This is a genomic window from Paenibacillus fonticola DSM 21315 (assembly GCF_000381905.1).
GTDB lineage: Bacteria > Bacillota > Bacilli > Paenibacillales > Paenibacillaceae > Fontibacillus > Fontibacillus fonticola.
The window spans coordinates 24,638-194,611 of the sequence record NZ_KB907255.1 but is presented as its reverse complement, the minus strand read 5'-3'; the positions used below and the strand labels follow the sequence as shown (position 1 = coordinate 194,611).

Below are 169,974 nucleotides of genomic sequence, written 5' to 3'. Positions count from 1 at the left end.
TGTAAAAGATATTACACGTTTGGAACAGTTGAAAAAAATAGAGACTCTCAACCTGGGTGATAACCAAATAGAAGATATAAGTGTATTAGGGAAGCTTACGAATATAAGAACCCTCGACTTAGCAGATAATCAGATTAAGCATATCGATGTGCTAAGCCAACTCAGCGAATTGCGATATCTAATATTGAGTAATAATCAGATCGAAGATATTACACCGTTGGCGAATTTGACGATGCTGTGGACCGCAGAATTAAGTAAGAACCGAATTACGGGAATTGAAGCATTAAGTAATTTGAAAAATCTTTACACCCTGTACTTATCGGGCAACCTCATCACAGATTTCACACCAACGGCAGCCTATTACAACAACTTATCAAACAAGGATTTTTCACTTACAAAAATTGACTTCATACCGATTACCTCTATAATCGTTAATCCGGAAAGGCTCGTTCTTACCGTTGGCGATCAGCCCGCCAAACTGCGACCAACCCTTGTACCGACAAACGCTACCTTCAATACATTGCTCTGGTCGAGCACCAATGAAAAGGTAGCAGAGGTTAGCCGGGAAGGGGAAGTCACAGCAGTAGGGGGAGGTACGGCGATGATTACCGTCCACTCGCTAGACCAAATAGAGTGGGCACGAATACCCGTCACAGTACATGATAAAAAAGTAGAAATTAACAATCCCCACCAAACGATACCGGTTGGAAAAGATGGATTTACCGTAACGGTAACGAACCTAGCGGACAATAGCAAGTTGCAATATGATGCTCAACAAGTGAATGAGAGTTTGAAGGTGGCCACATCACCGCTAATTAAAGCGGAAATGCAAACGCCTGCCGGTCAAGTTGAGATGTTGGTTCCCAAAGGAACTCTAATCAGTGGGGCAGCTAATTGGGATGGAAGCATTATGCTGCCTGCAGTCAGACCGAACAACAGCGTATCGGTTGCCGGTGCAACATCTATACTTACTGTTATCGAAGTCGGACTTAGCGATCAGGAACTGCTTTTTGATCAGCCAGTAAGACTTGTCATTCCTGGGCAAGCAGGCCGAAAAACGGGCTACATTAAGCAAGGTAAATTCCACCCAATAGATCAGGAACTTTCTGCGGATACGTTGGAGACAGCTAGTCGAGAGATAAATGGTAATGGAGAGGCAAAAATCAATGTCGGCAAAGATCTCGTCATTTGGACGAAGCATTTTACCACTTTTGTAGCCTATGATGACCAGAAAGTAAATCCCCCAGGTTCAGGTTCGGGTTCGGGTGGTTCAGTTTTTGGTGGTGGCGGAGGAATTCCGACAACGACAGATAAAGCAACGGCTAAACAAAAGATTTCAAAAGCGAACGGTGGAGTCGTGACGTCTGGAGCGATAACGGTAAAAGTGCTGCCGGATTCAATCTCCGAAGATGTCACATTGACTGTTGAACAAATAACAGGTACAGATTTACCGACCTATCCTGCCAGTGTGCGATTTTTAGAAGAAGCGTATAAGCTGAGCACGGATAAATTCGTTTCTTGGAACAAAGCACAACAGATTACGCTGAAGGTTTCCTCCACGTTAACTGCCCAAGAATGGTCGCAACTTGTCCTTTATCAGTGGTCATCAAAAGAAGGCAAGTGGAAAGAACTAAGCAACCCGGTAGTCAACCAAACCGATAAGACAGTTTCCGGAGAGGTTGCTGAGCCGACGATTATCGGGATTTTCTTAGATACAAGCCGCGCCGCCTATGAGCAAGGAGAGGAAGCTTCGAAAGGTAAGCAACCGACTGACGTTAAAGGGCACTGGGCGGAGAGTGCTATAGTCCAGTTGGTGGAACAGGGGATCATCCATGGCTTGCCGGATGGAACGTTTGCTCCGAATCAAAAGGTGACCCGGGCAGAATTTACAACCTTACTTGTACGTGCACTCGGATTGGAGCCACTCGAAGGTAGTAAAAGATTTGATGATACAGCCAACCATTGGGCCCGTAATTATATTGCTGCGGCGCACGAAAAAGGGATCGTAAGTGGATACTCCGATAAGCAATTTGGAGCAAACGATCGCATTTCACGCGAGCAGATGGCCGTGATGCTTGTGAAGGCATTGGAATTAAAACCTGCTTCTGCAAAAATGACGTACAAAGATGCAGAGTCCGTTTCGAAATGGGCACAAGAAGATATAAACACGGCCATTGCTAACGGAATTTTGGTAGGAATCACGGCCGATAAGCTTCAGCCACAGGGAGAAGCAACACGGGCAGAAGCCGCCGCGATGATTGTAAGAGCATTTGCAACGCGATAACTGCAAAATTTCGTTTGATAAAACGGAGAGCCTAATCTGTGAGGTATACTTACACATTAATGAATGGAGAAATTCGGGTCCATGTTACCTTATGCTAAACGGCTATAATTTACACAAGAGTACTTGCACGGCATAACAAGGATTTTCGCAAGCCTCCCGATAACGGGGGGCTTTTCATATTATCAGGTCAGCCAGAGATTTCTGCTTGGCCTATTTTAATAGGCGTTTTGGGGTTGCGGCGGAAAAACCATGATTGTTTTATTTATTATCATATTTACAAAATAGTGGAATGTGTATTATTATAATTTTAGTACCTTACAATATTCAGTACTGTACAAAGTGATGGTGATTAAAATGAATATTCAATTTAAGAAAGGTGCCCTGGAGCTTTGTGTACTAAGTATGATTGCACGAAAAGACCGATATGGCTATGAACTGGTCGAGGAAATTTCTTTAAATTTTGAAGTCTCTGAAGGAACCATTTATCCATTACTACGACGGTTAACAAAGGAGGGGGTATTTTCGACCTATCTTATGGAATCTACAGAGGGCCCACCAAGGAAATATTACAAGCTGACACCTAAAGGAATGCAAATGAAAGAAGATCTAGTTAACGAATGGAACAGTTTCTCTAATCGTATGGAGATGATCATTGAAGGGAGGGGTACTACCAATGAGTAAGAAAGACTATCTAACCACTATTGCAGACAATATTAGAAAGCTGCCAAAAGATGAACAAAATGAAATCATGATGGAGTATGAAGAGCATTTTGAGAATGCAAAACTAAGAGGGCGTTCAGAGAATGAGATTGCGCAAAAGTTAGGGAATCCTAAGCTTATTGCACAGGAGATTATACTTCAGTACAAAATTACTAAGGCAGAGAATCAGCCTTCGTTTAACAACTTGTATAAGGCAGTACTAGCAACTCTTGGCTTAGGAATAGTAAATCTTCTAGGTGTGCTTGTACCTTTTATTGCAGGCATTGTAGTTATAGCAGCGTTGTTTATTGGCTCAGTTTATTTATTGCTATCCCCCTTGTTATTACTTATACAAGATGGTTTTACAGCAGATTTCGCAATTAAATTACCAACTGCTATAGGCCTTGTAGGTTTTGGGTTAATTATCCTATTGGGGGGCATCAAACTTACTACCTTGGGTTATAGAGGAATGATTGCATATTTGAATATAAATCGGGAATGGATTAGGGGGGAATCGAAATGAAACCTGGAGGAAAAAAAATTATGATATGGGCAGTGGCTTTGATTGGTATAGCATTGGTGGCAAATGTTATTCTATTTCTTTTTAAAGCTTCTCCTTTTAATTTAGTGGAAATTAATTTAGCAAAGGCAGTCGCTGCTGCAGATATTGCTTCGGTTGAGGTGAAATCTAATGTGGGCGATGTTAATATTATCCCTTTTGATGGATCGGAAATCCGAGTCACCATGAAAGGAAAAACAGAACGAAAATGGCTTGACGACTATTCCCTTGATGTGAGCCAAAATGGTGACATTGTAACAGTAAATGCAACACAGAAAGAACAAAAAAAATATTTATCTTTTACAGATGGCAGCTATAAACTTCAGATTCAATTACCCCGCAAACAGTATCATACCATTCAAGTGCAGACGATCACTGCTAACATCCATGTTGAAGATATTCAAACGCTGAACACTAAGCTGGGAGCGGTGAATGGCAATATTACAACAGCAAATCTGGAAGGGGAGCTGCTGGGCACTACCGAAATTGGTGATATTAAAGCACACTTCCGCACCATTACTAAAGGGATTGAAGCAAGAGCAAAGTATGGCAATGTAGCAGTGACAGTAAGTGAAGCCCCAGCAAAATTTCAAACTGATTTGAGAGCTACTCTGGGAAAGGAAATACTCGATTTGTCTAATGCTATGGAGTCTGGAAATGAGGGTCCATTAATTGCATTGTCATCAGAGCTTGGGGATGTAGCACTTGAGCAGAGGGAGATCAAAAATAGATAGGAGGGGTTTATCATGATGAACATATTAGCGCCTGAAGGGAAGCGCTCTAGCAAAAATATACTCTTGGCTGCACAAAAGTTATCAAAGGTGTATAACAGTGGAGGAGAGCTGTTTGAGGCAACTCAGAGCATAGATTTGGAAATTTATAGAGGTGACTTTACAGTAATTATGGGGAGCTCTGGGTCAGGAAAGTCTACGCTTTTATATTTGCTTAGTGGACTGGATCAAGCTTCTTCTGGATCGATTTTATTTAGAGGGCAGTTGATGGAGGGGGCCTCTGAAAAAATGCTTTCTGAGCTTCGTACTACACAGCTAGGGTTTGTTTATCAGTCCATCAACCTTATTCCTGATCTTACGATCTACGAAAACATCGCATTTCCTGGGCATATCGCTAAAACGCCTAAAGAGCAGCTAAGAGCAAAGGTAATTTCATTGATGGAAAGAATGGATATCATTCATCAAAAAAACCGAATGCCTTCCGAAGTTTCGGGAGGACAACAGCAACGAGCTGCTATAGCCAGGGCTTTGGTGAACTCTCCTGAAGTACTCTTTGCTGATGAGCCTACAGGGGCATTAAGTGTAAATCAGGGTAAAATAATATTGGATATTTTGACGGAGTTAAATCAAGAAGGGCAGTCTATTGTGATGGTGACGCATGATCTAAAGGCTGCCTGCCGAGCAAATCGTCTAATCTTCATAAAGGATGGGAGCATTGGCGGTATGCTGGAGCTTCCGAAATATACAACTGAAGTGACAGCAGAAAGAGAACGGCAAATCTACTCTTTTATTTCGAGGAGGGAGTAAGTCATTATGAAGGCCACCTTGCTACTTTGCTTTTCACAGCTTAGAAAAAAGAAAGTTCAAAATATAAGTATAGCGATCCTGATCTTTCTCTCTACACTTCTGATAACAACGTCAATTACAGTTCTGAATAACACAGGTAATGTATTTCAAAAAATTCATACACAGGTCAATGGCTCTCAAGAGCTATTAAACTTTGAAAATGGATTATACAATCCCGATGTTGTCCACGATTGGTGGGAGCAGCAGAATGGTGTGGAAACCTCACAGGTATTTCGATATCATAGTTTCTCCACCTTCACTCATAACGCTCAAGAAGTCTCCAATATAAGCCTTTATTTAACCAATGCAGGAAATTCACCCGGACAAAGCAAAGTAGATCAGCTTATATTCGCAACAGGAGAAGAAGCGGCATCACCAAAAAAAGGAGAAATATGGATACCCACTTCATTAGCTTATTCTAAAGGAATTACTGTAGGTGACCAGTTCGGGATTAAGACAGATGAAAAGGTGTTCAATTATAGAGTATCTGCCCTGGTAATCGACGTCCCTTATAGTCAACCGTTTACGGTCACTGCACGCATTTGGATGAATAGCGAAGATTACAAGACAAATATGGCGGGACAGGGAGCGTCAGAAAAAGCGATTATGGGGCTTCGGTTTGATAACCTTGAGACTTCTCAAAGCTATTGGCAGCAATTTGAGCAAGACTTCGGAGCCCCCTTTTTAGAAACAATAACGGATTACAATGGTATATCTGCCTTTTATCTGATTATAGGTAAGATTGTAAGCTCGATTATGATCTTCTTGGCAGCTGTAATGATCATGATCGCACTATATACCATTGCATTTATTATTTCGGATGCTGTGTTATCAAATTATAAAAATATAGGGGTTTTACGTTCACTGGGGTTTACAGGGAATCAAACGGTTGCTCTATATGTAATGCAGTACGGAATAATAGCAGTTCTGGCAATTCTTCCAAGTGTTGTCCTCAGTTATTTCTTCTCTAAGACAATTATTTCCCTTTCGCTTTCATATTTGAAAACCAATGATTTTGTAACAGGCATAGATTTTCCTCTATATGGTTTAATTGGAGGAGGAATTGTTCTGACATTGATCTTACTGGTGTCTTATTTATCTGCTAGAGGAGCCAGAAAAATAAAGCCAGCACAAGCTATACGATATGGCAGATCAGAAGAAAACCAGGCCAAGTCCACTTCTCATAAGCATACAAAACCCAATCAGCCAAGCTTGCTTGATAAACTGTCGCCAGTATTTGTTATCTCATTAAAAAGACTTCGAGAAAATAAAGGCAGCTCTCTATTATTATTATGTATGACGATTATTACGACTTCCGTATTAATCGGTGGAGTTCTCTTTATGACGAGTATTGCTTCCATGAATCCACCAGAATGGGGATACGATAACGCTGATATTAGCTTGGAAATTCTTAATAAGGATAAATTATCTAAAGAGCAATTAATTGCTGATTTAAAAGAAGACCCGAGAGTTGCGAGTATTCATAATATGAGTGGCGTATATGGAGTCATTCCAGGAGAGTCTGCCAGTGATTCAGAAACGCCTCAAACAGGTATTTATATTACTTCAGCTGGTGGGAATATGGATGCTTTAGGATTTGAAAATATCGCTGGTCGCAATCCTCAAAATGCTGGTGAAATATCAATCGGAGCTAAGGTTTCTCAGATAACTCATAAAGGTGTAGGAGATTCGATAGAAGTATTTATTCAGGGAAAAAAGAAAGCATATACTGTCGTTGGGGTCTATCAAGCCATTACTAATATGTCGGTATCGGCGAGAGTAAACTCAGGTACATTGGAAGGGATCAATGTTAACACGGAAGCTTCGGGCTCCCTCTACTTGATTAATATTACTCCAGGCACATCAGATGAACAGTTTGCTCAAGAAATGGGCAAAAAATATGGAGATGCAGTTTATGTAGCAGCACAAAAAACCTTAGTTCGCGAAACCTTCTCACAAGCACAAAATATTCTTTTGCTACCTATGCTTATTATGGGACTATTCTTGATCCTGGCGATTTTTGGAATTGCAAGTAGTGTAGGAAGAATCAATGTCAAGAAAGAGAGCCGAACACTTGCCATCTATAAATCTTTAGGAATGACTTCATCGAAATTAAGAGCCTCACTTGTAATCAGTACATTGATTATAGCATGGATAGGAGCAATAATAGGACTAGTATTAGGAACAGCCGGATTCCCTACTATGCTGAATAAAATTTTAGTCAATTTCGGTATCGTTAATTTTCCAATGTTCTTTGACTGGACACTCATTGTGTCTACCTTACCGTTATGTCTTCTTGTTATTGTTACTGGTATATGGTCTTCTTCACGGTTACTAAAGAATAAGTCCATTACGTATCTTCATGAAAATTAGGCAGCCATGATAGCATTGAACCATTTTTTTCGATGTATTTGCATCCTTTCCTTCACCCTTTTTATTCCTTTCCAGTTGTAATGAAACCTTATCTTCCAACCAACAACTACGGATTGCCCGCTGGTCTTGTAATTGAATTGTTTTCCGAAATAGTTTACTATAAGCGACGTAACAATTTGGTAACAGCTCATTATGAGGAGGGCAGGAACCATGCCTTTTTTGACAATGAACCAGCTTAAAACGTATTACGAAATTCATGCTGCGAGAAATAAAGACGCCGAAACAATCATCATGATCCATGGCTTTGCTATGGATTCTTCTCTATGGGAACCTATGCTTACCCATTTGCAACATCGCTACCAGATTGTAATCTATGATTTACGGGGGCATGGACAAAGTGCTCAAGAAAGCCCCGATCTTGGATGGGAGCTGATGGCAGAAGACCTGCATGAACTGATCCAGCATCTTGAAATTGAAAGGTTTCATCTCGTAGCTCATGGGTTAGGAGCCCATCTTGCTGTTCATTTTGCAAGTAAGTATGCTGCTTACGTGAATTCCCTTATCCTGCTTTCCTTACCCTTTATGCATATTAACAATTACCCATATCAGCTTCTGAGACAGGCATTCCCACATATTAAGCAAGCAGTCAAAACTGGCAATACCGATGATCTAGCTCCTTTTCGGGATTTACTTCGTTTATACACCTCTTTGGAGGAAGGAGATCATGGGTTAGTTCAGTATTTTCATGTACTAGCTCAGTTACCTGACCATGTGTTCGCCCAATTGTCGGTCATGACGATGCAATCGCCTTTGTTGAATGATCTGACTCAAATCTCTGTCCCTACACTTACCATTACGGGGGATCAAGATGCCATTACATCCTCAGAATTAGCCAATATGTTATCGTTTTCTCTGGAGCACTATACACAACTGATAATGCCCAATGCATCGTTCCTGTTCTTTTTAGAGCAACCTGATATGACAGCACAATGGATCGATTACTATATCCAATTTAAGCTTCACCCGAGGAAAGAAAATCAAAATGATGTTCACTCTAAATTTGAAATGGCCTATCGCAACTTTTTTGTACAACACCATAAATATGAAGCAGCTCCCATGCTAGAGGTTAACCTGATCAATCAGTTCGAGGTAAGTATTGGCGGCTATTCGATAAAAGAAGGGATGAATCAACGCCATGCAAAGCGTTTGCTTGTCTATTTAATCTTTCATCCCATCACGACAAGAGAGCAAATATGCGATGCTTTGTTCCCCGATGTTCCGATCGCTAAAGCATTAAATAACCTAAAGGTATATCTGAACCACCTTAACAACACGATACAAGTTCCATTCATTCCCACCCCCTGTTTGAAATTTCATCAGGGAAATGTGCAGCTTCAATATAAAGTAAAATGTGATTTTATAGACTTCATCCTTGCCCTTCGTTTGGCCTACAATGAGAAGAATGAGGAGATCCGCTTCGTATTGGGCGAAACTCTACTTAGCTCTGTTCATGCGCTGCTGCCAGGAATGTATGACGATTGGATCATTCAATTACGGGAGATAGCCGAGCAACAATTGGTAGAGCTTAATTACTGGATGGCAAATAAATGTATGGAACGTAGCGAAAATCTGCAAGCCATTCATTATTGGACAAATATTTTGAAGTATCAAGTAGACCATGAGGAGGCTTACGAGGAAATCATCCATCTATACAGTACTATGAATTTACCAGATGAACAAAAACGCTGGGAACAAAGGAAGCAGGCAATTCTTAGGAAGCATTGAACAGACGGGAGGAGGGGCAAGGTACTCGGGGCCAAGAAGCGCTTCAAGTCGGGGCGAATTTCAATTCTCCGAATTAAGAACCATTTTATGCACTTTCGGCCAAAGATACAGGTTGAAGGTGCTTTTTCACGACTATTTTCGTCATCTACAACTTGTCATCATGCTTATCATCGGCGGTATGCAAGTTGCAAAGCAGAAGAACAAATAGTTCGTTATACTTTATTGCAGAATGCAACGCTTTTCTATTCTCCATCTTCTTGATCGTATACATTAAGTAAAAGTATACTTACGATATACTGATTATCTTGAATCCATTGGTTATAGATTCCGCCATTCTCTTCTACAATTCTTTTCACATTTTTAATTCCAATTCCCTCGAATTGTCTATTCTTTCGAGTTTTAAGCTCGACAAGATCAAATACATTTGAAATTTCTATAAGCAGGTTATTATCAAATTGTTTGATAAGAAGTGAAATCTCTTTTTCTTTAGAATCAGATAAGCGTCCGACTGCATTTAAGGAATTATCGATTAAATTTCCTAGCACAACTGCCAAAATATCATGATCTAAATTAATTTTTTCAGGAAGTAGAGATTTAACGTTTAAAGTTATGCCGATGCTTTCAGCAATCGATTTTTTTTCATTCAGAAGATAATTTAGCACATAGTTATTTGTAAAAAAATAATCAATATGTTCGATTTTCTGTATCGAATTTTGAAGATATTTTTCAGCCCCAGCAGTATCTCCTTGACTTAACATCCCCATTAGAACGATGTATTGGTTTTTTAAGTCATGCTTCATGGAATATAGTTTAGATTGTGAATGCTTAAGTTGTTTAAAAAACTTCAATTCTGATTCAAACACCATTTTCTGAGTTGTAGTTTCTGCAAGCTTCTTGAAATATCCTCCAAGTATAAAATAAAGATGCAGTATGCAAATATTCATATAAATAATACATGCAGATATCAATACATAAATTAATTTAGGATGAGTTATGAAATCTATTTCGGATACTACAGTAGTACCTAACATAAATACCGATATTATGGGTATAGAAATGAGTGACATTAAAAGAAAGATGTTGACTGGTCGCTTTAGTTCACGCTTTTGAAGAACGACTATTTTTAGGATAGCTACCGTCATTAGTTTAAAAATTATTGCAATACCTACTCCACCAGCGATAAAGATTAAATTTAATACATCATCTTCTGATCGCGATATCACTTTAGGAAGAGATAACGCAACTGAATCACAAATTACAAATAATGATAATAGGAAAATGAACCAATTAGACTCTTTTCTCATATCGATCTGATTTCTTTTTGCAACAAGTAGAAACAATAAAGCAGTAAAGATGATATGGATAAAAGTGTTCAATTGTTGACTAGATAGCACAAATACGGGAAGCAAAAGTGCCAAGAGAGCAATAAGCATGTTTTCTAGAGAAAACAGTTTCCGTAAAGAATGATTTGAAAAAAAATGATTGACCAGCAACAAGTTAACAACAAAGTTGAATAATGCAATAAACATATCACTCATGATATGAAGTCCCTTAATCTCATCAAAATTTGCTTTCTAGCTTGATCTTTAAATTTGCGGCTCATTGGTATTTCAACCGTCCGCGTACCATTTAAATTAACAGTAATTGTATTAGTACTAATTTGTTTTACATGTCTAGCGTTAACAATAAACGAAGTGTGCACCTGTACAAAATCATCATTAACTTTGGATAATAGAGTCTTTGTGAGAAGAATCGTTTCATATATTTCAGAGGGCGTGTGAATAAGTACGCTCCTTTTATTTTTTTCAAAGTAAATAATTTCACTAAAAGAAAGACTGTAAAAAACTTTGTTAAAGGTAAACATAAATTTTGAATCATCTAAATCTAAATATTTAATAGCGCGATTCAAGACAGGGTATAGTTTGTCTTTTGTTACGGGTTTTAAAATGTAATCAAACGTGTTAACCTTAAAAACCTTCTCCATATATTCTTTAAAACTGGTAAGAAAAATAATCGGACAAGTATAATTGTTCTTTCTAATGGTCTCGGCAATCTCTATTCCCGATCGATTAGGAAACTCAATATCTAAAATAAACAAATCATATGTATTTTCTTCAAGTAATTTAATTAAACGAAATGGATCATAGAATATATCAATTTCAAATAACGAGGAGTCATATTCTAACATTAAATCTTCGATAGCTTTTGCAATTACAGGAACATCATCACAAATAGCAACTTTGATTACCATCGTTTCACTCCCTTACCACGTCCACCACTACAACCTCTTCCATAACCAGTTTAATTAGACATTATCATTATTAGTATAAAAGATCCTGTTCCCTATATCCAATTATTAGATCAGCATAGAAATTATGTCGATAATTACATATAACTTGCGGTTTGTTACACAAAAGATAAATAGTTTTAAAATAGGACTATTATTAAAACAAATATTCTTCGGAGGAGATATTATATTGACGAATACTACAAACAATATTGTTATATCACAGCTATGTAAGCGACACGGAGAAAAAGATATATTGAAGGATGTGTCATTTGAAGCCAAACAAGGGAGAATCACAGCTTTTCTTGGACCAAATGGTGCAGGAAAAAGCTCAACACTTCGTATTTTGTTAGGACTTGATCGTTCAACAGGAACGGCAACTTTTGGCGGAAAGAACTATGTAACATTGGATACGCCATTGAAAGTGGTAGGAGCCGCATTTGACGGTATTGGAGGTACACCTTCTAGAAGAGTAAAAACCCATCTGAACATCACAGCACAAAGCAATAGCATCCCTTTCCGTCGTGTGTCCGAAGTATTGGAAATCGTCGGTTTATCAGAAAAAAGCAAAGCGAGGCTGGGAACATTATCGCTGGGGGAAGGACAACGCCTTGGACTTGCCGCAGCTCTTCTGGGAGACCCGCAATATCTTGTTCTTGATGAACCGACCAATGGACTTGATCCCACAGGAATTCGCTGGTTTAGAACATTTATTCGTCAGCAATCAGACATGGGAAAGACTGTTTTGTTGTCATCCCATCTTCTTTCTGAAGTGGAAGCTGTGGCGGACGATGTAGTTATTATTCATCATGGGAGAATAATAGCAACGGGTGAGCTTCAAGATGTTATGAAGAATCTGGAGTCATTGGAGGATGTGTTCTTTTCTCTTACAGAAGGTGGGGCATAAGATGAACAATTTTTCTAGAACTATACGATTTGAACTGATAAAGATTTGTTCAAGTAGGGTTTGGTGGGTCATTTGTGCTTTAGTTGTCGTTATTCAACCCTTACTCGCACTTATCGCAGCAAAAAGCTATCTTCAGATTGGTTTAGACGCGACACCAGAAACTCACCCGCAATTAGCAGTAGCTTTACCTCCCGTGGACTATATAGGATTTTCTGTAGTGACATTTGGGTTATTATGGATGGTTATCTTTGGAGGAATGATAGGGGCAAGTGAATATAAACATCATCACTTACGTACAACTTTACTATGTCAAAGTAGTCGTATTAAGGTGTTTTGTGCGAAAGTACTCGCACTTTTAATATGCAGTGCATTCATATCATTTGTAGCGATTTATGCTACAACTTCTATCACACATCTTGGTTTGGGGGAACTAGGATTACATCCATTTTATTTAAGTACAATAGCTTGGCAGTTTATTGGCTATTCAGTGCTGGTTTGGATTATACTAACCCTACTTTCTTTTGGAATCGGAGTGCTCTTTAGAAATGCTATAATACCTACTGCTTTTTTTATTCCTCAGTTTTACATTATTGGGATTTATTTAGTTGAAAGATGGGAATGGGGGAAGTATTTTCCTGTGGCTGCAAGTCTTCTTCTAGTTGCTTCACCAACAGACCCTTATGAACATGATCCATTAAAGGGCGGTATCGTACTGCTGATATGGGTGACATTAGCTTTAATCACGTCTTATTACGCTTTTATTCGTAGTGATGTAGGAGGAAAATATTGATGTACGCTGCACTCTGTAGTGAGAAAACTAAATTTTTTTCTTATGGTTGGTGTGTTCTAGGTGCAGTTGGAGCTATTATCGTTCCCTTACTCTATTTATTAACATCCGATACACCAAAGGTAGGGCAAGAGCAGGAAATCCTTTCTCTTTGCTTGCAAGCCCTCTATTTAGGTCATCCAGCAATTATTGTTGCCAGTGCAGGTTATTTTGGACAAGAATATTCGCACGCTGCTCTAAGAACAACACTTCTCACACAACCATCAAGATTAAAATTACTATGTTCGAAATTTATCAACATGACGATCATTGTAGTGTTTACAGGAATAGTTTCAAGTGTACTTGGTTTAATCGTTCTTTATTTTCAACATGATATGGAATGGACAGGTACTTTCATAGTACGGGTATTTGGAAGTATTTCTCTTGTCCTACTTAGTTGGATTCAATTAGCTTGGATCACCTCTGCCTTATCTATTATTACAAAATCGCTTATAGCACCTGTCGCTATCATGCTCCCGCTTGCATTGGGACTTAGCCACATGTTGTTTTCTTTTTTTCAGTTGGCCAAATTTTTACCTACTCTGGCTACAATGAATCTTTTTTCAATATCTGCAATAAATATCTACTTAGACAAATGGTCGGGACTAGCGGTTCAATTTTCTTGGGTAGTATTACTATTAATGATTTCTGCTTGGTTGTTTTCATATCGTAATGTTCGTTAATAGAGTGGTTATTAGTGTTACTCTTCAACTAACGGGGGTGTTAGTTGAATAAGAAAAAAATAAAAAATAGAACTTCCGCTTTAATGGAAGTTCTATTTTTTATCATTAATATCAACATTGAAATGTTAAGCTGAGGAGAAGAATACAAATTGCCTCCGATACAAAAAGAAGTTGCATCGGTTTCGGATACAAGCAGAATTAATGCATCGCATCGTTCAGAGCGGTTAATCAACATTAAATGCAATATCATTAATAATCACTTGCTTTATTGTATTCAACGGAAGCGTCTTGGAGAAGTGTATAAACATATCTGTTTTATAACCATTAGTATAACCTCCCCTGCTACTGAGTAAATAGCCGCTTTCGAATAGATGGTTCTTTTGCTGCAGCAACAACTCCTTCGTTCCGTTATTGAACAGCAACTCGATTTTATAGTCATATTCCCGTACATTCGTATCTATATCTACGGCTTCGAAAGACAGCCCAAGTTCTGACAGAAAAAGCTTGTTGAATTGATACTGGTACCCATTCGTAGTATCTTCCGTAATGTCCATACCGATACGATCTACAGTAGGCGACAGTGAAACCTTAATGGGTGTTTCCATTCCATCAAGAGAAAATCGAAGATTACCGTCGTTGCTAATGCCTTGGAGTTTAGATGGGCCCGAGAGCTCTATTTTATAATATCTGATGAACGGCTCTCTATATTCATCTAGTTCTGATACACCATAGTCGATACCAATATAAGGGGTTTTATAGTTAGGAAATCGATAGTTGTCAAAATGTTCTTTGCTTGACTCGCCTAACGCCTCAATGGATACAACAACATAACCAATGCTTGAATCTGTCACAATCTCATGGACTTCCAACTTATAATCCTTGTTTGAAATAGCTTCTCCCAACGTAAGAACTTTGGACTGTTGAATACCTGTTATTTTGCTGATTATATTTTGTATACCTTCTGCATTAAACGCGTATGCTGCGCTCCCTGTTGTAATCACAAAAACAGCTACTATCACGCAGGCAACTTTGGTGAATCTGTTCTTGAACGCAAACACCTTACGCCTCTTCTTATCCCGTTGTATCTTACTCATTGTTAAACTCTTTATCCTATTCAGATTAATCTCAGGAATCCCTGCGTCATGACTATTATTGACCATACTCGATACCTCCCTCTTCAAAATATTGGACGATTGTTCTCCTACCTCTATAAATTTTCGACTTCACCGTAGACAAGGGAAGTTTGTACATCAGGGCAATATCCTCAAGTTTATAATTCCAGATATAGTAAGCGTGGAGGATATCGTTGTCTGGAGGCTTCAATGTAGCGATCAACTTCTTAATAGTTGCGATGCTCTCTTTCTGAATGAGTGCTTCGTCAGCTGTTGGGGAATTCACTATTGAGAGTTCATCATCCAACGGCTGGTCATTCTTCACAATCCTCCATTTATTTCTGGTCATGTTCCGCGCGATTTGTGCCAAGTATGGCTTTAATGACTCTATTTGCACAATCTTGTGCCTACTTTTCCAAATGGCATAAAAAACATCGGATACAACCTCTTCGACATCCTCAGCATTTAATGCTGAACCGCCAACTCCATAAACAATGGCCGCAGTGTATTGACCGTATTTAGTAATGAGTTCTTCTATTGCTTTGTCATCGTTTTTCTTAAGTCGTTGTATTAACAAACTATCGCTCAATTTCATCCCCCCTCACCTACCTATACAAGGGATGTCAGAAAAAAGTTTCCATGTGCTGCTAAATTCATTTTAAAACAACTAATTATTATGTAATATTGATCGCGAGATTTACAAGTTTTAATCATTACAATAAAGTTTTGTTCTATTGCTACAGGTTAGAATATGAAAAAGACTTGATAATATGGAGAGCTAGAGCAGCTTGAAATAAAAAAGGTTGAAGAGAAGGAGATCTCCTTGGAAGAGGCGCTTAACAGAATGGAGTCAGAGGGACAATTTATACTTGACCAGGAATTAAAAAAAGGAAAATCCCTAGTGACTGTAGGACAGAATAGGGGAGGCATCCCATATTCTTTAGCTCCTCTTAAAAAAGCTGCCGGATACTTAGTTGTCGTACACACTAAGCTGTTAAACATTATGCTGACGTACACTAAATGGATTTCATGTAACTAATTATGCTCAAAACGAATGCTTAAGGGGATTAGATGGATTTTCTGCATCTATAATCAAGAATCCATTACATGATTGACAATTTCCTTCTTCTAACGACATGAAATCCATTTAAATTTACACTTCTTTCTTGGCGGCAGAAACTAACTACTATAAATCCATTAGATAAGTGTTGAACTATTAAAAGGTTGTAGGGGAAGTAAAGATAACATTACCATCGTTGTAAGGATCCATGATCCGATCAGTATCTAAACTCATTTCCGGTGAAACATTCCCTGCTGCTTGAGAAGGTTCTCTTCGTTCCCGAAACAGCTGTCCGATTGCAGTTGCTTTGCCATCTTTAATTTGTACAAAAGTACAAAATCCATCTTTAAAATAGTAGGTGTCTGCTCTTCCAACGGGGAAGGAATATTGGTGTAAACGATAACCATCAAATGTGCCAAACGTTTTGAAATCTGCGTTGATCGGCAATGCGATCGCGGCTTTACGCCCTGCTTGAAGGTCATCTTGATACAGTATGCTCTACAGAATAGGAAATACCTAGGCGACTAGCGTATCTGTTTATTCTAGTCTAGCGGTTACCCTCTACCCATAAACCGCTTCACTTCAATGAGACGGATTTCAAATGGTTCCAAAACGGTGTGTAAGAGTAGAGTGCCAGAACAGCTTACTTGTTCTTTTTCTATTTTGGGGATGGAAAGACTCCTCAAATAATTGACCTCTTCATCCGAATAGTCCAGTGAGATCCCCATTCGCACCTCTTGATCGAAGGCGCTGCCATGTTCGGGATTGACGTAATGATGGGTAATGATGTAGTCCCCCTCCATATTAGACAGGCTGAATTGGAACTCCCGTTTTGATTTTCGCGGGAAATGGGAATACCGTTCGCTGTAGGAAATACTAAGTGAGATTCCTTTCGCGTACATCTCGTCATAATGATGATAATTATGAAGAATAATCTGATAGCCCTCCAGAGACCTTGTTATCATGAAACCATCCCCATTCGCAACCAACGAATTTCCGAGCTTATTCAACAAAGAAAAGGCATGGTAGGCCGGTTTTTTAATTTGATTGTAAGTAAACATGCCAAGGCCGCCGTGAAACAAAGAAGAAGGTAGTAGGTTCTCCTCATGCAGGTCGGTTAAGAGCCAATACCCAAAAGCATCCAGACGGTCGTAGTTCTCAATCACATGCTTGACGATATAGGCAGATTTAAAGCAGGTATCGTTCACTAAATCCTTGTGCGAAACCGTTGAATTCCATTCCGTCATAAAAACCGGAAGATGCCCAAGCTCTAAATGCTGTAATCCGTTCTGCAAGCGGTCAATAAATTGCTGGAATGAAGTTGTAACTGGGCTGAGGTACAACTGATTATCCATCATTGGATGGTGAAGACCTGCATTTGCTAAATCAATATCATAGTAATGAACCGTAATAAAATCAGGGATACAGTTCTGCTGTTTACTGAAAGATAAAAAATCAAACAGCCAATCCTCACTCTTGTTATAGGTTGAAAAGGCAGCGGGACCACCGAATTGTAAAGAAGCATCAACACTTTTAACCGCTGTGCGTGTATGCTCATACAGCTGATAAAAAGTCCAGTCATCGGAAAAGCCGAATAAATGGTTAGAGGAACTTGGTTCGTTCCATACACAGAACAGCCATGAGCGAATTTCTTCAATACCATAGCGCACCATAAAATGACGAGTCAGATCCGTAATGAGACGATCCCACTTCTCCATATCATTGGGGGGACTTGTATTAATTTGCTTATAAAATACGGCTTTGGATTTGTCGCTAGCGAGGAGTGACGGCATAAATGAAAATTGCACCAGCGGCTTGAGTCTAATGGATAACAAAAAGTCCATCACCTTATCAATGAGCCGGAAATTATAGATCGGCCTTCCTTGGCTGTCCTCACTGTATACCATCATATCGTCGTCCAGCAGACTATGCATTTTAATGTAGGTAAAGCCAATTTCCTGCTGCGCAGTCCGCAAAGCCTCCTGAACATCCGCCAAGAGCACCTCTTTAGCTCTGCTAACCCCGGTAAAAGTTTTAAACGTATGCTTAAGCTGCCGGCCAGGTACTTGTGTGTCTATGTAAATCGAAGCAGAATGAGTAGGGTAATTCGGTTTCGGGATGGATGCGGGTTTATAGTCAATATGCTTGTCTATGAATAATGAAATTTCTTCATGATAAGATTGTGGTTCATCCTGATAATAATTGACCGATTTTTCCTTGGTTGCTTCAATACTGCCCAATACCTGACTGGAATGCTTCTTGCGCCAAACACTTGGGAGTTCATTGAATTTCTTCTGGAATGCGGTTACAAAAGAACGTGTATTAGGAAATCCGTTATTAGAGGCAATCATGTCAATGGTTAAGGTATCGTTGAATAAGTCATTGACTGCATGATGCAGCCGAACCTGCTTCAGATAGTCTTTGAATGAAACGCCCATGCTCTTGGCAAAAAATTTAGATAAATAAGGTACGGATAAGTACTCTATATTGGCTACAGACTGCAGCGTAAGCGGTTCTCGATACTTACTGTTCAAGTAATCCAGAATTCTACTCAATCGATCCAAGCTTTCTTGGGAATGCTTCTTTGTACCGTTCTTGGAACTATTGAAGTTGGTACATAGCTCATGGATCAGCTCGTAAACCAGTGAGGCATTTTTCAGATCAATGTATTCATCCGCGCCGATATTGTGTTTTAATATTTCGGCGACAATCCTTTTAATATTTTGGAAACGACTAGAATCAGCTGAAACGGCGGAGTTACAGTCGAAATACAGCTTGTTCATGTCCTGTACGCTTTCATTCAGCAATTCCATTTTGATTTGCAGAGCAATCATGGTGGCATCATTCGAATGCAATTCATGGATTTCATTCGAGTTAATTAAGATGATGTCTCCAGAGGTCAATGTATATGGGGTTCCATCAACGGTTATTTCTACCGTTCCCTTAATATTTACGATCAATTCGAGAGATTGATGCCAATGACGATTCACATCGCCAATTCGATGTAAAAAGAACTTAATGGGAAGCTTTTTAGGGAAATTGATAATTTCATGGCGGTATTCCATCTTAGTCTCTCCTTGATATGCAATTATTTAATCTACAGCGTGTAAAAAAGACAGCACTTTTTTATTGTCTATCCGTTATTTTTGATTTTCTATCAACATTTCAATTATAAAGGTTAAATATACGCCCTCTAGTAGTTAATCTATACACTTATATTATACCAGACTTGATGATAACATATTGAAGTACAGGAAGCGATATTACAGGCTGAAAAGGATGTACATCAATATGGAGAAAAAGGTGTTTATAGAAACGGTAAATTTGACCAAGAAATTCGGTGACGTGAAAGCGGTTAATAAGGTCAGCATGAAGGTTTATTCCGGAGAAATCCGCGGGTTAATCGGGGAAAACGGATCTGGAAAGTCAACGGTTTCGTCTATGCTCAGCGGCTTGCTTCCAGTAACTCAGGGGGAAATGTTTATGTTTGGTTCCCCTTATCGTCCCCGTAATACACTGGATGCCAGGGACCAAAAGGTCTCGATGATAGTACAGGAAACGGGGACGATTCAGGGGCTATCTATAGCAGAAAATATATTTCTGGGTGATGAGGCTAGGTTCTCGAAAGGAGGCTTTGTGGATCGAGGTGCCATGCATCGCGAATCAAAAAAGGCGCTTGAGTTGATTGATATGGGGCATTTGGATCCAAGCAAACCTATACAGACCCTCAATTTTGAGGAGAGAAAGCTGATTGAAATTGCGAGAGCGCTTTATCATGACCCCAGTCTGTTTATCGTCGATGAAACGACCACGGCTTTATCGCATGAGGGCAGAGAAATGATCCATCGGATTATGCGGAGATTGAAACGGGAAAACAAAGCGGTACTATTTATCTCTCATGACCTTCCCGAATTGATGGATATCTGTGATTCACTAACAGTGATGCGAGATGGCCATTTAATTACGACCATTGATCGCCAGGACTTTGATGAAAGCATGATCAAAAAATCGTTGGTTGGAAGAGAGATAGAGGGGGATTATTACCGCAGCGACTGGGACAGCTCACATGAGAATCAGATTATGATTTCTGTGGAGAACGTGAATGCAGGTATTTTGCAGGATGTTAGTCTTCAGCTTCATAAAGGGGAAATATTGGGCGTAGGCGGTTTGTCCGGGAGCGGCATGCATGAATTAGGGAAGATCATGTATGGAGATCTGCAGCCAGCTAAAGGGAAAGTGACGGTATACGGTTCAAAGCCAAAGACATCCTGGTGGAAGAGACTCGGGAAAAGTGGAAATGATAGTACCGCTCCTCATGATCAGCTCTATCCCAGTCCAATGAAGAGTATTAAAACGGCCATTCAGAATAAGGTAGGATATGTTTCTAAGGATCGGGATCAGGAAACCTTGATCATGGACGCATCCATCAAATCAAATCTGACCCTATCAGCACTGGATCAACTTAGCCGCATGGGCATGATCTTGCCAGCGTCGGAAAGGAAATTTGCCAAGCAGCAAATCGAAGGGCTTAATATCAAATCTAGCAGTATGAATCAGCCTGTCGGTGAGCTTTCTGGAGGGAATAAACAAAAGGTATCCTTTGGGAAATGGATCGGAAACGATTCGCGGATCCTCATTTTGGATAGCCCGACTCGTGGAGTAGATGTGGGCGTGAAGGCCACGATGTATCAATTGCTTTATTCACTTAAGAGGCAAGGATATTCCATCTTGATAATTTCAGAAGAGCTACCCGAACTGATCGGTATGAGCGACCGGATACTAATAATGAAAGATGGACGGATCAAAAAGGAATTTATAAGAAGTCCGGAATTAGACGAGTCCTCACTTATCGAACACATGATTTAGAGCTATCAGGAAAGGTGGTGAATCTAGGTGGACACATTAGAAAGGACAGAGGACAGTGATTTGGGTGCTCGCACACTTGGGTTTAGATTGTTCTCTTCTTTTATGAAGAAACATAAAAACACAATAATTCAGTACGTGGGTCTATTGCTTGTACTTCTTCTTTTTACGATCTGGACTGAAGGCAAGCTGCTAACCCCTTTCAATATCAAGACGATTATTCGACAACTGGCTGTGTTGTATACCATTTCTATCGGACTGGTGTTTGTTTTTTCCCACGGAGGCATGGACATTTCGGTTGGTGCCGTGCTCGGGCTAAGCTCGATGTCCACAGCTCTCGCAATGAATGCAGGTGTTCCTTTCTTTGTTGCAGTTTTAATTGCACTAGGGGTTTCGGTAACATGTTATTTCATTAATATCATTATTGCTGTTCAGTTTGGTCTAATGTCAGTCATCTCTTCACTTGCCATAATGTTTATTTCTCGGGGGATTGTCACCTATAAAGTTTCAACATCCGTAGAAGCGATTAAACTTCAAAATTCATCAGCGATGGATATTTTTCGCAATCAAACGTTTATTTTGATATCTCTAGTCGTGATTGGAATTATCGGATTGATCTTGTTTAACTGGATGAAGATAGGCAAGCAAAGCCGTGCCATTGGTGATAACCCTTTAGCGTCGATGCAGAGCGGTGTGTCGATTAAGAAAACCAAAATCATAGGTTATCTCCTTGCAGGAGTCCTAGTAGGCTTTGCATCCTTGTTCTCATTAGCCAGATCATCAACCATAAGTGAGAATACAGGAGCCGGACTCGAGATGGATGTTATAGTGGCTCTTGTTCTTGGGGGGCTTGCTCTTAATGGCGGCAGCAAATCCAAAATGAGCTCGGCGATAGTCGGAACCATGACCTACGTGCTGCTGAATAACGGATTGGTCATGGTGGGTGTGGCTACAGAAATGGTGTCTTTAGTAAAAGGGGTGATCTTCCTGGCAGTTGTATTTCTCCTGCTTAGAAGGCCGCGTTCAGAAGTTGTGCCAAGATAATATTATTGTATTTCGAATGCAAAAGAGAGAAGGGGAAATCTATGAAAAAAAACAAATGGTTGCCAATGTTTGTTACTGTTGTCTTGTTGTTCACCTTTGTACTTGCCGGTTGTACAGGCAGTAACGAAAGCAGCGAAAATAACGTAAATAGTAGTTCTGCAAATAATGAAGGGAAAAACGCAACGATCGGGGTTATGCTGTATAACTATACCGACATCCAAGGTAAAGAGATTAAGTCGTATTGTAGCTACTTAGAGCAAAATTTCAATGTTACATTCAAGTATGCAACTATTGGCTCTAGTGAGGAGGAGCATATTACAGGTTTGGAAAACCTGTTGGCTTCCGGAGTAGACGCCGTTATCAGCGGCTATGACACGGCACTTGAAGAAAGCCTGAATCTTGCAGATGATGCAGGTGTCTATTATGCTGTTGTGCTTGGTGAAGCGGATGAGAATGTGAAGAGCGACTATTTTGTAGGGGGCATTAAGCAGTTTGGTGAGAATCCTGCCGTTCTGGGAGCTGTATATGCAGAACAGGCCAATCAAGCAGGAGTAAAAAATGTTGCGATTACTTCGTTCCCGGCGTTTGCATTTTTGGATGCACCTGTCATCATCCAAGGATTTAGCGACAAGATGGCGGAGTTAGACAGTGCTGCAAATGTGTATGAGCCTGAGTATCATTCATTTGCACCTCAAGATGCGATAGATGCAGTTACGAAAATCATATCTGATCATGGTGATGTTGATGCCATTTTTGCTCTAGGCTCCGGTATGGACTTTGTTTACCCAGCTGTACTGAACAGCACTAAATCAGATATTAAAGTACTGGCGCTCGGTTATAACGACTCTACAGAAGCAGCGCTAGAGAATGATTCAGTATTAATGGCGGGAACCAACAACTACAGTCAGATTATCGCCAATGCTTTTGCTCAGCTCTATGATCGCCTTAACGGGCACCAATATACAGATTGGAAGCCGAACGGAAGAGTCAACTATGCAACAATCAAATCGGTACAGGACGTCGCTGATTTTAAAGCTTACGTCATTCCAGAGGATAAATCCCAAGGCTCGGTGACCGTGGATGAGCTTAAGCAGGAAATGTTAACATACAACGATCAGGCAACCTGGGAAGGGCTCCAAAAGTTAACAAGCCGGACGATTTCCGAAATTAAGAAAGCGAGACAATAACGTATTTGGCTGGGGGACTCCCCAGCCAAATCTAATGGAGTGAGCAGCAATGACAGGCAGAGCAGCCACTAATATTTTCAATTTAATAAAGACATTTTCGTTCCCTATCCTTGTCTACGTAATCATTCTATTAACTACATGGATAACCGGTGATACGGGGTATGCATCGGCGGGCGCGTTCGACCGAATTATCAGAGGCAGTGTATTGTCCACGGTTATCGCGTTTGCGATTGCCCTCCCGCTCTCAGGAGGAAGATGGGACTTTGCACCAGGCATTATTATAATTTTAGCTGGAATCATTGGCGGAAATTTGGCGATCAATCTGGAGTTAGGGCCTGCTATGTTACTCTTCCTGACGATAGGAGTAGCCATCTTGCTGAGTACGATTGAAGGTTTTCTGTACTTGTTGTTAAGGGTTCCGACGATCATCGTTTCTCTAGGTGTTGTAATGGTATATGAGGCGCTTTCCGGAATTTTATATGACGGGTCAGGAACACAGCTATATATGTATCCCAACTTAACGATTTTTGCTAGAAGTCCTTGGTTATATATTCTACTGGCCGTAACGATGGCGATCTTTTACTATCTCTTGACCTATACCAAGTTTGGTTATGACATAAAGTCATTGTCTGCGAATCCGCGCCTTGCTGTCAATATGGGTGTTAATGAGAAGAAAAACATCATGTTCACCTATCTGGTTGTTGGGGCATTGCTCGGCTTGGCGGCTGTGATTAACACATCTACTGTACTTGTATCCCCAGCAAATAATCTGAGCTCAACATTTTTGATGTTCTCTTCCATGGGCCCCGTACTTGTGGGTCTGTACTTGGCCCGGTTCACTAACCTCGCGCTGGGGATATTTGCTGGTGCGATTGGCATGAATGCATTGTCTTACGGCATGGTTGTATTAGGAATAGATAGTGCAATCCAGACCGTTTATCTGGGGATGTTTATTGTCATTTTCATGGGACTTACTACCAATGAGCATATTATTCAAGGTTTATTTGGCAAGATGAAACGCCGTTTTTCATCAACAAGTGATGCGAAATAGCCAGCAGGAGGATAAGGTATGAGCATAGAAAAGCTGAGGGAGAAACCGTTTAATTTGCAGAATGAAGACCTCAACTGGGTAAAAGCAACCTTTGAGGGGATGACTACAGACGAAAAATTGGGCCAGTTGTTTTTTATGGTTGGATATAAACAGGATGAGGCATTCTTGAAGCACTTGACTCAGGATATTGGGATTGGCGGACTGATGTGCCGCTCCATGGATAAGCAAAGTGTTATAGGCACGGTATCTACTCTGCAGTCGTCCTCAAAAATTCCAATGTTAATTGCAGCAAACCTTGAAGCAGGAGGCCAAGGGATTACCACGGATGGTACCAAAATCGGCTCCAACATGGCGATCTCGGCTACCAATGATACCGAATATGCTTATCAGTTAGGCAAAATCTGTGCAAAAGAGGGGAAAGCGGTCGGTGCGAATTACGCCTTTGCCCCAGTGATTGATATTGATTATAACTTCCGAAATCCGATAACCAATACCCGTACCTTTGGAAGTCATCCTGAACATGTCAAAGCGATGGGGGCGGCTTATGTTAAGGGTTGTCAAGAAGAACAGATGGCGACCTCGATAAAGCATTTTCCAGGGGACGGCGTGGATGAGAGGGATCAGCATTTATTGACTTCAGTCAATACAATGAGCCCGGAGGAATGGGATAAGACCTTTGGCATGGTCTATCAGGAACTGATCGATCAAGGGGCCATGACGGTTATGATTGGGCATATCTGTATGCCGCATTACTCCAAAAGATTAGACCCATCGCTTCAAGATGGAGATATTCTTCCCGCATCTCTGGCAAGAGAGATTCTGAAAGATCTGCTTAGGGAGAAAATGAATTTTAATGGCTTGGTTATTACGGATGCTTCAACAATGGCCGGCATGAATATTCCAATGCCCAGAAACCGATTGGTGCCTCTGGCCATTGAGAATGGCTGCGATATGTTCTTATTTACAAAGAATCTTGAAGAAGATGTACGGTTTATGAAGGAAGGGTTGGAGAAAGGTTGGCTGTCTCAGGAACGATTGGATGAAGCTGTCATAAGAATATTGGGCTTAAAAGTATCCTTACAGCTGCACAAGAAAAATAATGTTCCATCACTGGAGCAGGCTGGAGAGATTCTTAGACATCCGGATCATCAGGCGATTGCCAAACAGGTCGCTGATCGATCTATCACGCTGGTGAAGGAAGAGCAGGGAGTGCTTCCCATATCTCCGTCCAAGTTTGGCCGCATATTACTGTATGATATTGAGAGTGATGCGAACGCGCTAGGATACAGCAAGACCAATGGGCTGGCCCCGGATTTCAAATTGCAGCTTGAAGCGCAGGGGTTTACAGTTACAAGATTTGAGGCCAGTGGAATTTACGAAGGGCTGCAAAGCTCATTTGATGAAATGATCAAGCAATACGATTTAATCATTTATCTTTGCAATTTGGCAACCAAATCGAATCAGACAACTGTACGAATTGAATGGATGAATCCAATGGGTGTCAATGTGCCGATTTATGTAAACTCGATCCCAACGATTTTTATATCGACCGAGAATCCATATCATCTGTTGGATGTGCCTCGAGTCAAAACATACATCAATACTTATGGAGTGAATGATTATACTCTTTCGATGCTCATTGACAAGCTGATGGGAAGATCGACGTTTAAAGGGATCAGTCCTATTGATCCATTTTGTGACCGTTGGGATACGAGATTATAGTGAGGTGTAGAAGTTGATACATGAAAAACTAAAGCTTTTTGAGCATTCACAGGCAACCTTGACGACCTATGTACTGGAAGATGGAGAATATGATCGGAAGAATCTGATTCGCCCAGCTGTAGTTGTCTGTCCTGGAGGAGGATATACGGTCATCTCGCAAAACGAAGGAGAGCCGGTCGCCCTAGCCTATGCAAGGGCGGGCTATCAAGCATTTGTGTTAAATTATTCTGTCAAGATCGACAACCCCTTTCCGACTGCTTTGCGGGAGTTGGCAAAGGCGATGTCAATCATCAGGGAGAATGCACAGAAATGGTTGATCGATCCCAATGATATATCGGTTGTGGGCTTTTCAGCTGGAGGTAATCTGGCACTCAGCTTAGGTGTAAATTTTCAAAAGTCAGTAGTCACTAGCGAAATTGGATTAACGTCCGATCAGATCAAGCCGAATCGCCTGATATTAGGGTATCCAGCCGTCACCCTTCAGGCACGGTCCACAGAAACGCCGGCTTTCATCATTGAAATGATGGAAAAAGGCCTGATGCCCGATATGAGAGGGCCTAGTATTCAAGAAATTCTGATAGGCAAGGAAAACTTAACCGATGAAGAAATTGAATCCTTGAATTTGCTCCAATATCTCCATAATGAGATGCCGCAAACATTCATATGGGGAACTTATGAAGACACGGTGATTCCGCCGACCGATTTGCTCGGGCTAGCTGAGCAGTTGTACAAGTGTAAGGTGCCTTGTGAGCTGCACCTATACGAAAAAGGTCCGCATGGAATGTCACTCGGCGACGAAACCGTAAAGGATGCGGATCAAATTGATCAGTTAAGCATCGGCACTTGGTTTGATCTAAGTTTAAAATGGCTGAAGCAGACCCGGAAGTAGCTTCATTCCGGACAGGCGATTCAACATATCAACTGAACATCTGGAGAGGAATCTGATCATGGGAAACTTGCCTAAAGCGGTCATATTTGATTTAGACGGTGTGATCACGGATACCGCTGAATATCATTTTTTCGCTTGGAAGCAGTTGGCTGAAGAGCTTGGTGTGACCATTGATAGAGCCTTTAATGAGAGGCTAAAAGGTGTAAGCCGGATTGAATCTTTAAACCGGATTCTCGCGCTTAACCCCGAATTTAAGGATATGTCTGAAGAAGAAAAAAGCAGGCTTGCTGCCAAGAAAAATGAATACTATAAGGGGTTTATTGCGCATCTCACCCCTAAAGATGTACTTCCAGGGGTAAAGCAGTTTATTGAGGAGCTAAGAGAGAAAGATCTAAGGCTTGCCATTGGCTCTGCCAGTAAAAATGCACCGGAGGTTCTAAAGAGACTCGAACTGGAACAGATATTTGATTATGTTGTGGATGCTGCCAAGATTTCAAAGGGAAAGCCGGATCCGGAGACATTCACGAATGCTGCCGATTACTTCGGTATCCCTTATGAACAATGTATTGGTATAGAAGATTCTGAAGCAGGTATCCAGGCGATCAATGCGGCGGGAATGTTCTCAGTGGGGATCGGTCAGGCATCTGATTTGGCCAAGGCGAACTATTTAATTAAAACAACTGCTGAGCTAAGCTACACGGCTATTATTAAATGTTATAATCACCGGAAATAAAAAAGAAAAAGCTGCAACCCGCAATAGGGGCTGCAGCTTCTGATGTTAATGGCCTGCTTTTTGAGCCAGGCTCATTTCCACGCACATGAGGATAAAGGCGCCTGCGCCGTGCAGATCATTCTCGCTGGTCGGGCGGGCAATATAGTGGGCGTAATCTCCGATTCCTGTGCCAATACAGATTTGGCCGATGATCACATTGCCGTTCTCGTCGAGCTTCAGTGTATCGATCACGCCCTGATAGCCTTTCCAAGCATACTGCAAATATTCGGCATCCAAATAGCCTAAGCGCACAGCTTTGGCAATGGCATGAGCGAATAATGCGGTACAGGAGTTTTCCAGCCAATTGTCCGGCCGATCTCCTTTGTCGACAACCTGATACCATAAGCCGGTTGCCTCATCCTGGTATTTCGTCAAGGCAATGAGCAGATCCTGGAGGATGGTGACCAGCTTCGCTTTATCCTTATGATCTTCAGGAAGATACTCGAACATTTCCAGAAGGGCAACTGGGTACCAGCCGATGGCGCGGCCCCAGAACTCCGGAGCCAAGCCGGTAACGGGATCAGCCCAGGCGGCTGCTTTGGTTTCATCCCACCCGTGGTACAGCAAGCCGGTTTTAGGGTCCTTGGTATGCTTCTCCATCAGGAGCGCCTGATACGTCATCATGTCAAAATATTCGCTTTCACCGAAGGTTTTACCAAACTGGACGGCGATCGGCCCAGCCATATACAGCCCGTCCAGCCACATTTGATTCGGGTAATGCCCCTTATGCCAAAATCCGCCCGAAGGATTGGTCCGCCATGACTTCAACAGGGGGACAAGCGTGTACAAGGCTTTCTTATACCGCTCGTCACCCGTTTGCTCCAAGAGGTTAAAGAGCAGCACGCCCGGTTGAATATCATCCAGTTCATCGGCGTTGTATTTCTTAATGCTGCCGTCCGCCAGAACCTGGCTATCCACCCACCGTTTGATATAATCATAATATTTTTGATTCCCGGTCTCCCGCCAGCATTTCTCCATCCCGGACAGAAAGACTCCCTGATGATAGTGGAACCTGTCCGGCGGAAGCAGTTCCGGCTCAAACTTGGACATTAATGCCTCGCAGGCCCGCTCAGCCCATTGAATAGGGGGATATTGTGAAGAATTCATTTTCATTTTATTCACTCCTCCTTGCTGCAGTTAAGCATTATATTAGCATAAGGATATGTACATTTTTTGCAGAAACAGCTCAATTCTTCTTATTTCTTGCGGTAATTGAGGTAAGGGGTATAATTAAAGACAAACCGGCCCCACGCTCCCGGAGCGAGATGTTGAGCTGCAGAATGACGGTTGGCCCATATAAGAGGAGGGAGGGCATAGGATGAGAAATATGTTATTCGACAACGGCAGAGGGACCTTCACCGTATCCCACCGGAAGGCGCTAAGTCATCATATGCCAACGAACCATTTTCACAGCACGTACGAAATTTATTACTTGATGTCCGGCAAACGAGAGTTTTTTATTAAAGACCGGACCATGGTCGTCAACGAGGAGGATATTATCATTATTTCCCCAAATGTTCTGCACCGGACGACGAATGCGGAAATGCCGGAGCATGAGCGGCTAATCGTTAACATTCATGAGAGCTGTATGGCTTTAGAAAACCGTGCTTATGCGGACATACTGCAGATCCTTTTCGAGCAGGAGTACATTATAATTAAAGTGCCCGAGCAGGAGCGGCTTGCCCTCGATGCGCTTGCAGGACGGATCATCCAAGAAATTACGGATAAAAAGCCCGGCTTTGAAATGTATGCGCAGACTTTGGTTCTCCAACTGCTCATCATTTGCTGCCGGCATGTCAAACAAAACAGCATAGAACCGCTGGAGTCGCCGAGTCCTATGCATGAAAGAATTTCCGAGATTGTCCGTTATATTAACAATCATTATATGGAGGAGCTGTCGCTTCATTTGCTGGCAGAGAAGTTTTACGTTAGCCCCTATTATTTAAGCCGCTTTTTTAAAGAAGCGACGGGCTTTACGTTCGTGGAATATGTGAATAGCGTCCGGATCAACGAAGCGACGAAGCTGCTCGAGCGGTCATCCCTGAAGGTCAATTTGATTGCCAAGAAGGTTGGCTTCGGCAGTGTTACCCATTTTGGCAGAGTGTTTAAGTCAGTAACAGGGCATGCCCCGTTATATTATAGAAAAGAAGCCAGCGAGCTAATAACTAACCCCATTCGGTAATTTCTCCAAGTCTATGCTCTGTAGCTGTGAATCCATCTGTCCGCTACCCTCATTTTTATCAGCTTTAACAATAATAGCTTTAATCTAGCAAAGCGGGGATAATCCTCTCTTTAATGAGTAGCCATCGGTCATGGGGGTTCATGATAAATTCCGATGTGATGGCTACGACTAAATCTTTAGCGGGAAACACCTTGCCCTAAGGGCAAAGACAAGGCGAATCTGCTAATTCGCTTTAAGTATTTTCTATTTGAACCTTCCTGGGTTAACTTATACAATTAAGAAGAACGTCTTCGATAATTTATGCAATTCCTATAAATGTATAAATTTAATACACAATAAAGAAAGCGCTTACTGGAATGGCGGCTTTGTTCTCTTCTGACAGAGTGTACAAATTAAAGGAGTGGTTGACCTTGAAAAACAATTGGTACCGCCGTATGCTGCTTTCCTATTTCCCTATTTTTTTGATTACGATTACGATCCTCGTCTTTTTGTCTTTCATCATAGTAAATGAAATCTCGCAAAAGGAGACAGTGAAGGCCGACCGGATTTCAACTGAATATATTATGAACACGGTAGAGCTGTCATTAAAAGAAATCGAGATGAACGTATTAGAAGAAGTGGAACACAATGAACGCTATGAATCGTTACTGCATTTGGGATTCGACAGGGGGAAACGAGAAACGGTATATGGGGTGGTCGGCAGTTTGAGGACACTGATCTCCAGGGATGAGCTGATCGATTCCATCTACGTCTATAGGAGTAACAGCAGGCAGGCGCTGACTACGAGCGGGGTAGTGGAATGGAGCGATTTCGCCGATCAGGCATTTATCGAGCAGGTGCTTGAACAGCCTGAATATCAGGGCTGGTCCGGGATCAGAACGTATCATGAAATGAAAACGGATAAGATAAGACGGGTTATGTCCATGTATAAAAGGGCGCCGCTTCCTTTTGGAACCCAGGGCTTTGTCGTCATCAACGTCAATATGTACGCTTTGGAGCAGAGGATCCGTAATATGATTGGCGATGACTTATCGTTTATGAATATACTCGACAAAAGCGGAAATATTGTATTTTCGTCCAGTGATTACGGCAGTGATGCGAAAGCGGATGAGGCGAGGGATAAAGTTCTGAACCGTATAACATCCACGCTAACCGGCTGGACATTTGAAAGCGGGATTTCGGCAGGTCAGCTGTTCGTCTGGGTATCCGTCGTTTCGTACATTTGGATTGTGCTCGGATTAGTCACGGTGCTGGGGGCAATTGCTTATATATTGTATATTACTAAACGAAACTATAAACCGATTCGGGTCATGATGAACCGGATCGAATCGATTCGCGACCGGATGGATAATCTCAGCGTCCCCAAAGCCGATGAACTGCTGCTGATTGACCGGGCTCTTGAGAACCTGATCCAGCAAACCTCGGACTATGAGAAACGGCAGCATGAGAATATGCTGATAGCAAGAAGGCAGCTGTTTATTGACATTATCCAGGGCGAACGGCTTGGGAAGGTGAATGAAAGGCTGCGGGAGCTTAAGCCGCTGCCCGATGAGGTGCTTGGCGGAAGGTATATCGTGATCGTGGTAGAAATTCTGGACTTCTCCGATTTTCAGAACCATTTCTCCGTGATGGATCAAAGTACACTGAAGTTTGCACTAACGAACGTGCTGCAGGAAATTGCCCGGGAGGAGGGCTTGCACGGATGGGGGGAGTGGACAGAGGTCAATCGGATGGGGATGATCTTTGCGTTACATTCGGAGAAGGGGAAGGAGAATGACATCATTCGCAAATTTGCGGACAGAGGCATTCTCTGGACACGTGAGCATTTAGGCATGTCCCTGATGGTTGGCGTAGGGCCCTGCTCTGCTTCCTGGGAGGAGTTGGCCGCTTCCTATCAGATGGCAGCCCGGGCGCTCCAGCATAAAATGTCACTCGGCAAGGAAGCCGTTATTATGAGTGAGGACATGCCGGACAATGGCAGCCGGCTAACGTACAGTCATTTGCAGGGCATCGCCCATTTCGTGAAGCAGTTCCGGCTTTCCAACGAGGAATGGCGCAGTCATTTGGAGCGGATATTCGAGGCGATGGAGGCTGACGGCCTGAAGGATGAGGATATTCGGCTCCTGCTGCAGACGATGATGGAGATGCTGGCGAGAGAGCTTGGAGAGCTGTCCGAGCGCCTGCTCGAGTCCTTCAGAGAGGAGCAGGCCGGACGGTGGCGGATGGAAGTAGAGAACACTGAATCGTTGGAGCAGCTTCGGTTACTGTTTATGGAGGAGCTCTCGGAAATTTACCGTACCTATGTGGCGATCAGTGAAACTAAAAACCATCGTGCGATGATATTAGAAATGAAGGCTTATATTGAGGAGAATTTCGCCGATCCGGATTTGTCATTAAAGCATTTAAGCGATCGTTTTGATATTTCGGGAAAGTATGCAAGTTATTTGTTCAAGGAAGAATTTAATATGAAATTTGTTGATTTTCTGGTGCAACTGCGAATGGCCAAAGCGGAGCAACTGCTCGTAGAAACCGGCGAAACCGTGCAAAATATTGCCCTGCAGGTTGGCTATGCGAACTCCATCACCTTCGGCCGGACGTTTAAACGGGAGGTTGGAGTCACTCCAGGAGATTACCGGAAATTAAAAATCAAGCCGCAGAGAGACATGACAATATCATAAAGAAGCCGGACAGTTAAAAATACTGTCCGGTTTTTTTAAAATTTGAAAAAGGTTTATTGCAAGAAAACGGTTGGTTAAAGGGAAGATCATAGGTTGTCCGGCGGTTCCCTCCAGCGGTTTATCCTTTTGAAACTGGTTTATTGCCTGGCTTTACGAGGTCGTGTCATACTTTGGGCATTCCGGCATGGACAGAGCTTCTTCAAATGTAAGCGCAAACATCAGGTGTGAAATGGTTTTGTTTATGCCGAAATCAATTTACGAAATTAGAAGGGGTTGAAACGAATGATAAGGAACAGGAAAAAAGAAACAAGAATGAAATCGGTCCGCCTCATGTTGGTAATGTTGTTGATCAGCAGCTTGCTATTGGCTGCTTGTTCTTCAAAGTCCGAACAGAAGAGTACCGGAGCATCTGGGAAGGCAGGAACAAGCAATCAGGTTGTTCTTTCCGTTGAAGTATTCGATCGGGGCAATTCACCTTCCGGCTACACGATATCGGATAATTACTGGACAAGGTGGGTTCAGGACAACTTCGGTACTCCCAACAATATAAAGATGAAATACGTGCCTGTACCGCGGTCCGAGGAAGTTGAGAAGCTGAATGTGCTGATGGCCAGCGGCGGCGACGTGCCGGATATCGTGTTCACTTATGACTCAAGCACATTTTACCGCTATGCCATGCAAGGGGGGCTGACCGATCTATCCGGTCTGGTCGACGAGCATGCTCCTAACTTGAAATCGTTTCTCGGTGAAGATGTACTGAACTATGGCAAATTGGAAGGAAAGCAGTATGCCATTCCGGCCAAACGGGCCAACATAGGGAAATACTCCTCCTTTATCCGTAAGGATTGGCTGGATAAGCTGAGCTTGCCCGTGCCAGAAACGACAGATGAGCTTTATACCGCCCTTAAAGCCTTTAAAGAGAAAGACCCAGGCGAAACCGGCGGCAAGGTGATTCCACTGGGCATGACGATTGCACCAGCTCAATACGAGCCGCTAATCTGGTCATTTATAAAAGAGACGACGGAGGAGGAGAAGTATACCCTCACCCAGCAGATCGGCTCCCGGGATTACCCCGTACTGCTTCCGGGCTTTAAGGATGCGCTGCAGTTCATGAACAAGCTGTATAACGAAAAACTGATGAGCATCGATTTTGGATTGGACAAAGATAAAAATAAGCTGGTAGAGGACATATCTACCGGTAAAATCGGATTTTTCAGTGAAGATGATATCAATATTTATTATCAGGACGGCTCTTATGAGACACTGCAGGCCAATGTGGATGGAGCTGAACTGATTGCCGTCGATGTATACACCAACGAAAAGGGCGAGCATCCGAAGCCGGAATATGCGCCGATCGGCCTGTACATTATGATTCCGAAATCGAGCGAACGCGCGGTGGAAGCCTTGAAGTACCTGGACTGGATGGCATCGGGAGATGTGCTCTTCAATATGCAGAACGGTATCGAGGGCGAGAACTATACGTTGAAGGACGGCATTCCACTGGCCCTGGAGAACCCAAGCGAAGAAGCTAAAAATCGCATGTACAACGCCGGAGATATGACCATCATTACCAACGGTCAGCAGCTTGGCAGCCCAGAGAAGAACAGGGAAGCCAGAGCGCTCCAATTTCCGCCTAAATACCAGGATGAAGTTCGTGCAGCAATGAAAGTTTCCAACACGGACACGATTCCGCCGGTGTTAATGGACAAGCCGATTGAAGCGCAGACCAAATACGGAACAACGCTGCTCGACAAGTTTCATGAGTTCATTGTGAAGACAACTACAGCTAAGCCAGAGCAATTCGACACGGTATTCGAGGGGGCGATGAACGACTATATGACAAGCGGCGGTCAAGCCATTCTGGATGAGCGAATTAAAGTGTACAACGAGATGAAAGCGAAGTGATTTAAGGCAAAGTAATTTGCCAGGGTCGCAGCGAAGGATTGAAGGGCTAGTAATAGTAGGGCAAAGCGGTGAATCTGCCCTTCGATCCTTTCTTCTGCGCCTGATGACAGAGGAGGCAGAGCCCGTGAAATTTACCCGATATCTTGGGAGGTATTGGCAGCTATATGCGCTATTGCTCCTGCCCATAACTTATTTTTTCATTTTCAGGTACGGACCGATGTACGGCATTCAGATTGCGTTTAAGGATTTCAACTTTTTTCAAGGCATTAACGGCAGTAAGTGGATTGGCCTCGAAGCTTTCCGTGAAGTATTCGGGATGAAAGATTTTTATAAAACCTTGCGTAACACACTGATGTTGAATTTTCTTGATCTGCTCGTTTCTTTCCCGGCACCGCTGATTTTAGCGATTATGTTATATGAGTTAAGAAGCGCCTGGTTCAGGAAGCTGTCGCAGACCATACTCTATATTCCTCATTTTATCTCTTGGGTTATCATTGGCGGTATTGTGTATCAGGTGTTCGGCACTCAGTCCGGAATGATCAATAACGTTATCACCGCCATGGGATTTCAGGAAATTCCGTTCCTCACTGACAAAAACACCTGGCTCATCACTTATTTGGCCGTCGGAGTCTGGCAAAGCGCTGGCTGGGGAACGATCATTTACTTGGCGGCGCTGACGGGCATAAACAAGGAACTGTTTGAAGCAGCCGAAGTGGATGGAGCTACCCGGATGAGACGAATATGGCACATCACACTCCCCGGCATCAAGCCTACGATCGTGACGCTGCTAATCATTAATCTGGGCCATATGATTTCGATCGGCTTTGAGCGCCCATACATTATCGGGAACACGATGGTAAGAGATTATTCCGACGTGCTGAGTACGTTTGTATACCGGATTGGCCTCGAATCGGGCCAATATACGCTGGCGACCGTTGTTGGTCTGTTTCAGGCGGTGGTAGGGCTCATATTTGTGCTCGGGGCCAACTACGCCTCGAAGAAGCTTGCCGGCGAAGGCATTTTATAGCTTGATACCTTTCCGAATAAGGAGTGAATCACGATGAGAGCGCAAATTTCCGGCAGGGTATTTGATATCCTAAACGCGACATTCCTCGGGGTCGTCGTCCTGATCTGTCTGGCCCCGTTTCTTCATATCCTAGCCATATCGCTCAGCTCCAGCCGTCCGATTATGTCCGGCGAGGTAAGCCTTATCCCGGTTGGACTGAACTTTGAAGCATATAAGCAGGTTTTTAGCGACTCGTCGATGATCCGGGCGCTAGGGTTCACGGTGCTGCTGACCGTTACTCATACTGTACTGTGCATGCTCATGACCGTTGCTGCAGCCTATCCGTTGACACAGAAAAAACTTAAGGGCCGTCAGGGCTTTATGTTTATCATTGTGATCACCATGTTTTTCAGCGGCGGTATTATTCCGGAGTATATTCTCGTGCGCAACCTGCATTTGCTGGATACGATGTGGGCCCTGATTTTGCCCGGGCTGATCAATCCGTTCTATTTGATCATCCTGAACTCGTTTTTCAACAACATACCGGATAGTCTTTCAGAGTCGGCTGAGCTGGATGGCAGCTCCCATTTCCGTACGCTGCTTAGTATTGTCCTGCCGCTGTCCCTCCCGGTTATTGCCACGCTTAGTCTATTTTATGCCGTGGGCCGGTGGAACGGCTTTACCGATACGCTTCTGTACATTACGAGTCCCGAATTGTACCCGATGCAGCTTAAGTTATACCAGATGATTCAGAATAACATGATTACCGAGCTTATGCAGATGGAAGGGGCAGTCATGAATGTCCTGCAGCCGGAGAGCCTGAAGGCGGCCAGCGTTATGTTTGCAACAGTGCCCATTTTACTTGTGTACCCATGGCTGCAGCGGTATTTTGTCAACGGCGTGATGATCGGTGCGGTTAAGGGATAGTTATTATCTATTTTGAATCGGGCAAGCGAGCTGAACCAATTATGGCCTGGGGGCAGCTTCAGGTTCAATTTTATCTGATCTGATGGAGGGACGTGATGGAGCATGGCGTTGTCAAAAGGGGAGTACTCTTTCTCGACCTGCTGGAACATAAAGCGGCATACAGTGGGCCGGGACATGATTGAAGAGATTCGATCCCTGGGCTTTCAATGGGTAGAGCTGAACTACAATGTAACACCGGAAATGCTGGCCACAATCGAGCCCATGATCGAGCATGGCGAGATCGGCGTCTCCAGTCTGCATAATACTTTTCCGTATATTGATGACCCTGATTATGGAACAGATTCACTGCTGCTAGGCTTTAATGATGAAGATAAGCGAAAACGGGCGGTCGACCTGCTCGTGCGAACGGCGGAATATGCCGATCGTTATGGCGCGAGGGCGGTTGTTGTACACCCGGGAGAGGTACCGTTCCAGCACAATATCGATGAGGAGTTGAAATCTCTTTACAAGCAGTACGGTCCCGATTCGTCAGCCTACCAGCAGCGTTGGGGAGAAATGCTGGAGCGGCGGGAGTCGCTGAGCAGGCATTATTTGGAGAGGATCGCCTGCAGCCTGGAAGAGGCCTGTGAACGAATTGCAGCGAAGGGCTGGAAGGTGGCGATCGGGATTGAAACGCGGTCCCGTTGCTACCAGATGCCGACGCTGCGGGAGGCTAGAGCGATCATCGACCGGCTGAAGGGTGCACCCGTCGGCCTATGGTACGATTTCGGCCACGGCATGATGATGGAGCGGATGGGCCTGTACGATAATGCGGCGGATATGGAGCTGGTCAAGGATCATATCGCCGGGGTTCATATTCACGAAACGATCGAATTGTCAGATCACTGGTGCCCGTATGTCCACAGCTGCGATATGGAATATTTCGACCGTTTTCTTCCGATGATTGAGGCTGCGCCAGTGAAGGTCTATGAGCTTAAAGCCGCCTGCCTGCCGGAGGAAATCGAGGAAAGCCATCAGCTGCTGCTGTCTAAACTGGAACAACGTTATAACACTTAAAATCCCTTGCGGGTTGTAAGGATGCGGAAAGCGAGATGATGAGTCATGTACGAAAAGCTGGTTGCCCTGAATGACCAGGCCGTATTGGAGAGTCTGGACCGTCAGGTGCTGGACGAAGGCAGCCGATATTACGGCGGCGTTGCTGATCCGGTCAACGGGATTGCCTGGGCCAGCCATGGCGGAACACCGATGGTCATGGCGCTGTGGGCGGCTGCGCTGATCAATGAGGATTCCCGTTATTATCAAGATCGAGAGCTTCTGAAGAGACTGGAGCTTGGAGCGGAATTTCTGCTGAAATTCCAGCATGCCGATGGGTCGATTTCACCCGGGTGGACCAATATGCACTCGCCGCCGGATACGGCATTTGTAGTCGGGGGGCTTGCGCAGGTGTATGAGCTCCTGGAGAGTCACACTTCAGGCTGGCAGCCGCTGCGCACTGCTACGGGGCGTATCCGGTTGTTTCTGGAACGGACGATTCCCGTCCTGTTAACGGGAGGATGCCATACTCCGAATCACCGCTGGGTGCTTACGGCCGCGCTTGGTTTTTTGTACAAGCTGACCGGACAGCCGGAATTGAAGGCTAGAGCCGAAGCTTGGCTGGCGGAAGGGATAGACTGCACAGAGGACGGGGAGTGGACGGAGCGCAGCAACGGAATCTATAACGGCGTCAGCGATATCGTCATGTTCTATACTGCGGAGCTGCTGGACCGTCCCGAGCTTCTGGAGCCGGTACGCCGCAATTTGCGGATGATGGCTTATTTGATTCATCCGGACGGCGAGGTCGTGACCGATTATTCCGGGCGGCAGGATTTTGGGGCGAAGCATGATATGGCGGGATATTTTCTGGTCAGCAGGCTGATGGAAAGCCGGGACAAGGACCCGTTGTTTGCCGCCATTACTGACGCCGCGGGTGAAGCGCTGACTCATCCGGGCTGGCTGCCGAACAATGCGATGATCGGTTACCTGCGTTATCCGGAGCTGCGTGAGCGGCAGGTGCAGCCGGTCCCTCTTCCTGAACAATATCGCGTTGTCCTTAACCGGTATTTTCCGAGAGAGCAATATCTTATGAACATGGAGGCTGCCGGCCATTTCGGGAGAATTTACCACAGCCGGCTCCACCTCGATTTCGGGGCGCCGGTCGCCCGGCAGCGGAGCGGGGACACCAGCATGACTGTGATGACGGAAACGAGTTCATTCCTGTCCCTGCGGCATGGAGCGGTCCGCTTGCTGGCGGTTCAGCTGGCCTCTTCGTTCGAGCCCGGCTATGTAAAGATGAATCGGCTAGAGGAGCTGCCGCGCGGATACAGGCTGAGCGGGGACGAATTCAAAGGCTATTACGGTCCGGTTCCCCAAGATGCATTGCCGCCGTCGGCCTCCGGTCCGGTCAGCCCGTGGTACTTGCTTCCCCATCAATTGCGGGAAGTGACCCACCAGCAGCAGCACCATGTCGAAGCCGAGCTGACGGAGGAGGACAACGGGCTGCGGCTGCGGGTCAAATGCCTGGAGCCGGAAGGGATGATGACTCAGGTATGTTTTATTTTCGGGTCCGAAGGGACATTGAGCGGAGAAGGGCTGGTTCGGCTCACCGAGACGGAAGAGTTCCAGTTCTGGAAGTCGGGCCGGATCCGCTGTTCAGTTGGCGCAGACTGGATTGAACTGGAGGGGGGTCAGCATGAGCACTGGGCAAAAGCTCTGAATAATACGAGCTATCCGTCCGGCTGCCGTTCGATAGTCGTCAATCTGATGACGCCTTACGATTGGACGTTCGACATCAGACTCTCGCCCTCCGGAAATGCCAGCGCAGGAGATGAGAACGGTCCGTCTTCAACGGGAGAGGGGGTTCGCGGCAGATGAGTTATTTCGAGCCGAGGGAGAGCATGCGCAGCGCTTTTGGAGATGATGATCACCGTATTTTGGAGGTACTGGCCGCCCGGTATGTGGGTGCCAATTCGCCAGTGCCATTTGCGATCCGCCCTTTTTCTGTCAATGGAATTATGCAGACCGGGGAAGGGCTCTATGACATGGATATGGCGGTTAGGCTTCCGCAAGCGAAAAGCGGAGACTATGCCTATATCTTCGGAAAAGTATGGAGCGATGATGAGCGTGAGATCGATGTGATCGTGGAGCCGCTGGGTCCTGTGCGGGTTTACGTCCGGGAAGAACTGCTGTACCAGTCTACCGCGGTGGACGAGATGAAGCCGGATGCCCGGGCTGTTATGCCGCTATGTCTGCATCGCGGCTGGAATCCGCTGCTGATTGAGGCGCGGAGGACGGAAGCCGGCTTCGGCTGCCGCTTTGGCGCCGAGGAGGCAAAGGTCCGTATTTTGCAGGTGCAGGCACCGTTTACCGGCCGGGAGGGACATGGCGGATGGGCTTATGCCGGCCCGGTGCAGGCGCCCCGCTTCGGCGGCCAGCATGCATTCCCTGACCCATTGGGCGGGGAAGAGGCGACAGGGCTTACCTGGCTGCCGCGGGTGGAGTGGACGGAAGAAGAGAAGCGCCTGGACAACTGTGAGCGCCTCTTCGGCATGAAGGCGCGGGAGGCCAGAATCGGGGCTGATGCCGGTGCTAGGGCAGAAGGCAGTGCTGGTGGTAGTGCTAGTGCTGCGGCCAGTTTCGGTGCGGCTGCCGGTGCCGGTGCTATAGCAGGAGGCGGTGCTGGTACTAATGTTGGGGCTGGTGGTAGTCCTGAAGCTGATGCCGGTGCCGGTAATGGGGGCGGTACTAGAGTTGGGTCTGGAACTGGATCCGAAGGCGGGATAGGAGCTTTAGGCTGGACCAGACTGGACCTGCCGCCCGCTTCGGATCATCCGCTTGTGCTTGAAGGCCGGGCTGCGGGCAAGTCGGTCGTCTGGCTGGACGGCAGGGTGGTTGCAAAGCTGCCGGCAGGCGGAGTGTTCCGCGTAAGCGTTCCCCGCCCGCCTGCGAATCCCCAGCTTCTCGTCTATAGCCTCATCAGCGAAAGCGAAAGCGGAGATGAAAGCGAAGGAGAGAGCGATGGCGAGGGCCGGGGCTGGGGGTTCGAATTGCAGGCGTACTCGGGAACGCAGCCGCTGAAGCTGCTGCTTCCCGTGCCGGTGCAAGGCTGCGCCAGCCCATGGCTGTATGCCGGTCCGCTGAGCCCTGGAATAAGCATCGTCCCGGAAATAGCTTGCCGCCCTTCAGCGCTGTTCCCCTGTGCGGGGGAGAACGAGGGCGGCTCTGCTCCGGCATTTACTGCTTGGCGTCCGGACCTGCCCGACACATACATTCGTTTCTTCTATGAAAATGCGATGCTAAGCAGCAAATGGACATCAGGCTCCGCGACGAATTTCGGCCGCTGGGACTATCCGCTTGGCGTGACGATGTATGGTCTGCTGCGTACCTCCCGGGAACTGGGACGGCCCGACCTGCTCCGATATGCACTGGAGCATATCCGCTCCTGCACGGATCTGTACGAGTATGCGCTATGGGACAAAGAACGGTATGGCTTTCCGGGCGTGAACCATCAGCTCGTACTTATTAGAATGCTGGACAATTGCGGTTCGTTCGGTTCCGCGATGTTGGAGGCTGCCCGCATGACGGAAGAGCAAGGAGGCGGGAAACAGCAATTTCTGCGCATCGCCGATATGATCGCTGAATTTATGCTGCAGCGGTTGGAACGCAGGCCGGACGGGGCTTTTTTCCGGGAATGTCCGGGTGAATATTCGGCAGATACCATGTGGGCGGATGATCTCTACATGAGCGTCCCATTCCTCATCCGGTATGCGGAAGCGGCCGGGAAGCCGGAGGCGCTGGATGAAGCCGCCAGGCAATGTCTGCTCTTTAATAGCTACTTGTTTATGGAGCAGGAAGGCGTCATGTCCCATGTATTCGACTTTAAATATGGCAAACCGACGCGGGTGCCGTGGGGCCGGGGGAACGGCTGGGTTCTGTTTACGCTGTCCGAGCTTCTGGAGAAGCTGCCGGAAGGGCATGCAGACCGCGGGGAGCTGGTACGAATGTATCGCCAGCTATGCAAGGGGATCACCGCGCTGCAAAGTGCCTCTGGATTATGGCATCAGGTATTGAATCGCCCGGATGCTTATGAAGAAGCCTCCTGTACGGCGATGTTTGTCTATGCGCTGGCCAGAGGCGTGCGTTTTGGCTGGATCGAGCCGGAGCTTCGACACAGCTATGCGGCCACAGCCATGAAGGGCTGGCGGGGACTGACGGAGCAGGCGATGGATCGGCGGGGGAATGTTCATGGCGTATGCAGCGGCTCTCGTTATTCATTTATACCCGATTATTATATGTACGACCTGCGGACCGTGGTCAACGATAACCATGGCATCGGCATCATGATGCTTGCCGGAGTGGAAATTTGCCGGCTGCAGGAACAAGTGAAGAGGGAAGGGGAGGCCAATGGAAAGGATCAGGTTAACGGCGTCATAGGCGCTGCTGAAGTTTCTGGATAACCAGTGCGTCTCGGTTGATGGGCAAGAAACAAAATTTGTTGCCGGTGTGATGGGTATTTTTGGTCATGGCAATGTGACTGGCATCGGTGAGGCTCTTGAACGGAGCGGTGGCGGGCTACTGGTAGGATTGAATGCTCGTAGAATTAAAATGCTAGTAGGAGGAATACTGGGAGGATTACGTAAGGAGAGGCAGATTTGCCGTTCGAGTCCTTCTAAATCTGACAAAATCTCGACCCTGTGGACGGTGGTGCGGTTATGCATCATCGTCCGCTGCTATGTTCGCCTGCAGCTTGTGGCAAGCAGCTTGGAACTATATATATATATTGTAAATTATAAATATTTCAAATTTAAATACTTGTTACCAAATTTGAGGAACTGCGTATACATTAGAAAGACATCATTTCATAAATATAGGTGGTGCCCTCTTGTGTATACTCAGTTGACTCCTCCGCGGGAGCGAATATCTAAAGATGCAGTGAAGGTATGGTTGATAGGTGAAACTATTTTGAACGCGATTGGTTTCCTGATTTTAGCTGTATTGTTCTACCTTGATTACCGGTATTCTTGGAAAGCGTGGGCCGGTTGGATTTTGAAGGGGAGTACGATAATTTTAATCCTCGGATCTCTATGGACGTTCATTCATCCGTTCTTTCTTTACAAAAGCTGGCGATACGACGTAAGTGAGGAGTTTCTGCAAATCAAATCAGGCGTATTGGTAGAGAGGCATGAGCTAGTGCCGATGACCAAAATTCAATCGGTAGCGACCAAGCAGGGGCCTCTACTAAGAAAATATGGTCTTTGCTCAGTGACGCTCACAACGATGGGGTCGTCCCATACGATTCCAGCCCTGCCGCAAGAGATTGCAGTCCAGTTGAGAAGCCAGATTGTCCAATATGCCAAAATTAAGGAAGCAGAGTCATGAGGAAAGCTGAACGATACAACCCGCTTGTGATACTGTTTCAATTGCTGAAATTAGTCAGAAACTCGGTATTCTTTGTCGTTTATTTATTTTTAATAAAGGCTGGATCCGAATCTTCTTTTATCGTCTATGGCAGATACCTATTCTTTGTTGCGCTTGGCATGTCGGTCAGCTCCATTATCGCGAAATGGCTTACCCAGAAGTATAGGCTGGACGATCGTTCCTTTCATCTGTACAAAGGGGTATTCAATAAGTCTGAATGGACGGTCCCTTTCTCCAAAATTCAGAATATCAATCGTCATACTTCATTGTTCCACCGGCTATTTGGAGTGACTTCGGTCAGATTCGAGACGGGCATGGAAGGGGAGGGGGCGGACGTATCCTTCGAAGTTATTTCCAGGCACGAAGCAGATCGAATAGAAGCGGCCATCGCAGTCAGCCAAAGTCAGGCGCTCAAGGAAGTGTCTTCTGCCGAACCCGTGGGCGTAGGGGCGGAGGAGATTCCTTCAGATGAGACGGAGAGTACGGCACAACAACGTACGGTTCACTTTACTCCAACGCAAAAAGATATATTGAAAGCTTCCTTTACATCGTTGAGTTTTCTGGTCCTTATTCCTGTGATCATTTCGGTTTATTCGAAAATAAATGATGTTTTCAATATTGAGGATAAAGCTGGCGGATTCGTGCAAAGCATATGGAGCTCCAAATGGCTCTTCGCCGTTATTGTCGCCGCCTTCATCCTGGCCTCTATGCTGCTTGGAATCGCGAGGACTTTTCTCAAGTATGGAAAGTATGAGATTTCTTCCGACGAGGATCACATTTATATCGCCAAGGGGGTAGTGGACAAAACGACCTTCTCTATCGCCAAAGAAAGAGTGCAGGCCGTGGAACTTCAGCAGTCCGTCCTAAAGAGATGGCTGGGGCTTGCCGAGGTGAAGCTGATCAGTGCAGGGGGCCTGAAATCCGACAAAAATGTAGGGGAAATAAATTCGCTGTATCCGTTTTTGCCCGTGACACGCGCATACGACATGATAGCCGAGATTTTACCGTCCTATGAACTGACGGCGGAGATGAAGCGTCTTCCGGTCAGCTCGCTGTGGATCCGACTGTTGCGCCCAAGCTGGCTCTGGGTGATTATAACGGCTGGCCTGTATGTATTTCAACCCAGGTTTTTGGCCTGGTGGATTTTGTCGGCGGTTCTGCTTGCAATCGTTCTGATTGCCAGATGGCTGGGTTACTTGAATACCCGGTACATATTGCACCGTAACTTTATTCAGATGAAAACAGGAAGCTTTGCTACTACTCTATTCGTGTCCAGAAGAGATAAAATTATTGAAGTCAAGGTAACCCAAAGTAAAATCCAACGGCTGTTTGGCCTAGCTACTATCGGTACAGTAAATCGGGCCAAGCCGGTTCATCGAACGGGAGTGAAGGACGTGCCCCTGAAAGAGGCACAAGCTTTTTACAACTGGTACGTCGGCCGCACACAGGAAATTGAAATCGAGTGAGGTCAATCGGAGATTCATTTTCATTAGCTCAAATAAAATAAAGAGGGGCTGTAATGCCCCTCTAACCATTTTCTATAGCAGCGTCCTATCTTAAATAGCTGAATAGGCTGATGCGCGGCTTCATATGTTTTATACGCATTATTACCGGTGGATTTTTCACTCTGCGGACCAAGACGATAAGACAGATCAGAAAAGCCAGGCCAAAAATAACGATGACGCCGATCGGGCCAATCGCCGAAAGTATAGCGTACAGAATTCGAGCCTGGGCTTTAACGATTCTGCCTTTTTCTATCGACTGCTGCTGCGCGATCGTGGCAAACGAGGTCAAAAAAATGCCAAGACCGGTGATGATCAGCATAATGAATAAAGGCTTGATTGCTGCCTGGCTGCTTGTGAGTTCCTCTTTCGTGTATTTGTACCCCTTACCCATATGTATGTGCAGATGCTGGATAAAATCTTCCTGAATATGCGGGTCAAGCATAACGATAAAGTCGGTAGAGGTTTTACGGAACTGAAGCCGGGTGACGACCGTAATTAACCGCCCTTTTTTATTACATGAAATTTTCAAAATATCAGGTATGGCAAATACCTCTCCATGCTTGGGCAATTCTGCTCCATATTGAATGGCTTCAATAAACAAGGATTCTTGTTCCTTCAATACCTCCGTATAAATAAAATCGGGAGTAAGAATGAGCACTTCATCAGGCTTCGTCTCAAATACTCTAATATCGCTGGCTGGATTTAACACAATAACCCTCCTTTCACCTAAATTTTCCCTTTATACTATGTATCGGCCAGGAAGACAGGTTTCGACAGTTTTTTGAATTTCAAGTCGTTAGCTTATAATAACTAAAGATATTGTAAAAACTATACGCTATGTACAATATCAAGCTTAACTTACGGAGGTATACGATGACACATAGTAAAGACAGCACTAGGCGTGGTCTCTATTCCACACTACTTCTTGTCATTTGTACATGTATTTTGTTAAGCGGCTGCACGAGCAAGCCGCAATCTGGTGCACAGGGGACAAAGGAGGCGCCGGCCGCGGATTCATCGGCATCGACAGGAGCGAACTCCAATAACTCGGTGAACAATCCGAAGCATCAGCAGGACGGAACGGCAGCCATTTCGGATACGGAAGGACTTCCATCCGGTGTGAAAGTCAAAAGGGTAATTAAAGATATCACTCTGAAAAATAATTATCATAAAAAGATTGAGCTGCTGACGGACGGAGGCAAGCGCGTCACGATTACGGATGCAAACGGCGGGCTGGTCCTGCTTAATCTGGAATATGAGGGGATCATCTCACAGGTTAGCGGTAAGGAAGTCACCGTTCAAGTGGATCATGGTACACAGCAAACAATTACCATTCCGGACAATGTAACGATTGAAGACGACGACAACCTTGGGTTGAATAAAGGGGTTGAAATTGAGTGGACGATCGATGGGGAGGGGAACATTCAAAACGTGGAGCTTGACGATTAGGAATCATATAAATTGAACTGAACAATTGGGATACAGGCAGGGGAAAAGGTTGATTCCGAAGAAACTGAAGGGGATGTCCAAAAAGTACCCAAAATAAAAGTTAAGCGGAAAACACCACGGTTTTCCGCTTAACTTCTTTACACATCTGCTTTTGCTTTGCTTTTGCTTTGCTTTTTCTCTGCTTTTTCTGGTGTGAGGCCGTGATTGTCGTCGGTTAGTTGCCGGCTGAGCGGCTAGGAGGGTTTGGGTGGGCGTGTGGCCGTGTGGCCGAGTGGCTGAGTGGCCGTGTGGCCGTGTGGCCGTGTGGGCTTAGTGTCTTAGTGGCTGAGTGTGGCCGTGTGAGCTTGCGGGCAAATGACTGGGCAACTGGTTTTAGCATATGCGAAACTAACGGTTAACGGACACAGGGGGCGCTATTTGCGAAATTAAGGGGATTTTGGAGCGCTAACGGACCTACGTTCCGCTATTGCTCCCAAAAACCTGTTTATTGCAGTCCATTTGGTCGAATAACGGAACCAGTGTCCGTACGCATAGCGAAACAGGCCTATTTCAACAAATAGCGGATCTCCTGTCCATTAGCGGATGACCAGTTCACGAATCCTGCCAATTCCGTCGGTCTCATTAGTCCCGCGAGTCCCACCGCCCCCACCGCCCCCATCAATCTCACCAGTCTCATCAATACTCCCCCCTCTCACCAACCCGACCAACGTCACCAACGTCACCAACGTCACCAACGTCACTAACCCGACCAACCCGATCAACCCCATCAACCCCATCAACCCCATCAACCTCACCAATCCCATCAACTCACACTCACCACTCTTACTCTCATCCCTCTCACCAAATCTACTAACTCCTAGACCACTAACCTTCTAAACCATTAACTCCCAAGTTTGCATGAGGCAATCAGGGGGATTAAAATAGGTAGCAATTACATATCATAGGAGGCGGTTCAAGTGATACCAGAAGGAAATTTGCTAAGCAATGTCGAGCGCTTTACCGGGTTTGCCAATGTGTATGATCAGAATCGGCCTGAGGCTCCTGAACTCGTCGTGAGGATTTTAACGAATTATTTGGAGAAAAAACCTGCGCTGATTATAGATGTAGGCTGCGGCACCGGATTGTCCACTTTGATCTGGAAAGACCATGCGGAACGAATCATTGGCGTAGAGCCGAATGACGACATGAGAAGTCAAGCGGAGGAGAAGCTTAGGGAAAATCAAGATGCGGAGCATATTTCTTTTGTCCCGGGCTATTCCAATCAACTGAATGCTGCCGACGAATCGGTTGACATTATTACTTGTTCGCAGTCGTTCCACTGGATGGAACCCGTCAGCACCCTGCAGGAAGTACATCGGGTTTTGAGACGGGGCGGGATTTTCGCAGCCTATGATTACGATTGGCCGCCTATCGCAAGCTGGCGCCTGGAACGTCAATACCTTCAGTTAATCGAAAAGGCCGACGCGTTGGTTGAACAACTGGTCGCGCACGAGGCGCAGGCAATGAAACGGGATAAAAGTGAACATTTGCGTGTGCTGCAGAACAGCGGCGTATTTCGTTATACAAGAGAGGTTGTGTTTCATAATACAGAACCATGCAATGCCGAGCGATTTGTAGGAATCGCCCTAAGCCAGGGGGGATTGCAAACCGTATTCAAAGCGGGATCGAAGGAATTGGATGCGGACATCGCTGCCTTCCGGGAAAGCGCCCATAATTATTTCGGGGATCAGACACTAGAAATTATGTTCAGCTGCAGAATGAGGCTGGGAATTAAGTGATGGCAAGGAGTAAAATACGGCTAGAACTTAAAATAACAGCTAGGAATTAAATGGAAGAGATGAAAAGATGACAAATGATGACAAGGAATGTCCATCCATTGGGGCTGTAGGTGTGACACCTAAAACGATTATCTGGTAAAATAAAAGTGATGTCTATCACATCTACTAGATATAAAAAGTGGAGGAATCTTACATGAACGTATTAGTAGTAAAAGCAAACAATCGGCCGGCTGCAGAAGGCGTGTCGAGTAAAATGTACGAAGCATTTATAGAGGCGGTCAAAGAGGCAAAGGAACTGAACGTGACTACGTATGATGTATTCGCTGAAGACATGCCTTACTTTGGTCAGGATCTGTTCGACGCCTTCGGTAAAGTTCAGAGTGGCGGGGAGTTAAGCGATGTGGAAGGACGCATCCTGGCAGCTAAGCAAAAAGCGATGGATGCACTTTCGGAAGCGGATGTAGTCGTTTTCGCGTTCCCGCTATGGAACCTGACTATCCCGGCTAAATTGCAAACTTTTATCGATTACGTCTATGCGGCAGGTTACGCATTTAAATATAGTGAAGAAGGCCAGCTCGTTCCGTTGATGACGGATAAAAAGGCAATCTTCCTAAGCGCGCGCGGGGGAATTTACTCCACGCCGGAAACGGCGCCAATGGAAATGGCTGTAAATTACATGCGCAACGTATTTGGTGGAGTGTTCGGCATGCAGATCATCGATGAAGTTGTGATCGAAGGGCATAACGCGATGCCGGCGAAAGCGGGCGAAATTGTTGAAGAGGGACTGCGCCGGGTAGCGGAAGCGGCTTCCAAACTGACGCATCAATACGTTTAAGCCGAACCGATAAGAGGAATAAACTACGTGTTTTGAAAATAAGGGGCTGTCTCTGCTGGTCGCAATCGACCGGGCCGGGGACGGCTCTTTTTTTAGGCCTCAAACACAAACAAATAAAATACCACAGCATATTGTGTGGCTTTCGTTCAATAAAAGACAAAACAAAATAAAAAAACAGTTAAAAACAGTATGTAATATGTTGACTACGAAGAAAATGCAAGGTACGATAAAGACGCGTAGTATGTGAAAAGTGTCACTTGAAAGTATAATTTACTATACGGATTGGGAGGCTGGTCGAAAATGAGTACTCGTGTGTATTATGTTCCGTCCATCAACATTATGGGCAAAGGTTGTCTCCAGGATATCGGACCTTACATTATGGAGCTTAACTTGAAGAAAGCGCTCGTCGTAACCGATAAATTTCTAATGAAGAGCGGCATTGCTGGTAAATTGTTGAAAGTGCTGGATCAAATCGGGCTTGATTATGCAGTCTACGACGAAGTGAAACCGAACCCGACGTGTAAAAATGTGCATGACGGAGTGGAGGCGCTTCGGGCAAACGGCTGTGACTTCCTCATATCGCTCGGTGGCGGCTCGCCGCAGGACACGGCAAAGGGTATAGGGATCATCGCTACAAATGGCGGTCATATTACGGAGTATGAGGGTATCCATAAATCGAAGCACAAGTCGCTGCCAATCGTGGCTGTGAACACTACAGCAGGAACGTCTGCCGAAGTGACGATTAATTATGTCATCACAGATGAGGAACGCAAAGTGAAAATGGTGATGGTCGATAAGAACAGCATCGCGACGATCTCCGTTAATGATCCGGAGCTGATGGTGGACAAGCCTGCCGATCTGACCGCGGCAACCGGTATGGACGCGCTGACGCACGCCATCGAAGCGCTGGTAACTCCGGGCGCTTATCCGGTAACAGACGCTACTGCGCTGGCAGCCGTGGAGCTGATTTATAACAACTTGGCGCGAACTGTGAAGAACGGACATGATATTGAAGCCCGAGAGCAGATGGTATACGCGATTTTTCTCGGCGGCCTCGCTTTCAATAACGCCGGTCTTGGTTATGTGCATGCGATGGCGCATCAACTGGGCGGTGTTTATGATTTGCCGCACGGTGTCTGTAATGCGATGCTGCTGCCGATCGTGGAAGAAGAGAACGCCAAGCATGTACCGGAGAAATTCAGACCGATTGCCAAGGCGATGGGAATGGATGTGAACGGGAAGAGTGACAAGGAATGCGCAGATTATGTCGTGAATGCGATCAAGGAGCTGTCCAAGGAAGTCGGCATTCCGGCCAAACTGTCCGAGTTGGGCGTAACTGAGGCAGATCTGGATCTTCTTGCAGAAAACGCCATGAAGGACCCCTGCGCCCCGGGCAATCCGTTTATCCCGACGAAAGATGAAGTGATCGCGATGTTCAAGAAGATCCTTTAGCTCCAGCTTGTAGTCGAATTTCCTTTGCATTACTTGTGATTAGTTATTAAATACTCCACTTTAGGTGCGACCAAGCGTAGGTTGTGAAGTTTAGCAGGTGGAAATCCTGCTTGGAAAGGCAAAGCCAAGCCACCAATAGCGAGTCTTGGACGGCTGGAAGTAATTCTAGACGTTAAGCGTAGACAGTCAGGTAGCAGGCCTGAAAGTGATTGAGCCACGAAAAGAGCAAAACGGAGAGGTCGACGTTTTCGAAAGTACGGAAGACAACACTCATTCATGCGTCAAGGGCGAGGATGAATGAGCTCTCCCGGGGTCGTAGAGCCAGGCATGCTATACAATGACTTTACAGCAACTTGGGAGGCCCTGCCTATTCTTCTGAAAGAAGTATGACAAACAACTGATCATAAGGGAGGATGTCAAATGATGAACAGGGAGTCGGAACACTGCGTAGTACCGATGAAACCGAGTAACGTCGGTAGAGGAAAGGCAGTGACATATCATCACTCTTGATAGAGACACATTTTCTACACACAGGGGTAGGGCGAAAATGCAAACAAAACTAGCAAGAATAGCAGAGATTGCAAGAGAAAAGCCAAAAGAGCAATTCACATCGCTGTATCACCTCATGAACGAGGAACTACTGACACAATGCCACCAGGAACTGGATGGCAGCAAAGCAACAGGTGACTATTGCAGCAAAAGCAGCAAGGGTAAATTTAGAATAAAGAGGAAAACAAGCGGAAAGAAGTCCAAGGCAAAAGTGAAAGCATTCAAAGAATGGCTGAAAGCAGAACGCCATCAAGATGTAAAGGAATTAATGAAAACTATACGGGCCAAGCTGATCGGACATTACCGCTATTATGGGATAACCGACAATAGCCGGGGGCTGTCCGTATACAAATTTCAGATTACCAAAGCATTATTTAAATGGTTGAATCGCAGAAGCCAGAAAAGAAGCTTTACGTATGACCAATTTAACCTCTTTCTGAAACGTAACCCTTTACCTGAGCCCAAAATCTATGTGAGTATCTATGGCTAATCATTGCAATTCTGTAAACGATGTTATGAGGAGCCGTATGCCTTAATTGGGCACGTACGGATCTATGAGGGGCATGAGCCGTGAGGCTCATGTCTACTCGACCGGAGGAAAAAGTAGCTTGAACCTAGGTGTATTGTTGGTTAGAAGCTGAGAAGATGAATGGCTTGACGAAGTTTCGCCGTGTAATAAAGCAGATGCCGATGCAGCAACTTTCGGGTTTGAGTAATTTGTTATGTAGACAGGTAATTTGTTACTTAGGTAGATAAGTAGTCACGCAGGTAGATAAGTTGCTACGTAGGTAGATAAGTAGTCACGCAGGTAGATAAGTTGCTACGTAGGTAGATAAGTTATCACGTAAGTAGATAAGTTGTTACGTAGGTAGATAAGTTATCACGTAGGTAGATAAGTTATCACGTAGGTAGATAAGTTGTTACGTAGGTAGATAAGTTATCACGTAAGTTATCACGAGTAGGTAATTTGCTGTGATGTTGGTAATATGCCACGAAAGTAGGTAAAGGTCTCGGTGTGAATTCAGCGTCGACTTTAGTTATCGGACCGGACTTGGGATCACGCCCCAGCGATACGGCTTTATAATAAAGCTGTACTCGTTAATGCGGAGTGAACGTGGAGCAGAGGATCTCAATTCCTTTCTGCTTGGAATAGGCAGCTATGGTAGGAATGTAGATGATATTTCATATACATTCTCTGCATTAGGCAGCTACACGGGAGATTATGTATGATATTTCATATACATTCCCTGCATTAGGCAGCTACACGGGAGATTATGTATGATAATTCATATACATTCCCTGCATTAGGCAGCTGCACGAGGATTATGTATGATAATTCATATACATTCCCTGCATTAGGCAGCTTCACGAGGATTATGTATGATAATTCATATACATTCCCTGCATTAGGCAGCTACACGAGGATTATGTATGATATTTCATACACAATCCTTGCATCTGGCTGCTAAGTGAGTGTTCGTTGTCAATTTGAGTAGCGGGCCCCAGTTCTGCCCATTTACATTGAGGCTTATTTGCTTATTTGCAAATTTCAAGCTACAAAGCTGCAAAGCTGCAAAGCTACAAAGCTACAAAGCTGCAAAACTGCAAAGCCTGTAAAGCCGCAAAAGCTGCAAAAGCTGCGAAAGCCACGAACGCTGCAAAAACTGCAAAGCTGCGAAAGCTGAGTTAAACACATGAAATCATAAACGTCTCTCCTTAGCCGGACATTCGCGGGAAACCACGGGGTTCGGCTTTCTGCATAAGTGGGTACTTTAAGGTACTTTACACTTAAGTGCAGCCATGATAACTTAACAGCAATTGTAATAAGGAATTGGGAAGGAGGGAGAGGACTTGTGGCGTGGCTGGAAATATGGGGGGCTGCTTGTGCTATTGTTCATCATAACGAGCTGTCTGAACAAGGATGAAGCTGCACGCTATGAGGTTATTTTCTCCAAAGATACGGAAATACAGGCATCGGCCCGGCCAACGAATGAGAAGTATACGATCGGAATGGTTCCAAAAGCGACTGAAAACCCTTATTTTAATCAGGTGGAGGATGGAGCGCGGGAAGCGGCGATGGATCTGGGCGTAGAGTTGATTTATGAAGGATCGCCAGTCGCGGATACGGAGCAGCAGATTCGGGTCATTCGCAATTTAATTGCCCGGAATGTCGATATGCTGGCCATTTCGGCGAATGATTCCACCCGGCTCTTGCCCGTTCTTATGGAGGCGAAGCGGCACGATATCCGGGTCATTACCTGGGATTCGGATACGGCAGAGTCTGGCCGGGAGCTGTTCATTGATATGGTCGATCCGGAAACGCTTGGGCGCCACTTAATGGATGCGCTTGCAGAGCAGATGGAGGAGGAGGGCACCTTTGTTATTTTGACCGCAACCTCTACAGCTTCTAATACGAATGAATGGGTGAAATGGATTACCGCGCAAAATCGCGAGTATTATCCACAGATGACGCTGCTGCAAACGGTAGCGACGGACGACGATCCGCAAAAAGCTTACAGCGCTGTCATGGAGCTGCTCGCACAGCACCCCGGGCTGGGCGGGATCATCGGCACCTCGGCTGTAGTGCCGCCGGCTGCGGCGAAAGCATTAATCGACAGCAATGTAACGGGACTGCATATTGCCGGCCTGTCTACGCCTAACCTGATGCGCTCTTATCTGGAAGCGGGAACGGTTCAGAACATTACTTTATGGAGTCCCAAAAAGCTGGGGTATCTGACGGTCGTTTTGGCCAAAAATTTGCTGGACGGGGCACCGCCTTATCACGGCCAGGATATTCGCAACGTGGGGGAAATCAGAGTGAAGGGCGATACCGTCATTATGGGCGAACCGCTTGATTTTACGAAGGAAAATGTGGATCAGTATGCTTTTTAGAAATCGAAAACGCCGCTTCCGGGATTTTCGGCTCAGTTCCAAGCTGATTATCGTTTATGTCACGCTGACAGTGCTGCCCATGTCGCTGCTGGGTGTCATTTCCTTTCGCGAATATACGAAATCCATCGTCGAGCAGATCGGTGAATATATGCCGAAATTTCTCGACCAGGCCAACAATACAATCGACCAGCATATCGAGAAATGGAGCGCGCTTCCTGAACAGCTGTTCAATTCTACCGATGTCGTGCGCATATTGCGGAAAGACTCCTATCAATCCAGGGCGAATCTGAACACGGACAGTTACGTCGTCAACAATTATTTGTCCCGCAACTATTTGGAGGGCAGCAACTCTGAAATTCTCGGCGTTTTTATTTTGTCTAAAAATCGCTTGTATGCCGCTTCGAGAATGGAATACACCGGAATGGATGACGAGGATTTGCGCGTGCCATACGGCCAGGATATTGATTTGCGGGGTAAAGCCAAGCTGCTCATTTCAAGTGATTTCGGACTGAAGTTCGACAATAACGAGCCTTATTTACTAATTATGAAGCAGATCGACGACGTGGAAAATCGCACGAGCCTGGGGACGATATTTATAGCGGTCAAAATGTCATTTATCGACGGGATCGTGCACAGCTTTGAGAATAACCCCAATGCGGAGTTCTGGCTCATTCATAGTGAAGGCGAAATGTTCTATCATTCCGACCGGGCTAAAATCGGAAGCTATGATCCGGAAATTCATCACTATCCTGTCAAGAATGGCAGCTTTCGCAAGGAACAGGGGGGGACGACCTGGATAATGAGCATATCCGAGTCGCAGGCCTATGACTGGATGCTCGTTCATAGCATCCCCTTGAAAGAACTGACGCAGCGTATGGAACTGGCGCAAAATGTGAACAATTTCATCTTTGTCGGCTTTGCTCTCGTGACGCTGATCATATCGATTGTGTTTGCGCTGCGGGTTACTAAGCCGCTAGAGCGGCTTAGCCGGCTGATGAAGGAAGTTGGAAAAGGCCGTTTTGATGTCAATCCGCAAATCCATACCCGGGATGAGGTAGGGATACTAGCAAAAAGCTTCACCTCCATGGTGTCCACCATTCAACATTTGATTGATAAAAATGTGCAGACCGAAATCAGTCAAAAAGAAGCGGAGCTATATGCGCTCCAGTCGCAAATTCATCCGCATTTTATATACAACACACTCGAAACGATCAGTATGGCGGTCGAAGAGGGAGAGAAGGAAACCGTTGTTTCCATGGTAGCGCTCATGGGACGCATGCTGCGTTTCTCGGTATCGAATAAATCCCGCTGGGTAACGCTGGCCGAGGAGATTGCTCATGCACATGATTATTTAACGATACAGATGTTCCGGTTTGAGGATCGGCTCGCTTTTGACATATCGGTAGAGGCAGATGAGATGTTATTTACACCGAAATTCATTTTACAGCCGGTCGTTGAAAATGCGGTGAAATACGGAATGGAGCAGCGGCAGCGCCTGAATTTAAACATAACGATCACAGAAGAACAGGGGAGTTCAGGACGGGAACGCCGCCGTATCGTATTTAAAATTAAAGACAACGGGCCGGGGATAGAAGCAGAGCGCCTGCAAGCATTGAACCACCGGCTTCTTTATGCCGTATCCGAACGCAAGGATTCAGGATTTGGCTTGGAAAATGTCAATGCCCGCATTCAATATATGCTGGGTCAAGGATACGGAGTTCGCCTGGAAAGCGAATATGGATCTGGTACAACGGTAATTATCGTAATTCCCGCATTGCCTGAAGCGGGTTCCCCGTAATCTGTCTTACGTAAAGGAGAACAGAAATGCAATCGATAAAAGTATTGATCGTGGATGATGAGCCGCGAATTTGCCGCGGCGTGGAACGGCTTGTGCGTGGATGCGGTGAAGAGTGGCAGGTGGTGGCGGCGCTGAGTGACGGCAGACAGGCTCTCGATTTTTTGGCAGGCTATGAGGGGGAGGTAGACTTGTTAATTACCGACATTCGCATGCCGGAAATGGACGGGTTAACTTTGATCGAGAAAGCGAGTGAGAGCTACACTTTTCAAACGATCGTATTAACGGGCTACGATGATTTTGAATATGTGCGCACTGCTTTGCGCGGCGGGGCAACGGACTATTTGCTAAAGCCTATGGATCGGGAGCAGTTTGCTATGAGACTGGCCGAGGTGAAACGCAAAGTGATGGAGCAGCGTCTGCAGCAGCAGCAATGGACAGCGATGCTTCTGAAGGAAGAAATGCTGAAGCATGCCCGGCAAACACAAACGCTAAGCTACATCACTTCTACAGAAACGGATTTGTCCCGCCTGGGATATTGGGTAGATGCTTTCCCGGAAGGAAATTACGGCTTGCTCTACATTAGCCTGGATAAGCTGCCCGTAAAGTCCCGCTCCTTTAAGGACAGAGACTGGAAAGCCTACTTCTACGCCTTGGACAACATGATCGGTGAAATTATTACCGCTCCGCACGATGGACGGCAATTGCAGGGGTGGAGCTGGCGGGGCAGTCAATCCGACTTCTGGACACTGCTCCATTTTCCGGCGAACGAGCCTGCAGCTGATTGCAACAGTACAGCCGCAAAGATGGCTTATGAAATATGCCGGGCTGTCCGTACCTATACTCCGTTTACCGTGTCCGTCTCCTGCGGACAATGGATCGACGACCTGTATATGCTTCCCCATGCCAAGCAGCAGGCGCTGGCGGCTATGCAATACCGGCTGGTGAGTGGCGGCAACCGGGTTTTTACTTATGAGAACGCAAACTTTAGAAATAGGGAAGGCGGGGAGGGTGCGGAAGGCGGTTTAGATACGTTTACGGATCACGCTCTTCCACCGCTGTTACAAAAATTAAAGAGGTGCATTGAACAAGGAAGGACAGAGGCTGCCGAAGACCAGTTCAAGGAAATATTCCGCCATATTGAAGCTTACGGATCACCGCCCCGGATTCTGGACGCGACGCTGCATCTGGTCATTCTGATCCATTCTGCGCAGTTTGAAGCCATGGGCGGCGAGCTGTCTGCAGAACGAGCGGAGGAGGCGCTGCTCAAGGTGCGTGAAGCAGTGGACCTGCAGGAGCTTAAAGTATCCATACTACAGATGCTTAGGCAGGTCGTACAGTCATTGGCCGATGAGCGGGCACAAATGACAGCAAAGCCGGTGGAAATCGCCAAAGAATGGATTGTATCGCATCTCAACAGCAATTTGACGATCAAAAAAATCGCCGATCATGTCCATATGAATCCGACGTATTTTTGCCAGCAATTCAAACTGCAGACAGGGGAGACGGTGCTGGATTTTGTTACGAAGGTCAGAATGGAGCGCGCAAAAGAGCTGCTGCACAATCCCGCAGCAAAACTGCAGGAGGTAAGCAGGCAGGTGGGATATCAGGATGCGAAATATTTCAGCAGGCTGTTTAAGCAGTATTTTGGTGAGCTTCCGTCCCGTTATAAAGAGCTGGCTGCCGGTTCAGGGAGGAAATATTGAGAGACAGATACGGTTCATAGGGAATTGAGAACAGTGAGTATTATAGACGCCGAAAGGCGTTTTTTTGTGCTGCAAATACATCTCTGAAATCTTTAAAACATCTCTTAAGTATCTCGAAACGTCTCTTAAGTTCTTTTAAGCCCTTTTAAGCCCTCTTAAGTTCTCTTAAGCTCTCTTGAGCATCTCTAAAAGCTCTCTAAGAGCTCTCGAAAGCATCTTTTAAGCCTCTCTTGAACATTTCGAAGCATTTTCGAGGCATTTCCTGAAGATCGTCTACCCATTCCGAACATTCTCTCCTACTGGCAACAACGGGGCAGTTCTATATTAGAGAAACAGGTTGACAAGGGCAGATGGCAATATCTATGACCCTTTGAGATTGGAAAGGAGCTTGTCCATGATAAGAAAAGCCTCGGTGATGAAAGTGTTTAAAGGATGCCATGAAGAGTATCGGAAACGGCATGATGAGCTGTGGCCGGAGATGGAACAAATGCTGCTGGAGCATGGTGTGGTGAGCTATTCCATTTTTCTGGATGAGGAGACCGATGTATTGTTCGCTTATTTGGAAATTGAAGACGAGGAGCTGTGGTCCAAGTCTGCGGATACGGCAATTTGCCGGAAATGGTGGGAGTATATGAAGGACATTATGGAAACTAACGCAGACCATAGTCCGGTGTCCAGAGAGCTGAAGGATGTATTTTATCTTCATAGTGCGGCAAGGGAGGAGAGAGCGGAATGAGCAGCAGCGCTGTGGCAGGCCGTCCCAAAAATAGTTTTAAGTCAACGTTGACGGTGGCGATGTCCAATTATCTCGAAGCAGGCTCGATCGTAGCTGGTGCCGGGGGGTTGTCCCTTTGGGTGGAATATCTGAAGCTGAGCGATGTGAAGCTGGGGCTGCTGGGTGCACTAAGTGCCAACGGCTTTGGGTCAGCGATCGGCGCGTTGATTGGCGGCTACCTGGTTGACAAGTATGGACGCAAGCTGATTTATAAATATGATTTGCTTGTATATATGCTCGGGGTGCTGCTGGTAACGATATCCTTCAACTTCCCGATGCTGCTGGCCGGTTATATTATTACCGGCATAGCTGTAGGTGCGGCGATTCCCGCGGCTTGGACGTATATTTTGGAGGAGGCCCCGGCCAAAGAGCGCGCAGCACGTGTCGGCTACGGCCAATTGGCCTGGTCTGTCGGGCCAGCGATTTCCCTGCTGCTGTCTGTGGCGCTGGCTCCGCTCGGGCTGCTCGGCAGCCGGATCATTTTTGCCCAGCTGTTTATTATTGCGCTGATCACCTGGATCATGCAGCAGCAGATCAATGAAAGCAAAATATGGGAGGAGGAGAAGGCAAGAGAGGCCCAGCTCCAGGCGAAGGGGAAAACGTTGAAGAGTCCGATTAAAGAGCTCTTTACGAACAAAGCGAATTTACGGGCAATGTTATTGCTGCTGGGGATTTACTGCTTCTGGAATCTGGTGGCTGGAGTGATGGGCTATTTCATGCCGTATATTTACCAAAAGGTAGGCGGCCTTACCGCTGCCCAAGCGAATCTTTTGCAGGCCTTCCTCTGGATTTTGACGGTAGCTTCGACTTACTTTGTGTTTATTAAGCTTGGCGATAAAATGAACCGGAAGCTGTTGTACGGCATCGGAGCGGCAATGGGAATTGTGGCCTGGGCGATTCTTGCCTTTGGAGGAATGGGCATCACCGAACTGCTGCTGTTCGTGGTACTATGGGGTGTCGCCGCCGGATTCGGAGCCCAGGCGTTCTACGGACTGTGGGCAGGTGAACTGTTTCATACGAAATACCGCGCCAAGGCACAGGGTTTCATGTTTAGTGTCGCTCGTATTGCAGTGGGCCTCATCTCCTTGGTCGTTCCGACCATGCTGACTACGCTGGGATTTATGGTGTCGGGCTTGATCATGATCGGCTTCCTCGTTATTGCAGCGGTCATTGGCGTCATTATGGCCCCGGAAACGCGGGGTAAAACATTGGAGGAAATTCAAATAGAGCGCTATGGTACAGAGCTGGCGGAAAATGCAGGAAGATTGGAAACGGGGATTGGAGCAGTAGCGAAAGGCAACGGATAAAATAAATAAAGAGGATAAAACGAAGAACGGATGCAGGATGAGGATGCAGGATGATAGGGAAAGTGCGAAAATCTTGGAATGCGAAGCAATCAGGAGGAGGAAGATAAAATGGATGCAAGCGTGATGAACAGCTATAACGAAGCCAAGCGGCTGTATGCCGCTCATGGGATTGACGTAGAGAAGGCGCTGGAGAAGCTGAAGGAGATCAAAATATCTCTGCACTGCTGGCAGGGTGACGATGTCCGCGGCTTCCTGTTCAAAGATAAAGAACTGAGCGGCGGCATAGCGGTAACCGGCAGCTATCCGGGACGGGCCGAAACGCCGCAGCAGCTTAGGGATGATCTGGAGAAGGCTCTCTCGCTGATCCCTGGCAAACATAAGGTGAATTTGCACGCGATTTATGCGGACACGGACGAGCAGGTCGATTTGGATGAGCTTGAGCCGCGCCATTTTCAGCGCTGGGTGGAGTGGGCCAGGGAACAGGGCCTCGGCCTGGATTTTAATCCGACCTATTTCTCGCATCCGAAAGCGGAGGACGGATTCACGCTAAGTCATGCGGACGATGAGATCCGCCAGTTCTGGATTCGCCACGGCAAGGCCTCCCGCAAAATCGCCGAGCACTTCGGCAGGGAGTTGGGACAGCCCTGCGTGACGAACGTCTGGATTCCCGATGGTTATAAAGACGTGCCGGTGGACCGCTTGTCGCCAAGGGAGCGCCTGAAGGCATCGCTGGACGAAATTTTCAGCGAAGCGATCGACTCTCGTTACAATATCGATGCGGTGGAAAGCAAGCTGTTCGGCCTCGGTTCGGAAAGTTACGTAGTAGGCTCGCATGAATTTTACATGGGCTACGGTCTTACCCGGGGCAAAGCGATTTGTCTCGATGCCGGGCATTTCCACCCGACAGAGGTGATCAGCAACAAGCTGTCCTCCATTCTGCTGTTCAGCGAGCAAGTGCTGCTCCACGTCAGCCGTCCGGTACGGTGGGACAGCGACCATGTCGTTACGATGGACGACGAGCTGCTGGAAATTGCGCGGGAGTTAGTACGCGGCAATTTGCTGGGAAGAACGCATATCGGCCTGGATTTCTTCGACGGCAGTATTAACCATATTGCAGCTTGGGTCATCGGCACGCGCAATACGATTAAGGCGCTGCTGCGGGCACTGCTGGAACCGGTCGAGGAGCTGAAGGCGATCGAGCTTGCGGGCGATTACACCTCTCGCCTGGCATTAGCCGAGGAATTCAAGTCATATCCGTTCGGGGCGGTATGGGATTATTACTGCGCCTCCCAAGGCGTGCCTGTGCGTGAGCAGTGGCTGGATGTAGTGAAGGCTTATGAGCAGGATGTATTGTGGCCTCGGGAGAAGCCTAACAAAATATAATTTCACATTTTCAACATAACTACTCAGTAATTACCTGTTAACCACAGAATTGTCGTTGGTACTCCAACCATTCTGTGGTTTTTCAGTGTGAAAATACGGTAAAGTATACAGACACACAATACGTATTCCCTGCCTAGATGATGTATTCCCCTGCCTAGATGACATATCCTCTGGCGGACAAGATATATTGTTGGGTATCCCGCGGCTTGTTAATTATGTAAAATGTGGATATACGCTTGAACTGTATCGACCTTGAAACGGGGTGGCCTTTTTGACGGGGAAAATTCGCGGATTGTTCAGGGAAGCTGGAATCTATCATAAAATGCTAGTGTTGATCATACTGCTGATGATGATCAGCTTTGCTCTGTATTTAATAGCGTTAAAGTACGTGACCAGTTTGTACGACCGGCAAATGTACGAGCGGACGTCCCAGGTGCTGAACAGCTCGGCGCTGGGGATTGAAAAGCAGCTGCGGGAGCAGGAGGAGCTGTCGTTCCGGGTGTTCTCGGATGAGCAGCTTCAGCAAAGCCTGGCTTATCTGAAGGTGGAGGATGCCACTGCCTATCAGAAAGCGATCCAGCGCAAAAAAATTATGGACCGGCTCACTTCGATCGCCGGCTCGGAGAAATTGGTCTATTCGATCATGGTCATCGACCGGGAGAAGCATGCCTTAATCGGAGGCAATCGGGGGGGCATGGCGCAGGAACTGCAAGATGAGCTCGTCACAATTGCTGAATCCGCAAATGGATCGAACATATGGTACGTCGGCAGCGACCGTTCGCTGTATGCCGTACGGCAAATCAGGTCGTACAGCGGTACAACCTTTCCGATGGACAACCTCGGGACGCTTATTGTCCGCTTCCGCAAGGACCGCATTATGGAGGACTTCGTGCAGAGCAGCGGAGATGACAATCACCTCATCATTACGGACGGAAGCAAAATTATATATCCGGACCAACCCCTTATTTTGGAGGGTGACCTTGCCGCTGAACTGCGCCGTCCAGAGTCTTACGGCCTCACGATGGTCGGCGGGAATCGCTACTTTTTTACCCGGGTACGGTCCTCTGATCTAGGCTGGACTTATTTGAATATGACTCCATATGACAGCATGTTCCGTACGATTTCGTTCGTTAAGGAACTGGTCACGGTCATCTTTATACTGATTTTGCTTATTGGAATTGCCCTTGGCGTCCGCTTGTCGCGCAGCATTACCCGGCCGATCGAGCAGTTGATTAAAAAGATGCGCAAGATCGAAAAGGGAGATCTCGACAACCTGGAAGAACAATCACTCGGAGAGGTGCCCAAAACTTCGCAGACCGAAGTCGAGCATCTGCAGCGCACGTTCAAGATGATGATCCAGCGCATCCGCGAGCTCATTAACCAAAATTACGCCAAACAGCTGGTCATTCGCGAAACAGAATTGAAAGCGCTTCAGGCGCAAATCAATCCGCATTTTTTGTATAACACGCTGGATTCTATTAACTGGCTGGCCAAGGTGAATCGTCAAACGAAAATATCGCAAATGGTGGAGGCGCTGGGCTTTTTGCTGCGCAGCTCGCTAGACGACGGCACAAGCTTGATTACGCTAAGGTCGGAGCTGGACATCGTGCGCAGCTATGTGACGATTCAGCGTATCCGCTTTGAAGAGCGGCTGGACTTCCAGCTGGAAGTTCCAGACGAATATTTGGACGCACTTATTCCGAAAATGACGCTGCAGCCGCTGCTCGAAAATGCCATCCATTACGCATTGGAGCCGAAAATCGACACTTGCCATATCCGCATCGTCGTAGCCGCGGCGGCAGAGCGGAATGGGGGGCTCGATATCCGGGTGGAGGATGATGGACCGGGCATGACGCCTGAATTTCTGACGAATCTTAGGCAGGGCAGGGTACAGACCAGAGGCAAAGGCATCGGGTTGTCCAATATTGAGGACCGGATCAAGCTGACTTTCGGCCATGAATGGGGAATCCGGATCGAGAGCGAGCCAGGCGCCCGCACGGCGATCCACGTACGCATTCCATACAGACAAGGGGAGGACAACGATGTATAAAGTACTATTGGTGGATGATGAGCGCATGATATTGGAGGGGATTCAGCAGATCGTAGACTGGAGCAGCGCAGGAACCGAGCTGACTGGAACAGCGCGCAACGGAATTGAAGCCTACGAGCTGATCGTTAAGGAGCGGCCAGACTTTGTCATTAGCGATATTTCAATGCCAGGGCTGAACGGGCTTGAACTGGTGGAGAAAACGCTCCAGTCTTTTCCGGATATTCGCTTTATTATGCTGACCGGGTACAAGGATTTTGAATATGCCCGCAGCGCGATGCAATATGGCGTGAAGCATTATTTGCTCAAGCCGTGCAACGAGGCGCAAATATATGAAGCGCTGGCGGAGCTCGTCGCTGAACGGGAGGAGCAGCTGGAGAAAGAGCGGTTTGTAGCCAGCATGAAGGAAGGGATGAACAAGGTGCTTCCTCATGTGAAGGAGCAGTTTTTGCGCGAGCTCGTCTCGAACAAAACCTATGGGCCCAGTGATTTAGACTATTACCAGGAATTGTTCGGGCTCAAGACGGGGGAGCAGCCGGTGCGCCTGATTTTATTTCAGCTGGAGCATTCCCATGAATATGAGCATTTATTTGCCCTGAAAAATATAGCGGAGGATTTGCTGACCAATGTGCTGCTGGGAGCGACGCTGAACGGAAGACTGCTGATTCTCGTTCAGGAAACGCTGGAACCAGCAATATTGCTGCAGAGTATCGAGGAAGTGAAACGGACGTTTATCGGCTTTTATAGCGTGGAATTAACGATCGCTCTTAGTGAAGCCGGGCCGATGGAAGCCGGGCGTAGGTTATATCGTGAGGCGCTTCAGTGCATGAATCATCGTTTCTACGTTGGAGAAGGCAGCTTGATTACGAAAAGCGATTTGCCCGCTGATGAGCGGGGGAGCGGTGATATAGAGCTGGATGAGGAGCGGATGGCCCTTTTGGTTAAATCAGGGCTTAGAGAAGAGGTGGAACATGAGCTTGACCGGTTATTTTGCCAGCTGGGTGAGCGCTGTCTGGAAATCGGCGTTACGCGCTCTTATGTGCTCGAGCTGTACGCAATGCTGATTCGTTTATGCTCGCCGGAAGACCGTCACCGCTTTACAGCGCAAATGGCCGAGCTTGTGAAGCTGGATACACTGCCGGGCTTGACATTATTCGTCAAAGAGGCCGCGCTGCACGTTACCGCCGGATATTACAAGAACAGCATTAGCCGGCGCTCCTCGATCGTTGAGCGGATGATTTCCATTGTTGAACAGCATTACATGAACGCGGAACTGACCTTGAATGCGGTAGCCCATGAAATGCTCTACATGAACCCGGATTATCTTGGTAAAGTGTTCAAGCAGGTCACCGGGGACAACTTCTCTCATTATTTAAGCCGCCTGCGGATTGAGCGGGCCGCAGAGCAAATTCGCCGCAGCGGCGATGTGAAGGTATTCGAGCTCGCTGATTCGTACGGCTTCGGAGGCAACTCCAAATATTTTAGCCAAGCATTCAAAAAGTGGATGGGGATGACCCCGACGGAATATCGTAAATCTTTTGAACAGCACCTCTGATTTTTATACCTTTAAGTCGGTTCAGTGAGTTTCCTTGCACCCCCCTTAGGGGCGACAATGATATTGATCAATTTGTAAGCGTTATCAAGCTAGCGATCGACGAAAGGGGAGAATGGTTGTGAGGAAGAAAACGGCTTTATGGTTGCTGGTGGCCTTGTTGTTCATTTTGCCTGCCTGCGGTGGAGGAGGCAGCACCGGAGGTAACGCCGGAGGAAGCAGTGGCGGAGAGGGCAATGGAAAGGCTGCTGAGCAGAGTACAGACAAGAAAGACAAGACTACCCTGAGAATCGCCTGGTGGGGAGGCGATAAGCGCCACGAGTATACCCAGCAAATTATTGATAAGTACCAGGAACAAAACCCGCACGTAAAGATCGATGTCGAATATGCAGCTTTTGATGATTATTGGAAGAAGCTTGCGCCGCAGGCGGCGGCGAACCAGCTGCCGGATATTGTGCAGATGGACATTTCTTATATTGTGCAATATGCCAAAAATGGCCAACTCGAAGACTTGACGTCTTACATGGGCAATCAAATCAAAGTGGATGACGTCAACGAAAATGTCATTTCAACAGGACAAATTAACGATGTGCAATATGGCGTGCCAACTGGCGTCAACGTGCTTGGTTTTCAATATGATCCCGAACTGCTGAAGAAGTCGGGTGTGGACAGCATTCCGGAAAATTGGACCTGGAATCAATATGAGGAAATTGCAATGAAAGCCCGGGATGCAGGTTATGTGATGGATGGCTCCATGGCACCGGATATTTTCTTCCACTATTTCCTGCGCACCCATGGACTTTCACTTTATAACCCAGAAGGAACGGCGCTGGGATATGAGGATGATGCTTTGTTTGCGGAATTTTTTGGACGGCTGGCCAGGCTGATTAAAGAGGGGGCTGTGCCGTCTCAAGAGAAGCTGACGCAGACCAAAGGGATTTTAGAAGAATCGGAAATTGTAAAAGGAATGGGCATCGGCGTATGGCAATGGTCGAATCAGTACGTCGGACTGCAGGCTGCGGTCAACCGGCCGATGGAACTGGCGCCAATGACAGGGCCGAATATGGAGAAGGGGCTGTATATGCAGCCGAGCATGTTCTGGTCCATCACTTCCCACTCCAAGAACAAGGAAGAGGCAGCCAAGTTCATCGACTTCTGGATTAACGATGTGGAAGCGAACAAAATGATCAAAGGAGAGCGCGGCGTGCCGATCTCGGCGTCCATCAAAGAGGCGATTGTCTCGGAATTGTCGGAGCCGGAGAAGCAGGTATTTGACTTCGTCGCAGCGATGGAAGAGAAAAGCTCGCCGATGAGCCCGGCGCCGCCGGTCGGTTCCCCGCAGGTGATCGCCTCACTTGCTGACCTGGTGGAGCAGATCAATTACGGTCAGATCACTCCGGAGAAGGCGGCTGAAAGGTTCCGGCAGGAGGCCAACGGCATTCTGGCCAACAACAAGTAGGCTGGGCAGCCTTTGACCACTAAATAATAGCGGTAAATAACGTTCCGATGAATGTTTATTTACCGCTGTTATTCTCATGCATGAATGCTCAAGAAACTGCCAGGAGGTGCAGATGCCTTGCGGAACAAGTCATTGAAAGCTGATTTGACCGGGTATGCTTTTATCAGTCCGTTTGTGATCGGGTTTTTGGCCTTTACGCTTATTCCAGTCGTGATTTCGTTATATTTATCGTTTACGAATTATAATTTGTTTAATGATCCTCAATGGATTGGGACCTTCAATTTTAAAAAAATGTTTACCCAGGATCAAAAATATTGGAACTCGGTCAGAGTTACTTTTATATACGTATTTGCAGGTGTGCCGCTGCGGCTGATGTTTGCCTTGTTCGTCGCTATGCTGCTGAATACGAAGTCAAGGGCGGTTGGCGTTTACCGCACCATTTATTATTTGCCGTCGATTATCGGCGGAAGCGTAGCCGTTTCGATTATGTGGCGCAACATTTTTAATGAACAAGGGATCGTGAACAGCCTGCTCATCTTCCTTGGCATTCCTCCCGTAGCCTGGTACGGCGACCCCAATGCCGCGCTTGGAACGTTAATCGCACTGTCGGTGTGGCAGTTCGGATCGTCGATGCTTATCTTTTTAGCCGGATTGAAAAATATTTCGCCAGACATGTATGAAGCAGCCAGCATCGATGGAGCAACCGCTCCCCGCAAATTTATGAAAATTACGCTGCCGCTGCTTAGCCCGATCATTTTGTTCAACCTGATCATGCAGACGATCAGCGCGTTCATGACCTTTGTGCCGGCGTATATTATTTCCAAAGGGGAAGGAACCCCGATGGACGGCACCCTACTCTATTCCCTGTATTTATTCCGGCAGGCCTTCATGTTCAACAACATGGGGTACGCGGCGGCGATGGCTTGGGTCATGCTCATCATGATCGGCATTATGACAGCGATCCTGTTCAAAACATCGAAATTTTGGGTGTTCTATGAGTCGAAAGGAGGCCGCTGATTATGGTATCAAGCAAATGGAAATGGCCGGCTTACCATCTTCTCGTTGGCGCTATTGCCATACTTATGCTGTACCCGATCATCTGGTTGTTTATGAGCTCCTTCAAGGAAAGCCGCACGATATTTGCCACGGCCTCGCAGCTGATCCCGCAGTCTTGGGATTTTGGAAACTACGCGGCCGGCTGGTCAGGCGTCGGCGGGCAGCCTTTTGCTCAATTTATCGTCAATTCCCTCGTTATCGTCATACTCGCCACGATTGGCGTCGTAATTACTTCGGCGCTCGTCGCTTTCGGCTTCGGCCGGCTTGATTTTAGAGGTCGCAATCTTTGGTTCGCTCTAATGATGGTGACGCTGATGCTGCCGCATGACGTGGTGCTCGTTCCGCAGTACATTATTTTTTCCAAGCTCGGATGGTTAAACAGCATTAAGCCGATCGTCATACCGAACTACTTCGGGGCACCGTTTTTTATTTTCCTGATGATTCAATTTATCCGCTCGATTCCGATGGAGCTGGATGAGGCGGCGACGATCGACGGATGCGACAAGTTCCGGCTTTTTTATCGCATTATTTTGCCGCTCATAAAACCGGCGCTGGCGACCGCAGCCATATTTTCCTTCTATTGGCGGTGGGAAGATCTGATCGGTCCGGTACTGTACTTAAACTCCCCCCAGAAATATACCGTATCGATGGGGCTCAAAATGTTTCTGGATAGTGAATCCGGCTCGAACTGGGGGGCGATGTTCGCCATGTCGATCGTCAGCCTTATTCCGGTCGTTGTTGTATTTTTTATATTCCAGAAACAAATCGTGGAAGGAATTAGCAGCAGCGGGTTGAAAGGATAGTAGATGAAGGAAAATATATTTAAGCCTAAGAGCGGTGGAGGGGGCCAGGGAATGGAGAGTGCAAATGCCGAACCAAAGGCCGGGCAGCGCAGCTTGGAATGTACGTCTCCAGACAGTACTTCGTGGAAATTTGACTTTGGTCCGGGGCAAGCCGCAAGCGGTTACATTGGTGTAGCTGCAGATTGCTTATACAGCGATGAAGCAGGATATGGATTCGAGGATGTCAGCCGGGTGTATGGCCGGGCGCGGACACCTGCGGGACAAGGACGGGAAGCTGCTGTCAGTGATTGTAATTCTGAACCTCATTGTAACCCTGGTTCCGATTATAGTTCTTACTCTGATCGTAGCTATAAATCTGATGACAATTCTGATCCTAATTGCGACTCTGAGCCTGATCGAAGCCTTGTTCCCAACCCTGCTGTCAAGTCCAAATCTGTCGTCAAGTCCACATCAGCCCTGTCCGCCAAGGTGGACACAAGGACACGATTGCATCATAGCTTCTGTATTCCTATGGGAGCTACATTTGCGGTACGGGTTCCGGACGGGACATATCAGGTTCAAATATTGGTAGGAGACAGTTTAGCAGAAACGCATACAACGCTGAAGGCCGGTGGAAATAAGATGGTACTGCCCCCGATTCGTTTAGCGCCGGGCCAGTTCCTCGAAGAGAGGTTCACCATCCCCGTGCGCGGCGGCCGTTTTCGGCTTAATGTTTCAGGACAGGCGCCGAGGCTGAATATGCTGGAAATTCATCCGGCCCCTGGTACCATGACCTTGTTCCTGGCGGGTGACTCCACGGTGACCGACCAGCCGGAGGATGGCTATCCTTATGCCGGGTGGGGCCAACTGCTGCCCGCTCTGTTCAAGCACGATGTATGCGTCGATAATCATGCGCAGTCCGGGTGCAGTTCAAGAAGCTTCATCGAAGAAGGGCGCCTGAAGGCGATCCTGCAGTTGGCCAAGCCTGGAGATTTCCTGATGATCCAGTTTGGGCACAACGATGAGAAGCCTGATCCACGTGGTACAGATGCTTTTACAACCTACAAGCAGCATTTGCTGCATTATATCGAAGCCGCTCGGGAGAAGCGGGTCCATCCGGTACTGGTGACCCCGGTGCATCGCCGGTATTTCAACCCTGACGGGACGCTCTCCGATACGCACGGGGATTATATTCAGGCGATGCCAGAGCTGGCGAGCGAGACGGACACGCCGCTTATCGACCTTGCCGCCAGAAGCAAGGAGCTGTTCGAGGCGGCCGGGCCGGAGGGCAGCAAGGATTTGTTCATGTGGGTGTATCCGGGCGAATACATGAACTTCCCTGCGGGAGTGCAGGATAACACGCATTTCCAGGAGCAGGGGGGAGAAGCGGTTGCCCGGTTAATAGCGGACGGAATCCGCGATTTGCAATTACAGCCTTTGTTAATGTATCTGAGGTAGCGTTTGGGAGGAACAAATGACAACTGAAACTGAGCCATTATGGGGAGGAGAGACAGATATGCCAGCATTGGTTTATGACGAGGAAAAGGTGAAGCAGACGATCGACCGGGTCGTCGAACGTACGTTTAATATGGATTTTAACTGGGATTGGCCGGGGGGCGTTGCTTATTACGGCGTATGCGAAGCGTACGAGGCGACGGGAAATGAGGAGTATTTGACCAAACTGAAAGCATGGGTTGACGAGCATATGGAGGACGGTCTGCCGAAGCTGTCCGTGAACGGGGTATCGATCGGCCACTGCCTGCTGACGCTGTATCAGGTATACCAGGACGAAAAATATTTGAATACGGCTGTCGAAATGGCGGAGTTTTTGAAAAATAAAGCGGAACGGTTCGCGGATGGTATTTTTCAGCATACGGTGAATTCGGTGAATGACGTATTCCCCCAGCAGGCATGGGTGGACACGATGTTTATGGCTGGCTATTACTTGCTGCGCATCGGCCATCTGCTTGGGAACAAGGAATATTTCGAGGATGGTTTGAAGCAGTATCACGGCCATGAGGAGTTTTTGCAGGATTCGGATACGAATCTCTATTATCACGGCTGGGATCATTTGAATCAGAACCATATGTCCGGCATATACTGGGCACGCGGCAACAGCTGGGCGGCGCTGACGATGTCCAAGGCGCTGCAGTACGTCGAGGTTCAGCACCCGTCCTACATGATTATCGACGGCTCTTTGCGGGATCAGCTAAGCACGCTCGTCAGGCTGCAATCGCCGGAAGGGCTATGGCATACGGTGCTGAATGACGATTCCTCGTATCTGGAAACGTCCGGTTCGGCAGGCATCGCTACAGCGCTGCTAATGCGGGGCAGGTTATACAATAAGTATACGCAAAAATCGATCGACGGCATTCTGTCCCGGATCAAGGACGACGGTACTGTTACGGACGTTTCGGCTGGTACGGCGGTCATGAATGACGCGGACGGTTACAAAGGCGTACCGTATAAGCGCATTCAAGGCTGGGGACAAGGGCTTGCCTTGGCTTTTCTGGCTCAGCTGCTGCGCTCCAAAGAGAATCCGCACAGCTGAATGGCTCGGGCTGAACGATTTTGAACTGATAGATTGGACCTGAATAGTTAGAAACTGAACAAGTGACTGAACAATAGGGCTGAACAGTAGGACCTGAAATTAGGACCTAAACAATAGGATCGAACACTAGGACTGAACAATAGAATCAAATACTGGAACTGAACATAGGAACAATCGAACTTTTGAAGCTGACACTTTGCGCGGAAGAAAGTTATTTATCGCCGGAAGAGCACCGCATTTGATCAATTAAAAAAGGAGAGTTGCATATGGGAGTTCAAGCGAAGGGACACCGTTTCTGGGTTATTCCTGACGGGTATATTCCGCCGGACAGCCGGGGAGAGCTGGTCAGCCACGAAAGCATTTGCGTGCTGAACTGCGGCGAGGCGCCGGCGAAGCTCGACATAACTATCTATTATGAAGACAGGGAGCCGCTGGAGGGGATTGCGGCCATCGTCGAAGGACGGCGCACGAAGCATATCCGCACCTCTTCGCTGGAGAGCGGAGGAGAGCGTATACCAGCTGGCGTGCCTTATGCGTTGACCGTAGAAAGCGATGTCCCCGTCATCATTCAATACAGCAGGCTCGATACGACGCAGCCGGAGCTGGCCTTGATGAGCGTTATGGCATATCCGGTAGAAGGCTAGCTGTAATAATCGCTCCATCAAATTGCCGATGATACGTATCACGCGCAGCTCTCAGCACGCAGTGTTTCACTGTTCGGTGATCGGTCAACCATGACGCGTGGGCGATACTGAAACGGCCGTGACAGACGGGAGGAGAATGATCGAGAAATGTTGGAAAATGATAGGCAGACATCGACCTAATCTCCGCTGCGGCAGAAAAAACCTTCATGGCCTATATCAACTATAGGCTATGAAGGTTTTATTATAAGCTGATCATATACTAGGTATCCATTTACTTTATTTATAGATGATCAGAATATTATCGGTAACAAATGAATTATTGCAAGACCAAAGAACATGCAAGAAAACGTCCAATAAATCATCCTTAAATGGTATGCTATGTAGTAGACAAAGACTGAGTAGCCGGCTGCATGGCTATAGAACAGATGAGTGGAAGGGACGTAGAGAGATGAATTATAGAATGATAGTATTGGATTTGGACGATACGCTGCTCCGGGATGACCATACGATTTCCCCGCGTACGAAGAAGGCTTTGATGGATGCGCAGCAGGCAGGCCATAAAGTGGTGCTTGCCTCGGGCCGCCCGACATTTGCGATGACGCACATAGCGAAGGAACTGGAGCTTGAGAAATACGGTAGCTTTATTCTATCTTTTAACGGGGCTAAAATTACGAACTGTGCTACTCAAGAGGTTTTGTTTAGCAGCACATTGTCGCCAGCGACGGTGCATGAATTATTTGAAATCAGCAAGCAAGAGGGCGTATGGATTCATACTTATGTCGGCGATGAAATCGTAACGCCAGCGCACAATAAGTATACCGATATCGAAGGTGAAATTACAGGAATGCCGATTGTGGAGGCTAAGAATTTTGTCGAAGCAATTCAGGAGCCAGTGGTGAAGGTGCTCATGGTAGACGATCCCGAGAAATTGATCGCTTTGGAGGACAAGCTGCAGCCGCAGCTCGCAGGGGAGTTGAACGTCGTCCGGTCGAAGCCGTTTTTCCTGGAATTTACGGAAGCCGGGGTCGATAAAGGAACAAGCTTGCATCATCTTATCCAGCAGCTGGGGATCAAGCGAGAGGAAGTTATCGCGATAGGCGACAGCTACAATGATTTGGCGATGATTCAATTTGCCGGACTTGGTGTAGCTATGGGAAATGCCCCGGACGATATTAAGGCGATTGCGGATCTCGTAACCGATACGAATATGGAAGATGGCGTGGCTAAAATAGTTGAGACTCATATGCTTAATCAAGCGGCACCGATTCTGTAAACGCAAGCGAAAATATGATTTGTTGGAGCGCTGACTGTACTGTCAGCGCTTATTTACATTAAATATCAATTTGTGCTTCAAGTAGTCAGTTGTTTGAGTAGAATAAAATAGGCAGGAATTAGGCTTGAGGGAAGTGTTGTTTGGCAATTTGCTCAAAAAAGTTCACATGTTCGATGGACATCCCTTGATAATCATAATCTTGTCCTAAGTGATCCGTTAAAAAAAGATGACATAAAGTATACTTTTCTTGCTGGTTATATTCTACGAGGTATACGATCAAATTCGGTTGATCTTCAACGATATGGGCATAAAAGCGGGCCGTCGGAGCAGATTCGATGATGTTTGAAAAATGTTGACACAGCATAACTGGAAATATTTGATGAAATAAAGAGATTGTATCATTCATTAATTCACCTTTATAAATCACCATATACTGAATCACTCCTCTGCGTTTATTAAGAGAGACAACGACGACAAAATACCTAAAATATCCATTAGGGATAATATATTACATTATATTATATTACGTATTATAGCGCAATGTATTGATACTATCATATGTTGCCATTCCTCCTTAACTTGAATTGTTTGGAAAACTAGTTAATATTATTATAATTGTACCGAATGTTTCTTTAGCGGCCAAAATAGGGACAGTATCTATAACTGCGCAAAAATTACGTAATTTCTTCGCAGAATTCGCAGAAAGGGGAAATAAGAAAGTTATGCAAATTTTTATCATGATTTTAACTTTTATTATAGGTGCCGCTGCCGTGCTCTTTTACAGTAATTACATAAATAAGAGGAAATAAAATGACGAATAACGTTGTATACCGTATCGATACACTATATAATACAAGAGATGAACAAAAATAGGAGGATGGTTATGAAATATTCCCTAAAGCTGTTTGGTTACCAGATTGATTGTGATTTAATGGTTGAAAATGATTCGCTTCGCCTTGCATTCAAAGAGGAGGATCAACGGAAGCTTAAAGATTATTTAATCAGAGTCCTTCCTAGATACGGTAGAGAAACGACCTCGGCTTCCTCAATGCAGGAACTGGTGCAAAGTGCCATTGAGACTGAAAAATCATTAAACGGAAGCATGAGCGAGCCCAAAATTAAACTCCCATACGAATTCCAGCCAGACATTAAAGAGAAGCTTATTGAAGCGGCGGATCTTCAGGATATGTCCGCCACTCAATTGTTGATACGTTTGATCGAACAAAAATATCAAAGTGTGATGGAATAAGGAGGATGCTTCATGGCTTACGGTAACAAAGTAAAATTTCATTATGATGTTCCTGTCTATGTCAAGACACAGCTGGCTGCTGCTGCTAAAAAGTTAAATATGACCGCTACGGAGCTTTTGTCCAGAACGATTGAGGAAGAGTATGAAAGAGTAAAGAGCGAGCAGCAGAGTAAAGAATAGAGAATTAGTGAGATCTGTAGCGATATATAGAGGACTATAGAGAATTATAGAAATCTATAGTGATATATAATGATTTATAGTGATCTATAACGATATATAGTGATCTATAGCGATCTATAGTCAGCCATACTAAGAAAATAGCAGCTCTGGGGCATTAGGGAAGGCACTGGAGCTGCTATTGTTTTGCCTGCATTTTGACCGGGCATTTACTTGTCTCCTTCGGTGGACGATTTAGCAGCTTCCTTTTGGTGAAATGTTCGGATTAAAGTATTTATCGTTTTATCAAGCTGGGCTAAACGTTTGTCTAAACCATCCAATTGCTTGTTGAATTGAATTAAAATGGATTGCAGAAGAATTAAACATAAGGCAATTGGGAATCCGACATTGCCGATTACCTGAATTGTAGTTTGTAAGTCCATAATAGACGCCTCCTTTCTTTTTTAGAATACTTACATTATAATATATATCGTAACGTCACGCTACATGATTTTTTTGCTGTTTTTAGAGTTTTTATTTTGAATAAACATCATAGTTGTGGGATTGGATCAGCTTCGCTGCAGAGGGCTTCGAGCTGATCTTTTTTATTTTTCAGAAACTTTAACGTTGGAATGTAGGGGGGGGCGGGTTAGATTGCGAGGACGAATGGAGTTAGAATGCGAGGAGTTGAGTTAAAGTTGTGGCGCATGAAAATGGATTGCGAGACGTATGAAGTTAAAGTCGAGGCGCATGAAGATGGATTGACAGACGTATGAAGTTAAAGTCGAGGCGCATGAAGATGGATTGACAGACGTATGAAGGTAAAGTCGAGACGTATGAAGATGGATTGACAGACGTATGAAGGTAAAGTCGAGGCGCATGAAGATGGATTGACAGACGTATGAAGGTAAAGTCGAGACGTATGAAGTTTGGAGTCAAGGCGTATGTTGAATTGCAGATGAACAATTGAACTGTTGGGTGACTGAGTGACTAAGTGACTGAACGGTTGAACGATTGAAATACTGAATAACTGGATGAATGAGTAACTGAGTAACTAGATGAATGAGTAACTGAGCGATTGAGTGACCGAGTGACTGAATATAAGTATGGGGAATGAGCAATGGAATGGCGAAGTGACTGAGGTGTATGCAGACTGAACAATTGAATTGGCTGAGTGGCTGAATGTTTGGAGTCTGAACGGTACTACGGTTGAACGATGATTAAATATATTAACTGGATTTGTTGTAATTAAAAGCAGCAATTTTCAGTTGCATATACGATTAGTTGGAATTCATGTACTTAGAGCGGGAATTGAGTTGGAATTGGGTAAAAAGTTTACTTTTTAATACATGAAATACAGCTATTTATCGAAAGCGCCCCTTTAGAATAAAAATAGAAACATGAAATCCATTTAAATTTAACTGACAAGGTACAACCAAACAATAGGGCGCTGCTACAAATGAGATACAGTTACATAATAAGCCACAGTTACAAAAAGAAATCAAACTCAACGCGTACCGTTCCTAACGCTGGCTCCCTTCCTAACGCTGGCTCCCTTCCTAACGTTGGCTCCTTCTTAACACTGGCTCCGCTCCCAACGCCAGCTCCGGTTTTGTGCTGCATGCGGAGCTTGGACGACAATAAGGACCGCGACAGGGGACTATCCCCAAACTATTTATTGACAATGATAATCATTATCAATAAAATGGAGTTGATCATTAATTGAGAATGGTTATCAATACTTGAGTGGAGGAATTGAAGTGAATCAAAATTCATTGGTATATATATCATGGCTCCTAATAATTAGTGCGGCAGTGTGCAGGAGAGAAGCTGGGCGGCAGAACGAGAGAGATGGGCAGGAACGACAAGAACGACAAGAACGACAAGAACAACAAGAACAACAAGAACAACAAGAACAACAAGAACAACAAGAACAACAAGAACGGTGGAAACGAGAGGAGCGGCAAGAACGACAAGAGCGGCATGAACAGAGAACGAGAAATTTGGACAGAATCGGCAAGGAGGGATACGCATGCCACGAGGGCCTTTAAGCTATGAACTGGTACGGGAATTTATCGTTGCTGCTCATGGCGATTATGATGAGGTTAAAAGGCTATTGTTCAAGGAGCCTGCGCTTATTCATGCGGTCATCGATTGGGGGAGCGGTGATTGGGAGAGCGCACTCGGTGCAGCATCGCATACGGGGAATTACAATATTGCAAAATTGCTGTTGGAGCACGGAGCACGAATGGATATTTTCGCCGCAGCTATGCTAGGAGAGCTGAACATAGTTAAGGCGATTGTTGAAAATCATCCCCAGGCCGTTTATGCCAAAGGGCCCCACGGAATATCGCTGATCCGCCACGCCGAGGCCGGCGGGAATGCCGCCATTTTCGTTTATGAGTATTTAAGTTCGCTTTTATCGAAAGAGGTGATCTGGAAATGATGGTGATGATGAAGGCTGTCAATACTATTCGTATAAAAAAAGGCAGAGCTAACGAAATATTGGCTCGCTTCAGGACGCCGAAATCGGTGCATACGTTTGAAGGATTCGTTCTCATGGAAGTACTGATCAAGGAAAACTCCCCGGATTACGATGAATTGCAGGTTTGTACTACGTGGAAGGATCGTAAGTATTTTGAAAAGTGGTTAACGAGCAGAGCGGCTCAAAAGGTTCATCACAAGGACTGGGAACCTACCCCGGATGAAAAGCTGGCAGGAAGGCTTGTGGGAAAGCTAGCAAATCCAGAAGTAGAGCTCGGTGAACAATTCGAAGAAAAGTCCGTAGGAAAACTCGAAGGAAAAAAGGTTGAACAACCCGAAGACAGTCCGATTCTTAGCTCAGAACTGACGACCTTTGAAATAGCCGTGCAGCATAAGCCAGAACAGCAAGGGGCTTGAGAGGCTAGAAATTGCAGAGCCTGGGGCGTTGAGCTGCTGGCCATGTCATCTATTGTTACGGCAAAGAAGGTGACCGTGAGAGCTGTAGAAAACATTTTTATACATTTAAAGATATATAAAGTCAATTTATATAAAATTTAAAGTTATACAACTCTCTAGTAATTGACCCAAGGTTGACAAATTCGGGGATACACCGTATCATTAACACACGCTTAGTTTCTTGGTAGGAGCCAAGAAAGCGGGGGAACCAGTTTCATTTTGGGGCGAATCACTCATTCCTATGAGGTGTAGGGTACCATCTTACCCGAGTCCGTCAGCTAACCTCGTCAGCAGTGGATGGGTCTGTTATAAGATCATTTATTACGTCTCTTTAGACCCTGTTTTGGGGTCTATTTTTGTCTTCTGACCCTTGCTGGCGAAGCTGTGTTTAGGACCCCCGATCCGGGGTCTTTTTTTGTTGATTACTAGGAAGGAGATTGTTCAATGACAAAGACGAAAACGAGGTATATTACAAATCTGGATAGACTGACGATGATTCCGGAAGAGGAGCGGGCGCGTTTGAAACCGATTACGGAGAAATTCGTATTTCGGGTTAACGATTATTACTTAAATTTGATCGACTGGAATGATCCCCAGGATCCGATTCGCAAACTGGTCATTCCGAATGAGGGGGAGCTTGAGGAGTACGGCCGCTGGGATGCTTCTGACGAGGATACCAACTACGTCGTGCCCGGATGTCAGCACAAATATACGACGACCGCCCTGCTGATCGTCTCGGAGGTATGCGGGGCTTACTGCCGCTATTGCTTCCGCAAACGCCTGTTCCGCAATGACGTGAAGGAGGCTATGTCCGACGTGCAGCCAGGGATCGACTATATCGCCAAGCATCCCGAAATCAACAACGTTCTGTTGACTGGCGGGGACAGTCTCATACTGGCTACAGAGAAGCTGCGGGGAATTCTTGCCCAACTGCGTGAAATCGAGCACGTAAAAATCATCCGTCTCGGCTCGAAAATCCCCGTTTTCAACCCGATGCGTATTTATGAGGACGAGGAACTGCTCGATGTGATCCGTACTTACTCTACACCGGAGCAGCGCATTTACGTTATGGCCCATATTAACCATCCGCGCGAGATTACGCCGGAAGCGAGACGCGGCTTCCAGGCGCTGCATGAGGCCGGCGCGATCGTAGTCAATCAGACCCCGGTGCTGAAAGGCATTAACGATGACCCGGCGGTGCTTGGGGAACTTCTGGATAAGCTGTCCTGGGCAGGGGTTACGCCGTACTACTTCTTTGTGAACAGACCGGTAGCCGGAAACCGGGATTTCGTGCTTTCCCTGCAGGAGGTGTACCGGATCGTCGAGGAGGCGAAGGCGCGGACATCCGGCCTGGGTAAACGAGTCAGGCTGTCGATGAGCCATACGTCCGGCAAAATTGAAATTCTCGCGATTGAAAACGGCAAGGCCTATTTGAAATACCACCAGTCCCGCGATGGAGATTACGGGAAACTAATGATCCTCGACTGCCCTGAGGACGCGGCTTGGTTCGACGACCTTCCCGGAAATGAGCAGTATTGGAAACAGCCGGAGAAGAAGTCCGATGAGATCGTCTCCGTGAATGAAATGCCCGATTTTCCGCAAAAAAGAAAACGTACACCAGCAATGCAATAATCCATAGATCGTAGTAAACATCGCTATCAATTGTTGCAAACGATAATCACAAACGATGATCGCAATCAATTATCGTAAATAACTATCGCAAATAACTATCGGTAAACAATCCCCTGAGGAGCGGCCTGAAGCAATTTTTGGCTGCATGCTTCGGGGGATTTTGTTTTGGCAGCGTATTTTTACTGCTTTTTATTTCTCAGGGAGGGGGTGGATAGATTATGATAAGTCTAATACGACATAGGAGAAGGAGTAGTTATGGAGCGACTGATATTCGATCCTTCCGGCTACAAGGTAAAATGGGGCGCCGAGAGCATCGGGCTGCTGGCGAAGGAGTTCGCGCTGCTGCAATTTCTGTATCGTCACCGTGACCGGGCATTTACGCGCGATCAGCTCCTGGATCAGGTATGGACGATGGAATTCCCGGTCGAGCGGACGGTCGATGATCATATTTACCGCCTTAGGAAGAAGCTGTCCCCATGGACGCATGTCCGCATCAATACGGTGCGGGGCTACGGATACAGCTTGACCGTCGGAGAGCCGAAATCCGTGATGAATCCGTCGGTAAGCGATCGTGAGGTTAACTCCTCGGTGCGGGACATTTTCAAGAAATACCATTTGTTCGGGCAAGGCAAGTCGATGCTGGCGCTGGCCACACAGCAGGACGTGCTTGGGTACGAACTGGACCCGTTTTATGCCGTCTATTTGAAATTCATTCAGGGCGATATCGCCTGGTTCCTGCAAGCGGACGACCTGCCGCTTCAGACCCGGCTGTACTGGCTGCTGATTCTTTATCGCGGGACGAATCCGGAACCAAAGCAGTTGCTGAGCTATTGCGAGCAGGCCATTTCCCGGCGCGCCCTCTCCCCGGAGGAGCATCGCGAAATGCGCATCCTTAACATTCTTGAGGTGTATGCGGATGCAGGGCTTGCGGTGGAGGCGATGAAGCGGTTCGAAGAGACGAGAAAGACGGTGGAGGCGGATAGACTCAGCGGCTTTGTTATGCCGGTAGCAATTATGGAAATGTACGTTTACGTGCTGGCCGGAAAACTGGAGCAAGCGGACACGGTATCTGAACGATTGGCCGGCTTACTCCGGGATACGCCGTATTTGCGGGAGATCGGCCGTTTTCGCATCGTTCAGGGGCTGCTGGGAATGGCACGCGGCCGGGAGAAGGAGGCGGAGCAGCTATTTGATGAAGGGCTGGATGTGTTGGAGATGTCACTGAATGTCCCGCTTCGGACCATTTCCCTTTGCCAAATTACGGGGTATATCACGCGGAATAATGCTGGCCTGAAAATGGAGCGCAAATATGCGTCGCTCTATGAATCCCTCGATCAAGAGCTAGGACTGTCCAAGCATAAAGAGGAGATGGAAAACGTCATCAGGGGGGCGTTATGTTTGTCCTAGCTTGCGGCGGCAGGCTTACCTGGCATTTCGGGCCGTCTGATATTCCTCTGACAATCGCGGGATAGGATAGGAGGACTAGAGACGCGAAAGGATAGATTCCCCTATGACTCGAAAAGACCGCTCCTCCCTATTATCGATACGAAGCTTCAGGCATATGTTTGCGGCTTATGCGCTCGCCTCTTTTGGCGACTGGTTCGACGCGTTGGCCATTCAAGTACTCGTCGCATACCGCTGGGGCGCCGATCCGATGCTGCTGGCTCTTATCCCGGTGACGATGGCGCTGCCGGCGGTGCTGCTCGGCTCCTTCGCCGGAACGGCCGCAGACCGGGTGCGTAAAGCGCGGCTTATGATGGTCTGCGACCTGGTCACCGCGGCGCTGACGCTATGCATTTTGGCTGCGCCTAACATGACCTGGCTGCTCCCGCTTCTGGCGCTGCGGGCGGCTTGCGGCGTGTTCCACGTGCCTGCCCAGCAGGCGCTGACGCGGCAAGTCGTGCCGCCGGCTTTGCTGTTTCAGGCGACCTCCTTCAACGGCCTGGTAAACCAGTCCTCGAAGGTGGCCGGCCCGTTGCTTGGCGCGATGACGCTAACAGCGCTGTCGCCCCAGGCGTGCATTATGCTCAATGCCGGAGTAAGGCTGTTGTCGGCCGTACTGCTCCTCCCGCTGCGAGGGCTTCCGGCTTTCCATCATACGGAGGAATCATTGAAGAGGGGCAATTCCAGCCGGGATCGGGCCTGGGATGCCTTTTTGCACAATTGGCGCGAAGGCTGGCTGTATCTTTTTCAGGCGAAAAAAGTGCTGTATACGATGACGTTCGGCTTTATTGGCTTGACCGCGCTGCTGATGATCGATTATCAGTTCCCGACGCTGCTGCGTACGATCGATTCCGCGAATGAATCGCTGATCGGCTGGCTGGTGTCCGCTATCGGAGCAGGGGCGGTGGCCATGCTTGTCGTCCTTAATCGATTGAACCGGATCGGTTACGGCTGGGGCCTTGGCGGGGGCTATGTACTGATCGGAACCGGGATCGCCCTTCTGGGGCTTTGTCCGCCGGGAACCGGCGTGCTGCTGCTTCTCGGACTCGGCGCGCTAATCGGCATCGGCAATGGCATGTATATGGTCACACAAAATTATATTTTGCAAAAAGAGACCTCCGAGCAGATGATCGGCCGGGTATTCGGCATTCAGAACACGGTCTCCAGTCTGGTGCTGCTCACCGCGCCTCTGATTGGGGGCCTTTTGATCAAGGCGGCTGGGGCAGGCGGAGCTTTTATGCTAATAGGCGCAGTCACTGCGCTGATTGGTCTGGCGGGCATTGCGTTTCGCTCCGCGATATGGGGCGCTTCGGCGCCGGCGCCAAGCCGCAATCCAGTTTCGGCGGCTGGCGAGGGAACCGGTAAGGCATTATAATGTTGGAAAGTAGTTGTATTGCCAATAATTAACGTAAAAGTAGGATGCATATATGGAAAAAGACAAGCGGAGCCTTAGTATCAAGGCGGCCAGACTGTACTATATTTCAGATTACAGCCAGCAGGAAATCGCAGCTCGGCTCGGCATATCTCGCCCCACGGTATCCCGCCTGCTCCAGCATGCGAAGGAACAGGGATACGTCCGCATCAGCATCGTCGATCCTATGGAGGATTTGAATGCGCTGGCTGACCGCGTCAAGGTGAAATACGACATCGACAAGGTGCTGGTTTGCCATTCTCCTCAGAACGAGTATCAGGAAATACAGGAGCATATCAGCAGGAAGGCAGCAGACTATTTGTACGAAACGGTCAAGGACGCGGACATTATCGGCGTGACCTGGGGAACGACCATGCACAAAGTGGCGCTTCATTTGCGGCATAAACAGCTCCGGGGCGTCGAGGTCGTACAGCTTAAGGGAGGCGTCAGCTACTCCCGGGCGAATACATTTGCAGCGGAGACGGTACATTTATTCGCGGAAGCTTATGATACCGTAGCGCGTTATTTGCCGCTGCCCGTTATTTTCGACAGCATCTCCCTTAAGCAAATGGTCGAGGAGGATCGGCATATTCAGCGAATCATCCAGCTTGGTAAACAGGCGAATGTTGCTGTTTTTACGGTCGGCACCGTTCAGGAGGATGCTCTGCTATTCCGGCTCGGCTATTTCAGCGAGGAGGAACAGAGGCTGCTGCAGTGTCGGGGAGCTGGAGATATATGCTCCCGTTTCTTCGACGCGGATGGGAACGTTGTCAGTGAGGAGATCAACGACCGTACAGTAGGTATTGATCTGCCCGATCTGCGCCGGAAGGAAAAGTCGGTCCTCGTGGCAGGCGGGCAGCGCAAACTGGCGGCCATCCGGGCTGCATTGAACGGCAAATACCCGAATGTTTTGGTAACCGATCAGTTTACAGCACAAGCATTATTAGATGAGGTTTAGGCAGCCTGTAGAGGCCACGTTAGCCAGAGTGAAATGCTCGAACCACGTTAGCCAGAGTGAAATGCTCGAACTGAGTTGAACTATCTCGAACTGAGTTGAACTATTTAGTTAAATTGATTTACTCTGGTTTGCGTTAGTCGAATCAGGCTATCAGTAAAGCTGGATCGCCCTTGTTTGCTGAGTCGAAATCAGATTGTCAGTGAAATTGGCTTGCTCGGATTGCTCTGGACTATACTCAATCGAATCAGTGCTCATTTGAATTAGACAGCTTAGCCGCTCGGAGAGCTCACCTGAATATTGTATGCATAGCGGGAATAATAAGCAGAGAAGCGTAATGAACATAATTTCAGACGCCAATATACATCTGTTCATCTTTTCGTCAAGGTGTTAAGATGGTGTTAATTGGTCAAGATAGTTCCAACGTGCATCATTTATTTACTGAATACAAACGATAGAGGAGAGCGTAATTATGAATATAGCTGGCATGATTGATCATACGCTGCTGCGGTCTGACGCGACGACAGAAGATATCAAGAAGCTGACGGACGATGCAAAGGAGTATGGATTCGCATCGGTGTGTGTAAACCCGGCGTGGGTAGCCTATTCCGCGGAACAGCTTGCGGGTACGAAGGTGAAGGTGTGCACCGTCATCGGCTTCCCGCTTGGCGCCTCGACTTCCAAGACGAAGGCTTATGAGACGGCTGATGCAATTGGCAGCGGCGCGACTGAGGTCGATATGGTCATCAATATCGGAGCGTTGAAGTCCGGCAGCGACGATATCGTTCTTCGCGATATTCAAGCCGTAGCCGATGCGGCAGCGGGCAGGGCTTTGGTTAAAGTCATTATAGAGACATCTCTCCTGACGGACGAGGAAAAGGTAAGAGCCTGCAAGCTGGCTGTACAGGCTGGTGCCGATTTCGTGAAGACGTCCACCGGTTTCCAAGGCGGAGGAGCGACGGCCGAGGATGTGGCTTTGATGCGCCGAACCGTAGGTCCGGACGTTGGCGTAAAGGCCTCGGGCGGCGTCCGCAGCCTGGAAGACGTCAATCGGATGATTGAGGCCGGCGCGACCCGTATCGGCGCAAGCTCCGGGGTGCAGATCGTGAAGGGAGAGCAGGGCTCCAGCTCTTATTAAGCAGTTGTATCAAAACCGATAACAGATGATCAATGCTCGTAAGCAGAAAGGAAGCAGTGAAAGAGCATGGCAAAATTCAAAAGAATTCACCTGATCGTACTGGACTCTGTCGGCATCGGTGAGGCTCCGGATGCGGACGAATTCGACGATGTGGGCGCGGATACGTTCGGGCATATCGCGGAGGCCTGCGGCGGGCTTAACATGCCGAACATGGCCCAGCTCGGCTTGTCCAATATCGTGCCAATTAAAGGCGTACCCCAGGCGGAGAAACCGCTGGCCTACTATACCAAAATGCAGGAGGCCTCGCGGGGCAAAGATACGATGACTGGGCACTGGGAAATTATGGGTCTCTACATCGATACGCCGTTCCGCGTCTTCCCGGACGGCTTTCCGGAGGAACTCATTCGCCGTATCGAAGAGAAGACGGGCCGCAAGGTTATCGGTAACAAACCGGCCAGCGGGACGGAGATCATCGATGAACTGGGCGAAGAGCATATGAAGACGGGCGCGCTGATCGTCTATACCTCAGCCGATTCTGTGCTGCAAATCGCCGCCCATGAAGAGGTGGTGCCGCTGAAGGAGCTGTACGAAATTTGCGAATTCTGCCGCGAGATCACTTTGGACGATCCTTACATGCTTGGCCGGATTATCGCCCGTCCGTTTATCGGCGAGCCGGGAAATTTTACGCGAACATCGAACCGGCACGACTATGCGCTCAAGCCTTTTGGCCGTACGACGATGAACGAACTAAAGGATGCTGGCTTCGACGTGATAGCCCTCGGCAAAATCTCCGACATTTACGACGGAGAAGGGGTGACCAAGGCAGTGCGCACCGTATCCAATATGGATGGCATGGAGAAGTTGGCCGAGACGATCAAGACGCCGTTTAGCGGGCTATCCTTTGTAAATCTGGTGGACTTCGATGCTGTCTATGGTCATCGGCGCAATCCGAAAGGCTACGGTCAGGCGCTTGAGGAATACGATGCCCGCCTGCCGGAGGTGCTTGAGCTGATGCAGGATGACGATCTGCTGATCATTACGGCGGATCACGGCAACGACCCGACGTACAAGGGAACGGATCATACGCGAGAATACGTGCCGCTGCTGGTGTATTCGAAGTCTTTTGCCGGAGGAGGACAAGAGCTGCCGCTGCGTAAGACCTTTGCGGACATCGGGGCAACCGTCGCGGATAACTTTGGAGTAAAAATGCCAGAACACGGAGTAAGCTTCTTGGCTGATTTAAAATAACAATAGAGGAGGAAGCCGTGATGAGTGTACACATCGCAGCTAAGCAAGGAGACGTTGCGGATACGATTTTGCTGCCAGGCGATCCGCTGCGGGCAAAGTATATTGCAGAAACCTATTTAAGCGACGTAACTTGTTATAACGAAGTGCGCGGGATGCTTGGTTTTACAGGAACCTACCAAGGCAAGCGGGTGTCCGTGCAGGGGACGGGAATGGGCATTCCGTCCATTGGAATTTACGTTCATGAGCTGATTCAGGAGTACGGTGTCAAAAACCTGATGCGCGTGGGCACATGCGGGGCAATGCAGGAGTATGTCCGTGTGCGGGAAGTTATTCTCGCCCAAGCGGCGTGCACGGATTCCAGCATAAACCGCCATACTTTCGGCGGTTACGATTACTCTCCGATCGCCAGCTTTCAGCTGCTTAAGGCCGCGTATGAGCGGGGAGCAGCCAAAGGGCTGAACATGCATGTCGGCAACGTCTTCACCTCTGACGTGTTCTACCGTGACGACAAAACCGTGGTCCAGAAGCTGATGGATTACGGTGTGCTTGGTGTGGAAATGGAGACGACCGCGCTTTATACGATCGCAGCCAAGTTCGGCGTGAACGCGCTCACCATTCTTACCGTGAGCGATCATTTGATCACCGGTGAAGAGACTACGGCCGAGGAGCGCCAGACGACGTTCCATGACATGATGGAGGTAGCGCTGGAGACGGCTGCTACTTTGTAATTTCCTGTTCTTTGTAGTTTCCTGTAGTTTTTTGTAGTTATCGGCGATTAGGAAGCTAAGATTGATGCAAGTCAGGTTATGCAACACGATGACGCTATGCAAGAGCAGCTAATCAGATCAGAGTAAGGAGAATCTGCGATGAGAATGGTGGATTTGATTGAGAAAAAGCGTGACGGACAGGAACTTACGACCGAGGAAATTAATTTCATCATCGAAGGCTATACGCGGGACGAAATTCCTGATTATCAGGTGAGTGCGCTGGCCATGGCGATCTATTTCAAGGATATGAGCGAGCGCGAACGGGCCGACTTGACGCTGGCGATGGCCCGATCCGGCGATATGATCGACCTGTCGGCGATCGAAGGAGTGAAGGTAGATAAGCACTCCACCGGAGGAGTCGGCGATACGACGACACTTATCCTCGCTCCGCTGGTCGCTGCGCTGGACATTCCCGTAGCCAAAATGTCGGGACGGGGGCTAGGCCATACGGGCGGCACGACAGATAAGCTGGAGGCGATTCCCGGCTTCCATGTCGAACTGGCCAAAGAGGAGTTCGTGAAGCTCGTTAACGAGCATAAAATCGCGGTCGTTGGCCAGAGCGGCAATTTGACGCCAGCGGACAAGAAGCTTTACGCGCTGCGCGATGTGACGGCCACGGTCAATTCGATTCCGCTGATTGCCAGCTCCATTATGAGCAAGAAAATCGCCTCCGGCTCGGATGCGATCGTCCTGGACGTGAAGACGGGCGCCGGCGCCTTTATGAAGACCGTAGAGGACGCCAAGGAGCTTGCGCATGCCATGGTCAGCATCGGCAACAATGTTGGCCGCAGAACGATGGCGGTCATCTCCGACATGAGCCAGCCGCTCGGTGCGGCGGTTGGCAACGCCTTGGAAGTCCGCGAAGCGATCGACACCTTGCGCGGCACCGGGCCGAAAGACTTGGAGGAGCTGTGCCTAGCCCTTGGCCGTCAGATGGTCTTCCTTGCAGGCAAAGCCGCTTCGCTGGAAGAAGCGGAGGAGAAGCTGCGGGAGGTTATCCGCAACGGGAAAGCGCTGGAGAAATTCAAGGAATTCATTGCGAATCAGGGCGGGGACGCCTCGATCGTCGATGATCCCGGCAAGCTGCCGACAGCTGCGTACCGGATTGAAGTACCGGCCAAGAAAGACGGCGTGGTCGCATCCATCGTCGCCGACGAGATCGGCACCGCGGCCATGCTCCTCGGAGCGGGCCGGGCGACAAAGGAATCGGAAATCGATCTGGCGGTCGGCCTGATGCTCAACAAAAAAATCGGCGACAAGGTGGCTGTAGGAGAATCTTTGGTGACGATTCATGCCAACCGGGAAAACGTCGATGAAGTCATCGAGAAAATCTATGCAAATATTACAATCGCCGAGCAGGCGACAGCTCCAGCGCTCATACACGGCTTTGTGACCGAGTAGACTGCAGCTGCAGAGCAGCTAAAATCTGCTTCCCAAACGGGAGGCAGATTTTTTTGAACTTAGACACCTGAACTCCTGAACTTAGACACCTGAACTCCTGAACTTAGACACCTGAACTCCTGAACTTAGACACCTGAACTCCTGAACTTAGACACCTGAACTCCTGAACATAGACTCCTGAACTTAGACTTTTTAAAATTTGACATAGTTCCGAAGAAATCAAACCTCTTTTCTAAAAAACACACCTCCCCAAATGGCCTCATCCCGCTCATAATTAGGGCTATAAATGATTAGGGGGGAACGAAGTGGTGAAAAAGTCCAAAATGTTAGGTCTCGCTCTGTCGGCGGCGCTCGTATTTGGCTTGGCGGCTTGCGGAGGCGGGGCGAAAGAAACCCAGGGAAGCTCTAGCAACGCAGGGAATAGCGGTACAGCTGCAGAGGTAAAAGCTCCAGATAAGAAAATAACGATTACATTCCAGAATATATTCCCGGATCCGACCGATCCCAAGCATCAAATTATGAATAAGCTCGTCGATAAGTATGAAAGCGAAAATCCTAACATCAAGATCGAACTGGATTCTCTCAATACGGATCAGCAGAAATTGAAACTGAAAACGCAGGCCGCATCGAAGGAGGTTCCGGATATTACCGTAGTGAACCCTGCGGCGCAGATGAAGCCTTTTGTCGAAGCTAATCTGTTTGCACCACTTAACGACATGCTCGACCAAAATGGCCTAAAGGACACATTCCAGGAAGGGCTTCTGGACTGGTACAGCTTTGATGGCAATATTTATGCGCTTCCCGATGGGAACAACATCGCGGTTGTATATTACAATAAAGAGCTGTTCGAGCAAGGGGGAGTTGAAGTTCCGACAACCTTCGAAGAAATGCTTGATGTAGTGAAAAAGCTTAAAGAAAAAGGAATTACGCCGATTGCGATCGGTGAGAAGGATTCGTGGACGGGTTCCTTCTTATTTATGAATATGCTGCTCCGTACAAACGGCCCTGGATTTCTAAACGATGTGCTGGATAACAAGAAAACCTTTGAAGATCCGGCGTTCCTTCAGGCGGTTGATGCTTTCCAGAGCCTGGTGGAAGCGGGGGCCTTCCAAGAGGGAGCCACCTCTTTTGATTATAATGCCGGGGAGAATTTATTTAAGACAGGTCAATCTGCAATGTATTTTATGGGGTCATGGGCAACGGGCGGAATTGAAACATCGTCTGTGAACGGAAAAGTAGGCGTATTTAAATTCCCGACGATCGGAGGCAAAGGAGATCCGAACGAATTCATGCTAGCGCCGGGCAGTGCCTTTGCGATTTCAGCGGACAGCAAACACCTGCAGGAAACGAAGGATTTCTTGAACTACTTTATGCTGAATTTCCCGAAAGAAGCTTTTGATGCGAAAGGCGCAGTCGGGATTGGTCAGATTGTGGAAGGCGACTTTAAGGCTGCGGGATACTCCGATATGGCGATGGAAGTGCTTGATCTGTTTAAAGAAGTGAAGGGCGGCGACCTGGCGTTCGACAACACAATGAATCCGGGCACTGCTCAAGCCCACCTAAGCAGCATTCAGAACTTATTCGTACAGAAGAAAGAGTCCTCCGAGGTGGCCAAAGAACATCAGACAGCCTATGAAGCAAACAATAAATAGATTGCAATAACTATTGCTGCAACGCCGTATGAAGGGGACACTAGCTGTTCCCTTCATGCTCTATCATGCTAGCCTGAAGGAGGAGATGCGGTATGAACGTGCTTAAGGTCTCCCGCCTTACGATCACCCTGTTTGTGCTGCCTTGTTTGCTCATCTACTCAGGGATGGTATTCATCCCGATTCTCGTATCGCTTTACAGCGGATTGCTCGATTGGAATGGAATTGGCGAGTCGACGTTCGTCGGGCTGGAAAATTTCAAAAATTTATTTTTTCATGATCCCGTGTTTTGGCCTTCCGTACGAAGAACGCTAATGTTCGCCGTATTTTCCATGTCCGAAATTCCGATTGCTTTGCTGGTGGCCATTTTACTGCGCCGTTTTATCAAGAGACCGAACTTCCTGGTGTCCAGCTACTTTTTGCCTGTTATTTTGTCTGTCGTTATTGTCGGTCAGCTATGGAAGACGATTTATAACCCGGCCTCGATGGGCGGTATGCTGAATCAGGTGTTAATTATGGCTGGCCTGGATTCCTGGGCGAGACCGTGGTTAACCGATCCTGCGGTGGCGATGTACGCCCTGTACTTTGTCGCATTATGGCAGTATTTGGGGTATCACACGTTAATTCAATTTACCGGGGTTTCCAACATTCCAAACGAGCTGTATGAGGCAGCGCGCATTGATGGCGCAGAAGGCTTCAAGGCGGATAGGCACATTACATTCCCGCTCATTGTTCCCATTTTCAAAATATCGATCGTGCTCGCATTCATCGGTTCGCTCCAAGCATTCGATATGGTGATGGTCATGACGGCCGGAGGGCCTGCCCATGCTACAGATGTCATTTCTACTCATATGTACAACATGTCGTTCTTATCGATGAAGTACGGCTACGGCAGCTCGATCGCCGCATTTCTTGTCGTCGTATGCCTGATCGCCACACTGATTATTAATTTGATCTTCAATTCATTAGAAAAACGGTTCTCGTAAAGGAGGAAAATCGAGATGAACCCATCAGGTGCCATGGCCGTTCGGAATGAGACCGCCGTACCGAAGCGCAGACGATTTTCTGTTACGAAAGGAATCGTTCTTCTACTGCTGTCCCTGCTCGTTGTGACCCAGGTATACCCGCTGCTTTGGCTGCTCCTGTATTCTTTTAAGACAAATGAGGAAATATTGTCCGGGAGCTTCTTCGCCCTTCCGCAGTCACCGCAATGGATAAATTATACTTCCGCTCTGGCAGGAGGAAGATACCTTCGTTATCTATGGAACAGCTTTTCTGTTACCTCGATAACGATGATCAGCGTCATTGTTTTAAGCTCGCTAGCGGCCTTTGCGATCAGCCGTTTTCGCTGGAAGTACGGGCAGGCGGTTATGCTGGTCTTTCTGATTGGCATGATGATTCCACTGCAAGCGACACTGCTGCCGCTAATGATCATTTTTAAAAATATGCAAATTCTGAACACGCATTTATCGATTATTTTTCCATATATCGCGTTTTCTACGCCGATTTCCGTATTTATTCTCAACGGCTTTATGAAGTCGATCCCCCATGAGATCGAGGAGTCAGCCATTATGGACGGGGCGAGCGTCTTTCGGGTGTACAGAAACATCATGCTGCCCATTTCGGTCCCGCCGATTATGACCGTATGTATTCTGACCTTCATTAACATCTGGAATGAATATATATTGGCGGCAACCTTCATTTCCTCCGAATCGCTGAAAACATTGCCCTTTGGTGTAAACAGCTTTGTCAGCCAATATTCGGTGAACTACGGAGCCATTGGCGCGTTTCTGGTGCTGGGTGCGCTTCCCGTTATCGTCATCTATTTTCTGTTAGCGGATAAAATTACGCAAGGCATGGTAGCAGGTGCTGTAAAAGGATAAAAGATTGAACGGTTATTGTGATAAACTGGGATTGAAGCCGCATGCAAAGCCGTTTCGCATTGAACAGCTTCAGAAGCGAATGAAGGGAGACTACGTCATTGGCTCGAGGATTCCGCTCAATCCATAGCCGTCTTTTTCTGCTTTTTTTAACGTGTATGACCGCCATACTTATTTTAGTCAGCTTCCTGTATTATTCGCGTGCTTTAGCTATTATTCATTCTAAAATCAGCGACATTGCCCAGAAAAATATTTCGCAAACCGCCGGTCTGTTCGATCTGATGCTAGAAGGGTATAACAGTGTCACTAAATCGCTGAACAGCAACTATGAGCTGACCCGCCTGCTTAAAGAAACATCGAGCAACCCGGCGGTTTCCGTCATTAATGAGCGGTCGATTACGAATATTATCGGAGCAACCTTCTATTCCCGCAAAGAGATCGTAGGAATCCATATCATTACAAACGGCGGCAAAGTATACAGCTATGAGAAACAATTTGCCGGGGTTATCGATATTAACTATGCACAGACAGATTGGTACAGCAAATTGAAGGCGTCCTCCGGTGACATGGTCTGGCTGGGCCTGTATTCCGGATCTCCGATTAATACGATGCAGCAGGATACAGTATTCGTCTTTGGACGGCAGCTTTACGATTTAACGGATTATAAATCTATCGGCGTTATGGTCATTGAGACGGATCCTATTCCGATTACAGAAGCATTGTCCAATGTAAGTATAAGTCCTGGCACCCACGTATATATTACAGGGACGAATAATCAGCTCATTGCCAGCAAGGGACAGCAGGGGGCCGGGTGGCCCGATTTTTCCCAGCTCCCCAAGCCTTCGCCGGATCAGGGGATTATCGTTGATGATACATCTGATCATTTAATTGTTGCCGCCAATACCTCGCTTGCCGATTGGACGATATATGGACTCACCCCAAAAAGCGACTTTAGCGCGGAAATCAACCAGACCCGGATGTATTTGTTTATCGTCGTACTTGCGCTTATCATCGTATCAACGGTGCTTGCCTCCATCGTATCGAGGACGATAGCCTCTCCGCTAAAACTATTGATCCGGGAAATGAAAAAGGTTGAGCTGGGTAATTTCAGCGGCTCGGTAAACGTAAACTCCTTTGAGGAAATCAACAGCCTGGTCTCTTCCTTTAACCGGATGGTTCATCGGATGGATGAATTGATTCAGAGGATCAAGCTGTCCTCCGTTAGTGAAAAGAACGCACAGCTGCAGGCGCTTCAATCGCAGGTGAATCCGCATTTTTTGTACAATACGCTGGATATGATTTACTGGATGCTCGATGAGAAGGGCAATGAGAGGTTAAGCCGCGTTATTTTGTCCCTGTCGCAAATGTTTCGTTACAGCAGCGATTGGGAGGAAGCGTCGCAGACGACACTTCGGCATGAACTGGAGCAAATCCGTCATTACTTAACGATTATTGAAAGCCGTTTGAACGATCGGGTGCAGACGGAAATTAAGGTGGATGAGCGCTGGCTGGATGTCGTTTTGCCTAAAATGACGATTCAGCCCATTATTGAAAACGCGGTAAAATACGGCCTGGAGCCGCTGGGAAGTCCATGCAGGCTGCAGGTTCATACGGTACAGCACAACCATCAGCTGCATATTAAAATTACCGATCATGGTATGGGAATGGATGAAGATACGCTGGAGCAGATTCAATCTACCCTGCGCATGAAGCCAAGCTTTGCCCTTGAACCGGTAAATCGGCCGAGAAGAGGGATCGGGCTGCAAAATGTTCATGCCAGAATCAGCATGATGTTTGGTGAAGGCTATGGAGTGCGCGTGGAGAGCCAGCAGGGAAAAGGAACGACGGTAACCGTCGTAGTACCGATACCATTACCGATGCAAGGAGGGCTCCGAGATGAAAATTCTTATTGTGGATGATGAGTCTGTCATCCGTGAAGGTATTATGCGAACGATTCAGAGAGCGTATCCGCAATATGATATTTATCTGGCTGCCAGTCCGGAGGAAGCAGTGCAACTGCTGCGCAGCTGTCCGATTGAGGTCGTATTGACCGATATTTTGATGCCAGGCATGACGGGGCTGGAATTGATGCAGCTATCCAAAGCGAGCTATCCGCATATTAAATGGGTGATCATTTCCGCCTATTCCGAATTTGCCTATGCGAAGGAAGCTATGACGCTTGGAGCGATAGATTATTTGCTGAAGCCGATCGGCAAGCAATTGCTGCTGGAGATGATCGATAAGCTAAAACCACTTATTGATCGTGAAGCGGAAAAAATCCAGGAGTCGAAAATGCTAAGTGCAAACTTGAAATTTTTGCGTGAAGCCGTATTCCAGCGTTGGGCATCCGGACTTGATATCGGGGGCATGGATATGACTTCAATGATCAATAATCACCCTCGGTTTCAATTGGTTATGGTCAAAATGGAAAGCGACCGGACCTTGCATTTGGAGCATTTTATTATTGACAATGTACTGACTGAACTAACGGCCCTTTACGGTACAGGTTTCGTCACCACTTTTGATGCTAAGAGCTTACTGGGCCTTATAACGACCAATGAAGAGAACGCCTTGGACAGCATGCTGGAAGAGCTCCGGAATTGCCTGAAAAAATACATAAGGGTGCCCTTTCAGATTATGCACAGCGAAGTGCTGCATGATTTCGATGGTATACCGGCGGAAGTACAGCGGATGCACCAGGACTCAGTCAGCCATGAATTTGAATATTATGCGACCAGCGGGAATGAAATTATTGAGGTGGCAATTCAGTATATCCGGGCCTATTACAATACCGACTTATCCTTGGATAAGGTAGCCTCGATCGTGTACTTAAACCCCGTCTATTTCAGTCAGGTGTTCAAGCAGAAGACGGGCTATGGCTTCAAGGAATATGTCATTCATTTACGCATGGAAATGGCGAAGCAATTGCTGCTGAATCCACAGCTGAAGCTGGCCGACATTTCCGAACGGATCGGTTATCAGGACGTAAAGCATTTTACCCAGGTTTTCCGCCGGAAATACAATGTTACGCCTACCGAATACCGGCAGGAGTGCCGGGTCGACGCGCGCAAAGCGTGTCCATGAACAAGAGAAATGATGATGTGGTTTAAAATGGTTTACAACCTGAGGCGCCGTGAGGCGTCTTTGTTTATGGTTAGCCATTAATCGGGAACCCATTGCAGCTGGTTTCCGTTAAATGCCCAGCGGGATAAATGCTTTTCAGAAATTTCCGCCTGAAAAGTGTTCGTCTCGATTTCATATATCACCACAGCTGCGTCCATCAGCTCGTTTAACTGGGCTATGGAAATCCGGCCGCCAGAACTTTTGTAAATCGATGTTTCAGCGGCTGTACCGACGGTCGCCACGATTTCCACGATGCCATCATTGTCGACATCGGCTTCGACGGTATGCGCTTCAATGGGCAAGAGCAGAGGAGCCTTGCCGCTCAGCTCATCCAACTGGACATAGTACGCGATAGGACAGTTGGCTCCGCAAGAACCGGTAATCTTAATCCATGTTCCTCCCAGCGCACTTACCTCGCTAATGGTGAAGTCTTCAGCGCCTTGGCTGCCGGAATATCCGATTCGGCCGACCTCATATCGGATATCGCCGCTATTGACCGCGGCGTAAACAGTCTCAGCGTCATCTTGCTTTCGATAAACCTCCACCTCATAATTGCCGATGGGCTTGCTATAGAGCACGTTGAACGTGAACGGCTCGGCACCCTCCTCAGCCTCCGCTTTCCGGAGCGGCTGGAGTACTTCCGTATCAAAAAATTCCGGCAAAAAAATCTGCGTCGCCGGAGGACTCGCCGTTTCCTTCGTAATGACGGCTGTTTCCGTGCCATCATTCGCTTCTTGGGTAAGCGGAACCTCCGTAATCCTTTCTTCTGCCGCCGTATTGCAGCCTGTCAAGGCCAGCATTGCCGCTGTAACCAGGACAATAAAGTTTAACTTCTTCATACCGGGATGACCAACTCCTTATCATATAACTATATTAACGCCTTTTGAGGAGGTTAGTTCCAGCCAGAGGTTAGCCTTTAGGGATGCTCCGATATTCCGTCGGAGAGCAGCCGTTGAACTTCTTGAACAGGCGGGAAAAATAATACGGATCAGGAAAGCCGACAGAAGCGGCGATTTCCTTAATGCTGAAATCGGTTAAATCAAGCAGACTGCTGGCCCGCTGCATTTTCATCCGAATAAAGTATTCAATTGGGGGACAGCCAGTTTCCTGGTTAAATAAATAAATTAAATGCTGCTTGGATAAACCGGTGTGCCGGGCTAAGTCGGGAAGCGTGATGGACTCAGCCAATCTGTCGGTCATGTAGCGGAGGGCTTGCTCTAAATAACGCTCTCTTTTTTTGTCCTGCAGGGAGCCTCCGGCACTAATTCCGATGCTGCTTAGCAGATGCCTCATCGTATTGGCCGCATGGATTTGAACGGGCAGCGAATACGCTTTATTGACAAGCAGACTGTAGCACTGTTCGAAATCCTCCAGCATTTTCGCATGTGCGCTTAAAGGAAGCGTGACGAGCCCGCGATCCAGGCCGTAGAAGCGAATAAGCTGGCTAGCGTGATCTCCTTGCAGGTGGAACCAGTAAATACTCCAGGGATTGTCCGCAGAGGCACCATAGCGATGGGGCGTGCCCGCAGGAATAACGGCGAGCTGCCGCTGCTCCACGACAGTATGCTGTCCCCCGTCGTACTCAACCCATCCGCTGCCCTGGGCACAGTATATAAAGATGTGGGCAGGGCAGCCTTCTTTTCGCTCACGAAAGTGAAACTGGGCATGCGGAAAACTGCCGATATCGCTAATAAAAAGCGAGCGGGTCAGCTCTGATTCACCCAGCTCCTTCAGCATGTACTCTGGCTGGACGAATAGCTTCTGTGATGCAAAGCCGTCCGGTTTTTGGATGTTCGTCATCTGGGAGGCTCCTTTAAAAATCATTTTCAGATAATAATTCATTATGATTGAAATAAACGATACAAATTAAAGTGATCTTTAAGAGATATATACGAATATAATCCATCATATCCCGTATTTCGTCAATTGGAGTTTGCCTGCTTTCGCAGTAAAGTGAGAGTAACCACAACGGAGGAGGTAGTCTAAATGAGCGAGAAGCAGCCGGCAGGGCACGTGAGCGGCACCGCAGTACGGGTATGGGAAGAGGACGTCTCGATTCCAACCTATGGGGTCGGAGAGCCGGATAAGAATCCGATGTTTTTGGAGAAAAGAGTGTATCAAGGCAGTACAGGGCGAGTATACCCGCATCCGGTCATTGATAAAATCAAAGACGATAAAGCGCCTGTGACCTATCGGATGGCGATTTTGGAAAACGAATACATGCGCATTGAAATTATGCCGGAGATTGGCGGACGCATATATCGCGCCGTCGACAAAACGAACAACTATGATTTCGTCTATTACAACCGGGTAATTAAGCCGGCGCTCGTCGGTTTGACTGGACCGTGGATATCCGGAGGGATTGAGTTCAACTGGCCGCAGCATCACCGGCCGACAACGTTCAACCCGGTGGAGCATTCGCTCTCCGAGAACGAGGATGGCAGCGCTACGGTATGGGTCAGTGAAATCGACCGGATGTACGGCACGAAAGTGACAGCCGGATTTACTTTGCATCCCGGCAAAGCGTACATTGAAATATCTGGACAATTCTACAACCGTACCCCCGAGCCGCAAACGTTCCTTTGGTGGGCCAATCCGGCCGTTGCCGTAAATGATCATACCCAGTCGGTGTTCCCGCCGGACGTAACCGCTGTGTTTGACCATGGAAAACGGGACGTATCCCGGTTTCCGATTGCGACGGGAACTTACTATAAGATGGATTACTCGGAAGGCGTAGATATTTCCCGCTACAAAAATGTTCCTGTCCCGACATCTTATATGGCTTACAAGTCGGACTTCAACTTTATCGGCGGCTACGACCATGGGGTACAGGCCGGACTTCTGCATGTGGCAAACCATCATATTTCCCCGGGCAAAAAACAATGGACATGGGGGAATGGTGATTTCGGACAAACGTGGGATCGCAGCCTGACGGATGAAGACGGCCCGTACATCGAGCTAATGACGGGAGTATATACGGATAATCAGCCTGACTTCACCTGGCTTCAGCCCTACGAGTCCAAATCGTTCAAGCAATATTTCATGCCCTATAAAAATATCGGTGTCGTCAAAAATGCATCCATCGACGCCGCCGTCAATCTGGAGGTGGATGAGCAGACAAAAACGGCGACCGTGCTTGCCTATGCCACATCCGAGTTTGAGGGAGCAGTAATAGAGCTTAAGGGCAAGACGCGCACTTACGGACATGATTCCGTATTGCTCTCCCCGACATCGACTTATAAAACCGTAGTAACCTTGGACGAAGGCGAGTCCGCCCACGATTTAATCGTATCGGTCCGCGATGCAAACGGGCGGCTTCTGATTTCGTATCAGCCTGCCAAGCCGTCGATCGAGGAAGTACCGGATGCGGCTAGCGCGCTTCCTGAACCGCAGGAGATCAAGACGATAGAGCAGTTGTATTTGGCGGGGCTGCATCTGGAGCAATACCGTCACGCTACGTTCGAGCCCGAAGCGTACTACCTGGAAGGACTGAAGCGCGACGCGGGCGATATCCGAATTAATGTAGCTTACGGTACGCTGCTGCTGCGCAGGGGGCAGTTTGCGGAGGCGGAGCGCCACTTCCGCGCGGCCGTCAAATCATTGACCTGGCGGAATCCGAACCCTTACGACAGTGAAGCATACTACCAGCTGGGGCTGGCATTAAAGCTGCAGGGCCGGCTGGAGGAGGCGTTCACCGCTTTCTACAAAGCTGTTTGGTCGGCTGCATGGCAGGACAGCGGATTTTTAGCGCTGGCCCAAATCTCCAGCCGGAAACACGATTATGACGAGGCGCTTGAGCTCATTGAAAATTCGCTTATTCGCAACAGCCGCAACTATAAGGCCCGTTTGTTGAAGACCGCTGTACTTCGCAAGCTGGGGCGCCATGCGGAAGCACTGGCGTACGCCGAGGAGACGCTGGGCCTGGATGTAGCTGACTTCGGGGCCGCCAACGAGAAATGGATTCTGCTGCGCAGCCTCGGGGAGGGCGCGGGAGCGGAGGCGACGCTTGCCTCGCTGCGGCGGCTCATGCGGGACAATGTCCACAATTATTTAAGCTTGGCATCGGATTACGTAGACTGCGGACTGCTGGAGGAGGCGGCGGATGTCCTTGGGCGGGTAGTCCCGGGCGCTGCTGCGGATGTCTACCCGATGCTACATTACGCCCTCGCTTATATACATGAGCAAACGGGCGCCCCGGAAGTGGCGGAAGCGCACCGGAAAGCCGGAAACGAGGCGTCACCGGATTACTGCTTCCCGAACAGCCTGTTTGACCTGCTCGTGCTGCAAAGCGCCAAGCGGGCCAATCCGCACGACGATAAGGCAAATTATTATTTGGGCAACTGGTATTACGACAAGAAGCGGCCGGATGACGCTATCGCCCACTGGGAAGCTTCCCGTCAGGCAAATGACCGGTTTGCTACGGTGCACCGTAACTTGGCACTGGCCTATTACAACAAACGGAATGATGGCCAAGCCGCATTGGAGTCGCTGGAAAAAGCCTTTGCTTTAAATGAACGGGACGCCCGTGTATTTTATGAGCTGGATCAGTTGTACAAGAAGGCAGGTTATTCCGTCGAGAAAAGATTCGCTAATTTAGAGCGGCATAAAGAGCTTGTTGATGAGCGGGATGATGTGTATGTGGAGTACGTGACGCTGCTGAACTCTCAGCGCCGTCATAAGGAAGCGCTTGAGGCGCTGGCGGCGCGCCGCTTTCATCCTTGGGAGGGCGGCGAAGGCAAGGTGACGGGGCAATATGTGCTTGCCCATGTGGAACTCGCCAAGCAGGCGCTGGAAGGGCAGCGCTATGATGAGGCCGTTCATCTGCTGAATGAGGCGCTGGTCTATCCCGCTAATCTGGGAGAGGGCAAATTAGCCGGGGCGCAAGAGAACAACATTTATTATTATCTTGGCAATGCCTATGAGGGCCTGGGCCGTCATGAGAAGGCAGTCGAGTGCTGGAATAAGGCATCTGTCGGCCTGGAAGAGCCGGCCAGCGCGATGTATTATAATGACCAGCCGCCGGAGTTGATATTTTATCAGGGGATGGCGTGGCACAAGCTCGGCAACGAGAAGGAGGCCAAACGCCGCTTCAACAAACTGGTTGACTATGCCGAAAAGCATCTGTTTGAGGATGTAAAATTTGATTACTTCGCGGTATCGCTGCCGGATTTCCTGGTCTTTGAGGACGATCTGAATAAGCGCAATGAAATTCACTGCCGATATATGAGAGCGCTTGGCTTGCTGGGCCTCGGGCAGTTGGAAGAAGCGAAAAGCCAGCTTGATGAGGTGCTTCGTCTCGACCTCAACCAGCAAGGGGCGATGATTCACCGGGCCATGTGTTTATAACTGTTTAAGTAAGGATCAGAAATGGACTGGGACAGTTCAGGAACAAGCTAAGAACGGACCGGGAGCGACCAATAGTTGGCCGAGAGCAATCAAGAGCGGACCGGGATCAGACCAATAGCTTGCAAAAGATCAGATCAAGAGCAGACTAGAATCATGCTAAGAGCGCGGGCTAAGCTCCAGACTAATAACAAACTGATAGAAAACAGCAAGACCGGTCTTTTGAGAGGCCGGTCTTGCTGTTCTCTTTTTACGCGTGTTAAGCAAGGTATAATATTTGTATTAATTGCATTAATAGGAGCCTGCATAACTTCTTTCCCGGCTTCGCTCAAATGCAACAATCCACTCCCCCTGCACGAGAGCGTATCCTGTATCGCCTTCAACGACGAGTCCGTATAGGCTCTTGACGTCAAGATACTCCTTGCGTTGTCCATTATCGAATTGCAGTGTGATGTAATAGTGGGTCCGCGATGTGGAGGAATGCATATGATCGTCCGCATGATGGCTGGAATGATGCTCTACATACGTCCTCTTGGACACGACGGTGGCAAATACTGATTCCTGGGGCGAGCGTTTGTTTTGGGCGTATTTTACTCCGTTTGAGATGAACATGGCGATAATGATTCCAAATCCGATGATGAAAATGATAGGGAAAAGAGTGGAAACTAAGCTGAAAAGCCCTCCACCTCCCATAGGTGAAAAACCGAAGTCAATCATGTGGCAAGCCTCCTTCATAATATAAACGGAATACAAATGCAATTGGTTTCGGATAATGTTTTCTATATTCATATGTAACCAAACTGGACATAAGCACGCTTGACTACAGAGATCCTTTAAACAGCTTGGTGGCGGTAATTTGTGCCGTATTGTAAATTATGTTAAAATGGAGTCAATTTAGAGAAGAACGGAGGGTTCCCTATGATTTACATTAGATCCCGTTTCACCACTTTGCGCGGCTAATTGAATAGTGCTCAAAGGCTCTGCCTGTGCAGGGCAAACGGGATAGGTGTGCTATCATAAAGGGAATCTTTATAATAGAATATACCGATCGTACCTGACGTCGCTTACGGTAAGCGCTATTTGCCGTAGGCTCGATGTCTTGGTGGTCTTGTTTGCATGACACAGGGGATGCCTGTGTTTTTATTTTTCATTTTTAACTTTTTGATCATACAGATGATCACAGAGTAAGCTAAGCCAGAAACTCGGCATCGATGCCGAAGGAGGTTATACGTATATGGAACAACTACAGCAGAAGGCGATACTCGTAGGCGTCAACCTGAATCATCAGGAGGATTTCGATTACTCGATGGAAGAGCTGACGAACTTGACGGAGGCTTGCCAGATTGAAGTTGCCGGCATGCTAACGCAAAATTTGCCCAAGGCGAATAAATCCCATTATATCGGAACAGGCAAAATCGGGGAAGTCCGCGGGCTGATTGAAGGACAGGAGGCGAACCTCGTTATTTTCAACGATGAGCTGTCTCCGTCGCAAATCCGCAATTTGGAGGCGGACCTGGAGTGCAAGGTCATCGACCGGACGGTGCTCATTCTCGACATTTTTGCCCAGCGGGCCAAGACGAGAGAGGCTCAGCTTCAGGTGGAGGTTGCTCACATGAAGTATATGCTGCCGCGCCTCGTCGGGATGAGGGAGTCCCTCGGCCGGCAGAGCGGCGGCGTTGGTACGAAGAACCGCGGGGCAGGGGAGACGCGGCTCGAGCTGGATCGCCGGCGGATCGAAGAGAAGATCACGGTGCTGAGCAAAGAGCTCGAGAATCTTGTAGCCCATCGCCAAACCCAGCGTAAGCAGCGCAAGAAGAAGGAACTGCCTGTCGTGTCTTTGGTCGGATACACCAACGCGGGAAAATCAACGATTATGAATGCGCTGATGGAGCAGTACAACCAAGCGCCGGAGAAGCTGGTTTTTGAGAAGGATATGCTGTTTGCCACGCTGGAGACCTCGGTGCGGAACATTCCGCTGCCGGACAACAAAGCTTTTTTGCTCACGGATACGGTCGGCTTTGTCAGCAAGCTCCCGCATCATCTGGTCAAAGCGTTCCGCTCCACGCTGGAGGAAGTGGCCGAGGCCGATCTGCTAATCCATGTCGTCGATTACAGCAACCCGGAATATGAGCGCCTCATTCAGATTACTAACGAGACGCTGAAGGAAATCGGCATAACCGATATTCCGACGATATATGCGTACAACAAGAGCGATCTGACCAATCAGCCTGTGCCTGAAGTACAGGAGGATCGGATTTATATGGCTGCGAAGCCGCGAATCGGTATCGAGGAATTGGTGCAGTGCATCAGGAAGTCGATCTTTAAGGACTACATCCGCTGTGAGATGCTGATTCCGTATGATCAAGGGGCGCTCGTTTCCCATTTCAACGAGAATGCGAATATCGAGGCGACCAGCTACGAGGCTGAAGGCACCAAGCTTGTAATGGAGTGCAGGCTGAGCGATTACAGCAAATTTCAACAGTATGTTATTGAAAGTGATAGCTAGGAAATAAACGAAACAAAGGCTCGGGACAGGACGCTTTATGAAGCGCGGCTGCCCGGGCCTTTTGCTGTTTCTGTTTATTTACTTTGTTTGCCGTACGTGTTCAGCGGTAATTGCACCTCAAAAGTGGCGCCATCGTCTGGCGAACTGGATACTTGAATAACGCCGCCATGCGCTTCAACGATGGACCGGGTGATGGAGAGGCCGAGCCCTGCGCCTCCATGGCTTCGCGTCCGCGAGGAGTCGCTGCGGTAGAAGCGATCGAATACGTGGGGCAAGTGCTCCGGCGGGATGCCGCAGCCGTTGTCGCGAATCAACAGCATGGCCTTCGTACGCGATGCAGTTAGCGTTACAGTAATAAGGCCTTGCTCGGGATCGGTATGCTGCACCGCGTTGCTGAACAGGTTGAGGATGACCTGTTTGATCGCATTGTCATCATACATACCCGTAACCCCTCCCGTCAGGGCGAAACGGACCGCCCGCTGCTTGGCGAGCATCCGCAAATGAGGCTCCATCTCGGAAATAAGGGCATCCAGCCGCGTTTCCCGCAGCTCCAGCACGGGTTGGCGGTCCAGCTTGGCGAGCAGCAGCAAATCCTCGACGAGCTTCTTCATGCGCGTGGATTCGCCCAGCATGCTGTTTAAGGAGGCCTGCAATTGCTCCGGATTCGCTGCGGCACCGCGCAGCAGCACCTCCAGAAATCCGTGGATGGAGGTGAGCGGCGTCCGCAGCTCATGCGAGGCATCCGCGATGAAACGGCGCATTTGCTCTTTCGCTTCCCGCTCGCCTTCGAAGGACACCTCGAGCCGTTCGAGCATTCCGTTGAACGACTCGGCGAGGGCGTCGATCTCCATCTGTCCCTGCCTGGAAGGGAAGCGGATGCTCAGGTTGCCGGCATTGATGTCCTCGACGGTGCGAACCATGCGATTCAGCGGATGCAGCGTACGCCGCAGCAGGGGAAGGTAGAGCATCAGGCCGCAGGCCAGGGCCAGCGCAGACAGACCAGCGAATGTCAGCAGCTGGCGCAGAATGATGCTCCGCAGCGGGGCAGTGTCCTTGCCGATCTGGATCAGCCCGTGTTGGGCTTCGGGCCCTCTGGCCGGGCGGAAGACGACGAGCTGCTCCCGGCCGGTCTTATCCTGCACCACCTCATAGCCGTCATGCACTCTATGCTCGAATTGCTTCTGAATAGCGGCATATTTCTCGGCGGACAATTGCGGCGATACCATTCCCTCAGCTCCGGTGAAGTCGGTGAACTCGCCGCTTGCCGATATATAGGCGATCGACATGTCAGGGAGAAATAGCACCGGCCGATTGCTCGGATTATTTGGATTGTCTCTTGCCGTAGCGGGACCAGCAGAGCTAGCAGGATCGGCAGAGCTAGCTGAACTTGCAGAACCAGCAGGACCGGTAGAGCTAGCAGGATCAGCAGAGCTAGCAGGACCGGAAAAGTTAGCAGAACCTGCAGAGCTAGCAGGACCGGAAAAGTTAGCAGAACCTGCAGAGCTAGCAGGATCGGCAGGGGGGGACTCCCCGCTTAGCGCTGGCGCGCGAATGTTCCAGTGCTCGGGAACGAAGCCAGGGATGCCGAAGAGATCCTTCGGAAGCCCCAGCAATTGGGAAGTCATCGTTTTCGCCTGGTTCCGGTATAGAAAATCATTCATGATGACGTATTGCAGCACACCGATCAGCAGCAACAGCACTGCCAGCACGAGCAAGGAACGGGACAGCAGCTGGATTCGGAGAGAACGAGGGGCTGCCGTGTTCCGAATGCGGCTGCGAAGGCTTTGAAGCAGCTTCAGCCTGCTCATAAGCCTGCCCATAAGTCTACTCATATATCGACCCTGTACCCGGCTCCGCGCAGCGTCCGGATGAGGCGATGCTCTTTGTCGTTCAATTTATCCCGCAGAGACCGGATATACACCTCGACGATGTTCTCTTCGCCTCCGAAGTCGTAGCCCCATACTTTATCCAGAATTGTCGTCTTGCTAAGCACGATGCCATGATTAAGTACGAGATATTTAAGCAATTCGTACTCTGTAGGCGATAGCTCCAGCACTTGTCCCTGGAAGATGATTTCCTTCTTCTTGTCATTGACTCGAAATGGGCCGAGCGCCACTTCACCGATCAGCGCCGGGAACTGGTTGCGCAGGCGTGCGCCGATGCGGGCAAGCAGTTCTTCGAAGCTGAACGGCTTTACGATGTAGTCGTCAGCCCCGATCGTCAGCCCCTTGACCCGGTCCTCCACTTCATCTTTCGCAGTCAGCATGATGATGGAGGCAGACAAGCCGTTTTTTTTCAGCATTCGGCACACCTCCCATCCGTTCATACCGGGCATCATCACGTCCAGTACGACGATATGCGGCTGGAATTCCGCGGCCAGATTAACGGCGCTAAGACCATCGTGCGTGCTCTGCACTTCGTATCCTTCATTGATCAGCCCGAGCTCCAGAAATTGAACGATATGGGGCTCATCGTCGACGAGCAAAATTTTTATGCCTTTTATGTGACTCATTGGTTGAAGCCTCCTCTAGTAGCGACTGGCGGTTTAATTTTCTATTTCCGAATGATATGTCTTTATGGTTGTCTCTGTTAATTGCCTTTATTTAATTGCCTCTATTATAGAGAACATTACTGAAAACAAGCTGAAAAAAATCTGAGTTCTTTCTTAATTCCGTTCCGCCATATTTACAGATATGATCCTAATCTATGTAAAATATTTGAATCTGGGACTCTATCATCTTGATTGTCCGAGGCCTTGTAGGATATACTTTTCTAAGTTAATGAGTAAAAGGAGAGTATTGAGATGGACAAAGTATTGATTTTCGGCCACAAAAATCCGGATACGGATACAATTTGCTCTGCCATTGCTTATGCAGATTTGAAATCCAAGCTAGGCTGGAATGTCGAAGCCGTCGCTCTTGGCAGCGTGAACGGGGAGACGGGATTCGCTTTAGAGCGTTTCGGGTTCAAGGCACCTCGCATAGTGGAAAGCGTAGCGGGCGAAGTGAAGGATGTTATTCTCGTTGACCACAACGAACGCCAGCAGAGCGTTTCGGATATCGAGCAAGTACGGGTGGCAGAGGTTATCGACCACCACAGAATTGCCAATTTTGAGACAAGCGGGCCGCTGTATTACCGTGCGGAGCCTGTCGGCTGTACAGCAACGATTTTGAACAAAATGTATAAGGAGAACGGCATCGAGGTTCCGGCGAACATCGCAGGCTTGATGCTGTCGGCGATTATTTCCGATTCTTTGCTGTTCAAATCCCCAACCTGCACCGAACAGGACGTCGCAGCCGCTCGCGAGCTGGCTGGGATTGCCGGGGTGAATGCGGAAGAGTACGGCCTGGACATGCTTAAAGCGGGAGCGGACCTAAGCGACAAAACGATTGAGGATCTGGTTTCCCTCGATGCAAAGGAATTTGATATGGGCGGCTCCAAGGTAGAAATCGCTCAGGTCAACGCGGTTGACGTGAATGACGTACTGTCCCGCCAATCGGAGCTGGAAGCGGCGCTGGCAGGCATCGTGGAGAAGAAGGGACTCGATCTGTTCCTGTTCGTCGTAACGGATATTCTGAACAACGACTCCGTCGGTCTGGCAGTAGGCAAAGACACAGCAGCGGTCGAAGAAGCTTACGGCGTTAAGCTTGTCGATAACAAAGCGGTACTGAAGGGCGTAGTATCCCGCAAATCGCAAATCGTACCGGTATTGACGGATATTTTCAATAAGCGTTAATTCAACAACGTCTTTAATGTTAAACAACGATCATAAAGAGCCCGGAGCAGATAATCTGCTGCCGGACTCTTTTTTATTTTCTCGTATCGTATAAAGTTCCGGACTTTTAGGGTAATAAGGTTTATGCGCAGATGAGCGCGACTCAATTCGTCGTCGTACATATGAAAAAGTGTATGGCTCAATTCAGCGTCGTACATATGAAAAAGTGTATTTGGTGTATTTAAATCCTGCAGTGCTCGCCAGAGGTACAATTTAACTGGATTCCTTGTAATTAGAATGAAGTTTTTAGGTTAGCAAAGCGAAGAAGCGCGTATTAGATACACGATTAGCAGTTAATCTGCGATTTCGCCTTTACGGACTAGAATTAAATCCATGAAATCCATCTAATTTATCTAACCGCTGAAAACCGCTGAAATTCGTCGCTCTATGCACCTATTCTATGCACCTATATCTATGCATCTATCATGTGTGCTCCTATATTGGTTGATTTATTGGTTGATAAAAATAACCGGATGCAGAAAGCGTAGAACTAGTGTATCAAGGAAGATGGAAGCGAAACTCGACGACGTAAATCAAGGAGAGCGCCAGCGGATCCTTATATGGTTTCTCTGTATCAGGGCGCAAAAAGCACCCTAGCAACAATAATTCATTCTTTCTTGAAAAGAGAAAATTTAACTATAATTATTTTTTTGTATAAAACGATCCTAATTGACTTTTAATACATGGTTTGTTATTTAGTTATGAAACAAGTCTATTGCAACTGATCTGTATTCAGTATTCATAATCAATCATGAATTCATTTGATGTTATAACATCCTACTTGATGGAGGCAGAAATATGGGCATCAAAGAAGAGGGACAGCAATCCATTCGCGAGAGCCGGCAGGAGATTTCAAACAGAGATGAATGCGATTGCAATAGGGAAGTGGAGCTAAGCCAAGCTGGCTTAAGGCCGGAATTCAACACGGGCCAGTTTTATAGACAGATCGTTCATCGTGCGGGGGACATCGTATTTTGCTGCAATGAAGAAGGGATCTGCGAGTATGTATCACCGTCAGTCGAGCCGTCTCTCGGATATGCTCCTGGGGAATTGTTAGGCGAAAACTACCGCGGCCTTTGCCATCCGGCTGACCGGGCTCTGCCGACTAGACGGGATATTATTCGCGGCGGGGGAATGATCGAACTGCGGCTTAGACATAAGGACGGCAAGTACATCTGGTTCGAATTTAACATTACCCAGATCGATGAAGGACTGGATAAACCACCACTTATTTTGGCTATAGGCCGTGACATTTCGAAATGGAAATATGAACGGATGGTTTTAACGGAGACGATGCGAACTGCGCTCATTGGCAGTTGGGAATGGGTTGTTGAGCAGGATCAAATCGTTCTGTTCGATTGCGTATACGAAATGTTTAACATCAAGAAGGGTTCCATCATCACCTCCTCCGAACTAGTCGGCTTTATGCCGAACAACGAGCGGGAGCGATTTATAGAGGCGGTCGGCCAAGCGCTTGAAAAAGGCAAGCTCGATTTTGAATTTCAATATAAGTACGAGGATGGCACTGTAGGCTATTATTGCTTAAAAGGGATCGTCTCCTATGACGACCATGGCAGAGCTATCAAAATGAACGGAACCGTACAGGACATTACGGAACGCAAAAACATTGAACGCAAAATCCAGGAAACCGTTGAACGCTATACTTCATTGAAAAAATACAATCATGACGCCGTGTTCTCCCTTGATTTGGAGGGGAACATTATTAATGCCAACGACATGGCGGTGAAGATGACAGGCTATGCGATCGAAGAAATGGCCGGCAAGAGCTTTTCGCGCTTTATCGGCGAGAAATACGTAAAGCGTATTCTGAAGGAGTCCATTAATGATCCGAGCATCGAGAAACTGATCGATAAGCTCCATAATAAGCACGGCGAGACGGTAGAGGTGCTTACGACGATTGCGCCGATCATTGTCAATAGCGAGAACGTAGGCTTCTATATTATTGCTAAGGATATTACCGAGCAAAAAAGGCTGCTCATAGCCAAGGAAGCGGCGGAAAGCACGAACAAGGCCAAAAGCGAGTTTCTGGCTATGATGAGCCATGAAATCCGCACGCCGATGAACGGGGTCATTGGCATGACCGATCTGCTGCTTGAAGCAACGGAACTGGACGATACCCAGAGGGAGTACTTGGATATTATTCGTAAAAGCGGCGATACGCTGTTAAGCATCATTAACGATATTCTTGATTTTGCCAAGATCGAATCCGGGAAGAGCGTATTGCATAAGGAAACGTTCGATATTCGCAAATGCATCTCCGAGACGCTGGACGTGCTTACGCCAAAGGCCAGGGAGAAGGGGCTGACGATGGAATACAACGTCCATCCCGAAATTCCAGAAGCGTTGATCGGGGACCCGGATCGCCTGAAGCAGATTTTTCTCAATTTGGTCGGCAATGCAGTGAAATTTACTTTTAACGGCGGGGTGTCGATAACGGTTGATCTGGCGGAGAGGAAGGAAGGCTGTGTCAGATTGAAGATTGTCGTCAAAGATACCGGAATCGGCATTCCCAAGGATAAAATATCGCATCTGTTCGAACCGTTCTCCCAGCTCGACCATTTCATGACGCGCAATTATGAAGGCACGGGATTGGGGCTGGCGATTACAAAGCGGCTGATCGGGCTGATGGATGGGGACATTTGGATCCAGCCTGCGGAAGGGCAGGGGGCTGTCTTTGCCTTCCATATCGCTCTGCGGGAGCCGGCGAAAAATTTTGCTGCCGGTCAAGGTGCTGAATTGAGTTTCCTGGACAGAATGCATGGCCCAGCGCTCAATATTCTCGTAGCCGAAGATAATGAAATTAACCAGATCGTGTTGAAAAAAATGCTGGAGCGGCTCGGCCATCAGATTACAATCGTTTCGAACGGTATAGAGGTCATTCAGAAAATCGCTTATGAACCGTTTGACCTCATTTTCATGGATGTTCATATGCCTGAGCTTAACGGGCTTGACGCCACGCGGGTCATTAAGGAGACAGTACCGGCGGATAAATGGCCGATTATTATCGCCGTCACCGCTAACGCATTGAAGGGCGACAGAGAAAACTGTCTGAATGCAGGGATGGATGATTATATAAGCAAGCCGATCAAGAGCACGGCCATCGCGGAAATGATTGCAAAGTATTTCGGATAACCGTGTGCAAAATACAGCTATACCCGTATGAATGGAATGCGCCTTGCATGTACGATGCAGGGTGCTTTTTTTTAAGGAGGGCCAAAAAAGAGAGCAAATCGCTGTATGATGCAGAAATAACAAGATTTCATCACTTGTTAGCGTTTAAGGCAAACCTTGTCCAGTTGAGAAAGAATGCTTAAATTTAATATAATCGAGTTCGTGAGCATTGCACCGGACCCAAATTTAAAGTATACAGGAGGATTACATCATTTGTTTAAAACATCAAATATTCGTGCGGCTTGGTTCTCGAACATACGTGCTGACCTGCTGTCCGGCCTGACGGTTGCTTTTGCCTTAATACCTGAGGCAATCGCCTTCTCGTTATTGGCTGGGGTGAGCCCGATGGTGGGGCTTTATGCTTCTTTTTTCATCGCTGTAGTGATCGCTTTTACGGGAGGAAGGCCGGGAATGATCTCGGCAGCTACGGGGGCAATGGCGCTGCTGATGGGTGGCCTCGTCCGCGACTATGGCATCGAATATCTCTTTGCAGCGACGATTCTCGCTGGCGTCATTCAAATGATTCTCGGCGTGCTGCGGCTCGGGAAATTAATTACCTTTTTGCCGCATTCCGTCATGGTAGGATTCGTAAATGCGCTGGCGATCCTGATCTTCATGGCCCAGCTTCATTATTTTGCGGGTGAAGGCTGGGTGATGTATGCCCTGGTTGTACTGACTTTAGTAATTATTTACGTCTTTCCCAGGATGACAAAGGCGTTTCCTTCGGCCTTGGCAGCTATTATTATCGTATCCATCATTACTATGCTTCTCGGCCTGAACGTTAAGACGGTGGGAGACATGGGCACGATCACGAGCGCTTTGCCGGTATTCCATCTTCCAGAGGTAGGCTTGTCGTGGGACATGTTTAAGGTTATATTTCCGGTATCTTTATCGTTGGCCATAGTTGGGCTGCTCGAGTCACTGATGACGGCGACTTTAATCGATGAGATCACCGATACACCAAGCGATAAAAACCGCGAGATGAAAGGGCAGGGACTGGCCAACATCGTTACGGGCTTTTTCGGCGGGATGGCAGGCTGTGCTATGATTGGCCAGTCGATGATCAACGTTAAATCCGGCGGACGAACCCGTTTGTCTACACTGGTGTCGGGTGTTGGCCTGTTGTTCCTCATCATCGTGCTTGGCGATGTCGTCAAAGCGATCCCTATGGCGGCCCTGGTCGGCGTAATGTTCATGGTGTGCTTAGGCACGTTCGATTGGGGTTATTTAAGGTCAATGCGTCGGAAAATCCCATACTCGGAAGGCTTCGTGATGGTGGTTACCGTCGCGGCCGTCGTAGCTACGAACAATCTTTCCATTGGCGTCGGCATCGGCGTTTTGCTCAGTGCACTTATGTTTGCCTGGAGGATGGCCAAGATTCGGATTACTTCGGAAGAGCAGGCTGATTACAAGCAATATACGGTAAAAGGCCAAATGTTCTTCGGTACGGTATCAGGCTTCCTGAATGAATTTGTCGTATCGGATGATCCGAAGCAAATCGTTATTGATTTCACGGGATCTCACGTGTGGGATCATTCAGCCGTTCAGGCCATTTCCAAAGTCATTGCGAAATACAACGAGCAAGGTAAGAAAGTACAGCTTGTGGGATTAAACAGGGAAAGTTCGGAGCTCGTTGACCGGGTTGGATTATTCGTACCCGGAGAACAAGGCTAATGTTCAGAAAAAAGGCAGTCTGCATAACATGAATGCGGCCTGCCTTTAGTATTTTTATAGGAGACGGAATCTTTCAAGCTGATCATACAGCCCTTCCCTGGTCAGAATTTCCACCTGCTTCGGCCCGATCAGATCGAAATGGGGATAAGCGTCCCGGCGATGAATATATTTCGGGTTCAGCCCGTTATCCTCGCACCATGCCGCCAATCGCTCCAAATCATTGCATCCGACTTTGGTGACGGTCGTGATGCCCGGAAAGCGCGGATCCAGCCAGTAATGCGTCAAGTATGCAATTTCTCCTTGCGAGGCTCGCTGCTTCCAGACGTTCAGCTCCTCCCGGTTAATCCCGAAGGCCATGACTTTCATTCCTTTGCATGTAATTATTTATGAATGCCTCTCCATAGAAAGGCTACGATTTTAGCTGCAGCTTGTTCATTCGATTCGAATAACGTCTCATTATTTGAATACCGCCGCTCGCCGACCCTTAGCATCGATACGTACAGGTGCGCCGTTAGAAAAGGCTCCTCGCAATGAATCTCGCCCCGGCTGGCGGCAGCGGCGAAGCCTTTTTCCAGCGTCTCGTATAACGCGTTCTCGTGCTGATTCAACTGCTCATGCTGCTCCTCGCTTAAATGCTGCTTTACCTTCTCCACCATGCCGTCCATGTGAACCTGAGGTACCTGCAAATAATTTTGGGCAATGAGCACTAGCCGCTCTTGAAAAGAGCCTGGCTGGGCCAGCGCAGTTTCGATGCGCTGTTTTACATTGTCGAGGACGGCGGCCATACAGGCGACGAACAGTTCGTTCTTGGTCGGAAAGTAATAATAAACAGAAGCTTTCGTTACGCCTGAATGCTGCGCTACCATATTCATGGAGACAGATTCGAAGCCATTTTCCATAAATAGCCTGGAGGCAGTCGTGAGTATGTGCTGGGAAGTGGGCGGTCCATCCTGTTGACCGGGAGGCCTCCCCAAGGGCTTCTTGTTCGGAGCTTTCATCAAGGTCACCTCAAATTACTTTACTGACGAAATATTATACCATAACAGACTGACGAATCATTATATCATAAAAGACCACTCCAATAATCATCTTTGCCTCGGCGTACAGCAAACATAAATAGGCGATTGATAATTAACCATCCGGTATATATAATTACTCATATGATTTGTATCACGCAGACTCAAATTTGAGAATATGAAGAGGAGAGAAGCGATGGAACATTTACTGGAGCAGCTTGGCCGCTGGTTTGCGGGAAGCAAAACGAAATGGTTTACTTTGGTGGCCTGGATCGTCCTCGTAGGGGCCTTGAATGTGATTTGGCCGGGCGTTAACGAGAAGGTAGACAATACTGCGGCTAATCTGGGGGCGTCGATGCCCTCGGTCCAAGCGCAGCAGCTGGCCGAGCAGGAATTCCCGAGCGATTCCGGGATACCGGCATTGCTCGTTTGGCAGAGGAACAGCGGGTTGACCGAGCAGGATTTCGGCAGCTTGCAGCAGCTTGCGGCTTGGCTGTCGGACAATCCGCTTGCAGGGCAGGAGGCGGTGCCGCCTTTCCACCAAATGCCGCCGCCCGTGCTGCAGAAGCTGGCCTCCGAGGATGGAACGGCATTCGTGCTGCCGCTGTTCTTCAGTAAAGAAACGGATGCGGGCATTCTTGAAGCAGGCATGGAGAAAATCCGGGAGCGGTCGAAGGAGATATTTGGCGCCGATCCGTTCGCGGTAAGCATTGGCGATGGAGAAGGTCTAGCTGCGCGGGTGTCCGGTCCGGCGGGCATTTCCATTGATGCGGTCGGACTGTTCTCCAGCGCGGACGTATCGCTGCTTATTGCCACGGTGCTGCTTGTCCTCGTGCTGCTGCTGCTCATTTACAGATCGCCGATCCTGGCGATGATCCCTTTGATCGGGGTAGGCTTTGCCTATGGTGCGGCCAGTCCAATTCTCGGCAAAATGGCCGACATGGGCTGGATCACCGTCGATTCGCAGGGCATTTCCATCATGACCGTGCTGTTGTTCGGCGCCGGAACGGATTATTGCTTGTTCCTCATTTCGCGATTCCGGCAAATTCTCGGGGAAGAAAGCAATAAGACAAAGGCGCTTGTCCGTGCATTCAAGGACTCCGCCGGAGCGGTCGCGATGAGCGGCTTCACCGTTGTCATTGCCTTGCTCGTGCTTTTGTTTGCCCAATACGGCGCGGTTCACCGGTTTGCAGTGCCGTTTAGCTTATCGATCCTGATTATGGGCGCGGCCAGTCTGACGCTCGTTCCTGCGCTGCTGGCCATTCTCGGACGCGGCTCTTTCTATCCGTTCGTGCCGCGCACGCCGGAAATGATTGCCGAAAGAGCGCGGAAGAAGGGCAAACCTGTTCCGGACTCTGTTTCGGGAGGAGCCAAGCCGCAGGGAGGCTGGATCGGCCGGGCCGTAACGCGGCGTCCATGGCTGATCATAGCGATTACGGTCATTTTTCTGGGAGCATGCGCACTGAATTCCACCCGGATCGAATATACCGTGGACTTATTGTCGACGTTTCCCGAGAGCAGCCCTTCACGGGAAGGCTTTGCCGTTATTGGCGACAAGTTTACCCCAGGCGAACTGGCCCCGATTAAGCTTATGGTTGATACGGAAGGGAAGGAGGTGCCTCTCAAGGAGACCTTCTCCGCTCTTTCTTATGTGAGCAAGGTGTCTGATATGGTGCAGGGGAGCGGCAATCCAGCTATTCGGGCGGTAGATATCGAGCTGAATCTCAACCCGTATTCGAACGAAGCGATGGCGCTCCTTCCGGAGTTGCGGGAGACGGCGGAACTGATGCTTAAGACAGTCGGCATTCCGGCGCCCGGCGAGCATGTGTGGATCTCGGGGCAGACGGCGACCCAGTACGACACGGAGCTGACGAACGAGCGGGATACGGCCGTCATTATCCCGATCGTTATCGGACTCATTGCCTTGCTGCTGCTGCTCTATTTGCGATCCGTAGTAGCGATGCTGTATCTCGTTCTGACTGTCGTGCTGTCTTATTTCTCGGCGCTGGGCCTCGGCTGGCTCGTAATTCATAATCTGATGGGCACCGTGGCGATTCAAGGGCTTATTCCGCTCTATGCGTTCGCATTTCTCGTTGCGCTGGGCGAGGATTACAACATATTCCTGATCTCCAGCATCTGGAGGAAGAGTAGAACGATGCCCCTGAGGCTGGCGATTCGCGACGGAGTTACCGAAACGGGCGGCGTCATCACCTCTGCCGGGCTAATTTTGGCCGGAACGTTTGCCGTGCTGGCCACGCTGCCGATTCAGGCGCTCGTTCAATTCGGCATCATTTCGGCGATCGGCATCCTGCTCGATACGTTCATCGTCCGGCCTTTCCTCGTACCGTCCATCACGATGGTGTTGGGCCGCATTTCTTTCTGGCCGGGCAGGGGATTAACTCAAGCGGAGACCAGGCAGGAAAACCCAGTTTCCGCTAACTATAAAAAATAACTCTTGCAAAACTAATGGCATTAGTTAAAATAAAACTAATGACATTAGTTTATGAAGAGGAGCGTGCGCAGATGAGAATCATAAAGCACGATGAATATTTGTCGCAACTGACGTTTATGCCTAGACTATTTCCGGTAAATTGCTACTTGGTCGAGGAGGAGGAGGAGGGCCTCACTTTAGTCGATGCTGCTCTTCCCTACAGTGCGGCTGGAATTATGCAGGCGGTCAAGGATAGCGGCAAACCGCTGGCCCGGATCGTATTGACCCATGCCCATGATGACCATGTAGGGGCTTTGGATAAATTGAAGGCGAGCTTTCCAGAAGCAGAGGTTTATATATCCGAGCGTGATGCGCTGCTGCTTGCCGGCGACCGGAGCCTCCAACCTGGCGAGCCGCAGATGCCGATCCGTGGCGGGGTACCCAAATCCGTCAAGTCCCGGGCGGATCATCTCGTCCGCGAAGGAGACAGCATCGGCTCCCTGCTTGTCATCGCCGCACCTGGGCACACGCCGGGCTCTATCTCGCTGCTCGACAAGCGAACGGGATCGCTTCTCGTCGGTGATGCCTTCCATACGCGCGGGGGGCTTACCGTGACGGGGCATCTTCGCCTCCGCTTCCCTTTCCCGGCGCTGGCAACATGGAATAAAGAGGCGGCGCTCGCAAGCGCGGTCAGGCTGGCCGAGCATCGGCCGACCCTGCTTGCCGCAGGGCACGGAGAGATGCTGAAAGATCCAGCTGGGAAGATGCAAGCAGCGATAGCGGCAGCCAGACGCTGGCTGGAACGTGAATAACATATTTTATGAGGAGGGATCGCCATGCCCCCAAGGCCAGGTCTTGATGCAAATGTCGTATTGATGGCCGCAGTGGACATCGCCGACCAGCAGGGAGTTCAGGCCGTAACGTTAGCTTCGGTTGCTGCCTCCCTTGGCGTGCGTTCTCCATCGTTGTACAACCATATCCGCGGGCTGGAGGAGCTAAAAGCGCTGCTAGCCCTGTATGCGCTGGAGCAGCTTTACAACAAAATCAGCGAAGCTGTGGAAGGGCTCGATGGGAGGGAAGGAATCGAACAATTTGCACATGCCTATATCCGTTTTGCCCGCGAGCGTCCAGGGCTGTATGAGAGCGCCCAGCTTGTGCCCCAAGAGATGAGCGGGGAGGAGATTGGAAAGGCTAAGGAACGTGTTGTCGATCTGGTTCTGCAGCTTCTAAAGCCTTACGGACTTCCACAGCAGGAAGCCCTGCATGCGGTTCGCGGGCTGCGGAGCCTAATCCATGGCTTCGCCGCACTGAAGAAACTCGGAGGCTTCGGCCTGCCGCTGTCCGTAGAGGAAAGCCTGGATTTCAATTTGCGGATCTTTCTGGCCGGCCTGGAGCAATCGTTTGGTTAAAATGCCGCCCAACTGGTTAAATAATACACATAAGAACAAGATAAACCCCGCAAGGAGCCTCCGTGCGGGGTGAATTTGCCCACGACCGGGTGGGCGACATATGCTATTATGTGCAGATCACAGGGATAACATGACACAACCTGACGCAATATATTTCACAGTACTTGTATTTGTCACATGATACAACAAACTGATAGTAAATCCTTAGGAATACGAAAGAGGAGCCGAGGCTCCTCTTCTGACTCAATACACGTAGAACGTGTGAGATTATCCACGACGAGGTGGATGACATAATAAGACTAAACGGACAAATCACTTGTTTCAATAGTATCGTTTTCCCTGCCGCATGTCAATCCCTCTCTGCAATTTTTCATCCTATATCAGTTCAGAGTTTTATATTCGTACAGCATTTTTCTATAATATCGGTCTATAACGTTTCTTAATACAAGTGGATTTAATACAAGGAATATAAATAAGGAATTTAAAACTCACGCAATTGTACCACGTAATCGTAGTGGAGTAATGCCCCGCAATTTGCCTCGCAATCGTATCTCGCAATCGTACCTTTGAATCTTAGCTCAAAATCTTTCAGCGTACCTGGTAATCTTGCCTCGCAATCGTACCCGGTAATTGCCTTCCAGTTACCCAGTAAATATCAGCTAAAATCCCAGCGTCCATTTCAGCCTGTTTTCCAGGCGGTTCATATCTTCTTCTTCCAAATTTCCAAGGTGCTCCTTCAAGCGGATTTTACTGACAGAAGTAGCTTCTTCCGTTTTTGCGGCGGAATCGAAAGCAAGGAAGTCGTATTTGCTCCTAAACAGAAAATAGTGGCTTTGGAACCGCGGAATCGGTTTGCCCTCCTTTGTCAAAATCGGCTGTCCGGTTTTCGGGCTGGTGCGCGTTTTCAGGTTTTTGGTCAATGGGACGACGATGACGTTGCCGGAGGTGGAGTTCACCGTGTTGTTCGATACGACGATGACAGGCCGTTCTTCGTTTTGCTCGCAGCCGATATTTTCCCCGAAATTACAAAAATGAATAGCTCCCCGTGTCATTCTCCGCTGCGTTTGTACCTTCTCATGCTCGATCCAGTATTGCGCCATTTCGATTTTAAGCGGCTTCCAGATATTGATTTGTTCTTCCTTTAATCTCTGCAGTGCTTTGATCCGGGGGCTGGCTGGTTTTTCGGCTCTATTATTAGGATGGTCGTTGTTTTCCTGTTCATTTCTCATGATTTTCTCCTCCAAGCTTATGAATGGGCATATTGTACAATTACACTCGTTTACTCTCACCTTAAACAAATTTGGTAAAATTATTTAAGCGGATGAGCCGATTTTATTCCGAGGCTCGGCCAGACGATTCACGAAATTGGAAAATGATCACTCCCGGCTAAAGTTTAGGATTGTTGACAAAATATTTTGACCGTATGATACTTTAGGCAGGCATAAACACGTACTATGAGGAAGTCAGAAATTGAGGTGAACCGAGAATGGCCAAGAGAAGAAATACGCAGCCTTCAGCGGCTTCGGCCAGCGACAAGCCCGCGACACTTAAAGACCTGCTCGGGGCGGATACGGTCAGCAAGCTGAAACAACAGGCAGAGAGCCTAAAGCGGGAAGAAGAGGAGCGTAAGGCTGCAGTCAGGAAGCAGGCTGAAGAGGCTCGCAAGGCGGAGAAGAAACGATTGGAGAACGATTTCGAGTATTTGTTGAATAACAGCGATATGGATTGGAATAAATACAAATAAGCTCAGATAGGCACAAATCGGGCAATGAAGGTGGATGAGTTGTTGATTTATGAGTAAATTCAATAAAGACTATTTGATTACTATGGACGATATTGTGAGAGAGGGCAATGATATTCTTCGGGTGGTGACCGAGCCTGTAAGTATACCGCCGACGGAAGAAGATAAGGATGAGATGGCAGCGATGCTGCAATTTTTGAAAAACAGTCAAGATCCCGAGCTGTCCCAAAAATATAAGCTTCGAGCCGGCGTCGGACTATCGGCCAACCAGATTGGCCTGAATAAACGGATGTTTGCGGTATATATCACCGATGAACAGGGTGAATCCCGGGAATATGCCCTCTTTAATCCGAAAATCATTAGCCATTCGGAAGCGATGATCTATTTGCCGGAAAGCGAGGGCTGTCTGTCCGTCGACCGCAGCGTGCAAGGATTTGTTCCCCGTTACGAGAAGGTGCAGGTCAAGGCCTTCGACGGGGACGGGAATGAGCTGAAGCTGCGCTTTAAAGGCTTTGACGCGATCGTCATGCAGCATGAGATCGATCATTTGAACGGTATTATGTTCTATGACCATATCAATAAAGAGAATCCCTATATGCTGCCGGCCGGCGTGCCTGTTGCAAGCTTGTATTAACAGCATCAACAAGTTGAATATGCTGGCGCCATATGCAGAAAATTCCTTCAGCATTAACAAAGGCCAGCCCGCAGTTTGGTATGCTCCCCTATAGGGGCATATCACCTCGGGTTGGCCTTTTTAAAATATCTGGAAGTATAAAGTTCAGCTCGCAACTAGAGCTGCCTGATACCGCAAGAAGAACTACTGGTCGAACGCAGCCTGTCTTTTGGAGAAGCTACTTATAGAAGTGTTCAGATGGCATTCTTATACCTTCCCAAGAAACTCATCCCAACGTATTTATGTTTTATTGCAGTAGTACGATCAGGAGAGGCAAAGTAACGAAGGAGGCGAGCGTCGTCCACAGAATGCATTTGGATACGGTCTGCGGCGAGGCTCCGAATTTCTCGGCCAGCGCGGCAGCGTTCACCGCCGCAGGCATGCAGGCGAGGATGAACAACACGGCGAAGAGTATCCCGTCGATTTGCAGCAGCCACAGGGCGAGCAGCGCCACTGCAGGCGACAGCAGCATCCGGATAGCGATGCCGGACCGGAAGGCCAGCTTGGAGCCGGAATTCATTGGAACACCGGCTACGCCAACCATTTGCGCGCCGAGAATGGCGAGCACGACGGGCGAATAGGCCGCCGCTGCCATCGTAACGCCTTGGGCGATGCCAAAGGGCAGGGAACCCCCGGTAGCCCTGAGCAAAATAGCTGCCGCGGCAGCATATATGGACGGCAAGGTGAATACCGATTTCACTGCTTGCTTCATGGAAAAGTTAGAGCGTGCCGCCAAATAGACGCCTACCGTATTGACGATGATCATTTGGCCAATGACGTAAACGGAGGCTTTATCCAGGCCGAGCTGGCCGAAGGCGAGCAGAACGAGCGGCAGGCCGTAGTTTACGCTGTTCGTAAAGGTCGCAACCAAGGTAAGGCCCGCTTGTTCGTCGGCAGGAAGCTTAAGAAGCCGGCCTGCCGCGGCGGCGACGAGCCAAAGCAGAATGAGATTCAATAGCGAGAAGCCAAGTGTTTGATATATGTCCTGATATGAAATATCCGCATTGGCCAGCGTTTCAAGGATCAGGGCTGGGTTCAGGAAGTACAGGTAGAGCGTGACCAGCGGTCTGGTATCGAGCTTCTGAAATCTTTTGAGCAGTGCCCCGGAAATGACGGGAATCGAGATCGGCACGATGACTTTCAGCATAGTAGATAAGACAGAATACAGCATCTATAATCTCCCTTCAGCCAACTTGCACGGCTATATAAACTCTAGCAAAAAATCCGCTATCGGTCTAAGAGAAAATAAAACCGTCCGAAAGCGCGAACTTTTTGAACTCCTATCCCGTTACACTAACAGATGCCAACCGCGCGGGGCTATCCATCACATTATTGTTATGAAATGAGGAATTTCACGCATGATCGAGATCAATCATTTATATAAAATGTACCGGAAAGGCCATTTGGCGCTCGATGACGTCAATTTGACGCTCAGAGAAGGGATGGTCGGCCTTCTCGGACCAAACGGCGCCGGCAAAACCTCACTGATGCGCATTCTGGCGACATTGATCCGGCCCAGCTCAGGGGATGCGCTAATTAATGGGATTTCGCTAAAAAAGGCCGAGGATATTCGGGCGATGATCGGATATTTGCCGCAGCAGTTCCAAGTATATCCTCAACTGACCGGTGCCGAGTTTTTGGACTATGTTGCCGTAATGAAGGGGATGAGTGACTCTCGCAAGCGGAGGGCGGAGATTTCGCGGCTTCTCGAGAAGGTCAATCTTACCGAAAAGGGGAACAAGCGCATCCGCACGTATTCCGGCGGCATGAGAAGGCGCCTTGGCATCGCCCAGGCGCTGCTCGGCTCGCCTCAGGTGCTGATCGTGGATGAGCCTACCGCCGGGTTGGATCCGGAGGAGCGCGTGCGCTTCCGCAATCTGCTCACGCGGTTTAGCCTGGGCCGCATCGTACTTCTGTCCACGCATATCGTCGCAGACATTGAGAGCAACTGCCGTCAAGTCGCCGTACTTGATCAGGGCGGCGTGCGCTTTTCCGGTGATTTGGCGGTTTTGCAAGCCTTCGGCGAGGGCAAGGTATGGGAAGGGATTGTAGCGGACCGCTTGTTCGCCGAGCTTGACCCTATGTCCATTGTCTCTACGCGCCGGACGGATGAAGGACTGCTCTGCCGGATCATTGCCGAGGATCCGCCGTCAGGGATGGCGGCGGCAACGGTCCGGCCGACTTTAGAGGACGGTTACTTGGCGCTGTTAAGGTCCAGGCAGGAGGAAGGGGCGTTGCGCTCATGGTGAAATGGAGGCGGCAGTTTGTTCTGGAATGGAATCATATTTTTCGCAATGCATGGCTGATGGGGCTGCCCGTTCTCTATGGAGTACTGTACGCATGGTCCTTGTCAGCCGTCTCACCGCTGAACAATCTGTTTAACGAAGCTTACGGCTTTCATTCCCTCGTTCATACGCTTACGCTTGGCATAACTATGCTGCTGGGCATTCTCGCCATTCGCCGCGACATTCGCCGCCCTGCCTATGAGTGGAGTAACGGCCTGCCCCTGTCGTATGGTACGCGGATCATGACGAAATATGCGGCTGCCATGGCGTATTTCACCTTATTTTCTTTGCTGGCTGCTGTGTTGTTTAGCATTTTCTCCTACGGGGAGATAATCGAACCCGGGCTTACTTTTTCGTACAGCGTTTATTTTTTCTTATCTTATGAGATTTCGTATATGGTGACGCTGGCGCTGGCTATGCTTCTGGCGGTATGTTTGCCGAACCGCGTCGTCTATTTGATCGGCTTTTGCGCCTGGATGTTTGGGACGTTTTTTATGCAGCTGTTTATTATGGAAAGATACAACTTATACGTTCTGGGCATTTTTCATTTAAGCCAGCTGTTCGTTGAAGCGAGCCGGGGATACGAGCTATGGGGCTACGGGGTAAGTATCGATGACCTGAAGTGGTCTGGATTGTTCGTTTCGGTATTCGCGGGATTACTGCTGACAACGGCAGTGACGATTCTTAACCTGCTGCGGCCGACCAAGCGCCGAGTGCGGCTATGGGCCACCGCTGGGCTGGCCGTGCTCCTGGCTTGCACCGCTTTTGTGCCTTACGGTTTATTATGGCAGGAAAGGCATAGCAGCCTTTACGATAAAATAAATGACGATACAATTTTAGACATCAACCTAATAGAAAGAAAGCGAAGCGAGGTTTTTGAGGTTGCGAAATACGACCTCGTGCTGGAGAGAACAAGCCACGATGGCCTTACCGTCGTGGCCCGGCTGGACATTCCTGCACTCGCACTGCAAGGGAAGGAAGCCATCACGCTGACGCTTAACCGGGCCTTTACCGTTTCGGATATCGAGAGCGAGGGACGTTCCTTATCCTTCAACCAGCAGGGAGATCTGCTGACCGTGCTGTGGACCGGGACGCCGGAACAGCAGGCGGACAGTGTAACGCTGAACATCCATTATTCGGGAACAGTTATGGAATATGACGGAAGAGGCGGTTTTTACGCATTCGTCCACCGGGGGCTGGTTATGCTGCCGAGTGAGTTCGCCTGGTATCCGCTTCCCGGCAAACAGCATGTTTATGTCAAAGATGTCAGGTCGAATAGGCTGTATTTGGGGTCAATGATTAAGAGCATATCCTTCTCCGATGCTGAATACCGGCTGACGGTGAAAGGCTTCGATTCAATACTGTTTACGAGCTTGCCAGAACTGGAAGGACAGGGAAATGACGATTTGCCTTATGCGGCGGCTGGCGAGAAGCTGCAGATATTTCATGGGTCTGGGAAGGATGGTATCAGTTTATATGGCGGACCTTTCGTCGAGGTAAACGATTCATCTTTGCCGGGCCGGATCGTTACGACTCCGAACAGCAGGAAGTTAGCGGAGCACATATTGAAGGAATGGAGCGGATATTATCATTATTTCGATTCCTGGGTAACGGATTTTCAACCGAAGATTCATCAGGCAGGCTTTTTCGAGACAGGGCAAGCTTTGTACGATACGGTTGAGAACGGCACGTATATGCTCGTTTCGGTCAACGGCGGAGACAGGGGGTATGCGGGGTTGTTGATGAATGAGATGCTGCTCGGCACGAGGGAAGGCGCTTATCAGATCGAAAATACAAGGGAGGACGTCCGGCTGCTCCTGCGCAGCTTGATATGGTACGTTTATTATAGAGAAGCAGAAGGCTTAAGCCATACGTTCATAGAGAATGGGATGGCCGATATTCGTATGCTTAGCTCGCTGGTCCATTCGGATTCTAATAAGGACCCCGAAAATTTGGGCGGCCGCATGGCCGCGCAGGTAGGCGGGGCGCTGGATGCGGGGAAGATCCGCGAAGTGAAGGAGATTTTGAATTACTTCTATAGCCAGGGGCTGGAAATACCGCTGGGGGATTCGGACGAATCGGCTAAGGCGGGCAAAGAGGCTAAAGACGTCAAAGATGCCGAAGACGCCGAAGACGCTAAAGACGCTAAAGATACCAAAGATGCCAAAGATGCCAAAGATGCCAAAGACGACAAAGATGCAAAAGGGACAAAAGCGCTCCCCATTTCTTACGAAGACTGGGAAGAGGAGTGGGAGAGGGTGATGGGGCATGAAAACGGAGCTTAAGACGCTGGGCAGCCAGGTGAAGCTTGATTTGAACATAGTCAAGCAGCCGCTTTTTCTCCTGACGCTGCTCATTTACCTCTCCTATTGGGGTGCAATCCTGACAGGCGATGAGAACTATCCTCAAACGGTGTTTTATTTTGCGGAAATGGGGATGTTCCCGATCGTCATTATGCTCACCGTCCTGCTGTTTGAACGGGAAATCGGCGGGGGAGGCATGGAGGTTATCGCCACTTATCCCGTCTCCCTCCGTCTTATGGCTGTGAGGAAGTGGGTGCTGGCCCTCGTACTCTCCGCCTTGGCAGGTATGGGCTGGATGGTCGTATACCGGATGAAATTTGCGGGAATCCTGACCGTCATGCATGCTTGGAATGACAGCGAGGCCATATTCCGGCAGGCAGGGTATCTAGAACTTCTGCTGCAGACGCTGCCGGCCTATATGCTGCTGGCTTCAATTACGGTACTCGGAATCGCCTCGTTCCAGAAACTTTATGGCGGTCTGGTTCTTGCATTTGCCCTCTGGATACTGGATACGGTAAGTGCGGGAAACATGCTAGGAGGCTGGACGCTGTATACGGCATATTTGCCTGAAGGCTCCTCGTTCACGGCAAACCGCATTATTCTCCTGGCGGCAGCAAGCCTTTTTCTGCTCCTGGCCAGCTGGATGCTAGACATGCGGGAACGGTGGATCAGCAGGGAAGAGGAATAGGCTGATATTACTTTCATTCGCACTTATTTAATCATTTCGCTATGTTGATGCTATTTCTGCTATAAACAACAAAGAGGAGGGGGGAGCAATGATTTCCGATCAGCAATTAACGGAACGAATGGCCTTGGGGGATCAGGAGGCTTTTGAGCTTCTTGTCACCCGGTACCATGGCCCGTTACTCAATTACGTGACCCAGCAGCTGAAGGATCGCGGAAAAGCTGAGGATATCGTCCAGGAGACGTTCATCCGGCTCATCCGGCACCTGCGGCAGCATGGGGGAATGGAGCAGCTGCGGGCATGGCTGTACAAAGTGGCGCTGAATTTATGCCGGGATTATTGGCGCAGCGCCTCCTTCCGCTCCGAGCATACCGCTGCCGAGGAAATGCCGGATGATGCTGATCCTGCCCCCGGCGCCGAAGAGATGCTGGAAAGACAGGAAACGGCCAGGCAGATTGCCGCTACTTTGGAATATTTACCGGAAATTCAGCAGGAAGTGGTCAGGATGCGCTTCTTCCATGACCTAAAGCTGCAGGAAATCGCGGAGCTGCAGGAAATCCCCCTCAGCTCCGTCAAATCGCATCTATACGGAGCCTTGCGAAAATTGAAGCGCGTATTGGCCAAAGGCACTGACCTGGATTTGCCTTACCCGCTAGCAGGAAGCCGTAACCGAAACAGCAGGATCAAAGCCAAAACAGAGAACAAGACCAAAACCAAGAACAATAACAAAGACAAAGACAAGAGCAGAAACAAGGACAAGGAGGTGCCGCTTCATGAATCACTTTATCGATAAAGAGCTGGAACTGCTGGAACAGCAGCTTCAGGACCCGCTGCGGCGCGCTGTGGCCCCCCCGCCGTCCCCGTCGGAGACAGCGGAGCTGATTCGCAGGCTTCAGCCGGAGTTCGACGCGCTTAAGGCGGAATATGCCTCAGAGTCGCTTCAGTTCAATGAGCAGGTCGAAGCTCCCACCTTGCGGAAGCTGCTGCGCAGCCAATTTCGCCTGAATCGCAAATCGTTGATATTGTCCAGTTCAGCAGTGTTTCTGATGCTCATTCTTCTCGTCGACCCGTATCGGCCAGTGTTATCCTTGGGAATTTTGCCGGGTTCGTTGTTTCCGGTCATTACGCCGTTAATGCTGATCGCCTCTATGCTGTTCAGCTACCGGACCTGGGATCCCGGAATGCGTTCTATCGAGAGCATTACCCCCTATCCACCGGCGCTCGTCATGTACAGCCGTATGCTGATCGTCATCGCTCTGATCGTTGGCTGGGCGTTCGTCAGCTCGATTATCGTAAGCATCCGCATCTTTCAGGCGGGCGAATTTGTCTTGCCGCTGGGGCCATTCCTGCTGCAGTGGCTCGGAATTACGCTGCTGACGAGCGGAGCGGCCATGTATGTTCTGTTTCGCAAAGGAATTTATTATGCGCTGGCCAGCGCTTTAACCGTATATGCGTTGTGGTTCATCTACATTGATAACTCCTCTTCCTACGTTTTGCGCGTCGAATACCGGGTGCTGATCGACGGTCTGCTGCTGGTCGCAGGAGTATTGCTGCTGCTGCGATCTTATTACCGCAGCCGCAAAATGAAATTCGAAATAAGTTCAAGTGCAAGTGCAAGTGCAGATGCAGGTGCCGGCCATGATATCCATTGATCATATTGAGCAGTCTTTAGGCGCGTTCAAGTTGTCGATTGACCAACTGCGGCTTTACCCGGGGCTGACGCTTCTCGCCGGTCCTAACGGGGCAGGAAAGTCGACGCTTCTGAAGCTGCTGGCAACGGCAGATAAACCGCGGAAAGGCCGAATCGCCTACCAGAACCGGGAGGCAGCCGATCATCTGCCGCTCGTCCGCAGCCAAATCGGGTACGTTCCATCCGATCTGGAGCTGTATGAGGAGATGACGACGCAGAAGCTGCTTGTTTATCTTGCCGAGCTGAAAGGAGTGTTCCATACCGAGGCGGTTGATCGCCTGATCCGCGATTTTCGGCTGGAGTCGTATCGGAATACCCGGGTCAAGCGGCTGTCGATCGGCGTGCAGAGAAGGATCGGCATCGTTCAGGCGCTGCTGGCCCAACCCAAATTCCTCTTCCTCGACGAGCCGCTGAATGCGCTCGATTCGGGCGAGCGCAAGCTGGCGATTACGTATTTGACGCGCTATGCACTGGGGAGGATTGTTGTAGCCGCGGTCCATGAATTGAACGAGTGGGAGGCAGCGGCAAATCGCATTGTGTGGCTTGAGAACGGCAGGATTCGCTTTGAGGGCGGGGCTGCGGAATGGAAGTGGGATCTTCCTTCGAAGGTTTGGGAGGGAACGGTGACAAGCCGGCAGATGCGCCATTTCCCCGAGCAGCGGATTATTTTTATGAGAGAGCTGGAGAATGAAAGCCTCTTCGTGCGGCTGGTTGCGGAGAACATTCCTTTTCCCGGCCTTGAGGAAGTTCTGCCTTCTATGGAGGATGCCTACTTCATCCGGAAATTTTCCGCAGCATCCCGGGACGGATAAATATAATTATGCACATGTGGACAACCGGAATCTAAGGTCACTAAGGGGCTCTGCAGGCAGTTAAATGTGAATATGTGCATAGTTTTTCTGAGCCTTGCGGAAATTATGAACAGTATGCACATTTTCATGCACATATGTACAAATGGGCCGCAGCATTCAGCTGGCGGCTTATTTGTTGTCCACAGCGTAATGGAAAATCGATTAATTCATAGGAAAATTATCGGATTTGCTATTTTCAAACGCTTCATTATGTGAGAGAATATGAAAAACATTACCCTCGTTTAGGGATATGCAAATTTTAAAGGAGGATTTAACTATGTCTGAAGAGCGTCAACTCGGTCTTGAAACACTTGCGGTCCATGCGGGTCAGGAAATTGATCCTACTACTTATTCGCGTGCAGTACCGCTGTATCAAACAACATCCTATGGCTTCCGCGATACGGAGCATGCGGCTAATTTGTTCGGATTGAAGGAATTCGGCAACATTTACTCCCGTATTATGAACCCGACGAACGATGTGTTCGAGAAAAGAGTCGCGGCGCTCGAGGGCGGCGTCGGCGCACTTGCCACGAGCTCCGGCCAGGCAGCGATTACGTTCTCAATCCTGAATATCGCAGGTGCCGGGGATGAAATCGTATCTTCTGCAACCTTATACGGCGGAACCTATAACCTGTTCTCCACGACGTTTGCCAAGCTGGGAATCAAGGTGACCTTCGTGGATTCATCCAACCCGGACAATTTCCGGGCGGCGATCACGGACAAGACCAAAGCTTTGTACGCGGAGACGATCGGTAATCCGAAAGGCGATGTCCTTGATATCGAAGCGGTAGCTGCGATTGCTCATGAGCATGGCATTCCGCTTATCGTAGACAACACTTTCCCGAGCCCGTATTTGCTGCAGCCGATCAAGCACGGAGCGGATGTCGTAGTCCATTCCGCCACGAAGTTCATCGGCGGACACGGGACGTCCATCGGCGGCGTCATCGTCGACGGCGGGAAATTCGACTGGAAGGCCAGCGGCAAGTTCCCTGGACTGACCGAGCCGGATCCGAGCTATAACGGTGTTGTTTATACGGAAGCGCTTGGCCCGCTTGCTTACATTATTAAAGCCCGAGTTCAGCTGCAGCGCGATCTCGGCGCATCTTTGTCTCCATTTAACGCCTGGCTGCTGCTTCAAGGACTCGAGACGCTTCACCTGCGTGTAGAGCGTCATAGCGAGAACGCGTTGAAGGTAGCGAAGCATCTCGAAGCACATCCGAGTGTGGAATGGGTGAGCTACGCCGGACTTCCAAGCCATGAATCCTATGCGCTTGCACAGAAATACTTGCCGAAAGGCCAAGGCGCGATCCTGACCTTTGGAATCAAAGGCGGCGTAGAAGCAGGCCGCAAGCTGATCAACAGCGTGAAGCTATTCTCGCATTTGGCCAACGTCGGCGACTCCAAGTCCTTGATTATCCATCCGGCAAGCACGACGCACCTGCAGCTGTCTCCGGAAGAGCAGGAGTCAGCAGGCGTTTCGCCTGGACTCATCCGCCTGTCGATCGGCACGGAGTCGATTGAGGATATTCTGTATGATCTGGATCAAGCGATTGCGGCAAGCCAGGCCTAATTATTTGTTCATACCTCGTTAAAGCTAGCGATTTTGAATGCAATTTTAAAGCTGCTCCCGCAGGTTTCTTATTAAACCTCGGGGGCAGCTTTTTTATTGGATATAGAAGCATGTAAAAATTCGGCGGTTACGGGCGGCTGCTGTGACGTCTGTGGTGATTGCGGCGTCGGGGAGTGGCGTTGTGGCTAAAAGGGCTAAAAGGGCTAAAAGGGCTAAAGTGAATAAAACGAATAAAACGAATAAAGTGGCTATGTTGACGAAAGGGAATATACAGTCAAAGTGACTATGCTGGATTAAAGTGACTTACTGGACACAAGTGACTATATTAGCCTAAAGCAACTATGTTCCAGCTCGAGTGACTTTTGTAATAAGTAATTATATTGGCTTGAAGAACTAGATAGATTGGTGATTATAAGTGGTTGAGGACTGCTGTCATGCTAGTGGTGAGCAAGGGGAATTCGTACATTAACTGTAATTCCTGTCGTAAAAATGAGGCTTTTACTCCGGAGGCTATGACTAATTGGATTCCTTGCATTTAAAATGACCGATTACAGGGTTTTTCGGGAAAATGGAAGTTTTAGATGTACTAAATCCATTTAGTTCGTAAAGTGTTCCAACTGATACTAAATTAGATACATGAAATACAGTTAGCTCAATTAAACCCCACCTATCAGCCAAATGCATCTTTTAGTCATCCCTAACACTATCCCTACCATAACAACAACTATTATCTCCATCTCATCCCATCCCATCCCATCCCATCCCATCCCATCTATTCCAAATGTATCCCTAACTCCGCCTCCCATTTCTAACTCTCTATCTTTATCTCCTTCTCCATCTCCATCACCAACCTGACTTCAAACAAAATTCCAGCTAATCTCAGCCAAGCCTAGCGGTATTTTTCATTCAGAGACCAGGACCAGGTAACGTCAAGATGATGGCGGGGGAGGAGTTGGGTCGCCTATTATTGCCATTTTTTCTGTTTGCCTATTTACAAAACTGCAGAAAAGATTTAAAATAAAGTAAAAGTTGCCTCAAGGAAAAATTATTGATCTGATACAAAAATGATTATCGTTCTCAATTACATGCTGCTCCGGGATGATCCCGGGGCAGCATGTGCCATTTTAAGGGCATTAACAATAGTATTCATTCTCAATTAGACACCAGATTAAGGGAGGAGATTTACATGCAAGCGATACACAAAGGGGTTTCCACTGTACAACAATCGGCTATTCGGCAATCTGCCATTACGCAGTCCGGTTTACAGCAATCCAGCACTGGGCAATCCGCTATTCAGCATTCCAGTGTACAGCAATCCGCCATTCAGCATTCTGCCAACTTACCTGATCCGGGACGCCGTCGCCGCCAATCGCTGCTGCGTATGCTGAGACATCATGAAATTATGCTCGCTTTAGGCAGTGGCGTTCTGATGCTGACCGCTTGGGGAGTAGCGTCCTTATCACAGACTTTGTCGATATTGATATATATAGCCGCTTATACGATGGGAGGCTACCTAAAGGCCAAAGAAGGTTTGGAAACGCTGATCAAGGAACGCGATCTCGATGTCAACCTGCTGATGATTGCAGCGGCGCTGGGAGCAGCTGCTATAGGTTACTGGAATGAGGGGGCCATGCTGATTTTCATATTTGCCCTCAGCGGTGCGCTAGAGTCGTTTGCCAGCGAACGCAGTCACAAGGATATTTCAGCGCTCATTTCCATGAAGCCGGAGACAGCGGTAAGAGTAGGACAGGATGGTATGAAAGTCGTTCCCGTGGAGAAACTGGCCATCGGTGATCTGCTGCTCGTGAAGCCGGGCGAGGTGATCCCGGCGGATGGGCTCATCCGCAGCGGAGGCTCGGCTGTTAACCAGGCGACGATTACCGGTGAATCGATTCCGGTGGATAAAGCGATAGGAGACGGCGTATACGCAGGCACATTAAATGGGGAAGGGGCACTCTATATTGAAGTCACCAGCCCGGCCGAAGGAACTTTGTTTGCGAAAATCATTGCCCTGGTCAAGCAGGCGCAGAATGAAACACCGGAAACGCAACGTTTTATTAAACGGCTGGAAGGGTTATATGCAAAGGGAGTCATCGCCATTACGGCGGCGCTCATTTTAATTACCCCTGTTTTGCTGGATTGGAGCTGGTCATTCGCCTTCTATAAGGCAATGGTATTCCTTGTTGTCGCCTCCCCATGCGCACTAGTCTCTTCCGTCATGCCGGCTATGCTTTCGGCCATGTCGAAGAGTGCCAGAAAAGGTGTTCTGTTCAAAGGCGGGGCACATATGGACAATTTGGGCAGTACGAAGGTTGTAGCATTCGATAAAACTGGAACTTTGACGGCAGGCCAGCCGGTCGTTAGCGAGCTGTTCGTAGCGGATGGCTATGACCGTTTGGAAGTGCTGGCTGCCTGCGCTTCTGCGGAAAGCCTGTCGGAGCATCCGCTGGCCCAGGCTATCGTCAACAGAGCGGGAACGGAAGGCGTAAAACTGAAAAAAGTGGAGGAGATGAAGTCCATAACCGGCTGGGGAATTGAAGCCCAGGTGGACGGACAGCTGTGGCGAATCGGCAAGGCCGATGAGAATGACGCCGATATGCCAGCGGCATTAATGCAGCGATTGAAGGTGTTGGTTGCCGAGGGCAACACCGTCTCCCTTATTTTACAAGATGACAAATATGTGGGGCTGATCGCTCTGCAGGATACGATCCGGCCCCAGGCCATGGCAGCCATTGCTAAACTGCGGGAGCTGGGAGTGCAGACCGTGATGCTTACAGGGGACCGCAGCGGAACTGCCAAGGCGGTAGCGAAAGCGGCTGGGGTCGATGAAGTGTACGGTGATTTGCTGCCGGAAGACAAGGTGGAGCATGTGAGAAAAATGAGAGCCAAGCACGGGCACACCGTCATGGTTGGGGATGGCGTCAATGATGCTCCAGCGCTTGCCGCTTCCACAGTAGGCGTCGCCATGGGCGCCGGAGGAACGGGGGCTGCCCTGGAAGTCGCTGATGTTGTATTGATGAATGACAATTTGGAAATGATTGCGGAGACGATTGCCCTGGCCCGGCGTGCCCGAAAAATTGTGAAGCAAAATCTCATTTTTGCAGCGGGCGTTATCATCTTCTTGATCGCCGGCAATTTCGTTCAAGGGATATCCCTGCCGCTTGGCGTGATAGGACATGAAGGAAGCACACTACTCGTCATTCTAAACGGACTTCGCCTGCTTCGCTGATCCGTTCCGCTTTGGCGGATGGACTAGTTCACTTCAAAGAACTTACCAATTAATGTAACTACTAATTTTTTTACTGAACTCACTTAGCTATTTTTGCTGAATTCACTAAGCTATCTTTACTGAATTGACTAAGCTATCTTTGCCGAATTTACCTTGCCATCCTTGCTGAATTCACTAAGCTATCTTTACTGAATTCACTAAGCCTTCATGGAAACTTCACGATACACTCCCGCTGCAAATATTGACCTTGGCTGCTGATTACAAGATAATAAAGATTAGCTAATAATGATTCCATGCAGCTATAGATCAATGAGTACAGTTCAATCTGCTCTGACATTCGTGTTAAATTGCCTTGAAGGAGGACGTTATATATGTATAAATCTATTATTATCGGAACTGGTCCGGCAGGGCTGACAGCAGCTATTTACTTGGCACGCGCCAACTTGAAGCCTCTTGTAATCGAAGGGCCTCAGCCTGGTGGCCAATTGACGACAACGACGGACGTGGAAAATTTCCCTGGATTTCCTGAGGGAATTATGGGTCCGGAATTGATGGATAACATGCGCAAGCAGGCGGAGCGTTTCGGGGCTGAATTTCGCACAGGCTGGGTAAATTCAGTTGATTTGAGCAAGCGCCCATTCAAGCTTCAGGTAGAGGGCCTGGGTGAATTGGTATCCGATACTTTGGTGCTGTCGACGGGAGCAACCGCTAAATATCTTGGCATTCCCGGGGAGCAGGATAACGTAGGGCGTGGTGTTAGTACATGCGCAACCTGTGACGGGTTTTTCTTCCGGGGCAAGGAAATTATCGTCGTTGGCGGCGGAGATTCCGCGCTGGAGGAGGCAGGCTTCTTGACGCGGTTCGCATCGAAGGTCACTGTAGTTCATCGTCGTGACGAACTGCGTGCGTCCAAAATTATGCAGGATCGGGTTCGGGCCAATGAGAAAGTAGAATGGGCGCTTAACCGCACCCCGATTGAGGTCGTTACGAGCGACACCGGCGTTACTGGACTTAAAGTGCGCAACAATGAAACCGGGGCGGAAGAGGTTATTGAAGCGAGCGGCGTTTTCGTTGCAATTGGGCATCATCCGAACACCGGCTTCCTCGGCGGACAAATTGATACGGATGACAACGGGTATATCGTCGTTAAGCCGGGAACGTCCTTAACAAATGTACCGGGCGTGTTCGCTTGCGGCGACGTTCAAGACTCCCGTTACCGCCAAGCCATTACCGCTGCCGGCAGCGGATGCATGGCCGCTCTTGACTGCGAGAAATACATCGAGAATCTGGAGCATGAAGCGGCAGCCTCCGCTGCGAAATAATTGATTTGTTTTGCTGCATATATTATCGATGTGGTTTTCTGGAAATGCTAAAATTTTATGAGAGAGCAACACTTTGAGAGACAAATATTTTGAAAAAGCGACATTTGAGAGAGGTAAAATCACTTAGAGACAGCGGTTTATTCGCTGTCTTTTTGCTATATACAACAAAACCGCAGGGGAGAATCATTAGGGGATAAGCGGGCTGCAGGCTCTAGCTAAGAGTTATTGTTTATACAGTTTGTTAATGGTAGAGGATGTTGTCAAATGGGTATAGATTAAACTAAGAAGAAGCACTTGCAGCGCATGCCTTCATAGGCGAGAGGAGGGGGCTAGCCGCCCCTCTTGCCTGATGATCAATGAAAATGGCCAGCCAACAGGCTGCTTTCAGACGACTAAACCGACGACAAGCTGGAAGACGACATAGCTGACAATGCCGCTGCCGATTAGAATAAATCCGCTCTTCTTCCTCCCCTGGAACAGGCGCAACAGTCCGAGACTGCCTAACGGGGCAATGATCAGGAGGAAAAACATTACGGTAATAAAAAGTTGGACGGAAATGTCCGATATATTTACTATAGTCATAAAACGGTCTCTCCATTTCTATTATGGCTGATTACGCAATGATATTTATCACACTGTTAATATGTTTTATATTATACCTAAACCTTTATCCATTTAAAAGGAAATCAGGTAGGAAAATAAGGCGTTTTATCGTCTTTTTTAAGACGAGGGTGGCTATGGGAAGAGGCGTGGCCATGGTCGATGAAAACAAATTGGTCCTGCGGGGAGATTCGACGAAATCGAATTGGTCCGGCGCGGGGAGATTCGACAAAACTAGAAGTCCTTTTCAAAACAGGTTGTGTTACAATGGGCTTGAACTATCGATATACCGTCATATTCTAAGCAGAAAGGTTGGGAGAAGATATGAGGCAGCGAGCAGTAAAAAGATGGATTGTGGCAGGAATAGTGAGTGCCGTTGTGTTTGGTGCCATACCCCCGGGTGTTGGTTACCCAGAAGTATTTGCAGATTCACAAAATACTTTAAAGACTGCGTCCGTATCTTCTTTGCAGGAGATTCAAACTATTCTGGCTGAAATGATGCAAAATCGCCAAACGACGATTGTTTTTAAATATCAAGGCTCCACTCAAAATATTGAGAACGACATGCAGAAAGCTATGAATGCCGCGCTGGACGATGATCCTTATACGAAATATGTTGTCGATCTTTATAATTACTCTTATAAGGGGACTACAGGTTCAGCGAAGATTACCTTTCAAATCAACTACCGGGAGAGCGCGGCTCAGTCTGCTTATGTTAACGAGCGGGTGAAGGAAATTCTGCAGGAGATTATCAAGGAGGGCATGAATGAGCACCAGAAAGTGAAGGCCATTCATGATTATGTCGTACTGAATTTAAAATACGATGAAAAACTGCAGAAATACACCGCCTACGAAGGCCTGAAGACAGGTACTGCAGTATGTCAGGGCTATGCGCTGTTAACGTATAAGCTATTGCAGCAGGCAGGGATGAATAACCAAATCATCGAAGGAAGTGCGGGAGGACAGCTTCATGCCTGGAACCTTGTGTACATAAACGGGCATTGGTACCACTTGGATACAACCTGGGACGATCCTGTGCCGGATATGGCTGGCGTCGTTAAATATACTTACTATATGAGATCAGATGAGCAGATGAGAAAGACGCACAGTTGGAGAAATGTGTACCCGCCGGCTAAGCAGTCTTATCGTCAGACGCTTCGCTCGCTAATAACGGCAGGCGGTCAACATACCGCGGGATTGCAGGATCTGGAGAAGCAGCTGGAATACACGTTATATAACCCGGAGTCTGTGATGAAAAATGCTCAAGGCATTCAGGGGCAGGTAAGGCAAGCGCTCAAAGAGAAAAAAAATACCGTCACGATCAGGTACTCAGGGACGGAGAAGCAGCTGCTTGATCATCTGGCAACCTTGTATGAGCTGCCGGTCAGCAATATTTCCTATTTAGCGGAGCCGCTGGAAGAAACCAAGGATTTACGAGTCGAGATTCATTGGGAGACCAAATAATGTATTTCTGAATAGCAGATATAGAAAAGCGCCTTGCGACGTGGATGCCGCAAGGCGCTTTTTTGCCGTTTTAAGACGATGCCAGCTGGCCCCTGTCAATTGATACCCGCCAGCCAGCACCTGCAGGCTGATGCCTGGCAACTGATACCTGCCAGCGCGAATACCTACCGGCTGATACCCGCCAATACCTGCTAACTGGCAAAGATGAGCTGCTCAAGGCGATGTCATTCTATTGGACATCGCTGCTTTGTCTCGCCTGCGCCATTTGCTGCCACACGGTACCCGCAGCCTGCTCGCCTGATTCGATGCGCTCAAGCGCCATTCTTGCCTGCAGACCGACTTCGAATTCCGGGTCGTCGGCAGCGGCGCGCAGCGCTTCCTTGGCATCGTCCGTGCCCACTTCGTACAGGAAGCGGGCAGCGCGCCAGCGAACGAGCTTGCTCGTGTCCTGCAGCGCGGCGATCATCGCTTCCGTCGCTGCGGGATCGCCGATATCGGACAGCGTATCGCCAGCCGTACGGCGCACGGCGGGAGATTTATCCCGCAGCGCTTCATAGAGCAGCTCCATCGCTTCCGGCGAACCGAGGTCGCCGAGATAGACGACGGCGAGGCGGCGCACCTGCATCTGCTTGTCTCGCAGCGCTTCCTCAAGCAGCGGGAGCGCCCCGGCATCCGGCTTCAGCGCTTCCAGCCCTGCGTAGCGGACGCGCCAATCCTCGCTTTGCAGCCGCTCCCTTACTTCGTCCATGCTAAGCTCACGGCGCTGCTCTACAAATTCAGCCTCGCTGCTGCCATGCTGGATCGCTTGAGCTACAAGGGCTTGCAGCCGCTCGGGAGGATAAGCTGCTTCCAGTTCCTGCTCTACCTCGCGGGCGATCTCTGGCAGCTCCCCATAGCGCACGCCATAGTCGGTCAGCTTGCGCTCCTTAATCAGGGTCGCACTGGCCACATCCGTCACCGCCTGAACAAATCGCTCGCCAAGGCCGATGCGCTCCTCCAGCGTGCCGGACTTGACGCGGATCTGCATAGGAATGCTGCGGAAAAACTGCACGAACACTTGCGCTTCCCCGTACCCCCGGTCAGGGTCCAAATCGCCTTGTTCCCATGCGGAGGCGACACTTTCCTGTCCAAACTGCTCTTGCACCTTGGACAGAATGACTGACCAGTCGGCATTGCCTTTCCGATCGAGCGCGACAAAGTCGGCAGTATGAAAGACGCTTTTTACACCGGGGATATGCAGCATTTGGGCGATCCAGGGCGGTGCGGAACGTTCATTGTCTAACGTATATGTTTTACGGATGCCAGGTTCGAGACTTTCGCTTAAATGCAGCTTCATCGTATTCGGACTTGGCGTCGGTTCGATAAACACTATTTTCATAAATTGTTCACACTCCTTTCAACTTATTGTACATCAAGGGTTGAGATTACCCAAGCTTTCAGAGGAACGGGAGCATCACTTTACGTTTAGGAATAAATAGGAATTGTATAGGCAAACTACAGGTAAACGCTGGATGGTTATGTTATGCAGTGCCTGACTTGCTGCAGGAGGTGCTTTTTATTCATGTTTCAAAAACAGGAAAAAATGCTGATCGCTGTATGTCTCATAGTAGCTGCCATCATGCTGTATGCTACAGCAAACAGCGCTTTTCGCCTTATTCGCGCGTTTCTGCTCTTAGTCCTGCAAGCGTATTGAATTGTTAATCACCGGACCGTGATGATCGCTCTGCCAGTGATCCGCGTATATACGGCTATTTTAAAAAGGGAGCTGAAACTGGAACATGTTTTCTACAGACCCAGTCACGTTAAGCAGGATTCTCACCGGGCTTACTTTGTTTGTACACATTAACTTCGCCTCGATCGGCGTAGGTGTTCCGCTTATGATTGCACTGGCGGAATGGAGAGGCATTACGCATAAGGACCCCCATTACTCGCTGCTGGCCCGGAGATGGGCGCGGGGATTTGTCATCTCGGTGGCGGTCGGCGTAGTTACGGGAACTTCTATTGGTCTCCAGCTTAGTTTATTATGGCCTACATTTATGCGGGTTGCCGGACAAGCGATTGCTCTTCCGCTGTTTATGGAGACCTTTGCGTTTTTTATCGAGGCGATTTTTCTCGGCATTTATTTGTATACGTGGGAGCGGTTTAGACGGCCTTTGCTGCATTTGCTGCTGCTTATTCCCGTCGTGATTGGAGCCTTTTCCTCCGCGTTTTTTATTACGTCTGTAAATGCGTTTATGAATACGCCGCAGGGCTTTACCCTGGAAAATGGAGTGTTCACCCATATTGATCCGCTTAAGGCGATATTCAATCCGGCGACTCCGACGAAAGTATCGCATGTCGTTGCATCCTCATTGACGATGAGCGCCGGGCTGCTGGCAGGCATTGCCGCTTACAGCATGCTGAAAGGGCGCAACCATCCTTATTTCAAAAAAGCGCTCAAGCTTACAGTGACAAGCGCCTTTGTCTTTGCCGTCTCGACAGCGGTCATTGGAGACTTCTCCGGCAAATTTCTGGCCAAATACCAGCCGGAGAAGCTGGCGGCGGCAGAATGGCACTTTGACACGATGGAAAAGGCACCTCTGATTTATGGTGGAATTCTGGACGAGAACCAGCAGGTGAAATACGCACTGCGGCTTCCTTATGCGCTCAGCGTTTTGGCTGGCAGCTCTCCGAAGACGAAGGTAATTGGCTTGAACGACTTCCCGCAGAGCGACTGGCCGCCGCTCCTTATTCACTATATGTTCGACATGAAAGTGACGCTTGGCGTGCTGCTCGTCCTCATTCCATTTTTGTTTCTGCTGCGCAGCAAACTTCCGGGCAGGAACAAAGGGTACCCGAAATGGCTGTTGATCGGCATACTGACGCTCGGGCCGTTTGCCATGATTTCAATTGAGCTGGGATGGATGTTTGCTGAGCTTGGCCGCCAGCCCTGGATCGTGCGCGGCTATATGAGAGTGGCTGATGCGGCAACAACATCTCCTCATGTCGGCTCGATGCTTGTGCTGTTCATCGTCCTGTATATCGTGCTCTGCGTTTCCTGCATCGTTGTGCTGGCCAAATTGTTCCGGAATAAAGATGTACTCGCGGAAATGAAAGAGCGGGGAATTGAGGGAGGGGCAGGTAATGAGCTATGAAATCGTCGGAATAACGGTGCTTTGGACGTTTCTGTTCGGATATCTTATCGTCGCTTCGATTGACTTTGGGGCTGGATTTTTTAGCTATTACAGTGTCATTACGGGACACCGGAACAAAATCCATCAAATTATCCAGCGCTACCTGTCTCCCGTCTGGGAAGTGACGAACGTATTTCTGATCTTTTTCGTCGTGGGCCTTGTCGGTTTTTTCCCGGTGTCAGCCTATTACTACGGTACGGCGCTGCTCGTCCCGGGCAGCCTGGCCACCGTATTGCTCGCGCTTCGCGGGGCTTATTATGCCTATAACACTTATGGAAGCAGCAAAGAAGACAACAAGATTTATATGGCGATTTACGGCTCGACCGGATTGTTCATTCCGGCAGCGCTGTCAACTGTATTGGCGGTCTCGGAAGGCGGGATTATCCGGGAAGAAGACGGCGGCGTTTTATTCGACTGGGCCTTGTTTTTCGCAAGCCCCTACACCTGGTCTGTGATCGTGCTGGCTATCGTGTCGGTGCTGTACATTTCAGCTATGTTCCTGACGTTCTATGCCAAAAAGGCAGGGGACCGCTTAGCGTTTGAAGTGCTGCGGGGGTATGCCCTAATGTGGAGCGGGCCGACGATTGCCGCATCCGTGCTTGCTTTTTTTCAGCTTAACCGGCATAATCCGGAGCATTTTCAAAATATGCTTGGTATGGCATGGATGTTTCTTGCCTCGCTGGCCAGTTTTCTGCTGGCGGTATATTTGGTATGGAGACGGCGTCATTTGGGCTGGTCCTTCCTGCTTGTCATGCTGCAATTCGGCTTTGCCTGGTACGGATATGGGCGCTCCCATTTGCCTTACATTCTGTATAAGCAGGTGAGCATTTATGAAGGATTTACAAATGAGACGATGGCAGTTGCCTTGATTACGGCCTTCATTGCCGGGCTGTTCATCTTGATTCCTTCGCTTGTGCTGTTGATGCGCTTGTTTCTGTTCGATGCCAAATATATTCGCGGGAGCTCGCCAAAGAAAGGGTGACTTTCATAATGGAGCATTTCCTGATGATGTGGGCGCCGCAGTTAGTCATTGCCGGTGCTGTTTTATTTTTATTCATCTATGCATACCGGTTTAAGGACCCTTCGGATTGATTAAAAGTTTGGAATTACGGGTGTATATGTTCTAATATAGAAAAATAGACTGAGTAACCTTGGACCTTCTGCATCAGATAAGCATACAAATGAATTTAGCAATGCTGTTTGTTCGTCTGAACAAGCAGACAACGAGATGGAGGCGACCAAGAAGGAGGGACTCCTCAAGCATGCCAAGAACACGCTACACGAATATCGACAATGTAAATACCGACCGAACGTTAAAGCAATTCAGGCAGTGGCGGGAAGAGCGCCGCAGGAAGAAGAAGGATTATTCCTATATTATCCCGAATTCTCCCCCTCAGTTGGATTATTTGCAGGAGAATAGAACAGAGACTTCCGTAACCTGGATCGGTCACGCTACATTTCTGATTCAGTATGGAGGCTTGAATTTCGTCACGGATCCAGTATGGGCAAGCCGTATGGGGTTTCAGCGCCGGATCGGAACACCAGGTATTCCAATCGGCGATATACCGGAGGTGGATGTAATTCTGCTTTCTCATTCCCATTACGATCACATGCATATTTCCTCTATCCGTAAATTATATGGAGCTAATACGACTATTATCGTGCCGGTCGGACTCGCTCGGAAGCTCAGGCGCAAAGGATTTAAGCGGGTTATGGAACTGAGCTGGTGGGAGCATCTGGAGATGGGGCGCGTCAAAATATCCTTCGTACCGACACAGCATTGGACACGCCGTACACTGTTCGATATGAACACCTCGCACTGGGGCGGTTATGTGCTGGAGCTGGCCCATACAAACGAAGGCGAGCAGGAGCATGTCGTTTATTTCGCCGGTGACAGCGGATATTTCCGGGGATTTGAAGAGATCGGCAAACGATATAAAATCGATATCGCGCTGATGCCTATAGGTGCTTATGAACCAGAATGGTTCATGACCTCTCAGCATACTACGCCGGAGGAGGCGCTGCAGGCGTTCCTTGATGTCAAAGCGAAGCTGATGATCCCCATGCATTATGGTACGTTTCGATTGGCGGATGATACGGCCCGGGAGGCGCTCGACCGTTTGGAGGAAGACCGGAAACGCCGGGGAATTGCGGAGAGCGCCATCAAAATTCTGTTGCACGGGGAGACGCTCCGTTATCCTGAAAGCGGGCAAACGAAGTAAGCCGGGAGCAGAACAGAACTCTACTGAAGACGCGGGAGCCCCGCGTCTTTTTTTGTGCCGGAAATCGCGAATCCTTTCAGGCGATATGGAGCGATTTATGCTATAATGTTGACCAGTGTGTATTATTGATAAAGGATGGTAATGCCGAAATGATAAGTACTACTGGTGTAACGCTCCGCTATGGAAAACGAGCACTTTTTGAAGATGTAAATATAAAGTTTACGCCGGGGAACTGCTATGGCCTCATCGGGGCGAACGGGGCGGGGAAATCCACCTTCCTGAAAATCCTCTCCGGGGAGATCGAGCCGAACCAGGGTGAAGTGCATATGTCTCCGAATGAGCGCCTTGCGGTGCTGAAGCAGAACCATTACGAGTATGATGAGTATCCGGTTCTGGAGACGGTAATTATGGGCCATACGCGCCTGTATTCCATTATGAAGGAGAAGGACGCGCTCTACGCCAAAGCGGATTTCTCGGAAGAGGACGGCATGCGGGCCGGAGAGCTGGAAGGAGAGTTCGCGGAGCTGAACGGCTGGGATGCCGAGCCGGATGCGGCGGCGCTTCTGATTGGACTCGGTATTCCGCGCGATCTTCATGACAAGAAGATGGCCGAGTTGAGCGGAAATGAGAAGGTGCGGGTATTGCTTGCCCAAGCGTTGTTCGGCCGGCCGAACAACCTGCTGCTGGATGAGCCGACGAACCATTTGGATTTGGAATCAATCCAATGGCTCGAAAATTTCCTCATGGACTATGAGGGAACCGTCATCGTCGTATCCCACGACCGTCACTTCCTGAACAAGGTTTGTACGCATATCGCCGACATCGACTTCGGCAAAATTCAGCTGTACGTGGGCAACTATGACTTCTGGTATGAATCCAGTCAATTGGCGTTGGCGCTGCAGCGTGATGCGAACAAGAAGAAGGAAGAGAAGATCAAAGAGCTTCAAGCGTTTATTCAGCGTTTCTCCGCGAATGCCTCGAAATCGAAGCAGGCAACGTCCCGGAAGAAGCAGCTGGACAAAATTACGCTTGACGATATCCGTCCTTCGAACCGGAAATACCCGTTCCTGCACTTTAAGTCCGAGCGCGAGGCGGGCAAGCAGTTGTTAAGCGTCGAAGGCCTGACCAAGACGGTCGAAGGCGAGAAGGTACTCGACAACTTCAGCCTTGTCGTCAACAAAGGCGACAAGATCGCATTTGTCGGTCCGAACAGCATTCCGAAGACGACGTTCTTCCAAATCGTAATGGGCGAGATGGAAGCAGACGCAGGAGAGTACAGCTGGGGCGTAACGACATCGCAGGCATATTTCCCTAAAGATAACTCTGAATATTTCGACGGCGTCAACCTCAATCTGGTCGAATGGCTGCGAGAATATTCGAATGACCAGGATGAAACCTTCCTTCGCGGCTTCTTGGGCCGGATGCTGTTTTCCGGAGAAGAGGCGCTGAAGAAGGCGAGCGTGCTGTCCGGGGGCGAGAAGGTTCGCTGCATGCTGGCGAAGATGATGCTGAACGGCGCGAACGTGCTGGTGTTCGATGAGCCGACGAACCACTTGGACCTCGAGTCCATTACGGCGCTGAACAACGGTCTGATCGATTTTGACGGAACGATTCTGTTTACGTCCCATGACCATCAGTTCATCCAGACGATTGCCAACCGGATTGTCGAAATTACGCCAAATGGCATCATCGACCGCGTCACGACGTACGACGAGTACCTCGAGAGCGAGGAAATTCAAAATTTACGGAAGCAAATGTATCCGGAAGAAAAATAATTGCAAAACTGCGCTAAATGCAGAAGGGGTTGTCCCAGAAGTCATCATAGATGACTGAGGGGCGCCCCTTTTTTTTAGAAAGCTATTCGATTCTGTGGAACCAATTTCTGTGGAACTGTTAGACATAAGTAGTCCGACACTAAATGGAATCCATGTATCTAATTATCCTCTAAACGAATGATTTAATGGATTAGATGGATTTTATGCACATAAAATCAAGAATCCTGTCCATGATGGACAATTCCCTTTTTCTAAAGACATAAAATCCATTTAAATCTACATTTCTTTCTTTACCTCGGAAACTAACTACTATAATTCCATTTAGAACGTGAAATCCGCGATTCATGCTCGAACCTAGATCAGGCACTTCAACGAACCTGCTACTTTAATTTCAAGCAAGTCCTGCAAAGAGTAAATCATAGGGGGCAATACTTAAGTAAGGAGAAAACTGAAAACGGGTATGAGATCGAATATCGACATTACCGAAGCCCCGGCTGTGAGGATTGCCCGCTAAAGCCGCAGTGTACAGAGGTCCAAGGTGATCGCGAGATCAAAGTTAGCATAAAATATTTGCGGCTAAAAAACTAGGCAAGGCAAATGCTCCGAAGTGAAGAAGGTTATGCTTTAAGGCTTTTGTATATATAATTTTCCATGCAGCGCCCCGGTGACTAGTTATATATTATATGATCGTTATTATACTCGTATCTATAAATGTTCCAGCCTTGAAATTAAGCGGACTCCGCGCAGCGTCAGAGAGGCCGCAAGGCGCATGATCGAGCCGGAGCCTGTGTTTGGGGATAGAAGAACAACCGGGGCTTCAAAAGGTTCCTGCTTTGAGGCTTACTAAAAGTAGTCTGGAGATGGAGTGGCTTACCCTTGCCCACAATCAGCTTAAGACAGCCGCCGTCGATGCCAAAAACCAAGGAGCTAAGCGAGAACAAACCGCTTAGCTCCTTGGTTTTTTTACGATTTCTATCCTATTTTGCTGGTGAGGGTGCTCCAAGCTTTACTTTTGGGACACCCTCTTTTGCGTCTTGGAGCTGCTCCTCCTATGACCCGCCTGTACGGCGCCGTTGGTTATTCGGCTTTTTATTGTTCTGGCTTTTCATTGCTTTGGTCTCGGTTCCCATGAACCCTTGTTTGTTACCTCCAGCTTGCTGCTGTTTTTTCTGCTGCAGCTTCTGGCGCATCGCTTCGGCCAAGTCGATTTTCCGCGGTTCGTTACTTTCGGTCATTTCGATCATCTCCTAGGTAGAAAGGGGGTTGTCTTTATTCTATACGTTTTTAAATTAATGAACAACGGGAATAATGGATAACGCTTGCTTTTGCCTGGTGCAACACTGTTTCTCTGGACTCACACGAAGTTCATTTGCTACGATGATATAGCAAAATTTAATTTGTATATAAAGAAGGAGCTGGAGGTGCAGGTTTGGGCATATATGAGGATATACGCAAAGGAGAGCGGGGCGCCTGGATCAGCATTTCCGCTTACCTGGTTCTATCTGCATTTAAGCTGATTAGCGGGTATTTTTTTGCGTCTAGCGCTCTTGTGGCGGATGGTTTCAATAACGTGACGGACATCGTTGCTTCGCTTGCGGTATTGATCGGCTTACGAATATCCCAGAAGCCGCCGGATTCGGATCATGCCTATGGTCATATGCGGGCGGAGACGATTGCCGCTTTACTGGCCTCTTTTATTATGGCCATGGTAGGGATTCAAGTCATCTACGGCTCGATTCGCTCTTTGGTGGCTGGAGCAGAGATTCAGCCGGACATCCGCTCTGCGGCGGTGGCGCTCGTCTGTGCAGTTGCTATGTGGTTCGTTTATACGTACAACCGCAGGCTGGCGATGCAAATTAACAATCAGGCGCTGATGGCTGCGGCTAAGGATAATTTGTCCGATGCGCTAGTCAGTATCGGCGCAGCGGTCGGAATCATCGGGGCCCAATTCGGATTGCCATGGCTGGATACCGTCGCCGCCTTTGCGGTTGGCCTGTTGATTTGCAAGACGGCTTGGGATATTTTCAGGGATTCAACGCATCGGCTGACGGATGGCTTTGATGAGATCGAGCTTGGCGACTTGCGCAGCTCCATTGCCAGAATTCAGGGCGTGGAAGGGATTCGGGATTTGAAGGCGCGTGTTCATGGCAACCATGTACTGGTGGATGTCGTCATTGAAGTGGATCCGTTATTAACGGTAATGGAGAGTCATGAGATCAGTGACCGTGTCGAGGATCAGATGCGGCGGCGGAAAAATGTCATGCACGTTCACGTTCATGTAGAGCCAAAGACCGGAACATAGATGGAACCGTTGGAGTAAATGCACTCTAACGGTTCCAATTTTTTTATGCAGAGGACTACGTGTCGCGAGTAATCATTTGATCATTGCTTTCGCCTGGCGGCACCATTGGATAGACGTTTTGCTCTTCTCTCACGTTGAACTCCATTAGAACCGGGCCAGGAAGGTCCAAGCTTTGTCTGATGATCGAGTCGGCTTCGCGAAAAGTGTTCGCGCGCAGCCCAGCCACTCCGTAGGACTTCGCGAAGGCCACGTAGTCCGGTGAGGAGATTTGAACGGAGGAGTAGCGCTTGTCATAAAATAACTGCTGCCATTGCCGGACCATACCGAGATAGCCATTGTTCAAAATTGCAATTTTGATCGGCAGCTGGTAATCCACCGCAGTCATCATTTCCTGCAAGTTCATTTGGAAGCTTCCATCTCCGGTAATACATAGTACTGGTTTGGAGGGATCGGCTACTGCTGCGCCTATTGCGGCCGGAAAGCCAAATCCCATGGTGCCGAGGCCTCCCGAGGTAAGAAAGCAGCGGGGGCGAACAAATTTATAATGATGCGCGGCCCAAATCTGATGCTGGCCGACGTCAGTAGCTACGACACAGTTCCCCTCAGTATATTTATTCAGTAATGAAATCACCTCGCCCGGACTTAAATGTCCTTCTTCACCGGAGTAATGGGGGACTTTTCGGGGCCATCCGGTTGCTTCGCTCAACCAGGCGGAAGCATGGCTATTTTTGCCGATCGGCAATAAACGATTTAACAGGTCGTTAATATCACTGGTTACTGTTAGATCGACCGGGATGTTTTTATTTAGCTCGGCGTTATCGATATCGACATGAATCTTCCGGGAGCCTGGCGAGAAGGACTGAGCTTTGCCGGATAAGCGGTCATTGAATCTGGTGCCTAGACATAACAGCAGATCCCCACGATGAACCGCACGGTTTGCAGCAAATGTGCCGTGCATACCGGCCATTCCCAAATACCCGGTATGGTTGGCAGGGAATGAACCGATCCCCATCAATGTGCTAACGACCGGTATATTTGCTTTTTCGGCCAATAATAGCAGCGCCTCTGTGGCTCCAGCGGAAACCACGCCGCCGCCGGCGATAATTACCGGCCGCTTTGCCTGCTCAATGAAATTGCGAATTTGACTCACTGTTTCATCTGTAATCGGCGAGAAGGGGCGATAGCCCCTGATGTCAATGCTCTCGGTTGGCAACAGACGGGTTGCCGCTGTCATGACGTTTTTAGGAAGATCGATGAGGACTGGGCCAGGTCTTCCTGTTGAAGCAATATAAAAAGATTCTTTAATGATGCGCGGCAGTTCGGAAATATCTCTGACGAGATAGTTGTGCTTCGTAATATCCATCGTCATCCCGTAGATGTTTACTTCTTGAAAGCTATCCCGACCAATGAGATGAGTCGGAACTTGTCCTGTCAATACGACGAGCGGAACGGAATCCATAAAGGCATTGGCAATGCCTGTTACGGCATTGGTGGCTCCGGGGCCGGAAGTGACCAGCGCCACCCCTGGTTTACCCGTCACTCTGGCATAACCGTCCGCCGCATGAATGGCTGCCTGCTCGTGCCGGGTTAATATGTGGCGGATAAGACGACAATCGTACAAAGCATCGTAAATAGGGATAACCGCTCCGCCCGGGTAACCAAAAATCGTATCTACCTTTTCCGCTATTAGACAATTCAGGAGCAGCTGGGCCCCTGTAAATTGAGCATGCTGTGCAGTATCGTTCATTATTATCCTTTATCCCCCTAATTTATGGTTTTGCCAATTTTACTGCAATTGGAGGAACTCAGGAGTGACTGCGGTCATACAGCAACTTTGCGGCAGCATGAATAAAAGACAATCCAAGCAGATTGGAAAAATTAAAATAAAGAGGAAATAGTTCACTTAATAAAAAACGGGCACATAGAACTATGTTTTCGGGTTTTGGTAGGTAGTTTGTAATATAAAAATTTGCATAACACGAAAAACGACTTATTTAGACAATCTTCGACAAACGATATAATGGTTAGAAGTTAAAAAGAAAGGAGGAATTTACAGCACTTGTCCATAATTCCAAATCACATCTAGGAGGTTACATCATTGAAACGGAGTTTGGCTTTATTACTAACCGGTGCAATGGCACTATCTATTTACTCGGCGATGCCGGCAACTATGTCTGCGGCTGCCTCACAACAGGCGGTTGTGAAATCAGGATCGATCGTAGCTGGAGTTAATTTTCGGGACAAGCCTTCCTTATCAGGAAAAGTTATTGGCTTCTTAAAGAAGGGCACAGCGGTCCAGGTGCTGGATCAAAGCAATAAGTATTTCTATAAGGTGAAAAATACCGATGGAAAGATCGGTTATGTGAGTGCTGCGCCCAAATATATAAAAGTCAGCGGCAAAACAACTGCTTCTAACGGCGGAACGCCATCCGCGCCAGACGTATCCTTGCCTGCGGATATCAAGAAACAAGTTGACAAAGTCATCCAAACCGGGAAGCAGTATATGGGAACCCCTTACGAGTTCGGGTCGAACCGGAAGACGACGGCAACCTTTGACTGCTCTGATTTCGTAAAGCATATTTACAATAAGGCCCTAGGCATTAATCTTCCATCTGACTCCCGTAAGCAAGGGGCCTGGATTAAGGACAACAGCAAAGCGGTATATAAGAAAAGCGATCTGAAGGCAGGAGATCTGGTCTTTTTCATGAGCTATAAAGGCTCGTCTGCCGCTGCATATAAAGGAATTAACAAAAATAGCCAACGGATTACGCATGTTGCCATGTATATAGGCGATGGAAAATTACTGCATACGTATTCCGTAAAATCCGGGGGCGTCCGTATCGACCAGTTTGACGGTTCATGGGAACATCGCTTCCTGTTCGGTGGAAGTGTGTTGAAATAATAAATTGCACTATTAAGGTTTTTAAGCCTTTTAATCATCAATCGCTCCGCGGCATAAAGGGGGAATCCTTTGCGCTGCGGAGCGATTTTGTGCAGAAAATGAATGATTATGATATAAATTAGCTATAGTCCGGAACATAATCTGGAATTTGAATCCAGGCCTTGCCAAGCCAAGTATATATTTCAACCCAATCGTTGATGACTTGTCCCGTTGGGTGGACGAGCTGCGGAGCGAGAGCGTTAATCGCATCCCCGTTCGGATTGGCATAGAGCTTAGTAATGTCCTGCAGGTTAATCGGATTCGGGGCGATCACCGTGTCCTGTGCCTGGATAAGCGGCTCTTCCAGGTTCAGAATGACGGAATCAGACTCGGCTGCTGAGACAGCTGTAGCCAGAGCGGCAGAAAGTACGACGGCAGCGGTAATAGCGGTAAATTTTTTCAATGATAACTCCTCCTCGAATATATTTGATTGTATACATGTTCGTATTTATCTAATAAACAATCAAGCAACTAAAGAATCATTCAAAATGATTATTTTTAATTTAGAGGCTGGAAAAGGAGTGTGAAAAAATGAGAAAAAGGCGATTTCGATGGGGATTTAGTCTGATATTGTTCCTACTTTTTGCAGTTTTGCTGGTGACGATCGTAATACTATATGTCCGTCCAGAACGAACGCTGGATATGAACTATTCCGAAATCGTTTGGAAGGACAAGCTTACGCAGATGCTTGAAACGCGCAAACCCGAGCTAGAGCTGAGCGAGGCAGAGTTCAACAGCCTGGCCAAGGCGAAACTGGTGAAGGAATTACAGCGCTATGAGCTGCCCATCAGTGTAACAGGCGCGGATTTTCAGCTTGACGGCGATATGCTTCTCGTTCACATGAGCGGTTCGTGGGGAAGGGCGGAATTCGGTGCGGCGGTTCATTATCGGATGGAATATTCGGCAGGCCAGTTGGAATTGACGCCTGAAGCTGTGCGCGTAAGGCAGGTTTCAATATCCCCGCAGCTATTGGGGCTGGAACGGCTGGAGATCCATTTGGAATCTTACATGCCAGACATTGTTGCGGTGAAGGAAATCGCTTTTCATGACCGCAGCATGACCCTCAGGCTTACATTCGACTGGCTGGAAATCGCCAGCTACTTAACCTCTTACTGAAACTGCCGTACTTGCTTAAGCTTATGAAATATATTGCAATAAAAAGGGGTTAGTGGAATTGGTGAGAGTCATGAGAAATGAGAGTGATGAGACTGACGAGACTGACGAGACTGACGAGACTGACGGAATTGGCAGAACTCGAAGGACTGGTCACTCGTAACGGACACCAGATCCGCTATTTGTTGAAATAGCCCTCTTTCTCCATACTTGCGGACCCTGGCTCCGCTATTTGGACAAATTTATTGTAAATGACATGTTTTGGGGTGCGATAGCGGAACGCAGGTCCGTTAGCTCTCCAGCTTCCTCGTTATTTCACAAATAGCGCCCCCTGTGTCCGATAGGATCGCATATATCCAGTTGCCAAAAAATACATAGACACTCATCCACCTGCGCACAGCCGATAAACAACCACCAGCTGCCGACAACGAACTACCTCACACCAGCACTCACACCTCAGACTAGTAAAAGCAGATATGTAAAAAAAATTAGACGGAAAACGCAATGTTTTCCGTCTAATTATTATTTTAGGGACCTACTGGACAGCCCCCATCTAACCTATTTTCTAACTCGCCAGGTTGTATCCTGCTAGGGTTTATCTGGATGCAACTTTGTCATTAAGCTTGTAATCTAGCGGTTAAAGTGAGCGGCTGCGTCCGGTGAAAAGTGATATGACGAACAGCACCAAAAAAATGAAAAAGAGTACTTTGGCAATCGTAGCCGCAGCGGCGACGATATTAAAGAAACCGAAAATCCCTGCAATTATGGCTACCATCAGAAAAATAACGGACCATTTCAACATGATAATCACCTTTCCTTCATAGTAAAATAGTGTAGTATGAAGCTTAAGCGGAGCAGGCGCTATGCGTACAATGCTCTATGCGGAACACGAACCTGGTCAGGCAGTCCGTATCCGGCATTCCGCCGCTTGTAGTTGTCATTAACCGGGGGAATTCTGGATGAAACAAGAGGTGTTTTTCGACGGAGATGTAGTGAATTGCCTTTGTTTCGGCAAGAAAAACCAAGGGTAACTATGGAGTACCGAGTGTATCAGGTACAGGAAAGAGAGGGAAACGTATGATTTGGCAAATAAGTGTTGCACTCATTGCTGTAGCTTTTGTTGTACTTGTTATTTTCCTGGTAAAAACATTGAAAGCAGCGGAGCAGTCTCTGGATAAGACGACCCAGACGCTTCAGGAAATCCAGAAAACGGTTGACGAGCTCAGTTATGAAGTAAAGCAGGTCGTCAGGCAGGCCAACAGCATTACGGTAGATGTGGAGCATAAGATGAAGCAGTTGGACCCTGTGCTTGATTCTGTGAAAAATATTGGAGATGTGCTGAGCGAAGTGACGCTGGCGGCTAAGCAGGTATCGTCCTCGCTCATCGGGCGGATGAAGAAACCCGCTGTAAAACCGGAACAACGGGCTCAACAGGCTCAGCAGTCCAATGAAGGTCAAACGGTTCAGGCCGGCGGCGCTCCGATAGATCGTTCAATGCATAGTTATAATGAAGCTTATACCGGTGCTGTAAATTCTAAGTCAGACCCTGGCTGGATGAAATGGGTAGACATAGCTTCCGGTGTATGGAATAAATATCGCTCCTGACACTTGAAGATGACGGGATAGGCAAGTTTCTAAAAGAAGAGGGTGATGATAATGCTGAACATGATGCTAGTGCTGTTAGGGCTGCTATCTGCATCTGCAGGCCATGATCCGGCTGCTGCCGTGGACAGCGCTCCACTGCTATCTGTGAAACTTGTCCTGGAACAGCAAACTTCTTCTAAATTATCGTCAATGAGCGAGGACAGTACGGCCTCTACGGTCGACGATTTTCATTCGATGGGGGATGTTACCTTATACGACAATCGGGAAAGTGTCGTTAGAAAAAAGGGAAAGCCGCTTTCGGTAAATAAGGATACTTATTCAGGCTATACTGAATACCAATATGAGGATATCGCGGTCGGCTTGTACGAGGATCTGGTCTATTATGTGCATGTCGGTTCATCTCCAACAAAAATTAAAGTCAACGGGAAATGGATGACCCTGCAGAAGCAGAGCTTGCTGAAGGCCTTTGGCGAACCGGATTTTGAAGCCGAGGACGGGGACGTATACATTCGCGGCTATGCGGCTATTAAAATATACCGTGATCCCGAGAACGGGAGCGTTATAGGCGTGGATCTATTTGACACGATTGCTTCATGAAATATGACGCCTAAAGCGAAAGCGGACAGCCTTGTTTCATGCTTTGATGCGCCGGGTAATAACAGCCATAGAGAAGGATAGGACCCCAAAGAACTCTATTAAAGACAAAGGAGAGTGCTAACGATGAGTACGACGGACAAGAAAGCTTTTGCCAGAGTAGTTCAAAATGGAGTTCAGGCAGTGGAAGCTGTTCATGAGCTTCGGTCTGCAGGATATGTTAAGGATCATATCTACGTTCTCGCACATGATCCGGATCGTACGGGTAGGATTGCAGATACTTCTGATGCAAGTGAAATCGGCATTAAGGAAGAAGGCGTTTTCGATGCCATCGCCAACCTGTTTCGTTCACGCGGGGATGAACTGCGGGCCAAAATCGTTTCGCTAGGCTTTACGGAGACGGAGGCCGCCTTCTATGAGAAAGAGCTGGATTTAGGGAAAGTGCTTGTCATTGCACGGCATTTTGCATAAATGAACATGGTCTTCCGGCCTGAGCGAGAGGAAATAAACATAGATAAGGAATGGGGACAGCACGATTGCCCCATTCCTTATCTATGTTTGGTTATTCCCACTCATCAGGATCGTTTATATTTTGATTATAAGGAGATTTTTTATGAAAATTTTAATCGTAGATGATAACCCGACAAATATCATTATTATTCGGGAAATTTTAAAGAAGGAAAGTTATAGAAATACAGTGGCAGCCTATTCTGCCGCAGAAATGTTTGAGCAGTTAGGCATTGAAGGCACTGGAGTTAAGATTATGCCGGGTTCCTCGGATATCGATTTGATCCTTCTGGATATGATGATGCCAGAAATGGACGGCATTAGCGCCTGTCGTGTCATTCAACAGTATGAAGGACTGAAGGATATCCCGATTATTATGGTGACCGCGGTAGGAGATTCCAAGAAGCTGGCCGAAGCGCTTGATGCCGGAGCCGTTGATTATGTTACGAAGCCGATTAACAAAGTGGAACTTATGGCCAGAATCCGCCTGGCTCTAAGGCTCAAGCAAGAGAAGGACTGGCACAGAGAACGGGATCAGCGAATCCAGGAGGAGCTGAAATTAGCGGCACTGGTACAAAATGCCGTATTGAGCTCGGCGATTGCCGATCCGGAATTTGAAATCGATGCGCTGTACAAGCCTTCTTTTGAATTGGCGGGGGACTTGTATTCTTGGTATCCTCTTGGAGAAGGAAGATATGGAATTATTTTGCTGGATATGATGGGGCATGGAATTTCTTCGGCCTTATTTTGCATGTTCATTGCCTCTGTCCTGAAAGACACGGTGAATACTTATGTCGAGCCGGAGAAAGTAGTTCAGGAGTTAAACAGGCGCTTCAATCAGCTTCATATTGAGAATCAGTTGGTGCAATATTATTTTACGGCCATTTATCTTGTCGTAGATACGAAGTTTAAGAAAATTGATTACGTGAATGCAGGGCATCCTCCGGCGCTATTTTTTCAAGGAAATGGCAGTGTGACGAGGCTGGAAACGGTTTGTCCTCCGGTCGGATTGTTCGATAAAATTGAAGCGAGCACCCATACGGTTTCTTATGAGGGCGAAGGTCATATTGCGCTCTATACGGACGGTTTGATGGAGGTAATGGAAGGAACCCAGGAGGAGCAGATTCAGTTTCTGGAGCAGACGCTGAGCGGTAGCCATACGCTGGACAAAGATCAGATGCAGCGTTTATTTTTCGATGAAGGTCATTCACAGGAACGAGAAGATGATAAATGTCTTGTGTGGATCAGGCTTAAAGAAAAGGAGATTGGCGAATGAAAATCAGAAGTAAATTAGTGATCGGCTTCAGTTCGCTGCTGATCATCATGCTGGTGCTGACCTTTGCCGGCTATGACCGGCTTCATTTTATGAATGCCCAGTTAGACCATGTGTATAGTGATGGTTATTTAAAGGTAAAAGCTTCTACGGCTATGCGCGGCGATGTAAACGATATGGCCCGGATACTTACAAATATGGCACAGGTGGAGGACCCGGACTATATTAGCCAGGAGAACGCCAGGCTCCAAAGCAAGGAAGAGTCGGCGCAGCAAAATTTGCAGCAGTTAAGCAGCAGCTTGAATACTGGCGAGGACCGGCAAATCATTAGAAAGATTGAGGAAGCAAGCCTGGATTTCAAAAGCTATCAAACCCGCCTTATTAGTCTATTAACGAATGGTGAATATGACAGAGCGAATGAGTACCGGCTTACCGCGGGACAGAATATCCAGGATCATCTCTTGAACAGCTTGAATGAGCTGAGGGATTATTTGGATGTCCAAATCGAGAAAGAAATTGTCGAGGCGAACGCCGCTTATGAGCGTTCCATACAAATTACGATCGCTACAATGGCTGTCGGCTTGCTGCTGGGACTTGCCATCGTTCTTTGGATTCTGCCCAGCATAGCCAAGGGCTTGAATACTGTAAATTCAATGGTTAAATATTTTGGCAACGGAAAATGGGAAGAGATCCGTAGGCTCACGGTAAAGACGAAAGACGAAATCGGCAGCATTGCCAGCGCCTTTCAAGAACTGTCAGAGGATTTATGGGAGAAGCAGAAGATTGAACAGAAGTTTATCCAACAGCAGAAAGATCAATCCTGGATTAATTCGAATCTGGCCCGCATTACCGAACTGCTTCATGGCATTAACTCATTGGAGCAAATTTCGCAAATGTTCATTAATGAGTTCACTCCGGTCATCGGCGGGAATGCGGGCGCGATTTATATTAGGAAAGAAAGCGAAAATCCGGATGAATTATTCCTGGCAGGCACCTACGCCAAAAAAGGAGAGCTGAATTCCCCGCCCGTATTCCAGGTTGGCGAGGGCCTGATCGGTCAGGTCGCATTAGACCGGAAGCCGCTTTCCTTGCAGGATGTTCCTGCAGACTATTTGCCGGTTCGCTCGGCATTGGGAGAAGCAAGCCCTGCGCATATAGTGATCTATCCCATCATGTTCGAGGAGGAGTTTCTGGGCGTCGTGGAACTGGCCAGCCTCGATCCGTTCACCGCGCTGGAAGAGCAGCTGCTGTCAGAGCTTGCCAATAATTTGGGCATCGTGTTAAACAACGTTAATCGGAGGCTGCGCGTCGAAGAGCTGCTGCGCGAATCCCAGGCATTGACGGAGGAACTGCAGGTCCAATCCGAGGAGCTGCAAACACAGCAGGAGGAGCTGCGCCGCTCGAACGAAGGCATGGAGAAGCAAACCGCGGCGTTAAAGCGGTCGGAAGAACTGCTGCAGCGTCAGCAGGAGGAACTGGAGCATTACAATACGGAGCTGATCGCCAAGACGCGGGCCCTTGAAGAGCAAGTTCAGGAAGTTAAAGAGAAGAATGAGGAAATCGAGAGAACGAAGGATGAATTGGAGCGCCATGCTTCACAGCTCGCCGTAACGAGTAAATACAAGTCCGAATTTTTGGCCAATATGTCGCACGAGTTAAGAACGCCGCTGAACAGCCTGCTCATCTTGTCGCAGCTCCTTTCGGAGAACAAGGATAACAATTTGACGCCAAAGCAGGTTGAATATGCGCAGACCATTCATATGTCCGGGACGGATTTACTGAAAATGATCGATGAAATCCTCGATTTATCCAAAGTCGATGCGGGCAAAATGGAGGTCAATCAGGAAGCGGTCAGTATTGAGGAGCTGGAAAAATTCACAATACAGAATTTTCAGCCTGTTGCAGAGAGCAAAGGGGTTGATTTGCGGATCGAGGTAAGTCCGGAAGTGCCGAAGCGCATTACGACGGATGGGCATCGCGTCAAGCAGATTTTGCGCAACTTGCTCTCCAACGCATTTAAGTTTACGACCGATGGAGAAGTGGCTCTCCTGATTAAAATAGCGCCGCAAGAGGAATTGCCCAGCTATTTGGAGCGCGGCCGCGAATATTTGGCTTTGACGGTAAGAGATACAGGCATCGGTGTGCCTAAAGACAAGACGGAGTTGATCTTTGAGGCGTTTCAGCAGGTGGATGGAACGACCAGCCGGAAATATGGCGGAACCGGCCTCGGCCTCTCGATTAGCCGTGGGCTTTCCTCGCTGCTTGGAGGAGGAATCGGCCTGGAGACGAGGGAAGGGGAGGGCAGCAGCTTTACGCTTTATCTGCCTAAGGAAGCGAGTCACAAGCTGTTCGCGGCGAGCAGAGAAGCGGCAGCGGCGAGTACGGCTCCTGCGAAGGCAGCAGTGCCGGTTAAAGGAGCCTATGCGCTTCCTGTTCCAGCGGGGGAGCATGCGCCAGCCCCAAATCCGATCGATGATGACAGGGAGGCTATTGCAACTGAGGATAAAGTGCTGCTGATTATAGAGGACGATACTACTTTTGCAAAAATATTGCTGGAAATGTCGCGTAACCACGGCTTTAAAGGGCTGGTAGCAATTCAAGGGGACGATGGCCTGCAGCTTGCTCATCAATATTTGCCGGATGCCATCATATTGGATATCCAGCTGCCGGTTATGGACGGCTGGTCCATTCTTAACGAGCTGAAGAGCAGCGCTAAAACAAGACATATTCCTGTACATGTAATATCGGTTGTCGATGATGTGAAGCAGGGTTTAATGATGGGAGCGATTGCCTATTTGCGCAAGCCGTCATCGAGAGAACATTTGGAGCAGGCGTTCACTTATATCGAATCATATACGGAAAAAAGTCTGAAGCACTTGCTCATCGTAGAAGATGATGAAATTCAGCAAAAATCCATCATCGAACTGATCGGTCATGATGATGTGGCGATTACGGCCGTCTCTACGGGCGCTGAAGCGCTTGCGGAACTGCGCAACAAGCATTACGACTGCATGGTGCTCGATCTGATGCTGACGGATATGACCGGCTTTGAAATGCTGGATCAAATTCGCGATGACGAGAGCCTGCATGATTTGCCGATCATTATTTATACAGGCAAAGATTTGGATGCGAAGGAAGAGACCCGGCTGCGCAAATATGCCGAGTCCATCATTATTAAAGATGTTAAATCGCCGGAAAGGCTGCTGGATGAAACAACGCTATTCCTGCATCGGGTAGAAGCGAATTTGCCGGAGGACAAGCGGCGAATACTACAGAAGCTGCACAACAAGGAAGAGTTGTTCGAAGGCAAGAAAATATTGCTAGTTGATGACGATGTCCGCAACGTGTTTGCGCTGTCCAGTGTCCTCGAGAGCTACCGGATGAATGTCGTTTACGCGGAGAATGGCCGGGAAGCGATTGAAATATTGGAAGAGCAGGGCGACTTCGACCTTGTATTGATGGATATGATGATGCCGGAGATGGACGGTTATGAAGCGATGCGGCGCATCCGTGAAAAGCCGGAATTTATGAAATTGCCAATTATTGCATTAACGGCGAAGGCGATGAAGGAGGATCGTTCAAAATGTATCGAGGCCGGCGCATCCGATTATGTGAAGAAGCCGATCCAGACGGATCAGCTGCTCTCCTTAATGCGGGTATGGCTGTATTCATAATTGGCAAATAATTGTATTCGTATTTGCGGGAATGATTGTATTCGTAATGAGGCTTACGGGGTAATAACATTAAAGCGAGGCAGTTAAATGAGAAAGTGGAGTTGAATTCATGTCATCCAGTGATTTCGAAGTATTAGATATAGAAGACCGCGTTCCATATGATGAAAATCAGAGCGAGCGGGAGAAGATTGAAATCAAGCTGCTGCTTGAGGGAGTACACCAGCTGTACGGATACGACTTCCGGAATTACGCCGTTCCTTCCTTGCGCAGAAGGATATGGCACCATGTACATTCCGAGCAGTTGAAGACGATCTCCGGGCTGCAGGAGAAAATATTTCACGACCGGGGCTGCTTTGAACGCTTTGTACAAAACTTATCGATTCCGGTAACCGAAATGTTCCGTGACCCGCACTTATTTCTGGCTTTCCGGCAAAAGGTCGTGCCCCTGCTTAGAACCTATCCTTATATCCGGATATGGCATGCAGGCTGTTCTACAGGGGAAGAAGTATACTCCATGGCGATTTTGCTTTATGAGGAAGGCCTGTATGATAAGGCCCGGATTTATGCAACAGATATGAATGACCGGTCGCTGCAAATGGCCAAGGAAGGCATTGTCGGTATTCAGAAGATGAAGCAGTACACTAAAAATTATTTGGAGGCCGGGGGGACCCGCTCCTTCTCCGAATACTATACAGCCAAATACAACTCGGTTATTTTCCAGCCGTTTTTGCGCAAAAATATTATTTTTGCCGAGCACAATCTGGCAACGGATCGATCTTTTAACGAGTTTAATGTTATCTTCTGCCGTAATGTTATGATTTATTTTGATGAGAAGCTGCGCAATCGCGTCCATGCTTTGTTCCATGAGAGCCTGAGCCATTTTGGCGTGCTTGTGCTCGGCGCTAAGGAATCGATACATTTTACGGATTTTGCTGGCAGCTACGAGACTTTGGATCGCGAAGAGAAAATATATCGAAAGATCAAATGATCTTTCAAAGAATGATTTTTCAGGAGGATTTCATGGGGGTTGAAGAACCGATTCAAATCTTGTTGGTAGACGACCGTCCTGAGAACTTGATGGCCTTGGAAGCGGTGCTGGAAAGCGGGCAATATAAGCTTGTGAAAGCGACCTCGGGGCAGGAGGCGCTGAAATATTTGCTCAAGGACGATTTTGCGGTGATCGTACTTGATGTGCAGATGCCGGGGATGGATGGCATCGAGACAGCCAAGCTGATCAAAGCGCGGGACAAGACGAAGGATATTCCGATTATTTTCATTTCGGCAAACAGCAAGGATGCCGAGCATTTATTCGAGGGTTATTCGGCGGGCGCGATCGATTATATGGTCAAGCCATTCATTCCGCAAATCTTAAAATCGAAAATAGAAGGCTTTGTTGACATGTACCTTATTAATCAGCGTCATAAAACCCAGAGTATGCTGCTGCAGCAAAAAACGCAGGAACTGGAACGGATTAACTATGAATTGGTGAAGGCGAAAGAGGCGGCGGAAATTGCCGCCAAGGCCAAAACGGAATTTTTGGCGATGATGAGCCATGAGATCCGCACGCCCATGAACGGGGTGATCGGCATGATTGATCTGCTGCTGGAAACCGAGCTGCAGGAGGAGCAGAAGGAGTACGCTGAAATTATACGCAACAGCGCCAATACATTAGTTACAATCATTAATGATATTCTTGATTTTACGAAAATGGAGTCCGGCAAAATGGAATTGGAGGAAAGCCCGTTTGAGCTGAGAGTCGGCATACAGGAGGTATTCAACCTGTTCTCGATGGACGCTAGCTGCAAAGGGCTGGAGCTGGTTTATTTTATCGATGACAGCGTTCCGGAAATATTGTATGGCGACATGGGCCGTCTGCGCCAGGTGCTTATTAATTTGATTGCCAATTCCATTAAGTTTACCGATCAGGGGGGGATTTATCTCGTTGTCTCTTCAGATTACAGGGAAGAAGGGAACCAGGATAAGTTTACCCTGGAATTTACGGTGAAGGATACCGGGATCGGCATCGCTGCTGAGAAGGTGGACAGGCTATTCAAGCCGTTCTCTCAGTTGGACTCGTCCATGACGAGAAAATACGGGGGGACCGGGCTTGGCCTTGCAATTTGCCAAACACTCGTGCAGATGATGGGCGGTCAAATCCAGGTGGTTCCGCAGGAGGAGAAGGGAGCTGCTTTTACATTTACAGTCCAGATGGGCACTTGCAATGAGGAAAATATAGATGCGCATTACTGTGCAGGAATGTATGCGGAGGGGCATTTCCCCGCCGCGAAACGAATGCTTGTCGTGGATGATCATCCGATCAATCAGCGCCTCATGGTCAGTATGCTCAATAAGCTTGGGTATGAAGCCGATGTGGCCGAGGACGGAGCTTCGGCCGTAGAAGCGGTATTGGATGGGAGGGGCTATGAAATTATTTTTATGGATCTCCAGATGCCGGTCATGGATGGACTCGAGGCGACTCGAAACATTCGGCAGCGCTGCGACGCTGGGAAGGCGCCGGTAATTATCGCTATGACGGCTAATGTCATGGAAGGCATTAAGGGCAAGTGCCTGCAGTCGGGAATGAACGATTACATCAGTAAGCCGGTCAAGCTGAGCTCCGTGAAGAAAATGATCGCCAAGTATAGCGATGGAAGCGGAGCTGTGGGCTCCATGGAGCATTCTTACCGCCAAGCGTACCAGGAGAGTTTTGCTGATTCATAAGTTGCTTCTTTGGGTTATGAATAGAGAAAACAATTTTCAGGAGAGAGTGTCTATGAATACAAATAAAAATGATAAATTTTCAGCTACGTCGCAATTAGAGAATGACACCTGCACGGTATTTTTGCGGGGAGAGCTAGATTTGTCTGTAGCTCCCGATTTCAGGCAGGTTATGGAGCCGCTCGTCGGGGATGAGGCACTGAACTTGATTATCAACATGAAAGACCTGAAATATATCGACAGTACAGGAATAGGAATTCTATTGTCTATTCTAAAAGCGAGACATGGCATGAAGGCCGAATTCCTAGTTAAGGAAGTGCCGGATCAAATTCAGAAGCTGTTTGAGATGACTGGGATTGCCAAGTTTTTTGCCGCACAAGAGAATTCCCAATAGGAAAGGATCGGAGTAAGAATGAAAGACGAAGTTCAGAGAGTGGTTATAAGTTTGCCAGCTACAGCGGATTATGTGGATATCGTCAGACTGAATCTTTACGGCGTCGCCTCCAAAATAGGATTCTCCTATGAAGATATTGAAGATATGAAAGTGGCGGTGTCGGAAGCTTGCAACAATTCCGTGTTGTACGCATACAAGCATGAGCCAGGAATAATGGAAGTTACCTTTGAGGTGTACGAAGATGCATTATCGATTACCGTTAAAGACGAAGGGGAAAGCTTTGATTCTTGGAGCAAGACAGCAGATCGGGCATCGTTACATGATAAGGAATTGAGTGAGGCACAAATTGGCGGACTCGGCTTTTATCTCATGGAGGCGCTTATGGATGACGTAAGCGTTGAGAGTGTGGCAGGACAAGGGACGAAGGTTGTTCTAACCCGCCGGCTCGCTAAGAGTGAGGAGAAAGTATGAGTGAAAAATTGACTCCCCCCGAGTCTTTAGATGAAGCAACGAGCCTGATCTGGAAATATCAGCAGACAATGGATAACGGGATAGCGACCGTTCTCATTCAGAAATACGAGCCGATGGTGAAAATGGCGGCAGGTAAAATTTCCCGCAACCGCCCCGATTTGTACGAGGATCTGTATCAGGTCGGACAGATGGCCTTGATCAGGCTGCTTCAGCAATATGATATTGAGCTGGGCATCCCGTTTGAGCCCTATGCGATGAAGAGCATGATCGGGCATATGAAGAACTTTTTGCGGGACAAGTCCTGGTATATTCAGGTGCCGCGCAGAATTAAAGAAAAAGGCGCTTTAGTACAGCAGGCCATCGATGAACTGACAGTAAAACTGGAGCGCTCTCCCGATGTAAATGAAATTGCCGAATATTTGGATCTTTCGGTGGAGGAAACGGTTGAAGTGCTGGCTGGAAGGGAGTGCTACCATTACGTATCCCTTGATTCTCCATTAACTCAGGAGGAAAGCGCAGCTACGCTTGGCGAACTGATCAGTTCGGAAGCCAACGATTACGACACGGTAGAGAAAAGAATGGATTTACAGCAGGCGCTTAGTCAGCTTAAGGAACAGGAACAGCGCGTTCTATTGCTCGCTTTTCAGGATGGGCAGTCCCAGCGGGCAATTGCCCAGCAGCTGGGGGTATCGCAAATGAGCGTTTCCCGTATTCAAAAAAGAGCAACCGAAAAACTAAAGAAAATTATGTCGAACTCCAATTTATATTAGCTTCAGGTGATACGACATTTGCCAAAGGCACGCTTTCTTCCGAGAAGAGCAGCGTGTCTTTTTTGAAAAATAAATACAGAATGAACCGGAAAGGGGAGCGTCGACGTTGATTCATTCAAGCCAAGGGAATCATTCGATGACCACAGATCAGGGATGGGACTGGCATGATATTGAAATCGAGAGTTGGGAGAGCCCGAAGGTGGACGAGCTTCGCCGTAAAATTCCTGAAACCGGGGACTGGCTGGATACGATACCTTCTGTAGACACGAATTACTTATCGGTACGCTTTCCGGACGGTTATAACCCGATTTTGTTCGGCTCGCTCGTTTACTCTGTGAAAGAGCAGGTTCAGGAAATAAAAAATTGTGTGCACATTCATTTTTTCGTAAGCAAAAGTCATTTCATAATTATCAATCTGGATGCTCATACGCGGCAAAGAATGCATATGCATGAGAAAATGCAGATGATTCAGTCCTGCAAGCTGCCGATTGAGGGCATGTTCGTATTGATCCGGACGATATTGCATTATATTCATATCGGTATGGACCGGTTTGAGCATAATTTGCGCGAAGTAGAAGAAGTTATGAAGAAGCATAATAAGAAGCACTTGATGGATCAGATTTTGCAGTCGCGCTTTGAGCTGTTATATTGGTCTAACCTATTCATTCCGTTCCAGGAAATCGTGACGGCCGCGCGAGAGGCATATACGGACGAGTTAGAGAGCAGCGTCTATTTCAAGCGGCTTGTGCATCGTACGGAGCGGATGAACGTACTATTCAGGCACTATGAGAAAGAGATCGACACGCTAATATCGATCGATGAGGCCGTATCTGCTTTTCGCGGCAATGATATTATGAAGACGCTGACGATTATAACGGCCATTTTTACGCCGGCAACGGTAATCGGAGCGATATGGGGCATGAATTTCGATTTTCTGCCCTGGGTGAAGACAGGGATTACCGGATTTTTGATCATAAGTGCAATTACGATTTTCAGTACTCTCGCTTTTTACGTATGGATGAATATGAAGGGATGGACGGGGGATTTGCTGCAGGTAGACAAGAAGGATTCTCATTTATAAGAAAGCTTTTTTCTAATAAATTGTTGCTTTATATATGACGATTGTTTGGAGCTGTCGTGAAAAATTTAAGTTGGATGTAATTGGATAAAGGATAGGTTTACAAAGAAAGAACCTGGCGCTGAGGGCAGCAGGTTCTTTTGGGCTTGGTTATCATCTAGGCATGTTGTGTGAATTTATTGTTCCGGATCGGGCTTAAGGCCCCGCGATTCATCCTCACTGTTGGTCGACATTTCCTCCATATCCTCGCCGAGCTGCTTCAAATCCTTCATATCGTTGACCATGGAGCCGTTCTCGGCCTCACGGATGCTTTTGTGCCCCGAATATTCGCCTTCCTGCGCTTCCCTGATCTGTTTGTTCACGTATTCTTCTTGCTCCTGTTCTCCGTTCAATCGAGCCATCATGATCATCTCCTCATCGTAATAGGGCATCACGTCCCTTTACACAGTGTGCCGTTAAGGCTTTGATTTAATGTAATCCTGCAGCTCTTTAATGTAATCGCCAACCATGGGAATGTCTACGAAGAGGCTGAGAAACCAGCCAAGCAGTCCGAGAACGACAAAGGTTCCGACGCTAAGTCCGAGTCCCCGGGACAGGCCGGCCATAAAGTTCGTTACAATTCGTTTTTTCGGGCTCGTATAGTTTTCCAGAATGTCTTTAAACTCCGCTTTTTCCAGCATGTCGGCTATACTGTCCAGTCTTCCGTTTAAACGCTTTACTTCATGCCGCAATTCAAACGGATGCTCTTGCGGGTCCATAGGCTGGGTGCGCATGACAGTACCTCCTTAAAAATATGAAATAGCAGCATTTGCAGCGGGAATATAAACAGCCAGCTCCAAGAGCTGGCTGTTTCAGGGGGCAGCCCCATAATGTATTTACACTTTATTACTATAGTACTTTAGCATCTTAAACTTTGTTGCACTTATTAGATTGTCTGCTACTTCTGTCGCTTCGGTTTTTCAGTCACTCCGGTTACTCCTGGTTAATTCTTGCTACTTCAGTTATTTTGGCTACTATTTCTACCATTTCTACCATTTCTACCGTTGCTACCATTGCTTCGATTGCTTCAGTTGCTTCAGTTGCTTCAGTTGCTTCAATTAATTCTGTTGCTTCGTCTCATTTACGACTTCTTCGGAGGTGCGCTTGACGTCTTCAGCGACATCGGCAGAGGCTTCTTTTACACTGTTGAAAATATTACCCGCACTGGCACCGACCGTCTTGGCCAAGTCCGTCGTTTTCTCGGTCACATTTTTGGCCAGGTCGGTTGCCTTATCGCTTACGACTGAGGCGACTTCTTTCGATTTATCCGTTGCTGCGCTCAGTTTTTCAGATAAATCGCTGCGCAGCTCTCGTCCGGGTTTTGGGGCGTACAGGAGAGCGGCTGCCGCTCCCAGCAATGCGCCGATCACTAAGCCTTTTGTAAACGTAGAACCGTTTTGTACCGGATGTTCCATTTCTTCTTTATTCATATCCTTCGCTCCTTTATATATCATTTCTAAGGGTTGACAAATGGATACTGCTTACTTCCTATATAAACGTCAGAGGAAAGAGTGAAACAAAGAATCCGGCCGATGAAGCGTGGTAAATCATTGTCAGGCTTCGCTATTTGGAAGTGACCAGCAGCTGTACTATACTGTAATGGCACGGGTTCGTGAAAGGGGGAAAAAAGAGCGATGGACAGCTTGAGAGATACATTATTGATTCAGGAATATCGCGGAGGCATTCTGGAATGCAGTCATCGCGGCAACATAAGTGTGGTGGATGAAGAAGGCCAGGTGTTGAATCATGCTGGCGACCCGCACGTTCGGGTGTTTACCCGTTCCGCTGCAAAACCGTTTCAGGCCATTCCGGCCATTCGGGCCGGCATTCAAGAATTTTATCATCTAACCGATGCAGAAATAGCGGTTATGACCGCCTCGCATCGTGCGGAGGATGTTCATATCGATGTGCTGGAATCTCTGCTCGCCAAGATTGGAGTGGAAGAAGAGGGGCTGGTATGCGCTCCAAGTTTACCGCTCGACGGAAAATCCAGGGAAGCGCTCCTTCGATCGGGGGGACAGCGGCGCAGATTGTATCATAACTGTTCGGGAAAGCATTTAGGAGTGCTCGCCTATTGTAAAATGAAAGGTTTTGACTTGGCGAGCTATCATGAGCCGGACCATCCCGTTCAGCGGGAAATTGTCGAAACGCTAGCTCAGCTCGCCGGCATTTCTCCGGAAAACATCGGCCGGGGGACCGACGGCTGCGGTTTTCCCGTATTTGCCCTGCCCTTGTCGGCCTTAGCTGCAGCTTATATGAAGCTGGTCTGCCCCGACCGCATTGAAGATGGCCGCACGGCGGAAGCCGTACGGCAAATTACCCGCGCGATGAATGCCCGTCCGGAGCTTGTCGGAGGCAGCGGCCGCATCGACTCCGCTCTGCTAGAAGATGACAATATCATCGCCAAAGGCGGCTTTAAAGGCGTCTATGGCTTCAGCCTAAAGCGGGAGCGGCTCGGTATCGCCTTAAAGGTATCCGACGGCTCTGAAGAAGAATGGGGCAGGATCGTCCTTGATATATTGAAGCAGCTTGGTTATAGCAACCAAGAGCTTTTGATCAAGCTGGAGGAGCAATTCCCAGCCCGCATATTGAATGATGAAGGGAACGTTGTCGGCCAAACAAAGACGGTGTTCACATTAGAGAATTAGCAGCCCGTGTCGAACTCCGGCCTCTTTTGAGCGTACTTTGATTAGTGTTTTTGCGTTAAGGGTAAGAAATATTTAAACCATATTCAAAACATTCTTAACGGCAATGAATCCAAGTATCGATTTTAATAGAGAGCGAGGAGGATAACGATGATCAAAGTGGTCACCGCTGAGGAGCGCCATACTTCGGACAAAGGAACCATTCATAGTGAATTCAGCTTCTCCTTTGCCGATTATGATGATCCGAGCAATGCGCATTTCGGATGTTTGCTTGCTTTAAACGACAACGTTGTTCAGCCTGGCCAAGGGCTGGCTCCCCATCCGCATCATGACCTGGAGATCGTCACGTATGTAGTATCGGGCACGCTGCGGCATGAAGATGATCTCGGCAATACGCAGGAACTGACAGCAGGAAGCGTACAGGCCATGAGCGCCGGGGCCGGCATTCGCCACTCCGAGAGCAATCCTTCGGCCACAGAACCTGTGCGCTTCATTCAGATGTGGTTTCTGCCTGCAGAGAGGAATTTGAAGCCGGCCTGGTCTTACCGGTGGTTTCCATGGCAGGAGCGTGAAGGGCTGCTGAAGCCCGTTATTGCTCCTGAGGAGACCGGCGGCAGCCTGCGCATCAATCAGGACGTCCGGATGTACATTCCGAAGCTGCAGACAGGCGGGAAACTGGCCATCCCATTCGGCAGCGGACGCCGGACGCATTTATTTATGCTTTCCGGCCACATCGATTTTCACTGTGGAAAGCAAAAGTTCTCGCTCCGTCCTGGCGATGCAGCCCGGGTACGGAATGCGGAGGAACTGAGCGTTTGCAGCACCGCCAGCGAGGGGGCGGCAGAGTTCATATTGATCGATCTGCCTTAACATAAGAAGAGTCCGATGCCCGCAGCAGCAGCGATATGCTAAAGCGGAAATCGGACTCTTCTTTGATTTACACTAAGCCACTAATTCCTTTAATTCCCTCTGAGCTGACCGAGCTCTTTAGCGAGTGCCTCTACTTCCGAAATGCTCAACCGTTCCTTGCTCATTACGATTTCATAAACTTCCAGAATATCGTCGTAGCGGTCGACATTGAAGGCTGAAGCCGACATAGCTGCACCTGTCGCCATCCTTAATTTTGTCTTAATCGCTTCGATCATATATTCCACGTTCTCCTGGGTTTTCTGCGTCAAATCTGCCATGATCGCTCATCCTCTCCATAAAGTGCTCGTTCCAACCTCATTGTATTGTATCATGACAGTTCATCGGCTTCTATGTTTTGCGGTGAAAGAGCGGTTAGGGTACAATCTAAATACGTTCGTACAGGGGGAATGAAGATGAAGTTGGAGGGGCATGGGCTTCATAGTGATTCTGCCTTTAGCCAAAGGAAGCTGACTGGGAAGGAGTTGCCGCAATTCATACAGAGCATTCGCCAGAAGCATCCGCTGGACAGCGTTACTTTTTTGTGCATCGGGACGGATCGCTCTACAGGGGACGCGCTTGGACCCCTTGTCGGGACCCGGTTGGAGGAGCTAGGCTTTCCTTCAGTCGTCGGATCACTGCGGGATCCCTGTGATGCCGATAATTTGGTGCGCCGGATGAATGCGATCCCTAAGGATCACATTATTATCGCAATCGATGCCTGCTTGGGTGTTCCGGCTTCAGTAGGCTCCTATATCGTATCAGGAAAACCGCTTCTTCCGGCCCAATCGGTCGGCGGCGGATTGCCGGAGGCAGGCCATTACAGCATTGCCGCCGTCGTGAATGTAAACGGCCCGAAGCCGTATTGGACTCTAGGGATGACCTCGCTGTACAAGGTCATGCAGATGGCTGATGAAATCGTCCGGGCAGCGGCCGAAGGGTTTGGCGCTGGCCGCCAATAAGTGGAGGAAGCGCCATAACATTAGCAAAAGGCGTTTCAGATGCGCGTTATTGGCTTAATTATATATATTCAATACATAGTCAAGAAAGAAGGATGAACGATGGAAAAGCTAACGATAAGCGGAACAACGATTGCGTACGAAGATCAGGGTGAGGGAGAAGTTCTGGTGCTTTTGCACGGTTTTTGCGGCAGTTCGGCTTATTGGGAGCAGGTGATGCCGCTGCTATCGAAGCATTATCGCGTCATTGTTCCTGACCTGCGGGGACATGGTTTGTCCGATGCGCCGCTCGGCGCTTATACGATAGAGCAGATGGCTGATGATATAGCCGGCCTGCTGGAGCAATTGTCGATCGACCGGTATACGCTGCTGGGCCACTCGATGGGCGGATATGTCACGCTGTCGCTGGCGCAGCGTTATGCGGGCAACCTGAATGGCTTTGGCTTAATCCATTCGACGGCCTTCCCTGACAGCGAAGAGGCCAAAGAGAAGAGGCTGCAGGCGGTGTCATTCATCGGCACTGAAGGTATTACGCCGTTCGTGGACGGCCTTGTGCCCGGTCTGTTCGCCCCTGCCAATGCCGTCTCGCTTGAAGCGGCTCTGGATCGCGTAAAAGAAATCGGCTACAAAACGCCTCCGCAGGGAGCTTCAGGCGCCGCGCTCGCGATGCGTGAACGGATTGACCGCCGCGACGTACTGTCCGCTACGACTTTACCGGTCCTGCTTGTTGCAGGAGAGAGCGACGGACTCATCCCGATTGAGCGGACGTTTACGAGCGAAGGCAGCAATGTCATCAAGGCCGTCATCAAAGGGGCCGGCCATATGAGCATGTATGAGGCTCCCGAGCAGTTGGCGGTCGTCATCAACGATTTTCTGCACCATATCCATAAAGCGGAGGAATAAAATAACGATGGAATAAAGCTCTATCTGGCTTCTGAGCTCTTCGGGCTTAAGCGCAAACGACCGGATGTCTCCTGGCAGACTCCGGTTTATTTGCGCAGCTTGTGTGTTAGCGATTTCTAAACTGGCCGCGGATACTGAATGTTGCCGGAAGGGGACGGCCGTAGTGGACGACGTGTGGCCAGGCGGCTAGGCGAGCCAGGCGCTCGTGGCAAATACAGCACAAGGACAGGGGCCAGACTGGAAATAGCGGTTGAAATAATATAAAATCGGGATCTATATACGGTTGTTTGCGTTGGACGCGTCACATTTATTACGGATTGCCAATTGTATATATTGGGGATTACTAACTTTTATATTATGTAGTACGTATTACGTTAGTTTGAAAGTGGGGAGATGAACGGGTTATCAAGCTGTTATTTGAGTGGTTCTGTATGAAATTTCATACCCAAAATCCAGCATTCGGCAGCTGCGTGAGTGTTCTATATGAAATTTCATACCCGAATCCAGCATTCGGCAGGTGCGTGAGTGTTCTGTATGAAATTTCATACCCAAATCCAGCACCCGGCAGCTGCGTGAGTGTTCTGTATGAAATTTCATACCCGAATCCAGCATTCGGCAGGTGCGTGAGTGTTCTGTATGAAATTTCATACCCAAATCCAGCACCCGGCAGCTGCGTGAGTGTTCTGTATGAAATTTCATACCCAAATCCAGCACCCGGCAGCTGTGTGAGTATTCTGTATGAAATATCATACCCAGAATCCAGCATCCGGCAGGTGCGTGAGTGTTCTGTATGAAATTTCATACTCAGAATCCAGCATTCGGCAGCTGCATGAGTGTTCTATATGAAATTTCATACCCGAATCCAGCATTCGGCAGCTGCGTGAGTGTTCTGTATGAAATTTCATACCCGAATCCAGCACCCGGCAGCTGCGTGAGTATTCTGTATGAAATTTCATACCCAGAATCCAGCATTCGGCAGGTGCGTGAGTGTTCTGTATGAAATTTCATACATCCCTACGTCGGACTGGGCAGTAGCTTAGTAGCAAATGCTCTATTGGATGAACGAAATCGTCACAATATCAGGCCGGCAACGCCAACTGCAGGACAGGTAAATTCAGCAGGGCCATATTGGCGTAATAAGTCTTCGCGTGCCTACATCGTCAACTCCGGCATCTGATCTTCAGTTCTGCCCAGTTACATTAAGGTATATTTGCAGATTTTAAGCTGCAAAAATTGATTTACTCATTAAGAAAATAAAGATTACCCAATTGTGATGTATGGGAGGCTTTTTGCATGTTACGAAAAGATTATCTCGTCCGGGCGATCGAAGAAATTACCGAGGCACTAGGGACGATTTTTGGCTTGAAGCAGCAAAAAAAACACCCGGAAGCCCTTCGAGAGCTTGATGAGCTGTACAGAACCCAGTTTCGTCTAAGCTCTTTGCTGCTGGGCACGCTGTCCTCCAAAGATATTACTGAATTATTCCGAAGCGGGGGCATTATCGAGGCAGATAAGCTGCAAACATTGGCCCGGCTGCTGAGGGAGGAAGGGGACTTATGCCTGGACAGTGGCGATAAGGACGAAGGCCGTCTACGGCAGCAAAAAGCGCTCCATTTGTTTCTTGAGGCCAGGCAGCATGGCGCCGATCCATCCCTGTGGCAGTTGGATGAGGAAGTGTTCAGCCTGATGACGAAGCTCAAAGGTTTCTTTCTCGATCCAGATACAGAACGGATGGTATTCAGGTTTGCAGAGGAGAAAGGCAGATATGATTTGGCCGAAAACGCATTGTATCGCCTGATCGAACATCAGGAAATCGATGTGCATGAAGGGCTCGCTTTTTACGAGCGCTTGGCCGGAGTAGATCCGCTAAAGCTGGAGGAAGGCGGGTTTTCTGCAGCTGAAGTACAGGAGGGGCTTGCCGAACTGCGCCAGCGCTTGTAAAATGGCTTAATTAGCGATAAGGAACAATTATTTGAGAAGTGAAAGAGAGTTGTCTAACTATGGAGTCTTTGCGGAATCTTGTCCATCAACTGGCGGAGGAAGGCACCTTGATCTCCGCTACACTCAGTCAGCGCCGCAAGGCGGGCGAAGCCGGCTATACCAAAGTGGTCGTTAAACCCGTGGAATTGAAGAAGAGCCTTCATTATCAGCTGGCGTATCATTTTGCCAATAAGGTCACGCATGAAAATATTGCGGCTTCGTTATTCGAAGACAAGATGATGGAACTGTTCGAGAATACGTTCCGGCAGGGGCTGCTGTGTACCGTCCAGGCCGACTATCAAGTGCTGATCAGCAAGAAATACAAAGTATCGATCCTGAAGAGATCCCCATCCAAGAAGCCTGCTGTGCTGACGCACAATCGGCAGAAGCAGTACATTTTGGAGGAAGGCGTTCCTGTACCGTTTCTGATCGAGCTGGGCATCATGAATCCGGACGGGAAAGTGTTTGCCAAAAAATATGATAAGTTCCGGCAGATCAATCGTTTTCTGGAGATGGTACAGGATGTTATTCCCCACCTTCCGGAGGATCGCCCGCTGACGATCGTCGATTTCGGCTGCGGCAAATCGTATTTGACGTTCGCGCTGTATCACTATTTGTCCGTGCAGCAGCGCCGGCAGCTGAACGTCGTCGGGCTTGACCTGAAGGCGGACGTCATTGAGCACTGCGGGACTCTCGCACAGAAATTGCAATATAATCAGCTGCGCTTCCTCGTAGGCGATATAGCGGATTATGATGAGCTCAGTCAAGTGGATATGGTTGTTACCCTGCATGCGTGCGATACGGCAACGGATGCAGCACTGGAGAAGGCGGTACGCTGGGGGGCATCGGTTATTTTGTCCGTGCCTTGCTGCCAGCACGAACTGTTCAATCAGGTCAAGAGTCCTGTGCTTGAGCCGCTGCTGTCGCACGGCATTTTGAAGGAACGCTTCTCGGCGTTGGCTACGGATGCTATCCGCGCCAAATTGCTCGATTTGCTTGGCTATAAAACGCAGCTGCTCGAGTTCATTGATATGGAGCATACGCCCAAGAACATTTTGATTCGGGCCGTTAAGTCGTCAAGGACCGATACGGAGCAGCTGTGGCGGGAATATGCCGCCTTCCGCGACTTTTTGCATGCCGATCCTTATTTGGAGCGGGCCTGCCGGGACTTGCTGCCAGGCAGTTGATCCCTGCCGGGCTAATAGCGTAATAATGCCGAGGCCTCTACGGGTTGAAGCGGCTTAGTTTTCAAGTTTGAAGCGCTCTTACAAGGTCAACACTTTAGGTGTTGGCCTTTTTGCGTGCATCATGCGGCACGATACGCAGCAAAAAGGATTGTAACCGATGGAAAAGGGGAGCAGGGCATGAGCGCAAATAGGGTGAAGACAGAAGAGCCCAGAAATGAAGTGCCGGCGATGATGGCGGCATTTTTTTGCATGGCGGCAGGCTTTGTTTCCTGCCTGAGCCGGGGGTTATATTTTATAGATGAAATGGCAGCTTTAGGACTGATGTCGCTGGGAACGGCAATGACAGCCATCATAGTGATGGGACGGACGGTGAGAGTACGTTTACTTCCCGTTAGTTTGCCTGCAGCCGAACATCCATCTGCAGATTATCTACCACGAGATCATCTAACAGCAAATCACCTAACAGCAAATCACCCAACAGCAGATCACCCAACAGGGGAATATTTATCAGCTAATGATCTACGGACTGTGCGGACTGTGCTTCATACTGTTCTGTTTATCGCAGCTCCATTTATGGTCGCGTTCCTGTATGCCGTTCATTTGGCTGCAGGTCCCTTGTCCGTACAGAGCACCGGAGAAGCTATGCTTGCCTGGAGCTTCTACGGCTGCTTTGGGTTGTCTGCCTACTACGCCGCAGGCTGCGCAGGAGGCAGGAAGGCTCTTCATGCAGGCTGGAGTATAGTCGGACTAGTGCTTGGCGTGACGGGACTAGCATCGGTATATGGGGTGTTTCCGTTTCCAGATGCCATTTTTCGCACAGATCAAGCGGAGTTAGCGGCCAGCGGCGCGAGGCTAGGCGGGCTGCTGCAGTACCCCAACGCCTTTGGGACGGTGATGGGAGCCTTTCTTCTGGAGCGGCTGATGGCTCTGGCTCGGATGGGCTCGGCAGACTTTACCCGCGAGCATAGTTGGAGAGGCCATGCTGCAGCAGGCAGCGCTTTTATTTATGCCCTGTGCCTGCTGCTGACGGAGTCGCGTGGAGCCTGCCTGGCGACAGCAGCAGCAGGGCTTGTCGGACTGTGCCTGCTGCCTGCTGCTAACCGCTCCCGTTTTGCGTGGCAAAGCGGGGCGCTGCTGCTCTGCGGTTCGATTGCCGGGGTCCGGCTATCTGCCTCGTCGCTTGCGCCGCCGCTCCTCCCCGGGCTGCTTTTGCTCGCGGTCACCGCAAGTGCAGCTATGTTTGCGGCAAAGTACTTGGCCGGACCGGGCCAAGGCCAGAGTCAAAAACAAAGAGAAAGAGAAAAAGAAAGAGAAATCCACAGCCAAAGCCAAGGAGGAAGCCAAAAACAAAGGCAAACTCAAAGCCACGGCCAAAGCCAAGTTCAAAGCCAAAGCCAAGTACAAAGCCAAGTCCCCCGCTTGCAAGCCGCGGGTCCCGCCGTTGGCGTAATTCTGCTTGCGGCGGGCCTTTTCGGCGCAGCGCTGAATTTGGGCCTGTTCGAACGGACAAGCCCGCTGTCGACCGCTTCCGCCCGCATCCTCATGTACCGTGACGGGGGGAGTCTTTTCCTCGACTCTCCTTGGGTTGGTCATGGGGGAAAGACATGGGAAGCGATGTTCCGGAGCGTTCAAAGCTCTCCTTACGTTGGAGGAGAGGTTCACAGCGGCTATTTGAACATCGCGCTGGATACAGGGCTGATCGGGCTGGCTATCGCGCTGCTCTGGCTTTTCGCCATTGGCGCTGCCTTAGCCCGCGTGCGCAGCCGGATGCTGCCGCCCTTCCTTGCGGTGCTCCTTCATAGCGCGGCCGATTTCGATATGAGCTACGGCATCACTTGGCTGCTCCTCATCTGGATGGCCGCCCTTGGCACCGCCCGCCGCCCGCCGCGTTTCCCGGCGCCGCCTGCTCACTCAGCGGCACAGCGCCGGCTGTACCGCGGCACGTACCTAGCCCTGGCCGCACACCTGGCTCTAGCCGCGCTGCTTCTGCTGGCGAGCGCGACGGGAGCACGGCAGGCTGTCAGCCTGACACAGGAGCGGCAGGCGGTGGCAGCCGCAGCTTCGGGCAAGGGACAGCAGGCCGCGGCCCATCTGGAGCGCGCGCTAGCCGTTTATCCGGCCCGGACCTCGGCCCGGCTGCGGCTCGCCGGCTTGTCCGCTGCACCTGCACAGGCTGGTCTGCTGCGGCAAGGGCTCGCTTATGACCGGGCTGACCCCGAGCTTTGGGCGGCCTTGGGACGAGCGCTGGCTGGCCCACAGTCCCTGTCCGGCCCACAACCACTGCCCAGCCCACAGTCCCTGTCCGGCCCACAACCACTGCCCAGCACGCAGACTCTGTCCGGCCCACAACCACTGCCCAGCACGCAGACTCTG

Annotated in this window: 142 protein-coding genes, 2 pseudogenes and 1 riboswitch; of the genes and pseudogenes, 114 read left to right on the top strand and 30 right to left on the bottom strand. The window is 48.3% G+C overall.

Annotated elements, in window-relative coordinates; all coding sequences use genetic code 11:
• The 7 genes from G358_RS0113165 to G358_RS0113130 all read left to right on the top strand — a co-directional run.
• Positions 1 to 2,284, top strand: a 2,284-nt coding sequence (locus G358_RS0113165) for an S-layer homology domain-containing protein (protein ID WP_019637701.1), incomplete at its 5' end; no start/stop codon positions are given.
• A 354-nt stretch (positions 2,285 to 2,638) separates the two neighbouring features.
• The gene (locus tag G358_RS0113160; RefSeq protein WP_019637700.1) at positions 2,639 to 2,965 is read left to right on the top strand and encodes a PadR family transcriptional regulator; all 327 of its coding nucleotides are present in this window, start codon (positions 2,639 to 2,641) and stop codon (positions 2,963 to 2,965) included.
• On the top strand, positions 2,958 to 3,506 hold the full coding sequence (locus tag G358_RS0113155) for an HAAS signaling domain-containing protein (protein ID WP_019637699.1): 549 nt from the start codon (positions 2,958 to 2,960) through the stop codon (positions 3,504 to 3,506). The genes G358_RS0113160 and G358_RS0113155 overlap by 8 nt, the downstream gene beginning before the upstream one ends.
• Positions 3,503 to 4,276 (top strand): DUF4097 family beta strand repeat-containing protein, encoded by a 774-nt coding sequence (locus tag G358_RS0113150; RefSeq protein ID WP_019637698.1) that lies wholly within the window; start codon positions 3,503 to 3,505, stop codon positions 4,274 to 4,276. Before G358_RS0113155 ends, G358_RS0113150 begins: the two co-directional genes overlap by 4 nt.
• A 12-nt stretch (positions 4,277 to 4,288) precedes the next feature.
• Complete coding sequence (locus G358_RS0113145; protein WP_019637697.1) at positions 4,289 to 5,080, top strand: ABC transporter ATP-binding protein; 792 nt, start codon at positions 4,289 to 4,291, stop codon at positions 5,078 to 5,080.
• A 6-nt stretch (positions 5,081 to 5,086) separates the two neighbouring features.
• Positions 5,087 to 7,492, top strand: coding sequence for an ABC transporter permease (locus G358_RS0113140; RefSeq protein WP_019637696.1), 2,406 nt, complete (start codon positions 5,087 to 5,089; stop codon positions 7,490 to 7,492).
• A gap of 210 nt (positions 7,493 to 7,702) precedes the next feature.
• Complete coding sequence (locus G358_RS0113130; protein ID WP_019637694.1) at positions 7,703 to 9,277, top strand: alpha/beta fold hydrolase; 1,575 nt, start codon at positions 7,703 to 7,705, stop codon at positions 9,275 to 9,277.
• Positions 9,278 to 9,519: 242 nt separating this feature from the next.
• Here G358_RS0113130 and G358_RS30115 read toward each other — a convergent pair whose 3' ends face one another.
• Both G358_RS30115 and G358_RS0113120 read right to left on the bottom strand, forming a co-directional pair.
• Positions 9,520 to 10,815: a sensor histidine kinase gene (locus G358_RS30115; protein ID WP_019637693.1), complete on the bottom strand. Its 1,296-nt coding sequence runs from the start codon at positions 10,813 to 10,815 to the stop codon at positions 9,520 to 9,522.
• Entirely contained in the window at positions 10,812 to 11,528 is a 717-nt protein-coding gene (locus tag G358_RS0113120) for a LytR/AlgR family response regulator transcription factor (protein ID WP_019637692.1), read from the bottom strand. The genes G358_RS30115 and G358_RS0113120 overlap by 4 nt, the downstream gene beginning before the upstream one ends.
• Before the next feature lie 226 nt (positions 11,529 to 11,754).
• Here G358_RS0113120 and G358_RS0113115 point away from each other — a divergent pair, with 226 nt between their 5' ends.
• Genes G358_RS0113115 through G358_RS0113105 form a run of 3 tightly spaced genes read left to right on the top strand, consistent with a single transcriptional unit; the run spans position 11,755 to position 13,980 of the window.
• Entirely contained in the window at positions 11,755 to 12,471 is a 717-nt protein-coding gene (locus G358_RS0113115; RefSeq protein ID WP_019637691.1) for an ABC transporter ATP-binding protein, read from the top strand.
• A gap of 1 nt (position 12,472) precedes the next feature.
• Entirely contained in the window at positions 12,473 to 13,261 is a 789-nt protein-coding gene (locus tag G358_RS0113110; RefSeq protein ID WP_019637690.1) for an ABC transporter permease, read from the top strand.
• Positions 13,261 to 13,980 (top strand): ABC transporter permease, encoded by a 720-nt coding sequence (locus tag G358_RS0113105; RefSeq protein ID WP_019637689.1) that lies wholly within the window; start codon positions 13,261 to 13,263, stop codon positions 13,978 to 13,980. The genes G358_RS0113110 and G358_RS0113105 overlap by 1 nt, the downstream gene beginning before the upstream one ends.
• Positions 13,981 to 14,204: 224 nt before the next feature.
• Here G358_RS0113105 and G358_RS0113100 read toward each other — a convergent pair whose 3' ends face one another.
• The 4 genes from G358_RS0113100 to G358_RS0113080 all read right to left on the bottom strand — a co-directional run bounded on the left by G358_RS0113100 (position 14,205) and on the right by G358_RS0113080 (position 19,217).
• The gene (locus tag G358_RS0113100) at positions 14,205 to 15,140 is read right to left on the bottom strand and encodes a DUF4179 domain-containing protein (RefSeq protein WP_019637688.1); all 936 of its coding nucleotides are present in this window, start codon (positions 15,138 to 15,140) and stop codon (positions 14,205 to 14,207) included.
• Positions 15,130 to 15,681: an RNA polymerase sigma factor gene (locus G358_RS31715; protein ID WP_019637687.1), complete on the bottom strand. Its 552-nt coding sequence runs from the start codon at positions 15,679 to 15,681 to the stop codon at positions 15,130 to 15,132. Before G358_RS31715 ends, G358_RS0113100 begins: the two co-directional genes overlap by 11 nt.
• A 627-nt stretch (positions 15,682 to 16,308) precedes the next feature.
• Complete coding sequence (locus tag G358_RS0113085) at positions 16,309 to 16,599, bottom strand: hypothetical protein (RefSeq protein ID WP_240480017.1); 291 nt, start codon at positions 16,597 to 16,599, stop codon at positions 16,309 to 16,311.
• Between the two features lie 107 nt (positions 16,600 to 16,706).
• Positions 16,707 to 19,217 carry a GH39 family glycosyl hydrolase gene (locus G358_RS0113080; protein WP_019637684.1) on the bottom strand — a complete coding sequence of 837 codons (2,511 nt, stop codon included), beginning with the start codon at positions 19,215 to 19,217 and terminating at the stop codon, positions 16,707 to 16,709.
• Positions 19,218 to 19,443: 226 nt separating this feature from the next.
• Here G358_RS0113080 and G358_RS0113075 point away from each other — a divergent pair, with 226 nt between their 5' ends.
• Genes G358_RS0113075 through pgmB form a run of 7 tightly spaced genes read left to right on the top strand, consistent with a single transcriptional unit; the run spans position 19,444 to position 27,641 of the window.
• Positions 19,444 to 21,018, top strand: a complete 1,575-nt coding sequence (locus G358_RS0113075) for a sugar ABC transporter ATP-binding protein (RefSeq protein ID WP_019637683.1) — start codon at positions 19,444 to 19,446, stop codon at positions 21,016 to 21,018.
• A 27-nt stretch (positions 21,019 to 21,045) separates the two neighbouring features.
• The gene (locus tag G358_RS0113070; RefSeq protein WP_019637682.1) at positions 21,046 to 22,059 is read left to right on the top strand and encodes an ABC transporter permease; all 1,014 of its coding nucleotides are present in this window, start codon (positions 21,046 to 21,048) and stop codon (positions 22,057 to 22,059) included.
• Between the two features lie 41 nt (positions 22,060 to 22,100).
• Positions 22,101 to 23,246 (top strand): sugar ABC transporter substrate-binding protein, encoded by a 1,146-nt coding sequence (locus G358_RS0113065; RefSeq protein ID WP_019637681.1) that lies wholly within the window; start codon positions 22,101 to 22,103, stop codon positions 23,244 to 23,246.
• 49 nt (positions 23,247 to 23,295) lie between these two features.
• Positions 23,296 to 24,297 carry an ABC transporter permease gene (locus G358_RS0113060; protein WP_019637680.1) on the top strand — a complete coding sequence of 334 codons (1,002 nt, stop codon included), beginning with the start codon at positions 23,296 to 23,298 and terminating at the stop codon, positions 24,295 to 24,297.
• 18 nt (positions 24,298 to 24,315) lie between these two features.
• Entirely contained in the window at positions 24,316 to 26,019 is a 1,704-nt protein-coding gene (locus G358_RS0113055) for a glycoside hydrolase family 3 protein (RefSeq protein WP_019637679.1), read from the top strand.
• A gap of 13 nt (positions 26,020 to 26,032) precedes the next feature.
• Complete coding sequence (locus G358_RS0113050) at positions 26,033 to 26,908, top strand: alpha/beta hydrolase (protein WP_019637678.1); 876 nt, start codon at positions 26,033 to 26,035, stop codon at positions 26,906 to 26,908.
• 58 nt (positions 26,909 to 26,966) lie between these two features.
• On the top strand, positions 26,967 to 27,641 hold the full coding sequence (pgmB, locus tag G358_RS0113045) for a beta-phosphoglucomutase (RefSeq protein ID WP_019637677.1): 675 nt from the start codon (positions 26,967 to 26,969) through the stop codon (positions 27,639 to 27,641).
• Positions 27,642 to 27,686: 45 nt separating this feature from the next.
• Here pgmB and G358_RS0113040 read toward each other — a convergent pair whose 3' ends face one another.
• Positions 27,687 to 28,793, bottom strand: a complete 1,107-nt coding sequence (locus G358_RS0113040) for a glycoside hydrolase family 88/105 protein (protein ID WP_019637676.1) — start codon at positions 28,791 to 28,793, stop codon at positions 27,687 to 27,689.
• 205 nt (positions 28,794 to 28,998) lie between these two features.
• On the opposite strand from G358_RS0113040, the gene G358_RS0113030 reads away from it, so the two are divergent.
• From G358_RS0113030 to G358_RS0112985, 10 genes are all read left to right on the top strand, one after another.
• Complete coding sequence (locus tag G358_RS0113030) at positions 28,999 to 29,862, top strand: AraC family transcriptional regulator (protein WP_019637674.1); 864 nt, start codon at positions 28,999 to 29,001, stop codon at positions 29,860 to 29,862.
• 410 nt (positions 29,863 to 30,272) lie between these two features.
• A complete protein-coding gene (locus tag G358_RS0113025) occupies positions 30,273 to 32,540 on the top strand; it encodes a helix-turn-helix domain-containing protein (protein WP_019637673.1) in 2,268 nt (755 codons plus the stop codon).
• A gap of 282 nt (positions 32,541 to 32,822) precedes the next feature.
• Positions 32,823 to 34,445: an extracellular solute-binding protein gene (locus G358_RS0113020; RefSeq protein WP_019637672.1), complete on the top strand. Its 1,623-nt coding sequence runs from the start codon at positions 32,823 to 32,825 to the stop codon at positions 34,443 to 34,445.
• A 103-nt stretch (positions 34,446 to 34,548) separates the two neighbouring features.
• Positions 34,549 to 35,472: an ABC transporter permease gene (locus G358_RS0113015; protein WP_051107683.1), complete on the top strand. Its 924-nt coding sequence runs from the start codon at positions 34,549 to 34,551 to the stop codon at positions 35,470 to 35,472.
• Between the two features lie 33 nt (positions 35,473 to 35,505).
• Complete coding sequence (locus G358_RS0113010) at positions 35,506 to 36,378, top strand: carbohydrate ABC transporter permease (protein ID WP_019637670.1); 873 nt, start codon at positions 35,506 to 35,508, stop codon at positions 36,376 to 36,378.
• Between the two features lie 102 nt (positions 36,379 to 36,480).
• Positions 36,481 to 37,434 carry a sugar phosphate isomerase/epimerase family protein gene (locus G358_RS0113005; RefSeq protein ID WP_019637669.1) on the top strand — a complete coding sequence of 318 codons (954 nt, stop codon included), beginning with the start codon at positions 36,481 to 36,483 and terminating at the stop codon, positions 37,432 to 37,434.
• A 45-nt stretch (positions 37,435 to 37,479) separates the two neighbouring features.
• Positions 37,480 to 39,288: a prenyltransferase/squalene oxidase repeat-containing protein gene (locus tag G358_RS0113000; protein WP_019637668.1), complete on the top strand. Its 1,809-nt coding sequence runs from the start codon at positions 37,480 to 37,482 to the stop codon at positions 39,286 to 39,288.
• Positions 39,285 to 41,870 (top strand): glycoside hydrolase family 88/105 protein, encoded by a 2,586-nt coding sequence (locus tag G358_RS31710; protein ID WP_019637667.1) that lies wholly within the window; start codon positions 39,285 to 39,287, stop codon positions 41,868 to 41,870. Before G358_RS0113000 ends, G358_RS31710 begins: the two co-directional genes overlap by 4 nt.
• Positions 41,871 to 42,297: 427 nt before the next feature.
• Positions 42,298 to 42,792 (top strand): PH domain-containing protein, encoded by a 495-nt coding sequence (locus G358_RS33670; RefSeq protein ID WP_019637666.1) that lies wholly within the window; start codon positions 42,298 to 42,300, stop codon positions 42,790 to 42,792.
• Positions 42,789 to 44,297, top strand: a complete 1,509-nt coding sequence (locus G358_RS0112985; protein ID WP_019637665.1) for a PH domain-containing protein — start codon at positions 42,789 to 42,791, stop codon at positions 44,295 to 44,297. Before G358_RS33670 ends, G358_RS0112985 begins: the two co-directional genes overlap by 4 nt.
• 85 nt (positions 44,298 to 44,382) lie before the next feature.
• Here G358_RS0112985 and G358_RS0112980 read toward each other — a convergent pair whose 3' ends face one another.
• On the bottom strand, positions 44,383 to 45,045 hold the full coding sequence (locus G358_RS0112980) for a hypothetical protein (protein ID WP_019637664.1): 663 nt from the start codon (positions 45,043 to 45,045) through the stop codon (positions 44,383 to 44,385).
• Positions 45,046 to 45,209: 164 nt separating this feature from the next.
• On the opposite strand from G358_RS0112980, the gene G358_RS0112975 reads away from it, so the two are divergent.
• Complete coding sequence (locus tag G358_RS0112975; RefSeq protein ID WP_157274356.1) at positions 45,210 to 45,785, top strand: hypothetical protein; 576 nt, start codon at positions 45,210 to 45,212, stop codon at positions 45,783 to 45,785.
• Positions 45,786 to 46,329: 544 nt separating this feature from the next.
• Here G358_RS0112975 and G358_RS34290 read toward each other — a convergent pair.
• Entirely contained in the window at positions 46,330 to 46,461 is a 132-nt protein-coding gene (locus G358_RS34290) for a hypothetical protein (RefSeq protein ID WP_276203565.1), read from the bottom strand.
• Between the two features lie 280 nt (positions 46,462 to 46,741).
• Between G358_RS34290 and G358_RS0112965 the strand changes: the two genes are divergently transcribed.
• The 19 genes from G358_RS0112965 to G358_RS0112870 all read left to right on the top strand — a co-directional run bounded on the left by G358_RS0112965 (position 46,742) and on the right by G358_RS0112870 (position 71,621).
• A complete protein-coding gene (locus tag G358_RS0112965) occupies positions 46,742 to 47,563 on the top strand; it encodes a class I SAM-dependent methyltransferase (protein WP_019637661.1) in 822 nt (273 codons plus the stop codon).
• Positions 47,564 to 47,756: 193 nt separating this feature from the next.
• On the top strand, positions 47,757 to 48,398 hold the full coding sequence (locus G358_RS0112960) for an FMN-dependent NADH-azoreductase (protein ID WP_019637660.1): 642 nt from the start codon (positions 47,757 to 47,759) through the stop codon (positions 48,396 to 48,398).
• 300 nt (positions 48,399 to 48,698) lie between these two features.
• The gene (locus G358_RS0112955; protein ID WP_019637659.1) at positions 48,699 to 49,850 is read left to right on the top strand and encodes an iron-containing alcohol dehydrogenase; all 1,152 of its coding nucleotides are present in this window, start codon (positions 48,699 to 48,701) and stop codon (positions 49,848 to 49,850) included.
• A gap of 547 nt (positions 49,851 to 50,397) precedes the next feature.
• Positions 50,398 to 50,889, top strand: a complete 492-nt coding sequence (locus G358_RS0112950; RefSeq protein WP_019637658.1) for a group II intron maturase-specific domain-containing protein — start codon at positions 50,398 to 50,400, stop codon at positions 50,887 to 50,889.
• Between the two features lie 1,361 nt (positions 50,890 to 52,250).
• On the top strand, positions 52,251 to 53,291 hold the full coding sequence (locus G358_RS0112940) for an autoinducer 2 ABC transporter substrate-binding protein (RefSeq protein WP_019637656.1): 1,041 nt from the start codon (positions 52,251 to 52,253) through the stop codon (positions 53,289 to 53,291).
• Positions 53,281 to 55,089, top strand: a complete 1,809-nt coding sequence (locus tag G358_RS0112935; protein WP_019637655.1) for a sensor histidine kinase — start codon at positions 53,281 to 53,283, stop codon at positions 55,087 to 55,089. The genes G358_RS0112940 and G358_RS0112935 overlap by 11 nt, the downstream gene beginning before the upstream one ends.
• Positions 55,090 to 55,115: 26 nt before the next feature.
• Positions 55,116 to 56,792: a response regulator transcription factor gene (locus tag G358_RS0112930; RefSeq protein ID WP_019637654.1), complete on the top strand. Its 1,677-nt coding sequence runs from the start codon at positions 55,116 to 55,118 to the stop codon at positions 56,790 to 56,792.
• A 394-nt stretch (positions 56,793 to 57,186) separates the two neighbouring features.
• Complete coding sequence (rhaM, locus tag G358_RS0112925; RefSeq protein ID WP_019637653.1) at positions 57,187 to 57,528, top strand: L-rhamnose mutarotase; 342 nt, start codon at positions 57,187 to 57,189, stop codon at positions 57,526 to 57,528.
• A complete protein-coding gene (locus G358_RS30095) occupies positions 57,525 to 58,874 on the top strand; it encodes an MFS transporter (RefSeq protein ID WP_019637652.1) in 1,350 nt (449 codons plus the stop codon). The genes rhaM and G358_RS30095 overlap by 4 nt, the downstream gene beginning before the upstream one ends.
• Before the next feature lie 108 nt (positions 58,875 to 58,982).
• Entirely contained in the window at positions 58,983 to 60,257 is a 1,275-nt protein-coding gene (rhaA, locus tag G358_RS0112915; RefSeq protein ID WP_019637651.1) for an L-rhamnose isomerase, read from the top strand.
• A gap of 322 nt (positions 60,258 to 60,579) precedes the next feature.
• Entirely contained in the window at positions 60,580 to 62,307 is a 1,728-nt protein-coding gene (locus tag G358_RS0112910) for a sensor histidine kinase (RefSeq protein ID WP_084662793.1), read from the top strand.
• Positions 62,300 to 63,859 (top strand): response regulator, encoded by a 1,560-nt coding sequence (locus tag G358_RS0112905; RefSeq protein ID WP_019637649.1) that lies wholly within the window; start codon positions 62,300 to 62,302, stop codon positions 63,857 to 63,859. The genes G358_RS0112910 and G358_RS0112905 overlap by 8 nt, the downstream gene beginning before the upstream one ends.
• A 112-nt stretch (positions 63,860 to 63,971) precedes the next feature.
• Complete coding sequence (locus tag G358_RS0112900; protein ID WP_033404013.1) at positions 63,972 to 65,315, top strand: ABC transporter substrate-binding protein; 1,344 nt, start codon at positions 63,972 to 63,974, stop codon at positions 65,313 to 65,315.
• Between the two features lie 84 nt (positions 65,316 to 65,399).
• The gene (locus tag G358_RS0112895) at positions 65,400 to 66,332 is read left to right on the top strand and encodes a carbohydrate ABC transporter permease (protein ID WP_033404012.1); all 933 of its coding nucleotides are present in this window, start codon (positions 65,400 to 65,402) and stop codon (positions 66,330 to 66,332) included.
• A 2-nt stretch (positions 66,333 to 66,334) separates the two neighbouring features.
• Positions 66,335 to 67,174: a carbohydrate ABC transporter permease gene (locus tag G358_RS0112890; RefSeq protein WP_019637646.1), complete on the top strand. Its 840-nt coding sequence runs from the start codon at positions 66,335 to 66,337 to the stop codon at positions 67,172 to 67,174.
• 51 nt (positions 67,175 to 67,225) lie between these two features.
• Positions 67,226 to 68,611: a rhamnogalacturonan acetylesterase gene (locus G358_RS30090; protein ID WP_019637645.1), complete on the top strand. Its 1,386-nt coding sequence runs from the start codon at positions 67,226 to 67,228 to the stop codon at positions 68,609 to 68,611.
• A 58-nt stretch (positions 68,612 to 68,669) separates the two neighbouring features.
• Positions 68,670 to 69,704 (top strand): glycoside hydrolase family 88/105 protein, encoded by a 1,035-nt coding sequence (locus tag G358_RS0112880; protein ID WP_019637644.1) that lies wholly within the window; start codon positions 68,670 to 68,672, stop codon positions 69,702 to 69,704.
• A 266-nt stretch (positions 69,705 to 69,970) separates the two neighbouring features.
• Entirely contained in the window at positions 69,971 to 70,348 is a 378-nt protein-coding gene (locus G358_RS0112875; RefSeq protein ID WP_019637643.1) for a sensory rhodopsin transducer, read from the top strand.
• A 448-nt stretch (positions 70,349 to 70,796) separates the two neighbouring features.
• Positions 70,797 to 71,621 (top strand): Cof-type HAD-IIB family hydrolase, encoded by an 825-nt coding sequence (locus G358_RS0112870; protein ID WP_019637642.1) that lies wholly within the window; start codon positions 70,797 to 70,799, stop codon positions 71,619 to 71,621.
• A gap of 118 nt (positions 71,622 to 71,739) precedes the next feature.
• On the opposite strand, the gene G358_RS0112865 is transcribed toward G358_RS0112870, so the two are convergent.
• Positions 71,740 to 72,051: a hypothetical protein gene (locus G358_RS0112865; protein WP_019637641.1), complete on the bottom strand. Its 312-nt coding sequence runs from the start codon at positions 72,049 to 72,051 to the stop codon at positions 71,740 to 71,742.
• Between the two features lie 453 nt (positions 72,052 to 72,504).
• Between G358_RS0112865 and G358_RS0112860 the strand changes: the two genes are divergently transcribed.
• On the top strand, positions 72,505 to 72,870 hold the full coding sequence (locus tag G358_RS0112860; RefSeq protein ID WP_019637640.1) for a hypothetical protein: 366 nt from the start codon (positions 72,505 to 72,507) through the stop codon (positions 72,868 to 72,870).
• Positions 72,871 to 72,882: 12 nt separating this feature from the next.
• Positions 72,883 to 73,050, top strand: coding sequence for a hypothetical protein (locus tag G358_RS33465; RefSeq protein WP_019637639.1), 168 nt, complete (start codon positions 72,883 to 72,885; stop codon positions 73,048 to 73,050).
• Between the two features lie 206 nt (positions 73,051 to 73,256).
• Here G358_RS33465 and G358_RS30085 read toward each other — a convergent pair whose 3' ends face one another.
• Positions 73,257 to 73,469, bottom strand: a complete 213-nt coding sequence (locus G358_RS30085; RefSeq protein WP_019637638.1) for a hypothetical protein — start codon at positions 73,467 to 73,469, stop codon at positions 73,257 to 73,259.
• Between the two features lie 1,408 nt (positions 73,470 to 74,877).
• Between G358_RS30085 and G358_RS33075 the strand changes: the two genes are divergently transcribed.
• The 16 genes from G358_RS33075 (at position 74,878) to G358_RS0112770 (ending at position 92,574) form a co-directional block, all read left to right on the top strand.
• On the top strand, positions 74,878 to 75,084 hold the full coding sequence (locus G358_RS33075) for a hypothetical protein (RefSeq protein WP_157274355.1): 207 nt from the start codon (positions 74,878 to 74,880) through the stop codon (positions 75,082 to 75,084).
• Positions 75,059 to 75,472: an ankyrin repeat domain-containing protein gene (locus G358_RS0112840; RefSeq protein WP_019637636.1), complete on the top strand. Its 414-nt coding sequence runs from the start codon at positions 75,059 to 75,061 to the stop codon at positions 75,470 to 75,472. Before G358_RS33075 ends, G358_RS0112840 begins: the two co-directional genes overlap by 26 nt.
• The gene (locus tag G358_RS0112835; RefSeq protein WP_019637635.1) at positions 75,469 to 75,927 is read left to right on the top strand and encodes an antibiotic biosynthesis monooxygenase; all 459 of its coding nucleotides are present in this window, start codon (positions 75,469 to 75,471) and stop codon (positions 75,925 to 75,927) included. Before G358_RS0112840 ends, G358_RS0112835 begins: the two co-directional genes overlap by 4 nt.
• A gap of 199 nt (positions 75,928 to 76,126) precedes the next feature.
• A riboswitch (cyclic di-AMP (ydaO/yuaA leader) is annotated at positions 76,127 to 76,274 on the top strand.
• Between the two features lie 136 nt (positions 76,275 to 76,410).
• Complete coding sequence (locus tag G358_RS0112830; RefSeq protein ID WP_019637634.1) at positions 76,411 to 77,598, top strand: KamA family radical SAM protein; 1,188 nt, start codon at positions 76,411 to 76,413, stop codon at positions 77,596 to 77,598.
• 255 nt (positions 77,599 to 77,853) lie between these two features.
• Positions 77,854 to 79,005, top strand: coding sequence for a winged helix-turn-helix domain-containing protein (locus tag G358_RS0112825; RefSeq protein WP_019637633.1), 1,152 nt, complete (start codon positions 77,854 to 77,856; stop codon positions 79,003 to 79,005).
• 103 nt (positions 79,006 to 79,108) lie between these two features.
• Positions 79,109 to 80,416, top strand: a complete 1,308-nt coding sequence (locus tag G358_RS0112820; protein WP_019637632.1) for an MFS transporter — start codon at positions 79,109 to 79,111, stop codon at positions 80,414 to 80,416.
• A gap of 52 nt (positions 80,417 to 80,468) precedes the next feature.
• Positions 80,469 to 81,410, top strand: a complete 942-nt coding sequence (locus G358_RS0112815) for a sugar-binding transcriptional regulator (protein ID WP_019637631.1) — start codon at positions 80,469 to 80,471, stop codon at positions 81,408 to 81,410.
• Between the two features lie 469 nt (positions 81,411 to 81,879).
• Positions 81,880 to 82,545, top strand: a complete 666-nt coding sequence (deoC, locus tag G358_RS0112810; RefSeq protein WP_019637630.1) for a deoxyribose-phosphate aldolase — start codon at positions 81,880 to 81,882, stop codon at positions 82,543 to 82,545.
• 66 nt (positions 82,546 to 82,611) lie between these two features.
• Positions 82,612 to 83,793, top strand: a complete 1,182-nt coding sequence (gene deoB, locus G358_RS0112805; RefSeq protein WP_019637629.1) for a phosphopentomutase — start codon at positions 82,612 to 82,614, stop codon at positions 83,791 to 83,793.
• Between the two features lie 20 nt (positions 83,794 to 83,813).
• Positions 83,814 to 84,521, top strand: coding sequence for a purine-nucleoside phosphorylase (deoD, locus tag G358_RS0112800; RefSeq protein WP_019637628.1), 708 nt, complete (start codon positions 83,814 to 83,816; stop codon positions 84,519 to 84,521).
• A gap of 138 nt (positions 84,522 to 84,659) precedes the next feature.
• Positions 84,660 to 85,961, top strand: coding sequence for a pyrimidine-nucleoside phosphorylase (locus G358_RS0112795; protein WP_019637627.1), 1,302 nt, complete (start codon positions 84,660 to 84,662; stop codon positions 85,959 to 85,961).
• Positions 85,962 to 86,266: 305 nt separating this feature from the next.
• Positions 86,267 to 87,613: an extracellular solute-binding protein gene (locus tag G358_RS0112790; protein ID WP_019637626.1), complete on the top strand. Its 1,347-nt coding sequence runs from the start codon at positions 86,267 to 86,269 to the stop codon at positions 87,611 to 87,613.
• Positions 87,614 to 87,705: 92 nt separating this feature from the next.
• A complete protein-coding gene (locus G358_RS0112785; protein WP_019637625.1) occupies positions 87,706 to 88,596 on the top strand; it encodes a carbohydrate ABC transporter permease in 891 nt (296 codons plus the stop codon).
• 33 nt (positions 88,597 to 88,629) lie between these two features.
• Positions 88,630 to 89,493 (top strand): carbohydrate ABC transporter permease, encoded by an 864-nt coding sequence (locus G358_RS0112780; protein ID WP_026342232.1) that lies wholly within the window; start codon positions 88,630 to 88,632, stop codon positions 89,491 to 89,493.
• 98 nt (positions 89,494 to 89,591) lie between these two features.
• The gene (locus G358_RS0112775; protein ID WP_019637623.1) at positions 89,592 to 91,409 is read left to right on the top strand and encodes a sensor histidine kinase; all 1,818 of its coding nucleotides are present in this window, start codon (positions 89,592 to 89,594) and stop codon (positions 91,407 to 91,409) included.
• A complete protein-coding gene (locus tag G358_RS0112770) occupies positions 91,387 to 92,574 on the top strand; it encodes a response regulator (protein WP_019637622.1) in 1,188 nt (395 codons plus the stop codon). The genes G358_RS0112775 and G358_RS0112770 overlap by 23 nt, the downstream gene beginning before the upstream one ends.
• A gap of 77 nt (positions 92,575 to 92,651) precedes the next feature.
• Here the strand turns inward: G358_RS0112770 and G358_RS0112765 are convergent, their stop codons facing one another.
• Positions 92,652 to 93,452, bottom strand: a complete 801-nt coding sequence (locus G358_RS0112765) for a hypothetical protein (RefSeq protein WP_019637621.1) — start codon at positions 93,450 to 93,452, stop codon at positions 92,652 to 92,654.
• Positions 93,453 to 93,522: 70 nt separating this feature from the next.
• Positions 93,523 to 94,413: an AraC family transcriptional regulator gene (locus G358_RS0112760; RefSeq protein WP_019637620.1), complete on the bottom strand. Its 891-nt coding sequence runs from the start codon at positions 94,411 to 94,413 to the stop codon at positions 93,523 to 93,525.
• Positions 94,414 to 94,599: 186 nt separating this feature from the next.
• Here G358_RS0112760 and G358_RS0112755 point away from each other — a divergent pair, with 186 nt between their 5' ends.
• Positions 94,600 to 97,959 (top strand): DUF5107 domain-containing protein, encoded by a 3,360-nt coding sequence (locus tag G358_RS0112755; RefSeq protein ID WP_019637619.1) that lies wholly within the window; start codon positions 94,600 to 94,602, stop codon positions 97,957 to 97,959.
• Positions 97,960 to 98,247: 288 nt separating this feature from the next.
• Here the strand turns inward: G358_RS0112755 and G358_RS0112750 are convergent, their stop codons facing one another.
• Entirely contained in the window at positions 98,248 to 98,673 is a 426-nt protein-coding gene (locus G358_RS0112750) for a DUF2500 domain-containing protein (RefSeq protein WP_019637618.1), read from the bottom strand.
• A gap of 517 nt (positions 98,674 to 99,190) precedes the next feature.
• Between G358_RS0112750 and hflX the strand changes: the two genes are divergently transcribed.
• The gene (gene hflX / locus G358_RS0112745; protein WP_019637617.1) at positions 99,191 to 100,462 is read left to right on the top strand and encodes a GTPase HflX; all 1,272 of its coding nucleotides are present in this window, start codon (positions 99,191 to 99,193) and stop codon (positions 100,460 to 100,462) included.
• A gap of 74 nt (positions 100,463 to 100,536) precedes the next feature.
• Here the strand turns inward: hflX and G358_RS0112740 are convergent, their stop codons facing one another.
• Together G358_RS0112740 and G358_RS0112735 are read right to left on the bottom strand one after the other, a co-directional pair.
• A complete protein-coding gene (locus tag G358_RS0112740) occupies positions 100,537 to 102,294 on the bottom strand; it encodes a sensor histidine kinase (protein WP_420836058.1) in 1,758 nt (585 codons plus the stop codon).
• Positions 102,291 to 102,974 carry a response regulator transcription factor gene (locus G358_RS0112735; protein WP_019637615.1) on the bottom strand — a complete coding sequence of 228 codons (684 nt, stop codon included), beginning with the start codon at positions 102,972 to 102,974 and terminating at the stop codon, positions 102,291 to 102,293. The genes G358_RS0112740 and G358_RS0112735 overlap by 4 nt, the downstream gene beginning before the upstream one ends.
• 291 nt (positions 102,975 to 103,265) lie before the next feature.
• Here G358_RS0112735 and G358_RS0112730 point away from each other — a divergent pair, with 291 nt between their 5' ends.
• The 3 genes from G358_RS0112730 to G358_RS0112720 all read left to right on the top strand — a co-directional run bounded on the left by G358_RS0112730 (position 103,266) and on the right by G358_RS0112720 (position 109,103).
• On the top strand, positions 103,266 to 104,198 hold the full coding sequence (locus G358_RS0112730) for a manganese-dependent inorganic pyrophosphatase (protein WP_019637614.1): 933 nt from the start codon (positions 103,266 to 103,268) through the stop codon (positions 104,196 to 104,198).
• An 837-nt stretch (positions 104,199 to 105,035) separates the two neighbouring features.
• Positions 105,036 to 107,390, top strand: coding sequence for a PAS domain S-box protein (locus tag G358_RS30075; protein ID WP_019637612.1), 2,355 nt, complete (start codon positions 105,036 to 105,038; stop codon positions 107,388 to 107,390).
• Positions 107,391 to 107,642: 252 nt separating this feature from the next.
• Positions 107,643 to 109,103, top strand: a complete 1,461-nt coding sequence (locus G358_RS0112720; protein ID WP_019637611.1) for a SulP family inorganic anion transporter — start codon at positions 107,643 to 107,645, stop codon at positions 109,101 to 109,103.
• Between the two features lie 54 nt (positions 109,104 to 109,157).
• Here G358_RS0112720 and G358_RS0112715 read toward each other — a convergent pair whose 3' ends face one another.
• Positions 109,158 to 109,460, bottom strand: a complete 303-nt coding sequence (locus tag G358_RS0112715; RefSeq protein WP_019637610.1) for a hypothetical protein — start codon at positions 109,458 to 109,460, stop codon at positions 109,158 to 109,160.
• 23 nt (positions 109,461 to 109,483) lie between these two features.
• A complete protein-coding gene (locus G358_RS0112710) occupies positions 109,484 to 110,101 on the bottom strand; it encodes a TetR/AcrR family transcriptional regulator (protein WP_019637609.1) in 618 nt (205 codons plus the stop codon).
• A gap of 214 nt (positions 110,102 to 110,315) precedes the next feature.
• On the opposite strand from G358_RS0112710, the gene G358_RS0112705 reads away from it, so the two are divergent.
• The 3 genes from G358_RS0112705 to G358_RS0112695 all read left to right on the top strand — a co-directional run bounded on the left by G358_RS0112705 (position 110,316) and on the right by G358_RS0112695 (position 113,959).
• Positions 110,316 to 112,571 (top strand): MMPL family transporter, encoded by a 2,256-nt coding sequence (locus G358_RS0112705; RefSeq protein WP_019637608.1) that lies wholly within the window; start codon positions 110,316 to 110,318, stop codon positions 112,569 to 112,571.
• Between the two features lie 71 nt (positions 112,572 to 112,642).
• Entirely contained in the window at positions 112,643 to 113,362 is a 720-nt protein-coding gene (locus tag G358_RS0112700) for an MBL fold metallo-hydrolase (RefSeq protein ID WP_019637607.1), read from the top strand.
• Between the two features lie 24 nt (positions 113,363 to 113,386).
• A complete protein-coding gene (locus G358_RS0112695) occupies positions 113,387 to 113,959 on the top strand; it encodes a TetR/AcrR family transcriptional regulator (RefSeq protein ID WP_019637606.1) in 573 nt (190 codons plus the stop codon).
• A gap of 659 nt (positions 113,960 to 114,618) precedes the next feature.
• On the opposite strand, the gene G358_RS0112690 is transcribed toward G358_RS0112695, so the two are convergent.
• The gene (locus G358_RS0112690) at positions 114,619 to 115,188 is read right to left on the bottom strand and encodes a type II toxin-antitoxin system PemK/MazF family toxin (protein WP_019637605.1); all 570 of its coding nucleotides are present in this window, start codon (positions 115,186 to 115,188) and stop codon (positions 114,619 to 114,621) included.
• A gap of 257 nt (positions 115,189 to 115,445) precedes the next feature.
• Between G358_RS0112690 and G358_RS0112685 the strand changes: the two genes are divergently transcribed.
• Both G358_RS0112685 and def read left to right on the top strand, forming a co-directional pair.
• A complete protein-coding gene (locus G358_RS0112685) occupies positions 115,446 to 115,703 on the top strand; it encodes a YqkE family protein (RefSeq protein ID WP_019637604.1) in 258 nt (85 codons plus the stop codon).
• A gap of 49 nt (positions 115,704 to 115,752) precedes the next feature.
• Positions 115,753 to 116,334 carry a peptide deformylase gene (gene def, locus G358_RS0112680; RefSeq protein WP_019637603.1) on the top strand — a complete coding sequence of 194 codons (582 nt, stop codon included), beginning with the start codon at positions 115,753 to 115,755 and terminating at the stop codon, positions 116,332 to 116,334.
• Between the two features lie 286 nt (positions 116,335 to 116,620).
• On the opposite strand, the gene G358_RS0112675 is transcribed toward def, so the two are convergent.
• Positions 116,621 to 117,544: an AEC family transporter gene (locus G358_RS0112675; protein ID WP_019637602.1), complete on the bottom strand. Its 924-nt coding sequence runs from the start codon at positions 117,542 to 117,544 to the stop codon at positions 116,621 to 116,623.
• A 187-nt stretch (positions 117,545 to 117,731) separates the two neighbouring features.
• On the opposite strand from G358_RS0112675, the gene G358_RS0112670 reads away from it, so the two are divergent.
• From G358_RS0112670 to trxB, 9 genes are all read left to right on the top strand, one after another.
• On the top strand, positions 117,732 to 118,622 hold the full coding sequence (locus tag G358_RS0112670; RefSeq protein ID WP_019637601.1) for an ABC transporter ATP-binding protein: 891 nt from the start codon (positions 117,732 to 117,734) through the stop codon (positions 118,620 to 118,622).
• Entirely contained in the window at positions 118,616 to 120,943 is a 2,328-nt protein-coding gene (locus tag G358_RS30070; RefSeq protein ID WP_019637600.1) for an ABC transporter permease, read from the top strand. The genes G358_RS0112670 and G358_RS30070 overlap by 7 nt, the downstream gene beginning before the upstream one ends.
• Positions 120,927 to 121,649 (top strand): hypothetical protein, encoded by a 723-nt coding sequence (locus G358_RS0112660; protein WP_019637599.1) that lies wholly within the window; start codon positions 120,927 to 120,929, stop codon positions 121,647 to 121,649. The genes G358_RS30070 and G358_RS0112660 overlap by 17 nt, the downstream gene beginning before the upstream one ends.
• Before the next feature lie 88 nt (positions 121,650 to 121,737).
• On the top strand, positions 121,738 to 122,439 hold the full coding sequence (locus tag G358_RS0112655; RefSeq protein WP_019637598.1) for an RNA polymerase sigma factor: 702 nt from the start codon (positions 121,738 to 121,740) through the stop codon (positions 122,437 to 122,439).
• On the top strand, positions 122,420 to 123,298 hold the full coding sequence (locus G358_RS0112650) for a hypothetical protein (RefSeq protein ID WP_019637597.1): 879 nt from the start codon (positions 122,420 to 122,422) through the stop codon (positions 123,296 to 123,298). The genes G358_RS0112655 and G358_RS0112650 overlap by 20 nt, the downstream gene beginning before the upstream one ends.
• Positions 123,285 to 124,148, top strand: coding sequence for an ATP-binding cassette domain-containing protein (locus G358_RS0112645; RefSeq protein ID WP_019637596.1), 864 nt, complete (start codon positions 123,285 to 123,287; stop codon positions 124,146 to 124,148). The genes G358_RS0112650 and G358_RS0112645 overlap by 14 nt, the downstream gene beginning before the upstream one ends.
• Before the next feature lie 316 nt (positions 124,149 to 124,464).
• Positions 124,465 to 125,757, top strand: a complete 1,293-nt coding sequence (locus G358_RS0112640) for a homocysteine synthase (RefSeq protein ID WP_019637595.1) — start codon at positions 124,465 to 124,467, stop codon at positions 125,755 to 125,757.
• A gap of 1,186 nt (positions 125,758 to 126,943) precedes the next feature.
• Positions 126,944 to 128,986, top strand: coding sequence for a heavy metal translocating P-type ATPase (locus tag G358_RS0112625; RefSeq protein ID WP_019637592.1), 2,043 nt, complete (start codon positions 126,944 to 126,946; stop codon positions 128,984 to 128,986).
• Between the two features lie 371 nt (positions 128,987 to 129,357).
• Entirely contained in the window at positions 129,358 to 130,308 is a 951-nt protein-coding gene (trxB, locus tag G358_RS0112620; RefSeq protein WP_019637591.1) for a thioredoxin-disulfide reductase, read from the top strand.
• Between the two features lie 384 nt (positions 130,309 to 130,692).
• Here trxB and G358_RS0112615 read toward each other — a convergent pair whose 3' ends face one another.
• Complete coding sequence (locus tag G358_RS0112615) at positions 130,693 to 130,890, bottom strand: hypothetical protein (RefSeq protein ID WP_019637590.1); 198 nt, start codon at positions 130,888 to 130,890, stop codon at positions 130,693 to 130,695.
• A 342-nt stretch (positions 130,891 to 131,232) separates the two neighbouring features.
• Between G358_RS0112615 and G358_RS0112610 the strand changes: the two genes are divergently transcribed.
• Positions 131,233 to 132,372, top strand: coding sequence for a transglutaminase domain-containing protein (locus G358_RS0112610; protein ID WP_019637589.1), 1,140 nt, complete (start codon positions 131,233 to 131,235; stop codon positions 132,370 to 132,372).
• A gap of 229 nt (positions 132,373 to 132,601) precedes the next feature.
• Here the strand turns inward: G358_RS0112610 and G358_RS0112605 are convergent, their stop codons facing one another.
• Positions 132,602 to 133,750 (bottom strand): virulence factor, encoded by a 1,149-nt coding sequence (locus G358_RS0112605; protein ID WP_019637588.1) that lies wholly within the window; start codon positions 133,748 to 133,750, stop codon positions 132,602 to 132,604.
• 183 nt (positions 133,751 to 133,933) lie between these two features.
• Between G358_RS0112605 and G358_RS34285 the strand changes: the two genes are divergently transcribed.
• The 8 genes and pseudogenes from G358_RS34285 to G358_RS34540 all read left to right on the top strand — a co-directional run.
• Positions 133,934 to 134,065, top strand: coding sequence for a hypothetical protein (locus tag G358_RS34285; protein ID WP_019637587.1), 132 nt, complete (start codon positions 133,934 to 133,936; stop codon positions 134,063 to 134,065).
• An 85-nt stretch (positions 134,066 to 134,150) separates the two neighbouring features.
• Positions 134,151 to 135,506, top strand: a complete 1,356-nt coding sequence (locus G358_RS0112595) for a cytochrome ubiquinol oxidase subunit I (RefSeq protein WP_019637586.1) — start codon at positions 134,151 to 134,153, stop codon at positions 135,504 to 135,506.
• Positions 135,496 to 136,527 carry a cytochrome d ubiquinol oxidase subunit II gene (locus tag G358_RS0112590; RefSeq protein ID WP_019637585.1) on the top strand — a complete coding sequence of 344 codons (1,032 nt, stop codon included), beginning with the start codon at positions 135,496 to 135,498 and terminating at the stop codon, positions 136,525 to 136,527. Before G358_RS0112595 ends, G358_RS0112590 begins: the two co-directional genes overlap by 11 nt.
• Before the next feature lie 8 nt (positions 136,528 to 136,535).
• Positions 136,536 to 136,637 (top strand): cytochrome bd oxidase small subunit CydS family protein, encoded by a 102-nt coding sequence (gene cydS / locus G358_RS34550; protein WP_019637584.1) that lies wholly within the window; start codon positions 136,536 to 136,538, stop codon positions 136,635 to 136,637.
• Positions 136,638 to 136,807: 170 nt separating this feature from the next.
• Positions 136,808 to 137,767 (top strand): MBL fold metallo-hydrolase, encoded by a 960-nt coding sequence (locus tag G358_RS0112580; RefSeq protein ID WP_019637583.1) that lies wholly within the window; start codon positions 136,808 to 136,810, stop codon positions 137,765 to 137,767.
• 149 nt (positions 137,768 to 137,916) lie between these two features.
• Entirely contained in the window at positions 137,917 to 139,542 is a 1,626-nt protein-coding gene (locus G358_RS0112575) for an ABC-F family ATP-binding cassette domain-containing protein (RefSeq protein ID WP_019637582.1), read from the top strand.
• 426 nt (positions 139,543 to 139,968) lie between these two features.
• Positions 139,969 to 140,127 (top strand): annotated as a pseudogene (locus tag G358_RS34545) (transposase); the annotation flags it as partial.
• A 172-nt stretch (positions 140,128 to 140,299) separates the two neighbouring features.
• A pseudogene (locus tag G358_RS34540) lies at positions 140,300 to 140,492 on the top strand (IS1182 family transposase); the annotation flags it as partial.
• A 99-nt stretch (positions 140,493 to 140,591) separates the two neighbouring features.
• Here G358_RS34540 and G358_RS0112565 read toward each other — a convergent pair.
• Positions 140,592 to 140,777, bottom strand: a complete 186-nt coding sequence (locus G358_RS0112565) for a hypothetical protein (RefSeq protein ID WP_019637580.1) — start codon at positions 140,775 to 140,777, stop codon at positions 140,592 to 140,594.
• A gap of 194 nt (positions 140,778 to 140,971) precedes the next feature.
• On the opposite strand from G358_RS0112565, the gene G358_RS0112560 reads away from it, so the two are divergent.
• A complete protein-coding gene (locus G358_RS0112560) occupies positions 140,972 to 141,844 on the top strand; it encodes a cation diffusion facilitator family transporter (protein ID WP_019637579.1) in 873 nt (290 codons plus the stop codon).
• Positions 141,845 to 141,899: 55 nt separating this feature from the next.
• Here G358_RS0112560 and ilvB read toward each other — a convergent pair whose 3' ends face one another.
• The gene (ilvB, locus tag G358_RS0112555) at positions 141,900 to 143,591 is read right to left on the bottom strand and encodes a biosynthetic-type acetolactate synthase large subunit (protein WP_019637578.1); all 1,692 of its coding nucleotides are present in this window, start codon (positions 143,589 to 143,591) and stop codon (positions 141,900 to 141,902) included.
• A gap of 351 nt (positions 143,592 to 143,942) precedes the next feature.
• Here ilvB and G358_RS0112550 point away from each other — a divergent pair, with 351 nt between their 5' ends.
• Positions 143,943 to 144,746 (top strand): C40 family peptidase, encoded by an 804-nt coding sequence (locus G358_RS0112550; protein WP_019637577.1) that lies wholly within the window; start codon positions 143,943 to 143,945, stop codon positions 144,744 to 144,746.
• A gap of 118 nt (positions 144,747 to 144,864) precedes the next feature.
• On the opposite strand, the gene G358_RS0112545 is transcribed toward G358_RS0112550, so the two are convergent.
• A complete protein-coding gene (locus tag G358_RS0112545) occupies positions 144,865 to 145,188 on the bottom strand; it encodes a hypothetical protein (RefSeq protein WP_019637576.1) in 324 nt (107 codons plus the stop codon).
• A gap of 128 nt (positions 145,189 to 145,316) precedes the next feature.
• Here G358_RS0112545 and G358_RS0112540 point away from each other — a divergent pair, with 128 nt between their 5' ends.
• Positions 145,317 to 145,901, top strand: coding sequence for a hypothetical protein (locus G358_RS0112540; RefSeq protein ID WP_019637575.1), 585 nt, complete (start codon positions 145,317 to 145,319; stop codon positions 145,899 to 145,901).
• A gap of 634 nt (positions 145,902 to 146,535) precedes the next feature.
• Here the strand turns inward: G358_RS0112540 and G358_RS32310 are convergent.
• The gene (locus tag G358_RS32310; protein ID WP_019637574.1) at positions 146,536 to 146,700 is read right to left on the bottom strand and encodes a DUF1328 domain-containing protein; all 165 of its coding nucleotides are present in this window, start codon (positions 146,698 to 146,700) and stop codon (positions 146,536 to 146,538) included.
• A gap of 275 nt (positions 146,701 to 146,975) precedes the next feature.
• Between G358_RS32310 and G358_RS0112530 the strand changes: the two genes are divergently transcribed.
• The 11 genes from G358_RS0112530 (at position 146,976) to G358_RS0112480 (ending at position 158,985) form a co-directional block, all read left to right on the top strand.
• Positions 146,976 to 147,503: a DUF948 domain-containing protein gene (locus G358_RS0112530; protein ID WP_019637573.1), complete on the top strand. Its 528-nt coding sequence runs from the start codon at positions 146,976 to 146,978 to the stop codon at positions 147,501 to 147,503.
• 51 nt (positions 147,504 to 147,554) lie between these two features.
• Positions 147,555 to 148,100, top strand: a complete 546-nt coding sequence (locus G358_RS31705) for a hypothetical protein (RefSeq protein ID WP_019637572.1) — start codon at positions 147,555 to 147,557, stop codon at positions 148,098 to 148,100.
• Positions 148,101 to 148,223: 123 nt separating this feature from the next.
• Positions 148,224 to 148,568: a YflT domain-containing protein gene (locus tag G358_RS0112520; protein ID WP_019637571.1), complete on the top strand. Its 345-nt coding sequence runs from the start codon at positions 148,224 to 148,226 to the stop codon at positions 148,566 to 148,568.
• Between the two features lie 142 nt (positions 148,569 to 148,710).
• Positions 148,711 to 149,880, top strand: coding sequence for a PP2C family protein-serine/threonine phosphatase (locus G358_RS0112515; protein WP_019637570.1), 1,170 nt, complete (start codon positions 148,711 to 148,713; stop codon positions 149,878 to 149,880).
• Positions 149,877 to 153,551 (top strand): response regulator, encoded by a 3,675-nt coding sequence (locus tag G358_RS0112510; protein WP_019637569.1) that lies wholly within the window; start codon positions 149,877 to 149,879, stop codon positions 153,549 to 153,551. Before G358_RS0112515 ends, G358_RS0112510 begins: the two co-directional genes overlap by 4 nt.
• Before the next feature lie 109 nt (positions 153,552 to 153,660).
• Positions 153,661 to 154,539, top strand: a complete 879-nt coding sequence (locus G358_RS0112505) for a CheR family methyltransferase (RefSeq protein ID WP_019637568.1) — start codon at positions 153,661 to 153,663, stop codon at positions 154,537 to 154,539.
• A 32-nt stretch (positions 154,540 to 154,571) separates the two neighbouring features.
• A complete protein-coding gene (locus G358_RS0112500; RefSeq protein ID WP_019637567.1) occupies positions 154,572 to 156,272 on the top strand; it encodes a response regulator in 1,701 nt (566 codons plus the stop codon).
• Between the two features lie 52 nt (positions 156,273 to 156,324).
• Positions 156,325 to 156,663, top strand: coding sequence for an STAS domain-containing protein (locus tag G358_RS0112495; RefSeq protein WP_019637566.1), 339 nt, complete (start codon positions 156,325 to 156,327; stop codon positions 156,661 to 156,663).
• Positions 156,664 to 156,681: 18 nt separating this feature from the next.
• Entirely contained in the window at positions 156,682 to 157,134 is a 453-nt protein-coding gene (gene rsbW, locus G358_RS0112490) for an anti-sigma B factor RsbW (protein WP_019637565.1), read from the top strand.
• A complete protein-coding gene (locus tag G358_RS0112485) occupies positions 157,131 to 157,904 on the top strand; it encodes a sigma-70 family RNA polymerase sigma factor (protein WP_019637564.1) in 774 nt (257 codons plus the stop codon). The genes rsbW and G358_RS0112485 overlap by 4 nt, the downstream gene beginning before the upstream one ends.
• Before the next feature lie 106 nt (positions 157,905 to 158,010).
• On the top strand, positions 158,011 to 158,985 hold the full coding sequence (locus tag G358_RS0112480) for a magnesium transporter CorA family protein (RefSeq protein ID WP_019637563.1): 975 nt from the start codon (positions 158,011 to 158,013) through the stop codon (positions 158,983 to 158,985).
• Positions 158,986 to 159,158: 173 nt separating this feature from the next.
• Here G358_RS0112480 and G358_RS0112475 read toward each other — a convergent pair whose 3' ends face one another.
• The 3 genes from G358_RS0112475 to G358_RS0112465 form a co-directional block, all read right to left on the bottom strand.
• Positions 159,159 to 159,386 carry a hypothetical protein gene (locus G358_RS0112475; protein WP_157274353.1) on the bottom strand — a complete coding sequence of 76 codons (228 nt, stop codon included), beginning with the start codon at positions 159,384 to 159,386 and terminating at the stop codon, positions 159,159 to 159,161.
• 51 nt (positions 159,387 to 159,437) lie between these two features.
• On the bottom strand, positions 159,438 to 159,755 hold the full coding sequence (locus G358_RS0112470) for a DUF5665 domain-containing protein (protein ID WP_019637561.1): 318 nt from the start codon (positions 159,753 to 159,755) through the stop codon (positions 159,438 to 159,440).
• Between the two features lie 324 nt (positions 159,756 to 160,079).
• Positions 160,080 to 160,451, bottom strand: a complete 372-nt coding sequence (locus G358_RS0112465; protein WP_019637560.1) for a YtxH domain-containing protein — start codon at positions 160,449 to 160,451, stop codon at positions 160,080 to 160,082.
• A gap of 204 nt (positions 160,452 to 160,655) precedes the next feature.
• Here G358_RS0112465 and G358_RS0112460 point away from each other — a divergent pair, with 204 nt between their 5' ends.
• Together G358_RS0112460 and G358_RS0112455 are read left to right on the top strand one after the other, a co-directional pair.
• Positions 160,656 to 161,669 carry an asparaginase gene (locus G358_RS0112460; RefSeq protein WP_019637559.1) on the top strand — a complete coding sequence of 338 codons (1,014 nt, stop codon included), beginning with the start codon at positions 160,656 to 160,658 and terminating at the stop codon, positions 161,667 to 161,669.
• 147 nt (positions 161,670 to 161,816) lie between these two features.
• The gene (locus G358_RS0112455) at positions 161,817 to 162,536 is read left to right on the top strand and encodes a pirin family protein (protein WP_019637558.1); all 720 of its coding nucleotides are present in this window, start codon (positions 161,817 to 161,819) and stop codon (positions 162,534 to 162,536) included.
• Between the two features lie 89 nt (positions 162,537 to 162,625).
• Here G358_RS0112455 and G358_RS0112450 read toward each other — a convergent pair whose 3' ends face one another.
• Positions 162,626 to 162,853 (bottom strand): DUF1128 domain-containing protein, encoded by a 228-nt coding sequence (locus G358_RS0112450; protein WP_019637557.1) that lies wholly within the window; start codon positions 162,851 to 162,853, stop codon positions 162,626 to 162,628.
• A 135-nt stretch (positions 162,854 to 162,988) separates the two neighbouring features.
• On the opposite strand from G358_RS0112450, the gene yyaC reads away from it, so the two are divergent.
• From yyaC to G358_RS30060, 5 genes are all read left to right on the top strand, one after another.
• The gene (gene yyaC / locus G358_RS0112445) at positions 162,989 to 163,534 is read left to right on the top strand and encodes a spore protease YyaC (protein ID WP_019637556.1); all 546 of its coding nucleotides are present in this window, start codon (positions 162,989 to 162,991) and stop codon (positions 163,532 to 163,534) included.
• 99 nt (positions 163,535 to 163,633) lie between these two features.
• Entirely contained in the window at positions 163,634 to 164,434 is an 801-nt protein-coding gene (locus tag G358_RS0112440; RefSeq protein WP_019637555.1) for an alpha/beta fold hydrolase, read from the top strand.
• A 1,293-nt stretch (positions 164,435 to 165,727) separates the two neighbouring features.
• Entirely contained in the window at positions 165,728 to 166,375 is a 648-nt protein-coding gene (locus G358_RS0112425) for a DUF6483 family protein (protein WP_019637553.1), read from the top strand.
• A 59-nt stretch (positions 166,376 to 166,434) separates the two neighbouring features.
• Positions 166,435 to 167,601, top strand: a complete 1,167-nt coding sequence (locus G358_RS0112420) for a class I SAM-dependent methyltransferase (RefSeq protein ID WP_019637552.1) — start codon at positions 166,435 to 166,437, stop codon at positions 167,599 to 167,601.
• A gap of 177 nt (positions 167,602 to 167,778) precedes the next feature.
• Positions 167,779 to 169,974 (top strand): O-antigen ligase family protein (locus tag G358_RS30060; protein WP_033404010.1); only part of this gene is annotated, 2,196 nt, incomplete at its 3' end.

Coding starts and splice junctions, on each gene's coding strand:
- G358_RS0112690 (WP_019637605.1), bottom strand. CDS start 115,188: ATGAGAAATGAACAGGAAAACAACGACCATCCTAATAATAGAGCCGAA.
- G358_RS0112590 (WP_019637585.1), top strand. CDS start 135,496: ATGAGCTATGAAATCGTCGGAATAACGGTGCTTTGGACGTTTCTGTTC.
- G358_RS0112835 (WP_019637635.1), top strand. CDS start 75,469: ATGATGGTGATGATGAAGGCTGTCAATACTATTCGTATAAAAAAAGGC.
- ilvB (WP_019637578.1), bottom strand. CDS start 143,591: ATGAACGATACTGCACAGCATGCTCAATTTACAGGGGCCCAGCTGCTC.
- G358_RS0112895 (WP_033404012.1), top strand. CDS start 65,400: ATGCTCAAGAAACTGCCAGGAGGTGCAGATGCCTTGCGGAACAAGTCA.
- G358_RS0113075 (WP_019637683.1), top strand. CDS start 19,444: ATGGAGAAAAAGGTGTTTATAGAAACGGTAAATTTGACCAAGAAATTC.
- G358_RS34285 (WP_019637587.1), top strand. CDS start 133,934: ATGTTTCAAAAACAGGAAAAAATGCTGATCGCTGTATGTCTCATAGTA.
- G358_RS0112500 (WP_019637567.1), top strand. CDS start 154,572: ATGGGGGTTGAAGAACCGATTCAAATCTTGTTGGTAGACGACCGTCCT.
- G358_RS0112795 (WP_019637627.1), top strand. CDS start 84,660: ATGAGAATGGTGGATTTGATTGAGAAAAAGCGTGACGGACAGGAACTT.
- G358_RS0112615 (WP_019637590.1), bottom strand. CDS start 130,890: ATGACTATAGTAAATATATCGGACATTTCCGTCCAACTTTTTATTACC.
- G358_RS0113065 (WP_019637681.1), top strand. CDS start 22,101: ATGAAAAAAAACAAATGGTTGCCAATGTTTGTTACTGTTGTCTTGTTG.
- G358_RS0112910 (WP_084662793.1), top strand. CDS start 60,580: ATGCTAGTGTTGATCATACTGCTGATGATGATCAGCTTTGCTCTGTAT.
- G358_RS0112765 (WP_019637621.1), bottom strand. CDS start 93,452: ATGAAGAAGTTAAACTTTATTGTCCTGGTTACAGCGGCAATGCTGGCC.
- G358_RS0113060 (WP_019637680.1), top strand. CDS start 23,296: ATGACAGGCAGAGCAGCCACTAATATTTTCAATTTAATAAAGACATTT.
- def (WP_019637603.1), top strand. CDS start 115,753: ATGAGTAAATTCAATAAAGACTATTTGATTACTATGGACGATATTGTG.
- G358_RS0112960 (WP_019637660.1), top strand. CDS start 47,757: ATGAACGTATTAGTAGTAAAAGCAAACAATCGGCCGGCTGCAGAAGGC.
- G358_RS33465 (WP_019637639.1), top strand. CDS start 72,883: ATGGCTTACGGTAACAAAGTAAAATTTCATTATGATGTTCCTGTCTAT.
- G358_RS0112505 (WP_019637568.1), top strand. CDS start 153,661: ATGTCATCCAGTGATTTCGAAGTATTAGATATAGAAGACCGCGTTCCA.
- G358_RS0113015 (WP_051107683.1), top strand. CDS start 34,549: ATGACAGAGGAGGCAGAGCCCGTGAAATTTACCCGATATCTTGGGAGG.
- G358_RS0112825 (WP_019637633.1), top strand. CDS start 77,854: ATGGAGCGACTGATATTCGATCCTTCCGGCTACAAGGTAAAATGGGGC.
- G358_RS0113055 (WP_019637679.1), top strand. CDS start 24,316: ATGAGCATAGAAAAGCTGAGGGAGAAACCGTTTAATTTGCAGAATGAA.
- G358_RS0112760 (WP_019637620.1), bottom strand. CDS start 94,413: ATGACGAACATCCAAAAACCGGACGGCTTTGCATCACAGAAGCTATTC.
- G358_RS0112905 (WP_019637649.1), top strand. CDS start 62,300: ATGTATAAAGTACTATTGGTGGATGATGAGCGCATGATATTGGAGGGG.
- G358_RS0112520 (WP_019637571.1), top strand. CDS start 148,224: ATGAGTACGACGGACAAGAAAGCTTTTGCCAGAGTAGTTCAAAATGGA.
- G358_RS34290 (WP_276203565.1), bottom strand. CDS start 46,461: ATGAGACTGGTGAGATTGATGGGGGCGGTGGGGGCGGTGGGACTCGCG.
- G358_RS0112655 (WP_019637598.1), top strand. CDS start 121,738: ATGATTTCCGATCAGCAATTAACGGAACGAATGGCCTTGGGGGATCAG.
- G358_RS0112785 (WP_019637625.1), top strand. CDS start 87,706: ATGAACGTGCTTAAGGTCTCCCGCCTTACGATCACCCTGTTTGTGCTG.
- G358_RS30115 (WP_019637693.1), bottom strand. CDS start 10,815: ATGAGTGATATGTTTATTGCATTATTCAACTTTGTTGTTAACTTGTTG.
- G358_RS0112440 (WP_019637555.1), top strand. CDS start 163,634: ATGGAAAAGCTAACGATAAGCGGAACAACGATTGCGTACGAAGATCAG.
- rhaM (WP_019637653.1), top strand. CDS start 57,187: ATGATAAGAAAAGCCTCGGTGATGAAAGTGTTTAAAGGATGCCATGAA.
- G358_RS0112815 (WP_019637631.1), top strand. CDS start 80,469: ATGGAAAAAGACAAGCGGAGCCTTAGTATCAAGGCGGCCAGACTGTAC.
- G358_RS0112870 (WP_019637642.1), top strand. CDS start 70,797: ATGAATTATAGAATGATAGTATTGGATTTGGACGATACGCTGCTCCGG.
- G358_RS0113110 (WP_019637690.1), top strand. CDS start 12,473: ATGAACAATTTTTCTAGAACTATACGATTTGAACTGATAAAGATTTGT.
- G358_RS0112510 (WP_019637569.1), top strand. CDS start 149,877: ATGAAAATCAGAAGTAAATTAGTGATCGGCTTCAGTTCGCTGCTGATC.
- rhaA (WP_019637651.1), top strand. CDS start 58,983: ATGGATGCAAGCGTGATGAACAGCTATAACGAAGCCAAGCGGCTGTAT.
- G358_RS0112575 (WP_019637582.1), top strand. CDS start 137,917: ATGATAAGTACTACTGGTGTAACGCTCCGCTATGGAAAACGAGCACTT.
- G358_RS0112470 (WP_019637561.1), bottom strand. CDS start 159,755: ATGCGCACCCAGCCTATGGACCCGCAAGAGCATCCGTTTGAATTGCGG.
- G358_RS0112465 (WP_019637560.1), bottom strand. CDS start 160,451: ATGAATAAAGAAGAAATGGAACATCCGGTACAAAACGGTTCTACGTTT.
- G358_RS0112900 (WP_033404013.1), top strand. CDS start 63,972: ATGGTTGTGAGGAAGAAAACGGCTTTATGGTTGCTGGTGGCCTTGTTG.
- G358_RS0112930 (WP_019637654.1), top strand. CDS start 55,116: ATGCAATCGATAAAAGTATTGATCGTGGATGATGAGCCGCGAATTTGC.
- G358_RS0112700 (WP_019637607.1), top strand. CDS start 112,643: ATGAGAATCATAAAGCACGATGAATATTTGTCGCAACTGACGTTTATG.
- G358_RS0112565 (WP_019637580.1), bottom strand. CDS start 140,777: ATGACCGAAAGTAACGAACCGCGGAAAATCGACTTGGCCGAAGCGATG.
- G358_RS0113020 (WP_019637672.1), top strand. CDS start 32,823: ATGATAAGGAACAGGAAAAAAGAAACAAGAATGAAATCGGTCCGCCTC.
- cydS (WP_019637584.1), top strand. CDS start 136,536: ATGGAGCATTTCCTGATGATGTGGGCGCCGCAGTTAGTCATTGCCGGT.
- G358_RS0112695 (WP_019637606.1), top strand. CDS start 113,387: ATGCCCCCAAGGCCAGGTCTTGATGCAAATGTCGTATTGATGGCCGCA.
- G358_RS0112675 (WP_019637602.1), bottom strand. CDS start 117,544: ATGCTGTATTCTGTCTTATCTACTATGCTGAAAGTCATCGTGCCGATC.
- G358_RS0113000 (WP_019637668.1), top strand. CDS start 37,480: ATGTACGAAAAGCTGGTTGCCCTGAATGACCAGGCCGTATTGGAGAGT.
- G358_RS0112755 (WP_019637619.1), top strand. CDS start 94,600: ATGAGCGAGAAGCAGCCGGCAGGGCACGTGAGCGGCACCGCAGTACGG.
- G358_RS30085 (WP_019637638.1), bottom strand. CDS start 73,469: ATGGACTTACAAACTACAATTCAGGTAATCGGCAATGTCGGATTCCCA.
- G358_RS30090 (WP_019637645.1), top strand. CDS start 67,226: ATGGAGAGTGCAAATGCCGAACCAAAGGCCGGGCAGCGCAGCTTGGAA.
- G358_RS0112540 (WP_019637575.1), top strand. CDS start 145,317: ATGAGAAAAAGGCGATTTCGATGGGGATTTAGTCTGATATTGTTCCTA.
- G358_RS0112605 (WP_019637588.1), bottom strand. CDS start 133,750: ATGAAAATAGTGTTTATCGAACCGACGCCAAGTCCGAATACGATGAAG.
- G358_RS0112425 (WP_019637553.1), top strand. CDS start 165,728: ATGTTACGAAAAGATTATCTCGTCCGGGCGATCGAAGAAATTACCGAG.
- G358_RS0112840 (WP_019637636.1), top strand. CDS start 75,059: ATGCCACGAGGGCCTTTAAGCTATGAACTGGTACGGGAATTTATCGTT.
- trxB (WP_019637591.1), top strand. CDS start 129,358: ATGTATAAATCTATTATTATCGGAACTGGTCCGGCAGGGCTGACAGCA.
- G358_RS0112515 (WP_019637570.1), top strand. CDS start 148,711: ATGAAAATTTTAATCGTAGATGATAACCCGACAAATATCATTATTATT.
- yyaC (WP_019637556.1), top strand. CDS start 162,989: ATGAAGTTGGAGGGGCATGGGCTTCATAGTGATTCTGCCTTTAGCCAA.
- G358_RS0113040 (WP_019637676.1), bottom strand. CDS start 28,793: ATGAAAATGAATTCTTCACAATATCCCCCTATTCAATGGGCTGAGCGG.
- G358_RS0113100 (WP_019637688.1), bottom strand. CDS start 15,140: ATGGTCAATAATAGTCATGACGCAGGGATTCCTGAGATTAATCTGAAT.
- G358_RS0113155 (WP_019637699.1), top strand. CDS start 2,958: ATGAGTAAGAAAGACTATCTAACCACTATTGCAGACAATATTAGAAAG.
- deoC (WP_019637630.1), top strand. CDS start 81,880: ATGAATATAGCTGGCATGATTGATCATACGCTGCTGCGGTCTGACGCG.
- G358_RS0112770 (WP_019637622.1), top strand. CDS start 91,387: ATGAAAATTCTTATTGTGGATGATGAGTCTGTCATCCGTGAAGGTATT.
- G358_RS0112735 (WP_019637615.1), bottom strand. CDS start 102,974: ATGAGTCACATAAAAGGCATAAAAATTTTGCTCGTCGACGATGAGCCC.
- G358_RS0112580 (WP_019637583.1), top strand. CDS start 136,808: ATGCCAAGAACACGCTACACGAATATCGACAATGTAAATACCGACCGA.
- G358_RS0112890 (WP_019637646.1), top strand. CDS start 66,335: ATGGTATCAAGCAAATGGAAATGGCCGGCTTACCATCTTCTCGTTGGC.
- deoD (WP_019637628.1), top strand. CDS start 83,814: ATGAGTGTACACATCGCAGCTAAGCAAGGAGACGTTGCGGATACGATT.
- G358_RS30095 (WP_019637652.1), top strand. CDS start 57,525: ATGAGCAGCAGCGCTGTGGCAGGCCGTCCCAAAAATAGTTTTAAGTCA.
- G358_RS0113005 (WP_019637669.1), top strand. CDS start 36,481: ATGGCGTTGTCAAAAGGGGAGTACTCTTTCTCGACCTGCTGGAACATA.
- G358_RS0112955 (WP_019637659.1), top strand. CDS start 48,699: ATGAGTACTCGTGTGTATTATGTTCCGTCCATCAACATTATGGGCAAA.
- G358_RS0112450 (WP_019637557.1), bottom strand. CDS start 162,853: ATGGCAGATTTGACGCAGAAAACCCAGGAGAACGTGGAATATATGATC.
- G358_RS0112460 (WP_019637559.1), top strand. CDS start 160,656: ATGGACAGCTTGAGAGATACATTATTGATTCAGGAATATCGCGGAGGC.
- G358_RS0113030 (WP_019637674.1), top strand. CDS start 28,999: ATGAGAAATATGTTATTCGACAACGGCAGAGGGACCTTCACCGTATCC.
- G358_RS0112475 (WP_157274353.1), bottom strand. CDS start 159,386: ATGATGGCTCGATTGAACGGAGAACAGGAGCAAGAAGAATACGTGAAC.
- G358_RS0112660 (WP_019637599.1), top strand. CDS start 120,927: ATGAAAACGGAGCTTAAGACGCTGGGCAGCCAGGTGAAGCTTGATTTG.
- G358_RS0112750 (WP_019637618.1), bottom strand. CDS start 98,673: ATGATTGACTTCGGTTTTTCACCTATGGGAGGTGGAGGGCTTTTCAGC.
- G358_RS0112455 (WP_019637558.1), top strand. CDS start 161,817: ATGATCAAAGTGGTCACCGCTGAGGAGCGCCATACTTCGGACAAAGGA.
- G358_RS0112645 (WP_019637596.1), top strand. CDS start 123,285: ATGATATCCATTGATCATATTGAGCAGTCTTTAGGCGCGTTCAAGTTG.
- rsbW (WP_019637565.1), top strand. CDS start 156,682: ATGAAAGACGAAGTTCAGAGAGTGGTTATAAGTTTGCCAGCTACAGCG.
- G358_RS0112495 (WP_019637566.1), top strand. CDS start 156,325: ATGAATACAAATAAAAATGATAAATTTTCAGCTACGTCGCAATTAGAG.
- G358_RS0113150 (WP_019637698.1), top strand. CDS start 3,503: ATGAAACCTGGAGGAAAAAAAATTATGATATGGGCAGTGGCTTTGATT.
- G358_RS0112625 (WP_019637592.1), top strand. CDS start 126,944: ATGCAAGCGATACACAAAGGGGTTTCCACTGTACAACAATCGGCTATT.
- G358_RS0113145 (WP_019637697.1), top strand. CDS start 4,289: ATGATGAACATATTAGCGCCTGAAGGGAAGCGCTCTAGCAAAAATATA.
- G358_RS0112530 (WP_019637573.1), top strand. CDS start 146,976: ATGATTTGGCAAATAAGTGTTGCACTCATTGCTGTAGCTTTTGTTGTA.
- hflX (WP_019637617.1), top strand. CDS start 99,191: ATGGAACAACTACAGCAGAAGGCGATACTCGTAGGCGTCAACCTGAAT.
- G358_RS0112820 (WP_019637632.1), top strand. CDS start 79,109: ATGACTCGAAAAGACCGCTCCTCCCTATTATCGATACGAAGCTTCAGG.
- G358_RS0112935 (WP_019637655.1), top strand. CDS start 53,281: ATGCTTTTTAGAAATCGAAAACGCCGCTTCCGGGATTTTCGGCTCAGT.
- G358_RS0112710 (WP_019637609.1), bottom strand. CDS start 110,101: ATGAAAGCTCCGAACAAGAAGCCCTTGGGGAGGCCTCCCGGTCAACAG.
- G358_RS0112650 (WP_019637597.1), top strand. CDS start 122,420: ATGAATCACTTTATCGATAAAGAGCTGGAACTGCTGGAACAGCAGCTT.
- G358_RS33075 (WP_157274355.1), top strand. CDS start 74,878: ATGGGCAGGAACGACAAGAACGACAAGAACGACAAGAACAACAAGAAC.
- G358_RS0112610 (WP_019637589.1), top strand. CDS start 131,233: ATGAGGCAGCGAGCAGTAAAAAGATGGATTGTGGCAGGAATAGTGAGT.
- G358_RS0113010 (WP_019637670.1), top strand. CDS start 35,506: ATGAGAGCGCAAATTTCCGGCAGGGTATTTGATATCCTAAACGCGACA.
- G358_RS0112860 (WP_019637640.1), top strand. CDS start 72,505: ATGAAATATTCCCTAAAGCTGTTTGGTTACCAGATTGATTGTGATTTA.
- G358_RS0112595 (WP_019637586.1), top strand. CDS start 134,151: ATGTTTTCTACAGACCCAGTCACGTTAAGCAGGATTCTCACCGGGCTT.
- G358_RS0112985 (WP_019637665.1), top strand. CDS start 42,789: ATGAGGAAAGCTGAACGATACAACCCGCTTGTGATACTGTTTCAATTG.
- G358_RS0112705 (WP_019637608.1), top strand. CDS start 110,316: ATGGAACATTTACTGGAGCAGCTTGGCCGCTGGTTTGCGGGAAGCAAA.
- G358_RS0112730 (WP_019637614.1), top strand. CDS start 103,266: ATGGACAAAGTATTGATTTTCGGCCACAAAAATCCGGATACGGATACA.
- G358_RS0112875 (WP_019637643.1), top strand. CDS start 69,971: ATGGGAGTTCAAGCGAAGGGACACCGTTTCTGGGTTATTCCTGACGGG.
- G358_RS0113130 (WP_019637694.1), top strand. CDS start 7,703: ATGCCTTTTTTGACAATGAACCAGCTTAAAACGTATTACGAAATTCAT.
- G358_RS0112880 (WP_019637644.1), top strand. CDS start 68,670: ATGCCAGCATTGGTTTATGACGAGGAAAAGGTGAAGCAGACGATCGAC.
- G358_RS0112420 (WP_019637552.1), top strand. CDS start 166,435: ATGGAGTCTTTGCGGAATCTTGTCCATCAACTGGCGGAGGAAGGCACC.
- G358_RS0112715 (WP_019637610.1), bottom strand. CDS start 109,460: ATGGCCTTCGGGATTAACCGGGAGGAGCTGAACGTCTGGAAGCAGCGA.
- G358_RS0112950 (WP_019637658.1), top strand. CDS start 50,398: ATGCAAACAAAACTAGCAAGAATAGCAGAGATTGCAAGAGAAAAGCCA.
- deoB (WP_019637629.1), top strand. CDS start 82,612: ATGGCAAAATTCAAAAGAATTCACCTGATCGTACTGGACTCTGTCGGC.
- G358_RS0112830 (WP_019637634.1), top strand. CDS start 76,411: ATGACAAAGACGAAAACGAGGTATATTACAAATCTGGATAGACTGACG.
- G358_RS32310 (WP_019637574.1), bottom strand. CDS start 146,700: ATGTTGAAATGGTCCGTTATTTTTCTGATGGTAGCCATAATTGCAGGG.
- G358_RS0112780 (WP_026342232.1), top strand. CDS start 88,630: ATGGCCGTTCGGAATGAGACCGCCGTACCGAAGCGCAGACGATTTTCT.
- G358_RS31710 (WP_019637667.1), top strand. CDS start 39,285: ATGAGTTATTTCGAGCCGAGGGAGAGCATGCGCAGCGCTTTTGGAGAT.
- G358_RS0112685 (WP_019637604.1), top strand. CDS start 115,446: ATGGCCAAGAGAAGAAATACGCAGCCTTCAGCGGCTTCGGCCAGCGAC.
- G358_RS0113105 (WP_019637689.1), top strand. CDS start 13,261: ATGTACGCTGCACTCTGTAGTGAGAAAACTAAATTTTTTTCTTATGGT.
- G358_RS30075 (WP_019637612.1), top strand. CDS start 105,036: ATGGGCATCAAAGAAGAGGGACAGCAATCCATTCGCGAGAGCCGGCAG.
- G358_RS31705 (WP_019637572.1), top strand. CDS start 147,555: ATGCTGAACATGATGCTAGTGCTGTTAGGGCTGCTATCTGCATCTGCA.
- G358_RS0112670 (WP_019637601.1), top strand. CDS start 117,732: ATGATCGAGATCAATCATTTATATAAAATGTACCGGAAAGGCCATTTG.
- G358_RS0112640 (WP_019637595.1), top strand. CDS start 124,465: ATGTCTGAAGAGCGTCAACTCGGTCTTGAAACACTTGCGGTCCATGCG.
- G358_RS0112865 (WP_019637641.1), bottom strand. CDS start 72,051: ATGGTGATTTATAAAGGTGAATTAATGAATGATACAATCTCTTTATTT.
- G358_RS30070 (WP_019637600.1), top strand. CDS start 118,616: ATGGTGAAATGGAGGCGGCAGTTTGTTCTGGAATGGAATCATATTTTT.
- pgmB (WP_019637677.1), top strand. CDS start 26,967: ATGGGAAACTTGCCTAAAGCGGTCATATTTGATTTAGACGGTGTGATC.
- G358_RS0113160 (WP_019637700.1), top strand. CDS start 2,639: ATGAATATTCAATTTAAGAAAGGTGCCCTGGAGCTTTGTGTACTAAGT.
- G358_RS0112740 (WP_420836058.1), bottom strand. CDS start 102,294: ATGAGTAGACTTATGGGCAGGCTTATGAGCAGGCTGAAGCTGCTTCAA.
- G358_RS0112975 (WP_157274356.1), top strand. CDS start 45,210: ATGACACATAGTAAAGACAGCACTAGGCGTGGTCTCTATTCCACACTA.
- G358_RS0113120 (WP_019637692.1), bottom strand. CDS start 11,528: ATGGTAATCAAAGTTGCTATTTGTGATGATGTTCCTGTAATTGCAAAA.
- G358_RS0113140 (WP_019637696.1), top strand. CDS start 5,087: ATGAAGGCCACCTTGCTACTTTGCTTTTCACAGCTTAGAAAAAAGAAA.
- G358_RS0113080 (WP_019637684.1), bottom strand. CDS start 19,217: ATGGAATACCGCCATGAAATTATCAATTTCCCTAAAAAGCTTCCCATT.
- G358_RS0112485 (WP_019637564.1), top strand. CDS start 157,131: ATGAGTGAAAAATTGACTCCCCCCGAGTCTTTAGATGAAGCAACGAGC.